The 228,855-nt window shown below is 71.3% G+C and carries 214 protein-coding genes and 3 tRNA genes (2 of these 217 only partly in view); 93 read left to right on the top strand and 124 right to left on the bottom strand.

What is annotated here, in order from left to right; genetic code table 11:
• On the bottom strand, window positions 1-492 hold the beginning of the coding sequence (gene argS / locus JMF97_RS15130; RefSeq protein WP_203222165.1) for an arginine--tRNA ligase. It extends 1,173 nt beyond the left edge of the window; 492 of the gene's 1,665 nt are visible here — the first part of the coding sequence; its start codon is at window positions 490-492; the stop codon falls past the left edge of the window.
• Between the two features lie 100 nt (window positions 493-592).
• Between argS and JMF97_RS15135 the strand changes: the two genes are divergently transcribed.
• The 4 genes from JMF97_RS15135 to JMF97_RS15150 all read left to right on the top strand — a co-directional run bounded on the left by JMF97_RS15135 (window position 593) and on the right by JMF97_RS15150 (window position 3,166).
• Entirely contained in the window at window positions 593-1,399 is an 807-nt protein-coding gene (locus JMF97_RS15135) for a thioredoxin-like domain-containing protein (protein ID WP_203222166.1), read from the top strand.
• 1 nt (window position 1,400) lies between these two features.
• Window positions 1,401-2,057: a DUF305 domain-containing protein gene (locus JMF97_RS15140; protein ID WP_203222167.1), complete on the top strand. Its 657-nt coding sequence runs from the start codon at window positions 1,401-1,403 to the stop codon at window positions 2,055-2,057.
• A gap of 196 nt (window positions 2,058-2,253) precedes the next feature.
• Window positions 2,254-2,946 carry a winged helix-turn-helix domain-containing protein gene (locus JMF97_RS15145; protein ID WP_043721798.1) on the top strand — a complete coding sequence of 231 codons (693 nt, stop codon included), beginning with the start codon at window positions 2,254-2,256 and terminating at the stop codon, window positions 2,944-2,946.
• 145 nt (window positions 2,947-3,091) lie between these two features.
• Window positions 3,092-3,166, top strand: a tRNA-Arg gene (locus JMF97_RS15150).
• 136 nt (window positions 3,167-3,302) lie between these two features.
• On the opposite strand, the gene JMF97_RS15155 is transcribed toward JMF97_RS15150, so the two are convergent.
• From JMF97_RS15155 to JMF97_RS15220, 14 genes are all read right to left on the bottom strand, one after another.
• The gene (locus JMF97_RS15155; protein WP_307816920.1) at window positions 3,303-4,562 is read right to left on the bottom strand and encodes a tyrosine-type recombinase/integrase; all 1,260 of its coding nucleotides are present in this window, start codon (window positions 4,560-4,562) and stop codon (window positions 3,303-3,305) included.
• A 104-nt stretch (window positions 4,563-4,666) separates the two neighbouring features.
• Window positions 4,667-4,888 (bottom strand): helix-turn-helix transcriptional regulator, encoded by a 222-nt coding sequence (locus tag JMF97_RS15160; protein ID WP_203222169.1) that lies wholly within the window; start codon window positions 4,886-4,888, stop codon window positions 4,667-4,669.
• Window positions 4,885-5,052 carry a hypothetical protein gene (locus JMF97_RS15165; RefSeq protein ID WP_203222170.1) on the bottom strand — a complete coding sequence of 56 codons (168 nt, stop codon included), beginning with the start codon at window positions 5,050-5,052 and terminating at the stop codon, window positions 4,885-4,887. Before JMF97_RS15165 ends, JMF97_RS15160 begins: the two co-directional genes overlap by 4 nt.
• A 444-nt stretch (window positions 5,053-5,496) precedes the next feature.
• Window positions 5,497-7,059 carry a hypothetical protein gene (locus JMF97_RS15170; protein ID WP_203222171.1) on the bottom strand — a complete coding sequence of 521 codons (1,563 nt, stop codon included), beginning with the start codon at window positions 7,057-7,059 and terminating at the stop codon, window positions 5,497-5,499.
• Window positions 7,056-8,105, bottom strand: a complete 1,050-nt coding sequence (locus tag JMF97_RS15175) for a bifunctional DNA primase/polymerase (RefSeq protein WP_203222172.1) — start codon at window positions 8,103-8,105, stop codon at window positions 7,056-7,058. The genes JMF97_RS15170 and JMF97_RS15175 overlap by 4 nt, the downstream gene beginning before the upstream one ends.
• A 112-nt stretch (window positions 8,106-8,217) precedes the next feature.
• Window positions 8,218-8,439 (bottom strand): hypothetical protein, encoded by a 222-nt coding sequence (locus JMF97_RS15180; protein WP_203222173.1) that lies wholly within the window; start codon window positions 8,437-8,439, stop codon window positions 8,218-8,220.
• A 4-nt stretch (window positions 8,440-8,443) separates the two neighbouring features.
• The gene (locus JMF97_RS15185; RefSeq protein ID WP_203222174.1) at window positions 8,444-8,731 is read right to left on the bottom strand and encodes a hypothetical protein; all 288 of its coding nucleotides are present in this window, start codon (window positions 8,729-8,731) and stop codon (window positions 8,444-8,446) included.
• A gap of 386 nt (window positions 8,732-9,117) precedes the next feature.
• Complete coding sequence (locus tag JMF97_RS15190; protein ID WP_203222175.1) at window positions 9,118-11,325, bottom strand: P-loop NTPase family protein; 2,208 nt, start codon at window positions 11,323-11,325, stop codon at window positions 9,118-9,120.
• Between the two features lie 92 nt (window positions 11,326-11,417).
• Window positions 11,418-11,630 carry a hypothetical protein gene (locus JMF97_RS15195; RefSeq protein WP_203222176.1) on the bottom strand — a complete coding sequence of 71 codons (213 nt, stop codon included), beginning with the start codon at window positions 11,628-11,630 and terminating at the stop codon, window positions 11,418-11,420.
• 86 nt (window positions 11,631-11,716) lie between these two features.
• Window positions 11,717-12,148 carry a DUF3307 domain-containing protein gene (locus JMF97_RS15200; RefSeq protein ID WP_203222177.1) on the bottom strand — a complete coding sequence of 144 codons (432 nt, stop codon included), beginning with the start codon at window positions 12,146-12,148 and terminating at the stop codon, window positions 11,717-11,719.
• 91 nt (window positions 12,149-12,239) lie between these two features.
• Window positions 12,240-12,443, bottom strand: coding sequence for a hypothetical protein (locus tag JMF97_RS15205; protein WP_307816921.1), 204 nt, complete (start codon window positions 12,441-12,443; stop codon window positions 12,240-12,242).
• Window positions 12,444-12,446: 3 nt separating this feature from the next.
• Window positions 12,447-13,325 carry an ABC transporter permease gene (locus JMF97_RS15210; protein WP_203222178.1) on the bottom strand — a complete coding sequence of 293 codons (879 nt, stop codon included), beginning with the start codon at window positions 13,323-13,325 and terminating at the stop codon, window positions 12,447-12,449.
• Complete coding sequence (locus tag JMF97_RS15215; RefSeq protein ID WP_203222179.1) at window positions 13,322-13,696, bottom strand: RRQRL motif-containing zinc-binding protein; 375 nt, start codon at window positions 13,694-13,696, stop codon at window positions 13,322-13,324. The genes JMF97_RS15210 and JMF97_RS15215 overlap by 4 nt, the downstream gene beginning before the upstream one ends.
• Complete coding sequence (locus JMF97_RS15220) at window positions 13,696-13,944, bottom strand: DUF6284 family protein (protein WP_203222180.1); 249 nt, start codon at window positions 13,942-13,944, stop codon at window positions 13,696-13,698. Before JMF97_RS15220 ends, JMF97_RS15215 begins: the two co-directional genes overlap by 1 nt.
• Window positions 13,945-14,471: 527 nt before the next feature.
• Between JMF97_RS15220 and JMF97_RS15225 the strand changes: the two genes are divergently transcribed.
• Window positions 14,472-15,263 carry a GntR family transcriptional regulator gene (locus JMF97_RS15225; RefSeq protein ID WP_238359430.1) on the top strand — a complete coding sequence of 264 codons (792 nt, stop codon included), beginning with the start codon at window positions 14,472-14,474 and terminating at the stop codon, window positions 15,261-15,263.
• Window positions 15,260-16,006: a glycosyltransferase gene (locus JMF97_RS15230; protein WP_238359431.1), complete on the top strand. Its 747-nt coding sequence runs from the start codon at window positions 15,260-15,262 to the stop codon at window positions 16,004-16,006. Before JMF97_RS15225 ends, JMF97_RS15230 begins: the two co-directional genes overlap by 4 nt.
• Here the strand turns inward: JMF97_RS15230 and JMF97_RS15235 are convergent, their stop codons facing one another.
• Complete coding sequence (locus JMF97_RS15235; RefSeq protein WP_203222182.1) at window positions 16,007-16,423, bottom strand: hypothetical protein; 417 nt, start codon at window positions 16,421-16,423, stop codon at window positions 16,007-16,009.
• A 468-nt stretch (window positions 16,424-16,891) separates the two neighbouring features.
• Between JMF97_RS15235 and JMF97_RS15240 the strand changes: the two genes are divergently transcribed.
• Window positions 16,892-17,455: an RNA polymerase sigma factor gene (locus JMF97_RS15240; protein ID WP_203222183.1), complete on the top strand. Its 564-nt coding sequence runs from the start codon at window positions 16,892-16,894 to the stop codon at window positions 17,453-17,455.
• A 97-nt stretch (window positions 17,456-17,552) separates the two neighbouring features.
• Window positions 17,553-18,566 (top strand): hypothetical protein, encoded by a 1,014-nt coding sequence (locus JMF97_RS15245; RefSeq protein ID WP_203222184.1) that lies wholly within the window; start codon window positions 17,553-17,555, stop codon window positions 18,564-18,566.
• A gap of 1 nt (window position 18,567) precedes the next feature.
• On the opposite strand, the gene JMF97_RS15250 is transcribed toward JMF97_RS15245, so the two are convergent.
• The 3 genes from JMF97_RS15250 to JMF97_RS15260 form a co-directional block, all read right to left on the bottom strand.
• Window positions 18,568-19,953 (bottom strand): serine/threonine-protein kinase, encoded by a 1,386-nt coding sequence (locus tag JMF97_RS15250; RefSeq protein ID WP_203222185.1) that lies wholly within the window; start codon window positions 19,951-19,953, stop codon window positions 18,568-18,570.
• 70 nt (window positions 19,954-20,023) lie between these two features.
• A complete protein-coding gene (locus JMF97_RS15255) occupies window positions 20,024-20,347 on the bottom strand; it encodes a cupin domain-containing protein (protein WP_203222186.1) in 324 nt (107 codons plus the stop codon).
• A 94-nt stretch (window positions 20,348-20,441) separates the two neighbouring features.
• Window positions 20,442-20,939, bottom strand: coding sequence for a YcxB family protein (locus JMF97_RS15260; protein ID WP_203222187.1), 498 nt, complete (start codon window positions 20,937-20,939; stop codon window positions 20,442-20,444).
• Between the two features lie 254 nt (window positions 20,940-21,193).
• On the opposite strand from JMF97_RS15260, the gene JMF97_RS15265 reads away from it, so the two are divergent.
• Entirely contained in the window at window positions 21,194-21,730 is a 537-nt protein-coding gene (locus JMF97_RS15265) for a DoxX family membrane protein (protein ID WP_238359499.1), read from the top strand.
• A gap of 136 nt (window positions 21,731-21,866) precedes the next feature.
• Here the strand turns inward: JMF97_RS15265 and JMF97_RS15270 are convergent, their stop codons facing one another.
• Together JMF97_RS15270 and JMF97_RS15275 are read right to left on the bottom strand one after the other, a co-directional pair.
• Window positions 21,867-22,832, bottom strand: a complete 966-nt coding sequence (locus JMF97_RS15270) for a DNA polymerase domain-containing protein (protein ID WP_203222189.1) — start codon at window positions 22,830-22,832, stop codon at window positions 21,867-21,869.
• A 70-nt stretch (window positions 22,833-22,902) separates the two neighbouring features.
• The gene (locus JMF97_RS15275) at window positions 22,903-23,673 is read right to left on the bottom strand and encodes an isocitrate lyase/PEP mutase family protein (protein WP_203222190.1); all 771 of its coding nucleotides are present in this window, start codon (window positions 23,671-23,673) and stop codon (window positions 22,903-22,905) included.
• Window positions 23,674-23,800: 127 nt separating this feature from the next.
• On the opposite strand from JMF97_RS15275, the gene JMF97_RS15280 reads away from it, so the two are divergent.
• The gene (locus tag JMF97_RS15280; RefSeq protein WP_203222191.1) at window positions 23,801-24,349 is read left to right on the top strand and encodes a TetR/AcrR family transcriptional regulator; all 549 of its coding nucleotides are present in this window, start codon (window positions 23,801-23,803) and stop codon (window positions 24,347-24,349) included.
• A 36-nt stretch (window positions 24,350-24,385) separates the two neighbouring features.
• Window positions 24,386-26,626 carry an MMPL family transporter gene (locus JMF97_RS15285; protein ID WP_203222192.1) on the top strand — a complete coding sequence of 747 codons (2,241 nt, stop codon included), beginning with the start codon at window positions 24,386-24,388 and terminating at the stop codon, window positions 26,624-26,626.
• A gap of 51 nt (window positions 26,627-26,677) precedes the next feature.
• Here the strand turns inward: JMF97_RS15285 and JMF97_RS15290 are convergent, their stop codons facing one another.
• Complete coding sequence (locus JMF97_RS15290; RefSeq protein ID WP_203222193.1) at window positions 26,678-27,934, bottom strand: erythromycin esterase family protein; 1,257 nt, start codon at window positions 27,932-27,934, stop codon at window positions 26,678-26,680.
• Between the two features lie 86 nt (window positions 27,935-28,020).
• On the opposite strand from JMF97_RS15290, the gene JMF97_RS15295 reads away from it, so the two are divergent.
• The gene (locus JMF97_RS15295; protein WP_013735675.1) at window positions 28,021-28,218 is read left to right on the top strand and encodes a DUF2795 domain-containing protein; all 198 of its coding nucleotides are present in this window, start codon (window positions 28,021-28,023) and stop codon (window positions 28,216-28,218) included.
• On the opposite strand, the gene JMF97_RS15300 is transcribed toward JMF97_RS15295, so the two are convergent.
• On the bottom strand, window positions 28,219-29,124 hold the full coding sequence (locus JMF97_RS15300; protein ID WP_203222194.1) for a Gfo/Idh/MocA family protein: 906 nt from the start codon (window positions 29,122-29,124) through the stop codon (window positions 28,219-28,221).
• Window positions 29,125-29,266: 142 nt separating this feature from the next.
• Here JMF97_RS15300 and JMF97_RS15305 point away from each other — a divergent pair, with 142 nt between their 5' ends.
• Window positions 29,267-29,653: a hypothetical protein gene (locus JMF97_RS15305; RefSeq protein WP_203222195.1), complete on the top strand. Its 387-nt coding sequence runs from the start codon at window positions 29,267-29,269 to the stop codon at window positions 29,651-29,653.
• Window positions 29,646-30,053 (top strand): hypothetical protein, encoded by a 408-nt coding sequence (locus tag JMF97_RS15310; RefSeq protein ID WP_013735678.1) that lies wholly within the window; start codon window positions 29,646-29,648, stop codon window positions 30,051-30,053. Before JMF97_RS15305 ends, JMF97_RS15310 begins: the two co-directional genes overlap by 8 nt.
• 61 nt (window positions 30,054-30,114) lie before the next feature.
• Here JMF97_RS15310 and fabG read toward each other — a convergent pair whose 3' ends face one another.
• Window positions 30,115-30,873, bottom strand: a complete 759-nt coding sequence (fabG, locus tag JMF97_RS15315; RefSeq protein WP_013735679.1) for a 3-oxoacyl-ACP reductase FabG — start codon at window positions 30,871-30,873, stop codon at window positions 30,115-30,117.
• A gap of 102 nt (window positions 30,874-30,975) precedes the next feature.
• On the bottom strand, window positions 30,976-32,628 hold the full coding sequence (locus JMF97_RS15320; protein WP_203222196.1) for an alpha-amylase family protein: 1,653 nt from the start codon (window positions 32,626-32,628) through the stop codon (window positions 30,976-30,978).
• A gap of 62 nt (window positions 32,629-32,690) precedes the next feature.
• On the opposite strand from JMF97_RS15320, the gene JMF97_RS15325 reads away from it, so the two are divergent.
• Complete coding sequence (locus tag JMF97_RS15325; RefSeq protein ID WP_307816925.1) at window positions 32,691-33,281, top strand: DUF1349 domain-containing protein; 591 nt, start codon at window positions 32,691-32,693, stop codon at window positions 33,279-33,281.
• Between the two features lie 79 nt (window positions 33,282-33,360).
• Entirely contained in the window at window positions 33,361-34,020 is a 660-nt protein-coding gene (locus JMF97_RS15330) for a DedA family protein (RefSeq protein ID WP_203222198.1), read from the top strand.
• Between the two features lie 606 nt (window positions 34,021-34,626).
• Here JMF97_RS15330 and JMF97_RS15335 read toward each other — a convergent pair.
• Window positions 34,627-36,024, bottom strand: a complete 1,398-nt coding sequence (locus JMF97_RS15335) for a chitinase (RefSeq protein WP_203222199.1) — start codon at window positions 36,022-36,024, stop codon at window positions 34,627-34,629.
• Window positions 36,025-36,174: 150 nt separating this feature from the next.
• On the bottom strand, window positions 36,175-37,599 hold the full coding sequence (locus JMF97_RS15340) for a carbohydrate-binding protein (protein WP_203222200.1): 1,425 nt from the start codon (window positions 37,597-37,599) through the stop codon (window positions 36,175-36,177).
• Window positions 37,600-37,824: 225 nt separating this feature from the next.
• On the opposite strand from JMF97_RS15340, the gene JMF97_RS15345 reads away from it, so the two are divergent.
• Together JMF97_RS15345 and JMF97_RS15350 are read left to right on the top strand one after the other, a co-directional pair.
• On the top strand, window positions 37,825-38,973 hold the full coding sequence (locus tag JMF97_RS15345; protein WP_203222201.1) for a carboxylate-amine ligase: 1,149 nt from the start codon (window positions 37,825-37,827) through the stop codon (window positions 38,971-38,973).
• Between the two features lie 13 nt (window positions 38,974-38,986).
• The gene (locus JMF97_RS15350) at window positions 38,987-40,357 is read left to right on the top strand and encodes an FAD-dependent oxidoreductase (RefSeq protein WP_203222202.1); all 1,371 of its coding nucleotides are present in this window, start codon (window positions 38,987-38,989) and stop codon (window positions 40,355-40,357) included.
• A gap of 7 nt (window positions 40,358-40,364) precedes the next feature.
• Here the strand turns inward: JMF97_RS15350 and JMF97_RS15355 are convergent, their stop codons facing one another.
• Window positions 40,365-41,171, bottom strand: a complete 807-nt coding sequence (locus JMF97_RS15355) for an Fpg/Nei family DNA glycosylase (RefSeq protein WP_203222203.1) — start codon at window positions 41,169-41,171, stop codon at window positions 40,365-40,367.
• Window positions 41,172-41,360: 189 nt separating this feature from the next.
• Here JMF97_RS15355 and JMF97_RS15360 point away from each other — a divergent pair, with 189 nt between their 5' ends.
• The 4 genes from JMF97_RS15360 to rocD all read left to right on the top strand — a co-directional run bounded on the left by JMF97_RS15360 (window position 41,361) and on the right by rocD (window position 45,729).
• Window positions 41,361-42,053, top strand: a complete 693-nt coding sequence (locus JMF97_RS15360; protein WP_203222204.1) for an SDR family NAD(P)-dependent oxidoreductase — start codon at window positions 41,361-41,363, stop codon at window positions 42,051-42,053.
• A 195-nt stretch (window positions 42,054-42,248) separates the two neighbouring features.
• Entirely contained in the window at window positions 42,249-43,226 is a 978-nt protein-coding gene (locus JMF97_RS31785) for a DMT family transporter (RefSeq protein WP_203222205.1), read from the top strand.
• 476 nt (window positions 43,227-43,702) lie between these two features.
• Window positions 43,703-44,518, top strand: a complete 816-nt coding sequence (gene ddaH / locus JMF97_RS15370; protein WP_203222432.1) for a dimethylargininase — start codon at window positions 43,703-43,705, stop codon at window positions 44,516-44,518.
• Window positions 44,515-45,729 carry an ornithine--oxo-acid transaminase gene (gene rocD, locus JMF97_RS15375; protein ID WP_203222206.1) on the top strand — a complete coding sequence of 405 codons (1,215 nt, stop codon included), beginning with the start codon at window positions 44,515-44,517 and terminating at the stop codon, window positions 45,727-45,729. Before ddaH ends, rocD begins: the two co-directional genes overlap by 4 nt.
• Before the next feature lie 62 nt (window positions 45,730-45,791).
• Here rocD and JMF97_RS15380 read toward each other — a convergent pair whose 3' ends face one another.
• Together JMF97_RS15380 and JMF97_RS15385 are read right to left on the bottom strand one after the other, a co-directional pair.
• On the bottom strand, window positions 45,792-46,940 hold the full coding sequence (locus JMF97_RS15380; protein ID WP_203222207.1) for an FHA domain-containing protein: 1,149 nt from the start codon (window positions 46,938-46,940) through the stop codon (window positions 45,792-45,794).
• On the bottom strand, window positions 46,937-47,230 hold the full coding sequence (locus tag JMF97_RS15385; RefSeq protein ID WP_203222208.1) for a 4a-hydroxytetrahydrobiopterin dehydratase: 294 nt from the start codon (window positions 47,228-47,230) through the stop codon (window positions 46,937-46,939). Before JMF97_RS15385 ends, JMF97_RS15380 begins: the two co-directional genes overlap by 4 nt.
• A 165-nt stretch (window positions 47,231-47,395) precedes the next feature.
• Between JMF97_RS15385 and JMF97_RS15390 the strand changes: the two genes are divergently transcribed.
• Window positions 47,396-48,157 (top strand): hypothetical protein, encoded by a 762-nt coding sequence (locus JMF97_RS15390; RefSeq protein ID WP_203222209.1) that lies wholly within the window; start codon window positions 47,396-47,398, stop codon window positions 48,155-48,157.
• A 94-nt stretch (window positions 48,158-48,251) separates the two neighbouring features.
• On the opposite strand, the gene JMF97_RS15395 is transcribed toward JMF97_RS15390, so the two are convergent.
• From JMF97_RS15395 to JMF97_RS15410, 4 genes are read right to left on the bottom strand one after another with little or no spacing between them, the layout of a single operon-like run.
• A complete protein-coding gene (locus JMF97_RS15395; RefSeq protein ID WP_238359433.1) occupies window positions 48,252-51,770 on the bottom strand; it encodes an SCO7613 C-terminal domain-containing membrane protein in 3,519 nt (1,172 codons plus the stop codon).
• Window positions 51,771-51,817: 47 nt separating this feature from the next.
• On the bottom strand, window positions 51,818-52,138 hold the full coding sequence (gene cutA, locus JMF97_RS15400) for a divalent-cation tolerance protein CutA (protein ID WP_203222211.1): 321 nt from the start codon (window positions 52,136-52,138) through the stop codon (window positions 51,818-51,820).
• Between the two features lie 9 nt (window positions 52,139-52,147).
• Entirely contained in the window at window positions 52,148-53,164 is a 1,017-nt protein-coding gene (locus JMF97_RS15405) for a 1-acyl-sn-glycerol-3-phosphate acyltransferase (protein ID WP_203222212.1), read from the bottom strand.
• Complete coding sequence (locus tag JMF97_RS15410) at window positions 53,164-53,994, bottom strand: patatin-like phospholipase family protein (RefSeq protein ID WP_203222213.1); 831 nt, start codon at window positions 53,992-53,994, stop codon at window positions 53,164-53,166. Before JMF97_RS15410 ends, JMF97_RS15405 begins: the two co-directional genes overlap by 1 nt.
• Window positions 53,995-54,128: 134 nt before the next feature.
• On the opposite strand from JMF97_RS15410, the gene JMF97_RS15415 reads away from it, so the two are divergent.
• Window positions 54,129-55,796, top strand: a complete 1,668-nt coding sequence (locus JMF97_RS15415) for a serine/threonine-protein kinase (RefSeq protein WP_203222214.1) — start codon at window positions 54,129-54,131, stop codon at window positions 55,794-55,796.
• A 9-nt stretch (window positions 55,797-55,805) separates the two neighbouring features.
• On the opposite strand, the gene JMF97_RS15420 is transcribed toward JMF97_RS15415, so the two are convergent.
• The 7 genes from JMF97_RS15420 to JMF97_RS15450 form a co-directional block, all read right to left on the bottom strand.
• Entirely contained in the window at window positions 55,806-56,867 is a 1,062-nt protein-coding gene (locus JMF97_RS15420; RefSeq protein WP_203222433.1) for a glycosyltransferase family 4 protein, read from the bottom strand.
• Between the two features lie 156 nt (window positions 56,868-57,023).
• A complete protein-coding gene (locus JMF97_RS15425) occupies window positions 57,024-57,698 on the bottom strand; it encodes a BON domain-containing protein (protein ID WP_203222215.1) in 675 nt (224 codons plus the stop codon).
• A 197-nt stretch (window positions 57,699-57,895) separates the two neighbouring features.
• The gene (locus JMF97_RS15430; protein ID WP_203222216.1) at window positions 57,896-59,527 is read right to left on the bottom strand and encodes a trypsin-like peptidase domain-containing protein; all 1,632 of its coding nucleotides are present in this window, start codon (window positions 59,525-59,527) and stop codon (window positions 57,896-57,898) included.
• Window positions 59,528-59,589: 62 nt separating this feature from the next.
• Entirely contained in the window at window positions 59,590-61,146 is a 1,557-nt protein-coding gene (locus tag JMF97_RS15435; protein ID WP_203222217.1) for a HAMP domain-containing sensor histidine kinase, read from the bottom strand.
• Complete coding sequence (locus tag JMF97_RS15440) at window positions 61,143-61,844, bottom strand: response regulator transcription factor (RefSeq protein WP_043725686.1); 702 nt, start codon at window positions 61,842-61,844, stop codon at window positions 61,143-61,145. Before JMF97_RS15440 ends, JMF97_RS15435 begins: the two co-directional genes overlap by 4 nt.
• A 67-nt stretch (window positions 61,845-61,911) precedes the next feature.
• A complete protein-coding gene (locus tag JMF97_RS15445) occupies window positions 61,912-62,850 on the bottom strand; it encodes a lysophospholipid acyltransferase family protein (RefSeq protein WP_203222218.1) in 939 nt (312 codons plus the stop codon).
• The gene (locus JMF97_RS15450) at window positions 62,847-63,611 is read right to left on the bottom strand and encodes a GNAT family N-acetyltransferase (RefSeq protein WP_203222219.1); all 765 of its coding nucleotides are present in this window, start codon (window positions 63,609-63,611) and stop codon (window positions 62,847-62,849) included. The genes JMF97_RS15445 and JMF97_RS15450 overlap by 4 nt, the downstream gene beginning before the upstream one ends.
• Before the next feature lie 166 nt (window positions 63,612-63,777).
• Here JMF97_RS15450 and JMF97_RS15455 point away from each other — a divergent pair, with 166 nt between their 5' ends.
• The 7 genes from JMF97_RS15455 to JMF97_RS15485 all read left to right on the top strand — a co-directional run bounded on the left by JMF97_RS15455 (window position 63,778) and on the right by JMF97_RS15485 (window position 73,914).
• Window positions 63,778-64,428, top strand: a complete 651-nt coding sequence (locus JMF97_RS15455; RefSeq protein ID WP_203222220.1) for a hypothetical protein — start codon at window positions 63,778-63,780, stop codon at window positions 64,426-64,428.
• Between the two features lie 143 nt (window positions 64,429-64,571).
• Window positions 64,572-65,507, top strand: coding sequence for an ABC transporter ATP-binding protein (locus JMF97_RS15460; protein ID WP_203222221.1), 936 nt, complete (start codon window positions 64,572-64,574; stop codon window positions 65,505-65,507).
• On the top strand, window positions 65,504-66,319 hold the full coding sequence (locus tag JMF97_RS15465; RefSeq protein ID WP_203222222.1) for an ABC transporter permease: 816 nt from the start codon (window positions 65,504-65,506) through the stop codon (window positions 66,317-66,319). Before JMF97_RS15460 ends, JMF97_RS15465 begins: the two co-directional genes overlap by 4 nt.
• 281 nt (window positions 66,320-66,600) lie before the next feature.
• Window positions 66,601-70,371 carry a multifunctional oxoglutarate decarboxylase/oxoglutarate dehydrogenase thiamine pyrophosphate-binding subunit/dihydrolipoyllysine-residue succinyltransferase subunit gene (locus JMF97_RS15470; protein WP_203222223.1) on the top strand — a complete coding sequence of 1,257 codons (3,771 nt, stop codon included), beginning with the start codon at window positions 66,601-66,603 and terminating at the stop codon, window positions 70,369-70,371.
• Between the two features lie 92 nt (window positions 70,372-70,463).
• A complete protein-coding gene (locus tag JMF97_RS15475) occupies window positions 70,464-70,643 on the top strand; it encodes a DUF6104 family protein (protein ID WP_013735712.1) in 180 nt (59 codons plus the stop codon).
• 68 nt (window positions 70,644-70,711) lie between these two features.
• Window positions 70,712-72,802, top strand: coding sequence for a phosphate acetyltransferase (pta, locus tag JMF97_RS15480; protein ID WP_203222224.1), 2,091 nt, complete (start codon window positions 70,712-70,714; stop codon window positions 72,800-72,802).
• The gene (locus tag JMF97_RS15485) at window positions 72,799-73,914 is read left to right on the top strand and encodes an acetate/propionate family kinase (protein ID WP_203222225.1); all 1,116 of its coding nucleotides are present in this window, start codon (window positions 72,799-72,801) and stop codon (window positions 73,912-73,914) included. The genes pta and JMF97_RS15485 overlap by 4 nt, the downstream gene beginning before the upstream one ends.
• Before the next feature lie 63 nt (window positions 73,915-73,977).
• Here JMF97_RS15485 and JMF97_RS15490 read toward each other — a convergent pair whose 3' ends face one another.
• Complete coding sequence (locus JMF97_RS15490) at window positions 73,978-74,148, bottom strand: hypothetical protein (protein WP_203222226.1); 171 nt, start codon at window positions 74,146-74,148, stop codon at window positions 73,978-73,980.
• Between the two features lie 124 nt (window positions 74,149-74,272).
• On the opposite strand from JMF97_RS15490, the gene JMF97_RS15495 reads away from it, so the two are divergent.
• On the top strand, window positions 74,273-75,169 hold the full coding sequence (locus JMF97_RS15495; RefSeq protein WP_203222434.1) for an alpha/beta hydrolase family protein: 897 nt from the start codon (window positions 74,273-74,275) through the stop codon (window positions 75,167-75,169).
• A 487-nt stretch (window positions 75,170-75,656) separates the two neighbouring features.
• Entirely contained in the window at window positions 75,657-76,655 is a 999-nt protein-coding gene (locus JMF97_RS15500; protein ID WP_203222227.1) for an alpha/beta hydrolase family protein, read from the top strand.
• 252 nt (window positions 76,656-76,907) lie between these two features.
• Here the strand turns inward: JMF97_RS15500 and JMF97_RS15505 are convergent, their stop codons facing one another.
• The 3 genes from JMF97_RS15505 to JMF97_RS15515 form a co-directional block, all read right to left on the bottom strand.
• Window positions 76,908-77,870: a zinc-binding dehydrogenase gene (locus JMF97_RS15505; RefSeq protein WP_203222228.1), complete on the bottom strand. Its 963-nt coding sequence runs from the start codon at window positions 77,868-77,870 to the stop codon at window positions 76,908-76,910.
• Window positions 77,871-77,946: 76 nt separating this feature from the next.
• Window positions 77,947-79,125: an NAD(P)-dependent malic enzyme gene (locus JMF97_RS15510; RefSeq protein WP_102660705.1), complete on the bottom strand. Its 1,179-nt coding sequence runs from the start codon at window positions 79,123-79,125 to the stop codon at window positions 77,947-77,949.
• 138 nt (window positions 79,126-79,263) lie between these two features.
• Window positions 79,264-79,605: a S24/S26 family peptidase gene (locus JMF97_RS15515; protein ID WP_307816927.1), complete on the bottom strand. Its 342-nt coding sequence runs from the start codon at window positions 79,603-79,605 to the stop codon at window positions 79,264-79,266.
• A 75-nt stretch (window positions 79,606-79,680) separates the two neighbouring features.
• On the opposite strand from JMF97_RS15515, the gene sodN reads away from it, so the two are divergent.
• Window positions 79,681-80,085: a superoxide dismutase, Ni gene (gene sodN, locus JMF97_RS15520; protein ID WP_203222230.1), complete on the top strand. Its 405-nt coding sequence runs from the start codon at window positions 79,681-79,683 to the stop codon at window positions 80,083-80,085.
• Window positions 80,086-80,341: 256 nt separating this feature from the next.
• Window positions 80,342-80,749 carry an ATP-binding protein gene (locus JMF97_RS15525; protein WP_013735722.1) on the top strand — a complete coding sequence of 136 codons (408 nt, stop codon included), beginning with the start codon at window positions 80,342-80,344 and terminating at the stop codon, window positions 80,747-80,749.
• Between the two features lie 8 nt (window positions 80,750-80,757).
• Here JMF97_RS15525 and JMF97_RS15530 read toward each other — a convergent pair whose 3' ends face one another.
• Entirely contained in the window at window positions 80,758-81,147 is a 390-nt protein-coding gene (locus tag JMF97_RS15530; RefSeq protein ID WP_043725689.1) for a hypothetical protein, read from the bottom strand.
• 43 nt (window positions 81,148-81,190) lie between these two features.
• On the opposite strand from JMF97_RS15530, the gene JMF97_RS15535 reads away from it, so the two are divergent.
• Entirely contained in the window at window positions 81,191-82,135 is a 945-nt protein-coding gene (locus JMF97_RS15535) for a diacylglycerol/lipid kinase family protein (RefSeq protein ID WP_013735724.1), read from the top strand.
• A 443-nt stretch (window positions 82,136-82,578) separates the two neighbouring features.
• The gene (locus JMF97_RS15540; RefSeq protein ID WP_007072794.1) at window positions 82,579-82,836 is read left to right on the top strand and encodes a WhiB family transcriptional regulator; all 258 of its coding nucleotides are present in this window, start codon (window positions 82,579-82,581) and stop codon (window positions 82,834-82,836) included.
• A 122-nt stretch (window positions 82,837-82,958) separates the two neighbouring features.
• Here the strand turns inward: JMF97_RS15540 and JMF97_RS15545 are convergent, their stop codons facing one another.
• The 4 genes from JMF97_RS15545 to JMF97_RS15560 form a co-directional block, all read right to left on the bottom strand.
• Window positions 82,959-83,720, bottom strand: coding sequence for a sirohydrochlorin chelatase (locus tag JMF97_RS15545; RefSeq protein ID WP_203222231.1), 762 nt, complete (start codon window positions 83,718-83,720; stop codon window positions 82,959-82,961).
• A 161-nt stretch (window positions 83,721-83,881) separates the two neighbouring features.
• The gene (locus tag JMF97_RS15550; protein WP_203222232.1) at window positions 83,882-84,643 is read right to left on the bottom strand and encodes a phosphoadenylyl-sulfate reductase; all 762 of its coding nucleotides are present in this window, start codon (window positions 84,641-84,643) and stop codon (window positions 83,882-83,884) included.
• Window positions 84,640-84,801: a hypothetical protein gene (locus tag JMF97_RS15555; protein WP_199180354.1), complete on the bottom strand. Its 162-nt coding sequence runs from the start codon at window positions 84,799-84,801 to the stop codon at window positions 84,640-84,642. The genes JMF97_RS15550 and JMF97_RS15555 overlap by 4 nt, the downstream gene beginning before the upstream one ends.
• Window positions 84,802-84,814: 13 nt before the next feature.
• Entirely contained in the window at window positions 84,815-86,527 is a 1,713-nt protein-coding gene (locus tag JMF97_RS15560; RefSeq protein WP_203222435.1) for a nitrite/sulfite reductase, read from the bottom strand.
• A gap of 443 nt (window positions 86,528-86,970) precedes the next feature.
• On the opposite strand from JMF97_RS15560, the gene JMF97_RS15565 reads away from it, so the two are divergent.
• The gene (locus JMF97_RS15565) at window positions 86,971-88,365 is read left to right on the top strand and encodes a glycosyltransferase family 39 protein (protein WP_203222436.1); all 1,395 of its coding nucleotides are present in this window, start codon (window positions 86,971-86,973) and stop codon (window positions 88,363-88,365) included.
• Here JMF97_RS15565 and JMF97_RS15570 read toward each other — a convergent pair.
• Entirely contained in the window at window positions 88,355-89,893 is a 1,539-nt protein-coding gene (locus JMF97_RS15570; RefSeq protein ID WP_203222233.1) for a sensor histidine kinase, read from the bottom strand. The two genes, JMF97_RS15565 and JMF97_RS15570, sit on opposite strands and share 11 nt — an antisense overlap.
• A 25-nt stretch (window positions 89,894-89,918) precedes the next feature.
• Window positions 89,919-90,950 carry an SIS domain-containing protein gene (locus tag JMF97_RS15575; RefSeq protein ID WP_203222437.1) on the bottom strand — a complete coding sequence of 344 codons (1,032 nt, stop codon included), beginning with the start codon at window positions 90,948-90,950 and terminating at the stop codon, window positions 89,919-89,921.
• Window positions 90,951-91,143: 193 nt separating this feature from the next.
• On the opposite strand from JMF97_RS15575, the gene JMF97_RS15580 reads away from it, so the two are divergent.
• Window positions 91,144-92,811 carry a tetratricopeptide repeat protein gene (locus JMF97_RS15580; RefSeq protein WP_203222234.1) on the top strand — a complete coding sequence of 556 codons (1,668 nt, stop codon included), beginning with the start codon at window positions 91,144-91,146 and terminating at the stop codon, window positions 92,809-92,811.
• A 352-nt stretch (window positions 92,812-93,163) separates the two neighbouring features.
• On the opposite strand, the gene JMF97_RS15585 is transcribed toward JMF97_RS15580, so the two are convergent.
• Both JMF97_RS15585 and JMF97_RS15590 read right to left on the bottom strand, forming a co-directional pair.
• A complete protein-coding gene (locus tag JMF97_RS15585; RefSeq protein WP_203222235.1) occupies window positions 93,164-93,670 on the bottom strand; it encodes a GNAT family N-acetyltransferase in 507 nt (168 codons plus the stop codon).
• Entirely contained in the window at window positions 93,667-93,882 is a 216-nt protein-coding gene (locus JMF97_RS15590) for a biotin/lipoyl-binding carrier protein (protein WP_203222236.1), read from the bottom strand. The genes JMF97_RS15585 and JMF97_RS15590 overlap by 4 nt, the downstream gene beginning before the upstream one ends.
• Before the next feature lie 196 nt (window positions 93,883-94,078).
• Here JMF97_RS15590 and JMF97_RS32340 point away from each other — a divergent pair, with 196 nt between their 5' ends.
• Window positions 94,079-94,153 (top strand): 50S ribosomal protein bL37, encoded by a 75-nt coding sequence (locus JMF97_RS32340; protein ID WP_370461611.1) that lies wholly within the window; start codon window positions 94,079-94,081, stop codon window positions 94,151-94,153.
• A gap of 111 nt (window positions 94,154-94,264) precedes the next feature.
• On the opposite strand, the gene rsrA is transcribed toward JMF97_RS32340, so the two are convergent.
• From rsrA to JMF97_RS15615, 5 genes are all read right to left on the bottom strand, one after another.
• Window positions 94,265-94,552, bottom strand: a complete 288-nt coding sequence (rsrA, locus tag JMF97_RS15595; RefSeq protein ID WP_203222237.1) for a mycothiol system anti-sigma-R factor — start codon at window positions 94,550-94,552, stop codon at window positions 94,265-94,267.
• A 1-nt stretch (window position 94,553) separates the two neighbouring features.
• Window positions 94,554-95,369, bottom strand: a complete 816-nt coding sequence (locus JMF97_RS15600) for a sigma-70 family RNA polymerase sigma factor (protein ID WP_275409877.1) — start codon at window positions 95,367-95,369, stop codon at window positions 94,554-94,556.
• 267 nt (window positions 95,370-95,636) lie between these two features.
• Window positions 95,637-96,251, bottom strand: a complete 615-nt coding sequence (locus tag JMF97_RS15605; RefSeq protein WP_203222238.1) for an alpha/beta hydrolase family protein — start codon at window positions 96,249-96,251, stop codon at window positions 95,637-95,639.
• A gap of 89 nt (window positions 96,252-96,340) precedes the next feature.
• The gene (locus JMF97_RS15610) at window positions 96,341-96,733 is read right to left on the bottom strand and encodes a WhiB family transcriptional regulator (protein WP_043721834.1); all 393 of its coding nucleotides are present in this window, start codon (window positions 96,731-96,733) and stop codon (window positions 96,341-96,343) included.
• Between the two features lie 199 nt (window positions 96,734-96,932).
• On the bottom strand, window positions 96,933-97,643 hold the full coding sequence (locus tag JMF97_RS15615) for an SOS response-associated peptidase (RefSeq protein WP_203222239.1): 711 nt from the start codon (window positions 97,641-97,643) through the stop codon (window positions 96,933-96,935).
• 104 nt (window positions 97,644-97,747) lie between these two features.
• Here JMF97_RS15615 and aroA point away from each other — a divergent pair, with 104 nt between their 5' ends.
• Genes aroA through JMF97_RS15635 form a run of 4 tightly spaced genes read left to right on the top strand, consistent with a single transcriptional unit; the run spans window position 97,748 to window position 102,048 of the window.
• Window positions 97,748-99,049 carry a 3-phosphoshikimate 1-carboxyvinyltransferase gene (gene aroA / locus JMF97_RS15620; RefSeq protein WP_203222240.1) on the top strand — a complete coding sequence of 434 codons (1,302 nt, stop codon included), beginning with the start codon at window positions 97,748-97,750 and terminating at the stop codon, window positions 99,047-99,049.
• Complete coding sequence (gene rsgA / locus JMF97_RS15625) at window positions 99,019-100,167, top strand: ribosome small subunit-dependent GTPase A (protein WP_203222241.1); 1,149 nt, start codon at window positions 99,019-99,021, stop codon at window positions 100,165-100,167. Before aroA ends, rsgA begins: the two co-directional genes overlap by 31 nt.
• Window positions 100,168-100,216: 49 nt before the next feature.
• Window positions 100,217-101,020 carry a histidinol-phosphatase gene (gene hisN, locus JMF97_RS15630; RefSeq protein WP_203222242.1) on the top strand — a complete coding sequence of 268 codons (804 nt, stop codon included), beginning with the start codon at window positions 100,217-100,219 and terminating at the stop codon, window positions 101,018-101,020.
• Between the two features lie 59 nt (window positions 101,021-101,079).
• Window positions 101,080-102,048, top strand: coding sequence for a DMT family transporter (locus tag JMF97_RS15635; protein WP_203222438.1), 969 nt, complete (start codon window positions 101,080-101,082; stop codon window positions 102,046-102,048).
• Here the strand turns inward: JMF97_RS15635 and JMF97_RS15640 are convergent.
• Window positions 102,003-103,205: a glycosyltransferase gene (locus JMF97_RS15640; RefSeq protein WP_203222243.1), complete on the bottom strand. Its 1,203-nt coding sequence runs from the start codon at window positions 103,203-103,205 to the stop codon at window positions 102,003-102,005. The genes JMF97_RS15635 and JMF97_RS15640 overlap by 46 nt on opposite strands.
• A gap of 139 nt (window positions 103,206-103,344) precedes the next feature.
• Here JMF97_RS15640 and JMF97_RS15645 point away from each other — a divergent pair, with 139 nt between their 5' ends.
• Window positions 103,345-104,343 carry an SDR family oxidoreductase gene (locus JMF97_RS15645; RefSeq protein ID WP_238359437.1) on the top strand — a complete coding sequence of 333 codons (999 nt, stop codon included), beginning with the start codon at window positions 103,345-103,347 and terminating at the stop codon, window positions 104,341-104,343.
• Between the two features lie 71 nt (window positions 104,344-104,414).
• On the top strand, window positions 104,415-104,984 hold the full coding sequence (locus JMF97_RS15650) for a DUF5709 domain-containing protein (RefSeq protein ID WP_203222245.1): 570 nt from the start codon (window positions 104,415-104,417) through the stop codon (window positions 104,982-104,984).
• Between the two features lie 10 nt (window positions 104,985-104,994).
• Here JMF97_RS15650 and JMF97_RS15655 read toward each other — a convergent pair whose 3' ends face one another.
• Both JMF97_RS15655 and macS read right to left on the bottom strand, forming a co-directional pair.
• A complete protein-coding gene (locus tag JMF97_RS15655; RefSeq protein ID WP_043721841.1) occupies window positions 104,995-105,633 on the bottom strand; it encodes a response regulator in 639 nt (212 codons plus the stop codon).
• 14 nt (window positions 105,634-105,647) lie between these two features.
• A complete protein-coding gene (macS, locus tag JMF97_RS15660) occupies window positions 105,648-106,778 on the bottom strand; it encodes a MacS family sensor histidine kinase (protein WP_203222246.1) in 1,131 nt (376 codons plus the stop codon).
• Between the two features lie 105 nt (window positions 106,779-106,883).
• On the opposite strand from macS, the gene JMF97_RS15665 reads away from it, so the two are divergent.
• A complete protein-coding gene (locus tag JMF97_RS15665) occupies window positions 106,884-107,354 on the top strand; it encodes an ATP-binding protein (protein ID WP_203222247.1) in 471 nt (156 codons plus the stop codon).
• On the opposite strand, the gene JMF97_RS15670 is transcribed toward JMF97_RS15665, so the two are convergent.
• The 6 genes from JMF97_RS15670 to JMF97_RS15695 form a co-directional block, all read right to left on the bottom strand.
• Window positions 107,355-108,188 (bottom strand): phosphoribosylaminoimidazolesuccinocarboxamide synthase, encoded by an 834-nt coding sequence (locus JMF97_RS15670; protein WP_203222248.1) that lies wholly within the window; start codon window positions 108,186-108,188, stop codon window positions 107,355-107,357. It lies immediately after the preceding gene.
• An 82-nt stretch (window positions 108,189-108,270) separates the two neighbouring features.
• Complete coding sequence (locus JMF97_RS15675; protein WP_203222249.1) at window positions 108,271-108,507, bottom strand: hypothetical protein; 237 nt, start codon at window positions 108,505-108,507, stop codon at window positions 108,271-108,273.
• A 116-nt stretch (window positions 108,508-108,623) separates the two neighbouring features.
• Window positions 108,624-108,697, bottom strand: a tRNA-Met gene (locus JMF97_RS15680).
• A gap of 168 nt (window positions 108,698-108,865) precedes the next feature.
• A tRNA-Met gene (locus tag JMF97_RS15685) sits at window positions 108,866-108,939 on the bottom strand.
• Between the two features lie 166 nt (window positions 108,940-109,105).
• A complete protein-coding gene (locus tag JMF97_RS15690) occupies window positions 109,106-112,123 on the bottom strand; it encodes a UPF0182 family membrane protein (protein ID WP_203222250.1) in 3,018 nt (1,005 codons plus the stop codon).
• A gap of 193 nt (window positions 112,124-112,316) precedes the next feature.
• Window positions 112,317-113,330 (bottom strand): YlbL family protein, encoded by a 1,014-nt coding sequence (locus JMF97_RS15695; RefSeq protein ID WP_043721852.1) that lies wholly within the window; start codon window positions 113,328-113,330, stop codon window positions 112,317-112,319.
• Window positions 113,331-113,444: 114 nt separating this feature from the next.
• Here JMF97_RS15695 and JMF97_RS15700 point away from each other — a divergent pair, with 114 nt between their 5' ends.
• Entirely contained in the window at window positions 113,445-114,746 is a 1,302-nt protein-coding gene (locus JMF97_RS15700; protein ID WP_203222251.1) for a zinc-dependent metalloprotease, read from the top strand.
• A 161-nt stretch (window positions 114,747-114,907) separates the two neighbouring features.
• On the opposite strand, the gene JMF97_RS15705 is transcribed toward JMF97_RS15700, so the two are convergent.
• Window positions 114,908-115,582 (bottom strand): hypothetical protein, encoded by a 675-nt coding sequence (locus JMF97_RS15705; RefSeq protein ID WP_203222252.1) that lies wholly within the window; start codon window positions 115,580-115,582, stop codon window positions 114,908-114,910.
• A 42-nt stretch (window positions 115,583-115,624) separates the two neighbouring features.
• Complete coding sequence (locus tag JMF97_RS15710; protein WP_013735755.1) at window positions 115,625-116,146, bottom strand: M48 metallopeptidase family protein; 522 nt, start codon at window positions 116,144-116,146, stop codon at window positions 115,625-115,627.
• Window positions 116,147-116,665: 519 nt separating this feature from the next.
• Here JMF97_RS15710 and JMF97_RS15715 point away from each other — a divergent pair.
• The 3 genes from JMF97_RS15715 to JMF97_RS15725 all read left to right on the top strand — a co-directional run bounded on the left by JMF97_RS15715 (window position 116,666) and on the right by JMF97_RS15725 (window position 119,460).
• A complete protein-coding gene (locus tag JMF97_RS15715) occupies window positions 116,666-116,833 on the top strand; it encodes a DUF5679 domain-containing protein (protein ID WP_012014940.1) in 168 nt (55 codons plus the stop codon).
• 193 nt (window positions 116,834-117,026) lie between these two features.
• Complete coding sequence (locus JMF97_RS15720) at window positions 117,027-118,121, top strand: hypothetical protein (protein WP_203222253.1); 1,095 nt, start codon at window positions 117,027-117,029, stop codon at window positions 118,119-118,121.
• 10 nt (window positions 118,122-118,131) lie between these two features.
• A complete protein-coding gene (locus JMF97_RS15725; RefSeq protein WP_203222254.1) occupies window positions 118,132-119,460 on the top strand; it encodes an ABC1 kinase family protein in 1,329 nt (442 codons plus the stop codon).
• A gap of 310 nt (window positions 119,461-119,770) precedes the next feature.
• Here JMF97_RS15725 and JMF97_RS15730 read toward each other — a convergent pair whose 3' ends face one another.
• The 3 genes from JMF97_RS15730 to JMF97_RS15740 all read right to left on the bottom strand — a co-directional run bounded on the left by JMF97_RS15730 (window position 119,771) and on the right by JMF97_RS15740 (window position 122,847).
• Window positions 119,771-120,136: a WhiB family transcriptional regulator gene (locus JMF97_RS15730; RefSeq protein ID WP_013735759.1), complete on the bottom strand. Its 366-nt coding sequence runs from the start codon at window positions 120,134-120,136 to the stop codon at window positions 119,771-119,773.
• Window positions 120,137-120,269: 133 nt separating this feature from the next.
• Window positions 120,270-120,557: a hypothetical protein gene (locus JMF97_RS15735; protein ID WP_203222255.1), complete on the bottom strand. Its 288-nt coding sequence runs from the start codon at window positions 120,555-120,557 to the stop codon at window positions 120,270-120,272.
• 151 nt (window positions 120,558-120,708) lie between these two features.
• The gene (locus JMF97_RS15740) at window positions 120,709-122,847 is read right to left on the bottom strand and encodes an ATP-dependent DNA helicase UvrD2 (protein ID WP_203222256.1); all 2,139 of its coding nucleotides are present in this window, start codon (window positions 122,845-122,847) and stop codon (window positions 120,709-120,711) included.
• 92 nt (window positions 122,848-122,939) lie between these two features.
• Between JMF97_RS15740 and JMF97_RS15745 the strand changes: the two genes are divergently transcribed.
• Window positions 122,940-123,182, top strand: coding sequence for a mycoredoxin (locus JMF97_RS15745; protein WP_203222257.1), 243 nt, complete (start codon window positions 122,940-122,942; stop codon window positions 123,180-123,182).
• An 82-nt stretch (window positions 123,183-123,264) separates the two neighbouring features.
• Here JMF97_RS15745 and JMF97_RS15750 read toward each other — a convergent pair whose 3' ends face one another.
• Together JMF97_RS15750 and JMF97_RS15755 are read right to left on the bottom strand one after the other, a co-directional pair.
• Window positions 123,265-124,395, bottom strand: coding sequence for a M14 family zinc carboxypeptidase (locus tag JMF97_RS15750; protein WP_203222258.1), 1,131 nt, complete (start codon window positions 124,393-124,395; stop codon window positions 123,265-123,267).
• Window positions 124,396-124,732: 337 nt separating this feature from the next.
• On the bottom strand, window positions 124,733-126,022 hold the full coding sequence (locus tag JMF97_RS15755) for an MFS transporter (RefSeq protein WP_203222259.1): 1,290 nt from the start codon (window positions 126,020-126,022) through the stop codon (window positions 124,733-124,735).
• Between the two features lie 218 nt (window positions 126,023-126,240).
• Between JMF97_RS15755 and JMF97_RS15760 the strand changes: the two genes are divergently transcribed.
• The 3 genes from JMF97_RS15760 to JMF97_RS15770 all read left to right on the top strand — a co-directional run bounded on the left by JMF97_RS15760 (window position 126,241) and on the right by JMF97_RS15770 (window position 127,996).
• Window positions 126,241-127,221: a helix-turn-helix domain-containing protein gene (locus tag JMF97_RS15760; protein ID WP_203222260.1), complete on the top strand. Its 981-nt coding sequence runs from the start codon at window positions 126,241-126,243 to the stop codon at window positions 127,219-127,221.
• Between the two features lie 60 nt (window positions 127,222-127,281).
• Entirely contained in the window at window positions 127,282-127,515 is a 234-nt protein-coding gene (locus JMF97_RS15765) for a DUF397 domain-containing protein (protein WP_013735766.1), read from the top strand.
• A 217-nt stretch (window positions 127,516-127,732) separates the two neighbouring features.
• The gene (locus tag JMF97_RS15770; protein WP_203222261.1) at window positions 127,733-127,996 is read left to right on the top strand and encodes a hypothetical protein; all 264 of its coding nucleotides are present in this window, start codon (window positions 127,733-127,735) and stop codon (window positions 127,994-127,996) included.
• 150 nt (window positions 127,997-128,146) lie between these two features.
• On the opposite strand, the gene nudC is transcribed toward JMF97_RS15770, so the two are convergent.
• From nudC to JMF97_RS15815, 9 genes are all read right to left on the bottom strand, one after another.
• Window positions 128,147-129,160 carry an NAD(+) diphosphatase gene (nudC, locus tag JMF97_RS15775; RefSeq protein ID WP_238359438.1) on the bottom strand — a complete coding sequence of 338 codons (1,014 nt, stop codon included), beginning with the start codon at window positions 129,158-129,160 and terminating at the stop codon, window positions 128,147-128,149.
• Entirely contained in the window at window positions 129,157-130,482 is a 1,326-nt protein-coding gene (locus JMF97_RS15780) for a M16 family metallopeptidase (RefSeq protein WP_438803757.1), read from the bottom strand. Before JMF97_RS15780 ends, nudC begins: the two co-directional genes overlap by 4 nt.
• 17 nt (window positions 130,483-130,499) lie before the next feature.
• Window positions 130,500-131,813: a M16 family metallopeptidase gene (locus JMF97_RS15785; RefSeq protein ID WP_203222263.1), complete on the bottom strand. Its 1,314-nt coding sequence runs from the start codon at window positions 131,811-131,813 to the stop codon at window positions 130,500-130,502.
• Window positions 131,814-131,899: 86 nt separating this feature from the next.
• Window positions 131,900-132,088, bottom strand: coding sequence for a hypothetical protein (locus JMF97_RS15790; protein WP_203222264.1), 189 nt, complete (start codon window positions 132,086-132,088; stop codon window positions 131,900-131,902).
• A 227-nt stretch (window positions 132,089-132,315) separates the two neighbouring features.
• A complete protein-coding gene (locus JMF97_RS15795) occupies window positions 132,316-132,519 on the bottom strand; it encodes a cold-shock protein (RefSeq protein WP_013735772.1) in 204 nt (67 codons plus the stop codon).
• A 233-nt stretch (window positions 132,520-132,752) separates the two neighbouring features.
• On the bottom strand, window positions 132,753-136,097 hold the full coding sequence (locus JMF97_RS15800; RefSeq protein ID WP_203222440.1) for an ATP-dependent helicase: 3,345 nt from the start codon (window positions 136,095-136,097) through the stop codon (window positions 132,753-132,755).
• Between the two features lie 26 nt (window positions 136,098-136,123).
• A complete protein-coding gene (locus tag JMF97_RS15805) occupies window positions 136,124-139,366 on the bottom strand; it encodes an ATP-dependent helicase (RefSeq protein WP_412101351.1) in 3,243 nt (1,080 codons plus the stop codon).
• 801 nt (window positions 139,367-140,167) lie between these two features.
• Window positions 140,168-140,713, bottom strand: a complete 546-nt coding sequence (locus tag JMF97_RS15810; RefSeq protein WP_203222265.1) for an LOG family protein — start codon at window positions 140,711-140,713, stop codon at window positions 140,168-140,170.
• A gap of 4 nt (window positions 140,714-140,717) precedes the next feature.
• Complete coding sequence (locus JMF97_RS15815) at window positions 140,718-141,554, bottom strand: LOG family protein (protein WP_203222266.1); 837 nt, start codon at window positions 141,552-141,554, stop codon at window positions 140,718-140,720.
• A 140-nt stretch (window positions 141,555-141,694) separates the two neighbouring features.
• On the opposite strand from JMF97_RS15815, the gene JMF97_RS15820 reads away from it, so the two are divergent.
• Window positions 141,695-141,847, top strand: coding sequence for a hypothetical protein (locus JMF97_RS15820; protein WP_203222267.1), 153 nt, complete (start codon window positions 141,695-141,697; stop codon window positions 141,845-141,847).
• A gap of 70 nt (window positions 141,848-141,917) precedes the next feature.
• On the opposite strand, the gene dapE is transcribed toward JMF97_RS15820, so the two are convergent.
• Window positions 141,918-142,991: a succinyl-diaminopimelate desuccinylase gene (gene dapE / locus JMF97_RS15825; protein ID WP_203222268.1), complete on the bottom strand. Its 1,074-nt coding sequence runs from the start codon at window positions 142,989-142,991 to the stop codon at window positions 141,918-141,920.
• Between the two features lie 81 nt (window positions 142,992-143,072).
• Between dapE and dapD the strand changes: the two genes are divergently transcribed.
• On the top strand, window positions 143,073-144,032 hold the full coding sequence (dapD, locus tag JMF97_RS15830; RefSeq protein WP_013735779.1) for a 2,3,4,5-tetrahydropyridine-2,6-dicarboxylate N-succinyltransferase: 960 nt from the start codon (window positions 143,073-143,075) through the stop codon (window positions 144,030-144,032).
• A 108-nt stretch (window positions 144,033-144,140) separates the two neighbouring features.
• Here the strand turns inward: dapD and JMF97_RS15835 are convergent, their stop codons facing one another.
• On the bottom strand, window positions 144,141-147,476 hold the full coding sequence (locus JMF97_RS15835; protein ID WP_203222269.1) for a S8 family serine peptidase: 3,336 nt from the start codon (window positions 147,474-147,476) through the stop codon (window positions 144,141-144,143).
• Between the two features lie 136 nt (window positions 147,477-147,612).
• On the opposite strand from JMF97_RS15835, the gene JMF97_RS15840 reads away from it, so the two are divergent.
• Window positions 147,613-148,170, top strand: a complete 558-nt coding sequence (locus tag JMF97_RS15840; protein WP_203222270.1) for a sugar O-acetyltransferase — start codon at window positions 147,613-147,615, stop codon at window positions 148,168-148,170.
• A gap of 140 nt (window positions 148,171-148,310) precedes the next feature.
• On the top strand, window positions 148,311-150,893 hold the full coding sequence (locus JMF97_RS15845) for a hypothetical protein (RefSeq protein WP_307816931.1): 2,583 nt from the start codon (window positions 148,311-148,313) through the stop codon (window positions 150,891-150,893).
• On the opposite strand, the gene JMF97_RS15850 is transcribed toward JMF97_RS15845, so the two are convergent.
• The 5 genes from JMF97_RS15850 to fdxA all read right to left on the bottom strand — a co-directional run bounded on the left by JMF97_RS15850 (window position 150,870) and on the right by fdxA (window position 154,926).
• Window positions 150,870-151,517: a nucleoside/nucleotide kinase family protein gene (locus tag JMF97_RS15850; RefSeq protein WP_203222272.1), complete on the bottom strand. Its 648-nt coding sequence runs from the start codon at window positions 151,515-151,517 to the stop codon at window positions 150,870-150,872. The genes JMF97_RS15845 and JMF97_RS15850 overlap by 24 nt on opposite strands.
• Window positions 151,517-152,161, bottom strand: coding sequence for an SIMPL domain-containing protein (locus JMF97_RS15855; protein WP_203222273.1), 645 nt, complete (start codon window positions 152,159-152,161; stop codon window positions 151,517-151,519). The genes JMF97_RS15850 and JMF97_RS15855 overlap by 1 nt, the downstream gene beginning before the upstream one ends.
• Before the next feature lie 52 nt (window positions 152,162-152,213).
• Entirely contained in the window at window positions 152,214-153,230 is a 1,017-nt protein-coding gene (locus tag JMF97_RS15860; protein ID WP_203222274.1) for a prephenate dehydrogenase, read from the bottom strand.
• Between the two features lie 263 nt (window positions 153,231-153,493).
• Entirely contained in the window at window positions 153,494-154,603 is a 1,110-nt protein-coding gene (gene dapC, locus JMF97_RS15865) for a succinyldiaminopimelate transaminase (protein WP_203222442.1), read from the bottom strand.
• Window positions 154,600-154,926: a ferredoxin gene (fdxA, locus tag JMF97_RS15870; RefSeq protein ID WP_007464872.1), complete on the bottom strand. Its 327-nt coding sequence runs from the start codon at window positions 154,924-154,926 to the stop codon at window positions 154,600-154,602. The genes dapC and fdxA overlap by 4 nt, the downstream gene beginning before the upstream one ends.
• A 79-nt stretch (window positions 154,927-155,005) precedes the next feature.
• Here fdxA and JMF97_RS15875 point away from each other — a divergent pair, with 79 nt between their 5' ends.
• Entirely contained in the window at window positions 155,006-155,968 is a 963-nt protein-coding gene (locus JMF97_RS15875; protein ID WP_203222275.1) for a GNAT family N-acetyltransferase, read from the top strand.
• Window positions 155,969-156,058: 90 nt separating this feature from the next.
• Here the strand turns inward: JMF97_RS15875 and JMF97_RS15880 are convergent, their stop codons facing one another.
• The 3 genes from JMF97_RS15880 to mshB form a co-directional block, all read right to left on the bottom strand.
• Window positions 156,059-156,508: a hypothetical protein gene (locus tag JMF97_RS15880; RefSeq protein WP_203222276.1), complete on the bottom strand. Its 450-nt coding sequence runs from the start codon at window positions 156,506-156,508 to the stop codon at window positions 156,059-156,061.
• 77 nt (window positions 156,509-156,585) lie between these two features.
• Entirely contained in the window at window positions 156,586-157,023 is a 438-nt protein-coding gene (locus tag JMF97_RS15885; protein WP_203222277.1) for a hypothetical protein, read from the bottom strand.
• Between the two features lie 14 nt (window positions 157,024-157,037).
• Complete coding sequence (mshB, locus tag JMF97_RS15890) at window positions 157,038-157,964, bottom strand: N-acetyl-1-D-myo-inositol-2-amino-2-deoxy-alpha-D-glucopyranoside deacetylase (RefSeq protein WP_013735790.1); 927 nt, start codon at window positions 157,962-157,964, stop codon at window positions 157,038-157,040.
• A gap of 86 nt (window positions 157,965-158,050) precedes the next feature.
• Between mshB and JMF97_RS15895 the strand changes: the two genes are divergently transcribed.
• The gene (locus tag JMF97_RS15895; RefSeq protein WP_203222278.1) at window positions 158,051-160,195 is read left to right on the top strand and encodes a S9 family peptidase; all 2,145 of its coding nucleotides are present in this window, start codon (window positions 158,051-158,053) and stop codon (window positions 160,193-160,195) included.
• A 1-nt stretch (window position 160,196) separates the two neighbouring features.
• Here the strand turns inward: JMF97_RS15895 and JMF97_RS15900 are convergent, their stop codons facing one another.
• Genes JMF97_RS15900 through JMF97_RS15920 form a run of 5 tightly spaced genes read right to left on the bottom strand, consistent with a single transcriptional unit; the run spans window position 160,197 to window position 165,934 of the window.
• Entirely contained in the window at window positions 160,197-161,939 is a 1,743-nt protein-coding gene (locus tag JMF97_RS15900; protein WP_203222279.1) for an ABC transporter substrate-binding protein, read from the bottom strand.
• Window positions 161,940-161,956: 17 nt separating this feature from the next.
• Complete coding sequence (locus JMF97_RS15905) at window positions 161,957-162,943, bottom strand: ABC transporter permease (protein ID WP_203222280.1); 987 nt, start codon at window positions 162,941-162,943, stop codon at window positions 161,957-161,959.
• 5 nt (window positions 162,944-162,948) lie between these two features.
• Window positions 162,949-163,941, bottom strand: coding sequence for an ABC transporter permease (locus tag JMF97_RS15910; RefSeq protein ID WP_203222281.1), 993 nt, complete (start codon window positions 163,939-163,941; stop codon window positions 162,949-162,951).
• Entirely contained in the window at window positions 163,938-164,912 is a 975-nt protein-coding gene (locus JMF97_RS15915; RefSeq protein WP_203222282.1) for an ABC transporter ATP-binding protein, read from the bottom strand. Before JMF97_RS15915 ends, JMF97_RS15910 begins: the two co-directional genes overlap by 4 nt.
• Window positions 164,909-165,934, bottom strand: a complete 1,026-nt coding sequence (locus JMF97_RS15920; RefSeq protein ID WP_203222283.1) for an ABC transporter ATP-binding protein — start codon at window positions 165,932-165,934, stop codon at window positions 164,909-164,911. The genes JMF97_RS15915 and JMF97_RS15920 overlap by 4 nt, the downstream gene beginning before the upstream one ends.
• Before the next feature lie 176 nt (window positions 165,935-166,110).
• Here JMF97_RS15920 and JMF97_RS15925 point away from each other — a divergent pair, with 176 nt between their 5' ends.
• From JMF97_RS15925 to JMF97_RS15950, 6 genes are all read left to right on the top strand, one after another.
• Window positions 166,111-167,547, top strand: coding sequence for a TldD/PmbA family protein (locus tag JMF97_RS15925; protein WP_203222284.1), 1,437 nt, complete (start codon window positions 166,111-166,113; stop codon window positions 167,545-167,547).
• Window positions 167,544-169,004, top strand: a complete 1,461-nt coding sequence (locus JMF97_RS15930) for a TldD/PmbA family protein (RefSeq protein WP_307816932.1) — start codon at window positions 167,544-167,546, stop codon at window positions 169,002-169,004. The genes JMF97_RS15925 and JMF97_RS15930 overlap by 4 nt, the downstream gene beginning before the upstream one ends.
• 268 nt (window positions 169,005-169,272) lie before the next feature.
• Window positions 169,273-170,079 (top strand): succinate dehydrogenase subunit SdhC, encoded by an 807-nt coding sequence (gene sdhC / locus JMF97_RS15935; RefSeq protein WP_203222285.1) that lies wholly within the window; start codon window positions 169,273-169,275, stop codon window positions 170,077-170,079.
• 13 nt (window positions 170,080-170,092) lie between these two features.
• Window positions 170,093-172,039 carry a fumarate reductase/succinate dehydrogenase flavoprotein subunit gene (locus JMF97_RS15940; protein WP_203222286.1) on the top strand — a complete coding sequence of 649 codons (1,947 nt, stop codon included), beginning with the start codon at window positions 170,093-170,095 and terminating at the stop codon, window positions 172,037-172,039.
• 2 nt (window positions 172,040-172,041) lie between these two features.
• A complete protein-coding gene (locus tag JMF97_RS15945) occupies window positions 172,042-173,109 on the top strand; it encodes a succinate dehydrogenase/fumarate reductase iron-sulfur subunit (protein WP_203222287.1) in 1,068 nt (355 codons plus the stop codon).
• 293 nt (window positions 173,110-173,402) lie between these two features.
• A complete protein-coding gene (locus JMF97_RS15950; protein WP_307816933.1) occupies window positions 173,403-174,227 on the top strand; it encodes a putative endonuclease domain-containing protein in 825 nt (274 codons plus the stop codon).
• Between the two features lie 84 nt (window positions 174,228-174,311).
• Here the strand turns inward: JMF97_RS15950 and JMF97_RS15955 are convergent, their stop codons facing one another.
• On the bottom strand, window positions 174,312-174,755 hold the full coding sequence (locus JMF97_RS15955) for a (deoxy)nucleoside triphosphate pyrophosphohydrolase (RefSeq protein ID WP_203222288.1): 444 nt from the start codon (window positions 174,753-174,755) through the stop codon (window positions 174,312-174,314).
• A gap of 183 nt (window positions 174,756-174,938) precedes the next feature.
• Here JMF97_RS15955 and JMF97_RS15960 point away from each other — a divergent pair, with 183 nt between their 5' ends.
• Both JMF97_RS15960 and JMF97_RS15965 read left to right on the top strand, forming a co-directional pair.
• Window positions 174,939-175,262: a 4a-hydroxytetrahydrobiopterin dehydratase gene (locus JMF97_RS15960; RefSeq protein ID WP_203222289.1), complete on the top strand. Its 324-nt coding sequence runs from the start codon at window positions 174,939-174,941 to the stop codon at window positions 175,260-175,262.
• A 67-nt stretch (window positions 175,263-175,329) separates the two neighbouring features.
• Window positions 175,330-175,692, top strand: a complete 363-nt coding sequence (locus JMF97_RS15965; RefSeq protein ID WP_013735804.1) for a PH domain-containing protein — start codon at window positions 175,330-175,332, stop codon at window positions 175,690-175,692.
• 82 nt (window positions 175,693-175,774) lie between these two features.
• Here JMF97_RS15965 and JMF97_RS15970 read toward each other — a convergent pair whose 3' ends face one another.
• Genes JMF97_RS15970 through JMF97_RS15980 form a run of 3 tightly spaced genes read right to left on the bottom strand, consistent with a single transcriptional unit; the run spans window position 175,775 to window position 178,427 of the window.
• Window positions 175,775-177,850 (bottom strand): hypothetical protein, encoded by a 2,076-nt coding sequence (locus JMF97_RS15970; protein ID WP_203222290.1) that lies wholly within the window; start codon window positions 177,848-177,850, stop codon window positions 175,775-175,777.
• On the bottom strand, window positions 177,847-178,098 hold the full coding sequence (locus JMF97_RS15975; protein ID WP_203222291.1) for a hypothetical protein: 252 nt from the start codon (window positions 178,096-178,098) through the stop codon (window positions 177,847-177,849). Before JMF97_RS15975 ends, JMF97_RS15970 begins: the two co-directional genes overlap by 4 nt.
• Entirely contained in the window at window positions 178,098-178,427 is a 330-nt protein-coding gene (locus JMF97_RS15980; RefSeq protein WP_412101352.1) for a DivIVA domain-containing protein, read from the bottom strand. The genes JMF97_RS15975 and JMF97_RS15980 overlap by 1 nt, the downstream gene beginning before the upstream one ends.
• Before the next feature lie 251 nt (window positions 178,428-178,678).
• Between JMF97_RS15980 and JMF97_RS15985 the strand changes: the two genes are divergently transcribed.
• Window positions 178,679-179,095, top strand: coding sequence for a GntR family transcriptional regulator (locus tag JMF97_RS15985; protein WP_203222292.1), 417 nt, complete (start codon window positions 178,679-178,681; stop codon window positions 179,093-179,095).
• A gap of 372 nt (window positions 179,096-179,467) precedes the next feature.
• On the opposite strand, the gene JMF97_RS15990 is transcribed toward JMF97_RS15985, so the two are convergent.
• A complete protein-coding gene (locus tag JMF97_RS15990; RefSeq protein ID WP_307816935.1) occupies window positions 179,468-180,379 on the bottom strand; it encodes an HNH endonuclease in 912 nt (303 codons plus the stop codon).
• Between the two features lie 272 nt (window positions 180,380-180,651).
• Here JMF97_RS15990 and JMF97_RS15995 point away from each other — a divergent pair, with 272 nt between their 5' ends.
• Window positions 180,652-181,386 (top strand): class I SAM-dependent methyltransferase, encoded by a 735-nt coding sequence (locus JMF97_RS15995; protein WP_203222293.1) that lies wholly within the window; start codon window positions 180,652-180,654, stop codon window positions 181,384-181,386.
• A gap of 52 nt (window positions 181,387-181,438) precedes the next feature.
• On the opposite strand, the gene JMF97_RS16000 is transcribed toward JMF97_RS15995, so the two are convergent.
• Window positions 181,439-181,909, bottom strand: coding sequence for a hemerythrin domain-containing protein (locus JMF97_RS16000; protein WP_203222294.1), 471 nt, complete (start codon window positions 181,907-181,909; stop codon window positions 181,439-181,441).
• Window positions 181,910-182,163: 254 nt separating this feature from the next.
• On the opposite strand from JMF97_RS16000, the gene JMF97_RS32425 reads away from it, so the two are divergent.
• Window positions 182,164-182,877: a Pycsar system effector family protein gene (locus JMF97_RS32425; RefSeq protein WP_498043309.1), complete on the top strand. Its 714-nt coding sequence runs from the start codon at window positions 182,164-182,166 to the stop codon at window positions 182,875-182,877.
• 72 nt (window positions 182,878-182,949) lie between these two features.
• Here the strand turns inward: JMF97_RS32425 and ychF are convergent, their stop codons facing one another.
• Entirely contained in the window at window positions 182,950-184,035 is a 1,086-nt protein-coding gene (ychF, locus tag JMF97_RS16005; protein WP_203222295.1) for a redox-regulated ATPase YchF, read from the bottom strand.
• Window positions 184,036-184,127: 92 nt separating this feature from the next.
• Entirely contained in the window at window positions 184,128-184,613 is a 486-nt protein-coding gene (locus JMF97_RS16010; RefSeq protein ID WP_203222296.1) for a hypothetical protein, read from the bottom strand.
• Between the two features lie 402 nt (window positions 184,614-185,015).
• Between JMF97_RS16010 and JMF97_RS16015 the strand changes: the two genes are divergently transcribed.
• The 5 genes from JMF97_RS16015 (at window position 185,016) to valS (ending at window position 193,700) form a co-directional block, all read left to right on the top strand.
• A complete protein-coding gene (locus JMF97_RS16015; protein ID WP_203222297.1) occupies window positions 185,016-186,563 on the top strand; it encodes a DNA-3-methyladenine glycosylase 2 family protein in 1,548 nt (515 codons plus the stop codon).
• A gap of 76 nt (window positions 186,564-186,639) precedes the next feature.
• Entirely contained in the window at window positions 186,640-187,137 is a 498-nt protein-coding gene (locus JMF97_RS16020; protein WP_412101353.1) for a methylated-DNA--[protein]-cysteine S-methyltransferase, read from the top strand.
• 143 nt (window positions 187,138-187,280) lie between these two features.
• Window positions 187,281-189,140 (top strand): ABC transporter ATP-binding protein, encoded by a 1,860-nt coding sequence (locus JMF97_RS16025; protein WP_203222298.1) that lies wholly within the window; start codon window positions 187,281-187,283, stop codon window positions 189,138-189,140.
• Between the two features lie 32 nt (window positions 189,141-189,172).
• Entirely contained in the window at window positions 189,173-191,041 is a 1,869-nt protein-coding gene (locus JMF97_RS16030; protein WP_203222448.1) for an ABC transporter ATP-binding protein, read from the top strand.
• Window positions 191,042-191,084: 43 nt separating this feature from the next.
• Entirely contained in the window at window positions 191,085-193,700 is a 2,616-nt protein-coding gene (valS, locus tag JMF97_RS16035) for a valine--tRNA ligase (RefSeq protein ID WP_203222299.1), read from the top strand.
• Window positions 193,701-193,767: 67 nt separating this feature from the next.
• Here valS and JMF97_RS16040 read toward each other — a convergent pair whose 3' ends face one another.
• From JMF97_RS16040 to JMF97_RS16055, 4 genes are read right to left on the bottom strand one after another with little or no spacing between them, the layout of a single operon-like run.
• Entirely contained in the window at window positions 193,768-194,478 is a 711-nt protein-coding gene (locus JMF97_RS16040; protein WP_203222300.1) for an ABC transporter permease, read from the bottom strand.
• A complete protein-coding gene (locus tag JMF97_RS16045; RefSeq protein ID WP_203222301.1) occupies window positions 194,478-195,422 on the bottom strand; it encodes an ABC transporter ATP-binding protein in 945 nt (314 codons plus the stop codon). The genes JMF97_RS16040 and JMF97_RS16045 overlap by 1 nt, the downstream gene beginning before the upstream one ends.
• Window positions 195,419-196,300 carry an ABC transporter permease gene (locus JMF97_RS16050; protein ID WP_203222302.1) on the bottom strand — a complete coding sequence of 294 codons (882 nt, stop codon included), beginning with the start codon at window positions 196,298-196,300 and terminating at the stop codon, window positions 195,419-195,421. The genes JMF97_RS16045 and JMF97_RS16050 overlap by 4 nt, the downstream gene beginning before the upstream one ends.
• Window positions 196,293-197,207 carry an ABC transporter ATP-binding protein gene (locus tag JMF97_RS16055; RefSeq protein ID WP_203222303.1) on the bottom strand — a complete coding sequence of 305 codons (915 nt, stop codon included), beginning with the start codon at window positions 197,205-197,207 and terminating at the stop codon, window positions 196,293-196,295. The genes JMF97_RS16050 and JMF97_RS16055 overlap by 8 nt, the downstream gene beginning before the upstream one ends.
• A gap of 225 nt (window positions 197,208-197,432) precedes the next feature.
• On the opposite strand from JMF97_RS16055, the gene JMF97_RS16060 reads away from it, so the two are divergent.
• From JMF97_RS16060 to galT, 3 genes are all read left to right on the top strand, one after another.
• Window positions 197,433-199,004, top strand: a complete 1,572-nt coding sequence (locus JMF97_RS16060) for a glycosyltransferase family 2 protein (RefSeq protein ID WP_203222304.1) — start codon at window positions 197,433-197,435, stop codon at window positions 199,002-199,004.
• 100 nt (window positions 199,005-199,104) lie between these two features.
• Window positions 199,105-200,634 carry an adenylyl-sulfate kinase gene (gene cysC, locus JMF97_RS16065; protein ID WP_203222305.1) on the top strand — a complete coding sequence of 510 codons (1,530 nt, stop codon included), beginning with the start codon at window positions 199,105-199,107 and terminating at the stop codon, window positions 200,632-200,634.
• A gap of 45 nt (window positions 200,635-200,679) precedes the next feature.
• A complete protein-coding gene (galT, locus tag JMF97_RS16070; RefSeq protein ID WP_203222449.1) occupies window positions 200,680-201,756 on the top strand; it encodes a galactose-1-phosphate uridylyltransferase in 1,077 nt (358 codons plus the stop codon).
• An 834-nt stretch (window positions 201,757-202,590) separates the two neighbouring features.
• On the opposite strand, the gene JMF97_RS16075 is transcribed toward galT, so the two are convergent.
• Together JMF97_RS16075 and JMF97_RS16080 are read right to left on the bottom strand one after the other, a co-directional pair.
• Window positions 202,591-203,808, bottom strand: coding sequence for an NADP-dependent isocitrate dehydrogenase (locus tag JMF97_RS16075; RefSeq protein WP_013735822.1), 1,218 nt, complete (start codon window positions 203,806-203,808; stop codon window positions 202,591-202,593).
• 227 nt (window positions 203,809-204,035) lie between these two features.
• Entirely contained in the window at window positions 204,036-204,434 is a 399-nt protein-coding gene (locus JMF97_RS16080; RefSeq protein ID WP_203222306.1) for a VOC family protein, read from the bottom strand.
• A gap of 78 nt (window positions 204,435-204,512) precedes the next feature.
• Here JMF97_RS16080 and JMF97_RS16085 point away from each other — a divergent pair, with 78 nt between their 5' ends.
• Window positions 204,513-205,304: a TetR/AcrR family transcriptional regulator gene (locus JMF97_RS16085; RefSeq protein ID WP_203222450.1), complete on the top strand. Its 792-nt coding sequence runs from the start codon at window positions 204,513-204,515 to the stop codon at window positions 205,302-205,304.
• Between the two features lie 80 nt (window positions 205,305-205,384).
• Here JMF97_RS16085 and JMF97_RS16090 read toward each other — a convergent pair whose 3' ends face one another.
• Both JMF97_RS16090 and JMF97_RS16095 read right to left on the bottom strand, forming a co-directional pair.
• Window positions 205,385-206,335: a malate dehydrogenase gene (locus JMF97_RS16090; protein WP_013735825.1), complete on the bottom strand. Its 951-nt coding sequence runs from the start codon at window positions 206,333-206,335 to the stop codon at window positions 205,385-205,387.
• Between the two features lie 143 nt (window positions 206,336-206,478).
• Window positions 206,479-207,339: a bifunctional methylenetetrahydrofolate dehydrogenase/methenyltetrahydrofolate cyclohydrolase gene (locus JMF97_RS16095; RefSeq protein WP_203222307.1), complete on the bottom strand. Its 861-nt coding sequence runs from the start codon at window positions 207,337-207,339 to the stop codon at window positions 206,479-206,481.
• A 425-nt stretch (window positions 207,340-207,764) separates the two neighbouring features.
• Between JMF97_RS16095 and JMF97_RS16100 the strand changes: the two genes are divergently transcribed.
• The 5 genes from JMF97_RS16100 (at window position 207,765) to JMF97_RS16120 (ending at window position 213,410) form a co-directional block, all read left to right on the top strand.
• Entirely contained in the window at window positions 207,765-209,369 is a 1,605-nt protein-coding gene (locus JMF97_RS16100; protein WP_203222308.1) for a peptide ABC transporter substrate-binding protein, read from the top strand.
• 85 nt (window positions 209,370-209,454) lie between these two features.
• On the top strand, window positions 209,455-210,393 hold the full coding sequence (locus JMF97_RS16105) for an ABC transporter permease (protein WP_203222309.1): 939 nt from the start codon (window positions 209,455-209,457) through the stop codon (window positions 210,391-210,393).
• Window positions 210,386-211,342, top strand: coding sequence for an ABC transporter permease (locus JMF97_RS16110; RefSeq protein WP_203222310.1), 957 nt, complete (start codon window positions 210,386-210,388; stop codon window positions 211,340-211,342). Before JMF97_RS16105 ends, JMF97_RS16110 begins: the two co-directional genes overlap by 8 nt.
• A gap of 6 nt (window positions 211,343-211,348) precedes the next feature.
• A complete protein-coding gene (locus JMF97_RS16115; protein WP_203222311.1) occupies window positions 211,349-212,404 on the top strand; it encodes an ABC transporter ATP-binding protein in 1,056 nt (351 codons plus the stop codon).
• A complete protein-coding gene (locus tag JMF97_RS16120; protein WP_203222312.1) occupies window positions 212,388-213,410 on the top strand; it encodes an ABC transporter ATP-binding protein in 1,023 nt (340 codons plus the stop codon). The genes JMF97_RS16115 and JMF97_RS16120 overlap by 17 nt, the downstream gene beginning before the upstream one ends.
• 57 nt (window positions 213,411-213,467) lie before the next feature.
• On the opposite strand, the gene purH is transcribed toward JMF97_RS16120, so the two are convergent.
• Window positions 213,468-215,039, bottom strand: coding sequence for a bifunctional phosphoribosylaminoimidazolecarboxamide formyltransferase/IMP cyclohydrolase (gene purH, locus JMF97_RS16125; RefSeq protein WP_203222313.1), 1,572 nt, complete (start codon window positions 215,037-215,039; stop codon window positions 213,468-213,470).
• The gene (gene purN / locus JMF97_RS16130) at window positions 215,036-215,653 is read right to left on the bottom strand and encodes a phosphoribosylglycinamide formyltransferase (RefSeq protein WP_203222314.1); all 618 of its coding nucleotides are present in this window, start codon (window positions 215,651-215,653) and stop codon (window positions 215,036-215,038) included. The genes purH and purN overlap by 4 nt, the downstream gene beginning before the upstream one ends.
• A gap of 154 nt (window positions 215,654-215,807) precedes the next feature.
• On the opposite strand from purN, the gene JMF97_RS16135 reads away from it, so the two are divergent.
• Both JMF97_RS16135 and JMF97_RS16140 read left to right on the top strand, forming a co-directional pair.
• On the top strand, window positions 215,808-216,107 hold the full coding sequence (locus JMF97_RS16135) for a CD225/dispanin family protein (protein ID WP_013735834.1): 300 nt from the start codon (window positions 215,808-215,810) through the stop codon (window positions 216,105-216,107).
• Between the two features lie 6 nt (window positions 216,108-216,113).
• Window positions 216,114-216,809 (top strand): DUF4190 domain-containing protein, encoded by a 696-nt coding sequence (locus JMF97_RS16140; RefSeq protein WP_203222315.1) that lies wholly within the window; start codon window positions 216,114-216,116, stop codon window positions 216,807-216,809.
• An 87-nt stretch (window positions 216,810-216,896) separates the two neighbouring features.
• Here JMF97_RS16140 and JMF97_RS16145 read toward each other — a convergent pair whose 3' ends face one another.
• Window positions 216,897-217,586 carry a TetR/AcrR family transcriptional regulator gene (locus JMF97_RS16145; RefSeq protein ID WP_203222316.1) on the bottom strand — a complete coding sequence of 230 codons (690 nt, stop codon included), beginning with the start codon at window positions 217,584-217,586 and terminating at the stop codon, window positions 216,897-216,899.
• Between the two features lie 112 nt (window positions 217,587-217,698).
• On the opposite strand from JMF97_RS16145, the gene JMF97_RS16150 reads away from it, so the two are divergent.
• Both JMF97_RS16150 and JMF97_RS16155 read left to right on the top strand, forming a co-directional pair.
• Window positions 217,699-218,658, top strand: coding sequence for an NAD-dependent epimerase/dehydratase family protein (locus JMF97_RS16150; RefSeq protein WP_307816939.1), 960 nt, complete (start codon window positions 217,699-217,701; stop codon window positions 218,656-218,658).
• A 65-nt stretch (window positions 218,659-218,723) separates the two neighbouring features.
• Window positions 218,724-219,326: an ABC transporter permease gene (locus JMF97_RS16155; RefSeq protein ID WP_203222318.1), complete on the top strand. Its 603-nt coding sequence runs from the start codon at window positions 218,724-218,726 to the stop codon at window positions 219,324-219,326.
• A gap of 113 nt (window positions 219,327-219,439) precedes the next feature.
• Here the strand turns inward: JMF97_RS16155 and JMF97_RS16160 are convergent, their stop codons facing one another.
• Window positions 219,440-220,732: a cell division protein PerM gene (locus JMF97_RS16160; RefSeq protein WP_203222319.1), complete on the bottom strand. Its 1,293-nt coding sequence runs from the start codon at window positions 220,730-220,732 to the stop codon at window positions 219,440-219,442.
• A 160-nt stretch (window positions 220,733-220,892) separates the two neighbouring features.
• On the opposite strand from JMF97_RS16160, the gene JMF97_RS16165 reads away from it, so the two are divergent.
• Complete coding sequence (locus tag JMF97_RS16165; RefSeq protein ID WP_203222320.1) at window positions 220,893-221,162, top strand: DUF4190 domain-containing protein; 270 nt, start codon at window positions 220,893-220,895, stop codon at window positions 221,160-221,162.
• Window positions 221,163-221,208: 46 nt separating this feature from the next.
• Here JMF97_RS16165 and sucD read toward each other — a convergent pair whose 3' ends face one another.
• The 3 genes from sucD to icmB all read right to left on the bottom strand — a co-directional run bounded on the left by sucD (window position 221,209) and on the right by icmB (window position 224,175).
• Complete coding sequence (gene sucD, locus JMF97_RS16170; protein ID WP_203222321.1) at window positions 221,209-222,096, bottom strand: succinate--CoA ligase subunit alpha; 888 nt, start codon at window positions 222,094-222,096, stop codon at window positions 221,209-221,211.
• Between the two features lie 2 nt (window positions 222,097-222,098).
• On the bottom strand, window positions 222,099-223,277 hold the full coding sequence (sucC, locus tag JMF97_RS16175) for an ADP-forming succinate--CoA ligase subunit beta (protein WP_203222322.1): 1,179 nt from the start codon (window positions 223,275-223,277) through the stop codon (window positions 222,099-222,101).
• 493 nt (window positions 223,278-223,770) lie between these two features.
• Complete coding sequence (gene icmB, locus JMF97_RS16180; RefSeq protein ID WP_102659603.1) at window positions 223,771-224,175, bottom strand: coenzyme B12-dependent isobutyryl CoA mutase small subunit; 405 nt, start codon at window positions 224,173-224,175, stop codon at window positions 223,771-223,773.
• Between the two features lie 434 nt (window positions 224,176-224,609).
• On the opposite strand from icmB, the gene JMF97_RS16185 reads away from it, so the two are divergent.
• Together JMF97_RS16185 and JMF97_RS16190 are read left to right on the top strand one after the other, a co-directional pair.
• Window positions 224,610-225,323 carry a M23 family metallopeptidase gene (locus JMF97_RS16185; RefSeq protein ID WP_013735844.1) on the top strand — a complete coding sequence of 238 codons (714 nt, stop codon included), beginning with the start codon at window positions 224,610-224,612 and terminating at the stop codon, window positions 225,321-225,323.
• Between the two features lie 277 nt (window positions 225,324-225,600).
• Window positions 225,601-226,401: a M23 family metallopeptidase gene (locus JMF97_RS16190; RefSeq protein WP_203222323.1), complete on the top strand. Its 801-nt coding sequence runs from the start codon at window positions 225,601-225,603 to the stop codon at window positions 226,399-226,401.
• A gap of 12 nt (window positions 226,402-226,413) precedes the next feature.
• Here the strand turns inward: JMF97_RS16190 and JMF97_RS16195 are convergent, their stop codons facing one another.
• Window positions 226,414-228,075 (bottom strand): ATP-binding cassette domain-containing protein, encoded by a 1,662-nt coding sequence (locus tag JMF97_RS16195; protein ID WP_238359443.1) that lies wholly within the window; start codon window positions 228,073-228,075, stop codon window positions 226,414-226,416.
• Between the two features lie 224 nt (window positions 228,076-228,299).
• Window positions 228,300-228,855 carry the end of a DNA helicase PcrA gene (pcrA, locus tag JMF97_RS16200; RefSeq protein WP_203222324.1) on the bottom strand. The gene runs 1,838 nt beyond the window's last position, so 556 of the gene's 2,394 nt are visible here — the last part of the coding sequence; the start codon falls outside the window, past its right edge; its stop codon occupies window positions 228,300-228,302.

Raw genomic sequence — 228,855 nt, forward strand, 5'->3', positions numbered from 1 at the left:
CTCCGTGCCGACGTCCGCGCCGGCGGCGCGCAGCAGCCGGCTCAACGCGTCGCCGACCGCCGCCCACCGGACCCCGCCGATGTGCACCGGGCCGGTCGGGTTGGCCGAGACGAACTCAAGGTTGATCTTCAGGCCGGCGAGCACGTCACCCCGGCCGTACTCCTCACCCGCGGTCACGATCGTACGGGCCAGCTGGCCGGCGGCGGCGGCGTCGAGCCGGATGTTCAAAAAGCCTGGACCGGCGATCTCCACCGACTTGATCCCCGGCGTGCTGCCGAGCTTGGCGGCCAGGTCGCCGGCCAGCTCGCGCGGCGGTACGCCCACCTTCTTGCTCAGCTGCAGCGCCAGTGTCGAGGCGTAGTCGCCGTGCTCGGGATTGCGCGGTCGCTCGACCGTCGTCTGCTCCGGCAGCGCCGAGCGGTCCAGGCCTCGGTCGGCAAAGACGGCGTGAGCGGCGGCTAGGACAGCTTCGGCGAGTTCTGCGGGAGTCACCGAACCATGTTATCGGGGGTAGACTCGGCCTCCGCGGCGGCGACCCGGCATCGGGGGCTGGGCCGCCGGATCCCCTGACCGACCGACCTGACGAGGACCGATGAGCATCAGCACCCCGGGCGGCCCGCAGCGGCGCCCGACCGTGGTCAGCACCGGCAAGAAGCCGGCGGCGGGCCGGCCGGCCGCCGACACCAAGGCCGCTTCCACCAAGCCGGCGACACCCAAACGTGCTGGTGGGGGCGGTAAGGGACCACGCAAGCCAATCACCCCCGTCAAGGTCAGCCAGGGCCGCTCCTGGGGCCCGATCGCCCTCTTCGTCGCCGTCGGCGTGCTCGCCACGTCGATCATCGGATACGGCGCCTGGGCGGCCATCCGGGGTGCCCAGACCTGGGAGGAGAAGGCGGCGCAGATCGAGGGCATCGTCAACTTCCGCGAGACCGACCCGGAGGCCATCTCCAACTCGGAGCACCGGTCCGGCAAGCAGGAGTACGCGCAGAGCCCGCCGGTCGGCGGCCCGCACAACAACACCTGGCAGCGCTGCCTCGGTGACGTCTACGACGCGCCGATCGCCGCCGAGCACGCCCTGCACAGCATGGAGCACGGTGCGGTCTGGCTCACCTACCGCCCCGACCTGCCCGCCGCCGACGTGGAGAAGCTGGCCGACGTGGTCCGCGGCAACGACTTCATGCTGATGAGCCCGTACGAGGGCCTCGACAAGCCGGTCTCGGTCCAGGCGTGGGGCTACCAGCTCAAGGTCGACAACGCCGACGACCCGCGGATCAAGGAGTTCGCCACCACGCTGGCGCAGAACGCCACGGTCGAGCCGGGTGCCACCTGCTCCGCCGGCAACTACACCACCGGCACCGGCACGGAGCCGCGTGACCTCCAGCCGTCGATGGGCGGCTGACATGCCCAGCGCGGTGCAGGAGACGGCGGTCGAGGAGCGGGCCGCCTCGGCCGAGCCACGGCCGGGGTCCCCGATGCTGCGCTACCTGACCCTGGCCATGACGGCGTTGCTGCTGCTCGGCGTCGGCTGGACGGCCGCCACGCTCTACGCCGGGCGCACGCCGGGCGAGACGTCGGCCGAGGCCGGGTTCGCGCGGGACATGTCCCGCCACCACGCCCAGGCGGTGGAGATGGCCATGGTCGCGTACGCCAAGGGCCAGGATCCGGCGGTGCGGCAGATCGGGTACGACATCGCCCTGACCCAGCAGGCCCAGATCGGTCACATGCAGCGCTGGTTGCAGGAGTGGGATCTGCTGCCGACCGGCTCCCGGCCGGCCATGGAGTGGATGCCCGACGGGGTCACGGTGGACGCCGACGGCCTGATGCCCGGCATGGCCACCCGCGAGGAGATCGCCAGCCTGCACGAGGCCCAGGGCGCCGAGGTCGACCGCCTCTTCCTCGACCTGATGATCAAGCACCACATCGGCGGCGTGCACATGGCCGACGGGGTGCTCGACGCCACCGACCGCCCCGAGGTGGTCCGGATGGCCCAGTCGATGAAGCAGGGGCAGCAGAAGGAGATCAACGAGTTGCGGAAGCTCCAGCAGGGCGTCGGCTGACCCCTGTCACCCGCGCCCGACCGGTGCCGCCCCGCTCACATCGAGCGGGGCGGCACCGTTTTTCAGCTGATGGCAGCCCTGTCGGCACCGCCGCCGCAGAACACCCGGTATCGGGTCCTCCGTCATGGCTTGGTGGCATACGACCGATTTTCCCTCTAGGGGTTACTTAGAGAGAAGTGCACTCGTTGTCCAGGACGTGGGGGTTGCACTCAGAGACGCACGGCGTTCCGTCACCAGTTGGTGCCGGCGCCACACCATCGGCGGTGACGGGACGGTGGCAGCCGTCCGTCGCGGACAGCGGCAGGGTGAGCCGGGATCGCTCAGCCGCGAACAGGAGCTGGAACTCATCGACACCCTGCGGGGCGTCCACCCCGACGAGTTCGGCCTGGACGAGGAGCTGTGGACCCGACAGAGCCTCCAGGCCCTGATCCAGCAGCACTTCGGGCTGACCATGGAGAACGGCGCGGTCGGGGCGTACCTGCGGGCCTGGGGGTTGGGTCCCCGCGAACCCCGCGAGCGGGCCTGCGGCCTCTGCGTCGGCGCGGTCGAGCGCTGGGTGCGCAGCGAGTACCCGGCGATCACCCGGGCCGCCCAGGAACACCTCGCCGAGGTCTACTGGCTCGGCCGGGTCCGCCTCCGGGGCACCATGCCGGCCGCCGATGTGATCTCCGCCGTCTCGTCCCGGGGACGGGTCCGCTTCATGATCACCACACCGACGCTCGACCCGGCGCTGCCCCGGGACTTCGTCCTGCGGCTCAGCGGCGCCGAGCAACGGACCGTACACCTGATCGTGGACGGCTCCTGGGCGCGCAACGAATGGCCCCGCCGGCTGCCCCGGCGCATCGTGCCGCACCCGCTGCCGAGCTGCGGCCGCACCGCGGCCGCCTGACCCGAACCCCGGCCGGCCAGGGCGGCCCAACGGTCGGGTCGGTCTCGACACGCGTGGACAACCGACCGCAAGCCACGCCGCCGACGGTCGGGAGTACCGATTCGGCGATCCCAGGAGGAGTTTGCTAGTCTTCTCCAGTCGCTGAGCCCCCGTAGCTCAGGGGATAGAGCACCGCCCTCCGGAGGCGGGGGCGCAGGTTCGAATCCTGCCGGGGGCACCATCCATGACCAGCATGAAAAGGCCCTTGACCAGGGGAAACCCGGCCAAGGGCCTTACTCGTGTGTCCGGCTGTGTCCGGCCGTCACCGGCCCGTGACGGGCGTCTGCGCCATATACGTGCCCAAGTTTGGCGCGGGGTCAGCCGTGGCCTAGCGCCCGCTCGATGCGCTGCCGCAGCACCGCGTCACCGCCGTCAAGGCACTTGGCGTAGATCCTCAGCAACACCTCTACCGACTGCCCGGCCAACTCGGCTACCTGAGTCGGCGGCACCCCCTCGTTGAGCCACGTCGACACCGCCGCGTGCCGCAGGTCATACGGCGTGCGGGCCAACGGCGAAGCGTAGACCTCGGGCGTGAACACGGCGGCCCGTGCCCACCTCCACACGCGGTTGATCGTGCCCCTGGGCAACTCATCCTTGTTGCGCTCCCCCACGAACAGCCGGCCACCCGGACCGAACCCGAACATGTCGATGTGAGCGTTGATGATCGCGGTCAGTTCCGGCGGAGAGGGAACCGTTCGCGTCTCCCCTCTCGCTCGCTGCTTGAGTTGGCGACTGTCCCGGTTCTTCCCGCTGTCGGTCCACTCCCGACCCGCGTGCGGTTCCGCTCCGTCGAGAGTGAATTCCCCCCACCCTTCTCCTGGTAGATGAAGGTTCGGTTTGGCGAGGCGAACGGCTTCCTCGGGCCGCATTGCCGCGTAGTACAGGCAGGCGTAGAAGGCGACCATGCGCGGTCCGATACGCCCCTGCTCCCGGACCCCTTCCAGCAGGGTTCGCGCTTGCACCGGGTTGGCCACCACCCGGCGGTCAATAGTGGTGACTGTCTTCGGCGGCTTCCATTTCAACTGCGGCAGCGGGTTCGCCTCCAATAGTCGCTTCTCTACCGCGTATTCGATCGCAGTGTTGAATATCTTCCGGCGGCGACTGATGACACTCGGGGCGGCGGGCGCTCCGTCAAGACGTACGGTCAGTCCGTCCAGCACCGGCCGCAGAACCTCCGGGCGGCTCAAACTGGCAACATCGCGGGTGTTCCGCTTCACCCAATCAAGAACGGCCCGCACCTCTGCGGGTACGTTCTCCGCTTCACGGCGGGGAGCGTTGAACGCCCACCGGCCGAGCGCGTAACGCAACAGCTTTCCGTCCGGGCGGCCTTTCGTGCCGTTGAGCATGAGCACGGTAAGCGCCGTCAGCGCTTCGGCGTGAGTGCGGCGAGTCGTGGCGGCCACATGCGGCCACTTCATGTCTGCGAAGGAGCACGCGAGGTCGTACCAGGTACTGACAGTTGCGGACGGACGCATTGAAAGCGGGCGGCCCGTCTCGATGTCGAAAGCCTCACCCTTACGGGTCGCGGTAATCAGTCCCGATCGGAAGCTGTCCGCAAGAGCTTTCGTCTTGAACACCGCTTTGTGTTGCCGGTCGGCCACACGCCACCGAACCCGGTATGTCTTCCCCCTTGCCCCGTCGTACGTTTGCGTTGACCAAATCCGCACGTCATAGCTTGTGTTCAAGCAGCCTCCTCATAGAGCGAGTCAAGCCAGGTTTCGTAGTCGCGGCGCTCAATCCGGATTTCCCCGTTCGGCAGCTTTCGGGACGGCGGCCCCTTCCGCTTTGCCCGCCAGTCGTAGAAGGTCGACCGGGTAATTCCGAGGTCGTCACAGATGTCAGCGATGGTGAGGTGACGGGCGGAACGGGGTGCCCCCTTCTTGGGCCGAGATGGCGCGGTCATTGGCGGGCGTCCTTCCTCGGGGTGGCGTCGAGGTAGATGCGCTGGCACATCGGGGATCGGCGGTCGGGGTAGGGCCGGGAGACGTGGCGGATGTGCAGCACTTGGGCGATGGCGGCCAGTGCTGCGGCTGTTTCAGCGGGTGTGCCGTGCAGCCTGATTCGCACGCTGAGGGCCTTTCGGTCGGTGCGGGTCACTTGTGGAGGTACGGGGAGGCATCGCCGCAGAAGGGCGCAGGGCGGCCCGCCGAGAGGGCCGTAGACGCAAGATCCGGGCATGGTTGGTGTTAGGCATAGGGCCGATGCGTCTGTGTGGCTCTCAGCGGGCCGCCCTGCGCGGTCGGGCGGCGGCCCGTCGTTGCTGGTGCGGGGAGGGCTGAACCATCTCCGCATCTCCGCATCTCCGCAAACATGGCCGCGAGCTGGGCAAATGCTTGCGGAGATGCGGAGTGCCATCGAGGGGTCATCTCCGCAACCAGGGGTCATCTCCGCAAGATCGTGCGGAGATGCGGAGATCGACCGGTCCTGATGTTCTGATCTCCGCAGACTGTTTCCGCTGGTGGTGGCGGGTTGGTGCGGCGTTGCGGAGATGCGGAGATGGTTCAGCGGGTTTCAGCCCTGGTGCCGGTCGACCCAGAACACGGCCCGGTCGCCTCGGTCGTTGCGTCCGGCCCGGACCACGTGTTCACCGCGCCACCGTCCGGCCTGACCGGTGAGCAGTCGACCGAGTTGGAGCGGGTTGGGTAGGCGGCCGTTGTGGGTGGTGATGAACTGGCCGTCCCACGGGTCGTGAACGTCGCTACCGAGGTGCATGGGTTCGGCGTCGCGGCGCAGATCGGCGGCGGTCATGGGTCGATCGCCGTGCCGGTCGTGCCAGGTGGCGAGGAATGCCCGCCACCGTGTTTCGTCTTCGTCAATCTCGCGCACGTCGGCGGCGTTGGCCAGGAACCCGTCGATGTCGTGGTGGGCGAGGAAGCCGCCGAGTGCTTGCGCCCACGGCGTGAACTGCCGCATCGACAACCCGGACACACGGGGTGCTCCCTGCCGCGTCCAGTCGAGCACCAGCACCAGGAGATGCCACAGGACCGTGAGTTGGTTCGCGGGAACCGTGATCCATTGGTCAAGGTGAGGGATACCGAACCCCGACTGGTCGCGCAGTTCGGGGCGGGGCATGTTCGGGTCCAAGTGGACCCGCACCGTGCGGGAGGCCATGTCTCCGCCAACTTGCAGGTTGTTGCCGGTGGCCATCCATAGCCGGTCGTTGACGGTGGCGATGTTGCGGGACGCGCCCAACTGCCGGTCCGACCACACGCCGGTGGTGACGAGCTGCGCGAGCACCGCCGAGTCAATCACGGTGCCTTCCGCCAGGTTGTCCCAGATGACCACGCCCACCTGCTCAGCGAGCACGGCGGTGATGGACTTGCGTAGTTCCTCATCCGAGTACGCCCAGGGCATGACGCGCTGCCCGTAGAGCATTCCCGGCCCGGCGGTCAGGATCGTCTTACCGCTCGATGGCATGGTGGCGTCGATGAGGGCGAACGGGGTCAGGGAGCGGGTGAAGTGCCGCAGGATCGGCGTGGCCAGCAACGCCACGTAGTTGGCCCGGTCGGCGGCGCTGGCCCAGGGGAAGTCGCGCAGGAACCGGCCGAGTAGGAACGTGCGCGCGTCGGACACCTGCTCGGGGGTGGGTGCGTCGGGGACGGGTGGTAGCGCCACCTTGGAGGCGAGATAGAGGCCGGTGGTGGGGTCGTAGCCGGGGGTCTGCAACAGAGTGCCGTCACGGCGCAACACGGGAGCGCCGATGATCCCCCGCAGCGGTGGCACCCCCGGCCACGTCTTCCCGGCCAGCACGGACGACAGGGCGTCACGGGGTGGGGTGACTTCTTCCTCGAACACCTCCGGGTCGCCGCCGTCACCCTTGCGTGTGCGCAGCCGGTAGACGTAGGCGTGTTCGGCGAGCAGCCCGGCCAGCCCGGCGGGGGTGACCGTGCTCGCGCTGACGGGTAGCGGTGAGTCCTCGTCGGCGGCCGGGGCGAGGCCGCCCGAGACGGCTTCCATGTGCACCAGTTGCCCGGCGGATACGTAGGTGTCCGGCAGCAAGCCGTCGACCAACGCGGCTTTGAGTGTGCGGATCGTTTCCGGACCGGTGCCGACCTGCAACCGGGTGCCGCTCATGCCGCCCTCCCGAGGTCGGTCAGCCGACGCGGGCGGCGGGCACCGACGCGCAGCCCGGACGCGATGGTCCGCGCGATCTCCCGATCGGTCAGGGGCCGCCGTCCGGGCAGCGCCCGCGCGGCCGGTTCCAGCACCGCGTACACGTCGGCGTCGGTCAGGGCACCCCCGGCCACCAGTTGACCGAGCGCCACCGCCGAGGTGAACAGGGCATGGTTACGGGCACCCTCGGCGGCGGCGGTGAGGTGGTCGACCTGGCGGCGGATCGCGGCGGCCACGTACCGGCCGTGCCGGTCCGGTGGAAGCGTGACCGCCGCCGGGCGGGCCGCCGGGCGGGCCGGTGCTGCGGTCAGGTCGGCGATCCAGCCCGGCAGCGGTGCGGGGTCGCAGTCCAACGCCACCTGGTAGGGGCGGCCCGTCACGGTCGATCCGGCGGCCACGACGTAGCCGCCGTGAGCGCGGGTGTCGACCTTCCACCCCAACCCGCGCCCCCGGTCGCTGGTCGTGTTGCGCAGCAACGGCCCGCCGGTTGGGTGCCGGTAGTACAGGTGGGTACCACCGCTGGGCGTCAGCACCGTGTAGGTGTGATCGACACCCGGCGGCGTGGTGTCGTCCGCACCGAACCCGGTAACCCGCGTGGTCGGGGTGCCGTGCCGCCCGGCGAGGATGGCGAACACGTCACGCCCGTCGCACACCCTGGCCCATTCCGGCGGGGGCGTGTCGTCGGGGTGCTTGGGCACGTCGAGGTCGACCACGACCAGCCCGGACGGCCCGCACGCGATCCCCACCCCGTAGGGGCGGGTCGACCAGGCCCGCCGGATACGGTCCGGGTCGGTGGTGGCCCGTTCCTCCCACCCGACATGCCGCCCGGCGGCCCGGCAACGCGCGTCACTGAGGTCGCACCGCTCGGCGGTGCACCGGTTCGGGAACGCGGGCCGTTTCGCCGCGTCCGGGTCGGTGGCGTCGGGTCGGTCGGGGCGTAGCGGGAAGACGTGCCAGCCACGCGCCGCGTAGGCAAGAGCGCAGGTCAGCAGATCGGCAGAGGGCACGATGAACCTCTCCTTTCATTGCAGGCGATGTCGGCGGCGGCGCACCGGCGGCCGGGCCGCGCGGACACCGGCCACCAGGTAGTGAGCGCGCGAAGCGCGCCGATATCGGTTCTCAGGCGGCCACCGGCCGCGCGTCGGGGCGCGAGGGCCGGGCCGCGCGGGGCGGGCGGTACTCCTGAACGCAGGCGGCGCAGTCCCGGCGTTGCAGGTAGACCGCCCGGCCGCTGCGGGTGTTGGTGCCGTCGATGCGGCGTCGGCAGACATGCGGGTACGGCTCATCGCCGGTCACCGGCCGCCCCAACGCGGCGCTGGCCACCAGCCACCGGGCGGCCATCGGGTCACCACCTCGGCCGGGATCGACCCGCGATGGCGGCGCGGGTGACCGCCTGCCGCAGGTCACCGAGCAGCCCGACCAACTGACGGCGGGCGGCCACCTCGGTAGGGGCGAGCGCCACGCGAACGCGGATCTCGGCGTGGTCACGTCCGGCGGCGGTCCGCACCCGGACGAGGACGGCACGGGCGCGGCCCGCGAGGTCGACCACGATTTCGTCGGAGCGGTGCTCGCCGAGTCCGCATCGGTGGTCCCGGCCGCACCAGCCGGTGTGACCGGCGGCGCGGCGGCTCATCGGTGCGCCTCAGCGCGTAGCCGATGGAAGACGTTGTAGACGCGCCGTCCGGTGCGCAACCTCATGCCCCGGTCGCAGCGGCGGCACGCACGCGGCCGACGCAGGAAACGGGTAGTGGTTTGACCGGTGCCCGCGCAGCGTCGGCAGGTGGTGAACGGGCTGACCCAGCACAGGATGCCGTAACCGAGCGTGACCAGTGCAGGGATGCTGGTGAGGGTGATAGCGGCGATGGTCAGGGGGTCCACGGCAGCCTCCAGGGCCGGTTTTTGGGCGTGAGCGGCTGTGAGCTGCTATCCGCTAGAGGGCAGCTCATGATTCGGTTTGGGTGCTAGCGGGGGTGCTAGCGCTAGCAGCACGGGCCGCTAGCGCTAGCACCCTGGCGGCGGTCAGCCGGCGGACCGCTTGCGGTCACGCTCCGCAATCGCCGCGAGTAGGTCGGTGTGTTTGATGCCGCGCCGGGTGACCGACTTGCCGTCGATGCGGCGGCCCACGTCGCCGACCTTCACGGCCGGGTGGGGTTTGAGTGCGGTGGTGAGTTGTGCGGCTTCCCATCCGCCGTAGACGTCGGGTCGCAGTTCGGCGAGCAGACCGCACAGCGTCTCGTTCCACGCCGACTTCTCGTCGCCCGGCCACACGCGGGCGAGGTCGCCGAGCACGTCGGCCACCGGGGCGATGTCGCGGGTCTGCTCGTCCGGCTTGGGCAGCGTCCCGGCGCTCTGCCGCAGCGCCACGGCGCGGGTGACGATGCGGGCGGCGGCGGTGGTGTCGACGTAGAACGACCGGACCGCCGACGCTTTCGTGCCGAAGCCGCGCAGGATGCCCCATCCGGCTTCGATGACCGGTTGGAACACGGTGGCCCGGTACCCGTTCTTGTACGCCGACGTCCCGAGGATCATGTCGTTGGCCGTCTGGTCAGCGACGGACAGGCAGAAGCGGGAGTTGACGTTGCGGGTGATGCCGGTCGGCAGGCTGTCCTTGTCGGGGATCTGCGTACCGATCAGGATGATCACCCCAAGGGCGCGGCCGAGCTTGATGACCTTTTCTAGGAGTTCTCCGGCGTCTTTGCCGTACTTGCTGGTCATCAGCTCTTGCAACTCATCGAACCACGCCACCAACGGATGCAGGCCGGACTCTTTGAGCGATGCCAGTTCGGGGGTGACCTTGTTCTCCGGTGCCTTCCCGAGCCTCGCGTAGTGCTCGATGCGCTTGGAGCGGCGGCGGCACTCCTCGTACAGCCACTCGATGAAGGCGAAGCAGCGGGCGAGGGTGTCGTCGTCGAAGCCGTTGCCGTACTCGGCCATGACCGGTTCCAACACGGCGAAGTCCCCGACGCCCTTCAACTCGTAGCCTCGGATCTCGGTGCGGGGGTCGAGGGCGGCGGCCAGGATCAGGTCCCGCAACGCGAACGTCTTCCCGGACCCAGGTTGGCCACCGAACAGGAAGTTGCGGAACATCAGATCCACCGCCACCGTGTCGAGGCGGGGCGTGGTGGCGAACGGGAACGGCTTGAACACATCCACCTTCGCGCCGCTGGCCAGGAGCGGCCAGGCGGGTTGCTTCATCTGCGACGCCGGTTCGTACCCGACCCACAAGGCGAGGCGGCCGGTGTGACCGGGGGCGGGTTCGGGCCAGACCTGATCCAGCGGCAACCGCATCGCCGATGCCAGCTTGCCGCGTCGGGCGACCACCTCGGCGGCTTCCACCCCGTACGGGAGGTCGACCACGGCGAGGTGACCGGGGCCGTCGCGGTGGATGTCGACCGGGAAGCTGATGGCCTTCGGGTCTTTCGCCACCGCGCTGTTGATGGCGGGCATTTGCAGCGACGTGAGCGCGCGGCGCACCAGGTCGGCGGTCAGCTTGCGGTAGCGGGTGCCCTCGGTCACCCGGTCCGTGATCGGCCGGTCCGCCGGGCGACCACGGGTCGCCAGCCACGGCACCACCACACCACCGACCACCGCCGACCACCACGACGGCCCGGCCGCGAGCACGATCACGCCGGTACCGGTCCCCGCGGTTCCGGCCGCGAGCACCCACCACCGCCACACCGACTGACGCTGACGGCGGGCGTCCAGCTTCAACCAGGTATCGGCGTCACCCCGCGACGCGGCGGCCTGCCGCAGGTGCCAGTTCCCTTCCTCAGCGCTCGCCCAACGTACGGCGTGGCCGATGCTGCGGACCGCACCGATCGGAGCCCACGCCAGGGCTTTCACCGCGTACTTCGGCAACCGCACACCGTGATACGCGACCACATACCCGGCGTCCTTGCTCTGATGCTTCACAGCGGCGCGCAGGGCACGCCCCGAGCGCGCCCACTCGGCCAGGATCGGCCGACGCTCACGCTGCCGGGCCACCACCTCGGCGGGGATGTCGTCGGCCATGTCCACCGGCCCGCCGACCCGCTCCGGTCCCGCGTCAACCGTCTCCGCATCCTCGGCGTCGTCCGGGTCGTCGGTGTCGGGGTCGGCCGGTGGGCGCGGGCGGGGAGCACGACGGGCGCGGGCGTCGTCCAGGTCGACCACCTCGGCATCCGGCCCGGCGGTCAGGTCCGCCTCGGCGGCGTGCCAGTCGAAACGGTCATCATCAGGGGCAGTCATGATGGGGTTCCTCCAACAGGTCAGGGGATCAGTTGGGGCTGGCGGCACGGCCCGTGGTTTGCGAGGCCGGTGGGCCGTGCCGCCGGGTGGGGTCAGCGCCGCTTGCGGCGGCCGATCGCGACCGCGCCGTTGCCGATCGCGGACTGGCCGTTCACCTGCACCGCGCCGGTCTGCACGCTGCTGGTGCTGGTCGTGGTGGGGTCGAAGTTGTAGTGGCCGGCGGTGCAGATGGCCAGGGTTCCGGTGTCGTCGATGGAGACGCTGCGGAAGCCCTTGCCGCACTGGTCGCAGGACGAGATCGCCACAGGTGGTGTCCTTCCGGTTGGTGCCGTCAGCGGGTCTGGCGGCCACCGCACGCCACCGGGTGATGAGCCGGTGGCGGCGGAAGCCGTCAGACCGCGCAGAACAGCGCGGCGATGAACAGCCACCCGACGTGCCAGGACTGATCGAGGGCGTACATGCCGCCCGCCTTGTCCAGCCAGGCCGGGGACTTACGGAGCTGATCGGCGATCCAGCGCAGTGGGGTGCGGCGGTCGGCGATGTAGTGCGTGACGGCGGAGATGCCGAGGCCGACCGCCACCCCGGAGGGGTCGAGGCGTAGGCCGGTGCCAGCGATCAGGAACACCAACGCCAGCACCGCCGTAGCCGTGTAGGTGGCGACGTGCGCGGCACAGGCGAGACGGCCTGCCCATCCGGGCTGCCCCTTGCAGTCGGCCTGATGCTGGGTCTGAATCCAGTGATCGGCGACCTGGTGTGCGGCGTAGAGGGCGACGAACACGGCGGCGAACACGGCGGCGCGGGGGTCGGTGGGATCTGCGAGCATGGTGTTTCCTCCTGAGGTCCGAAAGGACTGAGGGATGGGGGCCGGCGGCACGGCACAGGTTGCGAGCCAGGGGCCGTGCCGCCGGGCGGGGTCAGGGACGCCGGGCGGGCCGGGGCGGGCGGGCCGCCATCGCGGCGACCGCGAACGCGGCGGTACCGATCGCGTGCAGCACACGGGCGGCGGTGTCGTCGGCGGTGAACAACAGGACCAGATTGGCCAGCGCCAGAAGGTTGAACAGGTGCCACACACGGCCGGTGGTGCGGCGCGTCGGCGGCAGGTCAGCGGAGTTGGTCACGGGTCAGTGGTCCTCTCGCACGAGGTGAGCCAGGGCAGCACCCATGCCGAGCACGGCCACGGGCAGCACCGATACGGCGGTGGTGATCCACCACGGGGCGACCGTGATCCCGGCGGCGACCAGCAGGTGATAGGCCACCTGACCGAGTGCGCCGACGAGTAGTGACCCGAGTGCCGACCACTTGGCAAACCGCAGCGCACGGGGCGGCACCCGCCCGGACAGCCACACGTAGAGGGCGAACGCCCCGTACGTCTCCACACCGATCGGCAGAGTGATCGCCGTGTTGATGGCCAGGCTGTCCCAGATACCCGGCAGCGGGTGCACCACCCCGAACCCGGTGAGTCCACCGAGCCCGACCCACCCGGACCACACCGCGACAAACGCGGGCAACGCGAGCAGGATCACCGGCCACGCGGCAACCGGCTTGGTCGGCTTGTCAGGGCTGGGCGTGCCTGGGTGTCCGACCGCCGTGGGCTGCTTATCCGGCTCGGCGGCGGCCACCGGAGAGTCGGTGTCATCCGCGTCTTCGACGGCTCGGACCTGCGTCGACTGATCAGCAGTCTGCCGGTCGGCAGGGTCGGACGGGTTCGGGGCGACGGTCGAGTCGGGCGCGGTGTCATCCGCGTCCCTCCGGAGGGCACGCGCTTCCGCATCCTGGGCCGACAGGTCGCGGTACGCCTCGCTCTTGGCGTTCTGCTCGGCCTCGCTGATGAGCCGCTCACGGATCGCGGCGGCCTTGTCGTTACCAATCTTGAGGTCGGCCATCAGTCGTCGGCGGGACGGGACCAGTTCGCCGTCACGCACGGGCACCTGCCGCGCGGCGGGCATCAGGTCGTCCAGTGCGCGCGGGTAGGCGCTGCCGTTGATCGTGGGGGCGGTCATGCGGCTTCCTCCTGGGGATAGGCGCAGTCGACGCACTCACCGAGCGAGCGCGGGATGTAGTAGGGCCGCACCTCTCCGCAGACGCGGCAGGTCCGGCGGGCCGTCAGGGCGGCGGCGATGGCGCGCAGTTGGGCAGGGGTGGCGGTGCGCTTCGGCCGGGCCAGCTCCAGCCGGTACAGGTAGGCGGCGCGGGTACCGCCGACACCGCGCCAGAGGATCTGCGCGGCCACCGGCTGACCGGCGGGCCGCAGACCAGCGGCGCGCAATTGGCGGCGGGTGGCGTAGCCCGGCGGGGCACCCTTCCACCAGAACGTCGGGATGCCGTACCGCGACCCGTCCGGGTCGTGGAACGCGGCGCGGATACGCGACATCAGGCCGCGCGGTGCGGGTCGGCGGAACGGGTCGCCAGGTCGGCGGCGGCCCGCGTCACGCGGGACTCCGCCCGACGCAGCCTGCGCCAGTCCAGGACGGTCGGGCCGCCGTGGTCCTCGGCGTAGAGCAGGGTTATCTGCGCGTCCAACACGTCCAGCTCGGCGGCAATCAGCGGCCACTCGGCGTCGATCGCGGCCAGGTCGGCGGCGGTCGGCTCAGCGGTGACGGCGGACAGGTTGGTAATCACTTCGATCGGTTCCTTCCGGATCGGCGAGAGCGCGACGACGGGCAGGCCCGGCAGTGACGCTCATCAGGAGCCAGCGGGGCGAGCACGCCGCAGCGGCGGCAGGTACGCCACACGGCGCTGTTGCGGGTGGTCACACGGACGGCAGCGAAGACACTCACGGCCATGACGGCTCACCTCCACAAGCGGGGGAATCAAGACGGGGGAAGCCGGGAGCGTGGCCGGGGCTGGCCACGCTCCCAGCGCGGTTCGCTACTAAAACCGCAGTTCAGCGCGGGCACCTAAGTCCCGCGCGGGTCGCCTTATCAGCGGAGGCGACGGCCATCTTCACTTCTCAATGAACGACCACACGGCGGTCCGTTCGCGCACGCCGCAGCCGAAGCCGCAACGCCGACGCAGCAACCAACCGGAGATTGCTAGCTCTAGTCCTCTGAAGGACCAGATGACCACAGCCTAGTGACGAAAGACCCGATGTCAAGAGCTTCAGAGGACCGTAAGATCGGGGGTGACTCGACCCGAGAGGTATGACCATGGCGACGAAGTACGATCGGATCGCGGATGACCTGCGAGAACAGATCGCACAAGGCACTCTCCGACCCGGACAGCAACTCCCGCCAGAAACGGCCCTGCGAGATCGCTACCGGGTCAGCCTGGTGACCATGCGACGCGCGCTGGACGAGCTAGCGGCAGAGGGACTGATCGAGAAGCGGCACGGCTACGGCACGTTCGTACGCAAGCCACGACAGCGCGTAGTGCGTGATGCCTCCCGTCACCAGTGGGAGAAAGAGCGCGCCCGACTGCCGCACGCCGAACGCTTCGGCACGGGAGCGACCGAGCGAGACACAGGGCTCGAAATGAAGGATCTAGATTTTCGGGCCGACTATTCGGTAACGCCAGCCAGCGAAGATTTGGCCGAGATATTCGGCGTTCCGGCAGGGACTAAGCTCTTGAAAAGAGTTTACCGAACCAAACCCAAGAGCGAAGAATATCCGCTAGGACTCGGGCAATCACTGCTGGTTTATGATGTAGTGGCCGAGAACCCGCACCTTCTCGACTCCGCAAATGAGCCATGGCCGGGCGGCACACAGGCGCAACTATACACAATCGGAATCGAGCTAGGGAGAATTAGGGAGCAAATCATTGCCCGGCCACCATCGGCCAGTGAAGCCGAACAATTGGGAATCGATTCCGGCGTTTCAGTGTTCGACCTACGCAAGATATCTTATGACATTAACGGTCGAGTGGTTGAGATCGCCGATACGGTTTTGGCCGGAGATCGCACCCAGCTTGTTTACAACATCGAGCTAGACAGGTGGCAATGATGGAAAACGTAATCTCGGTGATTACACCCGTTTATCCCCCCAACTCCATCCACCTGACCGAGGCCGGAAAATCCCTGTTCTCTCAACAGCTACCGCCTGGCTGGCGCTGGGAATGGATGGTTCAGATCGATGGTGAAAATGGCGAAGGAATCTCGCTACCGGCGGATAGTCGCATAAAGGTCGCTCGCAATCGTCACGCCGGTGCGGCGGTTGCGCGAACGATGGCCCTGGCCAGGAGCACTGGGACACTCATCAAGTCGTTTGACGCGGACGACCTGTTAGCCGATGGAAGCCTAGCGAGGGACATCGACACCCTGGAGAGCAACCCCAATGTGGGCTGGACAGTTTCCAGCGCCACGGATCTACTGCCAGACGGATCACTTGTCGCTTTTCCGGAAAACGATCCGCCAGAAGGGATTATGCCCCGTGGGTTGATTTTCGATTACTGGCGCACCCATGATTATCGACCGCCCGTCGTGCCGGGAACGATGTGCATTAGACGTGACCTGATTATCGGGCTGGGTGGATGGATGGCGCTACCCGCCTCAGAGGACACCGGACTACTGATTGCCGCAAGCATCCTAATGCCGGGCTACTTCATAGCCGAGACAGGATTACTGTACCGAAAATGGCCTTCACAGAGTACAGCCCAGCCAGAACACGCGGATGAGACGGAGCGCCGGGCGCGTTTCGCGGTCATCGAATCAAGGGCTCAAGCCCTACTTGCGATGCAGCGCCCATAATTAGCAACGAATGTGCGTTCCACACAAGGGCGGGGCGTCGATGCGGCAAACCTTCCAGCCTCCATCGATGCCCCGCTCTCGCTTCGTGTGAAATACCCATTCATGCGCGGTCCCGTGAACAAAGAGCACGCGGCCGGTAGCGGCATCAACGTCAGTGACGATGAATTTAACTTGCGCCGAGACAGTGCCGCCGCCTGCAATCGCCTTCCAGTCGGTCCCCTGGACCTTGAAATCCCTTCCGGTGGCCGCAACCTGCCGCCGCATCAGGTCCGCATCTGCCAGGAGTTCGCTGCGACGGTCGTCGCACACACAGCGGTCCACGCCGAAGCCGTCAGTAGAGGCAAAGACGGCCAGAAGGTAGGCGTCGGCGGCGGCAACCGGTGTCGCCTCGCCTCGACCCGCCTCAACCGTCTTCACAGCTACCCACCCTGCCCACCCTGCGGGCACTCCCACACACAGTGCGGACACGACGGCTGTGACGGCAATCAGGGCTCGGGTAACCCATGACCGCGCGAGACGTGGCGACGCGATCACGGCCCGACGTTACCGCCTTGATCACCTACAGCGCTAGCCCATGCACCTCGGCGGCCCCTGCGCCATATACGTGGCAAAGTTGCCCAAGATCGCGTGCGCCAGCGAGCGTTCACCCAGCTCACGGGTGTGCGTGGAGTAGAAAGGCGCATCCCTCCGGAGGCGGGGGCGCAGGTTCGAATCCTGCCGGGGGCACCAGATGTGACAAGCACACGAAGGCCGCTGACTCCGGGCAAGCCCGATCAGCGGCCTTAGTCGTCTCTCCGGCCTGGTCGGGTCTGCGACCACAGCGCCTGCACGTCGACTCTTCAGAGGGCGTTCGCCCTGCTCAACGGCGACTCATACACTGCCCTGATGCCAGATGATCATGATGTGGTCGAACGGACGGCGCGAGCCGCCGCCGGCGGAGACCGGGACGCGCTGGAGGCGCTGCTCGCCCAGGTACGGCCGGAGGTGCTGCGGCTCTGCGGGCGGTTCCTGCCCAACCGGGAGAACGCCGAGGAAGCCTGCCAGGACACGCTGCTCGCGCTGGCCACCGGCATCGAGGCGTTCGACGGGCGGTCGTCCTTCCGGACCTGGCTCTACCGGGTCGCCGCCAACCGGTCCCGCTCGACCTATCACGCGCTGCGACGACGGTGGATGGTCGAGACCGCAAGCGCCCTGCCTCCGGACCGGGCCGATCCCGCTCGTACCAGCGTGATCGCCGGTACCCGGCTGGACCTGCTGGAAGGACTCGACGCCATCGGCGCGGACCTCGCGGAGCCGGTGGCGCTGCGGGACGTGATGGGACTGAGCTACCGCGAGGTCGCCCAACTACTGGGGTTGCCCGAGGGCACCGTCAAGTCCCGGATTCACGAGGGACGGCGCCGGCTGCGCGCCCGGCTCACCGACGCCGGGCCGCACTCCAACGGCTCCTGATCATGTTGAGGGCCAGGTCACAGCGGGTGGCCCGAACAATCTCGACGCGGCAGAGGACCAACACTATGAAGATCCACTGACCCAAGGAGATGACCGCATGCCACGCCGACCCCTCTGGCGTCTGTACCAGGCCATCGCTCTGGCGGTGGCCATCCCGGTGCTCGCGGCCGGATGCGCCACCGAGGAACCTGTCGCCCCGCTCGACGGTCAACAAGCCGCCGCCAACCTCGACACCGAACCCGACACATCGCCGACGCCGGGCGCACCGGTCCCGCTGACGGGCTTCGTCCCCCGGTCGATCTCGTACCTGAACGCCGAGATCACCGTGACCGGGGTGGAGGTGTCCCAGCAGACCCCGCGCAGCTACGGCAACGCGACCGGCACCCCCGAGTACGGCGATGCCCACTACGCGTACCTCGCCGTGAAGGTCGCCAACCAGCTCAACTTCACCACCTTCCTCGTCCAGGACGGCGTCTTCCTGGCGCTCGCCGACGACGAACTGGTCCCGCTCGACTCCTCGGGCAGCCCGGCGACCGACGTGATCGCTCCCGGTGCAACCGCCACCGGGTGGTACGCCTTCGAACTGCCCGCCGGGGCAAGCCTGGAGAGGGCTTCGCTGGTGTTCGGCCCGGCCGGTCACCGGCAGGAGCGTCTGCCGCTGATCGGCGACCTGCCGACGCCGGAATACCCGAAGGCGATCACCGTGGCCTCGCCCGGCACCGTGCTCACCGGCAACAGCGGCTGTCCGCTGAAGGTCGAGGTGGAGGAGGCGTACCTGGCCCACTGGGTGGGGTTCGACGAGGACGGCCGGTCGCACACCACCAAGCAGGCCGAGGCCGGTCGGCTCAAGCTTCACCTCGGGCTCGCGGTCACCGGGCCGGCCAACCGCAGCGGCTGTTTCATCGCCACCGGCAGCGGCGGTGACGTCCACCTGATCGTCGACGGCGACCGGCTGGGCGACTACCCCGAGTTGGGCGGGACCACGAACGTCGCCGCCGGGGCCACCGACCGCCAGTACCTCGTCTACGACATCCCCGACTCCGGCCAGGTCGAGATCGAGTGGGGCCGGCTCGGTGGCAAGCAGGTCCGGATCCCGGTGCCGCTGCCCTGAGTCACCCGGATACGCGCACCCCGGCGAGCAGCGAGTCGACAAAGCTCGTCCCGCCGCCTGCCGGGGGCGCGACCTGCACATACACCAGCCTGCCGCCGTCCGGGGTGAGCCCCGCGGCCTCGATGACCTCCGGTTTGCCGGAAGAGCAGCCGGTGAACGACGCCACCATCCAGTCGATGCCGGCCTGGCGAGTGGTACGCACCCCCGACGCCACACACTGGGCGTGTTCCCGACCGGTGACAAGCCGCCGCGGGGTGGTCCGAGCTGCCAGCTGAGCGGACGCCCCGACGAACGCCCCCGGCACACCCGGGTCCGACGCCCAGCGGTCCGGGTCGGGCGAGATGAGCATCGCCGGTTCCAGTCCACCGTTGGCGTTGCGCTGCCCTGACCAGCCGGAACCGGTGACGCGCCAACCATCCGGCAGGGTGACGCTGACCTGTCCACTCTGGTCCGTGCCGGTCTGCGGACCCCGCTGAGACCATGCCCAGGCCGCGCCGCCGATGGTTCCCGCGAGCGTGAGACCTGCGACGGCCGCCGTCGCGCTCACCATCGCCAGGCGACGGCGTCGGGGCGGCGTGGGAACGCCCGGCTCTGCCACCTCCGACGACACCACGAGCGCCGTGTCGAGCGCTGCGCCGAAAGCTGCCGCGTCCGGGTACCGATCGGCCGGGACCGCGGCGGTCGCCGTACGCAACACCGCCGCGACCGCCGCGGACACCTCCGGCCGCAACCGGAACGTCGTCGACGGCGGCTGCCCGTCCTGGGGCACGGCCAGCAGCGTGACACCGAGACGGCCGAGGCCGTAGACGTCGGCACGGGCGTCGACGATCGCCAGCGGATCGTCCTGTTCCGGTGCCATGTAGCCGGGGGTACCGGCCCGGGCGGTCAGACCGGACGCGGCCGCGAGCGCCTTGGCCAGGCCGAGATCCGCGATGAGCACCTGTTCCTCGCCGGTGGCGCGGGTCCGGAACAGCACGTTGCCCGGGGTGATGTCCCGGTGCACGACGTCGCTGTCGTGGAGCACCGCCACGCCCGCGGCCACCTCGCGCAGCAGCCGGACACTCTGCGCTGCCGGCAACGGTCCGTCCGCGAGGCGGTCGCGCAGGCTACCGCCGTCCGCCCAGGCCAGCACCGCGTACGGCCGACCGTCGTCCAGCTCGCCCACCGCGTGCACGCTGACCAGCCGCTCGTGGTCGAGCCGCCACAGCAGTCGAGCCTCCTGCCGGAACCGTTCGCGTACCCGCAGGTCGTGACTCCAGTTCTCGGCCAGCACCTTGATCGCGACCCGCGCGTCGAGCGACTCGTCGTACCCGAGCCAGACCGTGGCGAAAGAGCCGACCCCCAGCAGCCGCTCGATGCGGTAGGAGCCGATCCGGGTGGGCTGCACAGCCCGCACCGTACCAACCACCCCGTCGCGGCCGGCCCGGCAGCATCGGGGTTACGCAGGTGCTCCTGCGCTACCTGAGGGCCACGGTGAGCAGGACGGCCGAGTCCTCGTCGGCGTGCACCGAGTGTCGGGCGTCCGGGATCGCCAGCAGCTCACCCGCCCCGCCGGTCCACGAACTGTCGCCGGCGACCAGCCGGACCCGTCCCCGCAGCACCTGCAGCGTCGCGTCACCGGGGCTGTCGTGTTCCGCGAGTGACTGCCCGGCGACCAGGGCGATCAGGGTCTGCCGCAGTCCCGCGCCGCCGTGCACGGTCCGGGCGCTGCGACCGCTGCCCGTGGCGCGGGCGCGTTCGAGCTGCTCCTCGGTCAACGTGGTGAGAGAGGACGGGGACACCGGGTACCTCCTGGAGGGCGGGACGGTCATGGACCAGCGTGGCAGAGCCGGCCGGCTGCCGCTGCCGTACTCGATCGACGCTCGCCCGGTGGCGTCATCGGGTCTGGAGCAGCCCGCGTCCGGTCATGAAGGCGCGCAACGTCTCGGCGTCCTCGGCGGACATCAGCCAGCGGGGAATCACGGTCGCCGGCATCCCGCCGACGTACACGATCCAGAAATCCGGGGTGTCCTTCACCCGGGCGACGCCGTCCCAGGCGATGCCCCCGGACTCCGTACCGCTGCGCATCAGGATCTGCTCATCGGTGATCTCGTAGCTGCCGTCCACGGCGTAGCCGCTGGAGCGGCGTCGAGCCCGCAACTGCAACCACGGCCAGTAGAGCATCGCCAGCAGGCCACCCACGGCCATCGTCACCCAGAACGGCGAGATCAGCTCACCCCAGGACGTCCCCCGGGAGGCGACGAACCCGATCGCCCCGACCGCCGTGAGCACCGCGCCGACGTAGCCGTACCTGCGTAGCCGGTCACCGCTGAGCGCAGCGGCCACCCGGCCCGGATAGGCGGGATCCGCGGGGACGTCGAACCGGATGTGCACGCCAGAACCATACCGGCGCGCAGGTTCGGCGCTCCGCCGGCCGCCTACCGCCACCTGAGGCGGTACGGGAGCCGGGGCTGAACGTACCCCCTCAGGTCGGGACCTTGGTCCCGGTGGCTTGGGGTGTTCCGGCCCGCGCGGCGGCACCGCCTCCGGGGCGACAGTAGTGGTGACGGAAACAGACACCGGAGGCAACGATGACCATCCACCACAACACCCAGCGTTCGATCGAGCGGCCCCTTGAGCGGGCGGAGATGCCCGGCTCGATGTTGACCACCACCGCCGCCCGCGCCCTGGCCGTGCTGCGGGTCGCCACCGGCCTGATCTTCGGCTGGGCCTTCCTGGACAAGATGTTCGGCCTCGGCTACTCGACCCCGACCGAGCGGGCCTGGATCAACGGCGGCTCCCCGACCAAGGGCTTCCTGGCCAACGTCGACGTCGGACCCTTCCAGTCGATCGCCCACTCGATCGCGGGTGCCTGGTGGGCGAACCTGCTGTTCATGGTCGGTCTGGCCGCCATCGGTGTCGCTCTGCTCGCCGGCATCGGCCTGCGCATCGCGGCCGCCTCGGGCAGCCTGATGATGGCGCTGATGTGGCTGGCCGACTTCCCGCTGGCCCGGTTCAACGCCGCCGGCGACCCGACCGGTTCGACCAACCCGGTTGTCGACTCCCACCTGATGTACGCCGTGGTGCTGGTGGTCCTGGCCGCCGCGTACGCCGGACACACCTGGGGTCTCGGCCGGCGCTGGGCGCAGCTGCCCTTCGTGCAGCGCAACCGCTGGATGCTCTGACCTTGCTCGACCGCCGGTGCGCCGGACCGTTCCCACGGTCCGGCGCACCGCCATGTCCGCAGGCTTCCGGCGCAACGGACACCGGCCGACGTGCCGGCTCAGTCGGCTTACGCGCGGCGGGCGCGGGCGCGGCGGCTCAGTCGGCCTCGGCACGGCGGGCGCGGGCGCGGCGGCGGCCCTCGTGCATGGCCTGCACCCGGGGCACCGGAATGGCCCGCCCTTCCTCGATCAGGTCGTCGGGGAGGGACTGCGGTGGCGGCATCAGGTCCGCCCAGGGATCGCCCTGGGCCAACAGACCCGGGACGGTACGGATGGTGAAGTCCGCCGGCGTCACCGACTCCACCTGCTCCCAGGGCACCGGGAAGGAGACCGGTACGCCGGGACGCAGCCGTGGACTGTAGACGGAGACCACTGTCGCGCCGCCGGTGCGGGTGGGGTCGATGAAGACCTTGCCGTCGCGGTCCTCGCGGATGAAGGCGGTGGTGGCCAGCGCCGGATCCAACAGTTGTGCCCGGGCGGCCAGCGCCCGGGTGGCGGCGGCCAACTGCTCGGCGTCCGGCCCGGGGGCGACCGGGACGAAGACGTGCACGCCCTTGGCGCCGCTGGTCTTCACCGCGCCGGCCAGTCCGGCATCGGTCAACGCCTGCCGGACCAGCAGGGCCGCGGCCACCCCGACCGCGAAGCTGTCGCCCTCCGGCGGGTCGAGATCCAGTACGAGATGGGTGGGGCGGCTCAGGTCGTCGGCCGTGGCCAGGGTGGGGTGGTACTCGACCGCCCGCTGGTTGGCGAACCAGAGCAGCGTACGGCGGTCGTCGCAGAGCGCGTACGCGATCTCCCGCCGGGACGCCTCGGCCCAGATCGGCACCCGCCGTACCCAGTCGGGGGTGTATCGGGGCAGGTTCTTCTGCATGAACGGGGGCTGCCCCGGGCGGACCCGGACCACCGACAGCGGCCGGTTGCGCAGCTGCGGCACGATCCGGTCGGCCATCGCGTCGAGGTAGTCGACCAGGTCCCGCTTGACCGCGCCGGACCCGTCGAACAACGCCTGGTCCAGGTTGGTCAGCGGCACCCCGTCCCGGGTCTCGTCGGCTGCCCCGCTCACCCGACCACCATCGCGGCTCGATGCCCGCCGGTCAACCGCAAACGCCACCCGTCGCCGGCCGGCGTGTCGCTCAGGCGAGCCCGCCGCCGGCGGCGATCGAGGCGAGCAGCCGGGCGGTGTGCGCGTGGGTGGCCGCGTACAGGCCGGGACCGTAGCTGATCCGGGCCACGCCGAGAGCCGCCAGCTCGGCCGGTGCCGGTGCCGCCGGTCGGGCCAGCACGTTCACCGGTGCCGCCACCGCCTCCACGAAGGTACGCAGCTCGGTGGGGTCGGCGAGCATGATCGGGTAGACGCAGTCCGCGCCGGCCGCCAGGTAGCGCCGGGCTCGACTGATCGCCTCGTCGAGTCGTCCGGCCGGCTCGCCGTGCTGGCGGAGGAAGACGTCCGTCCGGGCGTTGATCACGATCGGCACCCCGGCGGCGTCGGCTGCGGCCCGTACCCCGGCCAGTAGTTCGGCCTGCTCCTGCGGGTCCACCAGCGCACCGTCGTGCGGTGCGGAGTCCTCCAGGTTCAGCCCGACGGCCCCGGCGTCGAGCAGCCGCTGGACCAGCTCGACCGGGGGCAGCCCGTACCCGCGCTCCAGATCGGCGGTGACCGGCACGGTCACCGCGCGGGTGATCCGGGACACGGCAGCGAACATCTCCCCCGCCGGAGTGCCCTCGCCGTCGGCGTACCCGAGTGACTGGGAGACGGCCGCGCTGGCGGTGGCGACCGCGCCGAAGCCGGCCTCGACCACCGCGCGGGCCGAGCCGACGTCCCAGGCGTTCGGCAGCACCAGCGGGTCGCCGGGCCGATGCAGGGCACGAAGGGCGGCCGCCCGGACCGCCGCAGAGTTGGTCATGGTGGTGATTCTCGGCAGCCCGGACGTATCGGCGCAGATCCAATCCACCGACGGTGGCCTGTGGCGAACACCACGAATCTGACCGTTCGGTCAGCCCCTGACCGATCGGTCAGGCATGCTGGTGGTCATGGCTCGCCCCGCCCCGCAGACCCACGACGAGATCCTGGCCGCCGCAGCGCGACGGTTCGGCGTCACCGGCTACCGGGGCACCTCCTTGCAGGACATCGCCAGCGAGGTGGGCTGTTCCAAGGCGGCCGTGCTCTACCACTTCGCCAACAAGGAAGCCATCCTCACCGAGCTGATGGCCCCGGCGATCGAGGCGCTGCGGACGCTCGACGAACGGATCGTGGCCCAGCCGGACCCCGAGGGGGCCCAGCGGGCCGCCGCCGAGGGTTTCGTGGATCTGGCGGTCCGTTTCCGCGCCGAGATCGCGCTGCTGCGTGGCGAATTTCCGAACCTGCTGCAACAGCCCGGCTTCACCCACATCCAGCAGATCTCCGAACGGCTGCTCAACGCGCTCGCCGCCCGGTCCGAGCGTCCCTCGGCCCGGGTCGCCGCGTTCGTGCTGGTCGCCGGCATCGCCGAGACCTGCGGCGAGTTCGCCGACGTACCCGACGACGAACTGCGCGACGCCCTGCTGGCGTTGCTGCGGCGGGCGTTGGAGCCCGCCCGCTGACCAGTCCCACCATCCACGATTGAGGGAAAGGACCTCATGGCGACCCTGCTCTACCGGCTCGGCCGGGGCTCGATGCGCCGGCGGCGACTCGTCGCCGCGATCTGGCTCGTCGTACTCGTCGCGCTCGGCCTGGCCGCAGCGACCCTGCGCGGCCCGACGGCCAGCAACTTCTCCATGCCCGGCACCGAGTCCCAGCGCGCCATCGACCTGCTCGCCGAGCAGTTCCCGGCAGCCGCCGGCGCGACCGGCACGATCGCCGTCAAGGCCCCGAACCCCGGCCAGCTCGGCACGCCCGAGGGTCAGGCGGTCGTCCAGAAGGTCACCGAGGAGGCCACCGCCGTACCCGGCGTGGTCGGCGCGGTGAACCCGTTCCAGGTCGGCGCCGTCTCCCCCGACGGCCAGTACGCGCTGATCCAGGTGCAGTTCAGCGGCGGCGTGGACACGGTGACCGACGAACAGCGCGACGCGTACGAAAAGGTGGGCACCCAGGCGCAGGCCGAGGGCTGGCAGGTCGCCCCCGGTGGTGAGGTGCTCAACGCCGAGCCCGAGGTCGGCTCCACCGAGGCGATCGGTGTGGCGGTGGCCCTGGTCGTCCTGATCATCACCTTCGGCTCGTTGGTGGCCGCCGGCATGACCATGCTCAACGCGCTGATCGGCGTCGGTGTCGGCATGGCCGGCCTGTTCGCGCTCAGCAGCGTGGTCGAGCTGACCAGCACCGCACCGATCCTGGCGCTGATGCTCGGCCTGGCCGTCGGCATCGACTACTCGCTGTTCATCACCTCCCGTTACCGACAGAACCTGCTCGACGGGCTACCCGCCGACGAGGCGGTCGGTCGCGCGGTCGGCACCGCCGGTTCGGCCGTGGTCTTCGCCGGTGCCACCGTGGTGATCGCCCTGGCCGGCCTGGCCGTGGTGAACATCCCGTTCCTGACCGTCATGGGTCTGGCCGCCGCCGGTACGGTGACCGTCGCGGTGCTGGTGGCGATCACGCTCCAGCCGGCCCTGCTGGGCTTCGCCGGTGGCCGGGTGCTGCCCCGGCGGCTGCGTTCCTCCGTCGCGGTGACGACCGAGGACAGTTCCCGGATCGCCGACGGCGCCGGCAGCGCCTCGACCGACCACGCGGCACCGGAGGCGGCCACCCTGGCCGGCGAGGACCGCTCGGCCTTCGGGTTCCGCTGGGCCCGGCTGATCACCCGGTTCCGCATTCCGGTGATCCTGGTCGGCGTCATCGGTCTCGGGTTGCTCGCGCTGCCCGCGTCGGACATGCGGCTGGCCCTGCCGGACGCCGGTACCGCCCCGGCCGGTACCCCCGCCCGGGTCTCCAACGACCTGATCACCGAGGGCTTCGGTCCCGGCTTCACCGGCCGCCTCGCGGTGGTCGTGGCCGGCGACGACGCGCAGGCCACCACCGCGGCCATCCCGCAGGTGACGAACCTCGTCCAGGGCACCGAGAACGTGCTGGCGGTGGCGCCGCCGCAGCTGAGCCCGGACGGCAAGACGGCGCTGCTCGGGGTCATCCCGCAGACCGGCCCGACCGACCCGGCCACCGAGACGATGGTGCACGACATCCGGGCCGCCGTCGCCGACGTGCCGGGCGCCGACGTCCTGCTGACCGGTGTGACCGCGGTCGGCATCGACATCTCGGAGAAGCTCTCCGACGCGATGCCGGTCTACCTGGCGCTGGTGGTCGGGTTGTCGATCCTGCTGCTCATGCTGGTGTTCCGCTCGCTGCTGGTGCCGGTCAAGGCGGCGCTGGGCTTCCTGCTCACCGTGGCCGCCACCTTCGGTCTCACGGTGGCGGTGTTCCAGCAGGGTCACCTGGCCGACCTGGTCGGCCTGGACACCCCGGGCCCGCTGATCAGCTTCCTGCCGATCCTGCTCATCGGCATCCTGTTCGGCCTGGCCATGGACTACGAGGTCTTCCTGGTCTCCCGGATGCGGGAGGACTTCGTGCACGGTGACACCGCCCAGCAGGCCACCATCAACGGGATGGGACACGGTGCCCGGGTGGTCACCGCCGCCGCGCTGATCATGACCTCGGTCTTCGGCGGCTTCGTCTTCCTCGACGACCCGGTGATCAAGTCGATGGGCTTCGCGCTGGCCGTCGGCGTGGCGATCGACGCCTTCGTGGTCCGGATGACCATCGTCCCGGCGGTGATGTCCCTGCTCGACAAGGCTGCCTGGTGGCTGCCGCGCTGGCTGGACCGGGGGCTGCCCAACGTCGACATCGAGGGTGAGAAGCTGCGCGCCACCCTCGACAGCAAGGCGACGGTGTAAGGGACCGGGCCCCCTGGCGACGCCCAGGGGCCCGGTCGACCCGGCGGGCCGTCACACGCCCGCCGGGTACGTCTCCATCTCGCCGGGTGTGGTGAGCGCGGGCAGCGGATGCAGCGCCGTCGTCTCGTCGCACCAGATGAACGCGTCGTACCGCTGTCCCAGCCGGGTCGGCACGTAGTTGCCCCACGACTCGAAGGACGGGTCGTACACCACGCCGATCGCCCGATGGTCGAGCGGCTCGGTGACCCAGCCCGGCTGGTCCGGGCCGCCGAAGACCAGCACCGCCCGCTTCGGCATGAGCTGGTGCAGCAGGTCCTCCACCGAGCCGACCCGGGCCGGCGGTACGACCATCGCCTCGGCGGGCGAACCCCACCTCGGCGCCGCGATCACCGATCCCCGCCAGCTGCCGAAGCCGATCAGCACCACCTCGTCGGCACCGTGCCGTTCCCGCGCCAACTGGCCGATGTTGAGCATCCCGTCGGCGGCCATGTCGGTCGCCCGCGCGTCACCGACGTGGGTGTTGTGCGCCCAGACCACCCCCCGGGCGTCCGGCCCGTAGCGTTCCAGCAGCCGATCCAGCGTGTCGGCCATGTGGCTGTCGCGTACGTTCCACGACCCCGGACCACCGGCGACCATCTCCCGGTAGTAACGCTCCGCGCCGGCCACCACCTCCGCGTTCTGCCAGGCCGAGAAGGCGTCCGGACCGTCGGCGGCGGCCAGTTGCCGGGTACGCGCCAGCAGCCGCACCACCTCCTGCTCGCAGCGGGCCGAGACGAACCGGCTGGCCAGGCCGTACTCCTCGACCCGCTTGCCGTACGGCTCGAAGCACCGGTACGCGTCCTGCGCCGCCTCCAGCGACGCCGGGTCCTCCTCGCCCAGGTAGTCGAAGATCGCCTGCATCGACTCCCACAGGCTGTAGACGTCCAGGCCGTGAAAGCCGACCCGGGACGCCTCGGCCCGCTCCACGTTCCACGCCCGCAGCCAACTGCAGAATCGGGCCACCTCGGCGTTGGCCCACATCCAGGTCGGCCAGCGTTCGAAGCGCTCCAACGCGACCTGCGGCTCGACCGCGCCGCCCGCCGCGCCGATGACACTGCGGTGCACCCGGTCGCAGTCCGGCCAGTCACCCTCCACCGCGACGAAGTCGAACCCGCACTCGGCGATCAACCGTCGGGTGAGCTGTTCCCGGATGCGGTAGTAGTCGTGGCTGCCGTGCGTCGCCTCCCCGATCATCACCACCCGAGCGTCCCGGGCTCGCTCCAGCAACGGGTCGAGGTCGCTCGGCGCACCGAGCCGCTGTACCAGCATGCCTGCGGCTACCCGGCACCCGGACGGGCAAACGCGAGGGCCTTTCGGTGGTGTGCCGACACGGTTGGGTGGGTAGAGCGGAGGTCATGACCGACCGCGGTGGCGCCCTGCCGGACTATCTCGCAGGGCTGGACTATCCCGTCTCCCGCGAGGACCTGATCCGCTGGTGCCAGGAGAACGGCGCGAGCACCGAGCAGTTGCAGGCCGTACGGGCCCTGCCGGTGGAGCAGATCGGCTCCGCCGCGGAGTTGTCCGACGCCCTGCCCGCCCCGTGGGGCCATTGATCAGCGGGCCGGCAGGTCGATGACGGTGCCCTGGGCCCGGGCGGTCTCGGCGGCGGCGAGCACGCTCACCACCTCACGGCCGAAGCGCACGTCGCACCGGTGATCGCGGGTGCCGGCGTCGACCTCCGCGAGCAGTTGGTCGATCGCCACCCCGAAGGCGGTCGCCGAACTCGCGCCGCCGGACGGCAGGGTCTCGACGCCGTTGTCGCCGTAGAAGGTGAACTCCGCCGCCACCGCCGCCGGCGGGGCGTCCAGGGTGAGCGACACGCTGCTGGTGGCGCCGCCGTCGTGGGTGAGCAGCAGGTGCACCAGGCCGCCCGCTCCGTCGCCGGCGGCCACCCGGGTCACCCGGCCCAGCACCGGCAGCAGGATCGCCAGCGCGTGCGGGCCGATGTCCCACAGCGCGCCGCGCTCGCGCCGCCAGGGCGACTGGGCGTACGGACTGCCGGGCTGGAAGATCGAGGCGAACCGGATCACGTTGGCCGTCTGCCAGCCACCGGCGGCCGCCGCTGCGGCGACAAAGCCGGCCACCTCCGGCTGGTACCGAGCGGTGAAGAAGACCACCGACGCCACGCCCGATCCGGCCGCCGCGTCGACCACCCGATCGGCGTCGGCGACGGTCAACGCGAGCGGCTTGTCCAGCAGCAGGTGACGCCCGGCGGTGGCGGCCCGTACGGCGATCTCCGCCTGGACGTCCGGGGGCAACGCGACAGCGACCGCCTCGCACGCCTCGATCAACGCGTCGACCTCGTCGTACGCCTCTACGCCGTAGCGGGTGGCCAGCGCGGCGGCCCGTTCGCGGTTGCGCCCCCACACGCCGACCAGTTCCGCCCTCGGGTGGGCGTCCAGTGCCGCCCCGTGCGTCTGGGCCGCCCAGTGACCCGTACCGAACAACCCGAACCGCATCACCCGTACCTCCAGCCTCGTCTGCGCCCACGCTAACCGCTCCCGCTGCGGCGCACCGAACGTACGCCCGCCGTGCCGGCTGGTCTTACTACGCGGATTAGTAGAGTGGGCCGGTGATCGGAACCAGCACCGGACGAGTCCGATGAACGCCGCCGCGTCGCCGGTCGACGGCGTAGTGGCCGTCGCGGCCATCGTGTTGTCGCTGCTGGTCGCCGCGTGGGCGCTGATCGCCACGCTGCGGCACCGGGCACCGGACCGGATTCAGCTGATCGGCCTGGGCGTCCTCGAACTGGCTCTGCTCGCCCTGGCGGTGCTGGCGGGTGTGGCGCTCGCCGGCGGCGACCAGCCGGGTGAGCCGGGGGCCTTCTTCGGTTACCTGGTGACGCTGGTCTGCCTGCCGCCGCTGGCCGGGGTGCTGGCCAAGATGGAGCCGACCCGCTGGGGCTCGGCGATCGTCTGCGCGATCTGCCTGGTCACCCCGGTGGTCGTGGTACGGCTCCAGCAGACCTGGGAGGTGCTCGGTGGCTGAGACGCGTACCGAACAGCCGGTGCGGACCAACACCGGTCCCGGCCGGCTGCTGATCGCGGTTTACCTGATCTTCGCCATCGCCGCCACCAGTCGCGCCACCCTGCAGATCGTCACCCGGCTCGACGAGGCGCCGCTGGCGTACCTGCTCTCCGCGCTCGCCGCGGTGGTCTACATCGTGGCGGCGGTCGGCCTGGCCAGGGCCGGACACGCGGGTCGTCGCGTCGCGCTGGCCTGCTGCGCGGTCGAACTGGTCGGCGTGGTGGGCGTGGGCGCGTTCAGCCTGGTACGGCCCGACCTGTTCCCGGACGAGACGGTCTGGTCCGGCTTCGGCAGCGGCTACGGCTACATCCCGCTGCTGCTGCCCGTCCTCGGCCTCGCCTGGCTCTACCGGACCCGGTAAGGAAGGGCCCCTTCTTAACGCCTGGCGCATAGGAAGGGACCCTTCTTAACAACCGCCGGGGTCAGTCCCGGGGGCCGCCGGCGACGTAGATGACCTGGCCGGAGACGAAGGACGCGCCCTCGCTGGCCAGGAACGAGATGGTGTGGGCCACGTCCTCGGGCCGACCGACCCGCCGGACCGGAATCTCCGCCTCGGCGTGCTTCTGCATCGCCTCGAAGTCGATCTTCATCCGGGCGGCGGTGGCGGCGGTCATGTCGGTGACGATGAAGCCCGGCGCGACCGCGTTGACGGTCACCCCGAACGGCCCCAGCTCGATCGCGAGGGTCTTGGTGAAGCCCTGCATGCCGGCTTTGGCGGCCGCGTAGTTCGCCTGCCCCCGGTTGCCCAGCGCCGAGGTGCTGGAGAGGTTGACGATCCGACCCCACTTCGCCTCGACCATGTGCTTCTGCGCGGCCTGGCTGAACAGGAAGGCACCCCGCAGGTGTACGCCCAGGACGGTGTCCCAGTCGGCGTCGGTCATCTTGAACAGCAGGTTGTCCCGAAGCACACCGGCGTTGTTGACCAGCACGGTCGGGGCGCCCAACTCGGCGACGACCCGCTCGACGGCGGCCTCCACCTGGGCCCGGTCCGACACGTCGGCGCCGACGCCGAGCGCCCGGCCGCCGGCCGAGCCGATCGCGTCCACAGTCTCCTTCGTCGCCGACTCCTCGATGTCGACCACGGCGACGGCCAGACCGTCGGCCGCCAACCTGCGGGCGGTCGCCGCGCCGATGCCGCGCGCGGCTCCGGTCACGATGGCGACGCGGGGCTCCTCCGACATGATTACCTCCCGGTAACTTGTGGCTCGATCGAAGGAGCGTAACGCAGTCGTACGCCACAGCCGGGCCCGCGACGAAAGAGCCGACGCGGGGCCGGGCCGTGTCTAGCGTTCGTGACCCAGGCGCAGTCGGATCCACCGGTAGCCGTGCCCGGCGAGCTTGAGCCGGTCCAGCTTGCCGACCTCGGGGTAGTTGCGGTCACTGAGCACGTCGATCGGCAGCTCCGCCTCCTCGGCCAGCGTGCTCAGGTCGACCTCGACGTCGGAGGTGCCGAGGTTGTGCAGGAAGACCATCGTCCCGGTGGGCCCGTCGGCACGGTGCGCCAGCACGCCCGGGGGCATCGGTACGTCGATGTGGCTGGTGCTGCCCGAGCCGGTTTCCGGCGCCTCCCGCAGCGTACGGATCATCCGTTCGAACCAGCCCAGCAGCGAACGCGGATCCTTGCGCTGGGCGGTGACGTTGACGTGCTGGTAGCCGTACTCCCCCTTGTCGATCACCGGGCGGATCAGCTTCTCCGGCTCCGCGGTGGAGAAGCCGGCGTTCTCCTGGTAGGACCACTGCATCGGGGTACGGATCGCGTCGCGCCCCTCCAACGCCAGGTCCTCCCCCATCCCGATCTCCTCGCCGTAGCGCAACACCGGGGTGCCACGCAGCGAGAACTGCAACGAGTACGCCAACTCGATGTGCCGACGGTCGTTGCCGAGCATGGGGGCGAGCCGACGACGGATGCCCCGGCCGTAGAGCTGCATGTTCTCGTCCGGTCCGAACTTCGCCAGTACGTCGTTGCGCTGGTCGGCGGTTAGCCGGGACAGGTCGATCTCGTCGTGGTTGCGCAGGAAGGTCGCCCACTGCCCGCCGGTGGGCAGCTTCGGGGTGTCCCGCAACGCCTCGATGATCACCTCCGGGTCCTCCCGGGCCAGGGCGAGCATCAGCCGACCGTTGAGCATGAAGTCGAAGAGCATGTGGATGCGGTTGCCCGAGCCGCTGCCGTCACCGAAGAAGGCCGGCAGCTGATCCGGCTCGACGTTCGCCTCGGCCAGCAGGACCGCGTCGCCGCGCCGCCACTGCACATGCTGGCGCAGGTCGGTGAGGAAGTCGAAGTCCTTGGGCGAGTTCGGATTGCCGGGCTCGGTGCGCTCGATGATGAACGGCACCGCGTCCATCCGGAAGCCGGAGACCCCGAGCTGGAGCCAGAACGAGGTGATCTTCTTGATCTCCGCCCGGACCTGCGGGTTCTCGATGTTCAGGTCGGGCTGGAACTTGTAGAAACGGTGGTAGTACCAGGCCTTGGCGGTGCGGTCGTAGGTCCAGGTCTCGTGCTGCTCGCCGGGGAAGACCATGCCCTGGTGCCGGTCCGCCGGTTCGTGCTCGGACCAGATGTACCAGTCACGGTACGGCGAGTCCGGCGACGACCGGGCGGAGATGAACCACGGATGCTGGTTGGAGGTGTGGTTGACCACCAGATCGATGATCACCCGGATGCCCCGGTTGCTCGCCTGGTGCAGCAGCTCGGCGAAGTCACCGAGCGTGCCGAGACGGGGGTCGACGTTGTAGAAGTCGGTCGCGTCGTACCCGTCGTCCTCGTTGGGTGAGGGATGGATGGGGTTGAGCCAGAGGCAGGTGACCCCGAGCCGGGCGAGATAGTCGAGTCGACCGATCAGCCCCTGGAAGTCACCCACCCCGTCGCCGTCGGAATCGGCGAACGTGTCGATGTCGAGGCAGTACACGACCGCCTCCGAGTACCACCTGTCAGACATGCCCCCGTACCTTCTCCCGGGCGCGGCGACGGCAAACCCGAGCGACCCGTTACGGTGCCGTGGTGCAGAGCATCGAGTGGTCCAGCGGCAAGTGGCACCAACAGCCGGTGCGGGCGGTCGAGGACGCCGACGGCGGCCTGAGCGTGGAACCGCAGGCGGGTAGCGACCTGTGGCGCCACACCGGCTACGGGTTCGTGCACGACTTCGCGCCGGCCCTGCTCGTGGACTTCCCCGTCGGCAGCGCGGTGGAGGTGGACTTCCGGCTCGACTACGCCGAACAGTTCGACCAGGCCGGGGTGCTGGTGCGGGTGGACGACCGGAACTGGGTGAAGACCGGTGTGGAGATCAGCGACGGACAGCCGCAGATCGGCGCGGTGGTGACCAACGAGTTCTCCGACTGGTCGGTGGCCCCGGTGCCGCAGTGGGCGGGCCGGGAGGTGACCGTACGGGTCAGCCGGGTCGCTGACGCGCTGATCGTACGGGCCCGGCCGGCCGGCGAGCCCTGGCAACTGGTCCGGCTCGCCCCGCTGGACGGGGACGCACCGGCAGCCGCCGGGCCGTACTGCTGCTCGCCCAGCCGAGGTGGCCTGACCGTCCGCTTCAGTGCCTGGCGGCAGGGCCCGGCCGACGCGACGCTGCACCCACAGGAGTGAGCATTCCGCTGCCGGGTGTTCACCGGCACGCCGCCGGGTAGGTACGTCGGCACGCCGACTACCCCGTGGAGGCATCACCATGGCGCTCGCCCAGGACGTCGACCCCAGTCAGGTCGGCGGGCTGACCGGCTGGGTGGCCGGGGTGATCGAGGCGGCCGGCCCGCTGGGTGTCGCCCTGCTGGTCGCCCTGGAGAGCATCATCCCGCCGATCCCCAGCGAGATCGTCCTGGCGCTGGCCGGCTACCTCGCCGGTGAGGGCCGGTTCAACGTGGTGGTGGTGACCGTCGCGGCGACCGTCGGCTCGGTGCTCGGCGCGCTGGTGCTCTACTGGCTCGGTGCCGCCGTCGGTGAGGACCGACTCAAACGCTGGCTCGACCGGCTACCCCTGGTGGACCTGGACGACCTGGAGAAGGCCGACCGGTGGTTCGAGCGGTACGGCCGCTGGGCCGTCTTCTTCGGCCGGATGGCCCCGGTGGTCCGCAGCCTGGTCTCGATCCCGGCCGGCGCGAACCGCATGCCCCTGGTCGAGTTCGTCACCCTCACCACGCTGGGCAGCGCCCTCTGGAACGGCCTCTTCATCGGCCTCGGTTACGCCCTGGGCTCCCGCTGGAACCAGATCGACCGCTACAGCTCCTGGTTCGACTACGGCATCCTGGCCATCCTGGCCCTCATGCTCGCCACCTGGGCCCTCAAAAAACACCGCCGCCGTACCCACCCCCGCACCCCCACCCACCCCTAACCTCTAACCCCTCCCCCCACCCTGCCCCCGCCCCGACCCCGCCCCTGCTCCCCGCGATCTTGCACTTTCTGTCTGGACATAAAGGGACTTACCGTCCATAGCGGCGACCGAAGGTGCAAGATCGCGAGGGCCAGGGCGGGGCGGGCGGGCGGCGCTGGACCCGCCCGGAAGGGTTGAGCACTCGAAGGCTGAACCCGCCGAGGGCCCGGCTCGCGTGGCTGGGCCCACCCACGGCCTGAGCCCGCCCAGGGGCTGAGCCCGCCCAGGGGCTGAGCCCGTCCACCAGGAGGGGCTGCGCCCCGCCCAAGGACTGAGTCCACCCAAGGACTACCGCCGAGGAGCCAAGCCCCGCCGATCTTGCATTTTCCGTCGTGGCATATCGGCCCTTAAGCCTCGAAATGGCGACCACAACTGCAAGATCGCGGGGAGTGGGGTGGGTGGGCAGGGCTTACCCCGCGAAGGGCTGGCCCCGGCAGGGCTGCGCCTGCCGGGGACCGAGCCCACCGATCTTGCACTTCCTGTCGGGGCATATCGGCCTTAAGCCTCGTAACGGCGACCGAAAGTGCAAGATCGCGGGGAGTAGAAGGGGGCGGGAGGGCGGGGTGGCTAGGGGAGGGTGCGGAGGTGGGGGGAGACGGTGCGGGCGAAGGAGGTGTTGTGGGTGACGTCCCAGTTGATGGACCAGGTCATGGCGCCGCGGAGGGCGGGGTAGGTGCGCGGGGGGCGGAAGCTGCCGCAGTTCGTGCCGCGGGTCAGGCAGTCCAGGGCGGCGTTGACCACGCTGGGCGCGACGATGCCACCGCCGGCCGCCCCGGGACCGGCCGGCAGGCCGAGCCCGACCTGGTCGGGCCGCAGTCCCGCCTCCAACTGGATGCAGGCCAGCGCGACGATGAAGTTGACCGTCCCCTGGGCGTACGCGGCGTTGTTGTCGCAGCCGAGCATCGCCCCGGAGTTGTAGAACTGGGTGTTCACCACGGTCAGGATGTCCCTGATGTCCAGCGCGAGCTTGAAGTAGCTGGTGGCCGGGTTCTGCATGTCGATGGTCTGCGGCGCCATCGCGATGATCAGTGAGCTGCCCACCTTGGCCCGCAACGAGCGCAACGCCTGCGCCATGTAGGTCGGGTCGAGGCCGTTCTCCAGGTCGATGTCGACACCGTCGAAGCCGTACCGCTGGATCAGCGCGTACACGCTGTCGGCGAAGGCCACCGCGGACGCGGAGCTGTTGACCACCACCCGGCCGGTCTCCCCGCCGACCGAGATGATCACCTTCTTGCCCCGGCTCTGCAGGGTGCGTACGTCGGCGGAGAAGTCGGCGTCGGTGTAGCCGCCCAGCGAGGCGGACAGGCCCGGGTCGATGGCGAAGCCGACCGCGCCGGGTGTGCCGGTGGCGTCGGCGAAGGCGACCGCCACCAGGTCGTACTCGGCGGGCACGTCACGCAGTCGCAGCTCAACGGCCGGGTTGTCGAAGTTGTGCCAGTAGCCGGTCAGCATGTGCTTCGGCAGCCCGGTCACCGGCGGCGGACTCGTCGGGGGCGGCGTGGTCGGAGGCGGCGGCGTGGTCGGAGGAGGCGGGGTCGTCGGGGGCGGCGGCGTGGTCGGGGTGGTCCCGCCGGTGCAGGCCGCGCCGTTCAGACGGCAGTTCGACGGTACGCCGGAGCCGCTGCCCAGGAAGCCGAAGGAGACCGACGCGCCGGGGGCGATGGTGCCGTTCCACGACCGGTTGGTGAAGGTGTACCGCTGGCCGCTGGAGGTCAGCAGCGCGTCCCAGTAGGTGCCGACCGTGGTGCCGGCGGGCAGGTCGAAGCCGAGGCTCCAGCCGTTGACGGTGGCGGTGCCGCCGTTGGTGATCGTGTACCTGCCCTCCCAGCCGGTCCCCCAGTCGGACGTCTTGACGAAGCTCGCGGTGACCGAGGCGGCGTACGCGGCCGGGGCGAGCCACACCGCCCCCAGCGCCGCCGCCAGCGCGGCGACCACCGACAACACCAGGGCTCTGGACCGTTTCATGCCTGCCTCCCGACCGGAAAAGACATCCATCGACGTCGACCTGGTGCCCATTATTAAGAGTGTTAACTATTTCTGTCCAGAGCTGGCGACAGGGTTGTCGAGCAAGGGCCCCCGCCCGCAGAAGCGTGGACGAGGGCCCTGGTCGGCAGCTCAGCGACGGAAGTGGAACCAGTTGACGTTGACGAAGTCGTTGGGCTGGCCGCTGCTGAAGGTGAGGTAGACGGTGCGCCGCCCGGTCACCGACGACACGTTGCCCGGCACCGACCGCCAGCTCTGCCAGCCGCCGGTGTTGGCGATGGCGAAGCTGCCGATCGGCGTACCGGTCGGACTGTCCAGCCGCACCTCGACCAGGCCGCTGACCCCGCCCGCCGCGCCGGAGGCGACCCGGGCCACGAAGTCACGCGGCCCGCTGGAACCGAACTCGACGTTGTCGTAGCGGACCCAGTCGCCGTTGCGCAGCGCGGCGATGTTCTGCCCGCCCTCGGAGCAGGCCTCCACGAGCACGCCGTTCTGGGCGTTGAACGACTCGGCCTGGATGGTCGCGTACGCGTCGCGCACGCCGCCCGGCGGCGGGGTGGTCGGCGGCGGAGTCGTCGGCGGCGGGGTGCTGCCGCCACCTCGGGTGTAGACGGCCACGTAGTCGACGAGCATCGGCCGGCCCGGCACGGTCGCCGAGGTGGGTGTGGCGCTGCCGGCCACCCCGTTCGGGAAGGCCCCGCCCATCGCGACGTTGAGCAGCAGGAAGTAGCCGGCGTGGCTGGTCATCTGCGACCAGTACGGCTCACCGACGCGGGTCTGGCTGACTGTGTGGTAGAGCTGCCCGTCGACGTACCAGCGCAGTTGCTGCGGGCTGATCGAGGCGTCCCACTCGAAGCGGTAGGTGTGGAACGCCGACTGGCAGGTGCTGCCCGGGCAGGCCCGGGACGCGCCGATGCCGTTGAACTCGTCGCACGGCCCGCCGGGCGCGACGCCACAGTGCAGCACGCCCCATACCGTGTTGAGCCCGTTGACGTTCTCCATCACGTCGAACTCGCCGATGCCGGGCCAGTTCTGGTAGTTGCCCCGGTACGGCGAGCCGAGTGCCCAGAACGCCGGCCAGTAGCCGGAGGCGGCGGCACCGGTGACGTTGGGCATCTGGATGCGGCCCTCGATGGCCAGCACCCCACCGGCGGGGGCCTTGAAGTTGCTGCGTACGGTCTCGATGCGGGCCGAGGTCCAGTTGCCGGCGCCGTCGCGCAGCGGCGTGATCCGCAGGTTGCCGGCACCGTCGTGGCTGACGTTGGCGGTGCTGTTGGTGTACGTCTGGATCTCGCCGGTGCCCCAGTTCGGCGGGCCGCCCGGGTAGCTGGTGCCGGTGTCGATGATCCAGTTGCTGCCGGACGGCAGCGTGCCGGCGGCGCCGGTGAAGTCGTCGCTCCAGACCAGACTCCAGCCGGACGGGGTCGGCGGCACGGCGGCGTCGGCGGTCGCGGTGAGCCCGGCCAGGCCGGTGGTGGCGGTGACGAGTACGGCCAACGCCAGTGGCAGCCGGCGTCTGGCGGGCGGGGCGGCAGCGGCCGCCGGGGTAGGTGTCATGGCGTTGCCTCTCTACGGGACGGGTGAGAGAGCGCTCTCTCAGGGAGTTGTACGTCCCGCCCGGACAGTTGTCAATGTCGATCTGCCGGCCCGGCCGACCGCACCCGGACCGGACGAGTCGTGCGCCACGCGCGGACGGCGTTTCCGGCAACCGGTACTGCGGGTAATTGCCGCCGCGACCCGGTGCGGACCCGACCGCCCGGCTGAGGCGGGACGGTGGTGGCGATGGCCAGGCAGCCTGCGGTGGCTCCGCACCCTGCGGCGGAACAGAACGACCTGCTCACGGTGGGCGTCGAGGAGGAGTTCCTGCTCGTCGACCCGGAAACCGGGGCGGCGGTGCCCGCCGTCGACGAGGTGATGGAGCAGGTGCCGCCGGAGTTGCGCGGGCAGGTGGAGCGCGAGTTCCAGACCAGCCAGATCGAGATCGGCAGCCCACCCGGAGTGGAGCTCTCCTCGATCCGCCACTCCCTCGGTCTGCTGCGCGCCGCCCTCGCCGACGCCGCCGAGCGGGCCGGGGCACAGCTGCTCGCGATCGGCACCGGACCGGTCGACGGTCCCGTACCGCCGGTGGTCGACAAGCCCCGCTTCGACCGGATGGTGGAGCGGTACCGCCTGCTCGTCCCCGGGCCGGGCAACAACGGGATGCACGTGCACGTCGGGGTGCCCGACCCCGACACCGGCGTACAGGTGCTCAACCACGTACGCCCCTGGCTGCCGATCCTGCACGCGATCACCGTCAACTCGCCGTTCAGCCGGGGCGCGGACACCGGCTACGCCAGCTGGCGGTCGATCGAGTGGGAGCGGTGGCCCTCGGTGGCGCCGACGCCGTACCTGGCCTCGCACGAGCACTACCGACGGCTGATCCGTCAGCTGATCTCCAGCGGCGTGATGCTCGACGAGGGGATGCTCTACTGGTACGCCCGCCTGTCGGCCAAGTACCCGACGGTGGAGCTGCGCATCGGTGACGTCTGCCCGACGGTGGACGACGCGGTGCTGGTCGCCGCCCTGGTCCGCGGTCTGGTGGCGACCTCGTTGGACGACATCGCCGCCGGCCGGCCGCCCCTGCCCACCGACCATCATCTGCTGGTCGGCGCGCACTGGCGAGCCGCCCACGACGGGCTGGAGGGTTCGGCGGTCGATCCGACCAACGGCGAACTGCGACCGGCCTGGGACCTGCTGCACCAGCTCATCGGGCGGCTCGGCCCGGCCCTGGAACGGCACGGCGACCACGCCGAGGTGACCGGGCTGCTGGAAGGGTTGCGCGAGCACGGCACCGGCGCGGCGCGGCAGCGAATGGCGTACGCCCGTACCGGACGGTTGCAGGATGTGGTGGCGCAGGTGGCGCGACAGACCCGGGGCGAGCCCTCGGCCTGACAGGAGGGTTGCCGTGGCGGAACGAATGATCGTCATCGGCGGCGACGCCGCCGGGATGGCGGCAGCCGCACAGGCCCGGCGCAGCCGGGATCGGGACGACCTGGAGATCGTCGCGTTCGAGCGGGGACACTTCACGTCGTACTCGGCGTGCGGGATCCCGTACTGGATCAGTGGTCTGGTGCCCGACCGCGATCAGCTGATCGCCCGGGATCCGGCGACGCACCGGGAGAAGTTCGGCATCGACGTACGCCTGCGGCACGAGGTGGTCGCGATCGACCTGGACCGCCGCGAGGTGACCGCGGTGGACCTGACGGGCGGCGGCGAGATCCGCGAACCCTTCGACATCCTGATGTACGCCACCGGAGCGGTGCCGACCACGCCGGACTGGGCGCGCACCGACGTCGCCGGGGTGTTCGGGGTGCAGACGCTCGACGACGGATCGGCGCTGCGCAGCTGGTTGGACGCCGACCCGCCGCCGCAGCGGGCGGTGGTGGTCGGCGGCGGCTACATCGGGGTGGAGATGGCCGAGGCGTTGGTGCTGCGCGGCCTGTCCGTCACCCTGGTCGAGCGGGCCGAACAGCCGATGTCCACCGTCGACCCGGACATGGCCCGGCTGGTCACCGACGCGATGCGCGGGCTGGGCGTGGACATCCGTACCGGGGTGCAGGTCACCGGGCTGTCCGAGCACGACGGTCGGGTCGACGCCGTACGGACCGACGCGGGTTCGATCCCGGCCGACGTGGTCGTCCTCGGGCTCGGCGTACGCCCGAACACCGCGCTCGCCGAGGCCGCCGGCCTGCCCATCGGTCCGACCGGTGGCCTGCGGGTGGACCGTCAGATGCGGGTCGCCGGGGTGCCCGGGGTGTGGGCCGGCGGGGACTGCGTGGAGACGCTGCACCGGGTCAGCGGGATGCCGGTGCACGTGCCGCTCGGCACGCACGCCAACAAGCAGGGCCGGGTCGCCGGCATCAACATCGGCGGCGGGTACGCCACCTTCGCCGGGGTGATCGGCACCGCCGTGACAAAGGTCTGCGACCTGGAGGTGGGGCGTACCGGGCTGCGCGAGCGCGACGCGCTGGCCGCCGGCTTCGAGTTCGTCTCGGTGATCGCCGAGTCGACCAACCGGGCCGGCTACTACCCGGGCGCCCGCCCGATGACGGTCAAGCTGATCGCCGAACGGCCCAGTGGCCGGCTGCTCGGGGCGCAGATCGTCGGCTGGTCCGAGGCGGCGAAGCGGATCGACACGCTGGCCGTGGCGTTGTGGAACCGGATGACGGTGGACGACATGACCGCCCTGGATCTCGGCTACGCCCCGCCGTACTCCCCGGCCTGGGACCCGGTGCTGGTTGCCGCCCGTAAGGCGGTCGACGAACTCGCCCGCTGATCCAGCCCTACCGCTGGCAGGTGGGGCACCAGTAGAGGTTGCGGGCGGTGATGGTGCCTCGGCTGATCAGGGTGGCGCAGACGTGGCACGGCTGGTCGGGGCGGCGGTAGACGTACACCTCACCGCCGTGCCGGTCGACGCGGGCCGGACGCCCCATCGCCTCGGGCAGGTGCTCGGCGCGGACGGTGTCGATCCGGCCGGTGCCGACCGCGAGCGTCATCAGCTCCACCAGGTCGGCCCAGAGCGCGTCCCAGCCGGCGCGGGTCAGCTTGCGGCCGGGCAGTGTCGGCGGCAGTCCGGCGCGGAACAGCGCCTCGGTCACGAAGATCAACCCGGTGCCGGCCACCACCGACTGGTCCAGCAACAGCGCCGCCAGCGGCGTCGAACTGCGGGAGATCCGGGCGTACGCCCGCTGCGGGTCGGCGTCGGCGCGCAGCGGATCGGGGCCGAGGCGGGCCCGCAGCGCCGCCGCCTCGGGTGGCGTGAGCAGTTCGCAGGCGGTCGGGCCGCGCAGGTCGAGCCAGTGCCGGTCGGTGGCCAGCCGCAGCCGGATCTGCCCCACCGGCTCCGGCGGCTCACCGTCACCGTCGGTGACCTTGCCGTACAGACCGAGGTGCACGTGCAGGATCCGCTCACCGGCGTAGTGGTGCAACAGGTGCTTGCCGTACGCCTCGGTCTGCTCCAGGACGGACCCGGAGAGCAGCGCGGCACCCTCGGCGAACCGGCCCTGCGGGCTGGTGGCGAGCACCTTGTCCCCGGCGAACAACTCGGCGTGCCGAGCCGCCAGGCGATGAATCGTGTGTCCCTCTGGCACGACCACCAAGCGTAGCCAGCCCTTCCCCCGACTCACCGGACAGGAGGGGCATGAAGTTGGCGGCCGCAATCGAAGGAGGTGCTCTGCCACTACTCGCCGGTAAGGATCATGCCCGTACGTCTGGTTCAATTGCGCCTCGGGACGCCGGAGACGGCGATGCCACGCCGGTGCGAAGAAGGACGGTGGGTCATGACGGATCGGGTGCGGCGCGCGGTGGTGGTCGGCAACAGCGACGGGATCGGGTTGGCGTTCACCCGTCGACTGCTGGCCGACGGCTGGCGGGTCGCCGGGCTGTCCCGCCGGGACAACCGCATCGCCGTCCCCACGTACACCCATCACACCGTCGACGTGACCGCGCCGGACTATCCGGAGGTGCTCGGCAAGGCGATCGACGAGTTGGGCGGGGTGGACCTCTGCGTGTACGCCGCCGGCATCGGCGAGCCCGTCGACCTGGCCGACCTGGACGCGCAGACCCGGACCTTCGAGGTCAACCTGATGGGCGCGGTACGCACGGCGTCCACGGTCGTACCGAGGATGGCGGCGGCCGGCGACGGCCACCTCATCGGGCTGTCCAGCCTCGCCGACCGGCTGGTCTCCCGGGACGCACCCGGCTACGCCGGCTCGAAGGCCGGGCTGTCGTCGTACCTGATGGGGCTGTCGGCGGCGCTGCGCGGACAGGGCGTGAGCGTGACCACCGTCCGGTTCGGCTTCGTGGACACCAAAATGGCAAAGGGACCGGTACGGCCTATGATGATCTCGGTCGACCAGGCGGTCGAGGTCCTCGTGCGGTGCGTACGCGACCGCCCCGTGCTCGTCTCCCGCCCCCGCCGCATGGCCCTGCTCACCTCCGCCCTCTCCCCCTTCACCCGCCCCCGCCGCTGAACTCTGCTCCCTGCTCCCCCTCTCGCTGCGCGGCAGATCTTGGTACGAAAGCGCCCTCAGAAGGGCCGTTTCGTACCAAGATCTGCCGCGAGTGCGTGTTGCCTGAAGAGTCGCTGGGTACGTGTGGGGGTGTTGGCGCGTGGGGGTGGTCGGGGGTGGGGGCCTGCCTGCCACGCATGATCAGGAGGTGAAGCCATGAGATTTCCTTCGCTGTCCCGCCGGACGGAACCGGCGACGACCCTCGACGAGGACGCCGAACGCGGTGCCACGGTCGCCACCGACACCCGGCCCACCGACCGCAACGATGGGGCCTACCGCAGCAGCTCAGCGGCCCCCACCACCGAGCGCCCAGCCGCCAGTGCCGATCGGCCAGCCGCCGAGCGGGCAGCTGCCCGGGCCGCCGCCACGGCCCGTTCCGGCGTCGACGGCTCCCGCCGAGCCCGCGCCACCACCCCCGTACCGCCCAGCGACCACGCCGCCTCCGCGTCCTCGGGCGAACGCGCCCCAGTGTCCCGCGAGGCCACCAGCGCAGGCCCGAACTACACCGCCGACCCGAATCGCACCGCCACCGCGGGCCGCACCCCCACCAGCGCGACCACCCGAAACGACGCCTCCGCCACCCCCGACGTGACCACCCGAAACGACGCGACCACCCGAAACGGCACGACCACCCGGAACGGCACGACCGCCACCGGTGTGATCGCCGGCAGCGGCGTGACCGACCGGACCCGCGCGGACGATCTGGAGCGCGCCCCGGAGCGTGACCCGCTCGGCGGTGAGCGGGACGGCAGCGTCGAGCGCACCGGTGACCGGGAGTCGGCAGACGAAGCGCAGGTGGTTGCCGATCGGCGACCGCGGCCCAGCCTGCTGGCCACCCTCGGCCTGATCGTCGGCGTCGCCGGCCTGCTGTTCGTACTCACCGGGACCCTTGCCGGGTACGGCATCGGCATCGGTGCCCTCGGCGCGGTGCTCGCCGTGCTCGGCCTGATCGCCACCCGGCGGCGACACATCGCCGGCAAGCCCGACGCCCTGCTCGGGATCGCCTTCGGCCTCGGTGCGGTGGTGCTCGGCGTGCTGGCGATGACCGGGCAGTACGACTGGCCGAACACCGACGGTGACACGGTGGCCCGACTGCGCGAGTGGCTTGATTCACAGTTTGTGGATCGGTTCTAGTGGGCACATTTCGCCGCGCCGGTGGTTCACCGGCGCCCGGCCGGTGAGGAACCGGCCGCAAGCCCGACCAGTTCTGGTGGTTCACCAGCCGGGCACACACATGTCGTCAGGGGCGGCCATTCGCCGCCCCTGACGTGTGTCCGCAGCCCATCCAGCCACCGTTTCGCCGAAACGGCGGTCTCCCACCCACCCCGACACCCCCACAACGCCGAAACGGCGGCGGCGGCGCGCCGCCACCTCACCCCCACCACCAAACCCCGCGGCCACCGACTCGCGGACATCGGGCGGGGAAGTCGATCACGTAGTCGGCGCAACGATCAGTCGGCGAAAGGCCATCAGACGCAATGATCTGCTGCCTTCTGCAAGGGTCTGCGGTGGATTATGCGGGTCGGGGGCGCATACGGTTGAGCCACGCGCCAGCCCGTGGGCCGCCGGTGGTCAGGGCGCGCGGAGACCCTGGGAGCAGGACAATGACGATGGACGCCACCCGCCAGCACTATCTGATGTGCCGGCCGACGTACTTCGCCGTCGACTACGCGATCAACCCGTGGATGGACCCGACCGCCCCCGTCGACACCGATCTCGCCGTCCGGCAGTGGGAGCGGCTGCGTCAGGTGTACCGGGACCTGGGGCACACCGTTGAGGAGATCACTCCGGTGCCGGGTCTGCCGGACATGGTCTTCGCCGCCAACGGCGGCACCGTGATCGACGGTAAGGCGATGGCGGTGCAGTTCCGCGACCCGCAGCGCGCCGACGAGGCCCCCGCCTACCGTGCCTGGTTCGAGGCAGCCGGCTTCGAGATGTACGACCCGAAGCACGTCAACGAGGGCGAGGGCGACATCCTGCTGGCCGGCGACTATCTGCTCGCCGGCACCGGATTCCGCACCGCGCACGCCTCGCACGCCCAGTTGCAGGAGGTCTTCGGCTACCCGGTGATCACCATGCAGTTGGTTGACCCGCGCTTCTACCACCTGGACACCGCGTTGACCGTGCTCGACGAGCGGACCGTGGCGTACCTGCCGGAGGCGTTCTCCCCCGGCAGCCAGGCCGTACTGCGCCGGCTCTTCCCGGACGCGGTGCACGCCACCATGGCCGACGCCGAGGTGCTCGGCCTCAACGCGGTCAGCGACGGCCGGCACGTGGTCCTGCCCGAGCAGGCCACCGACCTCGCCGCGAAGCTGCGCGAACGGGGCTACCAGACCATCGGCGTCGACCTGTCCGAGCTGCGTAAGGCCGGCGGTGGCCCGAAGTGCTGCACGTTGCGACTCCGTCAGGGAAAGGCAAGCCGATGATCGAGGACATGCTGCGGACCCCCGCCGCGGTACAGGACGCGGAGCGCCACACCGCGCACAACTACCACCCGCTGCCGGTGGTGATCTCCTCCGCCGAGGGCGCCTGGGTCACCGACGTGGACGGTCGGCGCTACCTGGACTGCCTGGCCGGCTACTCGGCGCTGAACTTCGGCCACCGTCACCCGGCGTTGATCGCCGCCGCGCACGCCCAGCTCGACAAGCTGACGTTGACCAGCCGGGCGTTCATCCACGACCAGTTCGCCGACTTCTGCCGGGCGCTGGCCGCGTTGTGCGGCAAGGAGCTGGTGCTGCCGATGAACACCGGGGCCGAGGCCGTGGAGACCGGCATCAAGGTGGCCCGCAAGTGGGGCTACCAGGTCAAGGGCGTACCGGCCGGTCAGGCCACCATCGTGGTCGCGGAGGGCAACTTCCACGGGCGTACGACCACCATCGTCAGCTTCTCCACCGACGACGACGCCCGTGCCGACTTCGGGCCGTACACCCCGGGTTTCAAAATCGTCCCGTACGGCGACCTGACCGCGTTGGCCGAGGCGGTCGACGAGACCACTGTCGCGGTGCTGCTGGAGCCGATCCAGGGCGAGCAGGGTGTGGTGGTGCCGCCGGCCGGCTACCTGCCGGGGGTGCGTCAGCTCTGCACCGAGCGCAACGTGCTGTTCATCGCCGACGAGATCCAGTCGGGGCTGGGGCGTACCGGGGCCACGTTCGCCTGCGAGCTGGAGGGTGTCGTACCGGACATGTACCTGCTGGGCAAGGCGCTCGGCGGCGGCATCGTGCCGGTCTCCGCAGTGGCGGCCGACGCCGACGTGCTGGGCGTGCTGCGGCCCGGCCAGCACGGCTCCACCTTCGGCGGCAACCCGCTCGCCTGCGCGGTGGCCACCGAGGTGGTCCGGTTGCTGGCCACCGGCGAGTTCCAGCGCCGCTCGACCGAGTTGGGCGAACGGCTGCACGCCGGGCTGCACGCCCTGATCGGCAAGGGCCTGGTCGCCGTACGCGGTCGGGGTCTGTGGGCCGGACTGGACATCGACCCGGCGCTGATGAGCGGCCGGGAGGCGTGCGAGCGCCTGATGGAGCGTGGCGTGCTGGCCAAGGACACCCACGGCTCGACGATCCGCCTCGCCCCGCCGCTGACGATCACCGCCGAGGAGATCGACCACGCGGTCGCACAGCTGGCGGCGGTACTGGCCGGCTGAGCAGCCGTACCGACGCGGGTGGGTGCCAGGTCCCGGCGCCCACCCGCGTCGCGGCGTCGGGTTCAGCGGGGCAGGCGCATCGCCATCGTCGGGGCCTCGGACATCACCGAGTCGGGGTTGTACGGCGCACCCGACGGCAGGTCGGCCGGCCGGCCGATCTGCACCCCCGGGTACAGCTCCACCATGTCGCCGCTGGCCAGCACCCGGGACTGTTGCGGGGCCAGCGGGATGCGGTCCGCGTCGGCCAGCGACCCGGCCGGTCGGATGCCGGAGCCGTTGGTGCTCACGTCGGTGACCACCACGTCGCTGCCACGCAACTCCAACCGCAGGTGGCTGCGGCTGATCCAGCGGCGGGCCTCGTCGTTGAGCCACTGTCCGAGCATGATGCCGCCGCTGCCCTCCGGGGCCCGGCCGACAAGCACCGGCTGCTCCTCGGTGAGCGCGAATCGACGCCGGATCAGGCCACCGACGCGTACCGCGAGGACCTCGCTGCGCGGCCGAGGGCCGGCGTCGCGCAGCCGGCTGCCGTGCCGGGGGCAGGTCGGTACGCCGTTACGCAGCGACGGTGGCGGCTGACCGGTTGGCGCCCGGTCCACCCGGGCCAGGTCGGCGAAGGCGCCACCGCCGCCACCTCCCCCGAACAGGTTGCAGCCGGAGTCCGGGCACCGCCATTCGCGGGCGAGCAGCTGCGCCGCGGCCGGCGACGGTGGCCCGGCCACCGGCGTGTGACCGCCACCGACGTGGGCGATGAACACCGGTCCGCCGGCACCCGGCACCGGGGCGACCACCCGGCCGGGCTGCTCGACCAACCAGGGGAACCGCCCACGCAGGCCGTCGAAGCGCACCCGGCTGAGCACCGGCAGGCCGAGCAGGTCGGCCACCTCAAGCATCCGGTCCCCGGGATTGTCGAGCACCTCGACCAGGCCGTCGTCGGCCCAGCGGCGGACCACCATCCGCTCGTTGGAGGTCAGGTCGGCGTCGGAGAGCACCCCCCGGTGCACCACCGCGTAGACCGGGACGCTGTCCTCCTCCAGGCTGCGCGCCAACGCGTCGATGACCATGCCGAGGCGCAGCGTGCTGGCCGGACGTCCGCCGTCGAGGTCCTGGTAACGGATGATCTCGGCCAGGTCGACCACCGCGCGGGCCAACTGCGGATCGGTGCAGACCCGCCCCTCGATGGCGTCCAGCACCTTGCTGATCTCGAACCTCATCGGGTGCCTCCCACGATCTCGTCGATCCGCCGAGCCAGCTCGATGTCCCGCCGGGTGACGCCGCCCGCCGAGTGGGTCACGCAGCGAAAGGTCACGGTGCGCCAGCGGATGTCGATGTCCGGGTGGTGATCCAACTCCTCGGCCGTGACGGCGATCCGGTCGACCAGCCCGATGGCGTCCGGAAAGCTGGCCAGCTCCACGGTACGGGTGATCCCGGCCGGGTCCTGTGACCACCCCGCCAGCCCACCCAGCTCGTCTCGTACCGCCTCAGCGGTGAGCACCTCTGCCATGGCCAGACCCTACCGCTGCCCTCCCCCACCACGCCGATCAGCAACGATCGACTGCGACCGCAGGCGCATCACCGGGGCGGTGGCCCTGCGGTGGGGCGACTAGCCTGACCGCCGAGCCGAACTTGACCAAGCGGTCGCGTTGCGGCCCGGACAAGGAGAGGCACCATGCACCCGATTCGTTCCGCGAGCGCCGGGCTAGCGCTCGCCGCCGCACTGTCGCTTGGCTTGACCGGCTGCACGACAAGCAGCGGTCAGCACGAGCAACCGCTGGCCGCACCGGCCACCAGCACGACGGCGGACCCGAGGGCCGATCTCACGGCGGCTCTGGAGGAACTCAACAAGCAGAGCTCCCGGTTCGAACTCGTCTCGCCGGTCATCACCGGCTCCGGTTCCCTCGATCCGCTGAACCTGGTCGCCGACATGACGCTCGATCTGAGCGACGAACGGACCATGCGAATGGTCAGCATGGGCGACGACGTGTACCTCAAGTTCGGTGGCGAGCAGGCCGGAAGCTTGTCCGACAAGTGGCTGTACATGGACACGTCCAAGCTCGGCGACGACAGCGACCTGAAGCTCATAGCCGACGACCCGGGCAACGTCAAGGCGTTGATCGAAAGCATCGTCACGGTCGACCGCACCAGCCCGGGTAAATACGCCGGCACCGTGGACTACACCAGGACCGTCGACGTCGACTCCGAGCTCGTCAAGATGTTCGGCCGCAAGGCTGCTTCGGTTCCGTTCACCGCCACCGTCGACACCGACGGTCGGTTGACCGGGCTGGTCATCGACCTGACCACGCTCGACGCCCGGATGGGCAAGATCAAGGCCAGCTATTCCGACTTCGGCAGCCCGGTGACCGTACGCAAGCCCCCGGCGGGCGAGATCGAGGAGGCACCGGCCGACCTGATCGAGGCCCTCGGCGGCTAGGCACGGTGATCGACTCCGCTGCGCCGGAACGGCGGTTTCCCGCCACTGCGGACCCCGCCGTTCCGGCGCAACGGCGGGGCACCATCGGACGGCGTCAGCTCATCCGGCTGACCGTGGCGCGGAGGCGGAGCAGGTCGCGGCGGCGGCGTTCGTAGGTGGTGGCGAGGGCGATCAGGAGCAGTCCTGCGGTGCCCAGGTAGGCCCACCGGGGCAGCAGGTCCCAGCTGCGTACCAGCTCGTGCACGGCGAGCACGGCGAGTGTCAACCCACCGAGCACCACCGGCGCCTGCCAGCGTCGGATCGCCCCGAGCAGCGTCGCGGCGAGCGCGGCAGCCCCGAGCAGCAGCCGCCGCCACGGTTGCGGGTCCGCGCCGAACAGCACGGCCGCCAGGCTGGGCAGCAGCACCGCGGCCAGACCGGGGCCGAGCGCAAGCCAACTGGTCAATCCCGGTCGGGTACGCAACGCCACCGCGCCCGCACCGAGCGCCAACACCGCGAACGGCACGGTGTACGCCTCCAGCACCGTCACCCCACCGGCCCCCAGCAGCAGCCAGACGGCGAGCAGCACGTTGCCGGCGGAGATCGCGGCGAAAACCCACCGCCGCGCGGTCGACTCGCCCCGGCGCAGCAGCCGCAGCCCGACCGCGACGGCCCAGAGCACGCAGGCCGTGGCGGCGTGCCGGGCCGCACCGATGGTGAGCAGGATCCCGACCAGCGCCACCGCCTGCGCGGCCGCGTCCAGCGTCCGACCCGTCAGCGCCGAGATGCCGGGGACGATCGCGGCCAGAGCCAGGGCTATGGCAGCCACGCCGAGCACCGCGAAGGCCGCCACCCGCAGGGGCTGCCCGGCGGCCAGCGAGGCGGTGATGGCGAGACCGGTCGCCGCCGCGACCGCGACCAGCCAGCCGGCCAGCCGCACCAGGTGTCGCCGGGCGGCCACCCCGGCCACGGTCGCCGCCACCACCAGCAGACCCAGCCCGGCGAGCGTCCCGGCCCGGGTGGCCTGGAGGTTGAGCAGTCCCGCCCCGATCAGCACCAGCCCCACCGGCACGCCGACCGCCACGAACGGGGCGCCCACCGGCCGCACCGCGATGACCAGCAGCAGGGCGACGCCACCGAGCAGCGCGGCGGCCGGCACCACCGGCCAGGGCGCCCGGGCGGCCACCAGCAGCACCGGCCCGGCCAGCGCCACGAACGGCAGCACCGCCGCCGCCAGACGCCACCTGCCGGCCCGACCGGTCGGCCAGGTCGCCAGTACCGCCGCCAGGGCCAGCACCGACAGGGCCAGTCCCACCGGCACCGCGTCCGCCACCGACCGCACCGCCGGTGCGCCGGCCCAGATGGCGGGCGGCGGCCCGTACGGGGTCACCAGCGCGGTCAGCGCCACCGGGACAGCGGCCAGCACCGCCACGGCGGCCAGACCGACACCCGCCACCGTCAACGCCACCGAGGGACGGGACCGGAACCCGGCCAGCGCGACCAGCAGCGCCGTACCGGCCGCGTAGAGGGTCACCGGTTCGTCACCCGGTACGGCGACCGACGCGAGCCCGGTCAGGGCCGCCGCCACCGCGAACCCGGTCGAGGCGTACGCCCGCAGGTCGGTCCAGTGTGTCCGGAGGGTGACCAGCGCGACCGCCGGCAGGACGAGGGCGGCCAGTGCCGCCCGGGACTGCCACCAGGGCGGCGCACCGGCGCCGATCAGCGCGATCGCCGCACCGGCCGGCACCACGAGCACCGCCGCGAGCAGCGCGAACCCGGCCACCACGCGTTGCTCGGGCCCGCCCCGGCGACCCACCGCGGCCACGCCGAGGCCGGCGACCAGCACCACCGCGCACGCCGCACCGGCCCCGGCCGGGCCGGCCAACCCGACCAGCAGCCCGTGCCCGAGCAGCACGGTGCCGGCCAGTGCCGAGGCCGGCACCGTCGCCCGGCCCACCGGGCGGGCCACCGACACCGCCAGCAGCGCCACGGCGACCAGCAGGTCGACAGCGACCACGACCGGCCACGACGCGGCCCAGGCCGCCGGCAGGGCGAGCGTCGTGCCGGCGACGCCGATCACCGCGATCGCCGGCTGGGCCACCCGGGGCAGCAGCCAGGCCAGCGCGGCCGCGGTCAACGCCAACGCGACAGGCAACTGCCAGCCCCAGGGGTAGTCCGGCCCGGCCGTGGCCCCCCGCCACGGCGGCAACGAGCGGCCCACCGTCGCGCCCGCCAGCACCACCGCCCACAACGTGGTAAGCGTCGCCGTGGCGGCGGCCACCAGCACGGCACCGATCCGGGGACCGGACTGCCAACCCGTCGGAAGCAGGCGCACCGCACCGGCCAGCAGCGCCACCACCAGGGCCGCCGCCACCAGCACCACCGACCCGCGCAGTTCGCCGACCGGGCGGATCAGCGCCAGGGCGAGCACCGGCACCAGCGCGCCGGCCGTCACCGCCCGCGCGATCGCACCGCCGAGCAGCAGCGCCGCACCGAGCAGGGCCAGCGCCACCAGCAGCATCGGTACGCCGGCCAGCACCGCCACCCCACCGGCCCGGCCGACGAGCAGCGGCACCAACGCACAACCCGCGGCGAGCAGCAGCGCGACAGCGTACCCGGCACCGGCGGTCACCTGGCCGGCGATCCGTACCGCCGAGGTCGTCGTGGCCCCCTCGCCCGCGACGTCCCTCGGCCGCCGCAGCGCGACCAGCACCGCCAGGTCGGCCAGCGCCACCCCGACGAAGACCACCGCCAGCCCGGCCGGCCCGAGCCGGGCCTCGGCGACGGCCAGCGGCAGCACCGGCTGCCCGGCCAGCAGTGCGGCGAACCACGGCACGGTCAGCCGGCTGAGCCGGGCGTACCCGGCGGCCAGGGCGGCGCTGACGGCCGCGACCAGGGCCGCGTACAGGCTGCCCGGCCAGGCGGTCACCCCGAACAGGTCCACCGACCAGGCGGCGTACCCGTCGAGCACCACCAGCAGCAGCCCGACGGCGGCGAGCGTCTCGGCCGTGCCCCGCAGCCCGCGCCAGCGCGCCACCAGCGGCACGGCGAGCAGCAGCAGGGTGAGCGCCAGCAGGATCAGCGCCCGACCGGTGACGCCCACCGACGCCCAGGCCACCGCCGTGAACACCGTCGCCGCGGTGCCCAGCAGCAGTCCACCCAGGACGAACAACAACCCCTGCACGGTACGGGTCGAGGCCTCCGCCCCACCCGGCCGCGCCGCCGGGTCGACCGGCGTCATGCCGGGCCACCCGCCCGACCCCGCCCCACCCGGCCCGACCGGCGGCATCCCGCCTGGCCCCGCCGGCAGCGCCCCGCCTGGCCCGGCCGGCACCGCGACCGGTACCGCAGCGGGCGGCACCGCCCCGGCCATGCTGCCCGCAGGGGTCGTTGTCGGGAACTCGGTGCGGATCGCGGCGGCCAACTCGGCGCGGCGTCGCTGCGCCGTCAGGAGCCGACCGGCCAACCCTTCGTACGTCGCCCGTGCCTGTCGCGTCGCAGCGCCGAGTTCGACGATCTCACGGTCGAGTCGGATCACCTCGGCGGCGGCCGGGTACGGCGGCCGGCCGCATCCGGAGCAGCCTGAGGCGAGGTTCGCCGGCGCACCACACGCCGGGCAGGGGTAGCCAGTCACGCAGTCATCCTTGACCCGCGCGGCCAGCCGCACCAGAGTCCGGATACTCAGGGACGGGTGTGCTCGAACACCCAGGCGGCGTACTCAGGGTGACCGCAGTACACCTGACTGACCAGAATCTCCGGCACCTCGTACGGGTGGCTGGCGCGGACCTGCTCCACCAGGGCGTTGACCCGGTCCGGTGCGGTCTTGAACTGCACCGACCATTCGGTGCTCGTCTCCACCCCGCCCCGCCACCAGTACGTGCTCTCCACCTGACCGCCCACCTGCGCGCAGGCCGCCTGCCGTCCGGCCACCGCAGCGGCGGCCAGCAGGTCCGCGACCGAACGCGCGTCGACCACCGTCGTCACCACGCTGATCTGGTCCATCCACGAACCCTACGCGGCACCGTCGCGATTGGCGGCGATCCACGCGTCTATCCGACTCCACCAGTCGTACAACCAGTCGATTCGCTGTTGCCGCCCGGCCGGGATCTCCTCCGGCGGCACCGACCAGAAGCGCATCACCAACTGCTTGTCCATCGGCAGTTCCCGCCACACGTCGGCGACGGTGAGCATCTTGTCCAGCCCGGTGTGCGCCACGAAGATGACCCCCGCGTCCGGTGCGGCGTCCAGCGCCGCTAACAGCCCACCGGGCTGCGGGGCGAGCACGTGCCGCATGGCCTCCGCCTTCACCGCCATCCGGTGGTGTCCCCGGTCCCGCAGCCGTTCGATGGCCCGCAGTCGACGCCTCGGGGTGAAGTTGCCGCCCTCGGGGAAGATCACGAAGGCGTCGTCGTCGTCCAGCCCGGTGGCCAGATGCCCGACCTGTTCGCTGATCGTCCCCCGACCGTCCTGTCCGGGCGCGATGAAACGACTCGGCAGCCGGTTGAGCAGCACGTCGATCGCCGGATCCCACTGCAGGGTGTCCTTGAGGACGATGCGTGGCTCCCGCTGGAACCAGTTCACCAGGGCGTGGATCAGGATGAACGAGTCACCCGGCCCGGCGTGCCGGCTGACGACCAGTTCGGGACGGCCCGGCAGGGCGGTGTCCGGGTCGGTGCCGACCACCTCGATGCTCAGCCGCAGCGCCCACCGGGCCTGCCAGAAGAACACCCGCAGGAACCAGCCCGCCAGCACGTAGTGGGCGCGTTGGAAGGCCGGCGAGTTCACCCGGGCGCCGAACCCGCTGGCCACCCAGAGCGCGAACAGGCAGACCAGCGCCGCCGCGTCCCAGAGCAGGTAGAAGCAGCCGATCCAGAGCAGCCGCAGCGGGCGCAGCCGCCCGGGCACGAAGGGCGAGACGGCCAACGCGAGCAGGGCCCAGAACGGCACCGTGATCACCAGCAGCACGGCCAGCAGCACCACGCCGGGTGCCAGCAACAGCCGGCGCAGCCACCTGGGCGGAAGCGGCATCAGCGCTCCAGGTTCGCCAGGTAGTGCCGGGACGCCGCGTAGGCGCGGCTGATCCGCCGGCCGACCGCCGCCATGTCCCGGTACGCCCACGGGGTGTCGTCGCGCGGCTCCAGGCCGCCGGTCGGCAGCACGTGCACCTCCACCCCGTCGGGCAGGGCGGCCATCTCCCGGGCGAACCGGTGCCGGCGGGCGATCTCGAACGCGACCTGGGCGATCTCCCAGGGCCGCCGGGGCGGGGTCAGCGCCCGCTCGATCCGGCCCACCTGGAGTACGAAGATGCGGGTGGCCCCGGCCGCGACCGCCTCACCGATCGGGATCGAGTTGACGATCCCGCCGTCGACGTAGTGCTGGTCCCCGATGCGTGCCGGCGGCAGCAACCCGGGCACCGAGGCCGACGCGAGCACCGCGGGCACCACGGGGCCGCTGACGAACCAGTGCTCGGCGGCCCGCTCGATGTTCGCCGCGCAGCAGCGGAAGGGCACCTTGAGGTCGGCGAAGGTGGTCTCCGCGCCCAGCTCGTTCTCCAGCAGCTTGCGCAACGGTCGGGGCGAATGCAGATGGGTACGGGCGGCGAAGCGTCGCAGCTGTCGGGCGACCGAGTCGCCGTACACCTCGCTGGCCTCCGGCGAGGCCCAGAGCCGGACCAGCCGGTCGGTGACCGCCTCGGACGGGTCGGCGGCGACCAGGGCACCGTTGACCGCGCCGATCGACGTACCCAGCACCAGGTCTGGCCGAATCCGCGCCCGGAACAGCGCCCGCAACATGCCCACCTCGACCGCGCCCAGCACTCCCCCGCCGCCGAGCACGAACGCCACCGGTCCCCGTGCCATGCCGTTCATCCTGGCACGCCCGGACCGCACCCCGTTCACCCTGGTACGGAGCCGGTGCCGGTCCAAGACCGTTGACAGCGCAGCAACATTCGCGCAACCTGATACCGCTCCCCGCTACGAGGCAGGTGCAAAACGTGAAGCCAGCACTGCAGCCCGGTCGGTTGCTGGCCACCCGATACCGGCTGATCGACCAGATCGGTGCCGGTGGCATGTCGGTCATCTGGCGGGCCCACGACGAGGTTCTCGACCGGGTGGTGGCGCTGAAGGTGCTCGCCCCGTCGCTGGCCGCCGACGCCCGGTTCCGCGACATGGTCCGGGAGGAGGCGCGAGCCGCCGCGCAGCTCGTCCATCCACACGTGACATCGGTCCACGACTACGGCGAGACCGTGTCGCCGGACGGCACCATCACCTCGTTCGTGGTGATGGAACTGCTCTCCGGTGAGGAACTGGAGTTCCGGCTCACCGAGGGTCCGCTGCCCTGGCCGGAGGCGGTGGAGATCGCCGCGCAGGTCGCCGACGCACTCGCCGCCGCACACCGGCTCGGCATCGTGCACCGGGACGTCACCACGGCCAACGTGATGATGACCCAGGTCGGGGCGAAGGTGCTCGACTTCGGCATCGCGACCCGCATCGGCGCCCCCGACGAGGACGAGGACGGCGCCACCTTCGGCACCCCCGCCTACGTCGCCCCGGAACGGCTCGACGGAGCACCCGCGCAGCCGGCCACCGACGTCTACTCACTCGGTGTGCTGCTGCACGAGACGTTGACCGGCCGGGTGCCGTACCCGGCGGAGACCTGGGAGGAGCTGAGCGCGGCGCTGGCCGACCGCCCGCCACCCACGCTCACCGAGGTGCCCGGGCTACCGCCGGTGGTGGCCCAGATCTGTCTGCGCTGCCTGTCCCGCGACCCGGCCGACCGGCCCACGGCCCGCCAGGTCGCCACCGTGCTGCGCGAGCAGATGCTGCCCGCCGATCCGCAGGCGATCACGATGCTCGCTCCGACGGTCACCCTGCCCGCAGTCACGCCACCGCCCGGCGCGTCCGCTCAAGCGGCTGCCGGGTTCGCCCAAACGACCGTCGGGCCCGCTCAGGCGGCTACCGGGTTCAGCCAGGGGGCTGCCGGGCCCGGTCAGGCGACTGCCGGGTCCGGTCAGGCGTCCGTCGACGCGTCGGCTGCGGCGCCCGCGGCAGCGGCCACCGGGGCGCCGGTCGTCGGCGTACCGGAGGCGGGCAGCTCCACCACGGACGCCCCGGCCACCCGCGTCGGCGAGGAGCCGAGCAACGGTCGGTCGTGGCTGCGTCCGGTCCTCGCGGTCCTGGTGCTGCTCTTCGGGGCGGCGCTGGTGGTGCCGGCGTTGTGGCCGAAGGACAGCGACCCACCCGCCGCGCTGCCGACCACCGAGCCGACCGAGTCCCCCGAGCCGACCACCACGCCCACCGAGAGCGCCCAGCCGCAGCCATCGCCGCCACCGGCGTCGAGCCCTGCCGCACCACCGCCACCGACGGTGGTACCGCCCACGCAAACCACCGGGGACACGCTGGTCGAGGCGGCGAGCCGGCTCGAAGACCTGATCGGCTCCGGGCTCGCCGACGGCGGCATCCGCGAGGACGTCGGCCTCGACCTGCGCAACGAGGTACGCAATCTGACCCGTGCGGTCAGCCTCGGTGAGGGTGAACTCGGCCCCGGGGTGGCCCGGCTGCGCGAGAAGGTGGCCACCCGGCTCCGGGAGGAAGGGCTGAGCCCGGCGTACGCCCGGCAGTTGGACGCGGCGATCACCGCGTTGAGTGCGGCGCGGGTCTGACCTGGCGGTTCAGCCCGGGGTGATCCGCGCTGGTTCCCGCATCGCCGACCGCGGCGTCGCCGCCACCAGGAACCGGCGGTACACCTCCTCGTAGCCGGCTGCCATCCGCTCGATGGAGAAGGTCCGCGCGACGTGCGCCACGCAGTCCGCCGGGTCGAGGTGCGGTGCTTCGCCCAGTGCCGCCGGCAACTCCTCGGGTCGTTCGCAGATCAGCCCGGTCACGCCCGGCTGGACCAGTTCCGGCACGGCCCCCCGGTTCAACGCCACCACCGGCGTACCGGTGGCCATCGCCTCCAGCATCACGATGCCGAACGGCTCCTCCCACTGGATCGGCATGATCAGACAACGGGCCTCCACCAGCAGCCGCAGTACGGCTTCCCGGTCCGCGTCGAGCACGACGGTGACGTCCGGTCCGAGCATCGGCACGATGACCTCGTGGTAGTAACGCCGCTCGGCGGGCTCGTTGCACTTGCCGGCCAGCACCAGCGGCAGTCCCGCCGCCCGGCACGCCTCGATGGCCAGTTCCGGCCCCTTGTCCGGGCTGAACCGGGCCAGCCACAGCACCGCCCCGTGACTGGGTCGTTGCTTGCGCGGGAAGTCGCCGATGTCCATCGCGTTGTGCACCGTGCCGACCCACGGCAGGCGCGGGTTCAGCCGACGTTGGGCGTGCGAGATGGCCACCAGACCGACGCCGCGGTCGGTGTCACTGAGCACGGTGCCGTACTCCCCCACCGGGTTGCCGTGCACGGTCGCCAGCGTGGGTACGTCGCGCCGCCCCGCGACCAGGGGACCGATCGTGCTGTGGTCGTGGACCAGGTCGAAGTCGGCCGCGCTGAGCAGATGGTTCACCCGGGCCAGATGGGCCAGTTCGGGCAGCGACTCACCGAGCCGGTCGTACTGCAACTCGTCCAGGGTGGCCAGGAAATCGCCAGTGGTGCCGTGTTCGCCACCGGCACCCATCAACGTCACCTCGTGTCCCCGGTCGACCAGCGCGTCCACCAGGCCGGCCACCACCTGTTCCAACCCGCCGTAGCCGGGTGGCGGCACCGACAGCCAGGGTGGCACCACCATCGCTATCCGCAACTGGCGCTCGCCCGCACCGTGGTTGTGGGCCACGAGTCCTCCCCGTCGGTCTGTGGCGTCGGCCCGGTCCGCCGTACTCCGCGGGCCGGGGGGGTCGAAGCGGTTTCCCGTTTCCGGGTACCGGCAAACCGGACACGACCGGTGTCAGCCGCCCACCAGCAGCTCGTTGCGTACCGCGCAGACGCCCTCGGCCGACCAGGCGACCCGGTCCGCCTGATCCCGTTCCCACCAGGAACGCACCACCCCGCTGAGGGTCACCGTGTCGCCGTGCACCTCGACCGTCACCCGCTCGGTGCCGATGCCGCGCAGCAGTGCCCGCTGCACGTCGCGGCGGGTCCGGTCGGCGTCCGGGCGGGCGGGGGGCCGAACCTCGACCAGGTTGGTCACCCCGCGTACGCCCCGGATGCGGCGTAGCTCCCGTTCGGCGGTACGCCGCTGCCAGCCGAACTCCACCTCGCCGCGCAGCATGATCCAGCCGTTGGCGACGGTGAGGTCCAGCCGCTGTGCCGGCACGAAACTGTTCCACTCCAGCGCCCGGCCGGCCGCGATGGCCAGCGCGCCGTCGGTGACGGGGACCGGTCCGACCGGGGTCACCTCGATGTCGTCGGCGACCGCCCGTACGCCACGGACGCGCTGTGCGCCGCGTACCGCTGCCCACCTGCGCGCGGCCCCGTCCACCTGGCCGGTCAGGGTCACCACGCCGTCGTGCACGGTGACGCCGATGTCGGTCGAGAGGACGCGCGGATCCCAGCTGAGTTCGTCCAGGACGTCCCGCTGGATCTGGTCGTCGGTCCGTACGGCGGACGCGGTGGCGGTCATGTCACCCCCATGGCTCTGCGGTCTTCTCCAACCGACGCTGCCCGCACCCGGGGTGAGCCGGGCTCACCCGGTTCGGGTGAAGACAGCAGTCGGGTGAAGACAGCAGTCGGTGTGGGGGCAAAAGGAAGGGCGGCGGGTGCCGCGACCAACCCCCTTGGCCGCGCCACCCGCCGCCCGGTAGGGAGGCAGGTCTGTGACTATGACGCTTCGGCGAGCGTCACGGTTGCCGTCGCCTCGGCACCATTCCGCTGGAAGGTCACCTCGACCTGGTCACCGACCTTGCCGGCCTGTACGGCACCGACGAGGTCGTTCGAGTCGTTGATCACCTTGTCGCCGAACCGGGTGATCACGTCACCGCGTTCCAGCCCGGCCCGCTCGGCCGCGCTGCCCGGCGTGACGGCGTTGATCAGCGCCCCGCCTTCGCTGGTGCCGGTCACGCTCACCCCGAGCGACGGGTGACTGATCTTCTCACGCCGCTGAAGCTTGTCTGCAATGTCCTTCGCCTTGTTGCTCGGGATGGCGAAGCCGACGCCGATGTTGCCGGTGTTGCCCTGCCCGGCGGTGGCGATCGCGGTGTTGATGCCGATCACCTCGCCGCGGGTGTTGACCAGGGCGCCGCCCGAGTTGCCGGGGTTGATCGGCGCGTCGGTCTGGAGCAGCCCGGAGATCGAGCTGACCGCCTGACCGGGCAGCCGGTCACCGCTGCCGGCCTGGATGGTGCGGTCCCGGGCGCTGAGGATGCCGGCGGTCACCGAGCCCTGGAGGCCGAGCGGGCTGCCCAGGGCGAGCACCTGGTCGCCGACCTGCATAGCGTCGCTGTCGCCGAAGGTGGCGGCCTTGAGGTCGCTCACCCCGTTGGCCTTCAACACCGCGAGGTCGGTACGCGGGTCGGTGCCGATGACGTCCGCCTGGGCGTTGGTGCCGTTGGCGAAGATCACCCGTACGGTGTCACCGCCCCCGGCGATCACGTGGTTGTTGGTCAGCACGTACCCGTCGGCGGTGAGCACCACGCCGGAGCCCTCGCCGCTGCCGGTGCTGATCGACACGACGCTGTCCTGCACCGACGCGGCGATGCGCGGCAGATCAGCACCGTCGATCACGGGAGCGGCGGAGAAGGTGCGGGTGATCGTGCCACCGTCGCTCAGCGCCAGGGCGAGCGTGCCGCCGGCGATACCGCTGCCGAGCATCAGCGCGAACACCGCGACGCCGGCGCCGACGAACTTGGCGATCCGGCCCGGTCGGGGCCCGGCGACGGACTGCTGCGGTGCCGCCCACGGCGGCAGCTGGCCCGGGTAACCGGCCGACTGCGCGCCCGGCTGTCCGGGGTAACCGGCCGACTGCTGCCCGGGGTAGCCGCCCGGCGAGGGCTGCTGCGACCCGGCCCAGCCGGACTGGCCCGGGTACCAGGGCGCAGCGGGATAACGCGACCCGGGCTGGTACGGCTGCGAGCCGGCCGGACCCCAGGGATGCTGGCCGGCGACCGGCTGTCCCTGCGGCCCGGGCTGACCGGCAGCCTGCGGCGCGGGCTGACCGGGGGCCTGGGCGGGCTGACCCGGAGCTGGGCTGGACGGGCCGGTCTGCGGCGGTGGGGGCGAGCCGGCGACGGGCAGGCCCACCATGGTCGGCTCGGCGTCCTGGCCGCCGGCGGGAGAGGTCTCGACGGCATGGACCGGGATGGTCGGCGACTCGGCGGTGGGATCGGCGCTGCTGCCGACCACCGGCTCGGTCGGGGAGTCGGACCGCGCGTATTCGGCGCGGGGCAGCTCGGGGTGCGACGGCTCGGCGTCGGTGGGGGCCGGCCGGCGCGGGTCGGACTCGTACTCGGTCATGTCCCCACCTTCTCCCATCGCTCTGCGTTCCGCCTTAGCCTGGCCTGAGCGTTCGCTGAAAGTCACTCGGGCTCCCCGTCGATGTCCGGGGCGAGCGGCAGTCGGACCCGGAAGGTAGCACCTCCGCCCGGTGTGTCGGTCACCTCCACGGTGCCCTGGTGCACGGTCACCAGCGCGGCGACGATGGCCAGGCCGAGCCCGGTGCCGGTGATTCCGCCCACCCGCCGGGTCCGCGAGGCGTCCGCCCGGTAGAAGCGCTCGAAGACCCGCTCCGCCTGCTCCGGGGTGAGTCCCGGGCCGGTGTCGGCGACTTCGATCACCGCCAGGTTGCCCGGTTCGGAGCGCAGTCGCAGCGTCACGGACGCCTCCGGCGGGGTGTGCCGCAGCGCGTTGGTCATCAGGTTGCCGATCACCTGCCGCAGCCGCGCGTCGTCGCCGCGGACCACCAACGGCCCCGAGCCGGGCGCGATGTCCAGCTCGATCCGCCGATCCGGCGCCATCGCCCGGGCCGCCGCCACCGAGTCGGCGGCCAGCACGGGCAGCTCGACCGGGGCGAGGGAGAGCGGACGCTCGCGGTCCAGCCGGGCCAGCAACAGCAGGTCTTCGACCAGCAGGCCCATCCGGGCGGCCTCGTCCTCGATACGGCGCAGCAGGTCAGCAGTCTGCTCGGGGGCGCGTGCGGCACCCTGCCGGTACAGCTCGGCGAAGCCGCGGATGGTGGTCAGTGGCGTACGCAGCTCGTGTGAGGCGTCCGCGACGAACTGCCGCATCCGTTCCTCGGATCGGCGGGCCCGGGCCTCGGAGGCGCGGGCCGCCTCGGCGGCGTCCCGGGCCGCGGCCTCGGCCGAGCGGGCGGCGCTCTCCGAGGCGGCACGGGCGGTGAAGGCCATCTCGATCTGGCTGAGCATCGCGTTCAACGCCCGGGAGAGCCGACCCAGCTCGGAGGTGGGACAGGGCTGCCCGTGCTCCGGGTCGGGGACCCGGCGGCTGAGGTCACCACCGGCGATGGCGGCGGCGGTGCGTTCGATCTCCACCAGCGGCTTGAGGCTGGTCCGGACGATCGCCGCACCGATCGAGGCGAGCAGGATCAGCACCGCCCCACCGACCAGCAGGTCGATCCAGATCAGCCGCTTGACCGCCCGGTCCACGTCGGTCAGGTGCTGCCCGATCGCCGCCCACTGCCCGTTCGGCAGCTCGGTGTAGAGGATCCGCCAGCGCACCTCGCTACCGCGGGCGCGGGTGTCGAACGGCTGCCCGGCCTTCTCCTCGAAGCCGGCGACAGTGGTGGGCCAACGTGGCAGGTCAGCCTCGCCGAACCGCTTGTTGTCGAACCCTATCCCGTCGACGAGGCCGGTGCTGCTGTCGATGACCACTACCAGGTAGTCGGTGGGAATGCCGAGCGTGCTCCGCTGCGCGGTGATCACGGCGGTCTCGATGGTGAGGCTGGCGCTCCTCAGCTCGGCGTCCACCTGGTCCACCAGATAGCTGCGCAGGAAGATCGTGGTCAGTGAGGCGATCACCAGCAGCGCGGCGGCGACCAGGGCGAGGACGGCCGCGACCAGCTTGACCCGCAGCGGTACCGCGCGCAGCCGGCTCTTGCCCTGCTGGAGCGCGTTCACGCCGCCGGCTTGCGCAGCACGTAGCCGACCCCACGCAGGGTGTGGATCAGCCGGGGCTCGACGTTGTCGACCTTGCGCCGCAGGTACGAGATGTACGACTCGACGATGTTGTCGTCACCCCGGAAGTCGTAGTTCCACACGTGGTCGAGGATCTGCGCCTTGGACAGCACCCGGTTGGCGTTGAGCATCAGGTAGCGCAGCAGCTTGAACTCGGTCGGCGAGAGCTGGACCCGCTGGCCGGCCCGGTAGACCTCGTGGGTCTCCTCGTCCAGTTCGAGGTCGGCGAAGGTGAGCCGGGCCGGCGCCTGCTCACCGGTGCTGGTGCGGCGCAGCACCGCGCGGATCCGGGCGGTCAACTCCTCCAGGCTGAACGGCTTGGTGACGTAGTCGTCGCCGCCCAGGGTCAGGCCACGGATCTTGTCGTCGGTGGCGTCCCGGGCGGTGAGGAAGACCACCGGCGTACGGGTGCCGCCCTCGCGCATCATCCGGATCACTTCGAAGCCGTCGAGATCGGGCAGCATCACGTCGAGCACCACCAGGTCGGGCCGGTGGTCCCGGGCCGCGTTGAGCGCGGCGCTGCCGCTGGTGGCGGTGGCCACGTCGAAGCCCGCGAAGCGCAGGCTCGCGGAGAGCAGTTCGAGGATGTTGGGGTCGTCCTCGACGACGAGCAGTCGCGCCTCGGTCTGGGTAGCCGCCATGCCGCCCATCATCCGCGTCATCGCTGCGCTCGCGCTGGGCGGTACCTGAAAAAAGCCTGTGCACTCCTCAGGCTGCCAGGGACCGCCCTCGACCGGACGGATCGGCCGGCAACCGGGCCGGTGTCGGACGGTGTGCCGACGGCACCGGGTCGACCGTCCGGGGCGGCGCTCCCGCCGGGGCCGGCACCAGGTGAACCGCGGATTCGGCGACCCGGGCCAGGGCCCGCCGGTCGGTGTCGCGGCCCGGGTGCAGCGCTGCGCCGATCTCCACGGTGACCTGCAGGTGCCGGGCGGCCAGCAGCCGGCGTACCGAGCGCAGCAGGGTCTCGTCGCCGATGAAGGCCCCGACACTCGTCGAGGTGCCCGTCGTGGCGTCGCGGTAGCCGATGCGTACCGGCACCACGGGGGCCGCGGCGTCGATCGCGGCCTGGAACATCGCCGGCCGGAAGCCGCTGACCGGCCGGCACCCGGTCTGCCGGCCGCACCAGGTGGTGCCCTCCGGGAACACCGCGACGGTCCGTCCGGCGCGCAGCGCGGCCGCGACCCGGGCCACGGCCGCCGGCAGGTCGCGGGGGCGGGACCGGTCCACGAAGAGGGTGCCCGCGGCGCGGACCAGCAGGCCGAGCAGCGGCCAGCGGCCCACCTCCCGCTTGGCCACCAGTCGCGCCGGCGCGACCGCGAGGATCGCCAGGACGTCGCACCACGAGACGTGGTTGGCCACCACCAGCGCCCGACGCCGAGGCAACCGGCCCCGAACAGTCAGCCGTACGCCGCAGGCCCGCGCCGTCGCCCGCGCCCAGCCCCGGGTAGCGGCGTGCCGCTCCCGGGCGGGCAGCACCGGCAGCACCGCCGCCAGCCCGATGCCGAGCCCGAGCATCCCGAGCAGGGCCACGGCCCGCCCCAGTTGCCGGGCCGGCGGCACGGTCGGTGCGTGTCCGGGCGGCGGCAGGCAGTCCGGACCACAGCCGGAGACCGACCGCCACAGCGGGTGCGCCGCCGTGCTCACGGCTGTCCGCCAAGGAAGTGCCGCAGGTAGCGGGGGTTCATCCGGTCCATGGACAGCAGCACGTAGAAGTCGGCGACCCCGAAGTCCGGGTCGTACGCCGGCTCGCCGCAGATCCAGGCGCCGAGCCGCAGGTACCCGCGCAGCAGTGGGGGGACCAGCCGGGCCGTTGCGGCCACCGGCTCCTGCGGTACGCCCGGCTCGGCGAACCAGGGTCGCAGCGGGCGCACCCGCAGCGGCGGCGGTGCCAGGTGCCGGGCCCGGGCCTGGGCCCACACCTCGGCGGCGGCGCGGCCACCGTCGGTCACCGGCGTCGAGGCGCAGCCGCCGAGCCAACGCAGGTTGCGCAGGTGCATGTAGCGGGTGATGCCGGCCCACATCAGGTTGATCACCGCTCCGTTGCGGTGCTCCGGGTGTACGCAGGAGCGCCCCGCCTCCACCAGGTGGGCGCGCAACGGGTCGAGTGCGGTCAGGTCGAACTCACCCTCGGCGTAGCGGCGAACGGTGCGGCCCGGCGGCAGCAGCCGGTACGTCCCGACCACCTCCCCGGTGCTCTCCTGCCGTACGAGCAGGTGGTCGCAGTAGGGGTCGAAGGCGTCCCGGTCCAGACCGGTCGGGTCCGTGAGTCCGGTGGCACCCAGCTCAGCGGCGAATACCTGGTGACGCAGGCGTTGCGCGGCCTCGACCTGGTGGTGGTCGTCGGCGAGGGAAAGGGTGTAGCCGCTGGTGGTCAGAGTCACCTGCGCGGCGGGTAGCGCGGCCATGCCCACTGTGTAGCGCCCGGCGGGTTGCCGGCCCTGGTGGATGGCGGTGTCGATCCGGTGAACGCCGGTCGGCGATCGGGCGCCGGCCCACCTCCGCCGCCCTGGCGTGGGTCGTGCGAGGCTGCCGGGGTGGCCGACGACCGGCCGGTACGGCGGGAGGAATCCGATGATCATCGAGGCGCGGTTCAACGGACCGCCCGGTACGGGCAACGGCGGCTGGAGTGCGGGCGTCTTCGCCACGGCGTACGGCGGGCAGGGCCCGGTCGAGGTGACGTTGCGCCGACCGCCGCCGCTGGACACCGCGCTGACGTTGACCGATGACCAGGTGCTCGACCCGGCCGGGGAGGTGATCGCCCAGCTCCGTCCGGCGGAGGAGCTCGACGACGTCGTGCCGCCGGTCGATCTGGCGACCGCGCGGGCCGCTTCGGCGGCGTACCCCGGTCTGACGGACCACCCGTTTCCCGGCTGCTACGTCTGCGGGCCGCAGCGCCTCGACGGGCTCCGGATCTTCCCCGGACGGTTGCCCGACGGCCGGACCGCGGCACCGTTCCAGGCGCCCGCGCAGGTGAGCGTCGCCACGGTCTGGGCCGCCCTGGACTGCCCCGGCGGCTGGGCGGTGATCGAGGCCGGTCGACCGTACGTGCTGGGTCGGATCGCGGCCCATGTCGAGGCGCTGCCCCGGCCCGGCGACGAGTGTGTGGTGACCGGCGCGGTGGTGGAAGCCGTGGGGCGTAAGGCGTTGGTGCGCACCAGCCTGTACGGGCCGGACGGCGCCCTGCTCGGCCACGCCCGCGCCACCTGGATCGGCCGCCAGTAAGGACTGTCGATCCCGTCGTCCCTGGGGAGGAGGCGACTCCTGCCTGGGGCGGATGGCGATCTCCGGAGTGCGCCCGATTGATTTGGTTGACCGCTACCGTCACGCTGTGCAACGGCGCATCTCGGCGCCACGGGAGGAGAATGATGTCCGACGGGCAGTCACGCCCCACCAATGACGCGCAGATCGTGGTTTCCGGCCTGACCAAGCAGTACCGCAACGTGCTGGCGGTCAACAACCTGTCGTTCACGGTCGCGCCGGGCCGGGTCACCGGTTTCCTCGGGCCGAACGGCGCGGGTAAGACCACTACGCTGCGCATGCTGCTGAACCTGGTCACCCCGACCGCCGGTACCGCGACCATCGGCGGACGCCGGTACCCGGAGTTGACCGAGCCGCTGCGGCACGTCGGTGCGGTGCTGGAGGCGTCCAGCGCGCACAAGGGCCGTACCGGGATCAACCACCTGCGGGTGATCTGCGCCGCGGCCGGGCTGCCCCGGCAGCGGGCCGACGAGGCGCTCGCGCTGGTCGGCCTGACCCCGGCGGCGAAGCGCAAGTTCAAGGGCTACTCACTCGGCATGAAGCAGCGTCTCGGCATCGCCGCGGCGATGCTCGGTGACCCGCGGGTGCTGATCCTCGACGAGCCGGCCAACGGTCTGGACCCGGAGGGCATCCGGTGGATGCGCGGGTTCCTCAAGGCGCTGGCCGCCGAGGGCCGTACCGTGCTGGTCTCCAGCCACCTGCTGTCGGAGATGCAGTTGCTCGCCGACGACGTGGTGATCATCGCGGCGGGTCAGCTGGTCCGGCAGGGTCCGGTCGAGCAGGTGATCGGTTCGATGGCGCAGAGCGTCCGGGTCCGGGTGCGTACCCCGCAGGCGGAGGCGCTGACCACGGCGCTGGCCGACGGGCCGGCCACGGTGCAGACCGACGAGCACGGCGTGCTGCTGATCGGCGGGGTGGACGCCCCGACGGTGGGCCGGGTGGCGTTGACCGCCGGTGTCGAGCTGCACGAGCTGACCACCGAACGACCCGACCTGGAACGCGTGTTCCTGGAGCTGACGGCTGGAAAGGCGGGCATTCGATGAGCAACCTGGTCCGCTCCGAACTGCTCAAGATCCGCACGACCAGCACCTGGTGGTGGCTGGCCATCGGGGCGCTCCTGTCGATCGCCATGGCCTTCCCGCTCAATGCCTGGCTGTTCAACACGACGGTCGACGGCGGCGGCGAGGAGCTGGGGGTCACCGGCGACGCCGCGTCCGCTCCGGCCCAGGCGGCCAACCTCTACACCTCCGGCCAGTACCTGGGCCTGTTGTTCGTGATGCTGATCGGCATCCTGATGGTCACCAACGAGTTCTTCCACCAGACCGCGACCACGACCTTCCTGGCCACCCCGCGACGCACCGCGGTGATCGTCAGCAAGCTGATCGCGGCGAGCCTGCTCGGTTTCGCGTTCTGGCTGGTCACCACGGTGATCGACCTCGGTGCCGGGGCCGCATTCCTGGCCCTCAACGACCACGGCACCCTGCTCGGGGAGTGGGAGGTCCAACGGGCGCTGCTGCTCAACCTGATGGCGTACGCCATCTGGACCGTGCTCGGCGTCGGCATCGGCACCCTGATCACCAACCAGCTGGGCGCGGTGATCACCGCCTCGGTGCTCTACCTGATCGGCACCCAGGTCATCGGTGTGCTCTTCCTGCTGCTGTCGAGCTGGCTGGACAGCATGGCCGTGCTCAAGTGGCAGGTGATCTGGCCGGCTGCCGCGTCCCAGATCATGATCACCCCGGGCGAGAGCGAGATGTTCCCGCCCTGGTGGGTGGGCGCGCTCGTGCTGGTCGGTTACGCGCTGGCCAGCGGCATCGTCGGCCTGCTGCTCACCCGGCGGCGCGACATCTCCTGACGCTCCCGGGTGCGACCCACCCGTCTCAGCGGTCCCACGATGGGCCCGGTGCACCGGCGAACGGCCGGACAACCGGGCCCATCAGGCCGTTACCGCCAGCAACTGGACACGCGGTGCCAACTGAACTTCTAGCATCTTCTGTGAATCGGGCCACGCGGCGGAGGCGGAAATGCCTTGGCGATCGGCACGGCGTAGCCTGGGATCCGTCCTCTGCGCCCGTCCCGGCGCTGGCGGACGACCGCGTGACACACAAACCCGCGTGAAAGAGGCGATTACCGGCCGTGTCGACCCAGCAGACTTCGCAGGAGAACCCACTGGCGGGTTTCGGCCCGAACGAGTGGGTCGTCGAGGAGATGTATCAGCGCTACCTCGCCGACCCCAGCAGCGTCGACCCGGCCTGGCACGACTTCTTCGCCGACTACCGGCCCGGGCCGGGGGCGGCCAAGGGCGACGGTGAGGGCGCCGGCCGGTCGACGAGCGCCGCCGAGCCTGCCCGCAAGGAGTCGGCTCCGGCCAAGGCCGCGACCGCCACCAGGACCGAGCCCGCCAAGGCCGAGCCGGCCGTCAAGACCGAGCCCGCCAAGACCGAGTCGCGTACCGCGCCGGCGAAGACTGCGCCGGCCAAGGCCCAGCCCCGGACCGAGCCGGCGAAGGCACCGGCCAAGGCCGCCCCGGCGAAGACCGCACCGACCGCCACCGGCCCGCAGACCACCCCGTTGCGCGGCGTGGCCGCCAAGATCGTCCAGAACATGGACGCCTCGCTGGCCGTGCCGACCGCGACCAGCGTGCGCGCCGTCCCGGCGAAGCTGCTGGTGGACAACCGGATCGTGATCAACAACCACCTGGCCCGGGGCCGCGGTGGCAAGGTCAGCTTCACCCACCTGGTCGGGTACGCGCTGGTCCGCGCGCTTGTCGCGCACCCGGAGATGAACAACTCCTACGCCCAGGTCGACGGCAAGCCGACGATGGTCAGCCCGGAGCACGTCAACCTGGGCATCGCCATCGACCTGGCCAAGCCGGACGGCAGCCGCAACCTGGTGGTCCCCTCCATCAAGGGCTGCGAGCAGATGGACTTCCGGCAGTTCTGGCAGGCGTACGAGGACGTGGTCCGGCGCGCCCGCCGCAACGAGCTGACCATGGACGACTACTCCGGCACCACCATCTCGCTGACCAACCCGGGTGGCATCGGCACCGTGCACTCGATGCCGCGCCTGATGCAGGGCCAGAGCGCGATCATCGGGGTCGGCGCGATGGAGTACCCGGCGCCGTACCAGGGCATGAGCGAGGCCACCCTGGCCGAGCTGGCGGTCAGCAAGGTCATCACGCTGACCAGCACGTACGACCACCGGATCATCCAGGGCGCGCAGTCCGGCGAGTTCCTCAAGGTCATGCACGAGCTGCTCCTCGGCGAGCACGGCTTCTACGACCAGATCTTCACCTCGCTGCGCATCCCGTACGAGCCGGTGCGCTGGATGCGCGACGTCGCGGTCGACAGCGAAGGCCAGATCAACAAGACCGCTCGGGTGCACGAGCTGATCCACTCCTACCGGGTCCGCGGTCACCTGATGGCCGACACCGACCCACTGGAGTTCAAGATCCGCAAGCACCCGGATCTGGACGTGCTCCAGCACGGGCTGACCCTGTGGGACCTGGACCGCACCTTCCCGGTCAACGGCTTCGCCGGCAAGCAGCGGATGAAGCTGCGCTCGATCCTGGGCGTGCTGCGGGACTCGTACTGCCGGCGGGTCGGCATCGAGTACATGCACATCCAGGACCCGGCCGAGCGTCGCTGGATCCAGGAGCGGGTCGAGCGCAAGTACGAGAAGCCGCCGGCCGACGAGCAGAAGCACGTGCTCAACCGGCTCAACGCGGCCGAGGCCTTCGAGACCTTCCTGCAGACCAAGTACGTCGGCCAGAAGCGCTTCTCGCTGGAGGGCGGCGAGTCGCTGATCCCGCTGCTCGGCGAGGTCCTGGAGTCCGCCGCCGAGGGTGGCCTGGACGAGGTCGTCATCGGCATGGCCCACCGGGGCCGGCTCAACGTGCTGGCCAACATCGTCGGCAAGCCGTACGAGAAGATCTTCTCGGAGTTCGAGGGGCACCTGGACCCGCGTTCCACGCAGGGCTCCGGCGACGTGAAGTACCACCTCGGCCAGAGCGGCAAGTTCACCACCCCCGACGGCGACCACTCGGTCAAGGTCTCCGTGGTGGCGAACCCGTCGCACCTGGAGGCGGTCGACCCGGTGCTGGAGGGCATAGTCCGGGCCAAGCAGGACCGCATCGACCTCAAGCTGGAGGGCTACACCGTGCTGCCGCTGGCGGTGCACGGTGACGCCGCCTTCGCCGGTCAGGGTGTGGTGGCCGAGACGCTCAACCTCTCCCAGCTGCGCGGCTACCGCACCGGCGGAACCGTCCACGTGGTGGTCAACAACCAGGTGGGCTTCACCACCGCGCCGGAGTACAGCCGCTCCAGCCTCTACAGCACCGACGTGGCCCGGATGATCCAGGCGCCGATCTTCCACGTCAACGGCGACGACCCCGAGGCCGTGGTCCGGGTCGCCCGGCTGGCCTTCGAGTACCGGCAGACGTTCAACAAGGACGTCGTGATCGACATGGTCTGCTACCGGCGGCGCGGGCACAACGAGGGCGACGACCCCTCGATGTCCAACCCCCAGATGTACAAGATCATTGATTCGAAGCGCTCGGTCCGCAAGCTCTACACCGAGGAGCTGATCGGCCGCGGCGACATCACCGTGGAAGACGCGGAGGAGCTGCTGCGCGACTACCAGTCCCAGCTGGAGCGGGTCTTCAAGGCCACCCGCGACGCGGCCACCACGCCGCGCCAGCTCAGCCGGCCGCCCCGCGAGGACGAGCCGGAGCCGCAGGTCGACACGGCCACCGACGCGTCGGTGATAAAGGCCATCGGTGAGGCGCACGTCAACCTGCCCGAAGGCTTCACCCCGCACAAGCGGATCCAGCAGCTGCTCGACCGGCGGGCCAAGATGGCCGTCGAGGGCAACATCGACTGGGGCTTCGGCGAGATCATCGCCTTCGGTTCCCTGCTGCACGACGGGGTCACCGTCCGGCTGGCCGGGCAGGACTCGCGTCGCGGCACCTTCGTGCAGCGGCACGCCTCCATCGTCGACGCCGAGACCGGCGACGACTACCTGCCGTTGCAGTCGCTCACCGGTGACGGCGAGCGGTCCCGGTTCTTCGTGCACGACTCGCTGCTGTCCGAGTACGCCGCGATGGGCTTCGAGTACGGCTACTCGGTGGAGAACGTCAACGCCCTGGTCTGCTGGGAGGCGCAGTTCGGCGACTTCGTCAACGGCGCCCAGTCGGTGATCGACGAGTTCATCTCCTCCGGTGAGGTGAAGTGGGGTCAGCGCTCCGCGGTCACCCTGCTGCTGCCGCACGGCCACGAGGGGCAGGGCCCGGACCACACCTCCGGCCGCCCGGAGCGGTTCCTCCAGCTCTGCGCCGAGGACAACATGCGGGTGGCCATCCCGACCACCCCGGCGAACTACTTCCACCTGCTGCGCCGCCAGGCGTTGTCGCCCAAGCGCAAGCCGCTGGTGGTGTTCACCCCGAAGTCCCTGCTGCGGCACAAGCTCTGCGTCTCCTCGGTGAACGACTTCACCACCGGCACCTTCGCCCCGGTGCTGGCCGACCCGGCTGCCCCGGCGCCGGAGCAGGTCAAGCGGGTGCTGCTCTGCTCGGGCAAGGTCTACTACGACCTGTTCCAGGCCCGGCAGGAGCGCGGCGTCACCGACACCGCGATCATCCGTCTGGAGCAGCTCTACCCGATGCCGGTGGAGGAGATCCGGGCGGCTCTGGCCCAGTACCCGAACGCCGAGGACTTCGCCTGGGTGCAGGAGGAGCCGGCCAACCAGGGTGCCTGGTCGTTCGTGGCGCTCAACCTGCTGGAGCACCTCGACGGCGTACGGCTGCGCCGCATCTCCCGCCCGGCCGCCGCCGCCCCGGCTGTCGGCTCGGCGAAGATGCACGAGGTCGAGCAGGTCGCGCTCCTCGAAGCGGCACTTCCCCGACCCTGACGAGAACCATCCCGGTCCCGTCCCACCTGAAGGTGGGGCGGGACCGGCCGGCTTGCACCGGTACGACACCGGTGAGGGAAGCGAGTAGGCGGATGTACTTCACCGACCGGGGCATCGAGGAACTCGTCGAACGGCGCGGCGAGGAGCAGGTCAGCCTGGAGTGGCTCGGCGAGCGGCTGCGGGACTTCGTCGACCTGAATCCGGAGTTCGAGACGCCGATCGAGCGCTTCGCCACCTGGCTGGCTCGACTCGACGACGAAGACGACGACTGACACAGGCGTCGGAGGGCCCGACCGCCCGGGTACGAGGACCCGGGCGGGAGCCACCTGGATCTTGTAGCGTGAGTTCCGTGGCCCGAAGCGTGTACCTGACCAGTGTCGGCTCGGGCGGGGGGAAGTCGACCATCGCCCTGGGCCTGGCCGAACTGTTGTCCCGCCAGGTCGGCCAGATCGGCGTGTTCCGTCCCCTGGTCGCGTCGGACCGGCCGGACCCGATCCTCGCCCTGCTCAGCGAGCGGTACCGGGTCGGGCTGCCGGTGGCCGACCTCTCCGGCACCACGTACGCCGAGGCGACCGCGCTCGTCGCCGACGGCCGCCGGGAAGAACTGATCACCCGGATCGTCGAGCGTTACCGGGACGTGGAACGCCGGTTCCCGGCCATGGTCGTGGTGGGCAGCGACTTCGCCGACGCCGGTGACGGTGCCGGGCCCCGCGAGCTGGCGTTCAACGCCCGGCTGGCCACCGAGTTCGGCAGTGTCGTGGTGCCCGTGGTCGACGGGTTCGGGCAGCAGCCGGCGGCGATCACCGCGGCCAGCCGGGGGGCGTACCACGACGTGGTCGACCTCGGCGCGACAGTGCTCGCCGTGCTCGCCAACCGGGTGCCGGGCAGCATGCGACTACCCCGGCTGCCGGTGCCCGCGTACGCGATTCCCGAGGTGCCCAGCGTCTCCGCGCCGACGGTGGCCGAGGTGGCGGCGGCGCTCGGCGCCACCCGACTGGCCGGCGACGACACCGCGCTCGCCCGCGACGTGCTCGACTACGTGGTCGGCGCGGCGCACGTGCCGACCGTGCTGGAACACCTGACCGAGGGCGCCCTGCTGATCATGCCGGGCGACCGCGACGATCTTCTGGTCGCCGCCAGCGCGGCGCACGTGGCGGGTCAGGTGTCGCTGGCCGGGCTGGTGCTCACCCTCGGCGTGGCCCCCGATCCCCGGGCGATGCAGCTGGTGGAGGCGCTCAACGCCCGCCTCGCGGTGCTGTCGGTGCCCACCGACAGCTTCCACACGGTGGCCGCGTCGAGCCGCATCGAGGGCCGGCCCAGCGCCGCCAACCCGCGCAAGGTGGAGGCCGCGCTCGGTGCCTTCGAGGCGCACGTGGACACCACCGAGCTGGCCAGCCGGTTGCGGGTCAGCCGCTCCACCCGGGTCACCCCGCTGATGTTCGAGTACGACCTGATCGACCGGGCGCGCAGTCGCCGCCGGCACGTGGTCCTGCCCGAGGGGACCGACGAGCGGATCCTGCGCGCCACGGAGATCCTGCTGCGGCGCGGGGTGGCCGACCTGACCCTGCTCGGCCGCCCCGAGGAGGTCGCCCGTCGGGCCCGCGAGGTGGGCGTGGACATCGGCACGGCCCGGGTGGTGGATCCGGCCGACAGCCAGTGGCGTGACGAGTTCGCCGAGGCGTACGCGAAGCTGCGCGCCCATCGGGGCGTCACCGTGGAGCTGGCGTACGACATCGTGGCCCAGCCGAACTACTTCGGCACCATGATGGTGTGGGCCGGCTACGCCGACGGCATGGTCTCCGGTGCCACGCACACCACGGCGGCGACCATCCGGCCCGCGTTCGAGATCGTGAAGACCATGCCGGAGGTCTCCGTCGCCTCCAGCGTCTTCTTCATGCTGCTGGCCGACCGGGTGCTGGTCTACGGCGACTGCGCGGTCAACCGCGACCCGGACGCCGCCCAGCTCGCCGACATCGCGATCTCGTCGGCCGACACGGCGGCCCGGTTCGGCATCGAACCCCGGGTGGCGATGCTGTCGTACTCGACCGGCAGTTCCGGCGCGGGTGCCGACGTGGAGAAGGTCGCGGAGGCCACCGCGCTGGTCCGCGAGCGCCGGCCCGACCTGGCCGTGGAGGGACCGATCCAGTACGACGCCGCGATCGACCCGGCCGTGGCGGCGACGAAGCTGCCCGAGAGCACGGTCGCCGGCCGGGCCACCGTGTTCATCTTCCCGGACCTCAACACCGGCAACAACACGTACAAGGCGGTGCAGCGCTCGGCCGGGGCGGTGGCCGTCGGGCCGGTGATGCAGGGTCTGCGCCGGCCGGTCAACGATCTCTCCCGAGGGGCTACCGTGCCGGACATCGTCAACACCGTGGCGATCACCGCCATCCAGGCCGCCACGCTGGCCGACAACGGGGCGGCGTCGTGAGCAAGGTGCTGGTGCTCAACTGCGGGTCGTCGTCGGTCAAATACCGGCTGTACGACGACGACCGGGTGCTCACCAAGGGCACCGTCGAACGGGTCGGCGAGCGCGACGGTGGGCCGCCCGACCACGCCGCCGCGGTCCGGCAGATCCTGGCCGGGCTGGACCTGAGCGGGCTCACCGTCGTCGGGCACCGGGTGGTGCACGGCGGCCGGCGCTTCACCGCTCCGGCACTTGTCGACGACGCGGTGCTGGCCGCCATCGCCGACCTGGTGCCGCTGGCCCCGCTGCACAACCCGGCGAACCTCGCCGGCATCGAGATGGCCCGCGCGGCCCTGCCGCAGGTGCCGCAGGTCGCCGTCTTCGACACGGCGTTCCACCACACGCTGCCCGAGTCCGCCGCCACCTACGCGATCGACCGCGAGGTCGCGCAGCGGTACGGCGTACGCCGCTACGGCTTCCACGGCACCTCGCACTCGTACGTCTCCCGGCGCACCGCCGAACTGCTGGACCGCCCGTACGCCGAGGTCAACACGATCAGCCTGCACCTGGGCAACGGGGCCAGCGCGTGCGCGATCGCCGGTGGACGCAGCGTCGCCACCTCGATGGGCATGTCCCCGCTGGAGGGCCTGGTGATGGGCACCCGCAGCGGCGACCTGGATCCGACAATCGTGTTCCACCTGCGCCGGGAGGGTGGCCTGGGGGTCGACGAGATCGACGACCTGCTCAACCACCGCAGCGGCCTGCTCGGGCTGACCGGCGTCAACGACATGCGCGAGGTGCTGGCCCGGCGGGCGGACGGAGACGAGGCGGCAACGCTCGCCTTCGACGTCTACTGCCGCCGGATCACCGAATACGTCGGGGCGTACTACGCGCTGCTCGGACGGGTGGACGCGGTCACCTTCACCGCCGGCGTCGGTGAACACGCCGCCCCGGTACGGGCCGCCGCACTGGCCGGCCTCACCCGACTGGGCATCACCGTCGACGCGGACCGCAACACCGGCAGCGGTGACCGCCTCATCTCGCCGGACGGCGCGGAGGTCGCCGTCTGCGTGATCGGCACCGACGAGGAGCGGGAAATCGCCCGAGCGGCCCGCGCAGTCGTCAACGCCACCTGACCGGCCCGAGGATCAGCGGGGCGCGACGGCCTGAGGGGTCAACGGGGCGCGGCGGCCTGAGGGTCAGCTGAGGGCGATCCAGCCGGCGACGGCGATCAGCAGCACCACGAGCACGGCCACCCCGACGATCAGGCCGGTGCGGGAGGACGACTCGGCCGGTGTGTCGGCGGTGTTGGCGGCGAAGGCGCGAAATGCCTGGGTGTTGCCGCTGGGGTCGGTGTAGTTCTCAGCCATGCCGGAACCTTAGCGAAGCCGGACCGGTCGGACGGCCCTGGCCGGTCGGCCGAACGGCTCGCGTACGCCACCGGGCAACCGGACCCGGACGGGTGATCGCTGGCTCTACCGTGATGTCGTGGGCATGATCAGACGGCGGTTCGCCGCGTCGGCAGTAGCGTTGCTGCTGGCGTGGCTGACAGGTTGCGCCCCGCCCGGTGACCCGCCCGGCCAGCCGGCACCGAGCGGCGCTGCCCCACAGGTGCCGTACGCGGTCGGCGTCCGGACGTTCGTCGTCGACCCCGGCTCGGCCCGACCGCTGCCGGTGACCCTCTGGTACCCGACCCAGGGCGCCCGGATCGCCGACGGACGGTTCCCGGTGGTGCTCTACAGCCACGGCCTGGCCAGCCTGCCCGAACTGCACGCCGGCCTGACCGCCCGATGGGCCGCCGCCGGTTTCGTGGTGGCCGCACCGGCGTACCCGCACACCCGGCGTGGTGCCGCCACGTTCTCCCGCGCCGACGTACGCCACCAGCCCGCCGACGGTTGGCGGGTGATCCGGCACCTGGTCCGGCTCGACCGCCGGGCCACCGACCCGCTCGCCGGCCACCTCGACGTGCAGCGGATCGCCGCAGCCGGCCATTCGGCGGGTGGCTTCACCACCTCGGGCATGTTCACCAGCGGCCGCCCCGCCCGACTGCGCGCCGGCATCGTGATCGCCGGCGGCGGAATGGCGGGCGGTTTCGCGGAGCCACCCGCGCCGATGCTCTTCGTACACGGCACCGCCGACCCGGTGGTACCCCTCAGCGTCGGCCGCGCCGCCTACCGCCGTACGACCGGACCGTCCACCTTCCTCAGCCTGCTCGGCCAGGGACACGGCGAGTACCTCACCCCCGGCCGCCCCGGCTTCACCCAGGTCCTCGGCGCCACCACCGACTTCCTCCGCTGGACCCTCTACGGCGACCAACAGGCCGCCCGCCGCCTCCCCACCCACGCCCATCCCCCCAACATCACCACCCTAGAAACCCGCCACCCCTCCTAACCCCACCCCACCCTCCCGCCCCGCCCCGCCCCGCCCCGCCTCGCCCGCCCCGCCCGCCCCGCCCCGCCCGGCCCGACCGCGCCCGGCCCGGCCCGGCCCGTCGATCTTGCACTTTACGTCGCCGCATAAGCCCAAAAGAGGGCATATTGACGACCGAAAGTGCAAGATCGACGCACGGCAGCACGGGGGAAGGCGCAGCACGGGGGCGAGCGCAGCACGGGGGCGAGCGCAGCACGGGGGCGACGGGTGCACGAGGCGAGGGGTGCAGCACAGCGCCCGCCCACCGCCGAGGCGCGGCGATCTTGCACTTTGTGTCCCCGCATAACGCGCGAAAAGCGCGTATCAGCGACCAAAAGTGCAAGATCGCCGACACGAGGCAGGGCGCACGACGGGCAGGGCGGCGCGGCGGCGGTGTGCGGGGTGCGCGAGGCGGGGCGGGTGAGAGGGGGTGGGGGTGGGAGGGCATGGGGAGGGCAGAATCGGGGGCATGGCGCGTCGTGGGGTTTCGGTTCTGCTTGTGGGTGCACTGGTTGCGGCTGGGGTGGTGGGGTGCTCCGCTGATACCGAGTCGGCCCCGCGGGCAGGAACGACAGCCACGAGTGCCACGGACACGCCGACGGCCGCGGCAGCGCCCTCGGCCAGCGCGTCCGCTCCGGCGATTCCGGCTGGTAACGCGCCGGCTGACAGCTTCGCGGTCGGCGTACGACAGCTCAAGCGCAACCGGGACGGCGACCGGCCGCTTCCGATCACCGTCTGGTACCCGGCGGCGGGCCGGGCGGGTGGGAAGCCGACGGAGTCGGCTCGGGCGGCCAACGGGCGGTTCCCGGTGGTCATGTTCAGCCATGGGCTGGGCGGTCAGCCCAAGGACTACCAGGCGCTGCTGACCCGTTGGGCGGCGGCCGGGTTCGTGGTGGCCGCGCCGATGTTCCCGCACACCTCCGGGTCGGGCCAGCCCAACGTGCTCGACGTGCTCAACCAGCCGGCCGACGTGTCGTACGCGCTGAGCCAGGTGCTCGCTCTGGACACCCGCGACGGCGACGTGCTGCGCGGCCGGTTGGCCACCGACCGGGTGGCTGCCGCCGGGCATTCGGCGGGCGGGGTGACCACGATCGGGCTGTTCACCACCGGTCGGGACGAGCGGCTGGCCGCCGGGATCGTCTTCGCCGGCACCGCGCTGGGGGTCGGCACCGCCTTCGCGGGTGCGGCGGCACCGCAACTGTTCGTGCACGGTGAGGCCGACGAGGTGGTCGAGTACGCGGCGGGCAAGGCGGTGTACGACAAGGTGCCCTGGCCGAAGGCGATGCTGAGCCTGCCCGACGGCGACCACGGTCGTGCCCTGCTGGGCAACAGCACCTCGCTACGGGTCGTCGCCGACACCACCACCGAGTTCCTGCGCTGGACGCTCTACGGCGACGCCGACGCGAAGGACCGCATCGCCAGCGCCGCCGCCCGCGACGACGTCGCCACCCTCGACAACCACCTGTGACCGGAGCGCGGACCTCCGCCTAACCACCGAACACCGCGCGCTGGGGTGAGGAGGTCGGTGCGCTGCGCAGCAGCGCACCGGTGCGCCAGCAGGCCAGCCTGCTGGCGCACCAGCACACCGGACGCACGGGCACGCCAGCGCGCACCGACAGGCCAGGACGACACCAGGACGCCAGCACGCACCGGCACGCCCAGGACGCACCCGCACGCCCAAGACGCCAGGACGCCAGCACGCCAGGAGCACCAGCCTGAGTCAGGCTCCGTGGTCGATGACGATTTTGCCGAAGACCTCTCCGGAGTGCAGGCGGGTGAAGGCGTCGGCGACCCGGCTGAACGGCACCACGCTGTCCACCACCGGTCGCACGTTCCGCTCGGCGCAGAAGGCGAGCAGGTCGGCCAGGTCGGCGGGGGTGCCCATCGAGGTGCCCAGGATCTCCAGCTGCATGGCGAAGACCCGGCGCAGGTTGACCTTCGGCTCGTGGCCGGCGGTCGCGCCGCAGACGACGATCCGTGCCCCGGGGGCGGCGGACTTGAGCGAGTGGTCGAAGGTGGCCGCCCCGACGGTTTCCACCACCACGTCGACCCGTTCGGGCAGTCGCGCACCCGGTTCAAAAGCCGTCGCACCGAGCTCGGCGATCCGCTCCCGCTTGGCCGCGTCGCGGCTGGTCGCGTACACCCGTTTGCCCATCGCGGCGGCGAGCGCGACCGCTGCGGTGGCCACGCCGCCCCCGGCGCCCTGGACCAGCACGGCCTCGGCCTCGTCGACGCGGCCCTTGGTGGTGAGCATCCGCCACGCGGTCAGCCAGGCCGTCGGCAGGCACGCCGCGTCGGTCGCCGCCAGCCCCGCCGGCAGCGGCAGCAGATTCGACCGGGGTACGGCCACCCGCTCGGCGAGGGTGCCCGGGAAGTGCTCGGAGAGGATGGAGATGCCGCGCGGGTCACCGGGAGTCGGCACGATCGGGTACACGACCATCTCGTTGCCGTCGGGGTCGATGCCCACCGCGTCGCAGCCGAGGATCATCGGTAGCTGTTCGGCGCGCAACCCGACGCCGCGCAACGACCACAGGTCGTGGTGGTTGAGCGAGCTGGCCGTGACGCGCAGCGTCACCCAGCTGTCGTCGGGCAGGCTCGGCTCGGGCTGCTCACCGACGGTGAGCGCGGCGAGCGGGTCGGCGTCGTCGAATCGGGAGGCGAAGGCGGCACGCATGATCCGCACGGTAACAAGCTGAGCGGGCGTTAAGAAGGGGCCCTTCCTCTATCGGAGGCGTTAACAAGGGCCCCTTCCTTACACCTCAGGCGCGGGCCACCCCGTCGCGACGGGCGGCCTCGGCGACCGCCTCGGCGACGGCGGGGGCGACGCGCGGGTCCAGCGGAGAGGGCACGATCGCCTCCGGGGTCAGCGACTCGGCCACCACCGAGGCGATGGCGTCGGCCGCGGCGACCTTCATCGCGTCGGTGATCCGGGTGGCCCGTGCCGACAGCGCGCCCCGGAACACACCCGGGAAGGCCAGCACGTTGTTGATCTGGTTCGGGAAGTCGCTGCGGCCGGTGGCGACCACCGCGACGTGCCGCGCGGCCACCTCGGGGTGCACCTCCGGGGTGGGGTTGGCCAGCGCGAAGACGATTCCCCCGGGTGCCATCGCGGCCACCGCGTGCTCGGGGATCTGCCCGCCGGAGACGCCGATCAGCACGTCGGCGTCGCGCAGCGCCTCGGCGATGTCGCCCTGCCGCCCGTCGGCGTTGGTCAGCTCGGCCAGCTCCGCCTTGGTGCCGGTCAGCCCGGTGCGGTACGCGGAAATGATTCCCTTGGAGTCGCAGACCACCACCTGGTCGGGGTCCACTCCCCCGGCCACCAGCATCTTGGTCACCGCCACCCCGGCCGCGCCGGCCCCGCTGACCGCCACCCGCAGGTCGCCGAGCTTGCGGTCGAGCAGGGTGGCCGCGTTGCGCAGGGCGGCCAGCACGACGATCGCCGTACCGTGCTGGTCGTCGTGGAAGACCGGGATGTCGAGCGCCTCGTCGAGTCGGCGTTCCACCTCGAAGCAGCGGGGTGCGCTGATGTCCTCCAGGTTGATCCCACCGAACGAGGGCGCGAGCGCCTTGACCACCGCCACGATCTCGTCGACGTCCTGCGTGTCCAGGCAGACCGGTACCGCGTCGACCCCGCCGAACTGCTTGAACAGCACGGCCTTGCCCTCCATCACCGGCAGCGCGGCGCGCGGGCCGATGTCGCCGAGGCCGAGTACGGCCGTGCCGTCGGTGACGACGGCGACGGTGTTCGACGCCCAGGTGTAGTCGTGGGCGAGCGCCGGTTCCGCGGCGATGGCCTCGCAGACCCGGGCCACGCCCGGGGTGTACGCGAGGGAGAGGTCGTCACGGCTGGTCAGCGGGACGGTCGAGACGACGGCCATCTTGCCGCCCCGGTGCAGTTGGAAGACGGGATCAGCAGGGTCCACGGTGGACGTAGGCATGGTGACTCCAGGTTCTGTCGAGCAGAGGCCAGCCGGTCGGGGCGCACGGTGAGGCGACGAGCGGCGGCGCGTGGTGCGGGGGGTCACCCGGGCGCTTCCGAGCATAGTGGGGTCGAGCGGCCCAGTATGTGGGCAGGGTCATAACGGTCGAGGCGGTACCCGCCCGGGGCGGGGCCAGTACCGGGCCACCACCCGGCCGAGCACGTCGGCGACCCCGTACGCCCGGGAGTCGTCGGTGACCAGGTCGTTGTCGCCGTACAGCCACCACCCGCCGTCGGTCGGACGGACCGCGCGCTTGACCACCAGCAGGTCAGGGCGGCTACGGAAGACGGCGATCACCACGTCGCCGGGCCGGATCTCCCGACCACCGCGGCGGACCAGCACCGCGTCGCCGTGCCGCAGCGTCGGCGACATGGAGGGACCGGTCACGAGTACGGGCGACAGTGGCCATCGCAGCCGCAGCACGGACACCGGTTTCACCTCCACCGCTCTCGGGGACCCCGTCCAGGAGTAATGTCGTCTTGGATCATCGCAAACGTCCTATGGAGGATCCTGATGCGACTTGCCCGCATCCTCGCGCCTCGCTTGACCGCCAGCGCGCACTGCGACCTGCCCTGCGGTGTCTATGACCCCGCCCAGGCTCGGATCGAGGCCGAGTCGGTGAAAATGATCTGCGAGAAGTACCAGGCCAACACCGACCCGGAGTTCCGGACCCGCGCCATCCTGATCAAGGAGCAGCGGGCTGACCTGGTCAAGCACCACCTCTGGGTGCTGTGGACCGACTACTTCAAGCCGCCGCACTTCGAGAAGTACCCCCACCTGCACCAGCTGTTCAACGAGGCCACCAAGCTGGCCGGGGCCGCCGGCGCCAAGGGTGGCACCGACCCGGCCAAGGCCGACGAACTGCTCCAGAAGATCGACGAGATCTCCAAGATCTTCTGGGAGACCAAGCAGGCCTGAGTGCCCGCCTCGACGGCCGGTCCACCCCTTCCGGGAGGGCGGGCCGGCCGTCGTCGTCCCGGCGCCGCGCGCACCCCGCCACATCGCCCGGATTCCGTCGTTACGGCACCGGGCGTACGCCACCGTTGACGGCGCGTGCAGCCGTCGCGGTCAGTCCGCGACCGCTGATTTCCGGGGCCCGCCGGTCGGCGACAGCGATGCGAGTCGACCGGATGACCAACTCAGCGGGTAGAGTCCCCGACCGGGGGGATGAGTGGTGACTCAACTGACCGGCCAACCGACGACCGACGACGACATCGTGCACCTCACCGTGCCCGCCGACGGTGGGTACCTCGGCGTGCTCCGTACCGCCACCGCCGGCCTCGCGGCCCGCCTGCAGTTCGCGCTCGACGAGATCGAGGATCTGCGCATCGCCGTCGACGAGGCGTGCGCCATGCTGCTGGCCATCGCGCCCCGGGGTGCCGAACTCGACTGCCGCTTCGCGGTCACCGAGGACGCGCTGACCGTCGAGGTGACCGTGCCCACCGTGCGGGACGCCCGGCTTCCGGCCGAGTCCTCGTTCGCGTGGAAGGTGCTCACCGCGCTCACCACGTCGGCGTCGGCGACCGCGACCGACGGCCGCGCCACCATCTCTCTGCTCACCCGCCGCGCGTCAGGCTGGTGACGGCCGGTTCACTCGAATCCGAGGGCACGGGTCGTGGGCGGGCTCACCAGCAGCCAGGTGACGCCGAGCCCGAGCGCGATCAGCGGCACCCCGAGCCAGCCCAGCCCGCCTTGGATCATGAACCAGCCGATCGGCAGCAGCATGAGCTGAAGCACGATGGCGGGAGCGCGGGCACCGGCCCGGTGGCGCACCAGCGCGCTTCCCAACGCCCAGAGCGCGACCGCGGCACCGATGGCGAAGGCCGTGACCAACAACGCCGACGTCAGGTCGGTGGTACTGGCCGTGAGGTCGGCCACGATCAGCCAGGCGGCAACCAGCCCGACGGCGACCGCCTCGACGCGTAGCAGCCGGACCGCCCAACGGAGCGTGACGGGGGTCGGGTTGGAGTCGATGGTCACGCGGGTCACGATACCCGTGCCGTCGCGCGGTACAGTGCGGCCCATGCGGGCCGTCCTGCTGGTCAATCCGAAGGCCACCACCACCAGCGAGCGCGCGCGGGACGTACTGGTCCGGGCGCTGCGCAGCGAAGTCGACCTCTCCGTGCGGTACACCCGCCGGCGTGGCCACGCCACCAATCTGGCCAGAGAGGCCGCGGTGGAGGGCGTTGACGTCGTGGTCACACTCGGTGGCGACGGGACGGTCAACGAGGTGGTCAACGGGCTGATGACGGCGACCAGCGTCGCCGGGCAGCCACCCACCGCCGAGCGGTTGCCCGCCCTGGCGACGGTGCCGGGCGGCTCGACGAACGTCTTCGCCCGGGCGCTGGGCCTGCCCAAGGAGTGGGCCGAGGGCGCCAGCATGATCATGGAAGGGCTGCGGCTGGGTCGACGCCGCACGATCGGCCTCGGCCGCGCCGACGACCGCTACTTCACGTTCTGCGCGGGGCTCGGGCTCGACGCGGCGGTCATCCACCGTGTGGAGGAGGCCCGTCGCCGTGGCCGCGTCCCCTCGCCGGGGCTCTACTTCCGCGCCTTCACCGCACAGTTCCTGCTCGGTGCCGAACGGCGACACCCGGCGATCCGGCTGGAGCAGCCGGGCGAGGCGACAGAGGGTGACCTGGCGAGCATCATCGTGCAGAACACCGCCCCCTGGACGTTCGTCGGGGATCGGGAGGCCAACCCGAACCCGGAGGCGTCGTTCGATCTCGGGCTGGACGTGCTGGCCTTTCGTCAGCTTGGCGTTGCCAGCACAACACGCACCGTGAGGCAATTCCTCTCCGCCACGCCCAATCCGCACGGTCGCCAACTTGTACGGCGTCATGACGTAGCGGAGTTCACGCTGGTCGCGAGCCGTCCGCAGGCGTTCCAGCTCGACGGGGACTATCTTGGCGAGCGGGAAAAAGTCAGATTCACCTCCGTTCCGGCCGCACTCAGAGTAATCTGTTAGGTCTCCGGTACCACCGGGTAGAAGTTGGCCGCGGCGCCCCCAGCGCGTGACGACCGCGACACCCCGAACGATGCCGGAAATGTCAGCATTGTCCGGCGGACTGTACTATATTGATTCTCGACTGTGGTAAACCCGGGCGCCTGGAGTGATCCATAACCCGGACAAATGGGTTGTGGGCTTGCTCACCGCGCGGAGTTTTTCCGAGCACCACCCTTGACATTGCGTAAGTTCGTGAAAGTATTCACAAGCGAACTTGAGTTACCGGGACATGTCTGGACACGCTCAACAGGTTGAGTCGTTCCAGCAGGTCCCGGGGCTAGCAGCCTGCTCACGCATTGCCGAATTGACGGTTGCAAACCGTCACTGTCGACATTGCGGATGCATATAAGAAAAGCACCAACAGCAACATCTGCCACCCATCCAGAATGAGGAGTGTTGCCGCCATGGACTGGCGTCACCATGCTGTCTGCCGCGACGAGGACCCGGAGCTGTTCTTCCCGATCGGGACGTCCGGTCCGGCTCTCCTGCAGGTCGAGCAGGCCAAGGCCGTCTGCCGGCGCTGCTCCGTGACCGACCAGTGCCTTCAGTGGGCGCTGGAGTCCGGTCAGGACGCTGGCGTCTGGGGCGGGATGAGCGAGGAGGAGCGGCGCGCTGTCAAGCGGCGCGGTGGCCTCCGGGTGCTGCGCGCTCACTCCGCCTGACCAACTACACCCAGGACGCCCCGGCCGGCCCCGAGCCCGCCGGGGCGTCCTGCTGCCCCCCCCCCTACTCTCCCACCCACCCCAGGCCCACGTTGATCATGAGGTTGACGGCAGTTCAGAGATCAACGGCCGCCGTCAACCTCATGATCGACAAGAGCCTGGGGTGGGTGGGAGAGGCGGTGGAGGATGAGGGTTACCAGGTCTGGGGCGGTGGTCAGGGGGGCGGACACCGCGATGGCACCGGCGGCTCGGGCGGCGGTCGTCACGGCGTCGTGGAACAGCCCGGGGGCCAGGAAGTACGCGGCCACGGCGACGCGTTGCGCGCCGGCGGCCCGTAGCCGTTGCACCGCCACGTTGACGGCCGGGGGTGCGGCAGAGGCGTACGAGACGCGGGTCGGCGTGTCGAGGGCCGCGCCGAGAGCCTGGGCCACCCGCCCCACAGACGCGCGTGCGGCCGGATCCCGGGTGCCGGCCGCAGCCAGCACCAACGCGTCGAACCGGCCCGGATCCGCCTCGGCCAGCCGGTGTCGTAACGCGGCCAGCAGTGCCGGGTCCACCTCGTCGCCCACCGGGCCGAGCACATCGGTGATGTCTACCCGGATCGTCAGCCCGGACCGCTGAGCGGCCTCCACCGCCGTGGGGATGTCCACCCGCCGGTGGTAGGCGGCGGTGAGCAGCAGCGGCACCAGGATCGCCCGGGAATGCCCGGCGACAGCCAGCTCCCGCAAGACCGTGGTCGGATCGGGCTCGGTGTGGTCCAGCCAGCTGGCCAGCACCGGCGCGCCGGGCCGGGCAACCGAGACCGCCCGGGCCAGACCCCGGATCGCGTCGGCCGCCCGAGGATCACGACTGCCGTGGGCGACCAGAACCACCGGGTCCCCCACCGGCCCACCAACCCCGACCGGGCCTGCAAGCCCGGCCGGGCCTGCAAGCCCGGCCGGGTCAGCGGAGCGGCCAAGTCCATCGGTCCGGTCGTCGGACGCAGCTACGCCACCGGCCCGGTCGCCGGACCGGGCCGGATCGGCGGGTGCCTCTGCCTGGTCGGTCAGAGGTGCAGTCCGCACTCGGTCTTCTCGAACATCGCCCAGCGGCCGGCCCGCGGGTCCTCGCCGGCCTTCGTCCGCCGGGTGCACGGCCAGCAGCCGATGGAGCCGTAGCCGCGCCGGAACAGCTCGTTGACCGGCACGTTCCACCGGGCGATGTACGCGTCGACGTCCGCCTGGCTCCAAGCCGCGATCGGGTTGACCTTGACCTTGCCCCGACGGGCGTCGAAGGTCACCACCGGCGTGTTGGCCCGGGTCGGCGACTCGTCCCGCCGCAGCCCGGCGGCCCAGGCGTCGTATCCGGCCAGCGCCCGCTCCAGCGGTTCCACCTTGCGCAGCTGGCAGCACTCGTCCGGCGACTTGTTGAACAGTCGTGGCCCGTACTGGCCGTCCTGCTGGCCGACGGTGAGCCGGGGTCGGATGGAGCGGACGTTGACCGGCAGCGTGCGGGCGACCGCGTCCCGGACGGCGAGGGTCTCCGGGAAGTGCAGACCGGTGTCGAGGAAGACCACGTCCACCCCCGGCGCCACCCGGGACACCAGGTGGGCCAGCACCGCGTCGGCCATCGAACTGGTCACGCAGAACCGGTCACCGAAGGTCTCCGCGGCCCATCGGGCGATCTCCAGCGCGGGCGCGCCCTCCAACTCGCGGCCGGCGCGCTCGGCCAACTCCCGCAGTTGCTCGGGGCCACGTTGCCCACCGCTGGTCGCAGTGGGTGCGGTGCCGACCAGCCCCAGGCCGGCGGCGGAGACCAGGGCGCTCATCGCTGCACCGCCCGGGAGAGCAGGCCGGTGAACCGGACGGTGAAGACCCGGGCGCAGGCGTGGCACTCCCAGGCGCCGTGCCCGGTCTCGCTCGGTCGCAGGTCCTCCTCACCGCAGTACGGGCAGTACAACGGTGCGGCACGGGTCTCGCTGCTCATCGCGTCACCTCGCTCATCGCAGTTGCTCCTCGTCGACCCTGATCACCCAGTTGGCGAAGGTCTCGCCCTCGGTGCGGCCCGCCAGATAGCGCCGGGCCAGCCGCTCGACGTACTCGGGAAGCTCGTCGGCGGTCGTCTTCAATCCGCGCAGCTTGCGGCCGAAGCCGGCGGTCTGTCCCTCGGCCATGCCCAGCCCGCCGCCCAGGTGCACCTGGAAGCCCTCGACCTGGCGGCCGTCCGGCCCGGTGACCAGCTGCCCCTTGAGGCCGATGTCGGCGACCTGGGTACGGGCGCAGGCGTTCGGGCAGCCGTTGATGTGGATGGAGATGTCCGCGTCGAAGTCGCGCAGCTGCTGCTCCAGCCGGGCCACCAGCTCCTCGCCGCGCGCCTTGGTCTCGACGATGGCCAGCTTGCAGTACTCGATGCCGGTGCAGGCCATGGTGCCGCGCCGCCAGGCCGAGGGGCGGGCCTCCAGGCCGATCTCGCGCAGGCCCGCGACCAGTGACTCCGTACGCTCCGGCGGCACGTCGAGCACCAGCAGCTTCTGGTACGGCGTCAGCCGCACCCGGTCGCTGCCGTGCGCCTGCACCACGTCGGCCAGCTGGGCGAGCTGGGTGCCGGAGACCCGACCGACCACCGGGGCGGCGCCGACGTAGTTGCGGCCGTCCCGCTGCCGGTGCACGCCGATGTGGTCGACCGGCTTGTCCGGCAGCTGGGGGGCGGGCCCGTCGAGCAGCGTCCGGCCCAGGTACTCCTTCTCCAGCACCTCGCGGAACTTCGTCACGCCCCAGTCGGCGACGAGGAACTTCAGCCGGGCCCGGTGACGCAGCCGGCGGTAGCCGTAGTCGCGGAAGATGCCGACCACGCCGGCCCAGACGTCCGGCACCTCGCTCAGCGGCACCCACACGCCGAGCCGTTGGGCCAGCATCGGGTTGGTGGACAGCCCACCGCCGACCCACACGTCGAAGCCGGGGCCGTGCTCGGGGTGGTCGACACCGAGGAAGGCGATGTCGTTGGCCTCGTACGGGGTGTCCACCAGCCAGGAGATGGACGACTTGAACTTGCGCGGCAGGTTGGAGTACTGCTTGTCGCCCACGTACCGCGCGACGATCTCGTCGATCGCGGGGGTCGGGTCGACCAGTTCCGTCTCGGCCACCCCGGCGACCGGACTGCCCAGCACGATGCGGGGGCAGTCACCGCACGCCTCGGTGGTCTGCAGGCCGACCGATTCCAGTCGCCGCCAGATCTCCGGCATGTCCTCGACCCGGATCCAGTGGTACTGGATGTTCTGCCGGTCGGTGATGTCGGCGGTGTCCCGGGCGAACTCCCGGGAGATTTCGGCGATCGTCCGCAGCTGCGCCAGATCGAGTTGACCACCGTCGACGCGCACTCTGAGCATGAAGTATTCGTCTTCGAGCTCGTGCGGTTCCAACACGGCGGTACGACCACCGTCGATTCCTGCCTTACGCTGAGTGTAGAGACCCCACCAGCGGAAGCGGCCACGCAGATCCTGCGGGTCGATGGAGGCGAAGCCACGATGGGCGTAGATGTTCTCGATGCGGTCCCGCACGTTCAGCGGGTCGTCGTCCTTCTTGATCCGCTCGTTGGGGTTGAGCGGCTCGCGGTGTCCGAGTGCCCACTGACCCTCACCGCGGGCACGGCGTGGTGCCCTGGGCGGGCGCGCCGGTAGGTTCCCCGTGCGGGCCGGAATGTCGCTGACCGCCATCGCGGCGTCCTCCGTTGTCTGCGGTGCCTCGCATGGGTACGCGGACATAGCGACCGGCTCCCGGTGGGGCCGTGGACAACGGTGTCTTGGGCGGCCGGCGCGCTGCGTACCCGAGGCAGAATGGTCGGGCGTCGTCAGTGGGCCGGACAGATGGCGCTGCGCACGCGGCCGTAATCAACGTGGCGGCGAGCCACGAGACGGCGTACCACGGCGGCAGTCATGAGGGCCATGCTGCCACACCGCCGACAGGCCGGCCAATGAGTGCGTGCGAGATCCCACATCACGGGCGATCGCTGCCGCCATCGGCGGGCACGACCGTGTGGCAGGCTCACGTCATGGGTGATTTGTCCGGTAGGTCGATTCCGGCCGCCGGGACGGGCGTACGGCTCACCGGGTGGCGGCTGCGCTCGCTGCCGGTGTGGCTGGTGCCGGCGGCCCTCACCATGTTCGTCACGTTGGTCGGGCTGGACGCCGCGCAGCCGTGGCGCGACGAGCTGGCGACCTGGAGCGCCGCCACCCGCGGAGTGGCCGGCCTGTTCCGGCTCGCCGGCACCATCGACGCCGCGACCGGGCCGTACTACCTGTTCATGCACTACTGGCTGCTGGTCGCGGGCGACACGGTGGCCGCACTGCGGCTGCCGTCCGCGTTGGCGATGACGGCAGCCGCCGGACTCACCGCCGTACTCGGTCAACGGCTGTGGAACACCCGCGTCGGCATGCTCTCCGGTCTGCTCTTCGCGGTGCTGCCCGCCACCGCCCGCTACGGGCAGGAGGCCCGGCCGTACGCCCTGGCCACCGCCCTCGCCCTGTTGAGCACCCTGCTGCTGGTCGACGCCCTGCGCCGGCCCAGCCGAGGTCGATGGGTGGCGTACGCCGTCGCGACAGCCGCACTCGGGCTGACCCACCTGATCGCGTTGACGCTGATCGTCGCGCACGCCGTCGTGGTCTTCACGTACAGGCCGGAGTCGCGCCGCTCCGGTCAGGGGCTGGTGGGGCGGCTCGGGCCGCTCGGGCCCTTCCTGCTCGCGCTGGTGCCGACGGCGGTGCTGGTCACGCCGCTGGCCCTGCGCGCCCGTGAGCAGCGGGAGCGGCAACTCGACTGGGTGGACACCGCCCGGCTCGGTGACCTGGCCGCGCTTCCCGGCGGGCTGGCGCAGACCGCGGCGGTGGGCGGCCTGTTGGTGGCGCTCGCGACACTCGGTGCCGGACGACTCGGTCGACGCGCGTCGCTGCCGGTGGCCTGCCTGCTGCTGCCGGTGCTGTTGTTGTTCGCCGCCGGACTGGTCGTCCCGCTGTGGGTGCCCCGCTACCTGATCTTCGTGGTGCCGTTCGGCTGTCTGCTGGCCGGTGCCGCGTTGGCCTCGGCACGTTTCCGGGTCGCGCTCGTCGTGGTGGGCCTGGCCGGTCTGCTCGGCCTGCCGGACCACGTGGCGCTCCGTCGTACGCACGAGTGGCCGCGTACCGCCACCGTCGACTACCGGGGCGCGGCGCAGATCATCGCCGCCGGCCAGCGTCCCGGCGACGCGGTGGTCTACCACCCCCGCGACAGTTGGCTCTTCCTCGACCTCGGCGTGCGCTACCACCTGCACGAGCGGACACCTCGCGACGCGCTGCTGGCCGAGGGGCAGCAGCACCGGGGCGACCTGTGGGCCGCCGAGTGCGGCCGGCCGGCCGACTGCCTGGCCGACGTGCACCGGGTCTGGCTGGTCGTCGCCGGCCAGGGCGACGGACCGCTGGCCACCGTCCCCGGCGCCAAGGGCGACGCGCTGCGCGCCGCCTACAGCGTCGAGCGGATCTGGCCCCGCCCCGGCCTCACCGTCGCCCTGCTCACCCGCTAGCCCGGGCCAGGGGGACCGTGAGGACGGCCTCGGTGCCGCACTCGGCACCGGGACGCAACTCGATGCTGCCGCGGAGTTCCCCGGTGACCAGCGCCCGGACGATCTGCAGTCCGAGCTTGGCGGCCCCCTCGGAGTCGAACCCGGCCGGCAGTCCCCGACCGTTGTCGGCGACCGTGACGTGCAGCGTCTTGCGCAGCCGGTGTGCGGTGACCACGACCTGCGGCGGCGCCAGTGCTTCCTGCGGTGTCGGCTCCGGCCCGCCCTCGTCGGCCGGCGGAAAACCGTGCTCGACGGCGTTGAGCAGCAGTTCGTTGAGGACCATCACCAGTGACGTGGCGATCTCGGCGGGGAGTACGCCGAAGCTGCCCTCGCGCCGCATGCCGACCGAGACCTCGGTCGCCGCCACCTCGGTCGCCGCGCTGGCCACCCGGTCCACGATCCCGTCGAACTCGACCGCCTCGTCGCTGGACATGGAGAGGGTCTCGTGCACCAGAGCGATCGACGCCACCCGGCGTACCGACTCCTCCAGCGCGACCCTGGCCTCGGGCATGCCGACCCGGCGGGCCTGCAGGCGCAGCAGGGCCGCGACGGTCTGCAGGTTGTTCTTCACCCGGTGATGGATCTCCCGGATGGTCGCGTCCTTGGTGATCAACGCCCGGTCGCGGCGGCGTACCTCGGTGATGTCGCGGACCAGGACCAGGGCGCCGATCGGCACTCCGGCGGGCATCAGCGGCAGGGCCCGGGTCAGCATGGTCGCGCCGCGGGCGTCGATCTCCCGCCGGGGTGGCGCCTCGCCGCGCAGCGCGGCGAGGATGCCGTTGGCCGCCTCCGTGCCCTCCAGCGGATCGCTGGCCAGTCGGCGGTGCAGCGCCGCGAGATCCTCGCCCACCAGGTGGGAGGCGTAGCCCAACCGCCGGTACGCCGACTGCGCGTTCGGGCTCGCATAGGTGACCTTGCCACCGGCGTCCAGCCGGACCAGACCGTCGCCGACCCGTGGCGCCGAGGTGGTCTCGCCGGGATGTCGGGGCGGCGGGAAGGTGCCGTCGGCGATCATCTGGGCCAGGTCGTCGGCGGTGGTCAGGTAGTTCAGCTCCAGCTGGCTGGGGGTACGCGCGGTGGAGAGGTTGGTGTCGCGGCCCACCACGGCGATCACCTCGCCGGACTCACCGTCGGCGGCCCGCAGCCGGACCGGGATCGCCTCGTGCCGGGCGGGCACGTCGCCGTACCAGACCGGGTCGCCCTCCCGCCAGATCCGCCCCTGCCCGTAGGCGACCTCCAGGTGCGCCACCTCCGGCCCGCCGACGATCCGCCCCACCTGGTCGTCCTGGTAGGCGGTGGGCGCGGTCGTCGGGCGGACCTGAGCGACGCAGAGGAAGGTGCCCTCCCCGTCCACCGGCACCCAGAGCAGCAGGTCGGCGAAGGAGAGGTCGGACAGCAGTTGCCAGTCACCCGCTATCCGGTGCAGGTGGTCGATGTCGGCCGGGCGCAGACGGGTGTGCTCTTCGGCGAGGTCGCGCAGCGTGGACACGCCGACCAGCGTGCCATGCGAGCGGTCACATCGTCGCGGTGACCTTCTTCAACCCTCGTGGCGCGTCCGGATCCTCACCCCGGGCCAGCGCCAGGGCCAGGGCCAACCGTTGCAGCGGCAGGATGTCCAGCAGCGGGGCGTACCGCTCGTCGACGTCGGGCACCGCGATCCGGGTGGCGCCGGCGACCTCGGCGGAGCCGACCACGACCACGTCGGCCCGCCGCTCGCCCAGCCGGGGCAGCACCTCGCCCATCGACTGACCGCCGGGGCCCGAGCCGACCACGGCCAGCACCGGCACGTCCGGGTCGGTCATGGCCAGCGGGCCGTGCAGCAGGTCGGCGCCGGAGAAGGCCAGGGCCGGCAGGTAGGAGGTCTCCATCAGCTTCAGCGCGGCCTCCCGCGCGGTGGGGTACGCGTACCCCCGGCCGGTGGTGACCAGTTGCCCGGCGAACCGGTAGCGCGGCGCGAGTTCGCTCGCGGTGGGATCGGCCAGCGTACGGGCGGCCAGCTCGGGCAGGTCCGCCACGGCGCGGCGTTCCTCCTCGGGCAGCACGCCGTCACCGGCCCGGATGCCCTCGACCAGCAGCAGCAGGGCGAGCAGTTCGGCGGTGTACGTCTTGGTGGCCGCCACCGCCCGCTCGTGCCCGGCGGCGATGTCCACGCCGAGTTCGGCGGTCGCCGCCAGCGGCGAGTCCGGCGCGTTGGTCACCGCGAGGGTGAGCGCGCCCGCCTCGCGGGCGACCCGCAGCACCTCGGTCAGGTCGGGTGAGCCGCCGCTCTGGCTGACTCCGACGACCAGCGCGTCGGAGAGGTCCGGTCGGGCGCCGAAGAGGGTGATCGCGCTCGGGGAGGCGAGACCGGCTGGCAGGCCGAGCCGGATCTCGGCCAGGTAGGCACCGTACAGCGCGGCGTGGTCCGAGGTGCCCCGCGCGGTGAAGACCACGTGCCGCGGTCGGCGCTCGGCGATGGCTGCCGCGACGCGGGCGATGGGTGCGGCGTACTCGGCGGAGAGCAGTCGCTCGTAACCCGCCGGCTGCTCGTCGATGTCGGTCGCCATGCCGATTCCTGGGCGCGTCACGAAAACTCCTCCCCTGCGCGATACTCGCGCGCTTCCTGCTCAGTCTTGCACCTTTAGGCGTTCAGATGCAATTTAATGAGCAGGATCGCGCAGCCAATCACCAAAAGTCGATGCCGTCACCTACGCTGACTCGGCCGCACCGCCAACCGGTACCGACAAGTGAGAGGACGACGTGGCCGAGGGAACGGACGATCGGGCGTTGCCGGCGACGGAGGAACTGGCCCTGGCCCGAGAGGCCCTGAACGCCGGTGACCTGACGCGTGCCGCTGACCATGTCGCGAGCGCGCTCGCCCGGGCGCCGACCCTGCCCGAGGTGCACGAGACGCTCGCCCGGGTGGCCACGGCCGGCGGTTCCGGCGGCCTGGACCTCTTCCCGCTGCACCATCACACCTTCGTCGGGGCCGTGGTCGCCCGGGCACACCTGCTGGCCGCGGCCGGTCGCCCGGCCGAAGGGCTTGACCTGCTGGTCGCCGCCGCCGCGCACGCACCCGGGACGGACTGGGCGGGCGTGCCCTGGGTCACCTCCCCCGAGCTGGCCGAACGGATCGGCCCGGACCAGGTGGCCCGGGTGCTGATGCAGGTCTGCGCCGCCGCCCCGGACCCGGTGCCCCGGTCCGACCGAGCCGCCCTGACGCCGTACCTGACGCTCGCCCGCAACGCGATCACCATTCACCCCGAGCACGCCCTGCTGCTGGGCACGGCGTCCGCGCTGGCCCGGCGCGCGGGCGAGGTGCCGCTCGCGGTGCGCTGGGCCAGCCGGGGAGTACGCGCCGCACCGTCCAAGATGGGCGAGGTCTGGCTCGGGTACGCGCTGCGCAGCGCCGGCCGGACCCGCGAGGGCCTCGCCGCGCTCCGCCGCGCCGTCGACCACGACCCGGACGACCTGGCGGTGTACGCCGACATCGCCGGCACGTTGGCCGATCACGGCCGGCTGGACGAGGCGCTGAGCTGGATCGAGCGGGCACTGGCGCGCAACCCGTCCTTCGACTGCGCGGTGCACACCGCCCACCGGCTGCGGTTCCAGCGCGACGGCGACGTACGCCACCTGGTCGCGCTGGCCGACTACATCCGCGACAACCCCGACGACTCGCACGAGCACGCCGACCTGGCCGAGTGCTGCCGTGGCCGTCCGTGGCTGGGGCAGCTGACCCCGCCGACGGTACGCCCCCAACCCCTGCCCCTCACCAGCGCCGAACCGTCGACAGGACGTCCGGGTACCCCGCCCCCCTCGGCGGAAGCCACCCGCCGGCTGCGCCAACTGGCGCACCTGGCCTGGCCGCACCCACCGGCCGCGTACGACACGGCGGTGGCGCTGGCCACCCTCGACCTGACCGACCTGCTCGGCCTGCTGGCCCATCCGCCCGAGACCCCGGAGAACGCGCTGGGACGGGTGCTTTCCGGCCAGGACCCCGCCCTGTGGGTACGGTGCGTGCAGGTGTGGACCTGCCTCGGCCTGCTGCACCACCGCACCGACGAACCCTGGCCCTCCTCGACCCGCCGGCAGGTGCTGGTGGAGTTGGCCCAGGCCACGGAGATCGCCGAAGCGGCCCTGTTCGCCCTGGTGACGGCGGCCTGGGTCGACCCGTCGATCCGACCCGACGTGGCCCAGGTGGTCACCGAACGGCTCGCCGCTGCGGCCAGTGACCGAGCAGGACCGTTACCGGTCACCGTCTCCCTGGCCCACCTGGCGCTGGCCACCCCCGGCCTCGACCCGGAATGCGCCACCCTCGCCCGCATGCTGGCCGGCGCACCCGCCCGCCCCGGCCGCGGCACCCTCCGCGGCCTACTCGGCCGCCTCCTCCGCCCCTTCCGCCCCCGCCTCCCCAGCCCACCCCCCTAACCCCTCCCCTCCCCCACACCTCGCTCCCACGCCGCGCCCCGCGCCCCGCGCCGCCCGCGCCGCCCGCGCCCGCGATCTTGCACTTTCGGTCGGGATAAAGCTGACAGACACGACATATCGGCGACCAAAAGTGCAAGATCGGCGACGAGATACGGCGAGTCGAGTCCTCGGCGAGGCTGGGAAGTCCCAGCCCACCCCTACCCTCACCCCGCCCCACCCCGCCCTCGCGATCTTGCACTTTTGGCCGGGACAAAGCTGACAGGCACGACATATCGGCGACCAAAGGTGCAAGATCGGCGACAAGGCCGCGGGGAGTCCCGGCGGCCCCGGGGAGTCCCGGGGAGTCAGGGGGTCAAGGGGTGAGGGGGTGGCGGAGGGCCAGGAGGTGGACGTTGGGTAGGGGGGTCCAGTCCAGGTGGGGGGTGCGGGTGAAGCCGTGGCGGCGGTAGAGGTGGTGGGCGGATTCGGCCATGCCGTCGCGTACGCAGATGACAAGGGCGGTGCAGCCCAGCTCGGTGGCACGGGCGACGCACGCCCCGACAAGTGCTGCGCCCGTACCTCGGCCCTGTGCCGCCGGATCCACCGCCAGCATCCGGAACTCGGCCTCCCCGGGACCGCACAGTTCGGCGTACGGGCTGCCGGGCAGGACGAAGGTGACCGAGCCGAGCAGTTGCCCGGTGGCCGGGTCGGCGGCGACCAGCACCTCACCGTGCGCCGCCCGGCCGGCCACGTCGGCCAGCACGTCGGCGTACCCGTTCTCGCCCTTGAGCTGCCCGTCCGCCTCGTACGCGGCGACGGTGAGCCGGGCCACGGCCGGATAGTCCGCCGGCACGGCCGGACGGACCAGCGGGCCGGTCAACCAATCACCGCGATCAGGTCGCCGTCCTGCACCACGTCGCCCTCGTTCACCGCGAGCTGCTGCACCACACCGTCGGACTCGGCGATCACCGGAATCTCCATCTTCATCGACTCCAGGATCACCAGGGTGTCGCCTTCGGACACGGTGTCCCCGGCCGCCGCGACGACCTTCCACACGTTGGCCACCATCTCGGCGCGGATCTCCTCGGCCATCTTCGGCCCCTTCCCTCGCGACTGCCTGCGACGTATCAAATCATGCGACGGCCGCCCATGGGCCGGAGCAGCCCCGCCCGCGTTCGCCATGAGCGGGCTCTAACATCAACAGGTCGGACCCTGGCGCCGGAGGACCGGTGCGTGCACCGGCGCCGAGGTCGTGCGCAGGCGATCCGACCATCACGAGGAGGTCAGCATGGCGAAGAAGGCCCGCAAGAAGAAGGCCCGTAAGAAGAGCGCCGCCAACCACGGCAAGCGCCCCAACTCCTGAGCTGGTCCGCATCGCGGACCGGACAGGAAACGCCGATGACCCGACTCGGGTCATAGCCGAAACGCCGGTGGCCCAGTTCGGGCCACCGGCGTCGGCGTACGAAGAGTGACTTCAGTCGGCCAGTTCGCGCGATTCGGTGCTCTCGAAGATGACGAGTTCGCTGAGCCGTACCCGCAGCCGTTCGCGCAGTTCGTCCGGCGCGGACTCGTTGCCGCAGCAGCGGGCCACCAGCGCCTTGACCTCCTGCTCGATGCCGTACTCCCGCAGGCAGGGGCCGCACTCGTCGAGATGGTGCCGGATCAGCGTCCGGCGCTCCTGCGCGCACTCCAGGTCGAGGTAGAGGTAGACCTCGGCGAGAACCTCACGGCAATCCGTCTCATGCGGATCTCCACAGCTCACGTCACACCTCCCGGCCACTGGCAGCGGCCGAACTCCGGGCCGACGGCGCGGCGGAGAAGCCGCGCTCCGCGGCATAGCCCTCAAGCAGCTTGCGCAGATTACGACGACCGCGGTGCAACCGTGACATCACGGTACCGATCGGCGTACCCATGATGTCGGCGACCTCCTTGTAGGAGAACCCCTCGACATCGGTGAGGTAGACCGCGAGCCGGAACTCCTCCGGCAACTGCTGGAGGGCCTCCTTGACGTCGCTGTCGGGCAGCCGGTCCAGCGCCTCGGTCTCCGCCGAACGCAGACCGCTGGAGGTGTGCGACTCCGCCTCGGCGAGCTGCCAGTCGGTGATCTCGTCGGTCGGCGCCTGCACCGGCTGTCGCTGCCGCTTGCGGTAGGTGTTGATGTAGGTGTTGGTCAGGATCCGGTAGAGCCAGGCCTTCAGGTTCGTGCCCTGCTCGAACTGGTGAAAGGCCGCGTAAGCCTTCAGGTAGGTCTCCTGGACCAGGTCCTCGGCATCCGCCGGGTTACGGGTCATCCGCAGCCCCGCCGCGTACAACTGGTCGACGAATGGCATCGCGTCCCGTTCGAACCGGGCCCTGCGCTCGTCCGTCTTCTCGGTGGTCAACCGCACATCCCCTCGGGTCGGATGCTTCCTCGCCGAGGATACGCGTCCAGACCTGCCGGGAGATTGGGTTCCGACGGGTGTGCCCGTCACCACCCTGGCCGGCGGCTCAGCCGCGGGCCATTCCGGTCCGGCCAACAGCTGCCTGAGCTGCGTGGCCTCCCGTTCGTCGCGCTCCCGGATCCGGAACTGGATCGGCACCGGTCACCCCCCTCGCACAGTGTTCGTCCGTGGGGTGCAACATCCGTCGCAGGTCCGGGCATTCCATCTCGGTCCTCCCATTCCTGGTCCCGGCCGGGGGTGGGTGCACCACGGCCGGGACCGGGAAAGGGCCTGGGAGCCCGGTGCCACCCGAACCCGGGTGACACCATCGGGTGCAACGACCCGAACGGCAGCCGGAAACGGCGACCCACCCCGGCAGAGCGGCCTCAGCCCGACGCGAGCACGGCGCCGACGGCCTTGCAGCAGTCAGTCCTGCGCCCAGCCGTGTCGGCGCAACCAGTCGAGCACCACAGCAGCCGTGCCGGTCGGGTCGAGCCGCAGGTCGTGCCGCTCCCCCGGCCGGATCACCACGTGCACCCCCGGAGCGGGTTCCGGCACGCCGAAGGGATCCCGGTCGCCGTTGACGACCAGGGTCGGCACGCCACTCGCCAGCTCACCGGCCCGGCTGCGCTCCGGCCGCCCGGGCGGATGCAGCGGAAAGGCGAGCGCGACCACCCCGACGGCCCCGACCGTGGTCGCGGTGCGGCAGGCCACCCGGGCCCCGCTGGACCGGCCACCCACCAGCACCGGTACGCCCGGCCAGCGGTCTCGCAGCACGGCGAGCACCACGCCCCACGCCTCGTCGAGGTGCCCGGCCGGTGCCGGCGCACGCCGACCGGCGACCCGGTACGGCTGGGTCACCCGAGCGACGATCACCCCGGCGGACACCGCGGCATCGCGCAGCACGCACAGGTCAGGGGCATCCACACCCCCACCCGCGCCGTGGCCCAGCACGAGCAGCGACGAGCCCGGTCCGGGTGGAGTGTCGATGTCCACCCGGGCCGGGCCACGCGGGGTCTGGATGATCTCGTCCTGCGGCACCGCCCCATTCTGCGGCCCCGCCTTCCCGGCGCGAGGCGGACCTCGGCAGGAAAGGCGCCGCGGTCACGGTCGACGCGGCAGCCCGGTCCTCAGCGGGACGTCACCAGCGCGAGCAGTTGGTCGCGGACGGGAGGGCCCGCCTCGCTCGCCACATCGGGATCCGGTTGCACCTCGTCACGCCAGGCCACCAGCATCGCCCGCCGCTCGCGGGGGGTGGTGCCGCCCCACACGCCGTGGCAGTCGCCGACCTCCAATGCCCAGGCCAGGCACGAGCCCTGCACGTCGCAGCTGCGACACAACGCCACCGCGGCGTCGGCCGGCTCGTTCGGCGCCGGAAAAAATGTCTCCGGATCGACGCTCTGGCAGGTACCTCTGGTACGCCAGGCTTCATCCTGTCGACGCTCGCGCAGCGCCCGCAACAGTCGCGGATCACGCCGCGCAGCGGCTACCTCATGTGGACGGGGCATACGTGCCCGAGTCATCCACCCACCTCCCCCGTGGGACCAGCAAGATCGATGAATATCACTCGACTTGAAGAGAGCGACACCCACCACCGGCGCTGTGTTGTATCGCACTTGTGCACATCGAGACAAGACTTCGCCGCGAAGTTGGCAGAACGATTAGCTGACGTTTCATCCGCAACCGCGGCAAATCACTCCCGACAATGCGCGGGCGTACCGGTCAGAACAGCGTGACGTCCGCCGGCTCCGCCGCAGGCATCGACGGCACCCGGGCGATCAACTCAGGGCCGTCGTTGCGGACGTTGCCCACGCCCGGCCCCACCGGCCGGATCTCGACGCCGGCGAGCCACTCAAGCGGCGGCGGCGCGAGCAGGCTCGCCGGGTCGTCCGAGGGGCCCAGCCAGGTCGCCCACCGCTGGCGCGGCAGCAACAGCGGCATCCGGTCGTGCACCTCGGCCAACTCGCCGAGCGCGGCCGTGGTCACCACGCTGAGGGTCAGCAGCGGGCCGCTCGGCCCCTCCCACACCGACCAGATGCCGGCAAAGGCGAGCACCGGGTCGTCCGTCGAGGTCATGTAGTACGGCTGTTTCGAGCCGTCCGGCCGCCGGACCCACTCGTACCAGCCGTCGGCCGGGACCAGGCAGCGGCGGCGGGCGAAGGCGGGGGCGTACGCCCGACTGGTGGCCACCGTCTCGGCCCGGGCGTTGATCATGCGGGCGGCGTTGGCGGGCGACCGGGACCAGGCCGGCAGCAGGCCCCAGCGACCGAGCGAGAGCGCCCGGTGTCCCTGCGCGTCGAGCCGGACCATGGGCACCGGATCGGTCGGCGCGACGTTGTAGTCGGCGACCAGCGCACCCTCGGTCTCGTCGGTGGCCTCGAACAGTCCGCTCAGCTCACCGGAGCTCCGGGTCGTGGCGTACCTCCCGCACATGCCGCACACGCTAGCGCGCCGACGGCCGATTGCGATGTCCCGTCCACCGGGAGTGGTACCGGCGGCGGGCGGACCACCCGACCGCGACGCGGCAGAATGTAGTCGTGGGGAACCTGACCGCGACCCGGCCGCTACAGCCGTGGACCGCCCCGACCGCCAGCAATCCGGTCACGGCCTCGCTGCGGCTGCCCGGATCCAAATCGATGACCAACCGGGCCCTGGTGCTCAGCGCGCTGGCCGCCGGCCCTTCGACCCTGGCCAAGCCGCTGCGCGCCCGGGACACCGAACTGATGGCCGGCGGGCTGCGGGCGCTCGGCGCCCACGTGTCGATCGCCGACGACGAGCGCTGGCTGGTCCGGCCGCACCGGCTGGTCGGCCCGGCGCACGTCGACGTCGGGCTGGCCGGCACGATCATGCGCTTCGTGCCACCGGTGGCCGGGCTGGCCGAGGGCCGGGTCACCTTCGACGGCGACCCGGCCGCCCGGACCCGCCCGCTGGGTCCGTTGATCGAGGCGCTGCGCTCGCTGGGCGTACGCGTCGACACCCCCGACACCGGCAGTCTGCCGTTGGCGGTGCAGGGCACCGGTCGGGTCACCGGCGGTGAGGTCGTGATCGACGCCTCCGCCTCCAGCCAACTGGTCTCCGGGCTGCTGCTGGCCGCGCCGCGGTTCGACCGTGGGCTGGTGATCCGGCACGTCGGCCCGCCCGTGCCCTCCGCGCCCCACCTGCGGATGACCGTGCAGATGCTGCGGGCCGCCGGTGCGGCGGTCGACGACAGCACGCCCGACGTCTGGGTGGTCGAGCCGGGCCCGCTGAGCGGCCGGGGCTGGGAGATCGAGCCGGATCTGTCCGGCGCGGTGCCGTTCTTCGCCGCGGCCCTGGTCACCGGCGGTGAGGTGACCCTTCAGGGCTGGCCACGCAGCAGCGCCCAGCCGGTGGAGCGGCTGCGTACACTGTTGCAGCAGATGGGTGCGGAGGTCGCGCTGACCACCGAGGGGCTCACCGTGCGGGGCACCGGCAGGGTGCGCGGTGTGCACGCCGACCTGTCGGACGTCAGTGAGCTGACCCCCGCGTTGACCGGGCTGGCCATGCTCGCCGACTCTCCGTCGGTGTTCACCGGGGTCAGCCACATCCGGGGCCACGAGACCGACCGGCTGGCCGCGCTGTCCCGTGAGTTCACCGCGCTGGGCGGGGACGTCACCGAGTCGGCCGACGGGCTCGAGATCCGCCCCCGGCCGCTGCGCGGTGGGGTCTTCCACACCTACGATGACCATCGGATGGCGCACGCCGCCGCCGTGGCCGGCCTGGCCGTGCCCGGCATCGAGCTGGACGACGTGGCGTGCACCTCCAAGACCATGCCCGATTTTCCGGCGTTGTGGTCGGCGATGGTGACCGGCAAGAGCTGAACGCAGAGACGGGAGCGGTCCTGGCGACCAAGCGGCGCGAGTACGACGAGGACGACGTACGGGTCCGGCCCGGCAAATCCTCCCGTCCGCGTACCCGCACCCGGCCCCAGCACACCGACGCGCAGAACGGCTTCGTGATCGCGGTGGACCGGGGGCGGTACACCTGTGTGCTGGCCGCAGCCGCACCGGACGCCCCCACCGTCACCGCGATGCGCGCCCGTGAACTGGGTCGCAAGTCGGTGGTGGTGGGTGACCGGGTCGGGCTGGTCGGCGACACCTCCGGTGCCCCCGGTGCGCTGGCCCGCATCGTCCGGATCGAGCCGCGCCGGTCGGTGCTGCGTCGTACCGCCGAGGACGACGCCAGCACCGCCGAGGGGCGGCTGGAACGGGTGGTGGTGGCCAACGCCGACCAGCTCGTGATCGTCAGCGCGCTGGCCGACCCGCCACCGCGTACCGGCTTCATCGACCGGTGCCTGGTGGCCGCGTACGACGCGGACATCGAGCCGCTGCTCTGCCTGACCAAGGCCGACCTGGCCGGCCCGGAGACGGTGCTCGACTACTACACCGAGCTGGAACTGCCGTACGTGCTGATCCGGCCGGACTCGTCGTTGGACGCGCTGCGCAGCCTGCTCGCCGGTCGGGTGTCGGTGCTCGTCGGGCACTCCGGGGTCGGCAAGTCGACGCTGGTGAACCGGCTGGTGCCGGAGGCCGAGCGGGCGGTCGGCACGGTCAGCGCGATCGGCCGGGGACGGCACACGTCGACAAGTGCGGTGGCGCTGCGGCTGCCCGCAGTGGCCGGCCTGCCGGATGACCCGGGCTGGATCGTGGACACTCCCGGGGTGCGCAGTTTCGGCTTGGCGCACGTGTCGGCCGAGAGCCTGTTGCACGGCTTCTCGGATCTGGTCGAGGCCACCGTCGACTGTCCGGCGAACTGCACACACACCGCCGACGAGACCGAGTGCGCGCTGGCCGCCTGGGTCGCCGACGGTCGGGCCGACCCGCGCCGGCTGGCCTCGTACCACCGGTTGCTGGCCTCCCGGGCCGGTGAGACCGACCCGCGCGGTGCGACGAACCCCCGGGACGAGCCGGAGCACGATCCGCGCGGGCGGGCGGAGTGAGCGCGACCCACTCCGCCGGCGCGCCAGCGGCGTCGCTACGGTGCAACCCATGACCGGGTACGCCGACGACCTCGCCCTCGCCCACCGCCTCGCCGACGCCGCCGACGCCATCTCCACGGCCCGGTTCCGCGCCCTCGACCTGCGGGTGGAGTCCAAGCCGGACCTGACCCCGGTCTCCGACGCGGACACCGCGGTGGAACGCGAGATCCGCGCGCTGCTGACGCAGCAGCGACCCGACGACGGCCTGCTCGGCGAGGAGTACGGCGCGACGCCCGCCGCCGGCACCCGCCAGTGGGTGGTGGACCCGATCGACGGCACCAAGAACTTCGTCCGGGGCGTACCGATCTGGGCCACCCTGATCGCGTTGCTCCAGGACGGCCGTCCCGTCGTCGGCGTGGTGTCCGCGCCGGCGCTCGGCCGCCGCTGGTGGGCGGCGCAGGGCGGCGGGGCGTACGCGGGCCCGGCCCCCGACCGGGGCGAGGCGATCCGGGTCTCCGGGGTACGCCAACTCTCCGACGCCAGCCTGTGCTACTCGTCGCTGAGCGGCTGGGAGGAGAACGGCCGACTGGAGCCGGTGCTCCAGTTGATGCGGGACACCTGGCGCAGCCGCGCCTACGGCGACTTCTACGGCTACATGCTGCTGGCCGAGGGCGCCCTCGACATCATGATCGAGCCCGAGTTGTCGCTCTGGGACGTGGCCGCTCTGGTACCCATCGTGACCGAGGCCGGGGGCACCGTCACCGATCTGGACGGTCGTCCGGCCCCCGCCGGAGCCGAGACCAGCGCCGTGGCCAGCAACGCGATGCTGCACTCCGACATCCTGGACAGGCTCGGTCGGCCGGCCGCGCGCTGACGTCCGGTTACCTCTATTCTCGCCAGGTGGCTACCGCGAGTTGGTGTTTTCTGGCGGCGATGGTCGTCGCGTACGGCATCGCCAACCTGTTGCAGTCGGTCGCCGCCGCCCGCACCACGGTGCAACACACATTCGATCCCGGGCTCCTGTGGCGCCTGGCCGGGCACCGCACCTACCTGGTCGGTCTGGTCTGCCAGGTAGGTGCCTTCGTGCTGGCCTTCCTGGCCCGCCGGGACCTGCCGCTGTTCCTGGTGCAGGCGAGCGTGGCCGCCGGGCTGGGCGTCACCGCCCTGCTGGGCGTGATCGTGTTGAAGTGGCGACTGCCGATGGCCGAGGTCGTCCTGTTGCTGCTGCTCTTCGCCGGGATCACCGCGCTGGTGCTCTCCGCGCAGCCGGCACCGTCGAAGCCACTCGGTACGGCCGGGGTGATCGCCCTGTTGGTGGCCCTGGGGGCGATCGCGGTGCTGGGCATCTTCGCGGTCCGGTTGCAGGGCGCGCCGGGCTCGGTGGCGCTCGGTTCCCTCGCCGGGTTGGGATTCTCCGCCGCCGCGGTGGCCGCCCGGCCGCTGGCCTCCGCGCCGACCTGGGACGCGTTCCTCACCGATCCGCTGCTGTACCTGCTCATCGGCCACTCGATCGTCGGCCAACTGTTGCTGGGGCTGGCGATGCAGCGGGGTTCCACCACGGCGGCGGTGGCCGCGATGGACGCGGCCGGGGCGGTACCCGCGGCGATCGTCGGCCTGCTGCTGCTCAACGACAAGATCTGGCCCGGCCGGGAATGGCTCGCCGGCACCGGCTTCCTGATCACCCTCGCGGCGGTCATCGGGCTCACCCGGTACGCCGAGCCGCAACACCATCACGCGGTCGCGCAGGAGACCACCCGGGCCGTGCTGGACGGCGGCGTGGGCGGCCGACAGCTGCCTCTGGTGGCTCCTCGACTGGCCGAGGGCCGGCTGCGCGGCTCGGAGTCGACCGGCCCGGCTCAGGCCGCCTCGACCGGTTTACGCCGGCCGATCACCCGCTCGTAGAGCCGCTCCAGAGCACTCGCGGTCCGTTCCCACGTGTAGCTGCACCGGACCCGGTCGACGGCCGCGTGCCCGTACGCGAACCGGCCCGCGTTGTCGGTGATCAGCCGGCGCAGGGTCATCCCGAGCGTGCGTACGTCGCCCGGCGGCACCAGCCTGCCGGTGACCTCGTCGACCACGGCGTCGGCGATGCCGCCCATGGCGTATCCGACCACGGGAACACCGCAGGCCATCGCCTCCAGGGACACCCGACCGGCGGAGGAGTAGTGCGGGGTGCAGGCCACCACGTCGGCCGAGCGGTACCAGGTGGCCATCTGGTCGTGCGGCACCGCACCCACCAGGTGCACCTGGTCGGCCACACCGACCCGTTCGGCCAGCTCGCGCAGCCGGCGGGCCTCGGCGTGACCGGCCAGCTGACCGGCCGGCGGGCCACCGGCGATCACCAGTTCCGCCTCGCCGACCAGGCGCATCGCGCGAATCAGGTCGTCCTGACCGTGGCCGGGTGACAGCCCACCCACGGAGAGGATCCGGGGGCGCTGGTCACGCGGGGCGGCCTCGCCGTCGGGACGGAAGTGCCCGGTGTCCACACCGGTCGGCACCATCGCCACCGACATGCGTTGCAGACCCATCCGGGTCAGTTCCTCCACCTCGTCGTTGCACTGGGCCACCGCGATGTCCACCACCCGGGTCAGCGCCCGTTCCAGCGGGATGCGGGTACCGGGGCCGTCGTAGCGCGGGCCGAGGTGCCGCAGTTGCTCCATGCCGATCGAGTGGAACGTCTGCACGACGGGGATGTCGGTCTCCCGTACGGCGTGCGCGGCGGCCAACCCGCCGATCCAGTAGTGACCGTGCACCACCTCAGGCGTCCAGTCGGTCGCCCACCGGTCGGCGAGCCACTGGCCGAACTCCGACACGTACGGCACCAGTTCGGCGGTGGGGGTCGGGGCCACCGGTCCGATCGGTGCCCGCTCGATCCGGTAGCCGTCGACGAGGTCGGTGTCGGCCACGTCCGGATCGTCCCGTCGGGTGTACACCCGCACGTCGTGCCCTCGTCCGGCCAGTTCGGCAGCGACCCGTGCGATGTGCTGGTAGGTGCCGACGACGGTCCCGTCGCCGGAGGTCGGCGCAGCGGCGTGGGCGCAGACAAGGCCGACGCGCATGGGTCACCTCCATGCGTAATTGTGCGGTGGTCCTCCGGTCAGAGCGTCCCATTAACCGAGGCCCGACGAGCCGAAACCTGGCAGATCGCCGCTGCTCGGCGGCGGCATGACCGGCGACACGGTGGGGTATCGGTACTTAATGCCTCTCGTTCGACCGATCAGCGACTGCACGGTGGTGATCACCGGCGCCTCCAGCGGCATCGGCACGGCGACCGCGTACGCCCTGGCTCGACGGGGATGCGCTCTGGTGCTGGCCGCCCGGACCGAGCCGGCGCTGCTGGCGGTGGCCGGGCGCTGCGACGAGTTGGGTGGTCGGAGCCTTGTCGTACCCACCGACGTCACCGACCCGGCGGCGGTCGAGCGGCTCGCCGCGAGCGCGGTCGCCCAGTTCGGCCGCATCGACGCCTGGATCAACAATGCCGCGGTCGGCGTGGTCGGGCTCTTCGACGAGATCCCGGTGGCGGAGTTCCGCCGGGTGCTGGAGGTGGATCTGCTCGGCACCGCGTACGGCATGCGGGCCGCGCTGCCGCATCTCGACGCCGCCGGTGGCGGTGTCGTGGTCAACAACGCCTCGGTGCTGGCCGAGGTGGTGATGCCGTACCAGTCCGCCTACAACGCCGCCAAGCACGGCATCCGGGGCCTGTCCGACACGGTACGCCAGGAGCTGCGGCTCACCGGCCGGGGCGACATCTCGATCTGCACGGTGCTGCCGGCCGCCATCGACACGCCCTTCTTCCGGCACGCCGCCAACCACAGTGGCCAGGTGTTCGCGCCGCCACCGCCGGTCTACCCGCCGACGATGGTGGCGGAGACGACCGTCCGGCTGTTGCAGCGTCCCCGCCGTGAGGCGTACGCCGGGGGTGCCGCCCGGTTGCTCGGCCTGCAGTGGCGACTGGCCCCGGCGCTCACCGAACGGGTCCTCGCCTGGTACGCCCAGCGCACCCAGTTCGGCCCCGACACGCCCGCCGACAGCAGCGGTAACGTCTTCCGGCCGGATGCCGACGGCGTCCCGGAGGGCGGTTGGCACGGTCGCCGCCGTCAGATGGTCCGGGTGACCGCCGCCCTCGGTCTGGCCGCCGCCGGTACCGCGGTCGGCACCGTCGCGGCGATGGCCCGCCAGCGTCGCGACGTCCGGTGACGGCCTCGGCGTCCCCGATCGGCACCGACGATGCCGGTTACGGCACCGGGGCAGCGGGTAGTGGTGCAGGTATGCGCGAAGACGAGTACCCGACCCCGCTGTCCGACCCCGAGGCCGACGGTCTGCCCGACACCGCCGACGACGACTCGACGGCCGGGGACGACGTACTGACCGGACGGGAGGCGGACGGCCCGGCCCCCGCCCAGTTGCCCGGCGACCGCGTGCCGGTGGCGGTGGACGAGTTCGGCACCACCGCCGACGAGCAGCTCGACGGTGAGTCGCTGGACTACAAGCTGAGCCGGGAGCAGTTCGAGTTGCCGGTCGACGACCCGCTGGCCGCGCCGGTCGACCCGGACATCGCGGCCGAGGCGGACAGCCGGGAACAGGCGGCGCAGGCGCAGCTCGACGCCGACGTGATGGACCCGGGCCCGACCTCCGACCCGAAGTCCGCGGTCTCCCTCTACGACCACGGGCAGTTGGGCGCGGGCGACGCCACGGTGGGTCGGCTGGTCCAACCGGACGAGGGCACGCACACCGACCAGGAAGCCGACGCCATCGCGTACGACGCGGGCAGCGCCGGTGGTGGGGCCAGCGCCGAGGAGTTGGCCGTGCACGAGACCCGTCCGCCGCATTCGGTGTGACGGCGACGCGCTACTCGTCCAGGCCGCGTTCGATCGCGTAGCGGGTCAGTTCGACCCGGTTGTGCAGTTGCAGCTTGCCGAGCGTGTTCTGCACGTGGTTCTGCACCGTACGGTGGGACAGGCCGAGCCGCTCGGCGATCTGCTTGTAGGACATCCCCTTCGCCACCAGCCGCAGCACCTCGGTCTCCCGTTCGGTGAGCCGGGGTGCGGTGTCCTGACCCGGCTCCGGCCCACCGGCGGCGGCCAGCCGGCGGTACTCGCCGAGCACCAGCCCGGCCAGGCCGGGCGTGAACACCGGTTCGCCCGCCGCCGTACGCCGTACCGCGTCGAGGAATTCCGCGAGCGCGGCGGACTTGAGCAGATAGCCGGTGGCGCCGGCCTTGACCGCGTCCAGCACGCCCTGCTGTTCGCCGCTGGCGGAGAGCATCAGCACGCGGACCTGCGGCCAGGCGGCGCGCAGCCCACGGATCACCTCCACCCCGGAGACGTCGGGCAGTTGCAGGTCGAGCACCACCACGTCGGGGCGGGCAGCGGCCACCACCCGGACCGCCTGGCGGCCCTCACCGCAGCTGGCCACCACCTGATGGCCGGCCTCGGCCAGGTCGCGGGCCACCCCTTCGCGCCACATCGGGTGGTCGTCCACCACCATGACTCGTACGCCACTCACGGGTTCCTCCTCCTCGACACGGTGAGTTCGACCTCGGTGCCGCTGCCCGGGACGGAACTGATCGTGGCCGTACCACCGAGGTCGGTCAGCCGACCCCGGATGGCCTGGGCCACGCCGAGCCGCCCCTGGGCGACGGCCTCGGTGAGCCGGTCCGGGGCGAAACCCGGTCCCTCGTCCCGAATCGACACGGTCACCGTCGAGTCCTCGTCCTCGACCAGCACCCAGGCCCGCCCGCCGCCGTGCCGGGCCACGTTGTCCAGTGCCGCCCCGGTGGCAGCGGCCAGTTCGTGGGCCACCCGCGGGGGCAGCGGCACCGCGGTGGCGGGGGTGGACAGCGAGACGTTGGCCGAGGCGTACCGGCCGAGCAGTTCGCGCAGGTCCACCGGCCCGTCGGTGGCGCGCGGACCGGCGTCGGAGATCAGTGCGCGCAGGGCCGCCTCCTGCTCGCCGGCCAACCGGGCCAGCTCACCGGCCTCCCCGTCGAGGTGCTCGCCCCGGCGAGACACCAGGGCCAGCACCTGCAGCACCGAGTCGTGGATGTCGCGGGCCAGCCGTTCCCGTTCCCGGGTGGCCGCCTCCAGCTCGACGGCCTGCTGCAACCGCTGTTCCGCGCGGACCGCCAACCGGGCCACGTGCCCGACCACCACACCGGCCAGCAACATCAGGATCGTGCCGTTGATCGCGGTCGGGGTGACCATGCCCCGGGTCACCAGGTCGGTTCCGCCGATCACCAGCGCGGCGGTCACGCCACGGCGTCGACCACCGGAGACGGCCCAGGCCAGCACCGGCCCGCTGAGCCAGGCGATCGCCAGCGTCGGCAGACCGGCGGCGAGGGCTTCCCGGCCCATCACCCACGGGGTGACCAGCAGGATCGCCACCACGACACCCAGGTCGGCCAGGAGCAGCGGCCAGCCGCGCCGGGCCGGCGCCGCGTAGCCGATCGCGGTGACGACGGTCCAGGCCGCCATTACCAGGACCAGCGCACCGGCGGCGAGCGGGTGGGCGTACCGGTCCGCGTCGCGGGCCACGACCACGCAGACGTACGCCAGGGAAGCCACCCGGAAAACCGCGACGGCACGCCAGAGCGGGACCTCGAAACCACCGGGCGCGGGCACGTGCGTCACCATGCCACAAGCGATCAGCCGGCACCTCGGCCCATGCGGCCCAACGAACCCTGACGTACGGTGGTAAATGCCTCGTAAAGCTCCGCGATCTTCTGTCGGGACAGGGCCATGACGAACGCAGAACCGCCTACACCGCGTACGGTGGTGCCCATCGAACACGCCCTCCTGATCGCCGATGCCTTCGACCAGGCTCAGGTGACCGAGCTTCGACACTCGGTCGCCTCCTGCGCGCACGCCGCCGGGCTGCGCGACGAGCGTCTGGACGACTTCGTGCTCGCCGTCAACGAGCTGATCACCAACGCCGTGCGGCACGGCGGGGGTCAGGGCTGGCTGCGACTCTGGGCGGAGCCCGGTCAGCTGCTCTGCGAGGTTTCCGACCACGGCCAGGGCATCAGCGCCCAGCGACTCGACAACCGCCACCGGCCGGCGCCCGACACGGCCGGCGGCTGGGGCCTCTGGCTGGCCCGCGAGCTGACCGACGCGATGGATGTCGCGACCGGCCCGGCCGGCACCACGGTACGCATCCTCGCCGCGACCATGGTGACCGAGCAGCACATCGGCCGACACCGGCTGGAGTGATCACTCCCAGCGGTTGCCGGTCAGCTTCTCGTAGACGTCCACGTAGCGGGCGCGGGTGGCCTCGACCACCTCGGCCGGCGCCTCGGGGGCCGGTGCCTGCTTGTTCCAGCCGCTGCTGGCCGCCCAGTCCCGCACGTACTGCTTGTCGTAGGAGAACTGCGCCCGACCGGGCTGGTACGACTCGGCCGGCCAGAACCGCGACGAATCCGGGGTGAGCACCTCGTCGGCGAGGACCAGCGTGCCATCCGCCGCCCAACCAAGCTCGATCTTGGTGTCGGCGACCAGGATGCCCCGCTGCGCGGCCAACTCGGTGCCGCGGCAGTAGATGTCGATCGTCACCTGACGCAGCCGTTCGGCGGTCTGGGCACCGACCTTGTCGACCACCTCGGCGAAGGTCATCGGCTGGTCGTGCTCACCCATCGGCGCCTTGGTCGACGGGGTGAAGATCGGCTCCGGCAGGATCGACGCCTCGACCAGCCCCCGCGGCAACTCGACACCGGACACCGCGCCGGTGCGCTCGTACTCCTTCAGGCCGCCACCGGTCAGGAAGCCTCGGGCGACACACTCGACGGGCACCATCTCCAGCCGACGGCAGCGGATCGCCCGACCGGCGAACTCCGCCGGCACGTCGGTCGCCGAGATGACGTGGTGCGGCACCAGGTCGGCCAGTTGCTCGAACCACCACAGCGACAGCGCGGTGAGCAGCTTGCCCTTGTCCGGGATCGGGGTCGGCAGCACCACGTCGTAGACGGAGATGCGGTCCGAGGCGACCAGAATCAGATCGTCGCCGTCGGCGTAGACGTCCCTCACCTTGCCCGAATGCAGAAGTTCCACGGCGACAAGTAGACCACGTGCCGCGCAGGGTGCCGAGAAGCAAGGTGCCCCCGGCGAGGGCGGTGCGGGAGCCGGGCCCAGGTCAACGCCGACGGCGTGTCATCCGGATCACCAGCAGCACGACCACCGCCACCACCGCCAGGCAGCAGAGCAGGCTCAGGAAGCCGAAGAAGCCGCCACCACGCCGCCGTCGGGCGGCCTCGACGACCAGCTCCCCGGTCCCGGTGGAGGCCCAGGCGGCGACCGGAACGAACACCGAGAGCACGACCACGCCCAGGAGCGTGCTGAGCCGCCCCCACCACTTGCTGAACGAAGACATGGGCTCATCCTCGCCGACGAGCGCAACCGTGGTCGACGAACGGCAGCTGTGTCGACGGCGCGAGTTGGCGAAACGACGATGGCCCCGGACCGAAGTCCGGGGCCATCGTCTTGCAGTAGCGGGGACAGGATTTGAACCTGCGACCTCTGGGTTATGAGCCCAGCGAGCTACCGAGCTGCTCCACCCCGCGTCGGTAGATTCAGCCTACCGCACCCACCGCTGCACCGATCACCCACCCCCACCATCGGCACGCAGTCGGTGCGAACACCGTCCACCGGGGCCATTCACGCACCACCGCCGCGACGACGAGCGAGACGACAGTGGCCCCGGACCGGAGTCCGGGGCCATCGTCTTGCAGTAGCGGGGACAGGATTTGAACCTGCGACCTCTGGGTTATGAGCCCAGCGAGCTACCGAGCTGCTCCACCCCGCGTCGGTAGATCCACCGTAGCGCACCACCCCTGGCCACCGCAAAACGACGCCGGAACGGCCGCTCGGCCCGGGCCGCTCCCGCGGTCACCAGCCGCACCATGAAAGCCGAAAGGGCCTGCGGCGGTGATCGGAGAATCACCACCGCAGGCCCTCGCGGTCGACGAACGTCAGCCGTTAGGTGTCGGAGCACCCGTGGGCGTCGCACCGCCCTGGGCGCCGCCTCCGCTGGCCGCCTGCTGCGCCTGCTGGAACGCGGTCAGCGCCTCGTCCAGCTCCTTCAGCGCCCGGCCGTACCGCTCGAAGTCGCCGGACGTCTGCGCGGCCCGCACCTCCGTGATAGCGGCCTGCACGCGGTTGGCGGCCGCGGCCAGGTCGCCGGTGAGCGGCGGCGCGTCACCAGCCGGTGGAGTGGCCGACGGGGTCGCCGACGGAGTGGCCGACGGCTCGTCATCGCCGGCCGGCGGCGGCTCGGTGGCCGGCGGCGGATTGCCCGCATTGGCCCGCTTACCCTGCTCGACCAGTTGCTTGATGCCGTCGGTCGGGTTATCGGCCAGCACCACGTAGGAACCGCCGTCGCCGTAGGACACCAGCACCTTCTGGAGCAGCGGGTACGCGTCGGTCTGGTTGCTCTTGACGTAGACGGGCTCGACGTAGAGCATCCCGTTGCCGAACGGCAGGGAGAGCAGGTTGCCGTACTGCACCTGAGCCTGGTTGGAGGAGAGCAGGTTCAGCTGCTGCCGGATGTTGGCGTTGTTGGTCATCTGCTGGTGCACCTGCACCGGCCCGGAGACCCGGGTCTGGTCGGGCAACTCCAGCACCTGCAACCTGGGCTTGCCGTCCTGGTACGACCCGGAGATCAACGCCGCCAGGTTCTGTCGACCGTTCGGGGTGACCGCGCTGGTCAGCTGGAAGGTCGGCGCGTCCTGCTCGGGGAACTGGGTGTAGAGGTAGTACGGCGGCTGCTTGACCTCGCTGTCCGGCGCGTCCGGCACGTTCGGGACCTGCCAGAAGTCCTGCCCGGAGTAGAAGTCGCCCGGGCTGGTGACATGGAACCGGGTGAGCAGGTTGCGCTGCACCTTGAACAGGTCGGCCGGGTAGCGGAAGTGCGCCGCCAGCGCCTCCGGGATCTCGGCGCGCGGCTTGATCAGGTCACCGCCGAAGGCCTTGTTCCACGCCTTGAGCACCGGGTCGTTCTCGTCGAACTCGTAGAGGGTGACCGTGCCGTCGTACGCGTCGACGGTCGCCTTCACCGAGTTGCGGATGTAGTTGACGTTCTCCCGGGCCAACTGGATGGTGCCCCGGCCGGTCAGCTCGTCGGTGGTCTCCTGCTGGAGGTTGACCCGCTCGGCGTACGGGTAGGTCGCGGCGGTGGTGTAGCCGTCCACGATCCACTGCACCCGACCGTCGACGACCGCCGGGTACGGGTCGCCGTCCAGGGTGAGGAACGGCGCGACCTTCTCCACCCGGTCCCGCGCGTTACGCACGTAGAGCAGCTTGGAGTTCTCGTTGACCGCCTCGGAGAGCAGGAAGTTCGCCTCCTGCTCCTTGATCGCGTAGAGCAGTCGCCGGGTGAACGAGCCGATCTCGACGCCACCTTCACCGGTGTAGGTGTAGTACGACTCGCGACCCTCACCGGTCTCGCCGGCCGGCCGGTCGAACTCGGCGGGGTTGGCGTCCGGGTTGGGCTTGCCGACGATCGCGTAGTCGCTGCCCTGCATCCGCTCGCCGTAGTAGATCCGGGGCTGGCTGGCCGGGATCAGGTCGGTCGGCGAGGAGCAGGACTCCTGCGCCCGGTCGCCGAGGAAGCCGGAGACGAAGTACGGCTGGCCACCGCAGACCACCCGGTTGGCGGGGGCGGCCACCACACCGTAGCCGTGGGTGTAGACGGTGTGCCGGTTGATCCAGTTGCTCTGCTGAGCGGTCAGCTCGCTGTAGTTGATCTCACGTACGCCGACCACGTAGTCCTGGGTCTTGTCGTCGACGGTGTACCGGTCGATGTCCAGCTTCGGGCCGAAGTCGTAGAAGCCACGGACCTGCTGCAACTGGGTGTAGGTCTCACTGACCAGCTGCGGGTCGAGCAGTCGCACGTTGGACACCACGGTGGTGTCGGTGGCCAGGCTCTCCGGCGGCGTCAGGTTGCTGGCCGCGTACGGCGTGTGTTGCGCGATGTCCAGCCCGAACGAGGCCCGGGTGGCCTGAATGCTGCGCTCGATGTACGGCGCTTCCTTGTCCCGGGCGCTGGGCTTGACCTCGAAGGTCTGCACCGCCCAGGGGTAGATGCCGCCGATCGCCACGGCGGAGACACCGAGCAGCGCCAGGGAGATGCCCGGCCAGACCAGGTTGCGCATCCAGGCGTTGGAGAACACGATGATCGCGATCGCCACCACCACGGAGATGTAGGCGAGGATCTCCTTGGCCGGCAGCAGGGCGTTGATGTCGGCGTACCCGGCGCCGTAGACGCCCACGCCGTCGTTGTACTCCAGCAGCATCGAGCGCCGGTCCAGCACGTACGCGACCGCCTTGAGCAGGACGAAGACCGCGACCAGCGAACTCAGGTGGGCCCGCGCGGCGTTTGTCATCCGGTCGCCCACGCCCTGCAGACGAACCCCGCCGAACAGGTAGTGCACGGCCAGCGAGCCGATCAGGGCCAGCACCACGGCGGTGAAGCCGAGGCCGAGCAGGAACCGCCAGAACGGCAACTGGAAGATGTAGAAGCCGATGTCGGTGCCGAACTCGGGATCCTTGACGCCGAAGTCGCCGCCGTTGCGGAAGAGCAGCCACTGGTTCCAGCGGCTCTGCGCGGACAGGCCGGCGAACAGACCCACGATCGCCGCCGCCAGCGCGATCCACAGCCCGAGACGGGGGCCGAGCAGCATCCGGTACCGCTCAAGCGTGGCCTGTTCCGGCGAGTGCGGCCGATTGCGCGGCCGCAGTCGTTGGGCGAGCCAGAGGTTGCCCCCGACGATCGCCGCCATCGCCGCGGCGGCGGCCAGGAAGAGCACCAGCCGGGTGACGAGCACCCCGGTGAAGACACCTGTGTAGTCGACCTCGGAGAACCACAGCCAGTCCGTCCAGGCCTGCACCCCCCAACCCAGCAGGGTGAACAGGACGAACACCCCGATCAGAACGCCGACCGTGACGCGTCCACGTCGGCTCATCCTCGGCAGGGGGCTGCTGCTACGCATGACCACTGTTGGCTCCGCACGCTCGATATGATCGGCACCGACCAGGCACCCAGAGTACGGGGTGTTCCTGCAAGCGTTCGCGCAAGGTCGCGTGGCGACTGCGTCAGGCGGTCGATCCGTAGCCGGGCGGCCCCCGAGTTTGGCCTGGTCAGAGGCTTGAGCGTCAACGGTTGCGGGCGGTCACCGGACGATCTCAGCAGTGCGTCGGTTCGCCGCCGGAGCGCATCGTCTCCAGCGCCGCCAATGCCTCGTCGAGCGAGCCCACCTTCACCAACGGCAGATCCGGCTGCCGGTTGCGCACCGCCTCGGCACAGTTGGCCTCCGGCACCAGGAAGGCCGTCGCGCCGGCCTCCTTCGCCCCGACCAGCTTCTGCGGGATGCCGCCGATCGGCCCGACCTGACCGGAGTCGTCGATGGTGCCGGTGCCGGCGATGATCCGGCCGCCGGTGAGGTCCTCCGGGGTCAGCTTGTCGATGATGCCCAGGGCGAACATCAGACCCGCGCTGGGACCACCGATGTCCTTCAGGTCGAAGGAGAGGGTGAACGGGTGCGGCTGCTGCTGGCCGATGTCGACGCCGATGCGGGGGCGACCGTCGATCTCCCGGCTGGTGATCGTGGCGGTGTCGGCCACCCCGTCGCGGGTGAAGCCGACCCGCAGCGGCGTGCCGGCCGGCTTCGCCCTGATCAGTTCGGTCAGCCGGGAGGCCAGCGGCACCGCCTCGCCGTCCACGGAGGTGATCACGTCACCCTCCTGGAGCAACCCGGCCGCCGGGCCGTCGGCGGACACTCCCTTGACCACGACCTGGACCTCGTACCCGAGCTTGCGCAGCGCGGCGGTCTCCGCGCTGGTCTGCGAGACCTGGAAGTCCTCGGCGTTGCGCTGCTCGACCTGCTCCCGGGTCTCCCCCGGCGGGTAGACCAGCTCGCGCGGCACCACCGCCTGATCGTCGTCGAGCCAACCCTGGATGGCCGAGCGCAGCTTCACGTTGGGCTGCACGCCGACCGTGGTCAACCGGAGCTGACCGGTGGAGGTGGAGGTCTCCCGGCCGGAAACCTGGATCACCTCCTTGCCGTCCTCCTGCCCGAGCGTGTCGACGGTCGGACCGGGACCGAGCACCACGTACGGGACGGGCGCAGCGAGCACCCCGATGCTGAGCAGGGCGGTGAGCAGAGCACCGAGCAGGACGGTCACGCCTCGACGTCTCATGCGGCAGAGCGTACCGAGGTGGGACACGGCGTCCGGGCGGCACGACGGCGACTTCGCCCTCAGCGCAACAGCGGCGCGGGCCACCTGGGCTGCGGCACGCGTACCGTAGACGTCGTGCCTGATATTCCGTTCGGTTTCGCGCTACCGGGTGGGCAGCCGCCCGACCCCAACGACCCCGCGCAGATGCAGCAGTTCATGTCGCAGTTGCAGCACCTGCTCTCCGCGCCGGGAAGCGGGCCGGTCAACTGGGACCTGGCCCGTCAGGTCGCGGCCAGCCAGCTCGCCGCGGCAGGCGACCCGGCGGTCTCGCCGTACGAACGCAACGCCGTCGAGGAGGCGCTGCGCATCGCCGACCTCTGGCTGGAGCCGGCTTCCGCGCTGCCCTCCGGCATCCGGACCGTGGTGGCCTGGAACCGCAACGAATGGATCTTCAAGACGCTCGATGTCTGGCGCAAGCTGTGCGACCCGGTCGCCAGCCGGATGGTCGGCGCGATGGGTGACCTGGTGCCACCGGAGGCCCGCGCCCAGCTCGGCCCGATGCAGTCGATGGTCGCGACGCTGGGCGGCGCGCTCTTCGGCGGCCAGCTCGGCCAGGCCCTCGGCTCGCTCGCCGCGGAGGTGCTCTCCGCCGGTGACATCGGCCTACCGCTCGGCCCGGCCGGCACCGCCGCGCTGATCCCGGCCAACATCCGCAGCTACGGCGAGGGCCTCGAACTCCCCGAGGACGAGGTACGCCTCTACGTGGCGCTGCGTGAGGCGGCGCACCAGCGGCTCTTCGAGCACGTGCCGTGGCTGCGCGGGCACGTGCTGAACGCCGTGGAGACGTACGCCGCCGGCATCCGGGTGAACCGGGAGGCGATCGAGGAGGCGATGGGTCGGGTCGACCCCACCGACCCCGAGTCGATGCAGGCTATCGCCCTGGAAGGCATCTTCACCCCGGAGGACAGCCCGACGCAGAAGGCGTCCCTGGCCCGGCTGGAGACCGCTCTGGCCCTGGTCGAGGGTTGGGTCTGCCACGTGGTGGACGGCGCGGCGGCCGGCCGGCTGCCGAACGTGGTCGCGCTGGGCGAGGCGTTCCGTCGGCGCCGGGCCGCCGGTGGGCCGGCCGAGCAGACCTTCGCCGCACTGGTCGGGCTGGAGTTGCGCCCCCGTCGACTGCGGGAGGCCGCGGCGCTCTGGGCGGCGCTCACCGAGCACCGGGGCATCGGCGGCCGGGACGCGCTCTGGGGCCACCCGGACCTGCTGCCCTCCGACGAGGACTTCGCCGACCCGGTGGCCTTCGCCATGGCCGACGTCGACCTGATGACCGAGCTGGAGAACTTCGACTTCACCGCCCCCGGCGGCCCGGAGGAGAAGGCCCCGGGCGAGCAGGACCGCCGCGACGACGACCCCAAGGGCGGCGACACCCCGTCCTGACCACCGGGCGCGACTCTGATCCGAGCCCACTGTCGCCAGGATCACGCTCGTCCAGCGCAAGATCACGCTCGATCTGGGATCGAGTGGCTTCGGATGTCCTTCAGGCCACTCGATCCCAGATCGAGTGCGCGTTGAGGTTCGCCCCGTCGACGTACGCCTGGTCAGACCGCGTCGGACAGTAGGGTGCGGGTGTTTTCCCAGCCAGCGAGGGCGGGGTCGAGTCGGGGCAGGTCCGCGGGGCCGCGTAGTCGGTGCCAGGACGGGGTGACCGCCAGGTCGCCTGGGCGGGGTGCCGCCGCGCGGACGGTCGCGGGCACCGTGGCGTCCAGGTCCAGCGGCGGCAGCCAGGGCGGTACGGGTAGCCGGGCCGCCACACCCAGCAGGCCGGACCCACCCTCGGCCGGGGCGACCGCGAACGGACGGCTGGTCAGCGGACGCAACAGCTTGCCGATGGTGAGCCCCGGCAGGTCGGGAGCGTCCCCCGCGATCACCGCCGCCTGTTCGTACGGCCCCGACGGCCGCCCGTCACCCGCCCCGGGCCCGGCACCGCCGACCGGCCCAGCATCGGCGGCCGGGGCGGTGGTGCTGGTCAGGGCGGCGAAGACGGCGTTCGGGGTCGGTTCGGGCACCTCGTAGACGCTGGTGCCGGGCCAGATCACGGCGTCGGCCAGCCAGCGGTCGGCCGGGGTGACCGCCACTGCGGTGTCCACCTCGTTGAGCGTGGCCAGCAGGTCCACCACGTCCTCGGCGAGCGCCGTACGCCAGTGCACCGGGTCGATGCCGGGCGGCGACCAGCTGATCGGCGCGAGCAGGGCCACCACCACACGTCGGGGCATCCTCCGACCCTACGCGGAGCCGGACCGACGCGCTCACGGGCGTCAGGGGGTGCCGGAGACGGCGGCCACGCCTTCCAGATAGCCTCGGGCGCGTTCGGTTTTCGGGTACCTGCCGACCAGCGCCCAGAACTGGGCGTTGTGACTGGGCACGATGAGGTGCACGAGTTCGTGCAGCAGCACGTAGTCGATGACCCAGTCGGGCATGTCCTGGAGCCGGTGCGACAACCGGATGGACCGGTCCGCCGGGGTGCAGGAGCCCCAGCGGCCGTTCTGGTTGCTCACCCACCGGACGATTGCCGGAAGCGCCTGTTTGCCGTACTCGGCGAGGTAGAGATTGATCAGCCGGTCGGCGCGGTCCAGCAGCTCAGCGTCGGAACGGGCCAGGCGGCCCTCCCGGGCTGCGAGCCGGGCGAGCATCCGGTCGACCCACTCGCTCTCCTCGGCCCGGGAGAACTGGTCCGGGATGAGGACGACGACGCGCTCACCGTCGCGGTAGGCGGACACCGTGCGTCGCCGGCGCTGGCTGCGCCGTACCTCGACGACCGGCTTCCGCGGCCCAGCCATCAGTGGACCGCGCAGCCTCGGTTTGCTGTCACGATGGCAAGCTAATGCGTTGTGACCAGGGGTCCGCAAGGGTCAACCCCGGACACGCGTCCGAAAAGTGATAATTGATTGCCAGGAGTCCTAAAAAAAGTCTGGCCCAGGTGCCACGATCACCCTTCGTGGTGAGCGCCGAGCGGTAAGGTCGCCGCTCCCACGACTCTAAGTGATCATCGCAGCGGCGGCCGAGTCGGGGCCTCACCCCCCGCGCACCGGCATCACCAGCGCATTTGCGGGCTCCCGGTCGGCGTGTCCCCGCGAAACTGACTGATCTGGCCCGATTCGGCGTGCACACTCTCGACGTCGCCTTGCTCACAGTGGCAAAGCGCAGCTGACATGGAACCGCCCACACCTGGGTAGGGTCCGCCAACCAGCGGTCACGTGGGTGGCCGCGGGAAAACACCAGCGCCGGGCGCCGTACGCGACCGCCGCCGGAAACCCGCCGGACCGGTATCGACCGGCGGACGAGACGAGGAGGGCAACGTGGCCGACCAGGCCCAGACCTACAACGGTTACTGCGTCAAGTGCAAGGAGAAGCGGGACTTCGAAGGCCGCGTCGAGGTCTCGAAGACCGGCATGAACATGGCCAAGGGCAAGTGTCCGGTGTGTGGCACAACAGTGAACCGCATCCTGGGCAAGGCCAAGGTCTGACGTACGCGCTCGACGAACGGGGGTGGCCGACGGCCACCCCCGTTCGCGTTTTCGCTTACTGTCGGACGACCGACTCTGGTTACCCGCTGGTTGTGGATATCTCGCCAAATCCTGTGGACAGCCCTGGATCTGAAGCTGGCCACCTGTGGACAACGATCGACGCAACGCATGGACTCGGTCACTATTCGTACCCATGCCGCCTTCCCCGCCGTCACCGCGTCCCACCCTGTTGCCCGGGCTCAGCCGCCTCTGGCGCGACCGGCACACCCTGCAACTCGGGCTCGACCAGGAACGGGCCGTCCTCGTGGAGATCGCGGACCCCAGGACCGCCGGGCTGCTCGACCTGCTCGACGGCACGCACAGCGAACGGCAGGTGCTGACCGGAGCCGGTGCCCGGACGGAGTACGCCCGCACCCTGCTCGACGCCCTTCGTACCGCCGGCCTGGTGGTCCCCCTGCACACCCTGGTGCCCCGCGAGCTGACCGGGCCGCGCCGGGCCCGGCTGGTTACCGAGGCCGCCGCGCTGGCGCTCGCCGCCGCCCGACTTCCCGGCACTCCCGCTCAGGTGCTCCGGCGCCGACTGGCCAGCCGGGTCACGGTCACCGGCGTCGGCCCGCTCGGTGCCGCCATCGCCGTCGCCCTGGCCCAGGCCGGCGTCGGCCACGTCCATCCCGACCTGCCCGGCTGCGTCCGGCCGATCGACCTGGTCGGCACCGGCATCACGGCCGGTGAGATCGGCCGACCACTCGGCCGGGCGGTCCAGGCCGCCGTGGCCCGGTCGGCACCCGGCACCGGCACCAGCGCGCTACGCCGACCACGACCCGACCTGGTGATCCAGTTGGGTGCCGACCGGCCTGCCCCGCTCCTGGCCGCCGGACACGCCCAACGGCGACAACCACACCTGATGGTCGACCTGCGGGAAGGTGTCCCGGTGATCGGGCCACTGGTCCGGCCACCCGACGGCCCCTGCCTGGGCTGCCTCGACCTGCACCGCACCGACCGCGACCCCGACTGGCCGGCGCTGGCCGCCCAGCTGGCCAGCCGCCCGGCCGCACCGAGTTGCGCGGCGAGCATCCTGCTGGCGGCCACCGCGTTCGCGGTGGGCGAGGCGCTGCACCAGCTGGACGGCGGCACCCCGGAAACCCTCGGCGCAGCGATCGAGATCGCGTCCCCGGGCAATCTGCGGCGGCGCCACTGGCCGCCGCATCCCCGCTGCGGATGCTCGCGCACCCGGACGTCCGGTGGCCAGCCCGGCCGCACGGCAGCAACGAGGGTGCAGAGTCAGTAACAATGGCCAGGTGACCGACATCCCGCGCCGCGCCGTCTCCCGGACCGCCAAGCTCGCCGCTCTGCCGCTCGGCTTCGCCGGTCGGACCGTCCTCGGCATGGGAAAGCGCGTCACCGGGCTCGCCTCCGACGTGATCTCGGCGGAGATCCAACAGCGCACCGCCGAGCAGCTGTTCAGCGTCCTCGGTCAGCTCAAGGGCGGGGCGATGAAGTTCGGTCAGGCGCTGTCGGTCTTCGAGGCCGCGCTGCCGGAGGAGGTCGCCGCGCCGTACCGGCAGGCCCTGACCAAGCTGCAGGAGGCCGCGCCACCGCTGCCGGCCGCCAGCGTGCACCGGGTGCTGGCCGAGCAGCTCGGCCCGGCCTGGCGGGACCGCTTCGACAGCTTCAACGACTCGCCGGCCGCCGCGGCCAGCATCGGTCAGGTGCACCGCGCGGTGTGGCGGATGCCGGACGACACGACCCGTGACGTCGCCGTCAAGATCCAGTACCCGGGTGCCGGTGACGCCCTGCTCGCCGACCTCAAGCAGCTCTCCCGACTGGGTGGGATGTTCCGGGCCATCCAGCCGGGGCTGGACATCAAGCCGCTGCTGACCGAGCTGCGCGAGCGGATCACCGAGGAGTTGGACTACGAGCTGGAAGCAGAGTCACAACGGGCCTTCGCCACTGCGTACGCGGACGACTCCGAGATCTACGTGCCGACGGTGTTCTCCGCCTCACCCCGGGTCCTGGTCACCGAGTGGGTGGAGGGCACCCCGCTGGCCGACATCATCCGCGACGGCAGCGAGCAGCAACGCGACGAGGCGGGTCGGCTGATGGCCACCCTGCACCTGTCGGCCCCGATGCGGGCCGGGCTGCTGCACGCCGATCCCCATCCGGGCAACTTCCGGCTGCTGCCGGACGGCCGGCTCGCGGTGATCGACTTCGGTGCGGTGGCGCGGATGCCGGAGGGCACCCCGGAACCGATCGGCCGCATCGCGGGGCTGGCCCTGCGCGGCGACGCCGACAAGGTGGTGGCGGGCCTGCGGGCCGAGGGCTTCGTCAGCGCCGACGCTCCGGTCGACGGCCAGGCGTTGCTGGACTTCCTGCGCCCGATGCTCGAACCGATCGCCACCGACGAGTTCCGGTTCACCCGGGCCTGGCTGCGGGGCGAGGCCGCCCGGCTGGCGAATCCGCGCTCACCGGCGTACCAGTTCAGTCGGCAGCTCAACCTGCCGCCGTCGTACCTGCTCATCCACCGGGTGACGCTCGGGTCGATCGGCGTGCTGTGCCAACTGGAGGCCAAGGCGCCGTACCGCGGCATCATGGAACGCTGGCTGCCCGGCTTCGCGGCGGTCAGCTGACCCCCTCCGCAGATACGTCGGCGGGCGAAGACCTTGTCAGGTCCTCGCCCGCCGGTTCGGTTGCTGGTACTACAGGACGCCCAGTTCGCGGGCCGACCGGTTGCGGCTGGCCATGGCGACGGTACGGGCGGATCGGGTTGCCTCAGTGCTCGTGGTGGTGCGACCGGCCTGAGGCCGGAGCATTCGAGCCCTCGACAACGCTTCGTTGAGTAGTTGCATCTCGGCGACTCCGCTCAGCAGGTGCAGCATGGATTTCGGCTTTCTCTCGGCCGGTGCGACACCGGCGGTACGGATTCGGTTCGGGAACATGTCAGGCCGCCAGCCGGACGGCGTTGCGCGAGGTGGCAAGCCCGTTGGCCGCCAACCGCGCCTCGGCCTCGACCCGCAGTGCGGCGTCGCGGGCGAGGTCCTCCTTGCGCGGACGGCCACGGGGCCGCTTGCGCGGGACGACCGCGCCACGCTCGAAGATCTCGCCACCCCAGACGCCCCAGGGCTCGGCCCGCTCGACCGCACCGGCGAGGCACTCGACCCGCAGCGGGCAGTCCCCGCAGAGCGTCTTGGCCACGTCCAGGTCGGTGGGTGAGTCGGAGAACCACAGGTCGGGGTCGAACTTCCGGCAGGGCAGGTTCGCCTCGATCTCGACGTTCAGGTCGAGCGGGGCCAACGCCAGACTCATCTCCCGGTCACCTCTCTCTCATCTCGATCTCGTGGATCGCTGGTCGGACGTACTTCGGCGGTGCCAAAAAACTAAGGCCGCGGATCCCGGTATGCGGGTTCCGCGGCCTCAAGGTGAGCCGGTGGTCTGATGGTCAGACCGGTCTACCTCGAGGTGGAACACCGCGGACGTCCATCCGCTTGACGGCGCCATCGACGCCCTTGCCCGTGAAGCCACTGATCCCCTGGAGCCCACGCTGCGTCGGTGCGAGGATCAGCTCGGCCTGAACCTCGACCCGGTGCACCTGCGGAGCCCACGGTCGCGCGGCGGCGACGCTAACCCGACCGACCGACAGTGGTGCCGCGGCCAGAGTCAGGGCAGCCGACAGCGGAGCGACGGCAACGGGCAGCGCCGTCGGACGCTCGTTGATGTAGCTCTCCATCGGTGCCACCTCCTTTGACGTTCACTCGTAATCGACTCGGACATTCCCCGGTTGAGCAGCCCGAACAGGGCCCCCGCCGAGGTGTGTTCTGAGGCTATGCCCGCCGACCGCGCGAGGGCAAACGAATTAACGGGCAGATTCAAAAAGTTTTCTACGAGCAGATTTCGTCGACTGCCGCGCCCTTCACCAGCGCCAGCACCGCCTCGCCGTAGAGGCCCAACTTGCGGGGACCGATGCCGGCAATGGCGACGAGTTCCTCGGCCCGCCCCGGACGTCGTTCGGCGAGCGCGACAAGCGTGGCGTCGGTGAAGACGACGTAGGCGGGCACCTTCTGCGTCTGCGCTACCCGGGACCGCCACTCGCGCAGCCGCTCGTGCAGCTCGTCGTCGATATCGGAGGGACAGGTCGCGCACCGCCCGAGCTTGCGGTCGGGCCCGGCGAGCAGGGTCGTGCCGCAGATCCGACAGGAGACGATCCGAGTGGCACTCCGCTGGGCGCCGGGGGCCGGTCGGGTGCCACCGGCCCGTTCCGTCGTACCGGACGCCGACAGCTGGGGCAGGAAACGGCAGGGCCGCCGGGCCCGTCCGCCCGGCGAGCGGGCCGAGGCGTACGACAACCAGAGCCACTGACGAGCCCGGGTGATGCCGACGTAGAGCAGCCGCCGCTCCTCCTCGACCTGCTCGGCGGTACGCGCGTACGTGGTGGGCAGGGTGCCTTCGGCCAGGCCGACCAGGAACACCGCGTCCCACTCCAGCCCCTTGGCGGAGTGCAGGGAGGCCAGGGTGACCCCGTCCACGGTCGGCGCGTGCTGCTGTGCGGCCCGCCGGGCCAACTCGTCGGTGAAGTCGGCAAGGGTGACCGGACGCTCGACGATGGCCGCCGCACCGAGCGGCATCAACTGCGGAGTGGCCGCGTACTCCTCGGCGAGTTGGACAAGCGCGGCGAGCGCCTCCCAGCGCTCCCGGGCGGCGCCACCGGGCGGGGGCGAGTCGGGTGTCCAGCCGACAGCGGCCAGCGCCTCGACCACCGCCGCCGCCAACGGTGTCTCGCCGGGGATCGACCGGGTGGCCGCGCGCATCGCCACCATCGCCTGGCGTACCTCGGGCCGCTCGAAGAACCGGTCGGCCCCCTGCACCACGTACGGCACGCCCGACTCGGCGAGCGCCTTCTCGTACGCCTCGGACTGGGCATTGGTGCGGAACAGCACCGCGATCTCGTGGGCCGGGGTACCGGCGTCGACCAGGGCCCGGCAGCGCGCCGCCACCGCGTTGGCCTCGGCCGCCTCGTCGGTGAAGATCCGCACCTCGGGTGCCGGGCCGGCGGGGCGCTGGCCGACCAGCTCCAGCCGCAGCCGCGCCTCGGTGCCCCGCGCCTGCGAGATGACCGCGTTGGCCAGACCGACCACCTGCGGGGTGGACCGGTAGTCGCGGACCAACCGGACCACTGTCGCGCCGCGGTGCCGGCGCGGGAAGTCGACCAGGTACGACGAGGTCGCCCCGGTGAACGAGTAGATCGTCTGGCTGGCGTCACCGACCACTGTCACGTCGTCGCGGCCGCCCAGCCAGGCGTCCAGCAGCCGCTGCTGCAACGGGTTGACGTCCTGGTACTCGTCGACGACGAAGTGCCGGTACTGGTTGCGGACCTGCTCGGCGACGTCTGCGTGCTCCTCGATGCCCCAGACCGCGGCCCGCAGCACATCCTCGAAGTCGATCACCCCGGTGGTCCGCTTGAGCTTCTCGTACGCGGCGAAGACCTCGGCCACCTTGACCGGCTCGTGCGGCGTCTCGCGCAGCGCCTTGGCCGCGGCCACCACGTACTCCCCCGGCTCGACCAGGCTGGACTTGGCCCACTCGATCTCACCGGCGAGGTCGCGGGCGGCGGTCCGGTCGGCACGCAGGCCGGCCCGGGCGGCGGCCAGGGTGACCAGCCGGACCTTGCTGTCCAGCAGCTCGGGCATGGCCCGGCCGTCGAGCAGCCGGGGCGCGAAGTAGCGCACCTGACGCAACGCCGCCGCGTGGAAGGTGCGGGCCTGCACCCCGGCCACGCCCAGCTGCGCGAGCCGGTGTCGCAACTCGGCGGCGGCCCGGGCGGTGAAGGTGACCGCGAGCACGTGCCGGGCCGAGATCTCACCGGTCAACGCCCGGTACGCGATCCGCGACGTGACCGCCCGGGTCTTGCCGGTGCCGGCACCGGCCAGTACGCAGACCGGCCCGGCGGGGGCGGTGACCGCCGAGCGTTGCTCCGGGTCGAGACCGGCGAGCACGCGTTCGGACGGGGAGTTGACCACCACAACGGGGAATTGTCTCAGCTGCCCCGGACGTTGCAGCGGATAGCCCGAGCCTGGTCAGCGACCAGCCGGGCCCGACGTGGGAGGATCTGGACATGCTGACGATGTACTCGACGCCCTGGTGCGGCTACTGCCACCGGCTGAAGTCGCAGCTCGACCGGGAGGGGATCGCCTACCAGGTGGTCGACATCGAGCAGGATCCGGCCGCCGCCGACTTCGTGATGAGCGTCAACGGCGGTAACCAGACGGTCCCCACGCTGCGTTTCGCCGACGGCAGTGCGCTGACCAACCCGACGATCGTCCAGGTCAAGCAGCACCTGGCCGGCATCGCGGCCTGACGACGATCGCCGCCTGACAACGCCAGTGGCGGTCCACCCCGGTGCGGGGTGGACCGCCACTGCTGTCAGTCAGTGCGAAGGATCAGAAGTCACACTGGTTCGGGAACTTGATGCAGGTGGTGATGGTGGCGCCACGGGCCGGGATCTCGCCGTACCGGTCGGCGTCCACGTTCGCCAGGGTGCCGTCGCTCATCGCGTTGACGATGGCCCAGAGGCCGTCGACGTTCTGCTTGATGATGTAGCCGCTGCTCTTGTGGCCGATGCCGCCGCGCGACTCGAAGAACATCGCGTTGCTGCGCCAGTTGGCGTACTCGCCACGCGGGCCGGGGCCGTTGAGCATGGCGGAGGAGACGACGCCCTCCGGGATGTTGATGTACGGGTAGAGCGTGGTGGTGACCACGCCGCTCTTGTCAGCGGCGTCCGCGGCCAGCACGCCCATCCGGCGGACGGTGTCCCACTGGCTCTGGCTGAGCATGCCGGGGTCGAGCGAGATGCCCACCGAGAAGGTGGTCATCTCGTCGGTGCTGTCGCCGACGTAGTAGGTGCCCTGGTGGTGCAGGTCGATCATGTGGTGCGGGCGGAAGTCGGCCCAGGCGTACCAGAAGGCCTGCGACTCGACGGCGCGGTACTGGGTGTAGTTGTTGAAGGTGCGCTCGGGCAGCGGTGCCTCGCCACGGCCGGCCCGGACGGTGTTGATCTGGTCGAAGATCTGCCGGTCGACGCCCCAGTCGCGGTTGAGGTCGATGCGGTTGATGACGTCCTGCCGCTGGTAGGCCTCGAAGCCGTCCGGGTTGTAGATCGGGATGATCGCGAAGCTGATGTTGCTCAGCACCTCACGCGTCTGCTTCCCACCGGAGACCAGGGTCTTCAGGAAGCTCAGCGCGGCTTCGGCGCCGTAGGGCTCGTTGCCGTGGATCCGGCCCTGGATCCAGACCCGGGTCTCGCCGGTGCCGATGAAGGCGACCTCCAGCGGACGGCCCTGGCCGCTGCGGCCGACCTCCTCGATCCGGAGGGCACCCTTGCTGCGGGCCGCCAGCGCGTGCATTTCGGCGGAGACCTCAGCGGCGCTGAGCTGCGAGGAACGGTTGGGTGCCCCCTGGCCCGGCGGGACGAACGGCCCGTTCGCGTTCGCGTTGGCCACCCCGGGCGCCACCATGGGGGCGAGGAGTAGCGCGGCGATCAGGGCCACATGGCGGCGGCGTGGTCTGGTCACAGTTGTGACGTCCCTTCTGAGGTGTGGTGCGGCAGCGTCCAGCCAGACATCGTCGCGGCCCCGTGCGCCTGTCGCGTCCATCGCGCGCTACGTGCTGGCCTGGCTGCAACCTTCCGAGCGGAAGGCCGTGTGGTGTGATCATTGAACGAGGGCTGTTTTCGCAGGTCAAGCGCCAATGTCAAGTTCCGTCGAATGTGCAGGACGTGACCGGCGACACTCCGTCGGATGTTCGGCGTCTGGAGGAGGTGTTTCGGCCAGGCCCGCTGCAAGGTGGAGAAATGATCAGATCCCGGGGTTGGACCAGGTTCGCCGGAATGGCGGTGTCTGATCGGCGTGCTCACCGCCGTACCGTCGAAACGGCCGTACTTCCGTTCTTCCGATCTTCGGGGGCGGGGCGCGGTGCCGGGATGCGAGGGCGCGCCGGCTGCCCGGCCGGCGGGCTGAGCTGGCGTCCACGCCAGAGGTACGCGGCGGCGAGCAGGGTGACCAGCCCGACCGCGACGAACACCAACCGGTAGTCGAGCACGCCGACGACCAGGGCGCCGGCACCGATCGAGAGCGCCTGCGGCACCCGGGTCACCGCCTCGGCCGCGGCGGCGGCCCGGCCGAGCACCTCGGGCGGGGTACGTCGCTGCACCAGCGTGTGCAGGCCGACCATGGTCAGCGGCAGCGACACACCGGCCATCAGCACGGCGGCGAACCCGAGCCACATGTTCGGGTACGCCAGCGCCAACGCGGCCGGCCCGAAGAACGCGACGCCGGCGGCGAGCGTGCCCACCTCGCCGACCCGACGCAGCACGGCGGCCGAGACCAGACCGCCGACCAGACCGCCGACGCCCTGCACGGTGACCAGCACTCCGACGAACGCCGCGTCCCGGCCCAGACCCTGATCGACGTACGCGAAGATGAGCGACTCGGTGAAGCCCATCACCAGCGAGCCGAGCCCGTAGCCGACAAGTGCCCGCCGGATCGCCGGCTCGTCGACGAGGTGACGCAGACCCGCGACGAGTTGGACCCGCCAGCGCCGGGTGACCGAGCCTTCCTCGGCCGGGTCCTCAGCCGGCTCGGCGAGGGGTAGCCCGCCCACCACGACGGCGGCGATCAGGAACCCGACAATCCCGACGGCGGCCAGCATGCCGCCACCGACCAGCGCGTAGAGCCCGGCACCGGCCAGCGGGCCGACCAGCCGCAGGCCCTGGCGCACCGTCTGGAGCACCCCGTTGGCCTCACCGAGCAGGTCGGTGGGGACGAGTTCCCGGATCAGTCGACTGAGCACCACGCCGACCGTGAGGTTGGCCAGGCCGTAGAGCGCGGCCACCCCGTAGATGATCCACATGTCGCCCGCGTCGCGCACCGCGAGGAGCGGGGTGAGCAGCACCGCCATGGCGAGGTTGGTGACCACGAAGACACGACGCCGGGGGTACCGGTCGACGACCCAGCCGACCAGTGGTGCGAGCACCCGCGGGGCGATGATCACGAAGATGATGGCGCCGGCGAGGGCGTCCGATCCGGTCAGGTCCTTCACCCAGATGGCGAGTGCCAGCAGCAGCATCGACTCGGCGATCATGCTGGCCAGCAGTCCGCCGAAGAGCAGGCGGAAGTCCGGGCGTCTCAGGACGGTGCGCATTGATCCCTCCGGGGGTGGCGCGACGGGCGCGGCAGACGCCCCACCCCGGAGCGCCGCAGGTCACGGCGGGGCCCCTCCGGTGTCGGGTCTGCGCAATTCTGGAGACACGCCCTCCGCCGGAACCTCCGGCGCCGGTCGCGACGTCCATACTGACCGTGGGGGGCGACTTTCATACAGTTACCGTCGCGTCTGCGGCGGTCGACGGAAAAGAGGACACCGTGCCTCCAGCCTCACCCGGCCCGATCCTGCGCCGTCGCCGGCTCGGCCTTGAGCTGCGTCGTCTGCGCGAGGCCGCCGGCCTGACCGGGGACCAGGTCATCGACCACATCGGTTGGGCCTCCGCGTCGAAGCTGTCCCGGCTGGAGAACGGACGCAGCCGGCCGGACCCGCAGGACGTCCGGGACCTGCTCGACCTCTACCAGGTCGATGCGACGCTACGGGCCGAACTGCTCGGCATCACGCAGGAAGCGGGCGACATCCGTGGCTGGTTGAAGAACTTCCCGGCCATGACCCGCCAGCAGCGCAGCTTCGCCGAACTGGAGGCGGGTTGCGTCGAGATCTCCGAGTACAACCCGGTCCTGGTGCCAGGGCTGTTGCAGACCATCGGGTACGCCCGGATGCGGATCACCTCCGCCTGGCAGGTCGACCGGGAGGCCGGCGATCCGGAGGCCGGTGAGGACATCGACACCGAGATCAAGGCACGACTGGCCCGGCAGTCGTTGCTCACCCGGGACACCGACGCGCCCCGCTACACGGCGGTCCTGGAGGAGGCGGCGCTCAGTCACCGGGCCGGGCCGCCCGAGGTGCTCCGGGAGCAGATGACGCAGCTGTGCGAGCTGGCCATGCTGCCGAACGTCACGCTGCACGTGCTGCCGCGCGACACGCCGATCGGCCAGTGGTACCTGCCGCCGACGGCGTTCTCCCTCTACCGGTTCGCCGACCCGCTCGATCCGGAGACGCTGGCCATCGAAGGTGGCTTCACCGACGTCATGTCGACCGAGGTAATCGCCCTAAATCGCTATAAAGTGGCGTTCGAGTGGCTATGCACGGCGGCGCTGTCCGCAACGGACACCGTTTCCTGGCTGATGGAGTCGGCGGGACGGCTGTCCGAGGCGGTGGTCCCGTCCACCGTGGTAGGTGGTTCGGCAACGGCGCCGACCCAGCGCCGCGGCTCCGCCGGGCGCCTGACGGAACGGTGAGGCAACACCGCACGACAGTCCAGCCACTCGTCGGTGTCGATCGACCTCAGGAGCACAACGATGAACGAGATCCGCAACACCTCCGTCCTCGCCCAACTCGCCGACGCGCCCTGGCGTACCAGCACGCGCAGCCAGACCTCCAACTGCGTCGAGGTAGCGCCGCTGCGCAACGGCCCCGCGGCGGTGGCACTGCGCGACAGCAAGGACCGCGGTGGTCCGGTGCTGTTGTTCAACCGGGCCGGTTGGCTGGGCTTCATCTCCGGCGCCAAGAACGGGCAGTTCGATCTGAACTGAGCCGAATTCGCGTACGCCCGATGGGGCCGCCGGCGTCGGTGCCGGCGGCCCCTTGTCGTTCGGCGAGCCCGACGAGCAGGGGTCGGATGATCGGACGAGCCTGCGCCCCAATCCGAGCGTTCCACTTGATGAGATGCGATTGCGGCGTAGCATGACGGATGCACCTGACGTGGAAGTTCCACCAACTCCACCCGTCGCGGCACATCCGGAGACCCATATGCGGTTCCTGATCGTTCGCACCAGCATCCGCGCCGCCGCCGAAGCCGACATCACGGCAGCCTGGGCCGAAGGCCACCGGCTGCGGGACGAGACCACCCGACCCGAGCCGCGCCGCCAGGTCGTGCACGCCGAAGACCGCGACGCCGCCTTCGTGCTGGCCCGCGCGTTCGCCACGGTCGGCGCCGTACGTTCCGGCAGACAGCGGATCAAGGTGCTGCCGCTGGACGACCCAGGGCAGACCCGTCCCGACCCCGGCAGCTGACACCCACACTCGTCCGTCGTGGTCGACCGGCTCCCCCGCCGCGTTCCTCACCCAGCCGACCACGACGGCCCGTGTCCCCGGCCCGTGACCGTCGCGGCAACGACGGTCACGGGTCGGGGCCGCACACTCCCCCGACGGGTTCCGCCCGGCTCAGCAGTGGCCGTCGAACCAGCGGTGGATCAGGAACAACGCGATCGACGACGGTGGGGGCAGGCGCAGCTCGGCACCGCCCACGTCCACCGGCCGGCCGGCCAGCGCCGCGCCGATCTCCTGCCGGGTGAACCAGCGGGCCTCGGCGATCTCGGCGGCATCGACCCGTACCGGATGCGCCGGATCCGCGGTCGCCAGGAACCCGAGCATCAACGAACCGGGAAACGGCCACGCCTGACTTGTCACGTACCTGACGTCGGTGACCGGGACGCCGACCTCCTCGTGGACCTCCCGCAGCACCGTCGCCTCGGCCGACTCACCGGGCTCCACATAGCCGGCCAGGCAGGAGAAGCGGCGCTGCCCGGGGGTGCTCGGCCAACTGGCGTTGTTGCCGAGCAGGCACCGCCCGTCGACGCCGTCGACACCGTCGTGCACCAGCACGATCATCGCCGGATCGGTACGCGGCCAGATCCGCTCACCCCGGCTGTCCACGCGGGACCAGCCCCCCTCGTTCGTCCGGGTCGGCTCGCCCGTGACAGGGTGGTACAGGTGCCGCAGGTGCCAGTTGGTCAACGCCAGCGCCGTGGTGAACAGGCCGGCGTCGCGGTCACCGAGCAGGTGCCCGATCTGCCGCAGGTTGGCCGCCCGGGTGTCCGGCGCGATGGGCAGTTCGGTGTGTACGCAGAACACCGGCACGCCGTCCGGCTCCACGCCCAGGAACATCGCCTCGGCAGCGAGTTCCGGCGGCAGGCCGTCGGCCTCGACGAGGACCAGGCTCGGCAGGTCGGTGTCCGTACGCACCAGGGCGCGTCCACCGGCCTCGACGTCCAGCACCAGCACCCGTGCCCCGGCCCAGGCCCGGGCCAGCCAGTCGGTGTCGGTACGCCGATGCGCCGCCCGGTCCAGCGTGGAACGGGCCAGCGGCGGAGCGACCTCACCGCCCGATCCGATGCCCTGCCCGACCCCGCCCCAACCGGTGCCACCGCCCGAGCGGGTGGCAGCTCGCGGGATCATGCCGGCACCGGCGCGGTCTCGATCGAGGTCAGGGTGCCCAGTGAGTCCGCGATCCGCTCGGCGTCACCGAGCAGCACGGTGACCGCCCGCGACGGGGCGAGATACCGGGCCGCCACCGCGGCGACGTCGTCGACGGTCGCCTTGGCCAGTCGGGCCGCGTGCTCGGACAGGAAGTCCAGGCGCAGTCCGTTGCCGGCGTAGGCACTGACCAGCGACGCCAGCCCGGCCTGGGTGGAGACCCCCAGCTGGAGGGTGCCGAGGGCGTATTGCCGGGCCTGCTCCAACTCCTCCTCGCTCGGTGCCAGGGTGGCGAGCCGACCCAACTCGTAGTGGGTCTCCAGCAGCGCCGGTGCGGTCACCTCGGTGGCCACCTCGGCGGCGGCCACCAGCAGCGAACCGGCCACCGAATGCTCCACCACCGAGTGCGGGCCGTACGTGTAGCCCTTGTCCTCCCGGATGTTCTCCACCCAGCGTGAGGAGAAGTAGCCACCGAAGATCAGGTTGGCCAGTTGCAGTGCGGCGTGGTCGGGATGGGTACGCGGCACCGCCGGCAACGCCATCCGCAGCGACGACTGCACCGAGCCGGGCCGGTCGATCAGCAGCAGCGGACCGGGCACCAGTGGCGGGGCAGGCGGCGGCGCGGCGGAGTGTCCGTCGCCGTTCCAGCCGCCGAGTGCCTTCTCGGCCGCGTCCAGGGCCCGCTCCGGCCGTACGTCGCCGACCAGCACGAGGACCGCACCGGCCGGATGCACCCGCTGGGCGTGCAGCGTACGCAGGGCCGCCGGCCGGACCGCGCGTACCTGCTCCGGCTCCGGCGTCTGCACCGCGTACGGGTGCTTGCCGTAGATCCGCTTGAGCAGCGCGGTACGGACCAGGTGGGCCGGCTGACTGCGGGCGACCTGGATGCCGTCGACCATGCGGTCGCGTTCGGTGGCCACCCACTCGGCCGGGTAGTTGGCGCCGGTGAGCACCTCGGCGAGGATCTCCAGCAGCCGGTCCAGACCGGTGGCCAGGCCGGTGCCCGAGAGCATCAGCCGATCCGGGTCGAGCCCGGCGGAGAGGCCGCCGCCGATCTTCTGCAACTCGGCGGCGATCTGCACACTGCTCATCGTCTCGGTGCCGGAGAGCAGCGTCTGCGCGAGCAGTTGACCCCGGGCCAGGTGCGCACGGCCGAACGGCATCCAGAGCCGCAGCTCGACGAGCGGCACCGCCGACCGGCGTACGGCGATCACGGTGAGCCCGTTGCCGAGCGTCCGCTCGGCCTGGCTCGGCAGCTTGAGCCGACGGGTCGGACCGAGCGGCGGCAGGGCCCTCGCACTCACCGGGCTGTCTCCTTCGTTCATGACCGGCCACCGCCGGGGATGACCTCGACGGATGCGCGGCGCTCCGGTCGCAGGGTGGCGGCGGCGGCGCGGACCTGCTCGTCGGTGACCGCGCCGACCAGCCGGGGCAGGTCGTTGAGCAGTCCCGGCTCGCCGCGTTGCTGCTCCAGCACCGCCATCCGCAGCGCACGGCCGAGCACCGCGTCGGTGTCGCGCAGCAGGTGGGTGGCCATCCTGGCCTGGGTACGGGCCAGTTCCCCGTCGGCCAGCCCGTCGGTGGCCAGCCGGTCCAGTTCCTCGTCGACGGTGCGCAGCACCTTGTCCACATCGCCACCCGGCGGCAGGTGCGCCTGCAGCAGCAGGGCCGTGGGGTCGCGGACGTCGAACGGGTCGCCCAGGAAGCTCAGGTAGCCGCCGACGCTGGTCACCGTCCGGTCGCGCTGCACCAGCCGTTCGACCAGCCGGGAGGCGTCGCCGTCGGTGAGCACCTCGGCCAGCACCACGTACGGCAGGTAGGCGGCGAAGTCGTTGATCGGGTCGGGCACCCGCCACCCCGACGCCACCGCCGGTAGCGGCGCCAACTGGTCGGTGTACGCGATGCGTCGCTCGGCGGTCAGCTCCGGCTCGGCGAAGTCCGGGCGTTGCGGCGCCGGGCGGGCCGGCACGTCACCGAAGTGCCGCTCGATCAGCGTGGTCGCCTCGGCCACGTCGATGTCGCCGCTGACCGCCAGCACGGCGTTGCCGCTGGCGTAGTAGCGGCGGAAGAAGTCGGCGGCGTCGGCGACGGTGGCCGATTCGAGGTCGACGAAGGAGCCGTAGCCGTCGTGTGCGTTGGGGAAGGTGTCGAACATGACCGGTGGCAGGGTCAGCCACGGGAACCCGCCGTACGGCCGGTTGAGCACGTTGACCCGGATCTCCTCCTTGACCACGTCGACCTGGTTGCGCAGGTTCTCCTCGGTCAACCGAGGGCCGCGCATCCGGTCGGCCTCAAGGAACAGCGCCCGTTCCAGCGCGTTGCTCGGCAGAGTCTCGAAGTAGTCGGTGTAGTCCAGGTGGGTGGAGCCGTTGAAGGTGCCACCGGCACCCTGCACGTGCCGGAAGTGCGCGAGCTTCTCCAGGTTCTCCGAGCCCTGGAACATCAGGTGCTCGAAGAGGTGGGCGAAGCCCGTACGCCCCTCGGGCTCGGAACGGATGCCCACGTCGTAGACGACCGCCACCCCGATGACCGGGGCGCTGCGATCGGGGGTGAGGACCACCCGCAGGCCGTTGTCGAGAGTGAACCGCTCGACCGGATACCTGGTCGCTGGGATTTTCGCTTTGCGCGTCGGCACGGTCCGACCCTAGCGTCTCGACGGCTACGCGCGGGAGGAACCGTTGCCCGCTGGTGCCGAGGTCGGGCGTGCCGTGAGTGGCGGACTCAGCCGGCCGTGCTGCCGACGGGCTCCGGGGGAACCGACGGACCCTGGAGATCCACCAGGCTGGAGGGTGCGGACCCACCGGGCGTGACCGGCCAGGGCGTGAACGCCGCCGCCGTGGCCAGCAGCAGCCCGACGACCGCCATCGCCACCACCAACAGCAGCTCACGTGCCGTCGCCGAGCCCACCATAGGTCCTACCTCCCCCGTGCCAAGCCGCATCTGCGCTTGCCCCCCGAGGCCAGCCTCACCCGGCCCAGCGGTGCTGGCAGTCGGCCACCCGACGCTTCAACGACTGATTCCCGACTCAGGATGCGGAGGAGTGCGCCCGAATGTGCGAACGGTCGGGTCACACCGGCCAGACGTTCACCGGACGTGACCCGACCGTTCGCGATCAGGAAGTGTGTGTCGCCCTGAGGTCAGAGCGGACGGATGTTCTCCGCCTGCGGGCCCTTCTGGCCCTGGACGACCTCGAACTCGACCCGCTGGTTCTCGTCCAGGCTCCGGTAGCCGGAGGACTGGATCGCCGAGAAGTGGGCGAAGACGTCAGCGCCGCCGCCGTCCGGGGTGATGAAACCGAAGCCCTTGTCAGCGTTGAACCACTTGACGGTGCCAATAGCCATGCTTGTTACGTCTCCTTGACGGAACGTCGATCCCGCACCTGTTGCGGGATCGGAGAGAGGAGTGCGCCGGGCGGACCTGCCCGGAACACCTGTCGCTTCTGGTCGCCCCGCCCGGAGAACTCCGGACACAACAAAGTGCGCCTGGGGCTAAGTTCAACCAGGCGCACACAGAGCTGGTAACCAAAACTCGCAACGCGAGGCACGTTACCAGCGCTCCGAACCCACAGCAAGTGTCACGGCTGTGGAATCGAGGTGATCAACGCGGTGAGGCCGTCGAGGTCGAGCAGGTCCGCCGGGCGTACCGTGACCTGCTCCCGCACGTAGTGGAAGGCCGCGCCGACCCGGTCGACCGGCACCCCGGCCAACTCCGCCCAGGCCAGCCGGTAGACCGCCAACTGCACCGCGGCCACCTCGGCGGACGCGCCGGTCGGGCGGGCACCGGTCTTCCAGTCGACCACGTCGAAGCGGTCCCCCGGCCGGCGGAACACCGCATCCATCCGGCCCCGCACCACCACGCCGCCGATCACCGTGGCGAACGGCACCTCCACCTCGATCGGCGTCCGGTCGGCCCACTCGCTGGCCAGGAAGCGCCGCTGCAGCTCGGCCAACGCCTCGTCCGGCGCGGCGTCCTCGTCGGCCGCCCCGGGCAACTCGTCGGTGTCGAGCAGCCGGTCCGCCCCGAAACGCTGCTCCAGCCAGGCATGGAAGGCGGTGCCCCGGCGGGCGTACGGGTTGGGCTCGGCGGGCAACGGCCGGCGCAGCGTACGGGCCAGGGCCGCCGGATCCCGGCGCAGACTGACCAGCTGCGTCACCGACAGTTGCTCGGGCAACACCACGTCGATCGGGCCGGAGAGTCGGCTCAGCTCCGCCCGCTCGGCCAGCAGCAGATCGGCCTCCCGCCGCCACCGGGCCACCTGCGGATCCGAGGCGGCGGAGTCGTCCGGCCCGCCCTCCTCGGTGAGGAACCGGCGCACCAGCGCCGCCGCCTCGGCCAGCGCGGGCCGACGTACCCCCAGCGGGTCCGCCGGCCACTCGGCGCGCAACACCACCTCGGTGGTCGGGTTGACCGCGTCGGGCGTCGGCTCGGGCGTCCACTCGTCGACCAGGTGACCGGGCCCGCCGTCCAGGCAGGCGTCGTGTATCTCACGCAGCAGCGCCGACGGCCCGCGTGGGCGTTTGGTGCCCTCCCCCCACCAGTGGCCCGAGCAGAGCAGCAGTCGACGGGGGCGGGTCACCGCCACGTACGCCAGTCGCCGTTCCTCCCGCTCGTCGTGGGCCCGCCAGGCGTCGGTGAACTCCGCCATCGTGCGGGCCACCGCGCGTTGATCGGCGGCCTCGGCCAGGGCCAGCTCGGGCAGCCCGTCGGCGTCACCACGCAACGGGAACGGCAGGACGCCCAGGCCACCCAGCCAGTGATCGGAGTTGCGTACCGGCCCCGGCCACACTCCCCTGCTCAGCCCGGCCACCGCCACGACGTCCCATTCCAGCCCCTTCGCGGCGTGCGCGGTGAGGATCTGCACCGCGCCCTCGACCACCTCCACCTCACCGGGGGCGAGCCCGCGCTCCTCGTCCTCGGCGGCGGCCAGATAGGCCAGGAAACCGGCGAGGGTGGCCCCCGGCGTCTCCCCGCTGAACCGGGCGGCCACGTCACCGAGGGCGTCCAGGTGGGCGCGGGCCAGGCCGGCGTCACCGGCGCCCTCCCCGCCGGCCCGTACCGCCACCTCCACGTCCAGGCCGGTGGTCCGCTCGATGTCCGCGATCAGCTCCGGCAGGGACTGGTCCAGCCGGTAACGGAGCAACCCCAACTCCCGGGCGTACGCGCGCAGCCGCGCATACCCCTCGGCCGAATACGCCTGCGCCGGGCCGAGGTCGGCCAGCGCCTCCACCAGGGTCGCCTCGTCCAGACGATCCGGGACGATCTCGGGATCGCCGTCGTCGGCGAGTTGACGGCGAGCGACGGCGATGGCCTTGGCCCGGCGGTGCAGGGCGACCAGGTCCCGGGGACCGATACGCCAGCGGGCCCCGGTCAGCAGGCGCAGCAGGGCGGCACCGTCGGTCGGGTCGGCCAGCACCCGCAGCGTGCACACCACGTCGCGGACCTCGGGGGTGTCCAGCAGGCCGCCGAGCCCGACCACCTCGACCGGCAGGCCGCGCTCGCGCAGGGCGGCGGCGATCGCCGGGATCTGGCTGCGCAGCCGGACCAGCACCGCCGTGGTCGGGCGGGCGGTGACCGGGATCTGCTCGGGCAACGCCCGCGGCATCCGGGCCGCACCCTGCCACGCCGCCAGCAGGCTGTCCGCGATCCAGTCGGCCTCGTCGGCGTACGTCGACAGCAGCGCACAGTGCACGGTGCCGGCGGCGGCCCCCCGGGGGCTGCGGTGCGCGATGGGCTCGTCGACGCTGAGCGCGGCGTGCAGTTCCGGCACCCGGGCACCGGCCGCCCGCAACGGGGTGGCCAGCGCGTTGGCCACCGCGAGGATCTCCGGACGGTTGCGCCAACTGGTGGTCAGCCCGAGCACCCGGGCCGGGCTGCCGTCGCTGCCGACGAACTCGGTCGGGAAGCGGTCCAGGGTGCCGGCGCTGGCGCCCCGCCAGCCGTAGATGGACTGGCAGGGGTCGCCGACGGCGGTCACCGGATGTCCGTCGCCGAACAGCGCCCGCAGCAGCACCACCTGGGCGTGGCTGGTGTCCTGGTACTCGTCGAGCAGCACCACGCGGTAGCGGTCCCGTTCGATCTCGCCGACGCCCGGATGGTCGCGGGCCACCCGGGCGGCGCGGGCCAACTGGTCGGCGAAGTCCATCGCCTCGAAGTCGTCCTTGCGCCGGGCGTAGGCGCGTACCAGCGGCAGCAGCTTCAGCCGGGTCTGCTGCAAGGCGAGGGCCTTGCGCACGTCGGCGTAGATCCGGCCGGGGCGCGACTGCACGTCGGCGAAGAACCGGCCGGTCCACGCGGCCAGGTCGTCCGGCTCGACCAGATGCTCGTCCAGCTCACCGGCGAGGGCCAGCACCGCGTCGGTGACCGTGCTGGGCATCCGGTCCACCTCGGACATGTCGCCGTCGTAGTTGCGCACGATGAGATCCACCAACTGCCACCGGGACGCCTCGGTGAGCAGCCGGGTGGACGGCTCGTAGCCGGCCCGCAGGCCGTGCTCGGTGACGATCCGACCGGCGTACGAGTGGTAGGTGGCCACCGTCGGCTCCCCGGCCAGCGGGTCGTCGAGCGGGTCCCGTCCGCGCCGACCGAGCCGGCGGACCAACTGGTCGAGCCGGGTACGCACCCGGTGCCCCAGCTCACCGGCGGCCTTGCGGGTGAAGGTGAGGCCGAGCACCTGCTCCGGGCGCACGTACGAGTTGGCCACCAGCCACACCACCCGAGCGGCCATCGTCTCGGTCTTGCCCGAGCCCGCGCCCGCGACCACCAGCAGCGGTTCGACCGGCGCAGCGATGATCGCCGCCTGCTCCCGGGTCGGTGCCGGCAGGCGGAGCAGCTTCGCCAACTCGACAGGGGTGTAGCGCGGACCGGAGTCGGCCGCCCGGGGCGCCGGGGCACCGGGGCTGAACAGCGCGGGCTGGGTCATGCTGCCCGCTTCGCCGGCTGGCACGCTCACTCCTCGCGCTCGGGACGACGCATGGTCGGCGGCTCGACCACCTGTCGCCCCTGCCCGGAGACCGGGCAGCTGGTACGCACCGGGCAGACCCGACACTTCGAGTTGGCGACCGCGGCGAAGGTGGAGGCGGCCATCGTATCGGCGGTGCGGCGTACCAGGGCGGTGGCCCAGCCGGCCTCGGGACCGTCGGTGGCCGGCGGCTGGGACTGTTCCCGGGCGTCGCGCGCACCGGTGCCGAGCTGCACCAGAGCCGCCCCGCCCGACTCGTCGCCGAACTCGGCGAAGGCCCCCGCCTCCACCGCCGCCTGGTACGCGCCGAGCTGCGGATGCTCGACCACCTCGCGTTCGGTCACGGTTGTCGACTTGCCGGTCTTGAGGTCGATCACCACCAGCCGCCCGTCCTCGTCCACCTCCAGCCGATCCACCCGGCCGACCAGGTCGACGGGCCGGTGCGGGTCGTCGAGGCGGACCGCGAACTCGTGCTCGATGGCGAGCAGCCGACGCGGGTTGGCGGCCAACCAGCGCAGCAGCTTGTCGACCATCGCCTCGGCGCGGGCCCGCTCCGGCCCCACCATCCAGCGGGCGGCCAACTCGATCGCGTCGAACCGGGCGGCGACGTACTCCAGCAGGGCGCTGCGGTCGGCGCGGGCGTCCTCGGCGAGCATCGCCGCCGCGTGCACCAGGTTGCCGACCCCCTGCGCGGCGCTGGCCGGTGAGCTGCCGCCGTGCCGTTCCAGCAGCCAACGCAGGCTGCACCGCAGCGCACTCTCCATGCCCGACGGGGTGACCCGGACCGGTTTCCCCTCGTCGACCAGCGGCCGGTCGTCGGACAGCGGTCGCAGCCCCCACCAGTCGTCGGGATGAGCCCCGGACACCCCGGCGGCACCCAGCCGGGCCAACTCGGCCGCCGCCGCCCGCCGCCGGGCCAGCGGCGCGGCCGGATCGACGAGCGCGGTACGCAACTCCGCCACCAGGGCGGGCAGGGTCAACGCCCGCGGCGGCCGACTCACCGGCAAGGTACGCGGCCCGCCCGCCTCGCCGTTGGACGCCTCGCTGTCGCCCGCCTCGTTGTCGGACGCTTCGTCGGTGGGGGTGTCGCTGAGGCCGAGTTCGTAGAGGAAGCGGCTGGGTTGTTCGTCGTGGTCGTCGCCGCCGACCGAGGCCGAGGCGACCGCGCTGACCAGCAGGCGGCGTCGGGCCCGGGTCACCGCGACATGGAACAGCCGCCGTTCCTCGTCCAGCAGCGCGGAGGTCTGCCCGACCAGGGTGGCCACCGTGCCCGCGCCGTCGGCCCGGCCGGCCAGCACGTCCACCAGCCGTTCCGAGCCAAGCAGGCTGCCGCGCAGCCGCAGGTCGGGCCAGACGCCCTCCTGCACACCGGCGACGGCCACCAGGTCCCACTCCAGCCCCTTCGCGGCGTGCGCGGTGAGCAGCCGTACCGCGTCGCCCCGGTCGGCGGTCGGCGCGAGGGTGTCGGCGGGTAGCTCCTGCCCGAGCACGTGGTCGAGGAACACCTCGGTACGCGCACCCGGCAGCCGGTCGGTGAACCGGGCGGCGGCGTCGAAGAGGACCATCACCGCGTCCAGATCGCGGTCGGCCGCCTCGGCCCGACGACGCCGCGCCAGATCACCTTCGCCGGCCACCGACGGCCCCCGGGTCAACGCCGCCGACCAGAGTTCGGCGAGACCGCTGGCCCGCCAGACCGCCCAGAGCACGTCCTCGGCGGTGGCACCCGGCCGAGCGGCCGTCTCCCGGGCCACGGCCAGCAGCCCCGCCACCGTCTGCGCCGGCTCGGCCCAGCGCCGCTCGACACCTGCCAACTCGGCCGGATCGCGCAGCGCCTCGACGATCAACTCACCGGAGGGGCGGCGGTCGCCGCCGGCCAGGGCCAGGGCCCGCAGCCCCTGGCGCAGCCGCCGCTCCGCCAGCGGATCGGCACCGCCCAGCGGTGAGTGCAGCAGCGCGACCGCCGCCTCCTCGTCGAGCCGGTCCGGCTCCAGCGCACAACGCAGCAGAAGCAGCAGCGGCGCGACGGCAGGTTGCAGGTGCAGCGGCAGATCCTCACCGTGCACCACGGTCGGCACGCCGGCCGCATGCAGGGCCCGCCGCAGCGTGGGCAGTTGCCGACCGGTGGACCGCACCAGCACCGCCATCCGCGCCCACGGCAGCCCGCCGAGCAGGTGCGCCTCGCGCAACGCGTGCGCCAACCAGGCCGCCTCGCTGGTCGCCGACCGGAAGGTATGGATCTCCATCGACCCCGGTGGCGTGCCCGGCACGGGCCGCATCCGGCGGTGCGCCGCCGGACCCCGCAGCCGCCGCGCCAGTCGGGCGGAGGCGGCCAGCAGCCGCTCCCCGCAGCGGTAACTCGTGGTCAGCAGCACCTGGGCGGCCGGCGCACCGGACGCCGTCCGGAACCGGTGCGCAAACGTGGTCACGCCGGTCGGGTCGGCACCCCGGAAGGCGTACGTGGACGAATCGGGATCGGCGAAGGCGACCAGGGTCAGTCCGCCCCCGGCCACCGTCTCCAGCAGATCATGCTGAGCGGGGTCGGTGTCGGCCAGTTCGTCGACGTAGACGTACGCCAGCCGACGCCGCTCGACGGCCAGCAGCTCCGGATCGTCACGCAGCATCCCGGTGGCCGCCCGGACCAGCTCCGCCGGGTCGTACGCGACCGAACCACGGTTGGCGACGTCCCGCAGCGCCAGCACGGCCACGTACTCGCGCAGGAACCGGGCAGCCGCCGGCCAGTCGGCCCGGCCCAACTTCTCCCCGAGCCGCGCCAACTCGACCGGACCCACCCCCCGCTCGGCCGCCCGCATCAGCAGGTCACGCAGCTGTGCCGCGAAGGCGCGGGTACGCAACGCCGGACGCAGATCCTCCGGCCAGCCGACCGGGTCGTCGCCGGGCTCCTCGCCGACCACGTCCAGCAGCTCACGAATGATCAGATCCTGCTCGGGGCCGGTGAGCAGCCGCGGCGACGGCTCACCCCGCTCGGCCGCCGCACGCCGCAACAACCCGAAGGCGTACGCAGGAAAAGTCCGCACCAGCGGCTCGCGCAGCACCCGCTGCCCATCGGCGGCGATCCGCGCCTCGATACGGTGCCGCAGGTCGGCGGCGCCCCGCCGGCTGAAGGTGAGGACCAGGATCCGCTCCGGATCGACCCCTTCGGCGACCCGACTGGCGACCGCCTCGACCAGGGTGCTGGTCTTCCCCGTGCCCGGTCCCCCCAGCACCAGCATCGGCCCGTCGGTGTGCGCCACCACCTCCGCCTGCCCCGCATCCGCCACCCACCCCAGCCCACCCTTCGGGCCGGTGACCCGCGCCGGGCCGGTCTGCGTGCCAGGTGCCTGCGCCAGACCGCCCCGCAGGCCGGTGACCTGCGCCGGGCCGGTCTGCTGGCCGGAGGCGTGCGCCAGGTCGGTCTGCTCGGCGGGAGAGCCTTCACTGGCGGGTGGCGAGGCGGGCGCTGGCGCGGTCGACGGCGGGTCGGCGACCGGAAGAGCCTGCGCCGGGGAGCGCCCGTCGGTCGGGCCGTCTCCCTCGGTCGGCCCCACGGGCCGACGCACCAAGCGGTACGCCTGCATCCCGACATCCCATCACGGGCCTGCGACACCCCCTGCCTCGCCACACCCCCCGGAGTCCCGACGCACACCGCACCCTCGACGCACCATCACACCTGCACCACCCAGCGTGACCACGCCCATGATCACCCTCGACACCCTGCCCCACCCAGCACGACCGCGCCCCCGGATCACCTCGGCACCCGGCCTGCCTCAGCATGGCCGCGCCCATGATCACGCTCAATCTGGGATCGAGTGCCTTGGTGATGCCGCCGAGGCCACTCGATCCCAGATCGAGCGCGATCTTGGCCGGCGCACGGCAGTCGCAAGACGCACCGGACGACGGAGGCGAGCCGCTTCGACGCACAGTGACCGCACGGAGCGACGGAGGCGAGCTGCCTGGACGCACGGCGAGCGCAGGGAGCGACGGAGGCGAGCTGCCTGGACGCACGGCGAGCGGAGGGAGCGAGGGAGTGGAGGTCAGGTGAGGCGGGATTCGAGGAGGTCCAGGGCGGCGGGGAGGGTGTTGGCGTACTGGAGGAGGTTGAAGCCGCCGGGCTTGAGGAAGTTCTGCGTGGTCACGTTGCGCAGCCAATCCACCAGGGGCGAGTAGAAGCCGTCGGTGTCGACCAGCACCATCGGCTTGCGGTGCAGGGCCAGGGTGGCGGTGGTCCAGACCTCGAAGAGTTCGTCGAGGGTGCCCAACCCGCCGGGCAGGGTGAGGAAGGCGTCCGACTTTTCGATCATGACAACCTTCCGGCTGGCCATCGAGTCGGTGACCACCAGCTCGTCGGAGGCCAGGTCGGCGACCTCCAGGTCGACGAGCGCCTGCGGGATCACGCCGATCGTCCGGCCGCCGGCCGAGCGGGCCCCGTCGACCAGCGCGCCCATCATCCCGACGCAGCCGCCGCCGCTGACCAGGGTGTGTCCGCGCCGGGCGATCTCCGCGCCGGTGGCGGTGGCGAGGTCCAGCCAGCGCTGGTCGAGGGTACGGGAGGAGGCACAGAATACGCAGATCGCGGCCACTCGGTCAGCGCTCCGATTCTTCGGCCGCCGCCTGCTGGTCCGCGGCGGTACGGGCCACGGCTTCCTCGCGTACCGCCTCCTGCTCGGTGCTGAGCGCGGCCTCGGCCTCCACGATGTGCCGCACCGCCTCGGCGATGTCGTCGGTGACGCGGATCAGGTCGAGGTCGACCGGCCCGATCTTGCCCTCCACCGCCATGGTGTCGCGCAGCCAGTCGAGCAGTCCCCGCCAGTAGTCGCTGCCCATCAGCACCACCGGGAACCGGGTGACCTTGCCGGTCTGCACCAGCGTGAGCGCCTCGAACAACTCGTCCAGGGTGCCGAAGCCACCGGGCAGCACCACGAACGCCTGGGCGTACTTGACGAACATGGTCTTGCGGGCGAAGAAGTAGCGGAAGTCGATCGCGAGGTCGACCCACTCGTTGATGCCCTGCTCGAAGGGGAGTTCGATGCCGAGGCCCACCGAGCGTCCACCGGCCTCGCTCGCGCCCCGGTTGGCCGCCTCCATCACGCCGGGGCCACCCCCGGTGATCACCGCGTAGCCGGCCCGGGCCAGGGCCGCGCCGACCGCCTCGGCGAGCTGGCACTCCGGGCTGTCCGGCTTGCTCCGGGCCGAGCCGAAGACGCTGACCGCCGGCGGCAGGTCGGCGAGAGTGTCGAAGCCCTCGACGAACTCGGAGAGGATGCGCAACGCACGCCAGGAGTCCTTGGTCCGCCAGTCGGCTCGGGCCCGCGAATCCAGCAGCCCCTGGTCGGCGGTGCTGGTGGGAATCGCCTGCCGGCGCATCGTGACGGCGCCTCGATGCCGCTCCCGTCCTGGTTCGCGGTGGTTGCTCTGCTCCATGGGAGCAACCGTAGTGGAGCTACGCCGCAGAACTCGGAAAACACTTTGTGATCTTGTGCAACCAAATCACTTCCCCAGGCGTCGTACTATTCACATACCGGGTATGCCCCGGCGCGCGGCTTCGGGGGAGGAGACAACGCGTGATCAACAACAACGAACGGATCCGGATCCGGCGACAGATGCAGCGGCGCATCCGCGACGTGGTGGCGGAGCGCCGCCGGGAGCGGCTGCTCGAAACCGCTCCCGAGCCTGCCGACGAACCCGCCACCGACTCCCAGCTCACCGCCGTCTGACCGAAAGGCACAAGCCTTCCGGTCAGACGCTGACAAAACCAACGGCTCAGACGTTGACAAAACCCACGGCTCAGACGTTGGCGAGCCAGCGGTGCAGGATGGCCGCGCCCTCGCGGATCTTGCTGATCTCCACGTGCTCGTCCGGGTGGTGGGCCAGGTTCGGGTCACCGGGGCCGAAGTTGAGGGCCGGGATGCCCAGCGCCGCGAAGCGGGCCACGTCCGTCCAGCCCAGCTTGCCGATCGGGGCGGCACCCACCGCCGCCAGGAACTCCCGCGCCGGCGGAGCCTCCAGCCCCGGCAGGGCGCCGGGCGCGCAGTCCGTCACCGCAAGCTCGTACCCCGCAAGCACCTCGCGCAGGTGCGCCTCGGCCTCGGCCGGCGTACGGTCCGGCGCGAAGCGGTAGTTGACCTCGATCTCGCACCGGTCCGGCACCACGTTGCCGGCGACCCCACCGTGGATCCGCACCGCGTTCATCCCCTCGCGGTACTCGCAGCCGTCGATCGTCACCCGTCGGGCCTGGTACTCGGCGAGCCGGCGCAGCACGTCACCGGCGGCGTGCACGGCGTTGACCCCGTGCCAGGAGCGGGCCGAGTGGGCCCGGACCCCGGTGGTGACCACCGTCGCCCGCATGGTGCCCTGGCAGCCGGCCTCCACCACCCCGTGGGTCGGCTCCAGCAGCAGTGCGAAATCGGCCTGGAGCCACTCCGGATGGGCCGCGGAGACGAGGGTGAGCCCGTTGTACCGGGACTCGATCTCCTCCGCCTCGTAGAAGAAGTACGTCACGTCGTGCCGTGGCTCGGCCAGGGTCACCGCGAGGTGCAGGGCGAAGGCCACCCCGGATTTCATGTCCGAGGTGCCGCAGCCGTACATCAGGTCGCCGCGCATGGTCGACGGGAAGTTGTTGTTCAGCGGAACGGTGTCCAGGTGCCCGGCCAACACCACCCGCGAGCCCCGGCCCAGGTCGGTACGGGCCATCACGGTGTTGCCGTGCCGGTACGTGCTCAGGTGCGGTACCGCCCGCAGCACCTCCTCCACGCAGTCGGCGATGGCCTTCTCGTTGAGGGACACGGACTCGATGTCGACCAGGGCACGGGTCAACGCCACCGGATCGGCGAGGACCTCGGGGGTGAGCGGGTTCTCCATGGTCCGCACGGTACCGTCACAACTGGCGACCGCGAGACGCGAGCCCGTGAGCGGTGTGAGCTGGCAACGAGAGGTGAGTACGTGACGTCGACAGAATCCGCGTGGGGCATCGGCCTGGCCACCGTCACCGCCGATGACCAGGTGCTCGACACCTGGTACCCGACCGGCAAGCTGGGCCTGGGCGAGTTGCCGCTGGTGCCCGGCGAGGACGAGGCCGACGTACTGGATCTGCCGCCGGGAGCGCTCGGCGACCGGGCGCTGCCCGGTCTGCGTACCGTGCAGGTGGTAACGGTGATCGGCTCGCTGGCCGACCCGATCAAGGACGCGGCCGACGCGTACCTGCGGCTGCACCTGCTCTCCCACCGCCTGGTGCGGCCCAACCAGCTCAACCTCGACGGCATCTTCGGCAAGCTGGCCAACGTGGCCTGGACCTCCGCCGGGCCGTGCCCGCCGGAGCGGGTGGACGAGCTGCGCGTCATCGAGCGGGCCGCCGGCCGTCACCTGGCCGTGTACGGGGTGGACAAGTTCCCCCGGATGACCGACTACGTGGTGCCCTCCGGGGTGCGCATCGCCGACGCCGACCGGGTCCGCCTCGGCGCGCACCTGGCCAGCGGCACCACTGTCATGCACGAGGGCTTCGTCAACTTCAACGCCGGCACGCTGGGCACCTCGATGGTCGAGGGTCGCATCGTGCAGGGTGTGGTGGTCGGCGACGGCTCGGACATCGGCGGCGGCGCCTCCATCATGGGCACCCTCTCCGGTGGTGGCACGGACCGGGTGAGCATCGGCGAGCGCAGCCTGATCGGGGCGAACGCCGGGATCGGCATCTCGCTCGGCGACGACTGCGTGGTCGAGGCCGGCTGCTACATCACCGCCGCCTCGAAGATCACCCTGCCGGACGGTCGGGTGGTCAAGGCCCGGGAGCTTTCCGGCGTCGACGGGCTGCTGTTCTGGCGCAACTCGGTGAACGGCGCGCTGGAGGCCCGCCCGCGTACCGGCCGGGGCATCGAACTCAACGCCGCCCTGCACGCCAACGACTGAGGTGTAAGGAAGGGCCCCTTCCTAACGCCTCGCGTATAGGAAGGGACCCCTCTTAACGAACGCCTGCCCGGTGGGCCCGACGCTGCGGCGCCGGGCCCACCGCGCGGTTCACCGCAGGCGGTACGCCTGGATGATCCGCTGGGTCACCGTGCTGCCGGTGCTGTCCTGGGCGCTGGCCCGCAGTGACACGTGACCGGCTCCCCGTGGGTGCTTCACGACCGCCTGCCAACCGCTGCCGGTCTTGTTCACCTTCGCCTTCTGCCAGGTCTTCCCACCGTTGTAGGAGACGTCGACGGTCAGCGACGTGGTCCGCCCCTTCGGGGCGCCCACCTGGCGCTGCACCTCGATCGGGATGACGAAGGCCCGGTTGGCCGGTGCGGAGTTCCGCGCGTCCAACGAGGGCGCGAACCGGACCACGCTGACCGGCAGCTTCGCGTACTTGTCGCCCCGGACGTGGCCGGACCGGAAGGTCCACACCGCGCTGATCTCGGTGCTCAGGTCGGTGAAGCTGCGCTTGGCCGACGTCTCCAGCCGGTAGTTCGCCGTGCCGGGTGGCACCTCGAACAGCCCCCAGCCGTGCTCCTCGCTCTCCCCGACCAGCTTGCCGTTGCGATATAACGCGGTACGCCCGGCATCGGTCACCGAACCACCGACGTGACCAGCCGCATCGTGGTGCAGCCCCATGGCCAACCCGATCACGTCACCCTGACGGGTCACGCCCTCGTCCGGCCACCGAGGCGTCGGGAACGACGGCCCGTAGGGTGCCGCGTTCCAGCTCTCCTGGTAGTGCCGACCGGCCCGGTACGCCGTCGGCTCGGACCAGAATGCGGCCACCAGATCCAGCCACGGCTGGTCCTCGACCGGCACACCGAACGCCAGTTCGCCGAACCAGCGCACCTGCTTGGTGTTGTAGTGCTCGACCCGCTGTCCCGGCACCGCGACCCTCGTCACGGCTGCCCAGCCGCCCAGGTCGGGTTCGAAGACCGGGTAGACGGCCCGCTCGGCCAGCGTCCCGGAGTAGCCACCCTGGAACCGGTGGGTGACCTTGGCCAGGTCGCTGTTGCGGTAGTGCTTGGTCAGACCGTTGGGCATCCGACCCGGGAACTGCTCGCCCAGCCCGTAGAAGTAGGTGCTGTTCTCCGCCTCCACATCGGCGAACTGAGCCGTCAACGAACTGAAGAAGCGCTCCGCCGGCACCGGCCGGCCGAGTTGCCCGATGGTCAGCCCGTCGAAGTCGAATCCGAACGTACCGAAGCTCGCCGCACCGAGGTCACCGAAGAGGAAGGTCGCGTCGGCCATGGCCAGCGCCGACTCCGCCGAACGGTCCGGCACCGTGAGGCGTACGGTGCCCGCCTTACGCGCGTCGATGGTCACCGAGGCGTCCCGTTTCACCTCCAACTCCGGACCGACCATCATGGTGATGTGCTCGGTCGCCTCGTCGAACACGTAGCTGACCAGCCCGTAGCGGCCCTTGGGCACCCGGACCTCGGCGGTACCCGACGGGTCGTACGCGACGAACTCGTCGAAGTCGGCCAGCCCGAGCAGGAAGGTGACGTGATCGCCTGCCGCGGCACCGTCGCGACCCAGGTGCTTCAGGGTCACGTCGTAGCTCTCCACCTCCTTGTTGACCGCCAGCGGGGTGGTCACCACCGTGTCGCCCGAGCGGGCGAGCACCCGGCCGGTGTAGTGGCCGTCCGGGCTGTCGACGCTGGTGTCGGCCGTGACGGTGACCGACGCCGTACCACCGGCCGGCACCACGACCTGCTGGGTGCTGAGGGCGAACATGCCGTCCGGGGCCGACTCTCCACCGGGGCCGGTGGCCTGCACGGTGAGGTCCAGGGTGATCGCCGTAGCGCCGGTGTTGCGCCAGCTCAGCTCCCGGGTGACCGGCTCGTCGTCATCGTGCGGCCAGCTGGTACGACCGAGCGAGAGGCTCGCCGGCTCGCTGACCACGTACTGGTTGATCGCCCGCGCCACGTCGACCCGACCGGCGCCCTGCTGGTACGCGGTCAGCTCCGGGTGCGGCTGGGCCGAGGCCATCAGCAGGGCCTTGAGTTGTGCCGGGGTGGCGTCGCCGCGCTGTTGGGCGAGCAGGGCTGCCGCCCCGGCGACGTGCGGCGCGGACATCGAGGTGCCGGAGAGCGTGACGTAGTGCTCCCCGACCGGTTCACCGAGCTCGGTGCCGGCGCCGCGGGCCGCGACGATGTCCACCCCGGGTGCGGTGATCTCCGGCTTCAGCCCGTCGTCGCCGACGCGCGGGCCCTGGCTGGAGAAGTAGGCGAGTTCGTCGTCGCGGTCCACCGCACCGACGGCGAGCGCGGCGTCGGCGCTGGCCGGCGATCCGACGGTACCGGCCCGGCCGCTGTTGCCGGCCGAGATCACGAAGAGGGTGCCGGTCTGCTCGGTCAGCGTGTTGACCGCCTCCTCCAGCGGGTCGATCTCCGCGAAGTCCGACCCGCCCAGGCTCATGTTGATCACGTCGGCCTGCTGGTCGACGGCGGCCCAGTGCATGCCGGCCAGGATGGCCGACTCGGTGCAGCCCCACTCCTCGCAGACCTTGCCGTTGAGCAGTGTCGCGTCCGGGGCCACGCCCCGGTTGCGCCCATCGGAGGCGGCACCGCTGCCGGCGATGGTCGCGGCGACGTGGGTGCCGTGCCCCACGAGGTCGCCCGCGTCCGGCTCCTCGGTGAAGTTGTGCGCCTCGGCGACCCGCCCGACCAGATCCGGGTGGGCGGCGTCGACGCCGGTGTCCAGGACCGCCACCCGGACCCCCTGGCCGGTGTAACCGGCCTGGTGGGCGGCGGGCGCGCCGATCTGCGGCACGCTGTGCTCCAGTGTCAACTGCCGCCGACCGTCGAGCCAGACCCGCTCGACACCCCCCGCACCGTCGAGCCGAGCGGCGGCGCTACCGGCGAGAGTCGCCCAGAATTCACTGGTCTCCCGCTTGTCGGCGGTGGCCGCGACGCCCCCGATGGCGGCCAGGTCGCGGGTGACGGTCACCCCGTCCGGGGCGGCCGCGCGACGGGCTGCGCCCTGAGCCTGGTAGGTCATCAGCAGCGGCAGGCTGTCCCGGCGGGCGTCGTCGTAACCGGCGGCGATCAGACCGGCCACGTCGAACAGTCGACGGTCGACCCGACCGTCGCGAATCAGCGGCAGGGCGTCCTGCGGCAGCACCCAGAGGTGGTCCTGCTGCCGCTGGGTGAGGAAGCGGACGCCGGACCGCCCCTCGGCCGGCCGTACGCTCGCCGCCCCGGACGCGCTGACGGTGACCCGGTCACCGGTGATCAGCGTGACGGTCGACTGCCCCGGCGTCGCCGGTCGGGCGGTGAGCTGGACGGACTGCGGTGCGGTTGGTCCCGAGGGGGTGGCCGTGGCCGCCCCCGGCACCCCGAGCACCAGGGCCAGGCCCAGCCCGATGGCGGTCAGTTTGCTCCTTCGTTGCAACTGATCCTCCTCTAGAGAACGTCTATCGATGTGAAGACATCGATAGGATCAGGATTGCATACTGAGTATGCAACAGGGAGTCAAAATTTCGACGAAGCTGAGTACGCGGCGCGTCTGGGAGCGGCATGATCAGCCGATGAGATCCATGAAGGAGCGCATGCTGGCCGGTGAGCCGTACCTCGCCGACGACCCGGAACTCATCGCCGACCACCTTCGCGCGCTGCGCCTGCTGGAGCAGTTCAACTCCGGCCCCGCCGACCAACGCGAAGCCCGCCTGGCCGTGCTGCGCGAGCTGCTCGGCGACCTCGGCGAGGAGACCTGGATCCGCCCACCGTTCCACTGCGACTACGGCTACAACATTCGGATCGGACCACGCAGCTTCGTCAACTTCCAGTCGGTCTTCCTGGACGTCGCACCGATCACCATCGGCGCGGACGTGCAGGTGGGTCCGAACGTGCAACTGCTCACCCCGACCCATCCGGTCGAGCCGGAGCAGCGCCGCGCCAAGTGGGAGGCGGCCCAGCCGATCACCATCGGCGACAACGCGTGGCTGGGCGGCGGCGCGATCGTCCTCGCTGGAGTGACGGTGGGTGACAACACGGTCGTCGGCGCAGGGGCCGTGGTGACCCGGGATCTGCCGGCCAACGTCGTGGCGGTCGGTAATCCCGCTCGACCGGTACGCCAGATCGGCTAGCCCATATAACTACTTCTACCTGCATAAATACCGTCCCGGCGGGTGGCACTCAGCCCAGAAGTCAAGCACTCTGGGTATTGGAGCTATCACCGGGAGGTGTCACTGTGGGCGGCCGGATTCTCGAACTTCGCGTACACGGAGTGTCCAACACGCCTCCCGCCGACACCCTGGGGCTGGGCTCGACGCCAGGTGGCGAGGCCGCCGCACCGCAACTGGTGGCCGGTGGCCCGATAACCGGCTTCTACCGCTCCGCCACCGCCTCGCCGCTCGACCCGATCGCGGTCGAGGCGTACAGCTGGGGGCAGTTGACCTCGGGGGCGCGGACGGCACGCGACGTCGAGCGAGCACTGTGGACACTGCTGCTGCCCTTCACCCTCGCCAACGTGGCGCTGCACGCCCGACCCGGCATCCCGCCGGACCCCAACACCGAACGGCTGGCCAGCCGATCCGGGATCACCGCCTGGCTGATCCGGATGTTCTGCCTCAGCCTGACCTGCACTCCGGTCTTCGCGCTGACCACCGTCGGCGTCGACCTCATCGCCTGGCAGTGCGTGGACTCGGCCTGCCTGAACCGGCTGCCCGGACCGTGGGACTTCCTCGCCAACCCCTGGTGGCGGCAGAGTGGCAGGTCGCTCGCGGCCGGGCTCACCGTCCCACTCGCCCTGATCGCGGTGCTCGGCATCGTCGCCTGGCGGACGTACCAGTACGAGGCGGTGATGCCCGCCGACCCGATGGACCCGCCGGTGCACCACACACCCGGCCCGGTCGACGCCGAACTGCCGGACGCCCAACCGGTGCCGGAGCCGCCACCCCCGCCCACGCCCACCGCACCACTCGCCAGTCCGCTGCAGGACCCGACCTTCTGGTGGGGCGAGGGACAACTACGCCGGGCCGCCGTCCTGCACCTGTGCACCGGGACGGTGGTCGCGGCAGCCATACCGCTCGGCACCGTCCTGGTGCTCAGCCCGCCGCACGGAACCCAGGCGGTGATCGCCTGGACCAGCGTGCTGGTGCTCGTCGCGGTCGTGGTGATCACCCTGGTGGCGCTCACCCTGCCCAGCCTGACCCGACGCGACGGGGCCACCCCGCTCGGCCGGTGGAGCATCGCCGTCATCGTGCTCACCATGACCGGGTTGACCGGCACCGTCCTGGTGCTGATGCTGCCCGACACCGGCGCCTCGCTCGCCGCCCTGCGCCCGCCACCCGGTTGCGCCAACCTGCCCACCCAGCCCGGCTGCCTGGAGGACCATTCGCTGCCCGGCATCGACCGGATCACCGCCTGGTTCGTCACCGGTCAACTGCTGCTGCTCATCGCCATCGGCGCGACCTCCCGCTCCGGCCGCCGCGGTGGTGCCGCCCCCGCCGTCGCCACCGTGCTGCTGGTCGCCGGCGCCGCCTGGAGCCACGGCTGGCTACCCGCCGTCCCGGCGGCGCCACTGGAGGTCTGGCAGATCGCCCTGCCGCTGCTGCTGCTCGCCGCGACCGGCCTGCTGCTGCCCCGGACCCGGATCGCCGAAGGCAAGCAGCCGCTCGGCCCGTACACCGACCTGACCTGGCGTGGCCAGGCACCCGCCGTCATCGCCGGCTTCGGCTGGCTGCTCTGCCTGGCCTACTGCGCCGGGCTGCTCTACTGGGTGACGAACCGGCTCAACGGCGGCAGCGTCCCCAGCGGCGCGGCACCTGTCACCCCGCCGACGCCGGTCACCTGGGGTGGGCTGCTCTTCGGTGCCGCGCTGCTGGTGCTGACCGTGATCGTGATCCGTGCCATCGTGCTGTTCCGCCGGCTGCACCGCACCGAGTACGCCAAACTGGCGGCCAGCGGGCCGCTCTCCGCCCACGATCTGCGCCGCGGGCGGGACGTCAGCACCCACCGCGCCCTGCATCGGCTGGTCGGCGAACACGCGCTGGGTCTGATCGGCTGGTACGCCGCCACGCTGCTCGTGCTGGCCGTCGTCGGCTGTGTCGCCGTCCTCTCCCCCGCCCCGCCGCACCCCGACCCGGCCACCGGCAGTTCCGCCGTGATGATCAAGCTCGTCGCCGACCTGGGCGACGCGCTGCTCGGCTGGCTGCCGGTGACGATCGCCGCCATGGGTCTGCTGGTCTACCGCAACAACACCGTCCGCCGGTCAGTCGGCGTGGTCTGGGACGTCGGCACCTTCTGGCCCCGCGCCGCGCACCCGCTCGCCCCGCCCAGCTACGCCGAGCGGGCGGTGCCCGAACTGCTCACCCGCACCGCCGGCCTGCTCGCGCTGGCCGAACACGACCCCCGTCGGGTGGACGGCATCATCCTGTCCGGGCACAGCCAGGGCACGGTGATCTGCACCGCGGTCCTGCTCCAACTGCCCGAGCGTTGGCGGCGGCAGATCTGGTTCTTCTCGTACGGCTGCCAGTTGACCCGCCTCTACGGCCGGATCTTCCCGGCGTACTTCGGGCCGGACCGGTTGCCGGTGCTGACCGAGGCGCTGACCCGCTCGTGCGGTTCGATCGGCTGGACGAACTTCTGGCGGGACACCGACCCCCTCGGCTGGCCGGTCAGCGCCGGCGAACGCGACGTCCCCGTCACCGACCCGGAGGCGCTGCACCCCAGCGACGGCGAGGTGGCCGACCCGCCGATCCGCAGCCACAGCGGCTATCCGGAGGCCGCCGAGTTCCAGCGGGAACGCAGTCGGGTGGCCTGGCTGCTCCGCCGGGCCGTACCGTCACCCCGGCGGGGGGTCGGCTAGGCGTACCACCAGGTCGGCCCGGTCGGCGGTGCCGGTCACCAGCGCGGCGTTGACCTCGTCGCTGCCCAGCGCCCACGCCTGCGCCTCCTCGGTGGAGCGTCCGTACGCGACGTGCCGGGCGACCAGCCGCCGGTGCCGCAACTCCGCGTCCAGATCGAGGAACCACGCCTCGTGCAGCAACGAGCGCACCTCGTCCCACGGCCACTGCGGGACCAGCAGGTAGTTGCCCTCGGTCACCACCAGCCGAACCTCCGGCGGCACCTCGATCGCCCCGGCGATCGGCTCCTCCAGGTCACGGCGGAACTCGGGTGCCCAGACCGAGGTGGGCTCCTTGCGTTTGAGCCGACGCAGCAGCGAGACGTAACCGTTGGCGTCGAAGGTGTCGACCGCGCCCTTGCGCGTGGCCCGACCGAGCCGGTGCAGCTCAGCCTGGGCGAGGTGGAAGCCGTCCATCGGCACCAGCCGGGCGGCCGGACCGAGGGCCGCCACCACCTGCGCGGCCAGGGTGGACTTGCCGACGCCGGGCGCCCCGGTGATGCCGAGCAGTTGACGAGGACCGGCGTCGGCCAGCGTGCGGGCTCGGGCCAGCAACTCCTCGACCGGCAACACCTGGGCGGTGGGCATCAGGACAGCGCCGGCCGGGTGATCGCGAACCGGCCCCGCACGGCGGCGTGCACCTGCTGCGGCTGCGGGTCGAAGTCCAACTGTGGCGGGCCACCGGCGAGGGTCTCGGCGTCGAACGCCATCCGCATCATCTGCGGCTGGACGCCGCCGCCCTCGTCGGCCAACTCGATCAGCTCGGTGACCTGGGCACCGAGCGCCTCCGCGTACTCGCGGGCGCGTTGCAGCGCGTCGGTCAGCGCGTCGTGACGGGCCGCGCGGTAGGTCGGGCTGTCCGGGCGCAACGACCACCACGGACCGGCCACCTCGACCTGATCCTGGTCGGCCAGGCGCAGCATCACCTCGCCGAGGGCGGTGAAGTCGGTGACCGTCACCGTGGTCACCACCGAGCCGTGCCAGGCCACCACCCGCTCGCCGGAGCGCCGGGTCTCAGGCCGCACCCGCAGGTCCCCGGTCTCCCGACGGTCGATCGACGACTCGGCGGCGTCCAGCAGCACCCGGATCGCGGCGGCCCGCTCGGCCAGCCGGGTCAGGACGACCTCCCGGTCGCGGTCGCGGGCCAGCGCGGTGACCGTGAACTGGGCGACCTCGGGATCGACCTCACGGTAGGCCTCGCCGCGTACCGTCACCACCGGTCCGTCCACCATGCCCTCACCCTAGCGGCGGCGCTCGCGCCACGCCCACCGATGCGACCGTAGGTCAGGCCGGCCTTGGCAGGTGCGCCCGGTAGGAGACGACGTCGCCGGCCACCCGGCAGGCGCTCAGGTGCCCACCGGCCGCACCCAGCGCGCTCAACCAGGTCACCTCGTCGGCGGGCGCACCGGAGCGCGGAAACGACCGGTCCTGCTCGGCGTAGGGCCGGTCAGCCAACGCCTGACGGGCGGCGGCGGCCTCGGCGTACCGGGCGGTGAGCAGTTCGGGCTCGTCGTCGCGCAGCGCCCTGGACAACTCGTCGAGGTATCCGGTCACCTCGGCCAACGCGGCCAGCACCTCGGCCCGGTTGCCCCGCAACATGTTCGTCGTCCGCTGCGGCGGAGTGCCGGCCACCCGGGTGCCGTCGCGGAAGCTGCCCGCGGCCAGGGTGAGCACCGCGTCGCGCAGCGCCGACCGCTCGGCCGCACCGGCCAACGCCCCTGCGAGCAGATGCGGCACGTGGGAGGCGAACGCGACCACCCGGTCGTGTCGATCCGCCGCCATCGGCACCACCCGGGCGGCGAAGACCTCGGTGATCAGGGCGGTGAGTCGACGGAACGCGGCAAGCCCGTCCCGGGCCGGGCAGAGCACCCAGGCGGCCCCGGCGAACAGGTCCGGCACCGCCGCCGACAGCCCGGCCCGGTCGGTGCCGGCCATGGGATGACCGGGCACGAACCGGTGGGTGAGGCCCTGCGCCGCGGCGAACGCCGCCAGCTCCGCCTTGGTGCTGCCGACATCGGTGAGCAGGCAGTCCAGGCCGGTCAGCCCGGCGACCTCGACCAGCGTCGCCGGAAGGGTGGGCAGCGGACCGCCGAGAAAGACCACGTCCCGGTCGGCCACCGCGTCGGCCAACAGGTCGGCGGTGGGTACGCCGAGCGCCCGGGCTTGCTTGCGGGTCGCCTCGTCCGGGTCCCAGCCGAGCACGTCCAGCCCGGCGGCGTGCAACCGGAGCAGCACCGAACCGCCGATCAGACCGGTGCCGAGCACCGCCGCGCGCAATCGTGCGCCGGCCCTGACCACCATCGCGTACCTCGGCGTCCCGTGTCGGGCGCGGACCCGTCCGGCCCCGCGCACAGTCCCGGCCGAGGATATCGCCCGAACCAGCCGGTGTCGGTCCCGCCGCCGTGCGCCGGCGACAGCGGCACCTGCCCGATCGAAGCGGTGCGATGTCGGCCGTACGGGGGATATCGAAGAAGTCGATCAAGCCCATAGCTTTCCTGACCGCGCCGTCCTCCCCGTCGATCCGGCAGGTCAGCGGGATCGACGGGGAGGAACGTGCGGGTCGGTCAGAGCTCGGCGAGGCGGGCGGCGACGGAGGCGATCCGCTCGTCGGACTCGGTGAGCGCGGCCCGGACGTACTGGCGGGCACCGGGACCGTAGAAGACACCGGCGGCGACCAGGATGCCTCGTCGGGCCAGCCAGTCGACGGTGTCCCAGCAGTCCTCGTCGCGGGTCAGCCAGAGGTAGAGCCCCGCCTCGGAATGCTCGACCCGGAACCCGGCGTTCGTGAAGGCCGACCAGAGCGTCTCGCGCCGCGCGCGGTAACGCTCCCGCTGCGCGGTGGCGTGTTCTTCGTCACTGAGGGCGGCCACCATCGCCGCCTGCACGGGCGCCGGCACGATCATCCCCGCGTGTTTGCGGATCTTGAGCAGCTCCGCCACCAGGGCCGGATCGCCCGCCACGAATCCCGCTCGGTAGCCGGCGAGGTTGGACCGCTTGGACAGCGAGTGCACCGCCAGGACCGAGTCGTACGAGTCGCCGCAGACCTCGGGCGCGAGCACCGACACCGGTTGCGCCGTCCAGCCCAACGGCAGGTAGCACTCGTCGCTGGCGACCACCGCGCCACGCTCCCGCGCCCAGTCCACCACCTTGCGCAGGTGGGTGGCGGGCAGCACCCGTCCGGTCGGGTTACCCGGAGAGTTCACCCAGACGAGGCGTACCCGGGAGGTCGGCCCGACGGCGGTCAACGAATCGGCGCGTACGGTGGTGGCCCCCGCCAGTCGAACCCCGTCCTCGTAGGTCGGGTAGGCGATCGAGGGCACCACCACCACGTCGCCCGGCCCCAGCCCGAGCAGGGTGGGCAGCCAGGCGACCAACTCCTTCGAGCCGATCGTCGGCAGCACCCCGAGCCCGTCGGGCCGGGCACCGCAGGAGCGGGTCACCCAGGCGGTGATCGCCTCCCGCAGCGCGACGGTGCCGGCCGTCAACGGATAACCCGGGGCGTCGGCCGCGTCGGCCAGCGCCCGCCGGATCACCTCCGGGACCGGGTCGACAGGCGTACCCATGGACAGGTTGATCAAGCCGCCCGGGTGCGCCGCGGCCTTCACGGCCGCGGCGTCCAGGGTGTCCCAGGTGAAATCGGGTAGCCGTGCCGAAACCGGCGCGGGCCGGTTCAGTGCCCCTCGCCGCGCGGCGGCTGCGCGGCGACGAAGGTCGCGTCCTTCTCCACCTTGCCGATCTTCGAGGCGCCCCCGGGCGAGCCCAGGTCCTCGAAGAACTCGTAGTTGGCGCCGGTGTAGTCCTTCCACTGCTCCGGAACGTCGTCCTCGTAGAAGATCGCCTCTACCGGGCAGACAGGCTCACAGGCACCACAGTCGACGCACTCGTCGGGGTGGATGTAGAGCATCCGATTGCCCTCGTAAATGCAGTCGACCGGGCATTCCTCGATGCATGCCTTGTCGAGCACATCCACGCACGGCTCGGCGATGATGTAGGTCACCGGTCTTCTCCTCCGCAAGACACGCCGCGATCACCCGCGACGCTAAGAGCCTAGTATCTCGTCGGGGAGGAGGTCGATCGTGCTCGGAGAGCAGGATTTAGGACACCGGATCGTGGTCCGACGCGTGGTGGGCACCCGCGCCGGTCGACCGGTCTTCTCCGACGCTCTCGGCGAATTGGTCGAAGTGACCGATTCCCACCTCACCCTGACCACCCGCACCGGGCAGCTGCGCGTCCCGATGACGGAGATCCACCGCGCGAAGCGGGTACCGCCGACGCGACGCCCGGCCGCCGACGCCGTGATCGAGGTGGAACTCGCCGCCGACGAGGCCTGGCCCGCACCCACCCGCGCCCGACTCGGTGGCTGGCTGCTGCGCGCCGCCGACGGCTGGACCGGGCGCGCCAACTCCGCCCTGCCGGTCGGCGATCCGGACCGACCGCTGCCGGCCGCGCTGGACGCGGTCGAGCACTGGTACGCCGACCGGGGCCAGCCGCCGCTGGTCACCACTCCCCTGCCGCTGGCCGCACCGGTCGGCGCCGAACTCGACAGGCGCGGCTGGGACAGCCGCCCGCCGGTGCTGGTGCAGACCGTCGGGCTGACCGCCCTCACCACACCACCCGACCCGGGGGCGGGCCCGGCCGTCATCGAGCTCGCCGGTGCGCCCTCGGACGAGTGGCTCGCGGTGGCGGCCAGCCGCAAGGGTGGACTACCCCCGGCCGCCTGGCACGTGCTCACCGGCGTGGACCAGGTCCGCTTCGCCCACGTGTACGTCGACGGGGCGCTGGTGGCCGTCGGCCGGGGCACGGTGACCGGGCAGGGCCGCTGGCTGGGGCTGTCGTTGATCGAGGTGCTGCCCGCCGCCCGTGGTCAGGGTCACGCCACCGCCCTGACCCGGGCGCTGTCCCGCTGGGCCGAAGCCGCCGGCGCGACCAACGCCCTCCTCCAGGTAGAGCAACACAACACCCCCGCGGTGGCCCTCTACCGCAAGCTCGGCTTCACCACCCACCACACCTACCGCACCCGCACCGCCCCACCTCGTTGATCATGAGGTTAACGGCAGCCAAGGAGATCGACTTCGCCGCCAACCTCATGATCAAGGAGATGATCGGGGGGTGGGGGTGGGGGTGGGGGGTTAGCGGCGGGGTTTGGAGGCGGATTGGGCGTACCGCTGCAAGCGCCGCGAGCGGTAGTCCCGGCCCAGCGTGGTGAGCAGCAGGTGACCCAGGATCGCGCCGATGCTCGTCGCCACCAGGTAGAGCAGGATCTGCCAGAAGAACGTGGCGCTGCCACCGCCGAACGGGTTCTGGCCGACCAGCAGCGGCGCCACCAGCATGGTCAACGCGAGTGCCATGCCGATCGCCGCGGCGACCTCGACGCCCCACTGCGCCGGTGGCCGCGACTGCCCCCAGGCGACCGCGGTCCCCGCCAGGATCAACCCGATCACCACGAACATCCCGAGCGTCACTCGGTCGGCGGCCGCCTCGTCACCGTCGAAGCCGAACCGGATGATCAACCGGGCGACCACGTTGACCGCGAACAGCGCAATCGTCAATGCACCGACTGCGCGCCACCGCTGACCCATCGCACGCCTCCCGCCGTACCGTCCGCCCTCGTGGCGGACTCTTGGCAGGAATATCTACCACTCGCGCCCGGTCGGCGTCACCGACCAGTTGCCGCAGGCCCCGCGACGATCGACCGGAACGCCATCACCGCGAAGGCCATCACGCCGGCCACCACCAAGATCAACCCGACCCAGTTGCCGATCAGCAGCACGTCGCCCTCGTTGGTCCGGTCGGCGGCGGCCACCATGATCACCACCCAGGGCACGGCCGGCAGGGCCACCGCCCAGCGCCGCCCGACCGCCTCGACGGCGAACCAGCTCAGCGCGACGTTCACCACCACCGCCACGAGCGCCGCCAGGCCGACCAGGTAACCCCCGATCCGCAGCGGCGCGAGCAGCAACTCCAGGACCGCCGTGACCGCACCGGCGACGACGACCACGACCCCGCCGGCCACCCGCAGCCCGACGTCGAGAAACCGCGACACCCGCGCGGACCGAGGCGGCTGCGGCAGCTGTTCCTGCGGGGCGACGGACATCGCGGCGGGCGAGGTCACCGTTGACCGGCCGAGACGACCGCTGTCGGCTGGGACACCCCGCCGACGTCCAGCCCGGCGAACAGGTCGGACTCCCACCCGTACGGGCCGCTGCCCGGCCCTTTCGTCCCGACCGCGAGGGTGAAGTACTCCACCCCCATGAACTCGGCGCCGAAGTTGCCGGCGATGGTGTAGAGCCAGGAGGTGGCCGGGATCTGGGTGGCGTGCGCCCGCATCGCCGCTTCCTTCGCCGCATGCTGCTCGGTGGCGTCGATCCGCGCCGCGATCTGCTCGTCCGGCGTGCAGAACGGCAGCTCGGTCGCGTCGGTGATGCCGGCGAACGGATTGTCCGACGACTCCTCGAAGTGCGTCATGCCCGCCTCCAGGACGCTCTGCGGCATCGCCGTCCAGTAGACCTTCGCCGGGGCGAGGCCCTCCTGCGCGGCCAGCTCGATCGCCCGCATCGTCACCCGGTTGGCCTGGATGTGGTCCGGGTGGCCGTAGAACCCATTCTCGTCGTACGTGATGACGACCTGCGGGCGGATCTCGCGGATGACCTCCAGCAGCTGGCCGGCGGCCTCGTCGAGGTCGGCCTGCCAGAACGCGCGGGGATGCTGGTTGGTGGACAGGCCCATCATGCCGGAGTCCCGGTAGCGGCCCGCGCCGCCGAGGAAGCGGTGGTCGGTGACGCCGAGTGCGGCGCACGCGGCGGCCAGCTCGGCGATCCGGTACCCGCCGAGCTGATCCGCCTCGGCGGCGGCGAGCCCGGCCAGCGCCGGGACGTGGATCTCACCCTCCTCACCCAGGGTGCAGGTGATCAGGGTGACGTGAGCACCCTCGGCCGCGTAGTGGGCCATCGTCGAACCGGTGCCGATGGACTCGTCGTCGGGGTGCGCGTGGACCAGCAGCAGGCGGCGGTCAGGCAGCGTCGTCACGACGGTCACTCTAACCGGCGGTTTGTCCGCGCCGGCCCTGACGCGTCCGCTCAGGTCGGTCACATCGCGCTGCCCACGGGCCTACCATCTGGCCTGTGGACTTTCCCGAGCTGGCCGCCCGCACCCGCCGGTTCAGCCATGGGGCGCCGCGCGCCGTCACCGTGGCCGACGACGGCGCCCGGGTGATCTTCCTACGTTCCAACGGCCCCGAGGACCCGGCCGACGCGCTCTGGCAACTGGACGTGGCCACCGGCGAGGAGTGGCTGGTCGCCTGCCCGGTGACCCTGCTCGGCGCGGAGGCCGACCTCGCCGCGCTGAGCCCCGGGGAGCGGGCCCGCCGTGAGCGGCTCCGGCTGACCGCCGCCGGCATCGGCTCGTACGCCCTCGACGCCGCCGGACGGGTGGCGGTGTTCGCGCTGGCCGGCCGGTTGTTCCGGGCCGACCTGGTGCACGGCGACGTGATCGAGGTGCCCGCCGTCGGGCCGGTCCTCGACCCCCGGCCGGACCCGACCGGGCAGCGGCTGGCGTACGTGACCGACGAGGCCGAGGGCGTACGCCGGGGTCAGTTGCGGGTGGTGGACGCCGACGGCACCGACAGCATCCTCGCCGGCGAGGACTCCGGGGTGGTCTGGGGACTGGCCGAACACATCGCGGCCGAGGAGTTCCGGCGGCACCGGGGTTACTGGTGGGCGCCGGACGGTCGTTCGGTGCTGGCCGCCCGGGTCGACGAGTCCCGCCTGCCGCACTGGCACCTGCACGATCCGGCGCAGCCGACCAGCCCGCCGACAAGCGTCGCGTACCCGGTGGCGGGTGGCCCGAACGCCGAGGTCAGTCTGCACCTGCTCGACCTCGACGGCGGCTGGGTCGACGTGCACTGGGACCGGGAGACCTACCCCTACCTGACGGCGGTGCACTGGGCCGAGGGCCCGCCGCTGATCACCGTGCTGCGCCGCGCGCAGCAGCACGGGCTGGTGCTCGCCATCGACCCGCGTACCGGTGAGACGCAGGTGCACGCCGAGCTGGCCGATCCGCGCTGGGTGGAGCCGATCGCGGGCACCCCGGCGCACCTGCCCGACGGGCGGGTGCTGGTCGGCGGCGAACTCGCCCACGACGGGTACGACGCCCGCTGCCTCTTCGCCGACGGCACCCTGCTCACCCCGCCGTCGCTGTACGTACGCCGGGTGGTCGGGCGGCTGGCCGCGATCAGCGGTCCGGCGGACCTGCTGGTGGAGGCGAGCGACGGTGAGCCGAGCGAGCAGCACCTGTTCCGGGTACGCACCAGCATCGGCGGCGGGGTGGACGCCCGCCGGTTGACCAGCGACTCGGGCTGGCACACCGCCGCGGTCGGCGGTGACGTGCTGGCCATCGGCACCGCCTCGCTGGATCACGCCGGGATCCGCTGGACAGTCCAGCAGGGCGACCGGGAGGTGGCCACCCTGCGGTCGCTGGCCGCCACCCCCGGGTACTCCCCGCTGCCCCTGCTGGAACGGGTGACCGACCGGCGGCTGCCCTCGGCGGTGCTCTACCCGGACAACCACGTCAGCGGTCGACGGCTGCCGGTGCTGCTGGACATCTACGGCGGGCCGGGCCACCAGGAGGTGGTGGCCGCGCGGGCGGCGTGGCTGGAACGGCAGTGGTGGGCCGATGCCGGCTTCGCGGTAGTGGTAATCGACAACCGGGGTACGCCGGGCGTCGCACCGTCGTACGAGAAGGCCATCCACCGGCGGGTGGCGGACGTGATCCTGACCGATCAGGTGGAGGCGTTGCACGCGCTGGCCGCCAAGCATCCGGATCTGGACCTGGACCGGGTGGCGGTGCGCGGCTGGTCGTTCGGCGGCTGGCTGGCCGGGTTGGCGGTGCTGCGCCATCCGGAGCTGTTCAAGTGCGGGATCGCCGGTGCGCCGGTCACCGACTGGGCCCTCTACGACACCGCGTACACCGAGCGTTACCTGGGCATGCCCGACGACGGCCTGGACGTCTACGCCCACCACTCGCTGGTCGAGTTGGCCGCCGAGCCGGTCACCGACCCGGCCGAGGCCCGGCCCCTGCTGCTGGTGCACGGCATGGTCGACGACAACGTGCTGGCCGCACACACGCTGCGCCTGTCGGCGGCGTTGCTGGCCGCCGGGCGACCGCACTCGGTGCTGCCGCTGCCCGGCGCGACCCACATGGCCGCCGGTGGCATCTCCGAACGCCTGCTCCGGCTGGAACTCGACTTCCTCCGCACCCACCTTCAGTAGCTCAGGGCTTGACGTGGGCGTCGAGCAGGCAGGGGTAGCCGAAGACGCTGGAGACGAAGACGCCGCCCACCTTCGAGCCGTGTACGAGGTACGCCACGTCGACGTAGAGCGGCACCACCGGCGCGTGCTCCCGCATGATCCGCTCATCGAGCGCGGCCCACTGCGGTGCCTGCGCGGCCGGCGGCAGGGCGAGGATCCGGTCGAACTCGGCGCTGACCGCCGGGTCGTCGAAGTACGACTCGTTGGTGTTGCCCGCGGCCTTGATGCCGCGTCCGTCGTAGAGCACCGGCAGGATCGCCGCGCCGCTCGGCCAGTCGGCCGCCCAGGAGCTGAGGTACAGGTCCCAGGGGTTGTCCCGCTTCTTGATCTCGTCGAGTTTGGCGTCGTCCGGGATCGCCCGCACCGTGATCTTGAAGCCGGCCCGCTCCATGTTCCCCTTGAGCTGCGTCGCCATCTGCTGCTCGACCGAACTGTCGGCCGCGCCGAGAACCAACTCCGGAGTCTGCCCGCCGAGCAGTTCCCGGGCCCGGTCCGGATCGCCGTTGCGGCCCGCCGGATAGGCGTCGTACGCCCGGTGGCCGATCGTGGCCGGCGGCATCAGCGTGGTGTTCGGGGCTGCCACGTTCGGCCCGCCGAGCACCTTGACCAGGCCCTCCCGGTCGATGGCGTAGTTGAGCGCCTGGCGTACCCGCAGATCGGTGACGCGCTGGTTGTTGATGACCAGGTGGTTGGCGGTGGGGGTCGGGGACAGGATCGTCCGGGACCGCAGCGCGGCGTCGCCCGCGACCCGGGAGACCAGCGAGGCGGGGACGTAGTCCCACGACAGGGCGGCCTGGTCGGCGCCGTTGTCGGCGATCACCCGGTTCGCCGCCGTGTCCGTGGTCGGGCCGAAGCTCCAGACGAACCGGTCCGGGTACTGGTGGCGGACCGGGTCGGTGGCCGGGTCCCAGTGTTCGTTGCGCTCCAACACGATCTCGACGCCGGCCCGGAAGCGGGTCACCTTGTACGGCCCGGACGAGAACGGCGCGTGACCGAGGTTGATCCCGGTGTCCCGGTCCGCGGGCAGCGGCGCGGTGCTCGGCAACGACGCCGCGAACGGCAGGTCACAGCGCGGCCGGGCGAACTCGAAGCGCAGCGTACGGTCGTCGGGCGTGGTCAGTCCCGGTGGCAGTGCGCCGCGGTTGGCCGCAAAGTCCCACGCCGTGTCGTACTGCGGGGTGTCGGCGAGCCATTCCTGCAGGTAGGTGGGGCCGCCGGTGAGGTCCGGGTCGAACGAACGGGCGATGCCGTACGCGATCTCCTTCGCGGTGACCGGGCGACCGTCCTCGAACCGCACCCCTTCCTTGATTGTGAATTCCCAGACCGTGCAGTCGTCCTCGACGTTGCTGCCGGGCGTCTCGGCGAGGTCGCCGACCAGCACCAGGTTGCCCTGGCCGTCGTCCTTCCAGGTGGTCAGGGAGCGGGCGAACAGCGGCGCGGCCATCAGACCGGCGAACGAGTACGTCCGCTGCGGGTCGAGGTGCGAGACAGGTGTCTCCCGGATGATGGTGAAGGTGCCCCCGGCCCGGGCGCCCGGCACCTCGGGGGCGGGGCCCCACGAGTCCTTCGGGTCGGTGGCAATCACCCCGGTCTGCTGTCGGCCGGTGTCCACCGTGCTGCTCCCGCCGGTGTTCGCAGAGCAGGCGCCGTTCACCGCCACCAGTGTGGTCGCGGTGCACAGCGCAGTCGTCAGGCGTGATCTCACGTTCGTTGCCTCCCCGTTCAGCCGAGCCGTACGCGCGGATCGATGGCCGCGTACAGCAGATCCACCAGCAGGTTCGCCAGCACCACGAAGACCGCCGCGACAAGCACCGTAGCCATGATCATCGGCAGGTCGCCGGCGCGTACCGCGTCCACCGCCGCCCGGCCCAGCCCCGGCAGACCGAAGGTCGTCTCGGTGATCACCGTGCCGCCGAGCGCCGCGCCGACGTCCAACCCGGCGACGGTGACCACCGGCGTGATGGCCGCGCGCAGCGCGTGTCGCCCGTACACCCGGGTGTTGCTCAGGCCCTTGGCCCGCGCGGTCCGCACGAAGTCCTCGCTCAGCGTCTCCAGCATCTGCGCCCGGAACAGCCGGGCGTAGATCGCGGAGTACAGAAAGGCCAGCGAGCACCAGGCGAGCACCAGCCCGCCGGCCCAGCGCAGCGGGTCGGTCGTCAGCGGCGTGTACGCCGGCACCGGCAACCAGCGCAGCGTGTAGACGAAGACCAGCAGCAGCACCGCGCCGACGACGTACAACGGCACCGAGGCGCCGGTCAGCGAGAAACCGATCGCCGCCCGGTCCCACCAGGTGCCGGGACGCAGCGCGGAGACCATGCCCAGGCCGACGCCGAGCAGCAGCCATCCGATCGCCGCCGGGACGACGATGCTCAACGTCACCGGCAGCACCCGGGCCAGGGTGTCGGTGACCGCCTCGTTGTTCACGTACGACCAGCCCAGGCAGGGTGCGTCACAGCGGCCGCCCTGCGCGCCACCCAGATCCCGCCCGACGACGATGCCCTTCAGGTAGTTGGCGTACTGGTCGATCAGCGGATCACGCAGGCCCAACTCCTGGCGGACCCGTTCCCGCCGCTGCGGATCGCAGTTCTTCGGGCACATGCCGCTGACCGGGTCGCGGGGCAGCGCGAAGAACATCAGAAAGGTCAGCACGCTCACCGCGAACAGGGTGAGTACGGCGCAGAGCGTCCGCTTCAACAGGAACCGCAGCACGTCGACTACCTCGTCGACCTCGGGTCGAGCGTGTCGCGCAGGGCGTCGCCGAACAGGTTGAACGCGAACACCAGGGCGACGAGCGTGCCGCCGGGGAAGAGGACGAAAGCCGGGTCGGTCTGGAGGTAGTCGAGGCTCTGGTAGATCATCCGACCGAAGCTGGGGGTCTGTTCGGTCAGCCCGACACCGATGAACGACAGGGCCGCTTCGCCGGTGACGAACTGCGGCACCGCGAACGAGAAGGAGATCAGGATCGGTGCCCAGGTGTTCGGCAACAACTGCCGTACCAGCAGGTGACCCGGCCCTGCCCCGCTGGCCCGGGCCGCCGCCACGAACTCCCGCTCGCGCAGCGCGATGACCTGCCCGCGTACCAGCCGGGCGGTGCTGGTCCAGCCGAACACGGCGAAGATCGCGATCAGCACGCCGACCCCGAAGGCCGACGGCACCTCGTCGCGCTGCCCGTAGAAGCGCGCCGTCAGGGTCGGGGTCAGGGCGAGCGCGACGACCAGGAAGGGCATGGCCAGGGTCAGGTCGGTGATCCAGCTGACCACCGCGTCGAGCCAGCCGCCGAGGTACCCGGCCAGCCCGCCGAGCACCGTCCCGATCACGGTGCTGAGCACCGCCGCGGTGCAGGCGACGAAGAACGACGTACGCAGGCCGTACACCAGGCGGATGAAGATGTCCCGCCCGAGCCTCGGTTCCAGCCCGAAGAAGTGCTCACCCGAGACACCACCGGCGTGACCGAGGGGCATGCCGAACCCGTCCAGCCGGCTCTGGAACTGGTCGTGCGGGCCGATGGCGTACGCCGCCTCGATCAGGGGCGCGGCGAGCGCCACCAGCACGAACAGCCCCAACACCGCCCCGCTGACCAGGGCGGTGCGGTCGCGGCGCAGCCGCATCCAGGCGAGTCGGCCCGGCGAGCGGCCCACCGTCCGCCCCGTCGGAATCCGATCGCCGGCCCCGATCCGCACCGCCGGGTCCACCGGCGAAAGGCTCACGCCGACGCTCCGACGGGAAAGTGGCAGGCGGTCGCCTGGTTGCCGCCGTCGCGCCGGATCAGCGCCGGCTCCTGCACCGCACACCGCTCGCGGGCGCTCGGGCAGCGGGTCCGGAACCGGCAGCCCGACGGCGGATCCACCGGGCTGGGCACGTCACCGGTCAGCCTGATCCGCCCGGCCCGGTCGCGCCCGGCCACGTCCGGCACCGCCGACAACAACGCCCGGGTGTACGGATGCTGCGGACGCCGGCAGATGTCGTCGCGGTCGCCGATCTCCACGATCCGGCCGAGGTACATCACCGCGATGCGCTGGCAGACGTGCCGGACCACGGCCAGGTCGTGGGAGATGAGGACGAACGCCAGGCCGAGTTCGCGTTGCAGCCGGCGCAGCAGGTTGACCACCTGGGCCTGGATCGACACGTCCAGGGCGGAGACCGGCTCGTCGGCCACCACCAGCCGGGGCCCGGTCGCCAGGGCGCGGGCGATGCCGACGCGTTGGCGTTGACCGCCGGAGAACTCGTGCGGATAGCGGTTGTCGTGTGCCGGGTCCAGGCCGACCAGTTCCATCAGTTCCCGCACGCGGGCCCGGGTGCCGCCCGGCGGGGTGATCCGGTTGACCCGTAACGGCATCGCGATGATCTGGCCGGCGGTGTGCCGAGGGTTCAGCGAGGCGTACGGATCCTGGAAGATGATCTGCATCTGCGGCCGGAGCGGACGCAACGCCCGCCGCCCGGCATGGCTGATGTCCTGTCCGGCGAACTCGATGCGCCCTCCGGTCGGCTCCAGCAGCCGCACCAGCAGCCGTCCGGTGGTGCTCTTGCCGCAGCCGGACTCCCCCACCAGGCCGAGCGTCTCGCCCGCCCGCACCTCGAAGTCCAACCCGTCCACCGCCCGCAGCAGGCCGCCGCGTACCGGAAAATGCCTGGTCAGTCCGCGGACCCGCAGCAGCGGCTCGCCGGCCACCGCCGTCATCGCACCACCCCGGCGGCGTCCTGGGCGTACCGGGCGCGCTGCTCGTCGCCGAGGTGGCAGGCCACCCGGTGGCCGGGGGCCCCGGCGGTACGCAACTCGGGTCGCTCGACCCGGCAACGGCCGTTCGTCTCCACGGCGTAGCGGCAGCGTGGGTGGAAGGCGCAGCCGGCCGGCACGTCGGTCGGGCTCGGCGGGCTGCCCGGAATCGTCGCCAGCTCCGTCGCCGGGTCGCCGTGCCACGACGGCACGCTGGACAGCAACCCCCAGGTGTACGGATGCTGCGGCCGGCGCAGCACCTGCTCGGCGCTGCCCTGCTCGACGGCCCGGCCGGCGTACATCACCAGCACCTCGTCGGCGACCTGGTCGACCACCCCGAGATCGTGGGTGACCAGCAGGATCGCGGTGTCGAACTCGACCTGAAGGTCGGCCAGCAGGTCGAGGATCTGCGCCTGCACGGTGACGTCCAGCGCCGTCGTCGGCTCGTCGGCGATCAGCAGATCCGGACCGTTCACCAGCGCCATCGCGATCATCGCCCGCTGCCGCATGCCACCGGAGAACTCGTGCGGGTACTGGTCGTAGCACCGTTGCGGCTGTGCGATCCCCACCCGGGCGAGCAACTCCACCACGTGTCGCCGAGTCTGCGCCCGACCGGCCCGCCGGTGATGCACCCGGTACGCCTCGGCGATCTGCCGACCGACCGGATGGTACGGATGCAGCGCCGACAACGGATCCTGGAAGATCATCGCCATGTCCCGGCCGCGCAGCCGGCGCACCTCGGCCTCCGGTCGGCCGACCAGTTGACGCCCGCCGAGGGTGATCCGCCCGGTGACGATGGCCCGCCGGGCGTCGAGCAGACCGAGGACGGCCAGCGCGGTGACGCTCTTGCCCGAGCCGGACTCGCCGACCACCGCGAGGGTGCGCCCGCGCTGCACCGCGAACGAGAGACCGTCGACCGCGCGCACCACCCGGTCGGGGCCGGTGAAGCTGACCCGCAGGTCGTCGACGCGCAGGTAAGGGACCACAATCGCCTCCCTCCGCGCCCCCGGGGAAGGGAAACTACAGCAGAAACGTGAGAGCTGAAAACAAGTTACGTACCCCTTGCTGCCCGAACAGGATCGCACGCACCGGATCACCCTCGCTGCCCCGCTCGTCCCACCACTGTGCTGACGTTTGTCAGGGACTCGCCTAGGGTCGTTTCATGAGCGAGTTCGACGCGGCATCCGCCGCGGTACAGGCCGCCCTCGACGCGGGCGCCCGGTATGCCGACGCCCGGGTGATGCACCGACGCTACGAGTCGATGTCGGCGCGCAACGGCGAGATCGAGGCGTTGACCCAGGACGAGAGCGTCGGCCTGGGCGTACGCGCCCTGGTCGGTGCGAGCTGGGGCTTCCACGCCGTACCGGAACTGTCCGAGCAGGCCGCCCGCGACGCCGGCCACCGGGCCGCGCGGACCGCTGCCGCGAGTGGTCTGGTGCCGGGCCCGAAAGTCGACCTCGTCGCCGGCACGCCGACCACCGCGAGCTGGTCGTCACCCTGCACGGTGGACCCACTCGGTGTCTCCCTGGCCACCAAGGGTGACCTGCTGGTGGCCGCCACCACCACAATGGCCGACCACGGCGCCGACCTCGCCGAAGGGCTCTACCAGGTCTGGGACACCACGAAGTGGTTCGTCTCCAGCGAGGGCCACCGCATCGACCAGCACATCCGCGAATGCGGCGGCGGCATCTCGGCCACCTCGATCGGCGACGGCGAGACGCAACGCCGGTCCTGGCCGAGCTACCGGGGCCAGTACGGCACCACCGGCTGGGAGCTCGTCGACTCACTCGACCTGACCGCCCATGCGGCGCGCATCGCCGAGGAGTCCCGGGAGCTGCTGACCGCGCCGCTCTGCCCGACCGGCGAGACGGACCTGATCCTCGGCGGCGAGCAGCTGGCGTTGCAGATCCACGAGTCGGTCGGACACGCCATCGAGCTGGACCGCATCCTCGGCTGGGAGGCCGCCTTCGCCGGCACCTCGTGGCTGGATCTCGCCCAGCTCGGCTCGTTGCAGTACGGCTCGGAGCTGATGAACATCACCATCGACCCGACCATCCCGGGCGCGCTGGGCAGCTTCGGCTACGACGACGAGGGCTCACCGGCGGTGCGGCGCGACGCGGTGCGCGCCGGGCGGTGGGTGGGCGTGCTGGCCGGGCGGGACTCGGCCGCCGTCGCGGGCCTGGACTACGGCGGCAGCGTACGCGCCGACGGCTGGGCGCGGCTGCCGATGGTACGGATGACAAACGTCGGCCTGGAACCGGGCCCGCACACGCTGGACGAGATCATCGCCGCCACGGACGAGGGGGTGCTGATGGACATCAACCGGTCCTGGTCCATCGACGACAAGCGGCTGAACTTCCAGTTCGGTTGCGAGATCGGGTGGGAGATCCGCAACGGCCGGCGTGGACGGATGCTGCGCAACCCGACGTACACCGGCATCGGGCCACGGTTCTGGCGCTCGATGGACATGCTCTCCTCCGAGATCGTCTCGTGGGGCACGCCCAACTGCGGCAAGGGCCAACCCGGCCAGATCGGGCACACCGGCCACCCGGCCGCCCCGGCCCGCTTCCGCAACGTCCGGGTAGGGGTCAAAGCGTGAGCGCGAGGAGTGAGCTGGCGCTCGCCGGGCAGGAATTGGCGCTTGCCGGGCAGGTGGTGGAGTTGGTGGGGCGGCTCGGCGGCGCGAGTGCGCAGGTGGAGGCGACGGTGAGCCGGGCGGAGCTGGCGTTGACCCGGTTCGCCAACTCCGCGATCCACCAGAACGTCGCCGAGTCCGCCGTGGAGGTCCGGCTGCGCATCCACCTGGACGGTCGTACCGTCGCCGCCAGCAGCACCACGGTCGACCCCGACGGTCTGCGTGGGCTGGTGGAGCGGGTGCTCGCGACGGTGCGGTTCGCGCCTCGGGATCCGGCCTGGCCGGGGCTCGCCCCGCCGGCGCCGGTGGCCCCGTCGCGGTGGGACGCGGCCACCGCTCAGGCCGGGCCGCACGACCGGGCGGCGCTGGTCCGGGCCTACGTCGACGCGGCGGAGGGCCTGGAGACCGCCGGCTACTGCCGGACCGCGTTCCGCTCGGTGGCGTTCGCGAACTCGGCGGGCCAGGCGGTGCAGGGTCTCACGGCGGAGGCGGCGATGGACGGGATCGCCCGGGCCGGCGGCGTCGACGGCACGGCCCGCGACTCTGTGGAGCGGCTGGCCGACCTCGACGCCGCCGCGTTGGGGCGTCGGGCCGCCGCGAAGGCCCGGGCCGCCACCGACCCGGTGGAGTTGCCGCCCGGGCGGTACCCGGTGGTGCTGGAACCGGCCGCCGTGGCCGACCTGCTGGAGAATCTCGCCTGGTACGGCTTCAACGGCAAGCGGTACGCCGAAGGCCAGTCCTTCGCCGAGCCCGGTGTGGCCCAGTTCGATCCGGCGGTGACCCTGGTCGACGATCCGTTCGACGCCGCCGGGCTGCCGTTCGACCTGGAGGGCACGCCGACGGGCGCGCTGCCCCTGGTGGACGCGGGGCTCACCCGTACCGTGGTGCACGACCGGCGCAGCGCCGCCGCGGTGGGCGGCGAGTCCACCGGGCATGCCTGGGAGGGCGCCAGCACCGTCGGCCCGATCCCGCGCAACCTGCGCCTCGTCGCGGCCGGGGCGACGACCACATCGGGCCCGGCCGGCGCAGCTCCGGCGATTTCCGACGCAGCGGCAGGCGGCGGGGCCGTGGGGCCGTTGGCCGGGGCGGTGGCCGATGCGGACACCGCCGCCCTGGTCTCCCGGATGTCACGCGGCCTGCTGGTCAGCGACCTGTGGTACACCCGGGTGCTCGACCCGAAGAGTCTGGTGATCACCGGCCTGACCCGAAACGGGGTGTGGTTGGTCGAGGACGGCCAGGTCACCCGCGCGGTTCGCGACCTGCGTTTCACCGAGTCGTACCCGCGGGCGCTCGGGCCGGGTGCGGTGGTGGAGGTGGGTCGGCGTACGGCCCGCCAGCCGAACCGCTGGGACGGTGCCCGGTGGGCAGCGCCGTCGCTGCGGCTGGCCTCCTGGAACTTCACCGGCGGGGCGTCCGGTTGACCAGCCGTCGACCGCTGGTCGATCTTTTTCGGACGCTCGCATATTGATCATGGCAGGAGGCTTTCCAAAGAGCGGGACACACGGGACACTGCCTTGCGCGGACGGCCCGCCTAGATCGGCGTAACGTGTGTCACTTAGCTGCTCCGGTACGCCCGGCGCGGTCGTTGGTGTGCGCATGACGTGACATGCGGTGCCGGCATGGCCGGCCCCGCGTGCCGACCGGAAAGTGTTCCGCCGCCCGTGAGAGGGCCCCGTCAGGGAGACACGAATGACATCATCGGCAACGAAACCGCGGGGAGCGCGCGCACGCGCCGCCATCGCGGCGAAGACGTTGCGTACGGACCGTTGGTGGATCGCCCCGCTGATCACGGTCATCGGGCTCAGCGCGTGGATTGCGTATGCGACGGTCCGGGTCTTCATGCACAAGTGGTACTGGGTCGAGCAATACCACTACCTGACCCCGTTCTACTCGCCGTGCGTGACCGACCGGTGCATTCCGGAGGCCTCCCACTTCGGGCAGTACCTGCCCGGTTGGTGGATCATCCCGGACGCCGCGTTCACCCTGCCGTTCCTGCTGCTGTTCCGGCTGACCTGCTACTACTACCGCAAGGCGTACTACCGGTCGTTCTGGCTCTCGCCGCCGGCCTGCGCCGTGCCCGACGGTCACGCCTCCTACAGCGGTGAGACCCGGTTCCCGCTGATCGTGCAGAACTCGCACCGGTACTTCTTCTACTTCGCCGCGATCATCTCGCTGATCAACACCTGGGACGCCATCGCCGCCTTCCGCAGCCCCGAGGGCTTCGGCTTCGGCCTGGGCAACCTGATCCTGCTCGGCAACGTGATCATGCTGTGGGCGTACACGATCTCCTGCCACTCCTGCCGGCACATCATCGGTGGCCGGCTGAAGCACTTCTCCAAGCATCCGGTCCGGTACCGGCTCTGGGGCTACGTCTCCTGGCTGAACGTCCGGCACATGCAGCTCGCCTGGATCACCCTCGGCACGTTGGCGCTGACCGACTTCTACGTCATGTCCGTCGCCGCCGGGTGGATCTCCGACCTGCGGTTCATCAACTAAGGGCCCCGCTGACATGACTAGCACTACGACTCGCATCGAACGACACCACTACGACGTCGTCGTCATCGGAGCCGGCGGCGCCGGCCTGCGCGCGGCGATCGAGGCGCGGCTGGCCGGCAAGAAGACCGCCATCATCTCCAAGTCGCTGTTCGGCAAGGCGCACACGGTGATGGCCGAGGGTGGCGCCGCCGCGGCCATGGGGAACGTGAACAGCCGGGACAACTGGCAGGTGCACTTCCGCGACACCATGCGCGGCGGCAAGTTCCTCAACAACTTCCGGATGGCCGAGCTGCACGCCAAGGAGGCGCCGCAGCGGATCTGGGAGCTGGAGACGTACGGCGCGCTGTTCGACCGTACGAAGGACGGCAAGATCTCGCAGCGCAACTTCGGCGGCCACGAGTACCCGCGACTGGCCCACGTCGGCGACCGGACCGGCCTGGAGCTGATCCGTACCCTCCAGCAGAAGATCGTCTCGCTGCAGCAGGAGGACAAGCAGGAGTTCGGCTCGTACGACGCCCGGATCCGGGTCTTCTCCGAGACCACCATCACCGAGCTGCTGCTCGACGGTGACCGGGTCGCCGGGGCCTTCGGCTACTACCGCGAGTCCGGCGAGTTCGTCCTCTTCGAGGCGCCGGCCGTGGTGCTCGCTACCGGCGGCGTCGGCCGCTCCTACAAGGTCACCTCGAACTCGTGGGAGTACACCGGAGACGGTCACGCGCTGGCGCTGCGGGCCGGGGCGACTCTGATCAACATGGAGTTCCTCCAGTTCCACCCCACCGGCATGGTCTGGCCGCCGTCGGTCAAGGGCATCCTGGTCACCGAGTCGGTCCGCGGTGACGGCGGGATCCTGAAGAACTCCGAGGGCAAGCGGTTCATGTTCGACTACGTCCCCGACGTCTTCCGCAAGCAGTACGCGGAGACCGAGGAGGAGGCGGACCGCTGGTACACCGACCCGGACAACAACCGGCGCCCGCCGGAGCTGCTGCCCCGCGACGAGGTCGCCCGCGCGATCAACAGCGAGGTCAAGGCAGGCCGGGGTACGCCGGCCGGCGGTGTCTACCTGGACATCGCGTCCCGGTTGCCGGCCGAGGAGATCCGTCGCCGCCTGCCGTCGATGCACCACCAGTTCAAGGGACTGGCCGACGTCGACATCACCAAGGAGCCGATGGAGGTCGGTCCCACCTGCCACTACGTGATGGGTGGCGTGGAGGTCGACCCGGACACCGGTGCCGCGTACGGCTCGGTGCGTGGTCTGTTCGCCGCCGGTGAGGTCTCCGGCGGCATGCACGGCTCCAACCGCCTTGGCGGCAACTCCCTGTCCGACCTGCTGGTCTTCGGCAAGCGGGCCGGCGGTCACGCGGCCAACTACGTCGACCAGCTCACCGGCCGCCCCCGGGTGGAGGTGGCCGCTGTGGAGGTGGCGGTGGAGACCGCGCTGGCGCCGTTGCAGCGCGACACCGGCGAGAACCCGTACACCCTCCAGCAGGACCTCCAGGCGGTGATGGGCGACCTGGTCGGCATCATCCGGCGGGAGGCCGAACTGGAGGACGCGCTGGTCCGCCTGGCGGAGCTGCGCGAACGGGTGGCGAAGGTCAGCGCGGCCGGCGGCCGGCGCTACAACCCGGGCTGGCACCTCGCGCTGGACCTGCGCAACATGCTCGTCGTCTCCGAGTGCACCGCCAAGGCGGCGCTGGAGCGCCGGGAGTCGCGTGGCGGTCACACCCGCGAGGACCACCCCACCATGGATCCGCAGTGGCGGCGGGTCAACCTGGTCTGCTCGCTGGAGGGCGACACCGTCCGCCTGGACCGCAAGCCGCTACCGAAGATGCGCGCCGAGTTGATCGCCCTGTTCGACCGCGCGGAGCTGGCCAAGTACCTCACCGACGAAGAACTCGCCGAGTTCGATGCCCTCGCCGCCGCCGAGGCCGAGGATACCGACGCCGCCGGGAAGGAGAGCTGAAGATGGGTACGAAGCGTCAGTTCCGAATCTGGCGAGGCGACGCCGACGGTGGTGAACTCCAGGACTACACCGTCGAGGTGAACGAGGGCGAGGTGGTCCTCGACGTGATCCACCGGTTGCAGGCCACCGACGCGCCGGACCTCGCCTGCCGGTGGAACTGCAAGGCGGGCAAGTGTGGCTCCTGCTCCATGGAGATCAACGGGATGCCCAAGCTCGGCTGCATGACCCGGATGTCGACGTTCGAGGAGAACGAGACGGTCACGGTCACCCCGCTGCGCACCTTCCCGGTGATCCGGGACCTGGTCACCGACGTGTCGTTCAACTACGAGAAGGCCCGGGAGACCCCCGCCTTCGCTCCCCCGCCCGACCTGGCCCCCGGTGACTACCGGATGCAGCAGGTCGACGTGGAGCGCTCGCAGGAGTTCCGCAAGTGCATCGAGTGCTTCCTGTGCCAGACCGTCTGCCACGTGATCCGTGACCACGACGACAACAAGCCGGCGTTCTCCGGCCCGCGGTACTTCATCCGGGCCGCCGAACTGGACATGCACCCCCTGGACGACCGGACCGACCGCAAGGAGTACGCGCAGTCGGAACAGGGCCTGGGCTTCTGCAACATCACCAAGTGCTGCACCGAGGTCTGCCCCGAGCACATCAAGATCACTGACAATGGGATCATCCCGATGAAGGAACGGGTCGTCGACCGCAGGTACGATCCCCTTGTGTGGCTCGGCAGCAAGATCTTCCGGAGGGGTCAAGTGCCTCAGACCATCGTGACCAGCGAACACTCCCCAGGCGCGGTGCGCTCCAGCACCGGCGGCCAGGGGGTGCACTCGCACGCGGGCGGCTCGCACGACCCCGCCGCCGAAGTGCAGGCGCAGCAGGGCGTCAACTGGCACCGCGAGGTGCCCCACCCGACCGCACCCGCAGTCGGCGCCAACGGCAAGCTCCCCCTCACGGAGCTCACCTCCGACCGCGCCGCCGCCCCGAGCCCCTTCGGCGACGACGTAACCTTCCCGCTCCCCCCCGAGCACCTAAACTTCGCCCACCCCGAACAAGACGAAAAACACTAGCTCAACCCGACGGGGAGAGGGCTGCGGCATCCGCCGCAGCCCTCTCCCCATTCTGCGCGTTGATCATGAGGTTGGCGGCAGTATTCGATCTCCATGGTGCCGCCAACCTCATGATCAACGGTGGAATGGGTGGGAGTTATCCACAGGGGCTGCGGGGGGAGTTGGGGGCGGGCCAGGGTTGGGGGGTGGATCGAGGGAGGCGGATTTTTTGGGTTGCGGGGCGGCAGGATGGGCTGGTATGTCGGGGGCAGGCGCTGGAGGCCGGGTTTACTCGGCATGAGGTTGACAACCTTGTGACCTGCGGGCGGTGGCAGGCCCTCGCTCGGGCGGTTTATCTTCCGCATCCGATCTGGGCGGTACAGCCGTCTCGGCGTCAGCAGGTCCGGGCCACGCTGCTGTCGCTGGGGCCGGCCGCGTACGCGGTTTTCGGCACCGCCGCCGAGGTTCATCGGATCGCCGGCCTACCGGCGTCCGACGAGATTCACATCGGCCTGCCGCCGGTGGCCGCAAAGCAGGCCCGGATCAGACAACCTCACGTCGTACTGCACCAACTGGACCACCCGGTGGAGTCGCTGGTCAGCCTGAATGGGCTGCTGGCCACCGACCCCATCGCCACGGTCAGCGACGTCATCCTCCGCGCCGGGCGGTACCCGGCCGTCTCGGTGCTCGACTCGGCGCTGAACCAGAGGCTGCTGGAGACAGCGGATCTCGCGTCTATCGCCCGCCGGATCAGGCGCAGACGAGGCGCGGTGGCCGCTCGCGGCTACCTGGCCGAGGCGGACGGACGGGCACAATCCCCGCTCGAAACCCGCACCAGACTGCGCTGCATTGACGGCCGGGTGCCACCCGACGTGCTGCAGCTGGAGGTACGCGATGACGACGGCTACCTGCTCGGCATCGGGGATCTGGGCTGGCGTACTCGAAAAGTGATCGCCGAGGCGGACGGCCGAGGAGCGCACAGCATTCCAGAGGCGATCTTCACCGACCGTCGCCGCCAAAACCGCCTGATCAACGCCGGCTGGTCCGTCCTCCGCTTCACCTGGCAGGACACCCTCGACCCGGCCTACATCCCCTGGGTCGTCCGCCAAGCCCTATCCCGCCCGTCAGACCTCCGTTGATCATGGGGTTAGCGGCACGGTGGAGATCGAGTACTGCCGCCAACCTCATGATCAACGGTGCAATGGGTGGGGGTGGGGGTGGGGTTAGGGGTTGGGGGAGAGGAGGGGGTGGAGGGCGGTGACTATGGGGGTGTCGGCGGGGAGCCAGGTTACGGTGTCGAGTTCGGTGGCGGAGAGCCAGCGGATCTCGGAGTGTTCCAGGGCGCGGGGGCGGTCGCCGTGGAGCAGGCGGGCGGCGTACACCTTGAGGACGCTGCGGCCGTGGGCCATCCGTACGTTGCGGCCGACCCGTTCGCCGACCTCGACGCGTACGCCCAGTTCTTCGACGCACTCGCGGGCGAGGGCCGCGGTCTCGCTCTCCCCCGGTTCCACCTTGCCGCCGGGGAACTCCCACATGCCCGCCACCTCCGGTGGCGCGGAGCGTGCGCAGGCCAACACCCGGCCGTCCTCGATGATCGCCGCCCCGACGATCACCTTTGGGTCTCGTTGGGCGGCCTGTCCGGTGCTGTTAGCCCGTTCGGTCCACACGGGCGTCCAGCGTGCCAGATCAATCGGCGGTTTGGGTAGCGTGGTCGTCCGTCAGGCCAGGAATCCCCAGAAGTGTGGGCGTGGACACACCATCCGTGCGACGTAAGACTAGAGGGCACCGACAAGACACGGGGCGGCGACGATTTGGCCACAAGCCGGCAACGAAGCCTGGGAGGTGCGGTAATGCGTGCGCTGTTCGGCGGTCGCGCAAAGCACGACTACCTCAGCGACGCGCTCACCCTCCTGAACGGGTGGACGCGGGAAGGCGAACAGATCCGGCGCACCTTGGTCATCGACGACACTCAGCATGCCGCATTGACCGAGCGAGTCAAGGTGGTCGCCGACGCGCTTCATCTCCGGCCGGAGATCAGCCGGCGCGCCGACCACACCCAGATCCGGGTCGGGCACAGCAACAGCCCGCTCAGCGAGGGCGAGGTCCTGTTGGCGGCCCGCATCGAGGATGCGTACCGGGCGGTCGCCGAGCCGGACGAGGGTCGACCGACCTGACCCGCCCGCGGGCGGCCAGGAGCCGGGGGTACGGGCTGACTGGCGTCGGCCGCCTACCGTGAGGCGCATGGCGAACCCCACGTACGACCGTAAAGAGCAGTTCCAGCAGATACAGAGCGGCCTGCTCGACGGTGAACAGATCATCGCTGTCTACGACGCCGTCGGCACCGGCACCGGGTTCATCGGGCTGACCGACCGGCGCGTGATCATCCAGGATCGCTCGTTCATCGGCAAGCGGTACGCGATCACCAGCATCCCGTACTCGAAGATCACCAGCGTGAGCGTGGTCAGCAACAAGTCCTGGGGTGGTTCGTTCTTCTCCACCGGCGCGATCGCCATCCACGTCGGCACGCACACCTACGAGGTGGAGTTCCGGGGTGACCAGAAGAGCCACCACGTGCACAACGTGATCCTGCACTACATCAGCTGACCAGGCCGAACCAGCGAAGCAAGCCGCACCGGCCGAGCACGCCGAATCAGCGGAGCACGCCGAATCAGCCGAGCAGGCCAGGTCAGCGGAGCCGGCGGAGCGCTTCCCCAAGGGTCGCGGCCTGGGCCAGCAGCTGCCAGCCGTGCGGCCCACGCAGGTGGATGCGGCTCTCGTACCCGCCGATCTCCACGGTCACCTCGCGCCGCGTGTGCCGCGCGGCCAGGGCGAGGATGTCGGGCACGGGGTCGGGTGGCGCGGTGGAGGCCGGCGCTTGCGGCACCGGGATCGGCACGCCCGGGTCCGTCGGCACGGCGGTCCGCAGGGCGTCGTCGAGGTGCCGCAGGCAGAACGCCACCGCCGCCTCGACAGTGAGCTGATGCGGCCGACCCACCCCACCCGGGCCCCGCCGATCCACCCCACCCGGACCCGGCCGATCCACCCCACCGGCACTCAGCCGATCCACGCCGCTCAGACCCGGCCGATCCAGCTGGCTCGGGTCAAGGCCGCCGGGTATCAGCGACACCGCCCACAGCAGCGACATCCCCGCCGGGCGGTCGTCCTGCACGCTGACCAGCACTGACAGCGACAGCCCGTGGGCCAATCGGATCAGGTCCGACAGCGGCGGCGCGTCGGGGCGGCGGGCCACCACGATCAGCCGGGCCGCGGGCCGCCCGGCAGCGGCCGAGGCCACGAACCGTCGCTGCGGGTTCGGCCCGCCCGCCAACACGAGACCTTCCCGCAGCTCGTAGCCGAGGGGTCGGCCGCCGTCGGCCTCGGTCAGGTCCTCTGGGCGTACGCCGAATGCGGCGGCCTGGTCGGCGAGCCGGTACGGGCGGTCGAGGCGGTGACCCGGAGCCACCGTCGGCCCGTCACCGGGCAGCCACAGTTCGTGGTCGACGCGGCTGGCCAGGTCGGTCACGGTGACGGTGAGCAGGGCGTACCGTCGGCGGCTACCTCGGCAACCCGGGCAGCCGAAGACGGCGGGGGCATATCCGGCTCCGTCGCAGAGTCGACACTGCCCATCGACCGCACCGTGGCGGAGGCAGTCGCAGCGGGTCAGCCGTCCACCGGGCACGCAGTCCGGGCAGGCGGTGTACGGCACCGGCACGCCCTGCCAGGACGGCGCGGGTGGTTCGGCGACCCGGCGTAGCAGGGTGACCACCTGCCGGGCCACCTGCCCGGTCTCCCGCTCGGTGAGCAGCACCGTGCTGCCGCCCACCACGAGCCGGACGTACCACCAGCGCCCGTCCCGCCACACCGCTTGCGCGCCCGGCACCCGGTGCAGGTCGGCGACGAGCCGCCGACCGAGCTGCGCCAGGTCGACAACCGGCCGCGCGGCCCGCACCGCATGGTGTGGGTCGATGGTGTACGCCGGTGCGCCCATCCCCCGTTCCATCAAGCCGAACAGCGCATCGTCGTCGCTGGTCGCGGCGACCGCCGTGGGCAGGTCCGGCCAGTGGGCGGGGGTCTGCGCGGGTACCTCCGCGCCCGGCAGGTCGAACCGCACATGCCAGGTCGGGCGACCGTACGACTGCCTGCGGGCTTCGATGACCAGGTCGAGTCGGAGCAGGTCCGCCAGCGCGCAGAGGCGGCTCAACCGCTGCGCCGGTTCCTCGGCGGGTGGGGCGGCCGACCGGCCCAGCAGCAGCCACCAGGGCCGGTACCCCTGCCGGGCGATCGCCTCCGCCTCCATCGCCCGACGTCGGGCAGCCGACCAGCCGGGACGCCACCGGCGCAGCGGCACGGTCAACACGACAGCAGCGGCCAGGCCGGCGCGCACGGCCTGCTCGCCGATCAGGGCGGTCAGGTCGAGACACCAGCCGCCCTGGGCCGCCGGGGTCGGCTCGACACTGCCCGGCACGACGTTCGCCGACGCCACCGCGCCGGTGTCGAGGTCCGCGACCGTGAGCACCACCTGCGCTCGCCGCCGCCCGTTGCCGCGGCACCCTTCGCAGTCGATGGTGAGCCGCCCGCCGCCACCGCACAGCAGACAATCCTGGTACGCCTGCCCGACCTCGTCACGCCCGTCCACGAGCAGCCGGTCGCCGCCGTCGCCACACCGGCAGGGCTCGGTGACCACTCCCGCCCCGGCGCAACTCGTACAGTCGACCACCGGTGCCGAGGGCGGACCGTGCCGGGCGTCCGTGCGGCCGGTCACCGGGTCAGCCGCCGAGAACACGGACCGTCGTGGTCGGCGCGCAGCACACACCGCCGACCGCCGACCAACCGCAGGTCACAGAAGACCCGATGGCGTACGCCCTGGGAGTCCTCGGCCGAGACGGTGGTCTCCCCCGGGTCGGTCCGGGCGAGCAGACTCGCCCACCGCGCCACCACCCGACCCAGGCGTACGGCGGCGGTCAGGTCCCCGGCGACCACCGGCAGATGGATGACGAACCGTTGACCCATCAGCGCTGCCCCGCATGGGCACGCTCGGCCTGCTGGGACTGCCAGCAGCGCAACGCATCCTTGATCCGGGCGGTCTCCTGCCTGCTGACGCCGAGCGCGTCATACACGCTGGCCAGGTCGTCGGCGACCCGATCCAGGAACTCCCGCACCTCCCCCGGATCGAGCCCACGCCGCCAACGCCGAGTTGTCTGAAACTGCCGACCCCGCACCTGCCACGGCCGCAACGGTGAGTACGCCGCCGACCGGTAGTAGCCAGGCTCGTGCGTCTGCCGAACCGACCCGCCCCGACCGGCCCACAGCCGCCGCCCGATACGCCGGAAGAACTCCACGCCCTCTCCCCTCCCGTTACGGATCTCGTTGGAAGTGGGCACCCGCCAACCCGGGCCGGCGGGTGCCCACGGCCCCACCACCGCAGCCCACCAGCAGTACGGCGACAGAGCAGCTCACCGGAGGCGGATAGCGCCGAGTTCCTCATCCGCACACCGAACGTGACTGGGACTATACGGACGTCCACTCAGGGGCACAACCCCACGGGGGCGCATCCTAACTTGTGGCCATATGGGGACAAGGCTGATGTGGTATGAGCATCGATCCGCGCCTGCACACGCCGGTCTATGTGCAACTGGCCGACCTACTCAGGCAACGGATTGAGTCAGGCGAGCTGAGGCCGGGCAGCCTCATCCCGAGCGAGGCGCGGCTGACGCAGGAGTACGGAATCGGCCGAGAGGCGGTCCGCATGGCGGTCGCGCTCTTGCGTTCCGAAGGACTCGTTCGCACCCAGCGCGGACACGGCAGCTACGTACGCGAAACCACCGAACGCCGAACCGTCGAGCTTGCCGCTGGCAGCTCAGCCATCGCTCGCATGCCGACTGGCATAGAGCGACTGGACCTCGGACTTGACGAGGGAGTGCCGGTACTAGAAATTCGCGACGCCGAGGGCAGGACGGAGGTTCTTCCCGGCGACGAAATCGCCATCACCCGCCCCGCAACGGGTTGAGGCTTAGGCGGCTGCGGAGGCAGCGACCCACCCTCCCTGGTCACCCTGGTTACCTGTAGAGCCTGACTGGCGTCCGGATCGAGACAGTTGGGCGCACCAGATCCGCACCCCCAGCGCCCAGCGTTGGTTTCCTTCTCAAGATCGCGCTCGATCAGGGATTAAGTGGTTACCCTGCCGCTCTGATGCCACTCGATACCTGATCGAGCGCGATCTTGCTTCTGTTGCTGCATCCGTTTGATGCTCCGGCTGTGCTGCAGTCCAGCAACCATGTCCCGACCGCCATCGTCACGTTCAGGGGCGGCTCGGCGTCGAACGCGAGCGGCAGGCGGCTGAGGCGAGGCAGTGGGTGGAGGCGGCCGCGGACGACCGGCGTCAGGATTTGAAGACCGTGTCCAGGTGCCATTCCAGGAACTCGGCGTTCGGGCGGTCCTGAGGCCGCTGCGGTAGGGAGATCTCAGTTCCCGCCTTGGCGTAGAACTGGTCGCCGTTGCCGAATTCGCTGCGTAGGCGCGGGCTGACGACCAGGCGGTGCTTCGGGTCCACACCGAGGTAGCCGCGGTCGAAGAGGATGTGCACGTCGGATTTGAGCAACAGACCGTTGTCCAGCCGGTGCTCACCGCCCAACGGCAGTGGACGGATATGGGCGGCCTGCAACACTGGCTGGACCTTGTTGCCGGTGATGGCACAGCGCCGCCCGTACGCTCCCAGCACGACAGCCTTGAACGACTGCTGACCGAGACGCTGTGGCACGAGCCTGGGGTCGCCGTAGACCGGCCCGGGGCGATGCCACGGCTGACTGAGGTCGACCTCGATCTCGACACCGAGCAGACGACGGAGCAACGGTGTGAAGTATTCGGCCGTCGAGGTGGCGCTGAGGTCGTAGGTCTTACCCTGCACCAGGTTCGGGGCGAAGTCAGGCGGTGGAGCGGGGTAGGTGTCCGGCGAGAAGAAGATTGAATCCCTGACGAAGATGCAGCCGATGAAAGGATCTTCCTCAGGCTCGATCGGCTGCCGACGGTATCGGCCGACTCGCCGCCTCAACTCTTCGAGACTCGCGGTGCCGTTGGCCTCGCCGAACAATTCCCAAGCCTCGGAGATTCGAAGCCGCTCGAAGCCGCTGAAGAAGCCACCGCCGACGATCCGATTGAGCGGATAGTGCGCCTTGAACAGGAAGGGTTCCCCCGGCGTCAGGGCCCGAAAGGCGCCACCCGACGGCCGCCAGAAGTTGACCTCGGTGAGCTGAGGCCGTTGCGCCAGGAACTGGAACCAGGTCTCGTCGGTCACCCCCACGAACGCCTTCACACCGGACAGTGTCCACATGAGTCGATCTTCTTGCTACCGGCCAAACGGTCACTGCTGCACGAAAAGGTGTTGCCCGGACACGTGGATCGCGCTTGGCTGGCGTGGCCGTTCAGTGAAAGGAGCACGACATGAGGCACGCGACGCATGTTCAGCGAGCAATCGTCGTCGACTCCATCGAAACGAGGCTTTGTGCGTACACGGGGAAGAGTGAACAAGGCGCCGCGCGGCGCTGGTAGTACCGACGGAGGCCGCTGATGTCGGTCTTCGATGATCCGGGGCATTTCGGTCGACTCTGGGCCGACACCTACGATCTGCCAGGTGGGTTGCCCGACCCGGCGTTGGCGGTGGAGTTCCTCGCCGACCGGGCCGGCGGTGGCCGGGTGTTGGAGTTGGCCATCGGCACCGGACGGGTCGCCCTGCCGCTGGCGGCGCGGGGCGTTCCCGTCGAGGGGGTGGAGGCGTCGCCGGAGATGGTGGCCAAGCTGCGCGCCAAGCCTGGCGGCGCGGACCTGCCGGTGGCCATCGGCGACATGGCCGACGTAGCGGTGCGCGGCCCGTACGCCATGGCGTACCTGGTCTTCAACACGCTGTTCAACCTGGTACGCGAGCAGCGGCAGACGGACTGCTTCCGTAACGTCGCTCGGGTGCTGGTGCCCGGCGGCGCGTTCGTCATCGAGACGTACGTGCCCAACGCGGCGGACTTCGACCGGGACGAACAGGTGCAGCCCTACTCGATCACCGAGGATTCGGTGAGCATTCGGCTGCACCGCTACGACCGGGCGGCGCAGACGTTCCTGCGGCAGACGGTCACCTTCAGCGCTGCCGGGGTGCACCTGCATCCGTTCGCCATGCGATACCTGTGGCCCGAGCAGATCGACGAGATGGCGGGGCGGGCCGGATTCCACCTCGCCGAGCGGTATGCCGACTGGGACCACACGCCGTTCGGCCCGGACAGCACCTCGCACGTCTCCGTCTACCGGCTCAGCTGACCGGGTGGGGCGACGGGGTCCGTCGCCCCACCCGTGGCCGGCGGCGCCCCGCTCACAGCGGCCCCAGCACGGTCTCCGGATCGGCGGCCAACGCCAAGGTCTCCAGCACGGTGAGCAGTTGGCGCTCCTCGTACCGGAAGTGGGACTCCATGATGGCCGCCAGCCCTTCCAGGTGCCGGTCCAGCTCGGCAGGCGGGGCGGCTCGCGCCACGGCCGCCTGGAGCCCGGTCAGCAGGTGCGCGATCATCGAATGGTCCTGCCGCAGGTAGTACAGCGTGTCCCGCAGCTCGGGGTGTTGCTCGGCGATGGCAGGGAACAGGTCGCGGTCCTCGCCCTCGTGGTGGGCGGTCAGGGCAGCGCAGAACCCGTGACAGAACAGCAGCAGATCGCGGGTCGCCGACTCGGCCGGCACACCGTCGGCCACGGCTTCCCGGGTCAGGGTCAGTGCCTCGCGCAGCCGGTCGTGCACCCGGCGCAGCTCATTGCTCCAGGCCACCAGCCTGGTCTTCTCGCCCTCACCCACAGGTGAGAGACGAAGGCCCGACGACAAGCATCATCGACATCCTTCAGTCCGGCGCCTCCATGCCTGACACGGTCTGCCACCGGCACGCGACGCTGCGACCAAAATACCAGCGGCCACGTCGGCATACCGCCCCGCATGACACCGGCTGGGACTGATCTTCAATCTAGGCGCTAATCCTGCACCCTGGTCCAGGCGGTCAGCTCCGATCCCGTCGGATGATTCAGCTTCCGTAATTCATCTGGTCCAATGTAGGGATGTCGAAAGCATGTCAGCGACTGCGCGCCCTTCTCCCGGCCCGACCTACCAAATCTGCACTGCAAGCACCCGTATTTTCCTGCCCGAAAGGCGATGAGCGGGAGAGGCCTCTGGGCCAACCAGCACCTAGCGCAACTCAAGTTCAAGATCCAGTCGACCAGCAACTGCTGGAGCGCATCGAGGCGGCAAGATGGCACATTAGTCGCTACGATAGCCTTCGAGGCTCCGTGGCGAGTCGGGCATCTTTTGTCATCACTGCAAACGCGGCCCTGATCGCCGGCGTCGCCCTACTTGCGCCACAGACAATTAAGGAGCAAGTATTTGGCGGACGACCTTCCCTCGTGCTCATCGCCATCGGTGCCGCAGTAACGCTCGCACTGGCCACGTCATCCATCGCCAGTGCAGCTGGCGCATTCGTCGCGCTAAAGACGTGGAGGAAACTCTACGGAGACGAACCACCCCGGAGCCTTTACTACCAACACACGGACACCATCCGCGAATTTCCGCAGTACACGCCATTCCGCGAAAACTTCGAGCTAGCTACAAGGTCACAGGAGTTGACGTGGGCCACAGTGAACCTTTGGGTCATCTTGCAGACTCATGCATACCGATACCGATTCTTGCGCAGGTCGATACGGATGCTGCGATACGGGGTCACCTCTTTTACGGTTTCAGTTGTTGTTGCGCTTATTCTGGTCGCCATGGGTCGCTAACCCCAACGAACTGCAGGCAGGCTTTGTTGCGACTGCCGAACCTGGTGGCAACTGGCCGCTCAGCTAACAGCACTAGACGTTGAAGCGGAATTCCACGACGTCGCCGTCCTGCATGACGTACTCCTTGCCTTCGATGCGGACCTTGCCCGCCGCCTTGGCCGCCGCCATCGAACCGGCCTCGACCAGGTCGTGGTAGGAGACGACCTCGGCCTTGATGAAGCCGCGCTGGAAGTCGGAGTGGATGACCCCGGCGGCCTCCGGCGCGGTCGCGCCGATCGGGACGGTCCAGGCCCGCGCTTCCTTCGGCCCGGCGGTGAGGTACGTCTGGAGGCCGAGCGTGCGGAAGCCGACGCGGACGAGCTGGTTCAGGCCCGGCTCGGACTGGCCGATCGACTCCAGCAGCTCGCGGGCCTCCTCCTCGGGCAGGTCCACCAGCTCGGATTCGATCTTGGCGTCCATGAAGACCGCATCGGCCGGGGCGACCAGCGCCCGCAGTTCGTCGAGGAACTCGGCGTTGTTGAGCTCGGCCTCGTCGACGTTGAAGACGTACAGGAACGGCTTGGTGGTGAGCAGGTGCAGCTCACGCAGGTGTTCCAGCTCGATGCCGGCCGCCGCCGCGCCCGCGTACAGGGTGGTGCCGCCGTCGAGGACCTCGACGGCCTGCTTGGCTGCGGCGACCGCTGCGGCCCGGTCCTTGCGGAGCTTGGCTTCCTTCTCCAGCCGGGGCAGCGCCTTCTCCAGCGTCTGGAGGTCGGCGAGGATCAGCTCGGTGTTGATCGTCTCGATGTCGTCGGCCGGGGAGACCTTGCCGTCGACGTGCACCACGTTCGGGTCGGAGAAGGCGCGTACCACCTGGCAGATCGCCGAGGCGTCACGGATGTTCGCCAGGAAGGCGTTACCGCGCCCCTGCCCCTTGGAGGCACCGCGGACCAGCCCGGCGATGTCGACGAACGACACCGGGGCGGGGATCACCTTCTGCGAGCCGAAGATCTCGGCGAGCTTGTGCAGCCGGTCGTCCGGCAGCCCGACCACGCCCACGTTGGGCTCGATCGTGGCGAACGGGTAGTTCGCCGCGAGCACATCGTTCTTGGTCAGCGCGTTGAACAGCGTGCTCTTGCCGACGTTGGGCAGGCCGACGATGCCGATGGTGAGACTCACGACGAGCCAGCTTACGCCGCTGCCCGACGCTCCCGGGCATCGGTGGGTCACCTGCCGCGGCCGGGCCCGAGATGGTGCTGGGCCGCGATAGGTCAGCGGTGCGGGGTCGGGCTGGTCTGGCGGGGTATCAGGGTGTCGACCCGCACTGTGCCGGGGGCCAGTTCGGCGGCGGCGGCCAGCGGGAGGGTGAGCCGCGCGGCGGCTACCGAGTTGGCCTGGTGGGACTCGTTGAGCATCCAATGGACTTCGTCGGCCGTCCAGCCGAGCTGCGGGCGGCCGGCGATCTCCCGGAGCAGCCGCAGTGCCGCCCGGGTGTCGTCGTCGTAGAAGCGCATGCACCAGTGGTGCACCCACATGCCGAGTGCCCGTACGCCGTCGTCGTCGAGCGAACGCAGCAGTCGCCCACAGGCCGTGTCGGCGAAGGTCCGCGCCGGGTCATCGGCACGATCCCGCTCGATGGCACCGACCGCCGCCGGCGCGACCGCGCGCATCCGCTCGTAGAAGCGTTGGACCACGGTCTCGTCCAGCGGCACCTGCCCCTGCCTCGGCTCCGCCGCCCGACCCACCACGCTCGCCATCGCCCGCCCCTTCTTCAGTTGCTGGCGGCACGCTACCCACCACAACCGACACTTCCCGCCCCACCCCACACCCCACCCCCACCCGCCCCTCCTGTCCCCCTCCCGCCCGACCCACGCCCCGCCCGCGCCCCACCCCCGCCTCACCCCGTCGATCTTGCACTTATGGTCGCTGACTCGTCCTCTTACACACCTTTTGTCCCGACGAGAAGTGCATGATCGACGGCGCTGGGCGGGGGCGGAGGGGGCGGGAGGACTCGGGGCGACGCGGGACGGGGTAGCGCGGGGCGGGGCGAGCGCGGGACGGGACGGGGCGAGCGCGGGACGGGACGGGGCGAGCGCGGGGCAGGGTGGGGTCTGAAAGCCGCCAGTCGGGGGGTGGGGGTGGGGCGCATGATCGGGGGTGTGGAGCTGGACTTTGAGCGGTGTTATCGGGCGGTGGACAGCCGTGACCAGCGGTTCGACGGGTGGTTCTACACGGGCGTGACGTCTACCGGGATCTACTGCCGGCCGTCCTGTCCGGCCGTGACGCCGAAACGGCACAACGTCCGGTTCTTTCCCTCGGCGGCGGCTGCTCAGGGTGCCGGGTTGCGGGCCTGTCGACGGTGTCGACCGGACGTCTCCCCCGGTTCACCGGAGTGGGACGTCCGCGCGGACGTGGTGGGCCGGGCGATGCGGTTGATCGCCGACGGGGTGGTGGATCGGGACGGGGTGCCCGGGTTGGCCGCCCGGCTCGGATACACCGAACGGCACCTGCACCGGATGCTTCGAGCCGAGCTTGGCGCCGGTCCGCTGGCGCTGGCCCGTGCGCAGCGCGCGCAGACCGCCCGTACCTTGATCGAGAGCACTGAGCTGGGTCTGGCCGAGATCGCCTTCGCCGCCGGGTTCGGCAGCGTCCGGCAGTTCAACGACACGATCCGCGAGGTGTACGGGGTACCTCCGTCGCAGCTTCGGGCTGGTCGGCGTACGGCGCTCGGCGGGTCGGGCACGATCACTTTGCGGTTGGCGTACCGCCCACCGTTGCATGCTCCCGCGCTGCTGGAGTTTCTGGCGCTGCGTACCCTGCCGGGGGTCGACGAGGTCCGGGACGGGACGTACCGCCGGGGGTTGCGGTTGCCGCACGGCACCGGCGCGGTGGCCTTGACCCCGGCGGACGGGCATGTCGCGGCCACCCTGCGGCTGACCGATCTGCGTGACCTGGCGCCGGCGGTGGCCCGCTGCCGGCACCTGCTGGACCTCGACGCGGACCCGGTCGCCGTCGACCAGACTCTCAGCGCCGATCCTGCCCTGGCCGCCGCCGTGGCCGCCGAACCCGGGGTACGCGTCCCCCACGCCGTCGACGGCTTCGAGATGGCCGTCCGAGCCATCACCACCCAACAGATCTCCCTCACCTCCGCCCGCACCACCCTCACCCACCTCCTCCACACCCTCCGCACCCCCACCCCCGACCATGTTGACCAAGAGGTTTGCGTCGGGGATGGCGCTCGGGAGGACGCAAACCTCTTGATCAACGGGGAGGAGGGGTTTTCGTCGAGGGAGGAGGGGGTTCGGGTGGGGGGTTTTCCGGCGGCGGAGGAGGTGTTGGGGGTGCCGGATGAGGGGTTTCGGATGCCGGTGGGGCGGCGGGAGGCGATTCGGGCGGTGGCTCGGGCGGTGGTGGAGGGTGAGCTTGATCTGGAGGTGGGTGGGGACCGGGGGGAGGTGGCGCGGCGGTTGGCGCGGGTGCCGGGGGTGGGGCCGTGGACCTGCGGTTACATCGCGATGCGGGCGCTCGGCGACCCGGATGTGTTCATGCCCACCGATCTCGCCGTGCGCCGGGGTGCCGCCGCCCTCGGGCTGGCCGACTCCCCCGCGGCCCTTGATGAGTACGCGACCCGCTGGCGGCCGTGGCGCTCGTACGCCGTCGTCCGGCTCTGGCGAGCCGCGTCAACTCGACCTCGGACGCCCGCGTGAACTCAAGAACTTGGAGAGCAGTGTGAATTCGACTTTGGAGAGCAGTGTGGGTACGACCTTGCGGAACAGTGGCGCAATCATCGACAGCGCCACCGTCGACACGCCTGTCGGTCCGTTCACGATCCTCGCCGGTCCGGACGGGGCGGTCCGGGCCGCCGGGTTCACTGCCGATCCGGCGGCGGTGCTCGCGGTGATGCACCCTGGCCTGCGTGGTGAGCCTCGCCAGCGGCGCGACCTCGGTCCGGTCACCGCGGCCGTCGAGGCGTACCTCGGTGGTGACCTGACCGCGATCGACGACGTACCAGTCGAGCAGCACAGCGACGGGGTCTTCCTGTCGCACGCCTGGCAGGTGCTGCGCGAGGTGAAGGCGGGCCAACCGGTCACCTACACCGGGTACGCCGCACTGGCCGGTCGGCCTGCGGCGGTACGCGCCGCCGCCTCGGCCTGTGCCCGCAACGCCGCCGCCCTCTTCGTCCCCTGCCACCGGGTGCTGCGCACCGACGGCAAGCTGGGCGGCTACCGCTGGGGGCTGCCGGTGAAGGAATGGTTGCTCACCCACGAGCGAGGAAGCTGAGCCACGCCGACCCACCCGCATGCATCGACGGACACCCATGGCACAAGCGAGGCCGTAGCTGGTCAGGCCGGTTGACGAAAGGGCAACATCGGTGACAACAAGCCGACAGTAATGCCGTGCTCATTTACCGCTACCGTCGGGTAGTGGCTGCGGGGAGCGGCGACGGCCCGGCCGGACGGGCCGAGGTCAGGAGACATCCACTCGGAAATCTGTGGCGGCTGCGGCGCTATCTGCGCCCGCACGCCGTGGAGTTCAGCGTCCTGCTGCTGGCCGGGTTCGCCTCGACGGGGGCGGGCATCGCGGTGCCGCTGGTGGCCCAGCGGGTGGTCGACGGGCCGGTGGCCGACCAGGACCTGACCGGGCTGTTCCAGCTTGCCGGGCTCGCGTTGGCGCTCGGCCTGGTCGAGGCCCTGCTGATCTTCATCCGTCGGTGGGTGCAGTCGTCGTCCTCGGTGGCGATGGAGGCGACCATCCGCGACGACATCTACGCCCACCTGCAACGTTTGCCGGCCAGCTTCCACGACCGGTGGCCCTCCGGTCAACTGCTCTCCCGCATCACCAGCGATCTGTCGGTGCTGCGCCGGTTCCTCTCCTTCGGACTGCTCTTCCTGGTCCTGAACCTGACCACCTACCTGGTCGTGGTGGTGCTGCTGGTCCGGTTGCATCCGGTGCTCGGCCTGCTGGTGGCGGCCAGCGCGGTGCCGCTGTTCGTGATCGCCCGCCGCTTCGGCCGGCACTACCACGCCGCGTCCCGCCGCATGCAGGACCAGCAGGGCGACGTCGCCACCCAGGTCGAGGAGACCGCGCAGGGTCTGCGCACCATGAAGGCGTACGGGCGAGGGCCGCAACTGACCGCCCGGTTCGTGGCCAGCACCCGCGCGTTGCACGACACCGGGGTCGGCAAGGGCAGGCTGCTCGGTCGTACCGCCGCGCTGCTGGACCTGGTGCCGAACCTGACCCTCGGAATCGTGCTGGTGGCCGGTGCCGCCGCGGTCGCCGACGGCCGGCTCACCATCGGCCAGCTCGTCGCCTTCGTCAGCCTCCAGTTGATGCTGATCTGGCCGGTGCAGTCGCTGGGTTGGATCATCGCCAACGGCCAGGAGGCGGCCACCGCCGCCGACCGGATCCAGGAGGTGCTGGACACCGCGCCGGCCATCGTCGACGCGCCCGAGGCGGTCACGTTGGCCCGGTCGGCGGTGCGCGGTCGGCTCCGCTTCGAGGCGGTCACCTTCCGCTATCCGGGCACCGCCGCGCCGGTGCTGCGCGGCATCGACCTGACCGTCGAGCCCGGTGAGACGCTCGCCCTGGTCGGCGCGACCGGCAGCGGCAAGAGCACCCTGCTGTCCCTGGTGCCCAGGTTGCACGAGGTCGAGACGGGTCGGATCACCCTCGACGGCCACGACCTGCGCGACCTGCGGTTGGCCTCGCTGCGCCGGCTGGTCGCGGTGGCCTTCGAGGAACCGACGCTGTTCTCCATGTCGGTGTGGGAGAACCTCACCCTGGGCCGCCCCGACGCCGGTGCCGACGAGGTCCGGGCCGCTCTCGCGTTGGCGCAGGCGGAGTTCGCGTACGACCTGCCGTGGGGCCTGGACACCCGGCTCGGTGAGCAGGGGCTGTCGCTGTCCGGTGGGCAACGGCAGCGCCTGGCGCTGGCCCGCGCGGTGCTGGTCCGTCCCGCGGTGCTGGTCCTCGACGATCCGCTCTCCGCGTTGGACGTGCACACCGAGGCGCTCGTGGAGTCGGCGCTCAAGCGGGTGCTGCGGGACATGACGGCGCTGCTGGTGGTGCACCGGCCGTCCACCATCGCGCTGGCCGACCGGGTCGCGCTGCTGGAGGACGGCCGGATCACCGCCGTCGGCCGGCACACCGACCTGCTGGCCGAGGTGCCGGCGTACCGCGCGCTGCTCTCCGCCGAACCGACCGGCACGCCGCCGTCCCCGACCGGCGCGCCATCGTCCACGGTCGGAACGGCACCGGACGGCTCCCCGCTGGTGCGCTCGTGACGGCCGGCGAGCCGAGCGGTCGGAACCGCCGGGTGCCGGGGCAGCGCTCGGGTCGCCACGAGGCGGACCCGGCGCGCTGGCGCGGGCTCGCCGCCGATCCGCACGCCGACCGCAGTCTCGCCGAGGACACCGACCCCGAGGCGGTGGCCCGGCTACGGGTCCGCAGTCGTGCGCTGCTGGCCGACGTGTTGCGCCCGCACCGCGCCCGGCTGGGCGGTGCGGTGGCGCTGCTGCTGACCCAGAACGCCGCGGCGATGTCCGGGCCGTACCTGGTCATGCTCGGCATCGACCGGGCGATCGACCCGTTGCGCGACGGCGACGCGGGCCCACTGGTGGCCGTCGCGGTGGCGTTCGCCGCCGCGACCGGCATCGAGTACGCCGCCCGACGCGCCTTCCTCACCCTCTCCGCCCGGATCGGCCAGGCCGTCCTGCTCGACCTGCGCCAGCGGGTGTACGGGCACTTCCTGCGCCTGCCGGTGGCCTTCCACGAGCGGTACACCTCGGGTCGGATGATCTCGCGGCTGACCAGCGACATCGACTCCATCGCCGAGCTCGTCGACGGTGGCGTGGAGAGCCTGGTGATGGCAGCCCTGACGATCGTGTCGGTGGCCGGCATCCTGCTCTGGCTGGACCTGCCGCTGGCCGCGGTCACCCTGCTCGCCTTCCCGCTGCTGTTCTGGCTGTCCCGGTGGTTCGCCCGGGCGTCCGCCGCCGCCTACCGCCGCACCCGGGAGGCGATGGCCCTGGTCATCGTCCACTTCGTGGAGTCGATGCGGGGCATCCGGGCCGTGCAGGCGTACCGCCGGGAGGGCCGCAACCAGGACATCTTCGCCACCGTCAACGACGATTACCGGCGCTCCAGCCGGCACGCCTTCCGCCTGATCGCCACGTACTCGCCGGGGATCAAGCTGATCGGCAACGTCACCGTGGCGGTGGTGCTCTGCTACGGCGGTGCCCGGGTGCTCGGCGGCGACACCGGCGTCGGGGTGCTCGCGGCGTTCCTGCTCTATCTGCGCCGGTTCTTCGAGCCGATGCAGGAGCTGAGCCAGTTCTACAACGCGCTGCAGTCGGCCACCGCCGCCCTGGAGAAGCTCGCCGGGTTGCTCGACGAACGGCCCGAGGTGGCCGAGCCGCAACGCCCGGTGCCGCTGCCCCGGGGACCCGACCGGGGTGCGGTCACCTTCCGTGGCGTCTCGTTCGGGTACCGGTCGGACGCGCCGATCCTGACCGGGCTGGACCTCACCATCCCCGCCGGGCAGACCGTGGCGCTGATCGGGCCGACCGGGGCCGGCAAGTCGACGCTTGCCAAACTGCTCGCCCGGTTCCACGACCCGGCAGCCGGCACCGTCAGCCTGGACGGGGTGAACCTGCGCCAGGTGGCCGACGCGGAGTTGCGTCGGGCCGTGGTGCTGGTGACCCAGGAGACGCACCTGTTCGGTGGCAGCGTGGCGGAGAACATCCGCTTCGGTCGCCCGGACGCCGACGATGCGGCGGTCGAGGCGGCCGCGCGGGCGATCGGCGCGCACGACTTCATCGCGGCACTACCCGACGGGTACGCCACCGAGGTGCACCGCCGCGGCGGGCGGCTCTCCGCCGGGCAGCGGCAACTTGTCGCCTTCGCCCGGGCGTTCCTGGCCGACCCGGCGGTGCTGATCCTCGACGAGGCCACCTCGTCGCTGGACATCCCCACCGAGCGGCTGGTGCAGCGGGCGCTCGGCACGATCCTGCGCGACCGGACCGCGGTGGTGATCGCGCACCGGCTCTCCACCGTGGAGATCGCCGACCGGGTGCTGGTCCTCGACGACGGCCGGATCGTCGAGGACGGTCCACCGGCCGACCTGATCGCCGACGGTGGCCGGTACGCCGACCTGCACCGCAAGTGGATCGACTCGCTGCTCTAGGTAATTCGATGCCCGGCGGCGCGACGCTGCCTACCATCGACGGATGACTGATACGGCGAGGACGGCCCGTACCGGCGTCCCCGAGCGTCCGAGTTTGGACGGCCTCGAGGAGACCTGGTCGCGCCGCTGGCAGGAGGAGGGCACGTACGCGTTCGACCGCTCGAAGGCGGCTGTCCGGGGTCGCGGCGAGGCGTCAGACTCGCCGAGCCCGGATGGCCGTAGCTCGGACGTATACGCGATCGACACCCCGCCGCCGACCGTATCGGGCGAGCTGCACATGGGGCACGTCTTCTCGTACACCCACACCGACCTGATCGCCCGGTTCCAGCGAATGCGCGGCCGGACGGTCTTCTACCCGATCGGCTGGGACGACAACGGGCTGCCCACCGAACGTCGGGTGCAGAACGTCTACGGGGTGAGCTGCGACCCGTCGCTGCCGTACGACCCGGACTGGCGGGCACCGGACGCGCCGGTGGACGATACGGCCCGCAAGAACCCGACTCCGATCTCCCGACGCAACTTCATCGAGCTGTGCGAGCGGTTGACCGTCGCCGACGAGCAGGTCTTCGAGGCGCTGTGGCGTCGGCTCGGCCTGTCGGTGGACTGGTCGCTGGCGTACACCACCATCGGTCCGGTGGCTCGGGCCGCCTCGCAGCGGGCGTTCCTGCGCAACCTGGCCCGGGGTGAGGCGTACCAGTCGGAGGCGCCGACGCTGTGGGACGTCGGTTTCGCCACCGCCGTCGCGCAGGCCGAGTTGGAGGATCGCGAGCGGCCCGGCGCGTACCACCGGTTGCGGTTCCACGCTCCCGGCGGGCGGGAGGTGCTGATCGACACCACCCGTCCGGAGTTGCTGCCGGCCTGCGTGGCGCTGGTCTGCCACCCCGACGACGAGCGGTACGCCGACCTGGTCGGCGGCACTGTGCGTACGCCCGTCTTCGATGTGGAGGTGCCGGTGCGCGCGCATCCGCTGGCGGAGCCGGCCAAGGGCACCGGCATCGCGATGGTCTGCACGTTCGGTGACCTGACCGACGTGACCTGGTGGCGGGATCTGGGCCTGGAGACCCGGGTGGTGATCGGGCGCGACGGCCGGCTGCTGCCGGAGCCGCCGGCCGGGGTGCCGGCGCAACCGTACGCGGCGCTGGCCGGGCAGAGTGTCAACGCGGCCCGGCGGAGCATCGTGCAGCTGCTGGCCGACGCGGGTGACCTGGTGGGCGAGCCGCGCCCGATCACCCATCCGGTGAAGTTCTACGAGCGGGGCGACCGGCCGCTGGAGATCGTCTCCACCCGGCAGTGGTATCTGCGCAACGGTGGCCGCGACACCGACCTGCGGGAGGCGTTGCTGGCCCGGGGACGCGAGCTGCGCTGGGTGCCGGAGCACATGCGGCACCGCTACGAGCACTGGGTGGGTGGCCTGACCGGTGACTGGTTGGTCAGCCGGCAACGCTTCTTCGGCGTGCCGGTGCCGGTGTGGTACCGGCTCGACGACACTGGCGAGCCGGACTGGTCTCAGCCTCTCACGCCCGACGAGGATTCGCTGCCGATCGATCCGTCCGACGACGTGCCCGCCGGCTACGACGAGTCCCAGCGCGGGATGCCGGGCGGCTTCGTCGGCGATCCGGACGTGCTGGACACCTGGGCCACGTCGTCGCTGAGCCCGCAGATCGCCGCCGGTTGGGAGACCGACCCGGACCTGTTCGGCCGGGTCTTCCCGATGGACCTGCGCCCCCAAGGGCAGGAGATCATCCGCACCTGGTTGTTCGCCACGGTCGTGCGGGCCCACCTGGAACACGGCGTGCTGCCGTGGCGGACCGCAGAGTTGTCCGGCTGGATCCTGGACCCGGACCGCAAGAAGATGTCCAAGTCCAAGGGGAACGTGGTCACCCCGATGGGGTTGCTGGAGCAGCACGGCGCCGACGCGGTGCGGTACTGGGCGTCCACCGGGCGTCCCGGTGTCGACCTGGCCTTCGACCCGGCGCAGATCAAGGTCGGTCGGCGGCTGGCCACGAAGCTGCTCAACGCGTCGCGGTTCGCGCTCGGGCTCGGTGCCGCCGACGCGCTGCGCGCTGCGGCGACCGAGCCGTTGGACCGGGCCATGCTCGCCGCGCTGGCCGAGGTGGTGACGACCGCGACGACGGCCTTCGAGGCGTACGACCACACGGCGGCGTTGCAGGCCACCGAGTCGTTCTTCTGGCGGTTCTGCGACGACTACATCGAGTTGGTGAAGGAACGCGCCTACGGCACCGGGGCAGGGGCGGATTCGGCCCGGGCCGCGTTGGCCACCGCGTTGTCGGTGCAGTTGCGGCTGTTCGCCCCGGTGCTGCCGTACGCGACCGAGGAGGTGTGGTCCTGGTGGCGGTACGGCTCGGTGCACCGGTCACCGTGGCCCACCACGTACGAGGTGAACCGGGCGATCCAGGGCGAGGGGGATCCGGCGTTGCTGCGGCTGGCCTCCGACGCGCTCGGGCAGGTGCGGCGGGCCAAGTCCGAGCGGAAGCTGTCGATGAAGGCGGAGGTGCCGCTGGCCGAGGCGCTCGGCCCGGCCGCCCTGCTCGACCAACTCACGCTGATCGTCGACGACCTGCGGGCGGCCGGGCACATCGGCAAGCTCGACCTGCTCCCCGACCGCACCCCCGAACTCGTCATCGCCTGCGCGTTCTAGGGGGCGGGGTGTAAGGAAGGGCACCTTATTAACGCCTCGTGCATAGGAAGGGGCCCTTCCTTACACCTCAGCTGGTTTCGCCGGCGACGGAGAAGGAGCGCAGGCGGTTGACGGCCAGCAGGGTGAAGGCGACGCTCACCAGCGCCGTCATCACCGCCGCCACCGGTACGGAGACCGTCGTGTCGAGCAGGTTCGTCGGGGCGAGCCGGTCCGCCAACGCGATCACGTAGTGCTGGATGGAGAGCACCCGGGTGCCGGTGACCACGTTGCTGAGCAGACCTTCCCAGATCAGCACGTAGACCAGGCCGAGCAGGACCGGCCGCCGGGTGAGCAGGCTGGCCGCCACGAACAGGGCCGAGTAGGCCAGCGCTCCGATCGAGGCGGCGACGGCCAGCGCCAGTCCGAGGCGTACCGAGTCGGCCAGCAGGCCGGCGGCGAACAGCGGCAGCGCCACGGCCGCCGCGGTGGCCCCGACCGCCACCGCCAGCTTCGGCAGCACGATCTGCCAGCGTGGCAGCGGTGTGGTGAGCACGTGCACCACCGTGCCGTCGTCGATCTCGGCACCGAGCACCCCGGTGCCGACGATCAACGCGACCACCGGCAGCACGACAGCCAACCCGAGGCCGACGAGCACCGGCGGCCCCCAGTCGGACGGGGACACCCCGAGGCCGCGGGACAGCACGGCCAGCACCACCAGCAACATGGGCAGCGGCAGCAGCAGAAGGAACCGGCGACGCCCGAACAGCCCGCGCGCGGTGATCCAGCAGACAGTGGACATCAGGCCTCCACCAGGTAGGAGAAGACGCTCTCCAGGGACTCGTCCTCGGGCAGCAGTTGCCGCACCCGTACGCCCCGGGCCAGGGCGACCTTCGGCAGTACGCGGGTGAAGGCGCCGTAGTCGCCGGCCCGTACGGTCAGGCCGTCGCGGCCCAACTCGACACCGGTCACCGACGGCTCGGCCATCAGCGCGACGGCCAGCGCCCGGTCGTCGGTGGAGCGGATGGCGAACACGTGCGGCCGGTTGGTCATCAGCCGGCGGATGGTGCGGAAGTCACCGGAGGCGGCGAGCCGCCCGGCGACCATCACCTGCACGGTGCCGGAGACCTGCTCGACCTCCTCCAGGATGTGCGAGCTGAACAGGATGGTGCGGCCGGCGTCGCCGAGCGAGTGCAGCAACTCCATCATGTGCAGGCGCTGGCGCGGGTCCATGCCGTTGAACGGCTCGTCCAACAGCAGCACCTGCGGGTCGTGCACCAGCGACGCGGCCACCCGGGCCCGCTGCCGCATGCCCTTGGAGTAGGTGCCGATCCGGCGGTCCTGCGCGCCCTCCAACTCGACCATGGCGATCGCCCGGCGGGCCGCCGCCTGCGGGTCGGGCAGCTTGTGCAGCTTGGCGGTGGCCAGCACGAACTCGTACGCGGTGAGGAAGCCGTGCACCGCCTCCCGCTCGCTGACCAGCCCCAACCGTCGGTAGACGGCCGGGTTACGCCAGGTGGGTTGACCGTCGAGGGTGACCTGGCCCCGCGAGGGGGCGAGGAAGCCGGCCATCATGTGCAGCAGCGTGGTCTTGCCGGCACCGTTGGGACCGAGGAGACCGGTGACGCCCGGCCCGAGGCTCATGCTCACGTCGTTGACCGCGACCACGTTGCCGTACCAGCGGGAGACCCCGGCGAGGTCGAGGGTGCTGGTGGTGGTCGGGGCGGGACTACTGGTCGTGGTCATCGGGCGGCCACCTTCCGGTAGCGGGCCAGCAGCAGGGCGACGCAGGCCGCGACGAGCAGGGCGGCGACCAGGGCGTACACCGGGCCGAAGGCACCGAGGTCGGGACCGAGGGCATCCGGGTCGGTGATCAACTGGTCGCGCATCGTCCAGATGCCGATGCCCTGGACGAGCGTGGACGGCGAGGCGATGCCGGCGAGCTGGTTCGCGGCCTGCGAGGGCAGGATCGACAGGACGCCGACGATCGGCGTGGTCATCAGGAAGACGGCGACGATGCCGCCGGCTGCGAAGGCCCGCTTGCCGGTCAGTGCGGCGATCAGCAGCCCCACCGCGGCGAAGACCACCGCCCACAACCCGGCGTAGAGCAGACCGGGCAGCAGGTCCAGCAGTTCGTCCCAGACCGCACCCATGTCGTTGCCGGTGAACGCGGCGCCGAGGAACATCACCAGCTGCGGCGCGCCGAGCAGCATCCAGAGCGCGGTGGCCAGCGCGAGCAGCTTGGCCATCGGGTAGTCGGCGGTCGGCAACGGTCGGGAGAAGTACAACGGCAGCACACCGCTGCGCAGATCCCGGGAGACCAGTTCCGGCGCGGCCACCGCGACGAAGAAGATGACCAGCCAGCTCATCGAATCGGCGAACTGGGCGTACGTCATGAGGGTTTCGCCGATCTGGCTGCCGATCGCGGTCACCGCGCCGGCCACCATCAGGACGATGCCGACCACGAGCCAGGGGAAGATCTTGGCCTTGGCGCTGCGACCCAACCCGAAGGCGGTCCGTACGCCGTGCACGTAGAGCGCGCCGAAGACCGCTCGGCGGCCCAGCCGTGGGCCGGTGTAGCGCTGGTAGCCGATGTCGTGGATGACACCCGTCGGTTCAGACATGACTGCCCTCCCTGCGGGCGAAGAGCTCGGCCACCCGGTGCCGGCGCTGGTCGAGCCGGTGCAGCGGCAGGTCCAGGTCGGCGACCGCGCCGATGATGAGGTCGTACGTCTGCTGGTCGGCGAGCGGGACGAGCAGCAGCCGTCCCTCCCGGCTCACCGGCAGGTCGAGCGCGGCCAGCCGGGTGGCCAGCGCTTCGGTGCCCTCGCTGACCTCGACGGCGAGCACGTCGGTGGTCGAGGTCATCGCGGCGATGTGGTCGGCGCGCAGCAACCGCCCACCGTCGATGGCGACCAGGGTGTCGCAGATCCGCTCGACCTCGCCGAGCAGGTGGGAGCAGACAAGTACGGAGATGCCGAACTCGGTGCCGATCCGGTGCACCAGGGCCAGCATGGCGTCCCGGCCGGCCGGGTCGAGGCCGTTTGTGGGTTCGTCGAGCAGCAGCAGGTCGGGGTCGTGCACGAGAGCCTGGGCGAGCTTGACTCGCTGTTTCATGCCGGTGGAGTAGCCACCCACCGGACGATGGCGTTCCTCGTGCAGCCCGACGTGCCGCAGCGCCTCGGAGGCCCGTTCCCGGGCGGCGGTACGTGGTAGGCCGCTGATCTGCCCGAGATGGGTGACCAGTTCGGCGGCGGACAGGTCAGGTGGCAGGCAGTCGTGCTCCGGCATGTAGCCGACCCGGGCGCGGACCCCCGCCGGGTCGGTGGTCGGGTCCATGCCCAGCACCCGGACCCGGCCACGGGTCGGGGTGAGCAGGCCGAGCAGGAGCTTGATCAGGGTTGATTTGCCGGCGCCGTTGGCGCCGACCAGGCCGACGATTCCCGGCTCGACCGTCACTGTCAGTTCGGACAGCGCGGTCACCCCACCGCCGTAGACCTTGGTCAACGACTCGGTTGCGATCAGTGTCACGACGACAGCCTAGAGACGAACGACAACGCGGTCTGTCCGGCACGCGCCCCGGTTTTCCCTGATCCTGCTTCCGGTGACTCCCCCTAGGGACCAGTCGGGGTCGTCGTGCAGCTGAGGATTTCATGGATTCCGGTGCACGTACCCCGACCTGGAAAGATCGATTTGTTGGTACACACTGGAGCCCACCATTCGCTCTTTCGACAGCACGATGGGTAGTGGTCAGCCATGACGACCGGCGAGCTCAAGGTAAGTGTGGTGGTCCCGACGTACAACTCGGGCGAGCACCTCCAGCAGCTGATCGATTCGCTGCTGGGCCAGTCGATGCCGGCGACGGACTTCGAGGTGGTCTTCGTCGACGACGGCTCGACCGACGACACGCCGGCCCGGCTGGCGGAGTTGTCCGCCGCCCACCCGCACGTCACGGTGCTGCACTGCGAGCACTCCGGCTGGCCGTCGCGCCCGCGCAACCTGGGTGTGGCCCGGGCCCGCGGCGAGTACGTCCAGTTCGTCGACGACGACGACTGGCTCGCCGACGAGGCCCTGGAGCGGTTGTACGGCTACGCGGTGGCCAACGGTGCCGACATCGCCATCGGCAAGATGACCGGGCACGGCCGGTCGGTGCCCCGCGAACTGTTCCGGGCCAACCGCCCCGACGCCAGGCTGGACAACTCGCCGCTGATCGGGAGCCTCACCTGCCACAAGATGTTCCGCCGCGGGTTCCTGCTGGAGCACGACCTGCGCTTTCCCGAGGAGCACCGCAAGCGGCTGGAGGACCATCACCTGGTCGTCCGCGCCTACCTGCTCTCCCGCCGCACCAGTGTGCTGTCCGACTACACCTGCTACCACCATGCTCGGCGACCGGACGGCGGCAACCTCACCGGCACCCGGATGGAGCCGGCGGGGTACTACAGCAGCCTGCGTGAGGTGCTGGACATCGTCGACGCGCACACCGAGCCGGGGCCGTTGCGCGACAAGCTGCACCGACGGTGGCTACGCACCGAGATGATCCGCCGGCTGCGCGGTGCCCAACTCCGCAAGGCCCCCCGGGACTGGGTCGACCAGGTCGCCGCGGAGGTGCAGAAGACCATTCAGGAGCGGTTCGCACCGGCGGTGGCGGGCAAGCTGCCGGCCGTCGAGCGCACCGTCGCCGGCCTGGCCGCGCAGGGCCGGGTCGAGGATCTGGTCCGGCTGGCCGAGTGGGACGCGGGCGTGCGCGCCCGGACCCGGCTGAAGGCGTACGAGCTGACCGGTCTGACCCTGACGCTGCTGCTCAACAGCCAGCTCCGCAACGCCGACGAACCCGTCTCGTTCACGCACACCGACGGCCGGGACCGGCTGGTGGTGCCGGTCGACGACGTACCCGACGAGTGGCTCGACTGCACCGACGACCTGAGCGCGGCCCGCCTCGACGTCATCGCGCAGCACGCCACCACCCACGACGAGTTCTTCCTCCCGGTGCACTACGAGGTGGACCGGGTCCCCGGGACCGCAGGTGAGCAACAGGTGCGCTACCGGGGGGCGGCCACGGTCGACTTCGGCGCCCTCAACGAGGGTCGTACCCAGGGCGAGTGGATCCTCAAGGCCCGGGTCGCCGGCTTCGGCTGGACCATCGACGCGAAGCTGCCGCTGGAGATCACCTGTGCCGCCGACGGCGCCCGGCCGGTGGTGGTCGACAAGCGGAAGAAGAAGGCCCCCGCCGCACCACCGGCGCCCCGGCCCGGTCTGTGGCGGCGGTTGACCGGTTCCGCACGGGACCGGCTGGGCCTGGCCCGCCCGCAAGCGGTACCGCTGTCGTAACGGCGGGCGGTGGCCCCGATCGGGCCGGTGGCAGTGCTGCCCTCGACCGATTGGCGGGCGGCTGCAAAACTGTGTGCCGGTCGCCGGAGTTGGGGGTCTGATGAGCAACGGGTGGGTGCTGCCCGACGAGATACTGCGGGACGCACCGGCGTACACGCCGCGTCCCGGCGAGCTCGCGGATCTGGAGTTGCTGCTCACCGGTGCGTACGCGCCGTTGACCGGCTTCCTGACCCGGGCCGACCTGGTCTCGGTCAGCCGCCGGGGCCGACTCGTCGACGGCACGCCATGGCCGGTCGCGGTGACCCTCCAGGTGCCCACCGCCCTGCTGCGCGAGTTCGACCTGGCCGATCCGAACCGACGCACGCTGGTGCTCACCGACGGCGAGGGCGCGCCGGTGGCGGCCCTGGAGGTCACCGACACCTGGCAGGTACGCGACGGGGTGGCCGGGGTCGGCGGCAGGGTACGCCGGCTCGGTGACGGCGGGCACGGGCCGTTTCAGCGGCTGCGGCGTACCCCCGAGGAGATCCGCGCGCTGCTGCCACCGGGGCGGGTGCTCGGTGTCGTCGCCGACCGACCGTTGCACCGGCCGCAGCTGGCCCAGATCGCGCACGCCGTGCGGACGCTCAGCGCCCACCTGCTGATCATGATTCCGGTCGGCGAGGACGGCACCGGCGGGCTGCCACCGGAGGCGCTGGTGCGCTGCGTCTTCGCCGCCCGGGACCGGATGCCACCGGCGACGGTGGTCGCGGTGCCGCTGGCCCGACGGCGCGACGAGATCGGCGACGCCCTGCTGCGGGCCCGGGTCTCCGCCGCATACGGCGTCACCCACCTGCTCTCCACCAGCGAGATGCTCTCCGGGGGCGGGCTGCGGGTGCTGGTGCCGCGCGAGCTGGCCTACGACAACCGGGACGGCCAGTGGCGCTGGCGCGAGGACATCCCGCCGCGCAACCGACGCCTCCCGCTCACCCACAACGAGATCGAGGACCTGCTCGACCGGGGGTTCCCGCTGCCCGAGTGGCACACTCCCCCGGCGGTGGCGAAGGAGCTGAGCCGGGCCCGGCCGCCCCGACGGCACCGGGGCCTGGTGGTGTTCCTCACCGGGCTCTCCGGTTCAGGCAAGTCGACAATCGCCCGTGGTCTCGCCGACGCGCTGCGTGAGCAGGGCGAACGGACAATCACCCTGCTCGACGGCGACGTGGTACGCCGCGAACTGACCGCGGGGCTGGGCTTCAGCAAGGCCGACCGGGACACCAACGTACGCCGGATCGGCTGGGTGGCCGCCGACATCGCCCGGCATCGGGGCATCGGCATCTGCTGCCCGATCGCCCCGTACGCCCAGGCTCGGGCGACCGCCCGGGAGATGGCGGTGGCGGCGGGCGCCGGGTTCGTGCTGGTGCACGTCGCCACGCCGCTGGAGGTCTGCGAGCGACGTGACCGCAAGGGTCTCTACGCGCGGGCGCGGGCCGGCCTGCTCACCGGGATGACCGGCATCGACGACCCGTACGAGGAGCCCACCGACGCCGACCTGGTGATCGACACCAGCGACCTCGACGTGGACGAGGCGGTGCAGCAGGTGCTGCATCACCTGACCGAGACCGGCTGGATCGAGCCGCGCCTGCAGTCGTTCTGATGAGGAGCCCGTCTTCCGATGGTTGATCAGTTACCGGCCGGCGCGATGCGGCGTACCGCGATTCGCCTGGCCGACGGCCGCGAGCTGATCTACTTCGACGAGCGGGACGACGTCGTCCGGGACCAGCCGGACCGCCGCGACCTGCCGCCTCCCCCACCCGCCTCGCAGCTGCGCTACGACCCGCTCACCGACGAGTGGGTAGCGCTGGCCGTACACCGGCAGACCCGCACCTTCCTCCCGCCGGCCGACCAGTGCCCGCTCTGCCCCTCCACCGAGCAGCGGCTCAGCGAGATCCCGGCGCCCGACTACGCCGTCGCGGTCTTCGAGAACCGCTTCCCGGCGTTCAGCCAACGGGTGGTCGACGAACCGGCCGAGATCACCCCGCTCACCGCAGTCCGACCCGGTCGGGGCCGCTGCGAGGTGGTCTGCTTCACCGCCGACCACCACGCCTCCTTCGCCAGCCTGCCACCGCGCCGGGTACGCACCGTGCTCGACGCGCTCGCCGACCGTACGGCGGTGCTCGGTGAACTGCCCGAGGTCGAGCAGGTCTTCTGCTTCGAGAACCGGGGCGTGGAGATCGGGGTGACCCTGCACCACCCGCACGGGCAGATCTACGCCTACCCGTTCCTTCCCCCGCGTACCCGCGCACTGCTGGCCGCGGCCCGCCGCCACGCCGACCGCACCGGCGGCCGCAACCTCTACGCCGACGTACTCGCCGCCGAACGCGCCGCCGGCGAGCGGGTGGTGGCAACAAACGAACACTGGACGGCGTACGTGCCGGCGGCGGCCCGGTGGCCGTTCGAGGTGCACGTCGCGCCGCACCGCCCGGTGCCGGACATCCCGGCGCTGACCGAAGCCGAACGGGACGCCTTCGCCCCGCTCTACCTCGACCTGCTGCGCCGCTTCGACGGGCTGTTCGGCACCCCGATGCCGTACATCGCCGCCTGGCACCAGGCGCCGGTACGCGTCGACCGCGAGCTGGGTCACCTGCACCTGCAGCTGTTCAGCACCCGCCGAGCGGCGGACAAGCTGAAGTATCTGGCCGGGTCGGAGTCGGCGATGGGGGTCTTCATCAACGACATCGCCCCCGAACGAGCCGCCGCCCTACTCCGCGCCGCCTGACCCCACAGCGGTTCAGCGTCACCCGGCTGTTCTCCCTGCTGCTTTACAACCCCACCCCGCCGCACTTCCCCACCTCGCCGCCTGCCCTGCGCCCTGCCCTGCCGCCCTGCTCCGCCCGCGCGCCTTCTTGCCCGCGCCCTTTGCTGTGCTCCGACAGCACGCCCCTCTGCCTGCCCACAGGCTTCGCTCTGCCCGCGCCGCCTCGCTCGCCCGCCGCCCTTGCTCCGCCCACGACGCTCTGCTCGCCCGCGTCCCCCTCCATCCGCGCCTCTCGCTCTGCCCGCGCCTCTCGCTCTGCCCGCGCACCTCCTACCCATGCCCTTTGCTCTGCTTCAACCCACGCACTGAATGTCGACCGAAATCGTTGCGTGGGGTGAAGCAGAGCAAAGGGCCCAGTGGTGAGGGTTCTGCCGGGCGGAGGGACGCGTTGCCCAGCGGTGAAGCCGAGTTGGGGCTCAAGACGAGATGGCCCAAATCGAGATGGGGCACAAGACAGGGCGCGGGGGGCCCGGGACAGGGCCCCCCGCAGGGAAGGGACGGCTGGCTGTGCTCGACAGCCGGGAAGGCTGGCTGGGCACTCGTGCCGCACGGCGGCGACGATCAACCTTCCAGAGACGGGACTGGCATCTCGTCCACCCAGGTCAACGAGGCGCGCCGGGGCAGGTGACGCTGGTTGGCGTGTGTCGCCCGGACACGCCGGCCGCCCGCGCCCGCCGCTGGCCGTCCGCCGCCGACCGCCGATAGCCGGCCGGGACGCAGACGGAGCTGGTGGGGTGGGCGGTGAAATGAACGAGCCCGCCGGCGCGGAGGCCGGCGGGCTGAGTACGACGGAAATCAGGCGGCGAGGCGGCGCGCCAGGTTCTCGTCGAGCGTGTTCATGAACTCGTCGGTGGTCAGCCACGGGGCGTCCCGCGAGATGAGCAGCGCGAGGTCCTTGGTCATCTGGCCGCTCTCGACGGTGTCGACGATGACCTGCTCCAGGGTGTTGGCGAACTCGGTGACCGCCGGGGTGCCGTCCAGCTTGCCCCGGTGGGCCAGGCCCCGGGTCCAGGCGTAGATGGAGGCGATCGGGTTGGTCGAGGTCTTCTCGCCCTTCTGCCACTGCCGGTAGTGCCGGGTGACGGTGCCGTGGGCGGCCTCGGCCTCGACGGTGCGACCGTCGGGCGAGAGCAGGACCGAGGTCATCAGGCCGAGCGAGCCGAAGCCCTGCGCGACGGTGTCGGACTGCACGTCACCGTCGTAGTTCTTGCAGGCCCAGACGTAGCCGCCCTCCCACTTGAGCGCGGCGGCGACCATGTCGTCGATGAGCCGGTGCTCGTAGGTGAGGCCGGCGGCGTCGAACTCCGCCTTGAACTCGTTCTCGAACACCTCGGCGAAGATGTCCTTGAACCGGCCGTCGTACGCCTTGAGGATGGTGTTCTTGGTGGACATGTAGACCGGGTAGCCGCGGTCCAGGCCGTACCGGAACGACGCCCGGGCGAAGTCCCGGATCGAGTCGTCGTAGTTGTACATGCCCATCGCGATGCCGCTGCCCGGGAAGTTGGCAATCTCCATCTCGATCGGCTGCGCGCCGTCGGCCGGGGTGTAGGTGATGGTCACCTTGCCGGGGCCGGGCACGACGAAGTCGGTGGCGCGGTACTGGTCACCGTGGGCGTGCCGGCCGATGATGATCGGCTTGGTCCAGCCGGGGACGAGCCGCGGCACGTTGGACATGATGATCGGCTCGCGGAAGACGACGCCGCCGAGGATGTTGCGGATGGTGCCGTTCGGCGACCGCCACATCTTCTTCAGCCCGAACTCCTCCACCCGGGCCTCGTCCGGGGTGATGGTCGCGCACTTGACGCCGACGCCGTGCTCGGAGATGGCGTTGGCGGCGTCGACGGTCACCTGGTCGTCGGTGGCGTCGCGGTGCTGGATCGACAGGTCGTAGTAGTGCAGGTCGACGTCGAGGTAGGGCAGGATCAGCTGCTCCCGGATCTGCTTCCAGATGATCCGGGTCATCTCGTCGCCGTCGAGCTCCACGACCGGGTTGTTTACCTTGATCTTCGCCATCGGCCGGCGCTCCTCTCGGGGGACACATGCTCAAGCAGTACGAGCGTACTGGACCCGCCCGAAGCAGGAACGTCGCGGCCACCGGTTGGCTGACCACCCACCGCTGACCGGCCCACTCAAAGGCACGACCGACACCGGTCGCGGCCGGCGGGCTCGCGGCCAGGCGGGCTGCCGGGCCCGGCGCGGAATTACCCCACCGGGCCTGGAACATGCCGTCAGCGCCGCACTCAGCCGGCCTGCTCGGGGCTGTGCATCCACTGCACCAGCTGGAGGATCACTCCGTTGGGGTCGGTGACCTGGAAGAAGCGCTCCCCCCAGGGCTCGGTCTGGATCGGTGTGGTGATCGGCACACCCGCGGCCTGGAACTGGGCGTACTCGGCGTCGATGTCGTCCACCACGAAGGCCACGAGCACGCCCTGGGCCTGCTGCTCCTTCAGGATCGGCGGCTGGAGGCTGGCCAGGCCGGTGCGCAGGAAGACCAGGTTGAAGCCGACCCCGTCGCGGGCCAGCGAGACGAACCCGTCGGCCGACATCTCCTCCCGGAACCCGAAGTGCTGCTTGACGAACTCGGCGGAGGCCGACACGTCCTGGACGTTGAGCGAGATGGCCGATCCGGTGATCTGCACATGCCCTCCCTGAGCACGGGAACTTTATCTTCGTACATTGTACAACGTACTGCGTACGATGATTTGGCCTGCGAAGATCTGAGGGTGCCCGACCACCACACCGGCGGCGGAGATCCCGCCCACACCCTGCGACTGCTCTGGCGTCGAACCGAGGACGGTCCGCGTCGCGGCCCACGGCAGGGCCGCTCGCTGGACGACATCGTCCGCGCCGCGATCGAGTTGGCCGACCGCGAAGGGTTGGACGCGGTCACGATGCGGGCGCTCGCCAAGGCCGTCGGGGTGGCACCGATGACGCTCTACACGTACGTGCCGGGCAAGGCCGAGCTGCTCGACCTGATGTTGGATGCGCTCTACGCGGACATGCCGCGGCCGGACCGGTCCGGCGAGCCGTGGCGTACCCGGGTGGCGGCGCTCGCCCAGGACAACCGGGAGCTTTTCGCGGCCCATCCGTGGGCCGCCGAGGTGGCCACCGGCCGGCCACCGCTCGGGCCGGGCCTGATGGCCAAGTACGAGTACGAGCTACGCGCCTTCGACGACACCGGCCTGGACGACGTGACCCGCGACGCCGCGTTGACCTTCGTCCTCGATTTCGTCCGGGCCGCGGCCCGCTCCGCGGCCGAGGCGCGATCAGCACGGCAGGCCAGCGCCTGGACCGACGAGCAGTGGTGGACGGCGAACGCCCCCCTGCTGGCCGAGGTCCTCGACGAACGGCGTTACCCCACCGCCGTCCGGGTCGGTGCCGCCGCAGGCGCCGCCCACAACGCCGCCTACCACCCCGACCACGCCTACACCTTCGGCCTGACCCGAGTCCTCGACGCCCTGACCACCCTGGTCAACCCCCCACCCCCACCAACCCACCCGTCCCCCTGACGATCAAGAGGTTTGCGTCTCGGATCGGTTCCTCCGAGACGCGAACCTCTTGATCAACTCTGTGCAGGGGGGTGCGGGGGTTACATGGAGGCTACGTCGGCCTGCTTGGCGCGGACGGCTTCGGCGGCTTCGTTGAGGGCGGCCAGCTCGTCGGCGTCGAGGTCGGTTTCGACTACTCGCTTGACGCCCTGGGCGCCGATCTCGGCCTCGACGCCGAGGTAGACGCCGGAGATGCCGTACTCACCGTCGACCCAGGCGCAGACCGGCATGACCTCGCCGGAGTCCTCGGCGACGGCCTTGGCCATGCGCGCGGCGGCGGCCGAGGGGGCGTAGTACGCCGAGCCGGTCTTGAGCAGCGCCACGACCTCGGCGCCACCGTTGCGGGTCTTGACGACCAGTTCCTCGATCTGCTCGGCGGGCATCGCCTCGCGCAGCGGCTTGCCGTCGACGGTGCTCTTGGACGGCACGGGGACCATGGTGTCGCCGTGCGAGCCGAGGGTCAGCGTCTTGACGGTCTTCACCGGTACGTTCAGCGCCTCGGCCACGAAGTTGCTGAACCGGGCGGTGTCCAGCATGCCGGCCTGGCCGAGCACCCGCTGGTGCGGGAACTGGGTGGCGAGCTGGGCCAGGGCGGTCATCTCGTCCAGCGGGTTGGAGACCACAATCACCACGGCGCTCGGGGCGTACTTGGCGACGTTCTCGCTGACCTGGCGGACGATCTTGGCGTTGGTCTCCAGCAGGTCCATCCGGCTCATGCCCGGCTTGCGGGGCAGGCCGGCGGTGATGACCACCACGTCGGAGCCCTCGATGGCCTCGTAGCCCTCACCGTTCGGCCCGGTGGTGACGCCCACGACCTTGGTCTCGAAGCCCTCGATGGCCCGCGACTGGTTGAGGTCCAGGGCGAGACCCGCGGGCTTGCCCTCCACGATGTCGGTGATCACGACGGTGTCGAAGACGTCGTACTCGGCCAGGCGCTGCGCGGTGGTGGAGCCGTAGAAACCGGCGCCGACGACAGTGACTTTCTTACCCATGGTCGTCCCACTCCCTGATACCAGTCGGTTTTCCGGACCGTATCAGCCATGGTGGCACCGATCGGGCCAGGGGCGGACGGTTATGAGCAGCTCGGGGGTTTCGTTCCACCGCCCCAGGTGCTAATGGAAGCGCCATGGGACGCTCAGCCGCGTTCGGCGCGCTCCACGACGTTGGTGAGCAGCATGGCGCGGGTCATCGGGCCGACGCCGCCGGGCATCGGCACGAGCTTGCCGGCCACCTCGGCGACCTCCGGGTCCACGTCGCCGGTGTAGCGGCCCTTGCCGTCCGACCCGATCACGCGGGTGATGCCGACGTCGACCACCACCGCACCGGGCGTGATCATGTCGGTGGTGAGCAGGCCGGGTACGCCGGCGGCGACGATGACGATGTCGGCGGCGCGGGTGTGCGCGGCGAGGTCGAGGGTGCCGGTGTGGCACAGGGTCACCGTGGCGTTCTCGCTGCGCCGGGTGAGCAGCAGGCCGAGCGGACGCCCGACGGTGTTGCCCCGGCCGACCACCGCGACGTTGGCGCCCCGCAGCGGCACGTCGTGCCGGCGCAGCAGTTCCACGATGCCGCGCGGGGTGCACGGCAGCGGCGCGTCGTAGCCGAGCACCAGCCGGCCGAGGTTGACCGGGTGCAGGCCGTCGGCGTCCTTGTCCGGGTCGATCAGCTCCAGCACCCGCTGGGTGTCGAGGTGCCCGGGCAGCGGCAGCTGGACGATGTAGCCGTGGCAGGCCGGGTCGGCGTTCAGCTCGGCGAGCGTCTCGTCGACCTGGGCCTGGGTGGCGTCGGCGGGCAGCTCCCGCCGGATCGAGGCGATGCCGACCTCGGCGCAGTCCCGGTGCTTGCCGTTGACGTACGCCTGGGAGCCGGGGTCGCTGCCGACCAGCACCGTGCCGAGGCCGGGGACGATGCCCCGCTCCGCCAGCGCCTTGACCCGTGCCCGCAGCTCGTCCTTGATCTCGGCTGCGGTCGCCTTGCCGTCCAGAAGCGTCGCCGTCACGCCTCCGATCGTCTCACGACCCGTGCGGCCGGTTTGCGCGGACCACTCCAGCTCCCCCACACCAGACCTGTGATCACGCTCAGCAACGTGCCCATTGTCACTATGAGTAACTAGTTTCGGCAGATATCCCGCCCGAGTCGGACGACCGGGCCGGAACCTCCCCCGCGTGACGACCGGATCGATGGCCACCGGTCGATGCCAGCACCGCCCGGTTCCGGCGATACCTCGCGCAGTTTTGTCGTCTGATGTCGGCTTTCACCTGACGAAAGTGCGTAGCACGAGGGCAGTCGTCCGACAACGTACCGGTCCTGGTGGGCGGCCGGCACGTTGTCGACCCACAGCCCGCGACCTACCGTTGCCACTCGTTGCGCAGAGTCACCCAACGCCGGGCCTGACTGCGCTGCGTTAGGAGATGAGGAGGCTTGATGCGTGTTCGTAGGCTCGCAGCCTGGACCGCCCTCCCGCTCGCGGTGACCCTGGGCCTGGTGGCCTGCGGCTCGGGCGGCAACGGTGGATCCGGCGAGAGTGACCCCAACGCGGCGGTGCGGATCGAGATCGCCGAACCGCAACACCTGGTGCCGACCAACACCAACGAGACGAGCGGCTCGCAGGTGCTGTCCGCCCTGTTCAGCCCACTTGTCGACTACGACGAGGCGCACAAGCCGTACGAGGTGGCGGCCGAGTCGATCACGTCCGAGGACAACACCACCTGGACCGTGAAGCTCAAGGACGGCTACACCTTCCACAACGGCGAGGCCGTCACCGCCGACAACTACATCGACGCCTGGAACTACGGCGCGTACGCCCCCAACGGCCAGAACTCCAGCTACTTCTTCGAGAAGATCGCCGGCTACGACGACCTCCAGGGCGAGACCCCGAAGGCCACCACGCTCAGCGGGCTGAAGAAGGTCGACGACCACACCTTCACCGTCACGCTGTCCCAGCCGTACAGCGAGTTCAAGTCGATCCTCGGCTACACCGCCTTCTACCCGCTGCCGAAGGCCGCCTTCTCCGCGCCCGGCGTGCTGGCCGAGGGGTACGAGCAGGCGCCGATCGGTCAGGGTCCGTTCAAGATGAAGGGCACCTGGCAGCACGACGCCAAGGTCGAGGTCGAGCGGTACGACGCCTTCCCCGGCGAGCAGCCCAAGGTGGCCGGCGTCGAGTTCCGGATCTACCAGCAGCTGACCGCCGCGTACGCGGACGTGCTGTCGGACAACCTGGACGTGATCAAGACCATCCCGACCGAGAACCTGTCGACGGCCTCCGTCGACCTGGGTGACCGGTTCCGGCAGAGCCCGGCCTCGTCGCTGCACTTCCTGGCCTTCCCCACCTTCCAGGAGGAGTTCAGCAACCCGGACGTCCGCAAGGCCATCTCGATGGCGATCGACCGTGACGAGATCACCAAGTCGATCTTCAAGGACTCCCAGCAGCCGGCCCGCTCGTTCGTCTCGCCGGTGGTCGCCGGTTACCGGGACAACACCGTCGGCGCCGCGGGCGAGTTCGACCCGACCAAGGCCAAGGAACTGTACGAGTCCGCCGGTGGCCCGTCGAAGATCACCCTGTCGTACAACGGCGACGGTGGCCACAAGGACTGGATCGACGCCACCTGCAACCAGCTCAAGGCCAACCTGGGCGTGGACTGCGTCGGCAACGCCGAGCCGAAGTTCGCCGACCTGCTGACCAAGGTGAAGGCCAAGCAGCCCGTGGGCCTGTTCCGGATGGGCTGGATCATGGACTACCCGTCCATGGAGAACTACCTGGGCCCGCTGTTCAGCACCAACGGGTCGTCGAACTACTACGGCTACAGCAACCCCGAGTTCGACAAGCTGCTCGCCGAGGGCGTCAGCGCGCCGAGCGAGGAAGAGGCGATCAAGAAGTACCAGGCCGCCGAGGACCTGCTGGCCCAGGACATGCCGGTCGTGCCGCTGCGGTTCGGCCAGAACAACTTCGGGCACTCGACGAAGGTGAAGAACGTCGAGGTGGACCTCTTCGACCGGGTCAACCTCGTCAAGATCGAGGTAGTCAAGTAACACACGCACGAACGGGCGGGTCGGGTCATCACGTGATGACCCGACCCGCCACGGCATTCGCCCCTTTTCAGGGAGACTGCCAAGTATGTTCCGCTTCATCGTGCGGCGGCTGCTCCAGATGGTCGTGGCCTTCTTCGGCACCACGCTTATCGTCTACGCCCTGATGTTCGCCGGGCAGGGCGACCCGATCCAGGCACTGGCCGGCGAGCGTCCCGTCACCGCCGCACAGCGGGCGTACCTCACCGAGAAGTACCACCTCGACGCGACCGGCTTCGGTGGCTTTTTCTACCGCTACTTCGACTATCTGAAGAACCTGGTCCGGGGCGACCTGGGCGAGTCGCTCACCGGAAGACCGATCGGCGAGATCCTCGCCAACGCCTGGCCGGTCACCATCAAGCTGGCGCTGATCGCCATCGCCGTCGCCGTCATCTTCGGGGTCACCGCGGGGGTGCTCGCCGGCATCCGGCGCGGCAGCATTTTCGACAACTCCACCCTGCTGCTGACGCTGCTGGTGCTCGGCATCCCGACCATCGTGCTCGCCCCGCTCGCGCAGTACCTGCTGGGTGTCAAGTGGCAACTCTTCCCGGCCACCTCCGGCGCCGACCCGAGCTTCTACGCGCTGCTGCTGCCCGGCATCGTGCTCGGCTCGCTCTCCCTGGCCACCGCGCTGCGGCTGACCCGTACCTCGGTGGCGGAGAACCTGCGGGCCGACTACGTCCGTACCGCCCGGTCGAAGGGCCTGCCGAGGCGGCGCGTGGTCACGGTGCACGTGCTGCGCAACTCGTTGATCCCGGTGATCACCTTCCTCGGCGTCGAACTGGGCAACCTGATGAGCGGCGCGATCATCACCGAAGGCGTGTTCAACATCCCGGGCGTCGGCTTCAACCTCTTCCGCGCCATCCGCACCGAGGACGGTCCCCTGGTGGTGGGGATCGTCAGCGTGCTCGTCGTGGTCTACCTCGTCTCCAACCTGGTGGTGGACATCCTGTACGCCGTACTCGACCCGAGGATCCGCTATGAGTGACTTCGAGACGGTGGCGTCCTCGGAGAACCAGGCCGCGCGGCGGGGGGTGTCGGGCGAGCCCGGTACGCCGGGACGCGTCGGCCAACCGGGCCGGCCCCGCAGTCTGGCCGGCGACGCCTGGCGCGACCTGCGCCGCAAGCCCATCTTCTGGATCAGCCTGGTGCTGGTGCTGCTGGTCACCGCGATGGCCGTCGCGCCCGGGCTGTTCACCAGCAACGATCCAACGGACTGCGTCCTGTCGCGGCAGCATGCCGCCCCGAGCGGCGGGGCCATCTTCGGGTACGACTTCCAGGGCTGTGACACGTACGCCCGGGCGGTCTACGGCGCGCGGGCCTCGCTGCTGGTCGGCGCGCTGTCGGCGCTGCTCACCGGGGTGATCGCGCTGGTGGTGGGGATGCTGGCCGGCTACTTCGGCGGCTGGGTCGACGCGGTGCTCTCCCGCATCGTCGACATCGTGCTCGGCATCCCGCTGCTGCTGGCCGCGATCGTGCTGCTCAAGCGGGTGGCCAGCGACAGCGCCACGGTACGCCTCGGCTCGGTCATCTTCGTGCTGGCGGTGCTCGGCTGGACCACCGCCGCCCGGGTCGTCCGGTCCTCGGTGATCACCGCCCGGCAGCAGGACTACGTGGCCGCGGCCCGGATGCTGGGTGCCGGCAACGGTCGGATCATGTGGCGGCACATCCTGCCGAACGCGCTGGCCCCGGCGATCGTGGTGCTGACCATCGCGCTCGGCTCGTTCATCGCCGCCGAGGCGACCCTGTCGTTCCTCGGCATCGGGCTGAAGGAACCCACCATCTCCTGGGGCATCGACATCAACAACGGTCGGGTGCACATGCGGGAGTCGGCCACCCCGCTGGTGGTGCCGTCGACCTTCCTCGCCCTGACCGTGCTGGCGTTCATCATGCTCGGCGACGCGATCCGCGACGCCTTCGACCCGAAACTGCGGTGACCGACCATGCCAACGCCGACCCCACCGCCAACGCCGTCCCAACCGCCGACGCCGGCCTCGCCGACCCCGCCCGGTGGGCACCTGCTGGAGGTGCAGGACCTGCACATCGAGTTCCGTACCGGCGAGGGGGTGGCCAAGGTGATCAACGGGGTCAGCTATCACCTCGACCCCGGCGAGACGCTCGCCGTGCTGGGCGAGTCCGGCTCCGGCAAGTCCGTCACCGCCCAGGCGATCATGGGCATCCTGGACACGCCGCCGGCCCACATCCGCTCCGGGCAGATCCGCTACCAGGGTCGGGACCTGCTGGAGCTGCCCGAGGAGCAGCGCCGGCAGGTACGCGGCAAGGAGATCGCGATGATCTTCCAGGACGCGCTGTCCGCGCTGAACCCGGTGTTTCCGGTCGGCTGGCAGATCGGCGAGACGCTGCGCCAGCGACTCGGCATGTCCCGGGCCGACGCCCGCCGCCGCGCGGTGCAGCTGATGGAACTGGTGCAGATCCCGGGGGCGGCCAGTCGGCTCGGCGACTATCCGCACCAGTTCTCCGGGGGCATGCGCCAGCGGGTCATGATCGCCATGACGCTGGCCATGGAACCGAAGGTGCTCATCGCCGACGAGCCGACCACCGCCCTCGACGTCACCGTGCAGGCGCAGATCATGGATCTCCTCGCCGACCTGCGGCGGGACCTGAACATGGCGCTGATCCTGATCACCCACGACCTGGGTGTGGTCGCCGACGTGGCGGACCGGATCGCGGTCATGTACGCGGGCCGCATCGTCGAGCACGCCGACGTCCGATCGCTGTACCGGGCACCTGCCCACCCGTACACCAAGGGGTTGTTGGAATCGATCCCGCGCCTGGACCAGCGCGGCGGGAAGCTCTCCACCATCCGGGGGCTGCCGCCCAACCTGATGCGCATCCCCAGCGGCTGCCCCTTCCACCCCCGCTGCCCGTACGTGCAGCAGGTCTGTGTGGATGTGGTGCCGCACGACCTGGTCCTCGGCGACGGCCGGACCAGCGCGTGCCACTTCGCGCAGGAGGTACACGATGACCGCGCCAGCTGACCCCACCAGGATCCGGGGCGAGACGATCCTCGACGTCGACAACGTGGTCAAGCACTTCCCCATCACCCAGGGGGTGCTGTTCAAACGGAAGGTCGGCGCGGTGAAGGCGGTCGACGGGGTCAGCTTCGACCTGCGTCGGGGCGAGACGCTGGGCATCGTCGGCGAGTCGGGCTGCGGCAAGTCCACCCTGGCCCGGATGTTGATGCGGCTGGAGCGTCCGACCGCCGGGCGGGCCACCCTTGCCGGGCGCGACCTGTTCGCCGCCTCCGGGGGCGAGTTGCGGCGGATCCGGCGCAACATGCAGATGGTCATGCAGGACCCGTACACCTCGCTGAACCCGCGGATGACGGTCGGCGACATCATCGGCGAACCGTTCGAGATCCACCCGGAGGCGGCGCCGAAGGGCAGCCGCCAGCAGCGGGTCCAGGAACTGCTCGACGTGGTCGGGCTCAACCCGGAACACATCAACCGCTACCCGCACCAGTTCTCCGGCGGTCAGCGGCAGCGCATCGGCATCGCCCGGGCGCTGGCGCTACGACCCGAGGTGATCGTCTGCGACGAACCGGTCTCCGCGCTCGACGTCTCCATCCAGGCCCAGGTGATCAACCTGCTGGAGGAACTCCAGGACGAGTTCGGGTTGTCGTACATCTTCATCGCCCACGACCTGTCGGTGGTCCGGCACATCTCCGATCGGATCGCGGTGATGTACCTCGGCCGGATCGTGGAGATCGGCACCGAGGAGCAGATCTACGAGCGGGCCACCCATCCGTACACCCAGGCGCTGCTCTCCGCCGCGCCGCTGCCCGACCCGGAGGCCCGGGACCGCCGCGACATCATCCGGCTGACCGGTGACGTGCCCAGCCCGGCCGATCCGCCGAGCGGCTGCCACTTCCGGACCCGCTGCTGGAAGGCGCAGGAGATCTGCGCCCTGGAGGACCCGCGGGCCGTGCCGCGGGCCGCCGACCCGCACCCCTCCGCCTGCCACTTCGCCGAGCTCCGGGAGTAAGGAAGGGCCCCTTCTTAACGCCTCGCGTATAGGAAGGGGCCCTTGTTAACACCTAGCTCAGTGGAAGAAGTGCCGGGTGCCGGTGAGGTACATGGTGACGCCGGCCTGCTTGCAGGCGGCAATCACCTCCTCGTCGCGGATCGAGCCGCCGGGCTGCACGATGGCCCGGATGCCGGCGTCGATGAGGATCTGCGGACCGTCGGCGAACGGGAAGAACGCGTCCGAGGCGGCGACCGCGCCAGCGGCCCGGTCGGCACCGGCCCGGCTGACCGCCAGGCGGGCCGAGTCGACCCGGTTGACCTGACCCATGCCGACACCGACGGTCGCGCCGTCGCGGGCCAGCAGGATGGCGTTGCTCTTCACCGCGCGTACCGCCCGCCAGGCGAACGCCAGGTCGGCCAGGGTGGCCTCGTCGGCCGCCTCGCCGGTGGCCAGCCGCCAGGTCGCCGGGTCGTCGCCGCCTGCGTCGATCGCGTCGCGCTGCTGCACCAGTACGCCGCCGGTGACCTGCCGCCACTCGGCCGGCAGCGGACGGAACTCCGGTGCCCGCAGCAGCCGGATGTTCTTCTTGGCCTGGAGCACCTCGGCCGCGCCGGGCTCGTAGCCGGGCGCCACCACGACCTCGGTGAAGATCTCGGCGATCTGCCCGGCCAACTCGACCGAGACCGGCCGGTTCACCGCGATGACGCCGCCGAAGGCGGAGACCGGGTCGCAGGCGTGGGCCTTGCGGTGCGCGTCGGCCACATCCGTGCCGACCGCGATGCCGCACGGGTTGGCGTGCTTGATGATGGCCACCGCCGGCTGGTCGGCGAAGTCGTTCGCGGCCCGCCACGCGGCGTCGGCGTCGACGTAGTTGTTGTAGGACATCTCCTTGCCGTGCAGCTGCTCGGCCTGCGCCAGCCCGGCCGGGCTCGCCGGGTCGGCGTAGACGGCGGCGCCCTGGTGCGGGTTCTCGCCGTAGCGCAGCACCGCCTGGCGGCGCAGCGCCTGCCCGGCGAACTGCGGCCAGCCGTCGGCGGACGGGGCGAGGGTGGTGGCGAACCAGTCGGCCACGGCCACGTCGTACTCGGCGATGTCGGCGAAGGCGCGGGCGGCGAGCGCCCGGCGCTGCGCCAGGGTGAAGCCACCGTCGCCGAGCGCGGCCAGCAGCAGCGGGTACGCGGCCGGGTCGGTCACCACCGCCACCGAGGCGTGGTTCTTGGCGGCGGCCCGCACCATCGCCGGGCCACCGATGTCGATCTGTTCGACGCACTCGTCCTGGCTCGCCCCGGAGGCGACGGTGGCCTGGAACGGGTACAGGTTCGACACCAGCAGGTCGATCCCGACGATGCCGTGCTCGTCGAGCGCGGCGGCGTGGGCGTCCTTGCGCAGGTCGGCGAGGAGCCCGCCGTGGATCTTCGGATGCAGGGTCTTCACCCGGCCGTCGAGGATCTCCGGGAAGCCGGTCACCTGCTCCACGGGGGTCACCGGTACGCCGGCACCGGCGATCGTCGACGCCGTGCTGCCGGTGGAGACGATCTCCACCCCGGCGGCGTGCAGCGCCTGGGCCAACTCGACCAGCCCGGTCTTGTCGTAGACGCTGACCAGTGCCCGCCGGATCGGGCGGCGCCCATCCTCAGTGGAACTCACGGAACTGTGACCTTTCTTCCGGTTATCGTCCAGCCCTCGCGGACCAGCCGGCCCACCTGCTCGACGAGTTGCTGCCGCTCGGCTTCCTTGATGCGCTCGGTGAGCGTGTCGACGTCGTCGTCGTCGTGGACGGGCACCGCCACCTGCGCGACGATCGGGCCGGTGTCCATCCCGGCGTCGACGAAGAAGAGGGTCGCCCCGGTGACCTTCACGCCGTAGGCGAGGGCGTCACGCGGGCCGTGGATGCCGGGGAACGCCGGCAGCAGGGTGTTGTGCGTGTTGAGGTAGCGGTCGCCGAAGGCGGCGAGGAAATGCGTACCGACCAGCTTCAGGAAGCCCGCCGAGATGACCAGGTCCGGCCGGTGCTCGGCGACCCGGGCGGTGAGCGCGGCATCCCACTGTTCCCGGGTCGGGTGATCGGAGACCCGTTCCACGAAGGTCGGCACACCCGCGGCGGTCGCCCGGTCCAGCCCGGCGATGCCGTCGCGGTCCGCGCCGACGGCGACCACCCGGGCCCCGTACGCCTGGTCAGCGGTCGCGTCCAGCAGCGCCTGAAGGTTGCTTCCGGAACCGGAGATCAGCACGACGATACGGGCGGGCTCGTTCACCGGCACACCCTATCGGGCCGTCGACCGACGTCCGGACGCTGGGCGGGACCGGATCGGCGACTGCCGAATTCGCGTGGACCAGGTACGCTGCCGGTCGCTCGGGCCCGGCGCACGTCCGGCCCGCACCCACCAGCGACAGCAACCTGAGGAGCGCATCGACATGCAGCCCGGATACCCCTCTCAGCCACCCCAGCAGGTCGACAACAACATGACAATGTCGATCGTCGCCATCTTCCTCTTCTGGCCGCTGGCCATCCCCGCGATCATCAACGCCTCGAAGGTCAACCCGCTGCTCCAGCAGGGCGACTACGCCGGTGCGCAGGCCGCGGCGGCCGAGTCGAAGAAATGGTCCAAGTGGGCCCTGATCGTCGGCATCGCCTGGATCGCGATCGTCCTGGTCTGCTGCGTGGGCGGCAGCCTGCTCGGTGCCATCAGCGGCAACAGCGCGATGAGCTACTGATTCCGGATGCAGCCCGGTAACCCTGGTCAGGACCCGTACGGCCAGCAGCCGCCGTACGGGGACCCGACCTCTTCGCCGCCCGCCAACCCGTACGCCCCGCCGCCGGCCAACCCGTACGCTCCGCCGCCGGCCAACCCGTACACGCCGCCTGCGGATCCGTACAGCCCACCGGCGGATCCGTACGGGCCGGCCGACAACGCTCCGGCGGACCCGTACGGTCAGCAGCCGCCCGGCCCACCGCCGGTCTCGCCCGCACCCTACGACCCGTACGCGCCGCCGCCGGCCGCCCAGCCCCCGGCGTACGGGCAGCCCGCCTACGGGCAACCGGCCTACGGCCAGCCGCAGGTGTCGGGCCAGCCGTACGGTCAGCCCTACGCCGACCCGTACGCCGCGCAGCAGCCGTACGGTGGCGCACCGATGTACCCGCAGGCCGGCTTCGGCGGTCCCAGCGGCCCACAGAACACCCTCGGCCTGCTGTCGATGATCCTCGGCATCGCGTCGATTCCGCTGTCCTGCTGCTACCTCGGCATCCCGCTGGGTGCGGCCGCGCTGATCACCGGCTGGCTGGGCAAGCAGAAGGCGGACCAGGGTCTGGCCAACAACTCCGGACAGGCGCTCACCGGCCTGATCTGCGGTGGCGTCGGCGCACTGTTCGGCGTGCTCCAGATCGTGCTGCTGGTGGTGAACGTCAGCCTGACGTAGCTCTGAGCACACCCGCATCGAGGGGCGTTCCGGACAACCGGGACGCCCCTCAGTCGTCCACCGGGCCGGCGTGACAGATTTCCCCGGCTACCCGGGCAGGCCGATCAGGTCGGCCACCCGGCGCATCTGGTGGTCGAAGTACTCCTCCCGCGCCTGGATCAGCCCGTCGAGCTGACCGAAGAGCTCGAAGCTCACCGCGCCGAAGCAGGACATCCAACCGGTGGCGCCGCGACTGAGCAGCGCCTCGGGGACGCCGGGGAAGAACCCGTCGCGGACGGCGGCCAGGTCGGCCTGGACCGGCCCGGGCAGGTCACCGGGGTCGCTGAGGGCACCGGTGGCGAAACCGTCGGCGAGGATCCCGATCAGGACGGTCGGCGTCCGGACCGCCGCCACGGTGGTCTCCTGCGGCGCGGCGTAGCCGGGGACCGGGCTACCGAAGAGCAGGGCGTACTCGGCGGGCTGGGCCAGCGCCCAGCGACGTACAGCGTGACAGGCCGCGAGCCACCGGCCGCGCAGGTCGGTGCGGTCGGTGACCTCGGCGTCGCCGGCCTGCACCGCGTCGCCCAGCGCGTGGTAGCCGTCCATGATCAACGCGGTGAGCAGCTCGTCGCGGCTGGGGAAGTAGCGGTAGATCGCCGAGGAGACCATCCCCATGTCCCGGGCGACGGCGCGCAACGACAGGTTCGCCCCTTCCGCCGCGAGGTGCCGGCGGGCGATCGCCTTTATCTCGTTGATCATCTCGGCTCGGGCCCGAGCCCGGATGCTGGCAGCAGGCATGGCAGTGAGTGTCGCACACATTCGAGAGCACTGCTCTTGACGACAGGAGCTCACATCCGCGAACATGGCTCTCGACGGAGAGCACTGCTCTCCATTTCGAGAGGGGACTCCTGTGGCCACATCCGCACACCTGATCGTCGGCGCCGGCCTGGTCGGCTCGACCACCGCGCGACAGCTCGCCGAGCGGGGTGAACAGGTCCGCATCGTCAGCCGCTCCGGCCGGGGCCCGGAGCACCCACGGATCGAGCGGTTCGCCGCCGACGCGGTCGACGCCGACCGCCTCAGCGAGCTGGCCGACGGGGCGACCGCGATCTACAACTGCCTCAACCCCGCCTACCACCGCTGGTTGAGCGACTGGCCGCCGATGGCCGACGCGCTGCTCACCGCCGCCGAGCGCTCCGGCGCACCCCTGGTCGTCACCGGCTGTCTCTACGGGTACGGCGAGGTCACCGGCGCGATGACCGAGCAGACCCCGCTCGGCGCCACCCACCCCAAACTGAAGGTACGGGCCGACATGTGGCGGGCCGCCCTCGCCGCCCAGCGCGCCGGGCGGATCCGCGCCGTCACCGAGGTACGTGGCAGCGACTACCTCCAGGCGCAGTCGATCTTCAGCTTCCTGCTCGGGAAGCCGTTGCTCGCCGGGCGTCGCGCCTTCGTGCCCGGCCCGCTCGACGTACCGCACACCTGGACCTCGATCAACGACATGGCGGCGATGCTGATCACCGCAGCCACCGACCAGCGGGCGTGGAACCGCGCCTGGCACGTGCCCAGCGCGGCACCGCTGACGATCCGGGAACTCGCCACCCGGTTCACCGAGGTGGTCGGGGCGCCCGCGCCGAAGCTCACCACCATCCCCGGCCCGGTCTTCCGCGCCGCCGGCCTGCTCTCCGCGATGCTGCGCGAGTTCCAGACCACGGCGTACCAGTTCGACCGGCCGTTCGTCATGGACTCCACCACGGCCACCGAGACCTTCGGTCTCCGCCACCAGCCGCTCGACGAGTCACTGCGGGAGACCGCCGCGCTGCTCGGCGGACTCCCGGCCGCGACCACGCGCCGACCGGCAGCCGTCTGACCACCGCCGCGCCGCCGGACGCCGCCCTGCCCCGAACATCAGCCCTGCCCTGGAGGTACCTCGACATGTCCACCGTCACGATCGCCGCGCCCGCCGTCGCCGGGACCGCCGGCCGCACCGTCGACCGGGTCGACAACCGCATCCCGTACGCCAGCTTCGCCGTCGCCTACCTGCTCGGGCACGGTGCCGCCGCGATCTCGACCGGCGCCGACCCGTTGGTCGCCCTGCCCGGATGGCTGCCCATGACCCTGCTCGCCGCCGGCATCGTGACCGGCAGTGTCGCGGCCACGCTCGCCGCCACCCGCGCCCAGCGCGGCGCCGGCCGAGCCGAACTGCTCTCCGGCAAGCTCCTCGGCATCGCCTGGGTCACCGCCTTCACCGGCCTCTTCTTCGTCATCACCGGCCTGGCGACCACCCTCGACATGCCCGAACTGCACACCATCCTCTGGCCGAGCGGTTCGGCGTTCATCGTCGGTCTGATCTATCTCGCCGAGGGCGCCGCCCGCCGCAACGTGCTGCACTACGCACTGGGCAGCTGGCTCGCCGTGGTCTCCACCGCCGCGCTCTTCCTCAGCACGCCCGGGCCGTACTGGATCCTCGCCCTCGCCGGCGGCGGTGCGTACGTCCTCGCCGCCGTACTCGAGTCCCGACGGCTCGCCGGCCGCTGAACGGTCCACGTCCACGCAGGCGACACGCGGTGGTCCCCCGGGATCACCGCCGTTCGCCGTCTCGACCCGGTCGGCTTCCTGGCGGCGTTCCGGCCCTCGGCCGGCTGGCGGTGTCAGGCGGTGAGCCGGGTGAGCCAGCGGGTGGCGGCGGCGCCGAGCAGCGCACCCGCGCCGATGACCACGGTCGACGCGAGCGCCACCTGCCAACCGACCGGGCCCAGTTCGGCCAGCCGACCCGCGCCGAGCGGCCCGCCGGACGCCTCGGCGACCGCACCCATCAGCAGACCGGTCACCGGCCCGGCCAACACAGCGGGCAACAGCAGCGCACCCCAGCCCAGCGGTGCTCGTTCGACGGCGGCCGCGCGGAGCAGGCGGCGGGCGAGCAGCCCACCGATGGCCAGCCCCACCAGGGCCGGGAGCGCCAGGATGGTGGCCGACCAGAAGCCGTCGACCGGTCCACCGGGCAACCCGGCGACCAACGGCAGGGCCGGCAGCGCGCCGACGGCGACCTCGCTGGTCCGTACCGCCGTGTCGGTGCCCACGGCGAAGCCCGGGCCGAGCAGGTAACTGGTCGACCAGACGGTGGCGTTCGGCGCGTAGGCCAGGCTCACCAGCGTGATGCCGGCCTGACCGGCCACCCCGGTGCGGTACGCGCCGATCAGGTCGGCCGCGTCACCACCGCCGGTCGCCACAGCCAGCCCCGCCACCGCCGCCCCCGCCCCGAGCAGCACCAGCCCGGCCACCAACCCCGCCTGCACACCGTCGCGCAGCGGCTTCGGCGTACGGGCGGCGAGCAGGTCGGACAGCCGGCTGGTGCGCGCCGCACCGACCCCGGCGGCGAGCACGCCGAGCACGCCGAAGGTGAGCCCCGCCCGCACCGTCGACACACCGAGCCCGCCGGCCCCGACCAGCATCGCGGCCAGCACACCGAGCAGGGCGTACACGACGCCCACGGCCACCGCGGCGACGAGGGTGCGACCCGGTGAGCGGCTGCCCCGGGCGCCGATGGCACGGGTGACGTGCACCCCGGCCCGGGACAACCGCCACACCGCCAGGGCGGTCACCGCGAGCGGCGCCAGACCCAACGGCCCGGTGGCGGTCTCCAGCGGCACCCCGTGCCCGAGCAGCCAACCCGCCGTCCCCGCGCGCACCGCGCCGAGCAGACTGGCCGCATCCTCGCTGAGCTGGAACAACCAGAGCACGAGCGCCACCGGCAGCCAGGAGGTGAGGGCGGCGCCACCGGCGGCCACCAGGGCGGCGACCACGAGCGGCGCGTGGTTGCGGCCGGTGGGCCCGCCGCGGGGCAGCGGCGTCCGGCGCGGCGGGCCGGCACGACCGGGCGGCCGACTGCCGGCGTCCCGGGCTTCGGTGGCCCGCCGGGGCTGGTCAGGGGTGACGAAAGACATCGGTTCTACTCTGGCATGCCGCGCCCAGGTCGGCTGACCGACACCACACCGCCGGGATGCCCAGTTGCTCCGAATGCATGTGACGCCACAGGTACTGCTCTAGCCTCGGCAGCAAGGAGCCGTGATCCGTGTCGCGGCAGCTAGCGCCCGGAGGGAAGCCGTGACCACTCCGTATCCGCCGCCACCGCCCCCGCCCGCACGCCCGGCCGGTCGGGACCGCACCACGCTGTGGGGTGTGCTGGGCATCGTGACCGGCCTGCTCTGCTGCGGCATCCTCGGCATCGTCTTCGGCTGGTTGTCGATCCGCGACGCGCGGCGCTTCCACCAGTCGCCGGTGCTGGGCTACGTGGCGATCGGCCTCGGTGTGCTCAACATCGTGCTGAGCCTGATCCTGCAGGCGACCGGGAACTACCCGTACTGGAACCGCTGAGGGGCCGACCGACCGGTCAGCCCCTCAGCGCGGTTCAGCGGTCCGGTCAGCGGCCGGACATCAGCTCCCGCATCAGCTTGGCGGTCTCGGTCGGCGTCTTGCCGACCTTGACGCCCACCGCTTCCAGCGCGGCCTTCTTGGCGTCGGCGGTGCCCGCCGAGCCGGAGATGATCGCACCGGCGTGACCCATGGTCTTGCCGGGCGGGGCGGTGAAGCCGGCGATGTAGCCGACCACCGGCTTGGTGACGTTGGCCTTGATGAACTCGGCCGCCCGCTCCTCGGCGTCACCACCGATCTCACCGATCATCACGATCGCGTCGGTGTCCGGGTCCGCCTCGAAGGCGGCCAGGGCGTCGATGTGCGTGGTCCCGATGATCGGGTCACCGCCGATGCCGACGCAGGTCGAGAAGCCGATGTCGCGCAGCTCGTACATCATCTGGTAGGTCAGCGTGCCGCTCTTGCTGACCAGGCCGATCCGGCCGGCGCCGGTGATGTCGGCCGGGATGATGCCGGCGTTGGAGGCGCCCGGCGAGGCGATGCCCGGGCAGTTCGGCCCGATGATGCGGGTCCGCTCCCCCTTGGCCACGTTGTACGCCCAGAAGGCGGCGGTGTCGTGCACCGGTACACCCTCGGTGATCACCACGGCCAGCGGGATCTCGGCGTCGATCGCCTCGATGACCGCGCCCTTGGTGAACTGCGGCGGTACGAAGATGACGGTGACGTCGGCGCCGGTCTCCTTCATCGCGTCGGAGACGCTGGCGAAGACCGGCAGCTCGGCACCGTCGAAGTCGACGGTGGTGCCCGCCTTGCGCGGGTTGACGCCGCCGACGACGTTGGTGCCGGCGGCGAGCATCCGCCGGGTGTGCTTGGAACCCTCGGAGCCGGTCATCCCCTGGACGATGACCTTCGAGTCCTTGGTCAGCCAGATTGCCATGATCAGACCCCCGCAGCCGCCAGCTCGGCGGCCCGCTCGGCCGCGCCGTCCATGGTGTCGACCCGCTCGATGAGCGGGTTGTTCGCGCCGTCGAGGATCGCCCGACCGGCCTCGGCGTTGTTGCCATCGAGGCGTACGACAAGCGGCTTGGTGACTTCCTCGCCGCGCTGCTTGAGCAGGTCCAGCGCCTGGACGATGCCGTTGGCGACCGCGTCGCAGGCGGTGATGCCGCCGAAGACGTTGACGAAGACGCTGCGCACCGACGGGTCGGAGAGCACGATCTCCAGACCGTTTGCCATCACCGCGGCGCTCGCGCCACCACCGATGTCGAGGAAGTTGGCCGGCTTGACGTTGCCGTGCCGCTCGCCCGCGTAGGCGACCACGTCGAGGGTCGACATGACCAGACCCGCGCCGTTGCCGATGATGCCGACCTCGCCGTCGAGCTTGACGTAGTTGAGGTCCTTCTCCTTGGCGGCCTGCTCCAGCGGGTCCACGGTGGCCTGGTCGACCAGGGCCTCGTGATCCGGGTGCCGGAAGCCCGCGTTCTCGTCGAGCGAGACCTTGGCGTCCAGCAGCAGCAGCTTGCCGTCCTTGGTCTTGGCCAGCGGGTTCACCTCGACCAGGGTGGCGTCCTCGGCGACGAACGCCTGCCACAGGCCCACCGCGGTCTCGACGACCTGGTCGGCGACCTCGGCCGGGAAGCCGGCCGCCTCGACGATCTCCCGCGCCTTGGCCTCGTCGACGCCCTTGACCGCGTCGATGGGGGCCTTGACGACCTTTTCCGGGGTGTCGGCGGCGACCTGCTCGATGTCCATGCCGCCGGCCACGCTGGCGATGCAGAGGAAGGTGCGGTTCGCCCGGTCGAGCAGGTACGAGAAGTAGTACTCCTCGGCCACGTCGGCGGTCACCGTGATCATGACCTTGTGGACCGTGTGACCCTTGATGTCCATGCCGAGGATGTCGGTGGCGCGGGCCACCGTCTCCTCCGCGCCCTCGGCCAGCTTGACGCCACCGGCCTTGCCTCGGCCGCCGACCTTCACCTGTGCCTTGACGACCACCCGGCCGCCGAGGCGTTCGGCGATCGCGCGGGCCTCCTCTGGGGTCGTAGCGACGCCGCCGGCGAGCACGGGCAGGCCGTGCCGCTCGAACAGGTCCCGCCCCTGGTATTCGTACAGGTCCACGATTGCGCGTCCCGTCCCGTCTCTGCGGCGCACCGTCGCGCCGCCACCAGCGTATGGAAAGAAAACAGTGCGATGCCTGACATCAGTGGAAGTTGAAACAGGCCATTGGGCGCAGCCTAGCGATGGCGGCACGGCGGGCAACCGAGCGGGTGCGCGGTGTGCGGTAATCCACAACCCTCGTGGACGCCGCCGGCAGCCTGCGGCAGGACCCCACGGCAAGGTCACCCGAACGAGCGATCCTGCCAGCTCGGGCAGGGATCTCGGCGATGGTGCGTAACCCCGCCGGAAGGGCGTCGTTGAGTCTGATGTCGGCGCGCTGGAAGGCGCGAGGACACGAAAGCGGCCGATGCCCTGTCGGTCGAGGGGTGGCGGCGGGGCATCGTGCATAGAGGGGCCGGACGTGTGAGGGGTGCGTCCGGCCCCTCACTCTGTGTACCCTCAAGCCGTCGTACGCCGTGATGATTCGACGGCGTACGACCAGCCGGTCGGGAACTCAGCTCACCGGCTGCGCGACGTTCTCCCGGACCCACTCCACGATGGACTGAGTGGTCGCGCCCGGGGTGAAGATCTTGGCCACGCCCAGCTGCGTCAACTCCGGCAGGTCGGCGTCCGGGATGATGCCACCGCCGAAGACCACGATGTCCCGGGCGTCGCGCTCGTCGAGCAGTTCGATCACCCGCCGGAAGAGCGTCATGTGCGCGCCGGAGAGCACCGACAGACCGACGGCGTCCGCGTCCTCCTGGATCGCGGTCTCCACGATCTGTTCCGGCGTCTGGTGCAGGCCGGTGTAGATGACCTCCATGCCGGCGTCACGCAAGGCGCGGGCCACCACCTTGGCGCCACGATCGTGGCCGTCCAAGCCCGGCTTGGCGACGACGACCCGAACACGAGAGCTCATCTGCGCATCCCTTTCACCGGCTCCGCGGCAATCACCTGAACGAACGGTAACCCGCGCGGACGAGCCCGGGAAACCGGGGCGAGCATCACAGTGGCCACGGCGGGCACTCGGCGACATCGGCGCACCCCGAATCGCCATGACCGATGCCGGACGAGTCAAGGAGGACGACTCAGCCGATCGGTCACGGTGCGCTACGAACGGACGATAACCGGGGCACCCTGTCGTGACCCAAAGGCCTGACAATCAGGGACGGAAAGGGACAGAATGGAGCAGCGAGTTCGGCGCTCCGGCTTGTGACTCGCCTGACGGTTGGCTACCGTGTCCACGGTTGTCATCAGGTCTACGGACGGGTGACGACGCGGAACCAGCCACACTCGGACCTCGGTCCGGGTGCGGGCCAGGCCGCATCGGAACCCCGACAACGGAGGGTATGCGTGCGCCAGCGCCTGTCGTCTGAGCCCGATAGATATCGCGGCCGCCGTCGCGTACCCACCCCCCCACGCAGCCGCTACGCCGCGGTCGTCACCACCGCCTTCGTCGGCGCCGGTGTGGTGGCCCTGGGCGCGGGAGCGCTGCCGGACGCCAAGAGCGTCAACCCGTCCGTGCTGGACGAGCTCAAGCAGGCGTCGATCAGCAGCCAGGGCGCGGCGGACCGGGCCGACGCCGCCGAGCGCGCATCCCGCGACGGCCGAGGCGCCTCGGAGATCGTCGCCGACTCCGGCGTCTGGCTGCTCCCCCTTCAGGGCTACGACTTCAATTCGCCGTACGGCATGCGCTGGGGCAAGCTGCACACCGGCATCGACCTGGTCGCGCCGGAGGGCACCCCGTACGTCGCCATCCACGAGGGCAAGGTCACCAAGGCGGGCTGGTTCGGCGGCTACGGCTACGCCGTCATCGTCCAGCACGCCGACGGCAGTGAGGCGATCTACGGCCACTCCTCGGCGCTGAGCGTCCGCGAGGGCCAGCAGGTCAAGGCCGGCGACCAGCTCGGTCTGGTCGGCAACACCGGCCACTCGTACGGCTCCCACCTGCACCTGGAGGTCCATGTCAAGGGCCAGCCGCTGGACCCGGTGCCGTGGCTCCAGGAGCGCGGAGTGGACATCAAGCTGCAGGTCGAGGCAATTTACAGCGAGGTAGCCGACTCCTGACCGCCAGTAAGGCCCGATGACCGCCCGGATCGCACGATCCGGGCGGTTTTGTCTGTGCGCCCCGGCAGCAAAGTGTCCCATCTCACAGCAGTGACTGTGGCGGATGCCACAGCACCTGCCGGCAGCGGATCCGGTCAGTCGACCGCAGCGCCGGACAGAACCGGACAGCCACCCGGCGGTGCCGCACCGGCCCGTCCACCCCCGGTACCCACCGCACCGCGGATCGACACCAGGATTTCGAGGTCACGTGCCACTTCGATCCCCGTGAGGTCCGCCCGTGCAGGACGACAGCTCCACCCCGTACCGGAAGATCCCCGACGCTCCGGCGCGACACCGACGTCAGGTCGGCTGGCGCGACCGCGGCCTGGTCATCGGCGCGGTCGCGCTGGTCGGCCTCGGCGGTGTCGCCGTGGCGACCCGCGACGGCCAACCCACACCGAGCCCGGTCTCGCTCGACGCGCAGGCCGAGGCCGAGGCCGCCCGCGTCGACGCCGCCGCCCGGGCCGACCGGTCGGCCCGCGACCTCGTCGCCCCCAGCGCGACGAACAGCCCGACGCCGACCCCGTCGGCGAGCGCCAGCCCGACGGCCAAGCCCAGCCCGAAGGCCACCAAGTCCGCCAAGGCCACGGCGAAGGCGACCAGGAGCGCGACACCGAAGGCCACCAAGAGCGCGGCCTCGGGCTGGGTGATTCCGATGGCGGGTGCCGCCATCACCTCGTGCTACGGCCCCCGCTGGGGCACCCTGCACGCCGGTATCGACTTCGCCCTGCCGGCCGGCACCCCCGTCCGTGCCGCGTTCGGCGGCACCGTCACCAAGGCCGGTGACGTCGGCGACGGCTACGGCATCTCCGTCGTCATCGACCACGGCAACGGCTACCTCACCCACTACGCCCACCTGAGCACCGCCCGGGTGAGCGTGGGCGAGAAGGTCAGCACCGGGCAGACCATCGGCCTGGAGGGCTCCACCGGCGACTCGACCGGTCCGCACCTGCACTTCGAGGTGCACCAGGGGCAGATGTGGAACCAGATCGACCCGGCGCCCTTCCTGCGCGCCCGCGGCATCAACGTGGCCTGCTGACCGGTCAAGGCGTCAGGGCACCTCCGGCGGGTCGGCGAGCGACAGGACGGGCCAGTCGGCGAGGTCGACGAGCATCTGCCGGTCATGGGTGGCGACGACCACGGCCGCCGAGGTCTCCCGCAGGGCGGCGGTCATCTCGTCGACAAGCGGTGCCGACAGGTGGTTGGTGGGCTCGTCGAGGATCAGCAGGTCCGGCCGTTCGGCGAGTCGCAGCGCGAGGTTCAACCGGCGTTGCTGCCCCTGGGACATCCGCCCCACCGGGGTCCGCAGGGCCTCCCGGTCGAGCAGGTTGGTCGCGGTCAGCGGCAGCCGGTCCCGGTCGCCGAGTCGCCCCGCGGACTGGAGTCGGCCGACGTACCGGTCGTACAACTCGTGCGCGAGGACGTCCGACGGCCAGTCCGGCACCTCCTGCCCGAGCAACGCGACCCGGGCCTGCGGCAGGTGACGGACCTCGCCGGTGGACGGTTCGAGCTGCCTGGCCAGCACCGCGAGCAGCGTCGACTTGCCCGCCCCGTTGGGGCCGGTCACCAGCAGCCGGTCCCCGCCGTCGATGGTGAGGGTGACGGCGCGCCGCAGCCGCCCGGTCACCGTGACGGCGGCGCAGCGCAGGATCGGTGACCCCGTCCGGGTGCCGAGTGCGGGCCAGCGCAGTCGCAGCGGCGGCTGCGGCACGGTCAGCTGGTGGGCCGCGAGGTCCTCCTGCCGGCGCCGCAGTGCCTGGACGACACCGGGGGCGCGGGACTGGCGCTGGTGTTTGCCGTGGCCTTTCTCCGGACGCCAACCCGTGCTCAGCCGTTGCTGCGCCTCGTTCACCGCCTCGGCCAGCCGCTGATGCTCGACCTGCTGCGCCTCGTACTCCCGTTCCCAGCGTTCGCGTTCCCGACGCCGCCCCTCCTGCCAACCGGCGTACCCGCCGGCGAACAGCCGCGGTCGGCCGTCCTCGCTGGGGTCGAGGTCCAGGAACTCCACGGCCACGTCGCGCAGCAGCGCCCGGTCGTGCGTCACGACCACGACCCCGCCCGGATGCTCGCGCAACCGTGCGGTGAGAAACGCCAGGCCATTGGCGTCGAGGTGGTTGGTCGGCTCGTCCAGCATCAGCAGGTCGTAGCGCGCCCCCAACAGGCAGGCCAGGCGGACCCGGTAACGCTGACCGACCGAGAGCGTGGCCAGCGGACGCTGCCGGTCGGTGCAGGCGTCCAGCCCGGCCAGCGCCACGTCGACGCGCCGCTCGGCGTCCCAGGCGTCGAGTCGGGTGGCCGCGTCGAGCGCGGTGGCGTAGGCGTCCGCCGCGCCGGCCAGCCCCTCGGTCAGCGCCGCCGTGGCGTCGTCGAGCGCCCGCAACGCGCGGCGGGACTCGCGGGTCGCGGCCGCGACGAGGGTGCCGACCGTCTCGCCGTCGCGTGCCTGGAGCGCCTGCTCGGCCAGGCCGATCGTGCCGGCCCGGTCCACCGTGCCCTGATCAGGTGCCGACAATCCGGCCAGTACGTGCAGCAGCGTCGTCTTGCCCCGGCCGTTCTCGCCGACGATGGCCAGGCGGGACCGGGCCGAAACGGTCACGCTGACGTCGGACAGCACGACCCGCCCACCGCGTACCACCCGGATGCCGTCCGCCCGTACGTGCGCCCGGTGGCCTGCCGGCAGCTGGCCGGCGGGATGCAACTTACTCATGCTCATGTGTCTGCTCTTCGGCTCGTCATGGAGCCGGGCAGCACGAAGACGCCGCCCGGCGGGAACACCAGGACGGCGGAACAGAGCTCGCTCAGGAAAAGCCGGTCAACCCTGCCGCCGTCAGCGGCGGAACCAGGGCTTCATCGAGAAGGCGCACGAGTGCATGCTCCGACGATAGCGCAGCCGGAGCGGCTCCGGTGCCCGGTGGTGATCAGCGACGGTCGGCGGGCTCAGAGCTTGTCGATGGGGGCGTGCCGCAGCACCAGCCAGAGCGTCTGGTCACCGAAGTCGATCTGCGCTCGGGCGCTCGGGCCGTGCCCCTCCACGGTGACCACCCGGCCCAGGCCGTACCGCTGGTGGTTGACCCGGTCCCCGGCGACGACCTTCGGCCCCTGCGGCAGTTCGCTCGCGGTGGCCAGGCGGCTGCCGTCCACGCCGAGCTTGCGCGCCAACTGCACCGCCCGGGGCGTACCCCCGGAGAAGGTGCCGCGCCCGCCGGGTGTGCGCTCCGCGCGACCACCCACGCCGCCGCCACCGCCACCCCACGAGGTGTACGACCCCTCGGTGCGCTCCCAGCGCACCAGCTCCGGCGGCAACTCCTCGACGAACCGCGACGGCGGGTTGTAGGACGGCTGCCCCCAGGCCGACCGGGTCACCGCCCGGGAGAGGTAGAGCCGCTGCCGGGCGCGGGTGATGCCGACGTACGCCAGCCGACGCTCCTCCTCCAGCTCCCGGGTGTCGCCGAGCGACCGCAGGTGTGGGAAGACGCCGTCCTCCAGCCCGGTC

The organism is Micromonospora fiedleri, from assembly GCF_016774385.1.
Taxonomy (GTDB): Bacteria; Actinomycetota; Actinomycetes; order Mycobacteriales; family Micromonosporaceae; genus Micromonospora; species Micromonospora gifhornensis.

Excerpts from the sequence above, each read along its gene's own strand:
- nudC (WP_238359438.1), bottom strand. The coding sequence starts at position 129,160 with ATGATCCCGCGAGCTGCCACCCGCTCGGGCGGTGGCACCGGTTGGGGC.
- JMF97_RS15300 (WP_203222194.1), bottom strand. The coding sequence starts at position 29,124 with ATGCGGTTCGGGTTGTTCGGTACGGGTCACTGGGCGGCCCAGACGCAC.
- JMF97_RS15425 (WP_203222215.1), bottom strand. The coding sequence starts at position 57,698 with ATGACCGCCACCGCGTCCGCCGTACGGACCGACGACCAGATCCAGCGG.
- JMF97_RS15295 (WP_013735675.1), top strand. The coding sequence starts at position 28,021 with ATGACCGACCGCGGTGGCGCCCTGCCGGACTATCTCGCAGGGCTGGAC.
- JMF97_RS15230 (WP_238359431.1), top strand. The coding sequence starts at position 15,260 with ATGATGGAAAACGTAATCTCGGTGATTACACCCGTTTATCCCCCCAAC.
- JMF97_RS15840 (WP_203222270.1), top strand. The coding sequence starts at position 147,613 with ATGAGATCCATGAAGGAGCGCATGCTGGCCGGTGAGCCGTACCTCGCC.
- JMF97_RS16155 (WP_203222318.1), top strand. The coding sequence starts at position 218,724 with ATGTCCACCGTCACGATCGCCGCGCCCGCCGTCGCCGGGACCGCCGGC.
- JMF97_RS15285 (WP_203222192.1), top strand. The coding sequence starts at position 24,386 with ATGGCGACCCTGCTCTACCGGCTCGGCCGGGGCTCGATGCGCCGGCGG.
- JMF97_RS15475 (WP_013735712.1), top strand. The coding sequence starts at position 70,464 with ATGTACTTCACCGACCGGGGCATCGAGGAACTCGTCGAACGGCGCGGC.
- JMF97_RS15265 (WP_238359499.1), top strand. The coding sequence starts at position 21,194 with ATGCCCGGCTCGATGTTGACCACCACCGCCGCCCGCGCCCTGGCCGTG.
- JMF97_RS15645 (WP_238359437.1), top strand. The coding sequence starts at position 103,345 with ATGCCTCTCGTTCGACCGATCAGCGACTGCACGGTGGTGATCACCGGC.
- valS (WP_203222299.1), top strand. The coding sequence starts at position 191,085 with ATGACTGATACGGCGAGGACGGCCCGTACCGGCGTCCCCGAGCGTCCG.
- JMF97_RS15500 (WP_203222227.1), top strand. The coding sequence starts at position 75,657 with ATGGCGCGTCGTGGGGTTTCGGTTCTGCTTGTGGGTGCACTGGTTGCG.
- JMF97_RS15450 (WP_203222219.1), bottom strand. The coding sequence starts at position 63,611 with ATGGCCGCGCTACCCGCCGCGCAGGTGACTCTGACCACCAGCGGCTAC.
- JMF97_RS15640 (WP_203222243.1), bottom strand. The coding sequence starts at position 103,205 with ATGCGCGTCGGCCTTGTCTGCGCCCACGCCGCTGCGCCGACCTCCGGC.
- JMF97_RS15430 (WP_203222216.1), bottom strand. The coding sequence starts at position 59,527 with ATGACCGAGTACGAGTCCGACCCGCGCCGGCCGGCCCCCACCGACGCC.
- hisN (WP_203222242.1), top strand. The coding sequence starts at position 100,217 with ATGACCGGGTACGCCGACGACCTCGCCCTCGCCCACCGCCTCGCCGAC.
- JMF97_RS15345 (WP_203222201.1), top strand. The coding sequence starts at position 37,825 with ATGGCCAGGCAGCCTGCGGTGGCTCCGCACCCTGCGGCGGAACAGAAC.
- JMF97_RS15975 (WP_203222291.1), bottom strand. The coding sequence starts at position 178,098 with ATGGGTCAACGGTTCGTCATCCATCTGCCGGTGGTCGCCGGGGACCTG.
- JMF97_RS15140 (WP_203222167.1), top strand. The coding sequence starts at position 1,401 with ATGCCCAGCGCGGTGCAGGAGACGGCGGTCGAGGAGCGGGCCGCCTCG.
- JMF97_RS16060 (WP_203222304.1), top strand. The coding sequence starts at position 197,433 with ATGACGACCGGCGAGCTCAAGGTAAGTGTGGTGGTCCCGACGTACAAC.
- JMF97_RS15200 (WP_203222177.1), bottom strand. The coding sequence starts at position 12,148 with ATGCTCGCAGATCCCACCGACCCCCGCGCCGCCGTGTTCGCCGCCGTG.
- JMF97_RS16115 (WP_203222311.1), top strand. The coding sequence starts at position 211,349 with ATGCCAACGCCGACCCCACCGCCAACGCCGTCCCAACCGCCGACGCCG.
- JMF97_RS16050 (WP_203222302.1), bottom strand. The coding sequence starts at position 196,300 with ATGTCTGAACCGACGGGTGTCATCCACGACATCGGCTACCAGCGCTAC.
- JMF97_RS16075 (WP_013735822.1), bottom strand. The coding sequence starts at position 203,808 with ATGGCGAAGATCAAGGTAAACAACCCGGTCGTGGAGCTCGACGGCGAC.
- JMF97_RS15540 (WP_007072794.1), top strand. The coding sequence starts at position 82,579 with ATGGACTGGCGTCACCATGCTGTCTGCCGCGACGAGGACCCGGAGCTG.
- JMF97_RS16045 (WP_203222301.1), bottom strand. The coding sequence starts at position 195,422 with ATGACCACGACCAGTAGTCCCGCCCCGACCACCACCAGCACCCTCGAC.
- sodN (WP_203222230.1), top strand. The coding sequence starts at position 79,681 with ATGCGACTTGCCCGCATCCTCGCGCCTCGCTTGACCGCCAGCGCGCAC.
- JMF97_RS15330 (WP_203222198.1), top strand. The coding sequence starts at position 33,361 with ATGGCGCTCGCCCAGGACGTCGACCCCAGTCAGGTCGGCGGGCTGACC.
- JMF97_RS15705 (WP_203222252.1), bottom strand. The coding sequence starts at position 115,582 with ATGCCCCGACGTGTGGTGGTGGCCCTGCTCGCGCCGATCAGCTGGTCG.
- JMF97_RS16090 (WP_013735825.1), bottom strand. The coding sequence starts at position 206,335 with ATGGGTAAGAAAGTCACTGTCGTCGGCGCCGGTTTCTACGGCTCCACC.
- JMF97_RS15995 (WP_203222293.1), top strand. The coding sequence starts at position 180,652 with ATGTCGGTCTTCGATGATCCGGGGCATTTCGGTCGACTCTGGGCCGAC.
- JMF97_RS15215 (WP_203222179.1), bottom strand. The coding sequence starts at position 13,696 with ATGTCGCGTATCCGCGCCGCGTTCCACGACCCGGACGGGTCGCGGTAC.
- JMF97_RS15655 (WP_043721841.1), bottom strand. The coding sequence starts at position 105,633 with ATGGTGGTGGACGACCACCCGATGTGGCGCGAAGGGGTGGCCCGCGAC.
- JMF97_RS15135 (WP_203222166.1), top strand. The coding sequence starts at position 593 with ATGAGCATCAGCACCCCGGGCGGCCCGCAGCGGCGCCCGACCGTGGTC.
- JMF97_RS15210 (WP_203222178.1), bottom strand. The coding sequence starts at position 13,325 with ATGACCGCCCCCACGATCAACGGCAGCGCCTACCCGCGCGCACTGGAC.
- JMF97_RS15460 (WP_203222221.1), top strand. The coding sequence starts at position 64,572 with ATGTCCGACGGGCAGTCACGCCCCACCAATGACGCGCAGATCGTGGTT.
- JMF97_RS15960 (WP_203222289.1), top strand. The coding sequence starts at position 174,939 with ATGCGTGCGCTGTTCGGCGGTCGCGCAAAGCACGACTACCTCAGCGAC.
- JMF97_RS15745 (WP_203222257.1), top strand. The coding sequence starts at position 122,940 with ATGCTGACGATGTACTCGACGCCCTGGTGCGGCTACTGCCACCGGCTG.
- JMF97_RS15340 (WP_203222200.1), bottom strand. The coding sequence starts at position 37,599 with ATGACACCTACCCCGGCGGCCGCTGCCGCCCCGCCCGCCAGACGCCGG.
- JMF97_RS15320 (WP_203222196.1), bottom strand. The coding sequence starts at position 32,628 with ATGTCTGACAGGTGGTACTCGGAGGCGGTCGTGTACTGCCTCGACATC.
- JMF97_RS15940 (WP_203222286.1), top strand. The coding sequence starts at position 170,093 with ATGACTAGCACTACGACTCGCATCGAACGACACCACTACGACGTCGTC.
- JMF97_RS15925 (WP_203222284.1), top strand. The coding sequence starts at position 166,111 with ATGAGCGAGTTCGACGCGGCATCCGCCGCGGTACAGGCCGCCCTCGAC.
- JMF97_RS15390 (WP_203222209.1), top strand. The coding sequence starts at position 47,396 with ATGCACCCGATTCGTTCCGCGAGCGCCGGGCTAGCGCTCGCCGCCGCA.
- JMF97_RS15720 (WP_203222253.1), top strand. The coding sequence starts at position 117,027 with ATGCCGCCTTCCCCGCCGTCACCGCGTCCCACCCTGTTGCCCGGGCTC.
- JMF97_RS15755 (WP_203222259.1), bottom strand. The coding sequence starts at position 126,022 with ATGCGCACCGTCCTGAGACGCCCGGACTTCCGCCTGCTCTTCGGCGGA.
- icmB (WP_102659603.1), bottom strand. The coding sequence starts at position 224,175 with ATGAGCTCTCGTGTTCGGGTCGTCGTCGCCAAGCCGGGCTTGGACGGC.
- JMF97_RS15160 (WP_203222169.1), bottom strand. The coding sequence starts at position 4,888 with ATGACCGCGCCATCTCGGCCCAAGAAGGGGGCACCCCGTTCCGCCCGT.
- JMF97_RS15305 (WP_203222195.1), top strand. The coding sequence starts at position 29,267 with ATGAACGCCGCCGCGTCGCCGGTCGACGGCGTAGTGGCCGTCGCGGCC.
- JMF97_RS15965 (WP_013735804.1), top strand. The coding sequence starts at position 175,330 with ATGGCGAACCCCACGTACGACCGTAAAGAGCAGTTCCAGCAGATACAG.
- JMF97_RS15635 (WP_203222438.1), top strand. The coding sequence starts at position 101,080 with ATGGTCGTCGCGTACGGCATCGCCAACCTGTTGCAGTCGGTCGCCGCC.
- JMF97_RS15610 (WP_043721834.1), bottom strand. The coding sequence starts at position 96,733 with ATGACTCGGGCACGTATGCCCCGTCCACATGAGGTAGCCGCTGCGCGG.
- JMF97_RS15185 (WP_203222174.1), bottom strand. The coding sequence starts at position 8,731 with ATGAGCCGCCGCGCCGCCGGTCACACCGGCTGGTGCGGCCGGGACCAC.
- JMF97_RS16105 (WP_203222309.1), top strand. The coding sequence starts at position 209,455 with ATGTTCCGCTTCATCGTGCGGCGGCTGCTCCAGATGGTCGTGGCCTTC.
- JMF97_RS15730 (WP_013735759.1), bottom strand. The coding sequence starts at position 120,136 with ATGAGTCTGGCGTTGGCCCCGCTCGACCTGAACGTCGAGATCGAGGCG.
- rocD (WP_203222206.1), top strand. The coding sequence starts at position 44,515 with ATGATCGAGGACATGCTGCGGACCCCCGCCGCGGTACAGGACGCGGAG.
- JMF97_RS15170 (WP_203222171.1), bottom strand. The coding sequence starts at position 7,059 with ATGAGCGGCACCCGGTTGCAGGTCGGCACCGGTCCGGAAACGATCCGC.
- JMF97_RS16145 (WP_203222316.1), bottom strand. The coding sequence starts at position 217,586 with ATGCCTGCTGCCAGCATCCGGGCTCGGGCCCGAGCCGAGATGATCAAC.
- JMF97_RS32425 (WP_498043309.1), top strand. The coding sequence starts at position 182,164 with ATGTCGAAAGCATGTCAGCGACTGCGCGCCCTTCTCCCGGCCCGACCT.
- JMF97_RS15880 (WP_203222276.1), bottom strand. The coding sequence starts at position 156,508 with ATGGGTCAGCGGTGGCGCGCAGTCGGTGCATTGACGATTGCGCTGTTC.
- JMF97_RS15405 (WP_203222212.1), bottom strand. The coding sequence starts at position 53,164 with ATGCCGCTTCCGCCCAGGTGGCTGCGCCGGCTGTTGCTGGCACCCGGC.
- JMF97_RS16195 (WP_238359443.1), bottom strand. The coding sequence starts at position 228,075 with ATGAGCATGAGTAAGTTGCATCCCGCCGGCCAGCTGCCGGCAGGCCAC.
- JMF97_RS15440 (WP_043725686.1), bottom strand. The coding sequence starts at position 61,844 with ATGGCGGCTACCCAGACCGAGGCGCGACTGCTCGTCGTCGAGGACGAC.
- JMF97_RS15240 (WP_203222183.1), top strand. The coding sequence starts at position 16,892 with ATGCCAGATGATCATGATGTGGTCGAACGGACGGCGCGAGCCGCCGCC.
- JMF97_RS15565 (WP_203222436.1), top strand. The coding sequence starts at position 86,971 with ATGTTCGTCACGTTGGTCGGGCTGGACGCCGCGCAGCCGTGGCGCGAC.
- JMF97_RS15555 (WP_199180354.1), bottom strand. The coding sequence starts at position 84,801 with ATGAGCAGCGAGACCCGTGCCGCACCGTTGTACTGCCCGTACTGCGGT.
- JMF97_RS16110 (WP_203222310.1), top strand. The coding sequence starts at position 210,386 with ATGAGTGACTTCGAGACGGTGGCGTCCTCGGAGAACCAGGCCGCGCGG.
- JMF97_RS15290 (WP_203222193.1), bottom strand. The coding sequence starts at position 27,934 with ATGCTGGTACAGCGGCTCGGTGCGCCGAGCGACCTCGACCCGTTGCTG.
- JMF97_RS15675 (WP_203222249.1), bottom strand. The coding sequence starts at position 108,507 with ATGTCTTCGTTCAGCAAGTGGTGGGGGCGGCTCAGCACGCTCCTGGGC.
- JMF97_RS16100 (WP_203222308.1), top strand. The coding sequence starts at position 207,765 with ATGCGTGTTCGTAGGCTCGCAGCCTGGACCGCCCTCCCGCTCGCGGTG.
- JMF97_RS15360 (WP_203222204.1), top strand. The coding sequence starts at position 41,361 with ATGACGGATCGGGTGCGGCGCGCGGTGGTGGTCGGCAACAGCGACGGG.
- JMF97_RS15790 (WP_203222264.1), bottom strand. The coding sequence starts at position 132,088 with ATGGTGGGCTCGGCGACGGCACGTGAGCTGCTGTTGGTGGTGGCGATG.
- JMF97_RS16135 (WP_013735834.1), top strand. The coding sequence starts at position 215,808 with ATGCAGCCCGGATACCCCTCTCAGCCACCCCAGCAGGTCGACAACAAC.
- JMF97_RS15735 (WP_203222255.1), bottom strand. The coding sequence starts at position 120,557 with ATGGAGAGCTACATCAACGAGCGTCCGACGGCGCTGCCCGTTGCCGTC.
- JMF97_RS15560 (WP_203222435.1), bottom strand. The coding sequence starts at position 86,527 with ATGGCGGTCAGCGACATTCCGGCCCGCACGGGGAACCTACCGGCGCGC.
- cysC (WP_203222305.1), top strand. The coding sequence starts at position 199,105 with ATGAGCAACGGGTGGGTGCTGCCCGACGAGATACTGCGGGACGCACCG.
- macS (WP_203222246.1), bottom strand. The coding sequence starts at position 106,778 with ATGGTGACGCACGTGCCCGCGCCCGGTGGTTTCGAGGTCCCGCTCTGG.
- JMF97_RS15465 (WP_203222222.1), top strand. The coding sequence starts at position 65,504 with ATGAGCAACCTGGTCCGCTCCGAACTGCTCAAGATCCGCACGACCAGC.
- JMF97_RS15945 (WP_203222287.1), top strand. The coding sequence starts at position 172,042 with ATGGGTACGAAGCGTCAGTTCCGAATCTGGCGAGGCGACGCCGACGGT.
- JMF97_RS16010 (WP_203222296.1), bottom strand. The coding sequence starts at position 184,613 with ATGGCGAGCGTGGTGGGTCGGGCGGCGGAGCCGAGGCAGGGGCAGGTG.
- JMF97_RS15385 (WP_203222208.1), bottom strand. The coding sequence starts at position 47,230 with ATGGCAGAGGTGCTCACCGCTGAGGCGGTACGAGACGAGCTGGGTGGG.
- JMF97_RS15860 (WP_203222274.1), bottom strand. The coding sequence starts at position 153,230 with ATGGTGGTCAGGGCCGGCGCACGATTGCGCGCGGCGGTGCTCGGCACC.
- JMF97_RS15280 (WP_203222191.1), top strand. The coding sequence starts at position 23,801 with ATGGCTCGCCCCGCCCCGCAGACCCACGACGAGATCCTGGCCGCCGCA.
- fabG (WP_013735679.1), bottom strand. The coding sequence starts at position 30,873 with ATGTCGGAGGAGCCCCGCGTCGCCATCGTGACCGGAGCCGCGCGCGGC.
- JMF97_RS15765 (WP_013735766.1), top strand. The coding sequence starts at position 127,282 with ATGAACGAGATCCGCAACACCTCCGTCCTCGCCCAACTCGCCGACGCG.
- JMF97_RS15695 (WP_043721852.1), bottom strand. The coding sequence starts at position 113,330 with ATGAGACGTCGAGGCGTGACCGTCCTGCTCGGTGCTCTGCTCACCGCC.
- JMF97_RS15190 (WP_203222175.1), bottom strand. The coding sequence starts at position 11,325 with ATGACTGCCCCTGATGATGACCGTTTCGACTGGCACGCCGCCGAGGCG.
- JMF97_RS16160 (WP_203222319.1), bottom strand. The coding sequence starts at position 220,732 with ATGTCTTTCGTCACCCCTGACCAGCCCCGGCGGGCCACCGAAGCCCGG.
- ddaH (WP_203222432.1), top strand. The coding sequence starts at position 43,703 with ATGGACGCCACCCGCCAGCACTATCTGATGTGCCGGCCGACGTACTTC.
- JMF97_RS15590 (WP_203222236.1), bottom strand. The coding sequence starts at position 93,882 with ATGGCCGAGGAGATCCGCGCCGAGATGGTGGCCAACGTGTGGAAGGTC.
- JMF97_RS15850 (WP_203222272.1), bottom strand. The coding sequence starts at position 151,517 with ATGCCCACCGCCCAGGTGTTGCCGGTCGAGGAGTTGCTGGCCCGAGCC.
- JMF97_RS15805 (WP_412101351.1), bottom strand. The coding sequence starts at position 139,366 with ATGCTGGTGCTGGGGGGACCGGGCACGGGGAAGACCAGCACCCTGGTC.
- JMF97_RS15575 (WP_203222437.1), bottom strand. The coding sequence starts at position 90,950 with ATGGCGACCGACATCGACGAGCAGCCGGCGGGTTACGAGCGACTGCTC.
- JMF97_RS15665 (WP_203222247.1), top strand. The coding sequence starts at position 106,884 with ATGACGAACGCAGAACCGCCTACACCGCGTACGGTGGTGCCCATCGAA.
- JMF97_RS15915 (WP_203222282.1), bottom strand. The coding sequence starts at position 164,912 with ATGACGGCGGTGGCCGGCGAGCCGCTGCTGCGGGTCCGCGGACTGACC.
- JMF97_RS15885 (WP_203222277.1), bottom strand. The coding sequence starts at position 157,023 with ATGTCCGTCGCCCCGCAGGAACAGCTGCCGCAGCCGCCTCGGTCCGCG.
- JMF97_RS15985 (WP_203222292.1), top strand. The coding sequence starts at position 178,679 with ATGAGCATCGATCCGCGCCTGCACACGCCGGTCTATGTGCAACTGGCC.
- JMF97_RS15410 (WP_203222213.1), bottom strand. The coding sequence starts at position 53,994 with ATGGCACGGGGACCGGTGGCGTTCGTGCTCGGCGGCGGGGGAGTGCTG.
- sdhC (WP_203222285.1), top strand. The coding sequence starts at position 169,273 with ATGACATCATCGGCAACGAAACCGCGGGGAGCGCGCGCACGCGCCGCC.
- JMF97_RS15455 (WP_203222220.1), top strand. The coding sequence starts at position 63,778 with ATGATCATCGAGGCGCGGTTCAACGGACCGCCCGGTACGGGCAACGGC.
- JMF97_RS15510 (WP_102660705.1), bottom strand. The coding sequence starts at position 79,125 with ATGCCTACGTCCACCGTGGACCCTGCTGATCCCGTCTTCCAACTGCAC.
- JMF97_RS15245 (WP_203222184.1), top strand. The coding sequence starts at position 17,553 with ATGCCACGCCGACCCCTCTGGCGTCTGTACCAGGCCATCGCTCTGGCG.
- JMF97_RS15335 (WP_203222199.1), bottom strand. The coding sequence starts at position 36,024 with ATGAAACGGTCCAGAGCCCTGGTGTTGTCGGTGGTCGCCGCGCTGGCG.
- JMF97_RS15225 (WP_238359430.1), top strand. The coding sequence starts at position 14,472 with ATGGCGACGAAGTACGATCGGATCGCGGATGACCTGCGAGAACAGATC.
- JMF97_RS15490 (WP_203222226.1), bottom strand. The coding sequence starts at position 74,148 with ATGGCTGAGAACTACACCGACCCCAGCGGCAACACCCAGGCATTTCGC.
- JMF97_RS15535 (WP_013735724.1), top strand. The coding sequence starts at position 81,191 with ATGCGGGCCGTCCTGCTGGTCAATCCGAAGGCCACCACCACCAGCGAG.
- JMF97_RS16040 (WP_203222300.1), bottom strand. The coding sequence starts at position 194,478 with ATGTCCACTGTCTGCTGGATCACCGCGCGCGGGCTGTTCGGGCGTCGC.
- JMF97_RS16140 (WP_203222315.1), top strand. The coding sequence starts at position 216,114 with ATGCAGCCCGGTAACCCTGGTCAGGACCCGTACGGCCAGCAGCCGCCG.
- JMF97_RS15380 (WP_203222207.1), bottom strand. The coding sequence starts at position 46,940 with ATGAGGTTCGAGATCAGCAAGGTGCTGGACGCCATCGAGGGGCGGGTC.
- JMF97_RS15855 (WP_203222273.1), bottom strand. The coding sequence starts at position 152,161 with ATGGTGGACGGACCGGTGGTGACGGTACGCGGCGAGGCCTACCGTGAG.
- JMF97_RS15495 (WP_203222434.1), top strand. The coding sequence starts at position 74,273 with ATGATCAGACGGCGGTTCGCCGCGTCGGCAGTAGCGTTGCTGCTGGCG.
- JMF97_RS15710 (WP_013735755.1), bottom strand. The coding sequence starts at position 116,146 with ATGGCTGGGCCGCGGAAGCCGGTCGTCGAGGTACGGCGCAGCCAGCGC.
- JMF97_RS16120 (WP_203222312.1), top strand. The coding sequence starts at position 212,388 with ATGACCGCGCCAGCTGACCCCACCAGGATCCGGGGCGAGACGATCCTC.
- JMF97_RS15690 (WP_203222250.1), bottom strand. The coding sequence starts at position 112,123 with ATGCGTAGCAGCAGCCCCCTGCCGAGGATGAGCCGACGTGGACGCGTC.
- JMF97_RS15795 (WP_013735772.1), bottom strand. The coding sequence starts at position 132,519 with ATGGCTATTGGCACCGTCAAGTGGTTCAACGCTGACAAGGGCTTCGGT.
- JMF97_RS15800 (WP_203222440.1), bottom strand. The coding sequence starts at position 136,097 with ATGACCCAGCCCGCGCTGTTCAGCCCCGGTGCCCCGGCGCCCCGGGCG.
- JMF97_RS15275 (WP_203222190.1), bottom strand. The coding sequence starts at position 23,673 with ATGACCAACTCTGCGGCGGTCCGGGCGGCCGCCCTTCGTGCCCTGCAT.
- JMF97_RS31785 (WP_203222205.1), top strand. The coding sequence starts at position 42,249 with ATGAGATTTCCTTCGCTGTCCCGCCGGACGGAACCGGCGACGACCCTC.
- galT (WP_203222449.1), top strand. The coding sequence starts at position 200,680 with ATGCGGCGTACCGCGATTCGCCTGGCCGACGGCCGCGAGCTGATCTAC.
- cutA (WP_203222211.1), bottom strand. The coding sequence starts at position 52,138 with ATGGACCAGATCAGCGTGGTGACGACGGTGGTCGACGCGCGTTCGGTC.
- JMF97_RS15550 (WP_203222232.1), bottom strand. The coding sequence starts at position 84,643 with ATGAGCGCCCTGGTCTCCGCCGCCGGCCTGGGGCTGGTCGGCACCGCA.
- JMF97_RS15815 (WP_203222266.1), bottom strand. The coding sequence starts at position 141,554 with ATGGAGCAGAGCAACCACCGCGAACCAGGACGGGAGCGGCATCGAGGC.
- sucD (WP_203222321.1), bottom strand. The coding sequence starts at position 222,096 with ATGGCAATCTGGCTGACCAAGGACTCGAAGGTCATCGTCCAGGGGATG.
- JMF97_RS15770 (WP_203222261.1), top strand. The coding sequence starts at position 127,733 with ATGCGGTTCCTGATCGTTCGCACCAGCATCCGCGCCGCCGCCGAAGCC.
- JMF97_RS15615 (WP_203222239.1), bottom strand. The coding sequence starts at position 97,643 with ATGTGCGGGAGGTACGCCACGACCCGGAGCTCCGGTGAGCTGAGCGGA.
- JMF97_RS15420 (WP_203222433.1), bottom strand. The coding sequence starts at position 56,867 with ATGGTGGTGCCACCCTGGCTGTCGGTGCCGCCACCCGGCTACGGCGGG.
- JMF97_RS15180 (WP_203222173.1), bottom strand. The coding sequence starts at position 8,439 with ATGGCCGCCCGGTGGCTGGTGGCCAGCGCCGCGTTGGGGCGGCCGGTG.
- dapE (WP_203222268.1), bottom strand. The coding sequence starts at position 142,991 with ATGGAGAACCCGCTCACCCCCGAGGTCCTCGCCGATCCGGTGGCGTTG.
- JMF97_RS15650 (WP_203222245.1), top strand. The coding sequence starts at position 104,415 with ATGCGCGAAGACGAGTACCCGACCCCGCTGTCCGACCCCGAGGCCGAC.